This window comes from Pseudomonas gingeri, from assembly GCF_013386165.1.
GTDB lineage: Bacteria > Pseudomonadota > Gammaproteobacteria > Pseudomonadales > Pseudomonadaceae > Aquipseudomonas > Aquipseudomonas gingeri_C.
This window is the reverse complement of record NZ_JACAOS010000018.1, coordinates 403659-634344: the sequence shown is the minus strand read 5'-3', so window position 1 is coordinate 634344 and position 230686 is coordinate 403659. Positions and strand designations below refer to the sequence as shown.

Below are 230686 nucleotides of genomic sequence, written 5' to 3'. Positions count from 1 at the left end.
CCGTGGCTATCGTCAGGGGCGTAGCCCATATAAAAGGGCAGGCGACTCAGGTCGGGAAGCCCTCCCCGGCCAGGTGTCAGCCCCGGCACGAGCAAGCGTCCGATGGCTGCCGACAGCCGCGCCCAGCGGCTCGGCCCGTGCCCTTGCGGCGATTGATTCCAACGCTCGATCAGTTGCTGTTTCAGGTCCTCCAGCAGCCGTGACCGCGCCGCCTGGTCCAGTCGTTTGAGCAGCCCGTCGAGATCGATCGCCAGGGGTTTCGCCGCTGCCGGTGGCTGCTCGCGCCAGAGCAGGTTATGGGTCTCCAGGCGTAAGCTCCTGGACGCCCCCCAGACCGGAACCCGCAGGGCGAAGCGTTCGAGCATGACCTCACCGAGGCTGTAATAACGATGCCCGGCCGGGGCGCCGTCGATGCCCTCGGCCAAGACCCAATAGGGCACGGCGAGGCGCACCCGCTCGGCCGACAGCTCAAAATCGGCATAGTGCTCGTCCAGCACACCCTGGACCAGCGGCGTGGCGACCGAGAGCAAGGTGGGAGGGTCGGCGAACAGTGCTTTGGCGACCGAAGTCGGGTCCATTGCTTGACTGTCCGCAACCGGCGACTGCGTTGACATGGTTGACGTCCTCGTTCGAATGATAGGAACGAGTCGTTACCTGGCGCATCGGTTCGCCGGCCACGACTCCCGGAGGATTCAACCCTTGGGACAGGTGTCGTGTGCGGTAGCGGGATAGGCCTTATTGCGTAAAGCCCATCACTGGCCGAAGCGCTGCAATTGCATTTCGTGCAAACGGCTGAGGGTGCGACGAAACGGGAACGCCAGGTAACCTTCGGTGTACAGCTCATCCAGCGGCACTTGTGCGGCGATGTACAGCGGCACCTTGCGGTCGTAGCACTCATCCACCAGGGCAATGAAGCGCCGGACGCTGTCGTCGTGCACCGACAACTGCGGCAGTTCGCGGTCCCCGGCATCGACGCGCCGCGCCGCGTCCTCGGTGCCACGGGCAATTCGCCCGGGACGCTGGCGCGCACTGAGGTTGGGCACCTCACTCAAGAAAATCGCCGTGTATCGATCACACAACGCCATAAAGTCCATGGCCGCCAGGGGCTGCTCGCACAGCTCGGCATAGCGGCACCAGAGCAGCGTCGGCGAGGCCTGCACCACCGCCAGGGTCCGATAGCCCATGGCAACTGGTTCGGCGGAAACCGGCTGCCCGGCCGCCAGGGCCTTGAACGCCTCGGCCAGCAGCGTCGACGGCCCCTCGGGCTCGACCCAGTAACGCTGCACCGTGGCCCCCGGATGCAGACGATGATCCTCGCCGCCATCGACATCCACCACGTCCATATGCTGCTCGATCGCGGCAATCGCCGGCAAAAAACGCTCGCGATTGAAACCATCGGCATAGAGCTGTCGGGGTGGCTGGTTGGAGGTGGCGACGATCACCACGCCTTCGTCGAACATCACCTGGAACAAGCGCCCGAGGATGATCGCATCGCCGATATCGTTGACGAACAGTTCATCGAAACACAGCACCCGGACTTCCCTCGCCAACTCACGGGCCAGGGCCCGCAGCGGGTCGGCGATACCGCTGAGCTGGAACGAGCGCTGGTGGACCCAGCCCATGAAGTGATGGAAGTGCTGGCGCCGCGACGGCACCCGCAAGGTCTGGTGGAACTGGTCCATCAGCCAGGTCTTGCCGCGCCCGACCGGCCCCCAGAGGTAAACGCCTTGTGGTACCTGGCCCTGGTGCAACGCCTCGTGGCAACGCTGCAAGGCCTGCACCGCCTGCCATTGGGCCTGGTCATGGAGAAAGCCGCGCTGCTCGACGGCAGCGCGGTAGGCACTCAAGGGAGAATCGACAGTCATGGCGTGGCGCAGGCTCGCAACCGGGGGGCGTGCAGTATGCCAGCTTGTCCTAGAGGGAAATATCCAGCCGGGCGATCTTGCCCTGCTCGTTGAGCCGGAACACGTAGCGCAACTCCACCGAGCCGCCGGGAAAAGTCCCCGAGACCAGTTGCTTGACCAGCACCTTGCCGGTGCGTTGCGCCACGTCCAGGACTTCGACCCGGGGCTGGTATTTACGCGCGGTTTCATCCATCCACTGGGCGATGGCCAGGGTGCCGATGCGGTGATGGCCTTCGTCGAAGACATTGGCGTCCTCGGCGAAAAAACTGTCGACCGCCGAACTGTCGCGGGCATTGGCGGCGTTGATATAGGCCTCGATGGCCGGGGCCAGAGATTGGGTGTTCATGCTGTGTACAGCTCCTTGCTGGTTGGAGTGTCGCCATCCTAGGCCAGGCCCGCGTCAATTCCTGTCAGGAGTGAAACCCTCGGTCTGTTCATCCTCATGACAGCGCTTGAGCCAGTCACGCAACAAGGCGCTACGGTGTCCCGGATAACATTCGCCCGGTGCGCTCGCCGCCGCGATACGGTCGGTACGGAAGGTCCGGTAGTCGCCACGCAGTTCGCACCAGGCGGCGATCACCCGCACCTCGTTGAGGAAACCCAGGGCCAGCGGCCAGATCAGGCGCTGGCTGGGCGTCTGGTTGACGTCGGCATAATCGATATGCAGCTTGTGCTGGTTGCGGATCGCCTCGCGCACCACCGTCAATGGCACGACGTTGTCCGGAAACCGTCCGCACGGGGTCCAGGCCAGCATGGTCGGATTGCGCAGGGCCTCCTGGGCGGTCGGTGCCAGCACTGCGGTGATCTTCGCCAAGGCATCGCAGGCCGCCTTGCTCAAGACCTCGTCGCCGCGCTGGTCGACATACTGCAAGCCCAGCACGATGGCTTCGGTCTCGTCGGCATTGAGCATCAGCGGCGGCAGGAACAGGCCGCTGCGCAGCACATAACCGATCCCCGCCTCGCCCTGGATCGGCGCGCCGAGGGCGGTCAGCTCGGCGATATCGCGATAGACCGTGCGCTCGGAAATCTCCAGCTCGCTGGCCAGGGCCGCCGCGGTGGTCGGACGGCTTTTGGCGCGCAATACCTGGAGCAAGGTCAGTAGACGCGAAGTACGGGACACGATGGACGACCTCTGGCTGGATGAAGGAGCGCAGCTTAGCAAAGCCCCCTGTCAGAAATTGTCAGGAGCGCAGCCGTCTGGCGCCTGCCCGAAAAAGCCGTTTGACCCAATAGCCCGGGCTCGCCCTACCCTTGTAGGAGCGAGCTTGCTCGCGATGGGCGTTAACGATAACGCGTGGTTACTGATGCCCTGCGGTGTCTGGGCTACCATCGCGAGCAAGCTCGCTCCTACAAGGGAGATCAGTCTTCAGAGGTATCGACCTCGCCCCTTCTCACCCGCTTGGCAAACTCGGTCTCGATACCCTGCGCCAGTGTCCGCGCCTGACCTCGCCAATCCTCACGCTCGACCCGTCCGGGAAAACTGAAGTAATGCTCTATCCAGTGCACTTGCGGCTCCGTCCATTGGGCAATCTGGGAAAATCGGTAAATACCCAGCTCGTGCAGCACGGCTTCATTTTTATGGCCCACCCCTGAAATCAACTTCAGGTTATCGAGCGCGCCCGTGGGTTTTTCCATGATCAGCGGACGGCTGCCAACGCCAGCAGCATCAATTTCCGCCGCCCGGGTTCCAGGCCTCGCCCCCGCAGTACTGGTCGCGGCATCGGCCGCCAGCAGGGTGCGAATCCAGGCACTGAGCCAGCAACCGATCAGGTAAGCCACAAACAACAGCAAAGCCGTTTCCAGCCACAACCCGGTCCGCCCCGGTAACAACTTGAGTACCGCCAGCACCACGCCAAAGGCAAAGATCCACAAGGCCGCGTGCAACCAACCGGCAATCCAGTTGGCTTGGCGTTCGGTCCGAGTGACGATCCAGCCCACCAGCAAGCCGAGAACCCCGGCCACCAGCATCCAGCCCCAATACTGTTCAAGTAAATAACTCATGATGATGTCTCCTGGTTATTTAGCGTCAGTCGGGGCGGTCATGGCCTGGTCATCCGTAACCTTTATTTCTATCCGACGATTTTGTGCCTGACCTTGCGGCGTATCGTTGGGCGCCACCGGATTAGCCTCGCCAAATCCCGCAGCTTTCAGGTGTTCCGGGGTGACGCCATGTTTTGCCAGATAAGAGGCCACGGCTTCGGCCCGGCGTTTGGAAAGTCCCAGGTTGAAAGCCGAATTACCGGTGTTGTCGGTATAGCCATCCACTTCGATCTGCTCGTCGGGACACTGTTTCGCAGTGGCCACCAGCGCATCCAGCGCCGTTTGCGAAGCCGGTGACAAGATGTCCTGGGCCGTGTCGAAGAGCACCTTGTATTGATTCAGCGCCGTGGCGAACTGTTGTTCACAGGCCTTGGCGTCAACAACAGCAGTCGAACTTTGTGGAGGGGCCGGGGACGCATCAACAGCGCTTGTCGGCGGTACGGCCGGCACCGGGGGGACAACTTCGGGAGGACTCCCCATTTCCTTATCGGCCGGTGCCACGGGCAGGTCACCCAGGGTGCCGACAACCTGCCGGACACCATAGGTTTGAGTCGCCGTGTCACGGATGTTTGATGTTGCATTGGGCAGGGTCACGTCACGCCCAGCGACAGCAACGGAAGCACTATCGATTGCACTCCCCACGCGGGTCTGTAAATCCTGTTCGACTTCAGGCGTTGTTATCCAGAAAGCAGCCAACCACAGCACAGCGAGTAACGGTAAACCCCACCACCATTTTTCCGAGCGAGCCATTTGTCTTCTCCTTAACGTGGAAAAACTAACGGACTGCGAAAAATGCTGTAGCAGGTGATATTCAAGTGTAGATAACTGTGGTGGACCGTCAATATAACGTCGACTGCAACTTGAACAGTCAAAATACCGTACCACTCGACAAGGGAGCGAGGAGTGGCAACGGCAGCGCAGATCAATCCTGGATAAAACGCACCCCGGGCTTGGCCCGCTCATCGACCTGCAACTCGAACACGTCCGGGCGGGCATAGTGGCCAGTGACGTCGAAATCATAACGGGCGCGGACCAGTTGTTCGGTGTCGATCTGCGCGGTCAGCAGGCCGGCCTCGCCCACCAACGGCCCGGCCAGTACATCGCCCATGGGCCCGACAATCAGACTGCCGCCATTGATCAACGGACGTTCCGCAGGCCAGTTGAGCACTTCGACACCCAGTGCCTGCGGTGAAGCTTGAACCTGGCAGGCGCTGATCACAAAACAGCGGCCTTCACAGGCGATATGGCGCATCGTCACCTGCCACATCTCGCGCTCATCCACCGTCGGCGCGCACCAGACCTCAACCCCCTTGGCATACATGGCGGTGCGCAGCAGCGGCATATAGTTTTCCCAGCAGACCGCCGCGCCGATACGCCCGGCCAGGCCTTCCACCACCGGCAGCGTCGAGCCATCGCCCTTGCCCCAGATCAGCCGCTCGGTGCCGGTGGGCATCAGCTTGCGGTGCTTGGCCAGCAGCCCGCCGCGGGGCTCGAAGAACAACACCGTGCAATACAAGGTAGCCCCCGCGCGCTCGATGACCCCGAGCACCAGGCTCGCCCCGGTGCGGGCGGACAACTGCGCCAGGGCTTCGGTCTCGGCGCCCGGCACATCGATGGCATTGGCGTGATAACGGGCGAAGGCCTCACGCCCCTCGGGCAGCCGATAACCCAGTTGGGTTCCGAAGGTTTCGCCCTTGGGATAACCCCCCAGCAGGGCTTCGGGCATCACCACCAGGCAGGCGCCGGACTCGATGATCGCGCGCTCATAACTGAGGATCTGTTCCAGGGTGTCGCCCTTGCCGCCCGGCAGGGAACCGATTTGCAACGCGGCAACGATGGACTTGGACATGACGTGAACTCCATGAAGGTGTGCTGCCGATTGTCATGGCGGCCGGCATCATGAATAAAGCCACTTTCACAACTGAATGATATTAAGCAAATGAATATCAAGCCCCTGTCTCTCGATCTGTTCAAGGGCTTCGAGGCTGGGTACAGGCCATCAAACGTGAACTGTTTGCTATCTGTTGTTCTCGACAGAGACTGCCGAAGGTTAGAATGCTCGAAACCAGGGAAGACTTCATGAGCGAACCGATCCTTTCAGAAGCCGAGTACGACGCCATCACCGACGCTGCCGCGCATTGGTGCATGCGGCTGCATGAAGAGGATTGCACCAGCGCCGAACGCGAAGCCTTCGCCGCCTGGCTCAAGGCCGACCCACTGCATGCCTTCGAATACGAAGCCATGCTGGAAATCTGGGACGTGGCCGATCAGCTCCCACCCAGCGTCGCCCCCCAGGTCGTCGCCCTGGTGCCCAAGCGCCGTGGTTGGCAACGCTACGGCATGGCCGCAGCCATCAGCCTGCTGGCGCTGCCCGTCGCCGGTTACCTGGGCTGGAGTCTCGGTTGGGTTCCCAATGCCTACCAGAACTTCGAGGCCTCGAACCAGGTGCGCCAGGTCACCCTGGCCGATGGCAGCCAGGTGGAGTTGAACCTGGGCACGCAGTTGACCTACAGCAACTACAAGGATCAGCGCCGGGTCACCTTGAAAAAGGGCGAGGCCTATTTCGAGGTGCACCACGATGCCGAGCATCCCTTCGTGGTCAAGGCCGCCGACGGCCAGGTGCGGGTCACCGGGACCAAGTTCAACGTGTGGATGTACCAGGACCAGGTTCGCGTGACCTTGCTCCAAGGTTCGGTGCTGGTCAGCAGCAACACGGCCCATCCCGGCGACGGTTATCGCCTGGACCCGGGCATGCAGGCGCGCTACAAATCCGGCGACTATGAGCCGCAGATCAGCCAGACCTATGCACAAGATGCCGACCTGGCCTGGCGCAATGGCAAGCTGGTCCTCAACAACCTGATGCTGGCCGACGCCCTGCCCTTGATCAACCGCTACCTGGAGCGTCCGGCGCTGCTGGCCGACAAGACCACCGGGACGATTCGTATCGGCGGGATCTACAGCACCGGGGAAGTGCAGCGACTGCTGACGTCGCTGCCCAAGGTGCTGCCGGTGTACCTGACACAGAACAAGGAAGGCCAGGCGGTGATCAACGCGATCCCGAAAGGCTGAAGGGTTACTTGCGCGCTTCGCGAATCACCTGCACCTGATACTCGGCATCCGCCTTGATCTGCTGCTCGGTAAACGGCAGCACACTCCACTGCTTCTTCGAGAACGCTTCGGTCTGATCACGGAAGTGCGCCGACGTCGGATCAGTGGACAGCGAAAACGCCAACAACCCCAGGGCCTGCGGCCCCTTGTCGTCAAAACTCACCACCTGCAGATAGCTGGTGCCACCGACGACTTCGCGCTTGCCGCCCGCCCCCGGCACACTCTGAATCGCGTTGTACACACCCAGGGTCGCCGGGCCGCCATGCACCGGGACCGGTTGGCCGCCCTGGCTGACCTGCTGCACATCACCCCAGTGGCTATCGGCAGTCAATCCCGCCGCCCTGACCTGCTCCAGCGATGCCAGCATCGCCGCGCGCAACGCCCTGGCCACCTTGATCTGCTCGAAAGCCAGGCCACGCGGGGTGTGCTGCGGATCAGCCGGGTCGAACCTGACCCGCCAGAAATTCTCGCCTTCGGACAGCTGTGCCAGGATGTTCTGGAAATGCACCATGCCCAGCCCGCTTTGCAGGTTGGCGTGCGCGTCCCAATCCTTGAGGCTGGCACACACCGGCGCCAACGCCGCCGCATCACTGCCCAGGTCGCCGGCGCAGAAGCGCAGCAGGTCCGGTAAGACCAATCCGGCCAGGTACACCTGATCGTCCATCACCATTGCCTGCAGGTCCGCGACCTTGATCGCCTTCGGCCGGTCCAGCCGCGCCAGGCGCTCGAGGGCAAATCGCGCCCGTGGCCCGAGGGGTTCACCCTCACGACTGACCACCGGCGAAAAGCCCTTGAGCGGTGCCTGCGGGTTGACCATCCAGGCCGAATCGTTGGAGTTCTGCAGATAGTCACCACGCGCAAGCTGCGGCAACTGGTCCGCCGGAAAGATGCCCTTCTGCGCCGCATTCGCCGCCACGTTCCAGGCACAGGCGCTACGCGAACCGTCGAGCACCACCAGCGGCCCAGTGCCACGGGGGTCACTGCACAAGGCCAACTTGGCCGCATCCACGTAAGGCACCACCGACAGGTTCAGATACAGCGCCCGCCCCTGGTCATCCACGGCCAGGGTGTTGACCCATGGAATGCCCTGAATCCGCTGCACCGAGGCCTGCAACGCCTGGAGATTGTCGGCATGGTTCATCGCGTACCACTGCTGCAACACACGGTCATTGTCCTGGTTGGCATCCCGCAGACTGAACGCCACCTCACGGTTCCAGTCGAGCTTGCCGGGCCATTGCACCACCGGCCCGAACGCCGAGCTGTAGAGCACCCGTTCAACCGTCTTGTGACTGCCATCGGCCTGCTTGACCTCGACCTTGACCAGACGCTTGTCCAGCGCCCTGGATTGGCCATCGATCAGGTAACGGGTCGGGTCCTTGGGATCGAGTTGCAGCCGATACAGGGTGAAATGCTTGGACGTATCCACCGTGTGGGTCCAGGCCAGGTGCCGGTTGAAACCGATATTGATCATCGGCAAGCCCGGCAGGGCCGCGCCCATCACATCGAGCTGGCCGGGAATGGTCAGGTGCATCTGGTAAAAACGCATACCACCGACCCAGGGAAAATGCGGGTTGCCGAGCAACAACCCACGACCGTTGAACGAACGCTCGCCGCCCACCGCCACCGCATTGCTGCCACGGTCCAGGGCGAAACGTTGCAGGCGTTCGGCCGCCAGCTGGAACGAGGCGTTCGACACCTGGGCCGTCTGCTGCGGTGGCGTGGCGCCGACCAGGGCTTCGGCGAACTGTCCGGCACCACCTTCCACCAGCAAGCGCCGGGTCAGCTTGACCAGGTCCTGCGGCGTGATCGGCCGAACCCACTCGCCTCGGCACTGCTCCGGCAAACCTGCGGCCTGGCGTTCGCCGAGCTGGCGGTTGTAACCGGCGACATAACCTTCGATCAACTGCGCAACCTGCGGGGTCTGCGCCTGCCAGAAAGCACTCACCGCCTGGGGCGTATTGAGCCAGTTGAAAAAAACATCGCTGGTGAGGTTGTCACGCCGCTCGATGGTCATCTGCTCGGGACCGAAGTAGCGTGAACGCTGGCCATTGACCGTGACGATCTCGTTGGCCAGCAGGCACAGGTTGTCCTGGGCATAGGCGTAACCGATGCCATAACCCAGTCCCCGCTCATCGCTGGCCCGAATATGCGGCACGCCAAAGGTGGTGCGGCGAATCTCGGCGCTCAGGTCGCGACTCGCGTCACCCCCCTCGCGGGCCAAGGCGTGAGTGCCGAGGCCGATCAACAACGTCGCCAGGCAGAGCCTGGATAGCGAGTGGGAAATAATCACACTGACTCCTGATGGAATATCGAACACCAGGCGACCACGCGTGCAACAGCGAACAGCAGCCCGGAAAAGCGGCCACCGAGTTCAAGAAAGAAGGGACGGCCGATGCCTGCCCATAAAGACGAGTCTGAACATGAAAATTTAGGGCTAGCAAGATGACATCTTCTGTCTGCGACTTGATATCGACAAATTTTCGACATTCAAGGCTTCATGATTTATCGGTCTCGCTCGTCCTTATCAAGGAGAGCCGACATCACATTCCTGATCAGGCTCTGATAAAGGAGTTTTTGCATGTACGACCAGCACAGGTCAACGGACGGTAATTCTTTGCAACGCGATCCTTCCTACAGCTCGGGCGCCATGTTGGCCAAACCTGCCGAACGCGGCAGCAACAGCCGCATTCGTCAGTTGCTCAAACACTTCGGTTTGCGCACCAGCCTGATACGGCTCAAAGTCATCGATGCACTGCTGAGCGCCGGCGAGGACAATCGCCGGTTGGGGGTGCGCGGGGTGCACAGCCATTTGCTGGAGTTGGGCATTCCCTTGTCCTTCCTCAGCGTGCGCGAGGTGCTCAAGCGCCTGTGCAGCGAGGGCGTCGTGGTGCTCAACGCGGACAAGAGCTACAGCCTGCACCCGGATGCGACCGCGACCCTGGAGTTACAGGACTCCGAGCCGCAGGCCACGGGCCTCGACACCTGAGTTCAGGGCTTGACCTTGCGCCGCATCACACCGTTGACCACCACCACGATCACCGCCACGCCGATGGCGATGTACTGGAACAGCTTCTCGCTGATGACTCCGGTGTTTTGCAGATAGGACAGGCCGAACATGATCCCCAGCACCACCAGGGAAATCAGAATCGAGTATTTCAGACGCTGCGATTGAGTCATTACGTATTCCTGAAAATTAAAGCTTGAAGCAATGAATGTATCCAACTTGTATCGCAATCAACACCATTGCCTTACAAAGGCCGGTGAATGAAACGACACAAACGGGGTCCCATAGTATATCCGGGGAGAGGTTTTATCTTCCCGGCTTTACCCATGAGGATTTATCCATGTTTCGTCGAATCACGATGTTGATTCCCCTGCTGATCATTCTGTCACTGAGTGGTTGTTTCATCTTCCCCCACGGTGGCGGCTGGCACGATCACCGCTACGCCGACGGTCCAGGCGAATATCGCCGCTGATGACCGGTTGAACCCAGTTCCCCTGCAGGAGCCAGCGTGCTGGCTCCTGCACGAACCACCCGGCCTTTTTATCAGCGCCCAAACCCGATACCCGGCCGGGTACAGATCTCCACCAACCAATCGACAAACACCCGCACCCGCGCCGACATCTGTCGATGTGGCGGATACATCGCGCTCAGCGGTAATCCGGGTGGCGGATGATCGCGCAGCACCTCGCACAACTGGCCACTGCGCAGTTGTTCGACCACGTGGTAGTAGGGAATCTGCACCAACCCATACCCCGCTTCACACGCCGCCAGGTAACCGTCGGCGCTGCTGACCGAGAGACGCTTGGGCAGGTCGATCGCCTGCAACTGCCCGTCCTGCTGGAACTCAAGCCCGAAGCGTTTGCCGGTCACGCTGGAAAAATACTCGACCATCCGATGCCCCGCCAAATCCGCCAGCGAGGTCGGCAGGCCCATGCGCTGGATATAGGCGGGGCTGGCGCAAGTCACTTGCTCGACCAACACCAATGGCCGGGCCACCAGCGAATCGTCCAGTGGCAAGCCACCGCGCAAGACACAATCGACGCCGTCGCGGATCAGGTCCACCGGCCGGTCATTCAGACCGATCTCCAGCTCGATCAGCGGATAACGCTCAGTGAACTCGGGCAATACCGGGATCACGATCAAGCGCCCGATACCCGCCGGCATATCAACCCGCAGGATGCCCCGCGGGCTCTGTCGGGCAGAGGAAAACACCGCCTCGGTCTCCTCCAGGTCGGCCAGCAGTTGCACACAACGCTGGTAATAGGCGGCGCCGTCAAGGGTGGTGCTGACCTGGCGAGTGGTGCGGTGCAACAACTGCACGCCCAGATGCGCTTCCAGTTGCTTGACCAGCACCGTCACCGAGGCCCGGGGCACCTGCAGGCTATCGGCGGCCTTGGCAAAACCACCCAACTCGACGATCCGGGTGAAGACCCGCATGGCATTGAAGCGATCCATCGGCCCTCCATTATTGGGAATTTACGAATAGTGATAGTGCTTTTAGCGGGTTTATCGTGCTTTTGTCGAGGTTCACACTGCATGAAATCCCAAAGGAGCACCACCATGCACACCCGTCAACTCGGTAAGAACGGCCTGCACCTCTCCGCCATCGGCCTTGGCTGCATGGGCATGACCGATTTCTACACCACCGGCAGCGACACCCGCGAAGCCACGGCCACCCTGCATCGGGCCCTGGAGCTGGGCGTGACCCTGCTCGACACCGCTGATATCTACGGCCCCCACAGCAACGAAGAACTGATCGGCAAGGCCATCGTCGGCAAACGCGAACAGGTGTTCCTGGCCAGCAAGTTCGGCATCCTGCGCGACCCGGCTAACCCGTCCTATCGGGGCGTCAGCGGCAAGCCGGAGTACATTCGCACGGCCATCGACGGCACCCTCAAGCGCCTCGGCGTGGAAACGCTGGACCTGTACTACCAGCACCGTATCGACCCGGAGGTGGCCATCGAAGAAACCGTCGGCGCCATGGCCGAACTGGTCAAGGCCGGCAAGGTCCGTTACCTGGGCTTGAGCGAGGCGTCGGCCGAGACCCTGGAACGGGCGCACCGGGTCCATCCGATCAGCGCCCTGCAAAGCGAGTACTCGCTGTGGAGCCGTGACCAGGAAGACAACGGCTGCCTCGCCGCCTGCCAGCGCCTGGGGATTGCCTTTGTGCCCTACAGCCCGCTGGGGCGTGGTTTCCTGACCGGGGCACTGCAGAGCCCGGACGATTTCGCCGCCGATGACTACCGCCGTTTCAGCCCGCGTTTCCAGGGTGAGAACTTCGCCCGCAACCTGCGGCTGGTGGAGCAGGTCCAGGCGCTGGCCGCGGAAAAAGGCGTGACGGCCGGACAACTGGCGCTGGCCTGGGTCCTGGCCCAGGGCGACTACCTGATCCCGATCCCCGGGACCAAGCAGCGCAAATACCTGGAAGAGAACGTCGCGGCGCTGGAGGTGAAGCTGAGTGCCACCGAGCTGCAGGCCCTGGAGGAGATTTTCCCGGCGGGTGCCACCGCCGGGCTGCGCTACCCGGAAGCGGTCATGCAGGGCCTCAATCGCTAAGCACCGCATCCCACCTGTAGGAGCCGGCTTGCTGGCGATGGCGTCCGCTGAAACGCTACAAGACTTCAGGGCCCCATCGCTGGCAAGCCAGCTCCTACAAGGTCCCAGGGTGGCCGGGATAACGGTTATTCCTCAGAAATCGCGCTTGTAGAAAATATCCAGGGAACTGGCCACGCCGCTCGCCGCCTCCAGGTAAACCTTCTTGCTCAACATGTAGCGCAAGGCGATGGTATTGGCCGGTTCGAACACCCCCACCCCGTAGCGCAAGCTCAGCTTCTCGGTGATCTTGCCGCTGGCCACCACCGACGTGGTGCTGCCGCTGCCCTGGGTATCGAGGGCAAAATCCTCGATGCCCAGGTTCTTCGCCAGGTCGCCGGTCAACCCGGCACTGCCCATCAAACCCAAGCCCAACGCCGCCTGCGCCAACACATTGCTGTCTTCGCCGGTGGTGCTCAATGGCCGCCCCAGCACCAGGTAGGACAAGGCCTGCTCCTGGCTCATGGCCGGCTCCGAGAAGATCTGCGTGGTCGGTTGTTCGGCGCTGCCGCTCAGGCGAATACCGGCGATCACGTCATCGGTCTGGCGAATCGCCTCGATATCCAGGTACGGCTGGTCAATCGGTCCGGCGAACAGCAAGCGCGCCCGGCGAATGGTCAGGCGCTGGCCATAGGCGCTGTAACGCCCGTCATTCAGGCGCAGCTCACCACGGGTGTCGAGGTTGTCACCGATATGCACCTGCCCCTGCAAGTCGGCGCTCAGGCCAAAGCCGTTGAAGCTGAGTTTGTCCTCCCCCACCAGCACGTCGATATCCATGGAGATCGCCAACGGCTTCGTGCCCTCCGCAGTCTGCTGGCCGACGATCACCGTGTCGTCCGAAACCTTGACCGTCGAGGGTGGCAACTCACGCACGGTGATCGCGCCCTTGGGCACATGCACCTTGCCGGCAATCGCCAGCTTGTCGCCATGCATCGACACCGTCAGGTCCGGTGCGACCTCCAGCGCCGCATACGGCTCAACGGTGACCGGCAACTGCGAGCCCTTGATCGCCAATTGCAGTTGCAGCGCATCGGTCCAATCGACGTGCCCGCTGAGGCTGCCGTGCCCGGCCTCGCCACCGGTCCAACTGCCGTTGAGCTGGAGATTCTCCCCGGCAATCTGCGCCTGTACCTGCAAGTCCTTGACCGTGGTCGGCACCTCCGACCCGGAGACCTCGCCACCGCTCAAGGTCAGGTTGCCGTTGACCTTGGGCGCCAGCAAGCTGCCGGACAAGCGCCCGCTGCCATCCAGGCGCCCGGCCAGGGTGTCGACCTTGCGCACGAAAGGCCGGGCCACACTGAGGTCAAGGCCGCTGAGGCGGAAATCGCCGCTCAGGGGTTTGTTCTTCGCCAAGGGATTGATCTGCGCCTGGAGCATCAGTTCGCCGAGCTTGCCACCGCGAAAATCCAGGACCGTATCGACCCGTCGTGGGGTCAGGTTGCTGGTCAGCTTGAGGGTCTCGTAGGGGAAATCCAACCACTTGCGCCGTTCGCGCATACGCAAGGTGCCGCCACTGGCGTCGATCATGATCTGGCCCTTGGGGCCGCTGGCCGGCAGGTCCAGTTGCAGGTCGGCATTGAGCCGGCCCTGCCAGGCGAAGTCCCGGGGCAACCACTGCCCCAGGCTTTCCAGAGGGAATTGCTTGAGGTGATAACGCAAGCGCGGTTCGGGCATCAAGCGCTGATCCTCGCCGCACAGGCTGGCCTCTCCCGACAACCAGCAGTGGCTGCCGAAATTCAGCCGGCCATCGGCGAGGTATTCGAGTTTGGCCGGGTTCTGCAGTTTCCAGTCCTGGCCGCCGGTCTGTATGTCGCCCGAGAGCAGGCGCCCACGCCAGTTGCCTTTGTCGAGCGCGCCCTCCAGGCCCAGAGCCAGTTTCAGCAGCGGGCCTTGCAGATCGAGTTGCGCCTGCTGGCGTTTGAGATCGCCCTGACCGTGCAAGGTCAGGGTGCCCAGGGCCGTGTCGCCAGCCTGGATCCCCTCGCCCTTGAGATCCAGCTGCCCTCGCTGGGCACCGTCCAGGTCCGCTTCGAGGCTGAGGCCTTGCAGACGGTTATCGGCGAACGCCAGTTGCTGACCCTGCAGGCTGATCTTGCCTTGCGGTGCCTTGAGCGTGCCTGCGAGATCGACCCGGCCTTTGGCTTGCCCACGCAACTGCGGCCAGAGCTGGCCGAGGCGCGGCAGGTTGAGGTCGAGCTGCCCGGTCAGGCGTCGTTGCAGGCTGCCGCTGCCCTGGATGCGGTTGTCACCCAGGCGAATGTCGAGGGCGCCGAGGGTCCATTGCTCGCCTTTGCCGCTGGCCTTGGCTTGTAACATCGCCGGTTGCCCGCGCAGTTTGCCCTTGAGGTCGATCGTCGCCTCCAGGTTCAACTGCTGGTTCTTAAACTCGCCTTTGCTGCGCAATGGCCCGGCCAGGGTCCCCGGCAACTCCGCCAGCCAGTACGCCGGGTTGAACGCGCTCAGGTCCAGCGCGGTGTCCCAGGCGATGCCATCGGCGAATTGCAGGTTCAGGTGCCCGCTCGCCTTGCCCTGCCCGGCCGTCAGCTCAAGTTGCGGCAGGGCGATCTGTTTCAGGTCGCCACTGAACGGCGTCAGCACGTTGAACTTGCCCGCCGGGCCGTCGAGATCGGCCTGGACATAGCCCAGGTAGTGGCCGTCGCGGTAGCTCACTTCGCCGACCACGGTCCGCGCCTTGACCGCCGGCTCGTCGATCAACGGATAGAGGCGGTGCCAGGGGAAGTCCAGCCAGTCGACCTTGGCCTCGGCGCTGAAGCCCTTCTGCCAGTCCAGCTCGCCGCTGAGTTTCAGTCGCTGTTTGGCATCGGCCGTCAGGTCCAGCGCGGCGATCTGCGCGCCCCGCGCATCGACCCGACCTTGCAGGTTGAGGTCGACGGGACCGGCTTCGGCCGGCAGCACGGCCTTGCCCTGGAGCTGGTAACCGTCTTGCAGATTGCCACTGCCGGTGAGTTCAAGCTGATTGAGTTGCAAGGTATCCGGCAGTTCGGCACTGGCCTTGAAGCCATCGGCGGTGATCCGCAGCCGGGCCGGCAGGTGCTCGGCCAACGCCTCCAGCTCGCCGATCAGTTGGCCCTGGAGATAACCGCTGCTGTCGGCCTTGAGCTTGAGGGTCTTGAGCAGATCGCCCTGCACCTCCAGCGCCAGTGCCCAGGGCCCACCGCCCGGAGCCGGCAACAGCAACTTGCCCTCGGCGCTCAGCGGCCAGTCACCGCTGGGTTGCAGCAGCCCGGAGAGGTCCAGGCTGAGGTCGTCGTGTTGCAGATGCGCGGTATCGATCTGCAGGCCCTTCGCGGTCCAGTGCGCGGCCAGTTGCAACTCCTTGAGCTGCTCGCTGCCATCAAGCCACAAGCTGCCGATACGCACCTGGCGCAACTCGATCGCCACCGGCAGCTTCAGCGTCGGCAAGCTCAGCGGCCCGCTCTCGGCAGGCGCACCCGGCTCGAATTGCAGGTCGACGCGCTCGACTTCCAGTTGATCGACACACAGCACAAAGTGCGTCAGGCACAACGGCGACCAATTGAAGCGCGGCTGCTGCAGTTCAACCCGGTTGCCGCCCTGTTGCCAGAGCAGATGATCGGCGCTCCACTCTCCACCCAGATGGCCCTGGAAATTCTCCACGCTCAGGCCCGGCACTTGCGCCAACGCCCACCGACTGCCGGCCTGGGTCCCCAGCAGCAGACTCAACGACACCAGCAACAACACGATCAGCAAGACAAGCGCCAGGCCGAATATTTTCAAACCACGCTTCACAGCTCAGGCCCCATGGAAAAGTGCAAACGGATACCGCCGGGGTCGTCCAGCGCATGGGCCAGGTCGAGGCGGATCGGCCCCACCGGCGAGATCCAGCGCACGCCGATGCCGACGCCGGTCTTGAGGCTCGGCAACTCCAGGGTGTTGAACGAATTGCCCTGGTCGACAAAGGTCGCGACCCGCCATTTCTCGGCGATGGAATATTGGTACTCAAGGCTGCCGGCAACCATGTAGCGACCACCGATCCGATCACCCTCGGAGTTTTCCGGGGACAGGCTCTGGTAGTCATAGCCGCGCACGCTCTGGTCGCCACCGGCGAAGAAGCGCAGGGACGGCGGCACGTTCGTGTAACCGTTGGTGGCGCTGCCGCCAAACTGGATTCGACCGAGGAAACGGTGATTATCCCAGAGCGTGGTCAGGCCCTTGAGCGTGGCCGTGCCGTATAACAGATTATTGTCCGAGGCCAGGCCTTCCTTGGCGACCTTGCCGTCGAACTCCAGGCGATAGCCGTTGTGCGGATCGATACGGTTGTCGCTACGTAGGTACGAGTAATTGATGCCCGGCATCAACAGGGTACTCAGGCCCGAGTCGTCACCGAGGCGATACTCCTCGCGTTGCCATTTGAGCGAGATCACCCGCTGCCAGCCGCTGGGCAACTTGCTGTGCCATTCCGGACCGATGGTGAACAGCTTGCTCAGGCTGTCGGTGTTGGAGATTTCTTCATACTGATAGCCCGCAGCCCAGCGCAGCTTGTCGGTGAGTGGCGGGTCCAGCGGGTGGTCGTACCAGAGGCCGATATTCTGCCGGGGCGCGGAAACCTCACTCTCGATACCGTAACTGTCGCCCTGGGAGTTGACCCAATGGCGGGTCCAGTTGGCCTTGACCCGGGGCCCGACGTCGGTCGAATAACCCAGGCCCAGGCCCATGGTGCGCGGCTTGCGGGTATCGAGCTGGACCTCCACCGGGATCACCCGGTCCTTGGCCGCCGACGGTGCCGCGTCCACTCGCACACCTTCGAAATAGCCGCTCGATTGCAGCGCCTGGTTGAGTTCGGCGATCAGTTCGGAATCGTAAGGCGTGCCGGCCTTGAACGGCACCATGCGGTGCAGCAGGTCTTCGTCAAAGGGCGTATCGCCGGAAAAATGCACCTCGCCCATGGAGTAGCGCGGACCGCTGTCATAGATCAGCTCGATATCGGCGACACCTGCCTGGGGATCGACGATCAACTTCTGGCTGATAAAGTGACCGCTGAAAAATCCGTAGCGCGAGGCCCGGTTGAGAATCAACCGCTTGGCGTCCTCGTAGTACCCATGGTTGAGCACGGCACCGGGCTTGAGGGCTTCACTGGTGGGGATTCGGAAGGCCTTGAGGCTGGCAGCCGGGCCCTCGATGCGCACGGTAACGTTGCGCAGATGTACCGGCTCGCCGGGGTCGATGGTGAGGATCAGTTTGGGCGTCTTGCCCGCTTCGACTTCAGTCTCGATCTGCGGCTGATAATAGCCGAGCGCCTGGGCGGCTTTACGCGCCTGCTCCTGGGCACCACGGCTGAAACGCCGCAGGGCGTTTTCGCCACGGTTACCGAGACTGCCAATGTAGCCTTCCACATTGGCCTTCAACTCGTCATTCGCAGGCGTAACCCGCACATCGAGTTCGCTTTGCGCCAGGGCCGCCATGCTGCAACAAAGCAGGAGCAAACCGCCGGTCAATCTTCTAGAAAACATCATAGGCGCGGATGCTATCACGGGCTGGGTTAGGGCCGTCATAGAACGCGAAACCGACCGGAAAGTTCGACAGTCAAGCCATTGCTGTTTGTAACACCTGCGGATTGGCGTGATAAAACACGTGCTCGCGGATCGGTCCTACCGCCACCTCACCGATATCCTCATAACCCTGACGCTTGTAGAACGCCAGGTAGCGCGGGTTACCGCTATCGAGCACCACCCCTTGGGAATGCGTGTCCTCGGCACACCAGTTGTGCACCGCCATCAGCAGTTGTTCACCATAGTGCTGGCCCTGGAACTGCGGGTGAATACCCAGCAACGGCAGCACATGCACCGAGTTCGAGGGCAGGCAGGCCAGCACCGCCTGCTGGTACTCCAGGTAACGACGGGTGCAGCGAAAACCGGTGCTCAGCACCATGCGCATGCGCCAGGCCCAGCTTTCGGTAATGTCCAGGCGCCGTTGCGGCGGGGCGATCAGCGCAATGCCGATCAGGCGGTCATTGACCAGCAGCCCGATGGCCGGCAGATCCTCGAGAAAGTGTTGTTTGACCCGCTCGCGCACCGTCGCCCGCACCCGCTGTTCATAACCCGGGCGTTCGGCCTCGAACAGATAGGCAAAGGTCGGTTCGTGCCGATAAGACTGGTACAACAGGGAACGCGCTTCCCGTGAATAACCACCGTCAAGCAAATGGATCTGGGCCGTGACCTCTGACATCTCCGGCATGGGACAACCTCCCTGGCCGCGGCGCGCTGCCGCAAGGATCTGAAAGGCAATTATCTAAAACTAAAGGAACGTTAGCAGTGCATCGGCACTCCCGCCACGCTGGCCGTCGCCGGACTTGTCGGCTAGCATCGCTGTTTTGCCAGGACTGTCGCCCATGAAGATCGTCTCGTTCAACATCAACGGCCTGCGCGCCCGGCCCCATCAACTGGCGGCGCTGATCGAGAAACACCAGCCGGACGTGATCGGCCTGCAGGAAACCAAGGTTTCCGATGAGCAGTTTCCCCAGGCCGAAGTCGAAGCCCTGGGTTACCACGTGCACTTCCACGGCCAGAAAGGCCATTACGGCGTGGCGCTGCTGTCGCGCCAGGCGCCGCTGAGCCTGCACAAAGGTTTCGAGGGCGACGACGAAGAGGCCCAGAAGCGTTTTATCTGGGGCACCTTCGCCGATGAAAACGGCACCCCGGTGACCGTCATGAACGGCTACTTCCCCCAGGGCGAAAGCCGCGACCATCCAACCAAGTTTCCGGCCAAGGAACGCTTCTACCAGGACCTGCAACAATTGCTGGAAACCCGCTTCCAGCATGACCAGCCGTTGGTGGTGATGGGCGATATCAATATTTCCCCCGAGGATTGCGATATCGGTATCGGCGCCGACAACGCCAAGCGCTGGCTGAAAACCGGCAAGTGCAGCTTCCTGCCGGAAGAACGTGAATGGCTGGCCCGCCTGAAGAACTGGGGGCTGGTGGACAGCTTCCGGCACCTGCACCCCGAGGTGAACGATCGCTTCAGCTGGTTCGATTACCGCAGCCGCGGTTTTGAAGACGAGCCCAAGCGCGGCCTGCGGATCGACGTGATCCTGGCCTCGAACGGTTTGCTGCCACGGGTCAAGGCCGCTGGGGTCGATTATGAATTGCGCGGCATGGAGAAACCTTCCGACCACGCACCGATCTGGCTGGAATTGGGCTGATCCCCGCGCTCCTGGGCAGCACAAAACCCTGTAGGAGCCTGGCTTGCCAGCGATGGCGGCCGAATTGATGATGCAAATCTCACGGGCCTCATCGCCGGCAAGCCAGCTCCTACAGGGGCTACGCTGCTTTCAAAAGTGGCCTCGAAGCCCGATCAGTGTCATTTAACTGAAACCTGACTGACTTATTCTTGCAGCACTCTGGCCCACAAAAGGTGCACGCCCCATGCTGCGCGCGCTCTCACTGCTGATCCTCTGCGGCCTGCCCGCCCTGACCCTGGCGGCCCTGCCCGCGCCGCCCGACGACGGCCCGGCGCTGCGCATCCAGGGTTCCAACACCATCGGTGCCAACCTCGGGCCGGCGCTGGTCAAGGGCTGGCTCGAGGAACAGGGCCTGCATGGCGTGCACGTGGCCAACACCGGCAAGGACAACGAGCAGCGCGTGCTCGCCACCACCGAGCAAGGCCGCCGGGTGCGGGTCGAAGTCGCCGCCCATGGCTCCAGTACCGGTTTCAGTGCCCTGAAAGCCGGTAGCGCCGACCTCGCGGCGTCTTCACGATCGATCAAGGAGGCTGAACTGCTGGACCTCGCCAGCCTCGGCGACCTGAAAAGCCCCGACGCCGAACAAGTGATCGCCATCGACGGCGTGGCGATTATCCTTCACCCACAAAACCCGCTGACCCGACTGAACACCGACGAGTTGGCGCGAATCTTTTCCGGTGAAGTGAAAACCTGGGAAGAACTGGGCGGGATCGGCGGCGCCATTCATCTTTATGCCCGCGATGAAAAATCCGGGACCTGGGACACCTTCAACGACCTGGTCCTGTCCCGTCGCGGCAAGTCCCTGGCCGCTGGCACGAAACGCTTCGAGTCCAGCGAACAGTTGTCCGATGCGGTCAGCCAGGATCATCAGGGTATCGGTTTTATCGGCCTGCCCTACGTCCGCCAGGCCAAGGCGGTGGCCATCGTCGACGGCGATTCGCAAGCCATGCTGCCCCTCGCCAGCCTGATCGCCACCGAGGATTATCCCTTGTCGCGGCGACTGTTCTTCTACCTGCCGCCCAACCGCCAGAATCCCTGGGCCGCGTCCCTGGTGCGTTTCGCGCAGAGCCCGGCGGGCCAGGCGATAGTCGCCGACAACGGTTTTGTCGCGCAGACCGTGCAAGCCATGTCGGTGACGCCCGGTCCGGCCATGTCGGAGGAATACCAGGCATTGGCAAAAGAGGCGCAGCGGTTGTCGGTGAATTTTCGCTTCGAGGAAGGCAGCGCCAGCCTGGACAACAAGGCACGCCAGGACGTACTGCGGGTCCTGGATTACCTGCATGCCCAGGGCAAGCTGAACAAACAGGTGACCCTGGTGGGCTTTGGCGACGCCAAGAACGACCCGGCCCGCGCCGCCCTGCTGTCCAAGCTACGGGCGATGGCGGTACGTCGGGAACTGGTGAAAGGCGGCGTGGTGTTTCGTGATATCCAGGGCCTCGGCGCGCAGATGCCGGTGGCGGCCAACACTCTGGATGAAGGCCGCATCAAGAACCGCCGGGTTGAGGTCTGGGTGTATTAAGAGCGCTGTTCTCAGCGCTCCGAACGCATCATTTCCCGCGGTACGTACTTGCCGATCTCGTACTTGCCGATCGCCGCCCGGTGCACTTCATCCGGGCCGTCGGCCAGACGCAGGGTACGCTGCATGGCATACATGTAGGCCAGCGGGAAATCGTTGGAAACCCCGGCCCCACCGTGGATCTGGATGGCCCGGTCGATCACCTTCAAGGCCACGTTCGGCGCCACCACCTTGATCTGCGCAATCTCGCTTTTCGCCACCTTGTTACCGGCGGTGTCCATCATGAAGGCCGCCTTCAAGGTCAGCAGGCGGGCCATGTCGATTTCCATCCGCGAGTCGGCGATCTTGTCGATATTGCCGCCCAGGCGAGCCAGCGGCTTGCCGAACGCCGTACGGTTGACCGAACGTTTGCACATCAATTCCAGTGCCCGCTCGGCCATGCCGATGGAACGCATGCAGTGGTGAATCCGCCCTGGGCCAAGGCGACCCTGGGCGATTTCAAAACCCCGGCCCTCGCCCAACAGCACGTTTTCATAAGGCACCCGCACGTTCTCGAACAGCACCTCGGCGTGGCCGTGGGGCGCATCGTCGTAACCGAACACCGGCAACGGACGAACAATCTTCACCCCGGGCGTGTCCACCGGCACCAGGATCATCGAGTGCTGCTGGTGACGCGGCGCGTCCGGGTTGCTCAGGCCCATGAACACCAGGATCTTGCAGCGCGGGTCGCACGCGCCGGACGTCCACCACTTCTTGCCGTTGATCACCCACTCGTCACCCTGGCGCTCGGCGCGGGCGGCCATATTGGTGGCGTCGGACGAGGCCACATCCGGCTCGGTCATGGCGAACGCGGAACGAATCTCGCCACGCAGCAGCGGTTCGAGCCAGCGCTGTTTCTGTTCTTCATTGGCATAACGCACCAGCACTTCCATGTTGCCGGTGTCCGGCGCCGAGCAGTTGAACGGCTCCGGCCCGAGCAAGGAGCGGCCCATGATTTCCGCCAGGGGGGCATATTCCAGGTTGGTCAGGCCGGCGCCCAGTTCGGATTCCGGCAGGAACAGGTTCCACAAGCCTTCGGCCTTGGCCCGGGCCTTGAGCTCTTCCATGATCGCGGTGGGCTGCCAGCGATCGCCTTCGGCGACCTGGCGTTCGAACACCGGTTCAGCCGGATACACATAAGCGTCCATGAACGCGGTGACGCGCTCACGCAGTTCCTGAACCTTGGGTGAATAGGCGAAATCCATGGGCAGCTACCTTCTTGAGTAGGTGGTCGGGGTCATGGAATCGATGCTAGATCAGCTACGAAAATTTACCAAAGCTATTCTCACCGTGTATTAACATTCATCACCGATATATGATCGGCTGATCGAACCCTAACAATAAGAGCGCCGCGAAATGAATCTGAGCAAGGTCGACCTCAACCTTTTCATCGTCTTCGACGCCATCTATACCGAGGCCAACCTGACCCGCGCCGGGCAGATCGTCGGCATCACCCAGCCGGCGGTCTCCAACGCCCTGGCGCGGTTGCGCGAGACCTTCAACGACCCGCTGTTCGTGCGTACCGCCCAGGGCATGGTGCCCACGCCGATGGCCCAGAACATCATCGGCCCGGTGCGCAATGCCCTGTCGCTGCTGCGTATCTCGGTCCAGGAAAGCCGGATCTTCAACCCGTTGCAGGCGAACAAGACCTACCGCATCAGCATGACCGACCTCACCGAGGCGGTGATCCTGCCGCCGCTGTTCCAGCGCCTGCGGCGCCTGGCGCCGACGGTGGCGATCGAGAGTTTCCTCTCCAAGCGCCGCGAAACCACCAAGGAGTTGGCGGCCGGGCGGATCGACTTCGCCGTCGACGCACCGCTCAACACCGACCCGCAGGTGCGCCATGTCAAGCTGATGGAAGACCGTTATGTCTGTGCCATGCGCAAGGGCCATGCGATGGCGGGCAAGGACAAGCTGACCCTGGATGACTACATGGGGCTGACCCATATCCATATCTCCAGCCGGCGTAATGGCCTGGGTTATGTCGACCTGGCCCTGGGCAAGATGGGCATCCAGCGCAAGATCGCGCTGCGTTCACAGCATTACCTGATGGCTTCCCAGGTGTTGCAGCAGACCGACATGGTCATGACCGTGCCGGAACGCTTCGCCCGCCGCCATGACCTGAATTACTTCCCGTTGCCGGTGAATGACGTGCCGCCAGTGGAAACCCACCTCTACTGGCACGAAAGCACCGACCAGGACCCAGCCAACCGCTGGATGCGCGAGCAGATGATCGAGCTGTGCCAGCAGGTCACGGCCCATGAGAAGAAGCTCGACAAGGCCTGAGACCCAAACACCGTGAGCTTACTGTTGTGGCGAGCGGGCTTAAGCAAATACGGCCCTCTGTAGGAGCGAGCTTGCTCGCGATGGGCGCTAACGATAACGCAGAGTTTGCTGGGTGAACGCGGCGCTCACATGTCCATCGCGAGCAAGCTCGCTCCTACAAGGGGGAGCGCATAGGCCGATGAACTTGACGTATACGTCAAGCAGCCCTTAGCTTAGCCCCATGACCTTTTTCGAGCGCTTTCATGAGCAGCCAGACCTACAGCATCTCCGACCTCGCCCGCGAGCTCGACATCACCACCCGGGCCATTCGTTTCTATGAAGAGCAAGGCCTGCTCAGCCCTGAACGCAAGGGCCTGGAGCGCATCTACTCGGCCCGGGACAAGGTGACCCTGAAACTGATCCTGCGGGGTAAACGCATCGGTTTTTCCCTGGCCGAATGCCGCGAGCTGATCGAACTCTACGACCCCACCAGCGGCAACCAGAAGCAGCTCAACAGCATGCTGGCGAAAATCACCGAGCGCCGGGCACAGCTGGAGCAGCAGTTGCTGGATATCGAGCAGATGCAACTGGAACTCGACACCGCCGAGGAGCGCTGCAAGTTGGCCCTGACACAGATCCTCGAAAGCCAGAGCGTTACCCCATAGACACCGCGACCTTGTAGGAGCCGACTTGCTGGCGATCCAGGCGACGCGGTCCAGCAGGCGCACCGCGTCGATGCCATCGCCAGCAAGCCGGCTCCTACAGAAGACCGCTCCAGTCCTGTACTTTTCATAAGGTATCCGCCCATGTCCCTCCCCACCCACGTACGCCTGATCGAAGTCGGCCCCCGCGACGGCCTGCAGAACGAAGCCCAACCCATCAGCGTCGCCGACAAGGTGCGCCTGGTCGACCGTCTCACCGAGGCCGGCCTGGGCTATATAGAAGTCGGCAGCTTCGTCTCGCCCAAATGGGTGCCGCAGATGGCCGGTTCCGCCGAAGTCTTCGCGCGTATCCAGCGCAAGCCCGGGGTCACCTATGGCGCCCTCGCCCCCAACCTGCGCGGTTTCGAAGATGCCATCGCCGCCGGCGTCAAGGAAGTCGCGGTGTTCGCCGCCGCTTCCGAAGCTTTTTCCCAGCGCAATATCAACTGCTCCATCAGCGAAAGCCTCGAACGCTTCGTACCGATCATGGATGCCGCCCGCCAGCACGGCGTGACGGTGCGCGGTTACGTGTCCTGCGTACTCGGCTGCCCCTATGAAGGCCCGGTCGCCGCCGAACAGGTCGCCGTCGTGGCCCGCGAGCTGTATGCCATGGGCTGCTACGAAGTGTCCCTGGGCGATACCATCGGCACCGGCACCCCGGGCGCCACCCGGAAGATGTTCGAAGTGGTCTCGGCCAGCGTCCCACGGGAAAAACTCGCCGGGCATTTCCACGACACCTATGGCCAGGCCATGGCCAATCTCTACGCCAGCCTGCTCGAAGGCATCGAGGTCTTCGACAGCTCCATCGCCGGCCTGGGTGGCTGCCCCTACGCCAAGGGTGCCAGCGGTAACGTCGCCACCGAAGACGTGCTCTATATGCTCAACGGCCTGGGGATCGAGACCGGTATCGACCTGGACAAGCTGATCCTCGCAGGCCAGGAAATCTGCGCCGTGCTGGGACGTGTTACTGGCTCACGGGTCGCCAAGGCACGGCAGGCGGTATGAATGTGTCCTGGTGTTACCGTTTGGAAACACAAACGAGTAACACGGGAACAGATTCGCGACATTGCCCTTGGCCGAAGGTTCACGAAAAATATCAAAGCCTTGATTTTAAAGGGTTTTCAAAAGTTGGCACGCCACCTGCTATATCTCTTGCATAACAAGAATAAAAAGCAGCAAACCCATAAAAATAAGACGTACCGACTCTGACATAACAAAAACAACACGGCAGAGACGCAGCTAACAGATTTTTTTGGAGAAGGTGTGCTTTCAGGGAACCCTCGGGTCACCCGCAACCGGACAGAGAATAATAAAACTACCTCAAGGTAGCTCCAGAACTGGTTGGATCACCTGATAAAGCAGATCAGCGCTCAAAAAAATACGTTTGCTCTTTGACCCCGGATGGGGGTCACCTAAACGGCGAGAAAGGGTCACGGTTGACAAAAACAACAACAGACCGCCCCTCAATAATAAAAAAAGAGCATACACAACACATTCAAGGGGAGCTTCGGCTCCCCTTCGTGTTTCTCCCCTCCGTCGAATCGACACCCTTCATCCGCAACGCCAAGCCCTCGCCGACGTCCACGGGTTCGATCTCGACGCCATCGTCCGGCCGCCCTTCGCCTCGCCGCCATATCTATGTACCGCATCCCGAATTCCACGGAGCGGATACTGAGCCCGTCTTCCCGCCCCTGAACAGTCGATTTATTTCTTCAATTGAAATTGGCAGGTATCCCCATGTCTCCAAGACTTCCGGCGAAACCCAAAACGCCCAGCCTCAAGCTGCCCGAGACTCACTCACTGGGCCTTCCCGATACCCCGACAGCGTCCGCTGGCCGCATCCCCTCTGTCGACAGCCTACGCTCGCAATCGCTGGAGGGGCCGCCGGGTTCCTCCGGCCAGGTCTACGCCAGCCATTCCCGACCGGCGCCCGACAGCCCAAGGATACAAGTCACGGAGGTAGCCGATCAGGCCAGCATCGGCGACCGCTCACTGCAAAGCTACCGGGTCGCCGCGACCAACGCATTGCCACCCGCCAACCCCCAGGGGTTTCGGATCATCAAGAAGCGCAGTTATGTCGACCTCGAAGAAGGTGGCACGGTCATGGTGGTGTATGACGCGCAACTCGAGGCTTATCGGGCCAAACGCAGCCATGAGCTGCTGCCCTCAGGCCCCGCGCTGTACCGGATAGACAACGGCACGCTCTGGGGGCGCAACCCCGGGACCTCATCCGAGGGCCCGCCCCCAGCCAAACAACCGCGCCTGCTTGACGACCCGACGCCCGACGCCACGCCCAAGCCAACGGATGAACCCCTTCGCGTCACCCCGCCAGCGGCAACGCCCGGCCAGATCGTGCCCAAATACAACTATCTCGCTCAAAGCTCTTACGCCCGTCTCGGGGGGCCCGACAGCCAGGGTTACTACAGGTTGAAAAACCTGGCGGCCTTGGCGGATTCAAGCGACCTTCCCCTGTTCGCCTTCAGCCAGAATGACCACTGGGTCCTGACCACCCCGCCAACCGGTCGACTCGACGCCTCCGGCCAGTCGCTGGCTGCCGAACACCTCAGCGCCTGGACGGACCGGGACATCTGGGAGCACTACAGGATTCATGGCAACGACATCACGCGCTTTCGCGCCGACGCTGCTACCACCGGCCTGAAGCCGCAATGGGCCAATGCCACATCGGAAGGTAGGCCCAGGGAACAATTGATACGGGAGTTGAAATGGGTCCACCCGGAAAAAAGCCCTGAAGAACGTGCAGAGATACTGCGCAGCTACAACCTGCTTCCGAGCATGCTGCCACCCTTGAAACAGGCGATTCAGGAACACGGCAAGCTCCCTGACTGGGCCGAGACGCATAAACTCCAGTCGATGAATGAAACCGACCCGCAACGCTTTGACTTGCTGGAACACGAGGTTGCCCCACAAATCCGCCAGATCAGAAACTTTGAACCTCACTCACTCGATCCCGATTTCGACGCTTACTTCACCCGGCCATTCCTTGAGGCGTTTCTGCTCAAGATCGGCTACCAGCGAAATATTCATGGCTGTTTGTATCGCACGGACATCCCTGCCCTGTTCAGAAGTGAAGATCGCACGCCTTTCGAGCTGGCAAGAGATGGCTGCATGCTCGCCCGCGAAGGCCATCCGCCCGGCTCGACCACGGAAAAAGCCTTGAGCGTGACCTTCAGCCTGAGCGACGCCAAAGGCTATGGGGTCGGTGGAGGTCCCGGGATCGGCCAGTTGCGTTACAACACTCAAACCAACAAATACCCGGGGAGACGCCCCGAATCGGATAGCGCAAGTCAGGCGGATACGGACAGTGAGGGCAGCGATCATGAGACATCGTCCAATGCCAGCCAAGCCGCCTTGTCACACATCTCGGGAACCTCCAGCCAAGCAGCCTCGGGCGGCGAAACGGCATCCGCCTTGTCGGGTACTCCCCGTTCACTGGATAGCGAACGGGGCTATGCAACCTACAGACACCGCCAGACCACCCGTTTCATCTACATGATCGACACCCGAAACCTTGAAGTCGTACCGGGGCCGGAAAATCGTTTTTTCAACCGCGACGCCGAAGGCGCCAGCTTTCCCTATGACGATATCGAGGGGCATATTTCCGTATCGTCCAGGGGCATCAGCGCCGACCGGATATGGCTGATCAACTCCGGCTTGACCCGCGCCGCCAATGTTCGCGCGATACAGGCCGCCGCCGGTCAGACCAGCGCCGACATTGAGAGCGCGACCTGGAGCGGCACGGATAACAGCCATGTCTATGACCAGTTGATTGACCAGGTGGCCGACTCAGGGGGCGTGGTCATCAATTGGCCCGCCGATGGAAAAATCTTTGCCGATGACGTGGTCTGGCCCCCGGCAAAAACCTGATAGCACAAGACGCCGGCCAAAAGACCATAACCGGCTATTTCACAGGCTCAAATATCCGATACTAACCAACTGATTTAACTCAACTTTTTAAACTTTTACCGGCAAGTATTCGGCATAAGCTGAAGACCTTATCCACGGAAAAAGTTGATGCTCATGAGTACCCAGCAACCGCCACTTTCCGCCCCCGGCACACCGTTACGATCAACCCGCAATCATCGCCTGCTCCTCAAGCAACTGCCGTCGTGGCTGACCCAGGCCTCCCTCGAACGACGCCAGGTATTCGCCACGCGGCTCAAGCAGAGCCAGACCTCCAAAACCGCACTGGCGGGTTACCTGGAAGGTTTCAAGAGCATCAAGGACTTTGCCGCCCCGCTACTGTCCAAGGCTCTGGACGACCACTACGGCCCGGGCCTGGACATTCACCACGACCAACTCAAGCATGTGCATATCCTCGCCGCCGCCACCCTCGGCACCCCGCGCCAGGAGAGCAGCGTCGTGCAGAGCCTGCTGCAAGCCGCCCTGCAGAACTTCGAAAGCAGCGAAACCGGCCCATTCGGTTTCGACTACGGCTCGGCCATCCTGCGTAAAAGTACCGCGGACCTGAAAAGACCCATCACGCCGGCGAACTTCGCCGCCGTCTGTCGCCAGCTCGACCTCGGCGGCCAATACAAGCAACACGTCGAACATTTTCTCCTGCGCACCTGGCGAAGCCGCTCATACCCATACGACCCCTACAGTGTGCTCTTCGAGCAGCAGGTGCGCGACGATCTGGCGGTCCACACGGAAATCGCCCGGATCAAGGGCCACCTGGATCAATCGGCTTACCGGATGCTGCAAAGCCTGCTCGACCCGACGCAGACGCCCCTTTGGGACAGCCGTCCGGTGCGTTGCTACTCCCTGAACATGCTCGACTTCCCGAACGCCGGCAGTGGTGCCTGGGGTACGTTGCTCAAGGGTGTCATGCTGATCGAACCCAGCGTTCCCGCCGGCAGCAGGAACCCGCCCTGCGTGGTCTACCTGTCGGGCGATCCGCAACAGGCCATCAAGCGCTACCCGTCGTTCAGCGCCTTCCACGACGAACTCAGGGAGCGTCTGCGGGATAAAACCCAGCAGGCATTCTTCAAGCGTTACCTGCACCTGCGCACGCAACCGGCCTTCTTCAATGCCCTCGACGATTGCCTGAATCCGCTCGACCCTGTCAGCGGCCGGCGCAAGCCAGCTGCGCAAGCCAATCTGCGCCTGGAAAGAAGCTCGCTGGGCGACAATCCTTTCGACGAATTCTGCGGCCTGCTGACAATCAAAAAACTCGACGATGCCCGTGTCAGCGCAGTGCCCACGGACGACGAGGACAAGAAGACCCGTAGCGCGCGCCTGCATTCGTTGCTGAACTGGGGCATCAACCTGTTGTTCCTGGTACCCGGCCTCGGCGAGGCGATGCTTGCGGTCGCCGCCGCGCAAATGATCGTGCAGTTCTACAACGGCATCGAAGAATGGCGCCATGACGAGAAAATGCAGGCGGTGCTCGGTTTTATCGCCGTGCTGCTGAACGTCGAGCTGCTCGGAGCAGGAGCCATGCTGGCCAGGGACGTCGAAGGTGCGTCGTTTATCGAAGGGCTCAAGCCGATCAAGTCAACGCAAGGCAGGCAGGCCCTGTGGAAACCCGACCTGGGCCCTTATGAACACACACTGCCCGACACCTCGGAGCCGAAAGCCGATGCCACGGGGCTCTTCCAGCATCAGGGCAAGACCTACCTGGATCTCAACGGTCGCCATTACCGGATCAGCCCCGGCGCCACCGCCAGGCGCTTCCACCTGCAACACCCGAGCAACCCCGATGCCTACGCACCTCTGGTCCATCACAACGGCAAGGGCGCCTGGCTGCATGAGTTCGAGCAACCCTTGCAGTGGCAACAACCGCAACTGTTTTCCCGGCTGGGGCCGGATGCGGCCAGCCTGGACCCGGCCTCCGCGCAAAAGGTCATGCAACTGAGCGAGGTCGACGACGGCATCCTGCGTCGGCTGCACCTGGACCAGGAACCGCCTCCGGCCCTGCTCGAAGACAGCGTGACGCGCTTCAAGCTCGACCAGGACCTCAAACGTCTGGCGCAGCGCTTGCAGGCCGGTGGCGTATCAAATGGCTCCCTGGATGAACTGCACATGGAGATGCAGTTGCTCACCAGCGATCGGGTCTGGCCGTCCTCGAAAGTCCTGCGTTTACTCGACCGCCACGGCGCCCCGTTGAAGGAGTACCCCGCCGGCCAGGTGCAAAGGTTGCAGCGCATCGACCTGAGCTGGCCTGGACTGAATGCCAACCAACTGCTGCGCAAGGTCCTGGAAAACCTCGACGAGACCGAAATCCGCAGCTTGCTGGCCGAAGACTTCGGCACCGGCCCCATCAGCCTGGATGCGCGTACCGCGACCCTCAGGCAAAAACTCGCAAAAGAGGCAGTAAGTCGCCGCACGGCCCTGTTCGATTCCCACTACAGCTACCGCACCCAGAGCAACGACCCGGCCGTTGCGGTGATCCACAAGGCATTTCCGGATCTGTCGACGCCCATCGCCGATGAGTTGGCGCGAAACGCCGATCCGGCCGAGCGGCAGCTCCTGCTCAACGCCAAGCGCGTGCCGTTGCGACTGGCTGAGGAAGCCCGTTATTACAGCCGCAACCTGCTCCTGGCACGAACCCGCGAAGGACTGTATCTCGATGCGACGAGCAACCCCGATACCGACAAGCTGATCCTGAGCCAGATCGGCAAGCTGCCGGGCTGGTCGGACCAGGTTCGCCTGGAAATACGCGAGCCCTATTTCAGCGGGTCATTGCTCGACAGCCTTGGCACGGAGCAGGCACCGATTCGCAAGGTACTGGTCAAAAGCGCGAACCAGTACGAGGCCCATGACGCCCTCGGCCAGGAACTCCACGGCCCGGACACTCTGTACAGCAGCGTCTTGCACGCCCTGCCCGATACGGAGCGCAAGGCCCTGGGTTTTCCCAACCCCAATCAAGCCGCCGACCTGAAGCAGACCGTGCTTAGTCAGCCATTGCCGCCGCGCAAGGAAATGGAGAAGCTCCTCGGCCTGCCCCCCACCAAGCCCAACGAAACGCCACCCATGCGCCTGGCCGCCCGCCGCCCCAGCACCTCTGCCGCCGGCCCCGAGCCGACAGAAAGAATCCCGGGTACACGCTCCACGGCCTTCACCGATCTTGCCCAACGCCTTTACCCCGCCCATGAATGGCGCGATGTGGAGGAGTTTCTCGACATCCGGGGCCTGAACGAAGGCGCGGCGGTGCAACGCCTCGAAGCACTGGAAAGCGAGTACAACACCTTGTGCACGGAGCTCGAAGCCTGGGTCGACAATCCGCCGGATCCCCAAGAGGGCGTGGTTATCCGGAGCTATATTGCCCGGGCGATCAAGCAATGCTGGCGCCGGGACCCCTACCAGGGCAGCTCCGCGCAAGGCTTCCAACTCAACTTCGTAATTTTCGACCAGGGCACCCGGCTGCCGATCCTGTCGGCCGACTTCAGCCATGTCACAAAAGTGTTCATGAGCCTGTCCCGTCCTGAGACCACCGAGGGACTGAACCCGTTTCTCGAGGGTTTCCCCCAGCTGCAACACCTGTCCATCAGCGGCGGGAACCTGACCGAGATTCCGCCGGCGCTGGGCTCGATGTCCGGACTGACCCGCCTTAACCTAAGCGCCCACAGTATTGTCCTGACCGAGGAAACGGCCACCCTGCTGTCCGGCCTGACCCACCTGAAGTATCTGGACCTGTCCAGCAACCGGACCCTGGGCCGTACCCCGGATTTCAGCGCGATGACCGCGCTGATCCATATCGAGCTGCGCAACACCGGGCTCACCCATTGGCCGACCGGCTTCCTGAACCTGCCGGAATTGGCTCGTCTGGACCTGAGTTCGAACCGGCTGACCACCATCCCCGCCGCCGTCCTGGACACCAGCGTGGACGGACAACGCATCGCCAGTGCTATCAACCTCTACCACAACCCCATAGCAACGGACTATTTCGATGATGCCCTGGACTACTACAGGGAAACCGAGATCGACCTGGGGCTGGACATACCGGCCGATTCGGACTCGGATTCGGACGCCAGCGGCTACGGCTACGACTCGCCGGCGCACAGCCCGCATGGCGCGCGCGACCCCATCTCACGTGACGAACTGGCCTGGCTGCCGGGGCTCGACGACAAGGCCCAGGAGGACTTTCGCAACGCCTGGCTGGGCCTGGCCGCCGAGGAACCGGTCGAGCAGTCCGAAGCGTTTTTCCGGGTGATTGGCGATCTGAGGGAGTCGGCCGACTATGGCGATGATATCGCTCGGCCGAAACTGATCGACAAGGTCAGGCGCATGGTCAATGGCGCGGTCAAGGACACCGCACTGCGCGAGAAACTCTTCGCCAAGGCCAACGCCCCGCAATCGGACGCCTGTGCCGACGGCATCGCCGTGGCGTTCAGCGACATGGGCCTCGACGTGTTGCTGTACGAAGCCTACGAAGAGCCGGACGCCGGCAAGGTCGAGGCGAAACTGCTGCAACTGGCGAAAGGCAAGTCGCGCCTGGATCGCGTCAACGCCAAGGCCCGGGACCTGATCAATACACGCAAGGCCGCGGGCCGGCGTCCCGATGAAGCGGAAGTCTACCTGGCCTTTCGCATCGGTCTGGGGGAACGCCTGGAACTGCCCTGGCAGGCCTCGAAAATGCATTACGGCGCAATTGCCGGGGTGACCCAGGACCAGCTGGAAGCCGCTTATCAGGCCATCCTCGAGCAGGAGCGCCAACCCATGGATACGGTCAGCCAGATCCTCAGTCAGGAATTCTGGAAGGATTACCTGGAGATTCAATATCTGCAGGAACTCAGCGAGAAAGAGGCGCTGCGCAATGCCAAGAGCGACGCCTTGCTGGACCTGCAATCGGCACAGGAACGCTGGTTCAACAATGGCAACCTGTCCGAGGAGGAAAAGAGCAGGCTGCAAGCCGTCATGAAAGCCTCGGCCAGCACACTGGGCAAGTCCGAGCAGGAGGTGTTTGCCCAGCCCATGACGGACGCCGAATACCAGGCCCTCTACGAAGCCATCGCCCGTGAGCACAGCGACGAAATGGAACGCCTGACCGCTGCGGCGTTGCAAGAGCACGGGCTGGCGCGCTGAGGTGCGAAGAGGGCAAGACCGCTCTTGAGTCCGCCGAAGCCTGTGGCGAGCGGGCTTGCCCGCGCTCGGCTGCGAAGCAGTCGCAAAACCGACCATCCAGGTCTGTCTGATAGGCCGCGATTGCCGATTTCAGGAGCGCTTCGCGCCCCAGCGCGGGCAAGCCCGCTCACCACAAATTTCGGCCAGACTTGAGATTGGCCTTAACTGACCGGCTTGACACTCAGCCCCACCAAGCTTACGTTAACGTAAAGGTAAACAAACTATCCCCCACACCTTGCTCAACCCATAACAAAAGGTGCCCCATGAGCTATCCGACCCTGAACTTCGACCTCGGCGAAACCCTCGACATGCTCCGCGACCAGGTCCAGACCTTCGTCGCCCGGGAGCTGGCGCCACGGGCCGCGCAAATCGACGTGGACAACCTGTTCCCCGCCGACATGTGGCGCAAGTTCGGCGATATGGGCCTGCTCGGCATCACCGTGGCGGAAGAATACGGCGGCGCCGGCCTCGGCTATCTGGCCCATGTGCTGGCGATGGAAGAAATCAGCCGGGGCTCGGCCTCGGTCGCCCTCTCCTACGGCGCCCACTCCAACCTCTGCGTCAACCAGATCAACCGCAACGGCAACCACGCCCAGAAAACCCGCTACCTGCCCAAGCTGATCAGCGGCGAACATATCGGCGCCCTGGCCATGAGCGAACCCAACGCCGGCTCCGACGTGGTCTCGATGAAACTACGCGCCGACAAGCGTGGCGACCACTACGTGCTCAACGGCAGCAAGACCTGGATCACCAACGGCCCCGACGCCAACACCTACGTGATCTATGCCAAGACCGATCTGGAGAAAGGCGCCCACGGCATCACCGCTTTTATCGTCGAGCGCGACTGGAAAGGCTTCAGCCGCAGCAACAAGTTCGACAAACTGGGCATGCGCGGCTCCAATACCTGCGAATTGTTCTTCGATGACGTCGAAGTGCCGGAAGAAAATATTCTCGGCGTGCTGGGCGGCGGCGTGAAGGTGCTGATGAGCGGCCTCGACTACGAGCGCGTGGTGCTTTCCGGCGGCCCGACCGGGATCATGCAGGCCTGCCTCGACCTGGTGCTGCCCTACATCCATGACCGCAAGCAATTCGGCCAGAGCATCGGCGAGTTCCAGCTGATCCAGGGCAAGGTCGCCGATATGTACACCCAGCTCAACGCCAGCCGCGCCTACCTCTATGCCGTGGCCCGGGCCTGCGAACGCGGTGAAACCACCCGCAAGGACGCCGCCGGGGTGATTCTCTACAGCGCCGAGCGCGCGACCCAGATGGCCCTCGACGCGATCCAGATCCTCGGCGGCAACGGCTACATCAACGAGTTCCCCGCCGGGCGCCTGCTGCGCGACGCCAAGCTGTATGAAATCGGCGCAGGCACCAGCGAGATCCGTCGCATGCTGATCGGCCGCGAACTGTTCAAAGAAACGGAATAAAAACAGCTACGAGCCGCAAGCTTCAAGCTGCAAGCAAGAGCACGCACTCCGCGCTTGCAGCTTGTAGCTCACAGCTCGCAGCTACTTGCGGAGCAAGCCCATGATCCTTCACACGCAACTCAATCCGCGTTCGGCGGAGTTCGCCGACAACCACGCGGCGATGCTCGAACAGGTCGTGGCCCTGCGCACCCTGCTCGCCCAAGTCCAGCAAGGCGGCGGGCCGAAAGCCCAGGAACGGCATACCTCGCGGGGCAAGCTGCTGCCGCGCGAGCGGATCAACCGCCTGCTCGATCCCGGTTCGCCCTTCCTGGAAATCAGCCAGTTGGCGGCCTATGAGGTTTATGGCGAAGACGTTCCCGCCGCCGGGGTGATTGCCGGGATCGGCCGCGTCGAAGGCGTCGAATGCATGATCGTGGCCAACGATGCCACGGTCAAAGGTGGGTCCTACTACCCGCTGACGGTGAAAAAGCACCTGCGCGCCCAGACCATCGCCCAGCAGAATCGCCTGCCGTGCATCTACCTGGTGGACTCCGGCGGCGCCAACCTGCCGCGCCAGGATGAAGTGTTCCCGGACCGCGAACATTTCGGGCGGATCTTCTTCAACCAGGCCAACATGAGCGCCATGGGCATCCCGCAGATCGCCGTGGTCATGGGCTCCTGCACCGCCGGCGGCGCCTACGTGCCGGCGATGGCCGACGAAGCGATCATGGTCCGCCAGCAGGCGACCATCTTCCTCGCCGGCCCGCCGCTGGTGAAAGCCGCCACCGGTGAAGTGGTCAGCGCCGAGGACCTCGGCGGTGCCGATGTGCACTGCAAGGTCTCCGGCGTCGCCGACCATTACGCCGAGAACGATGAACACGCCCTGGCCCTGGCCCGGCGCAGCGTCGCCAACCTCAACTGGCGCAAGCTCGGCGAACTGCAACAACGCACGCCGATTGCCCCGCGCTTTGCCGTCGAGGAGTTGTACGGGGTGATTCCCGCCGATGCCAAGCAGCCCTTCGACGTGCGTGAGGTCATCGCCCGGCTGGTGGACGACTCGCTCTTCGATGAATTCAAGGCGCTGTTCGGCACCACCCTGGTCTGTGGCTTTGCCCACCTGCACGGTTATCCCATCGCGATCCTGGCGAACAACGGCATCCTGTTCGCCGAAGCCGCGCAGAAGGGCGCGCACTTTATCGAGCTGGCCTGCCAGCGCGGTATCCCGTTGCTGTTCCTGCAGAACATCACCGGGTTCATGGTCGGCCAGAAGTACGAGGCCGGCGGTATCGCCAAGCATGGCGCCAAATTGGTCACCGCGGTGGCCTGCGCCAAGGTGCCGAAATTCACCGTGATCATCGGCGGCAGCTTCGGCGCCGGTAACTACGGCATGTGCGGACGCGCCTATGACCCGCGCTTCCTGTGGATGTGGCCGAACGCGCGGATCGGTGTGATGGGCGCCGAGCAGGCGGCCGGAGTGCTGGTGCAGGTCAAGCGCGAGCAACACGAGCGCAATGGCGAAAGCTTTTCGGCGCAACAGGAAGCCGAGATCAAGCAGCCGATCCTCGACCAGTACGAACACCAGGGGCACCCGTACTACTCCAGTGCCCGGTTGTGGGACGACGGTGTCATCGACCCGGCCCAGACCCGCGATGTGTTGGCACTGGCGTTGTCCGCCTCGCTCAATGCGCCCATCGAACCGAGCCGCTTCGGCGTGTTCCGGATGTGATCCGGATGGCCCCATCGCCAGCAAGCCGGCTCCTACAGGATTGTGCTGACCCGTCAATATCCGCGGCAGCGCAGGACCGTAGGAGCCGGCTTGCTGGCTCCCACGGGATTGTGCTGACCCGCCAATATCTGCGGCAGCGCAGGACTGTAGGAGCCGGCTTGCTGGCGATAGCGATCGAACCAACGCTGCAGCTCTCCCACCGGAGTGAACCGAGATGACTGATTTCAACACCCTGCAACTGCAGATTGATCCACGGGGCTTTGCCACCCTCTGGCTCAACCGCGAAGAAAAGAACAACGCCTTCAACGCCGAAATGATCCGCGAACTGATCCTCGCGCTGGAAAAGGTCCAGGCCACCCCCACCGTGCGCTTTCTGGTGCTGCGCGGCCGTGGCCGGCATTTCAGCGCCGGCGCCGACCTGGCGTGGATGCAGCAATCGGCCCAACTCGACTACGCCACCAACCTCGACGACGCCCGTGAACTGGCCGAGCTGATGTACAACCTGGCCAAGCTGAAAATCCCGACCCTGGCCGTGGTCCAGGGCGCGGCCTACGGCGGCGCCCTCGGCCTGATCAGCGCCTGTGACATGGCCATCGGTGCCGAGGATGCACAATTCTGCCTCTCGGAAGTGCGTATCGGCCTGGCCCCGGCGGTGATCAGCCCGTTCGTGGTCCAGGCCATCGGTGAACGCGCCGCCCGCCGCTATGCCCTGACCGCCGAACGTTTCAGCGGCCTGCGCGCCCGCGAGCTGGGCCTGTTGTCCGAAACCTGCCTGGCCAGCGAGCTGGACCAACAGGTCACGGCCTGGATCGACAATCTGCTGCTCAACAGCCCGCAAGCGATGCGCGTGAGCAAGGAACTGCTGCGGGAAATGGGTAGCGGCGAACTCAGCCCGGCGCGGCGCCGTTATTGCGAAAACGCCATTGCCCGCATTCGCGTCAGCGCCGAAGGCCAGGAAGGCCTGCGGTCCTTTCTGCAAAAACGCCCGCCGAGCTGGCAGGCCGAGTCCATCGCCAAGGAGTCGCGCTGATGAACGCACCGCTGATCACTTCCATCCTGGTGGCCAATCGCGGCGAAATCGCCTGCCGGGTAATGCGCACCGCCAAGGCCCTGGGCCTGACCACGGTGGCCGTGCACAGCGCCATCGACCGTGACGCCCGGCATAGCCGCGAAGCCGATATCCGTGTCGACCTGGGCGGCAGCAAGGCCGCCGAAAGCTACCTGCAAATCGACAAACTGATTGCCGCCGCCCAGGCCAGTGGCGCCCAGGCGATCCACCCCGGTTACGGCTTCCTCTCGGAAAACGCCGGCTTTGCCCGGGCCATCGAGGCCGCCGGCCTGGTGTTCCTCGGCCCGCCCGCCAGCGCCATCGATGCCATGGGCAGCAAGTCCGCGGCCAAGGCCTTGATGGAGACGGCCGGAGTGCCGCTGGTGCCGGGTTATCACGGCTCAGCGCAGGACCTGGAAACCTTCCGCGCCGCCGCCGAGCGCATCGGCTACCCGGTGCTGCTCAAGGCCACCGCCGGGGGCGGCGGCAAGGGCATGAAGGTGGTCGAGGACGTCAGCCAACTGGCCGAAGCCCTGGCCTCGGCCCAGCGTGAAGCACAGTCGTCCTTCGGCGACTCGCGGATGCTGGTGGAGAAATACCTGCTCAAGCCACGTCATGTGGAGATCCAGGTGTTCGCCGACCAGCACGGTCACTGCCTGTACCTCAACGAGCGCGACTGCTCGATTCAGCGCCGCCATCAGAAAGTCGTCGAGGAGGCCCCGGCGCCGGGCCTCAGCCCGCAGTTGCGCCAGGCCATGGGCGAAGCGGCGGTGCGTGCGGCCCAGGCCATCGGCTATGTCGGTGCCGGCACCGTGGAGTTCCTGCTGGACGCCCGTGGCGATTTCTTCTTCATGGAAATGAACACCCGCCTGCAGGTCGAGCACCCGGTCACCGAAGCCATTACCGGCCTCGACCTGGTGGCCTGGCAGATTCGCGTGGCCTGCGGCGAGGTGCTGCCGATCACCCAGGAACAGGTGCCGCTGCACGGCCATGCCATCGAAGTGCGCCTGTACGCCGAAGACCCGGGCAATGACTTCCTGCCGGCCACCGGGCGCCTGGAACTCTATCGCGAGTCGGCGCCGGGAGCGGGACGCCGGGTCGACAGCGGCGTGGCCGAGGGCGACAGTGTCTCGCCGTTCTACGACCCGATGCTCGGCAAGCTGATCGCCTGGGGCGAGACCCGCGAACAGGCGCGCCTGCGTTTGCTGGCGATGCTCGATGAATTCGTGATTGGCGGGCTGAAGACCAACCTGGGTTTCCTGCGGCGGATCATCGCCCATCCGGCCTTTGCTGACGCCGAACTGGATACCGGCTTTATTCCCCGTTACCAGCAAGACCTGTTGCCAGAGCCGGGCGCGCTTACCGATGAGTTCTGGCAGGCGGCCGCCCAGGCCTTCATCCAGAGCCAGGCGCCGGAAGTACGGGCTGACGACCCCGCCTCACCCTGGGCCCGGGGCAACGGCTTTCGCAGCGGATTGCCGGCGGAAACCGTGGTGCACCTGAGCTGCGACGGCGAGGACCGGGCCGTCAGCCTGACGCCGCAGAGCCGCTTTGAACTGCACGGCGAATACCTGTCGACGGAACAGGCCGGCGTGCGCCGGCGGCATCGGCTGATTCGAGGGGCTGACGGGCTCTATCTGCACTGGCAGGGCGAGTGCCACACGATCACCCGCTTCGACCCGATTGCCGCCGTCGACAGCGGCCACGGCCACCAGGGCGGCCTGAGCGCGCCGATGAACGGCAGCATCGTGCGCGTGTTGGTGGAAGTCGGACAAAGCGTCGAGGCCGGGGCCCAGTTGGTGGTGCTGGAAGCGATGAAGATGGAACACAGCATCCGCGCGCCCCAGGCGGGTGTGATCAAGGCGTTGTATTGCCAGGAAGGTGAAATGGTCAGCGAAGGCAGTGCGTTGGTGGAATTGCAGGAATAGCCGACGACGCCCATACAGAAGCCTGGGGTCAGACGAAATTTTTGTGCTGAAACACGAACCTGTAGGAGCCGGCTTGCTGGCGATCCTGGCGACGCGGTCTGACAGAAGACCGCGTCGATACCATCGCCAGCAAGCCGGCTCCTACATCGCCCCTCAGAATTTCGCGGTCGCCTGCACCACCACGCCGATCACACAGCAATCCTCGTCGACCGGAATCTTCGGCCAGGTCGGGTTCAGCGGCTTGAGGTAGGGTTGCCCAGCCTCCTCCATCCACTGGCGGAAAATCGCTTCCTCACCCTCGTGCAAACGGGCAATCACCAGGCTACCGGCCTCGACCTCACGATCCGGGTCCACCAGCACCATCATGCCCTCGGGCACGCTGGTGCCGAACGGCGCCGTCATCGCATCGCCCACCACCTGCAACCAGAACGCCGCCGGGGCGTAATGGTCGGTCACCTCGTAACGCCCGGCGTACTCGCCCCTGGCGGAATCCTGCAACGTGGCCACCTCCTGCCAGTCGCTGACCGGGTAGCGAAACGCCGAGGTGATGTCATAGACCTGCTCGTCCTGCTCTTCAGGGGCCTGGGTCGCCACCGCGCGGTCGCGCACCAGCAGGACCACCTCCAGGTGCCCGAGCCCGAGCGCCTGGAGGACCTTGTTCATCATCACGAGATCAGGCTTGCGCCTTTTGTTCAGCCAATGACCGACACCACCCTGGGTGATGTCCAGGCGTTCGCCAAGTTTTTCCTGTGAAAGACGAAGCTCTTCGAGCTTGGCCTTCACCAACGCTATCCATTTATCCATGGACGGAACAATACGGACAGTACTTCGCCACTCAATACACAAAATGTATTGTTTATGACAAACATCACAATACCAATAGTACTATCCTAAAAGAGCTGACTTGAACTTCCTCTGAAAGGCAGGCCCCTCATGACTTCCATCACGACAGAAAGCCCCCGTACCGACTCGAAAAGCCCTCTCACGTCCCTCAAGGATCGCGCCGCCGCCCAACGTGCACTCGACTATTATTTGAAACCAGGCATTTCAACAAGCACTTGCGCGGCGAACACCAGCGATGACGCCCACCCCCATAAACTCTTTGCCGTGCGTGACGACCTGAATATCGAAGACGCCATGATCCAGGCCTCGGACCTGCTGCGTTGCGCGGCGGCGGCCGCCTACGAAGCCGCGAACGGCGGCAACCGCGACCTCGGCGGTTCGGTGGTGTACATGATCGACATGGCCAAGGCCCTGGTGGACCGCGTCGTGCAGATACAGAACAGCACGCCGTAGTCAGGGAAAACCGGCTCTGGGGAGGGAATGGGAAAAATAATATCCGCGAAGAACGGGAAAAGACTTGACCTGCAAATGATAATGATTATTATTGCAGTCAGCTGATCGCGAGATCGGTCGATAACCCCGGAGACCTTAGGTCGGACTCCTGGATTATCTCCTCATCAGGCTAATCACGGTTTTTGACCCGGCTTTTTGCCGGGTCTTTTTTTGCACCCGATTTATTCACGGGCTTGGCTTCAGGCTAATGAAGACAGGTGCGCTGCTGTCTTGGTGAGCAGTCGCAATGCTGACGATGATAGCAAAGGAACATGCCCCGATCAAAGCCTCGGATACCCCTCGCCCCGATAGGGAAGTTGCATGGATATTTATTTGAGAATGAATATCATAAGCACTAGACTAGAGAGGCGTCAGGGACGACGCCCCCTCCTCTCCAGACCCATCCACGACCCCACACCTCGGCGAATGCCTCATCGAGGTGTAGAGTAGCAACCACAAGAAGCCTCTTCAGGTACTCACCCGTGGTTCTATCTCCCCTCAAAATCAGCAGTGATTTCGACAGCGGCAACATCCAGGCACTGGACGCCAGCAACCCGCATCACCTGCTCCTGGCCATCGAGCCGGACACCCGCAGCCAGCATTTCCAGTGGTTCCATTTCAAGGTCGACGGCCTGCGCCCAGGCGAGACCTATGCCTTTGAACTGAGCAATGCCAGCCAGTCTTCCTACAACAAGGCCTGGACCGGCTACCGCGCCGTCGCCTCCTACGATCATCAGAACTGGTTCCGCGCCGACACCCGTTTCGACGGTGAGAGCCTGCATATCAGCCTCGTTGCCGAGCAGGCACAAGTCTGGTTCGCCTACTTCGAACCCTACAGTCGCGAGCGCCATGACTGGCTGATCGAACAGGCCGTGACCCACGCCGGCACCGAACTGCTGGCCGTCGGCAAAAGTGCCGAAGGCCGGGACATCCAGCTGCTGCGCAAAGGCACGGGTGCCGAAGGTCAACGCAAGGTCTGGATCATCGCCCAGCAACATCCGGGCGAGCACATGGCCGAATGGTTCATGGAAGGGCTGATCGAGCGCCTGCAACAACAGGACGATGCCGAACTGCAAGCGCTGCTGGCCCGCGCCGACCTGTATCTGGTGCCCAACATGAACCCGGACGGGGCCTTCCACGGACATCTGCGCACCAACGCCATGGGCCAGGACCTCAACCGCGCCTGGCAGAACGCCAGCCAGGAAATCAGCCCCGAAGTCCTGTTCGTCCAGCAGCAGATGGCCAAGCATGGCGTCGACCTGTTCCTGGATATCCACGGCGACGAGGAAATCCCCTACATCTTCACCGCCGGCTGCGAAGGCAATCCTGGCTACACGCCACGTATCGCCGAGCTGGAAAGCCGTTTTCGCAGTCACCTGAGCGCGCTGACCGTGGATTTCCAGACCACCCACGGCTACGCCCGCAGCCTGCCCGGCCAAGCCAATATGACCCTGGCCTGCAACAGTGTCGGACAACGTTTCGATTGCTTGTCGCTGACCCTGGAAATGCCCTTCAAGGACAACGACGACGCCCCGGACCTGCGTACCGGCTGGTCCGGCCAGCGTTCGAAACAACTGGCCAAGGATGTGCTCAGCAGCGTCGCGGATATCGTCGAACAATTGCGCTGAGACCCAAGCCTGGCGAGCCGGCCTCAGCGCCGGCACGCCCCGGGCCTCAGACGCCCCCGGCGGGCAGCGTCTCGCTTTGCGCCACCAGGCGTGCAATCAGCCACGCCGCCGCCGGCCCCGGCGGCGTATCGGCCCGGTAGATCGCGTCGAAACCATAGAAACCGCCCCGCAGGTCCGGCAGGTCGAGCAGCACCAGCCGCCCGCTCGCCAGGTCCTCGGCCACCATCGGCGCCGGCATATTGCCCCAGCCCACCCCCTCACGCAGCAGCATCAACTTGGAACCCAGGTCCGCCAGGCGCCAGGTGCGGGTGCCGAGCACGCCGAACTCCTGGTTACGGGTCAGGCTCGAGCGATCCGACAACACCAGTTGCACATGGTCGCGGCCGGCACCGGGCAGGTTCACTCCCTGTGCCAACGGGTGCTCGGGGGCCGCCACCGCAATCAATTCGACGCTGCCCACCCCGACCCGATCCAGCCCCGGCAGGCCGCGGTTGAAAAAGCCGCTGACACCGAGGCTGGCGCGTCCCTCCAGGACCAATTGCGCCACCGCCCCCAGTGCCTCCACATGCAAGTGCAGCAACACCGTGGGGAACTGCGCGCGAAAGCCCTTGAGCACGTCCACCAGGCGCGCGGCCGGAAGCATCACGTCCACCACCAGATGGATTTCCGCTTCCAGCCCCTGCAGCAGCCCGCGAACCTTGGCACGCAGGCCGTCGACGCCGCTGTAGATACTGCGTGCCTCGGCCAGCACGGTGCGCCCGGCGTCGGTGAGCTGTGGCTTGCGGGTCAGCGTGCGGTCGAACAACTGCACACCGAGCTGCATTTCCAGGTTGGCGATGGTGTAGCTGATTACCGAGGTGGCGCGACTGAGCTTGCGTGCGGCGCCGGCAAAACTGCCGACTTCCACTACCGTCAGCAGTACCCGCAGTTGATCGAGGGTCGGTGTGCCGGGATTGGCAGACATAGGGCTGGCTCCTGAAGATGTTCGAAATTTTCGAACCTGATCCTCGAAATTATTCGGCTATTGCGTACGTTACCCCGATGGCAGACTGCTCACCACTACGGCGCACCATGTCGGTCGCGTCGCTCTTACAGGTCTATCGCCATGTCCAACACCGCCAACGCCAACTCCGCTCTCCACAGTCAGACCGACAGCGCCAGCGCTTCGGGCGCCATCGCCCTGGCCGGGCGCATCCTGCTCGCCGCGATCTTCCTGCTCTCCGGTTTCTCGAAGATCGCCAACCCGTCCGGCATGATCGGCTACATCGAATCGGCGGGCCTGCCGCTGCCACAACTGGCCCTGCTCGCGGCGATCGTCGTCGAAGTCGGCGGCAGCCTGCTGCTGATCCTCGGCTACCGTACCCGTGCCGTCGCCCTGGTCATGGCGCTGTTCAGCGTGGCCACCGCCCTGGCCTTCCACAATCATCTGGGCGACCAGAACCAGTTCATCCATTTCTTCAAGAACATCGCCATGGCCGGCGGCCTGCTGCAAGTCGTCGCCTTCGGTGGTGGTCGCCTGAGCCTGGATGCCCGCCGCAAAGCCTGACCGATGGGTTACAAAACCCGTCCTTGGCCTCGCCGCGCCGGACACGATGTGCAAGGATGGCTCCTTGCACGTTGTTGCCTGCCGGCCTGCCAAGGATGCTTCATGACTGCCCTCACCGCCCCCGCCCCGGTCAAACCGGGACGCCTGGAACAGATGTCGACCCGTATCGCCTTCTTTATCGCCGGTTTCGGCGTCGCCGCCTGGGCGCCACTGGTGCCCTACGCCAAGGCCCGCGCCGGGCTCGATGAAGGCACCCTGGGTTTGTTGCTGTTGTGCCTCGGGGTCGGTTCGATCATCGCCATGCCGGTGGCCGGTACCCTGGCCTCGCGCTTCGGCTGCCGACGGGTGTTGACCATTGGCACCGTGCTGATCTGTATCGCCCTGCCACTATTGGCCACGGTCAGTTCGATCCCGGGGCTGGTGGCCAGCCTGTTTCTGTTCGGCGCCGGGCTCGGCTCGGTGGACTCCACCGTCAACCTGCAAGCGGTGATTGTCGAACGCGCCAGCGGCAAGACCATGATGTCGGGCTTTCACGGGCTGTTCAGCCTCGGTGGGATCGCCGGCGCCGCCGGGGTCAGCGCGCTGCTGGGCCTGGGGCTGTCGCCCCTGGGGGCGATGGGCGTGGTGCTGCTGTTCCTGCTGGCGGCGCTGTTCAAGGCCGCCCCGCATCTGCTGCCCTATGGCAGTGAAAGCTCGGGGCCGGCGTTTGCCGTCCCCCATGGCGTGGTGTTGTTTATCGGCCTGCTGTGTTTCGTGGTGTTCCTTGCCGAAGGGGCGATGCTTGACTGGAGCGCGGTGTTTCTCAGCGCCGAGCGCCAGGTCGAGGACGCCTACGCGGGGCTGGGCTACGCGGCCTTCGCCCTGACCATGACGCTCGGACGGCTGACCGGCGATGCCATTGTGCGGCGCCTGGGGGCGCAAAGAGTGATCGTGTTCGGGGGGATTACTGCTGCGGCAGGCTTGGCCCTGGCCACGTTGGCGCCGGCCTGGGAAGCGGCCCTGGTGGGTTATGCGCTGGTGGGTGCCGGGTGCTCGAATATCGTGCCGGTGCTGTACACCGCCGTGGGCAAACAGAAGGTCATGCCGGAAAGCATCGCCGTACCGGCGGTCACGACCCTGGGGTATGCGGGGATTCTGGCGGGGCCGGCAGCGATCGGCATGATCGCCCACGCCAGTTCGTTGAGCCTGGCTTTTATGGTGATTGCGCTGATGTTGCTGGGGGTGGCGGTCGGCGGAAGAACTCTGCGGACCTGAGATCGCATGAATCTGTAGGAGCCGGCTTGCTGGCGATGGCATCGACGCGGTGCAACAGGACACCGCGTCGATACCATCGCCGGCAAGCCGGCTCCCAGAGGGACCGTGTTGGTCCAGGGTCAAGGATGGGTCTATCAGAAACCTACACTGGCCTGCACAAAGAAGGTCCGTGGCTCACCCACGTAGATCCCCGCATTGTTGTCGCTCGACCGGGTGAAGTACTGCTGGTCGAAGACGTTACGCACCCCCGCCCCCAGTTTCAGGTTCGACAGCTGCGCGCCGAAGTCATAGGCGCCGCGCACGTCCCAGGTCATGTAGCCCGGAATGTTGCCGTACTGGCCATCAGCGGTCGGCGTGGTGATGTAGTTGCCGTTGAAGCTGCCATCGGCGTTGGTCCCGGTTCCCGGCGCACGCTGGGAAGACTGGGCGAAACCGTCGAGGTTGTAGGTCCAGCGATTGACCGCATAACGCAGGCCGACATTCAGCACTTCCCGCGAGTACAGCGGCAGGTCACGGCCCTTGAAGCCCGGGATATCGCCCTGGGAGGTCGCCTTGGTGTAGGTCAGGCCGACATTCGCGGTCAGGCCGTCGAGCGCCGGGTTGAGGTCCGCCAGGTTGTAATGTGCGGAGGTTTCGATACCCCGGTGCGCGGTGGCGCCCAGGTTGGTCCAGCCCACATCGTTGCTGACGTATTGCAGCTCATCGGAGAAGTCGATGTAGAACAGCGTCATCTCGCCGCCCCAGGTGCCGTTGTCATACCGCGTACCCAGCTCGTAGGTCTTGGCCTTCTCGGGTTGCAGGCCGTTGGCCGTGCTGTTGCCATTGCCGCCCTGGGCAATCTGGAAATATTGCAGGCTGCCGAAGGACGTTTCGTAGTTGGCGAAGACTTTCCACGCATCGGAGATGTGGTACATCACGCTCAGGGCCGGCAGCGGCTCGTTGCTGTCGACGTTGCGGAACTTCTCCTGGACCGGCACGTAATTGGTGCCCGGCACCGGACGGTCATGCCAGTTGCTGCTGATGCGCTCGAAGCGGATCCCCGGGGTGATGGTCCATTTGCCGATATCGATCTTGTTATCGATATAGAAGGCATTGGCTTCGGTACCGCCGGTGCGGTCCTGGTAGATATGCCCATCGGAGGTCGGGGTCAGGACCGGCACGTTGTTGACCAGAGCCTCGCGGCTGGTGGCCTCATGCATACCTTCCTTGAGGTAGCGGTAGCCGACGCTGACTTCCTGGGTGGTCGGGCCCAGGTCGAAGACATGGGAAGCCCGCGGCTCGATACCAAAGGTGTAGTAGCTGCGTGGATAGGCGCTGAGGGTCTGCAGGTCACGGGCGGCAATATTGCTGCCACGGAAACTGTCGGTGTAGTAGGTCAGCACTTCGACCTGGGTCTGGTCGTCCACCTGCCGTTTGTACTTGAAGGAAATATCTTTGCGGCGGCCGGTAAAGTTGTCGTAGTTACGCACCGACTGGTAAGGATTGGCGTCGTACTGCTTCTGGGTCAGACCACCCGGCATGTCCGCATTGGCATCGTAGTAATGCAGGTTGAGGGAGAAGTCGTCCTGGTCGGTCGGCGCCCAGTGGGTCTTGAGCAGGACATCGTTGATGTCGTTGCCATTGTTGCTTTCACGATAGCCCTCGCCCTTCACGCCGGAGTACAACAACGCCGCGCCAAAACCGTTATCCGCGGTGCCACCGAGGAATGCCGTGTCGAGGTGCTTGACGCCGCCGTAGCGCGAGGTTTCCAGGGTGCTGCCGATCTCACCGGAAAACTTCTCCGGGATCGCCCGGGTCACGAAGTTGATCACACCACCGACGTTTTGCGGTCCATAACGTACGGAGCCAGCACCGCGCACCACGTCGATGCTGTCCAGGTTACCGACCGACACCGGGGCCATCGACAACTGCGGCTGGCCGTAAGGGGCGAACGCCGCCGGCACGCCGTCGATCAGCACGGTGGAACGTGGCGACAGACGGGACGTCAGGCCCCGCACACCGACGTTGAGGGAAATATCGCTGCCGCCGGTGCCGTTGTTTTCCTGCACCTGCACGCCGGGCACGGTACGCAGGGCGTCTTTCACGTTCATCGCGCCCTGCTCGACCATCGCCTGGCGGCGGATCACGGTCCGCGCGCCCGGGTGGTTCTGCACAATGGCCTGGTCGGCATCGCCGAGCCAGTCACCCACCACCTTGACGTCCAAGGGTGCCAGTTCCAGCGCGCCAGCCGTGGCCGGGGCAGCCGCGCGCAAGGTCACCGAACCGTCCTTGAGGTCATAGTCCAGGCCGCTGCCACGCAGCAGCGCGTTCAGGGCTTCTTCCGGCGACAGGTTGCCGTCGACCGCAGGAGCCTGCTTGCCGGCCACCAACTGCGGGCTGAAAAACACTTGCAGGGACGTTTGCTGACCCAACTGGCTCAAGGCCGATGCCAGGGGTTGGGCCTGGATATGGATGGCCGCATCCGCCTGAGCCGCCTGGCTCAGGGGAGCAACGGCACTGAACGCCAGGGCCAGGGCAAAGGCCTGGGAGCTGGGCAGTGCGTTGCGGATCGCCTGGTAAAGCGCAGTGGGTTTGTTGTTCTTCACGTCTGACCTTGTCCTGTTGTTCGCAAATGTATGCGGCTGTTAATGCAAACCAGTTGCAGTTGGACAAGAAGACGAAGAACTCGAAAAAAACCTGAATCTATTTTGCAATTATTTCCTGGGAGCCGTCGGCACGGCTCCTCACCGCAACCGGCAGGATGCTCGGCAAGGCCCTGAGCAAGGCGTCGGTATCATTGACCTTGAACACACTGGTCAGGCGCAGATTGCCCACCGCCGGGGTCGCGACGCTCAGGGGTTTGTCCCGGTAACGCGAGACCTCCGCCACCACGTCGGCCAGGCTGGCGTTGTTGAACACCAGTTTGCCGCTGCGCCAGGCCGTCAGTTCCTCGAGGTTGATCGCCTGGGCCGCCGCGACCCGGCCCTGGGCGTCGACCCGCGTGCCCAGGCCGGCCGTGAGGCTGACAAACTCATCGTCAGCGGCCTCGCGGCCCTGGACCTTGACCGTGCCCGCCTCCACCACCACCCGGGTTTGTGCCGGATCGCGGCGCACATCGAAACGCGTGCCGGTGACCGTGACCTTGCCGACCCCGGCCTGGACCACGAACGGCCGGCTGCTGTCGTGCTCGACGCTGAACATCGCCTCGCCCTGCTCCAGCTCGACCTCACGGCGGTCACGCTGGTAATGCACGCGAACCCGGCTGCGGCTGTTCAGGTCGATGATCGAACCGTCGGGCAAGGCCACATGCCGCCGCTCACCCAGAACGCTGGCAAAGGTCGCGTCATAGGGCGCCGGGTGATTCAGGCCGCTGAACAGGCCCAGGCCCAAGGCGACTGCCACCACGCCGGCAGCCACCGCATAACGCAGCAATGGCCGGCGTTTGAGCCGCGCCGGCGGCACGTCGCAGAGCGCCTGCAAACGCGCCGGAGGTAGCAGGTCGGTGGCGCTCCAGAGGCCCTGGAGCAGATCGTACTCATCCTGATGCAGCGGATGTTCGTGGCGCCAGGCATCGAACTCGGCCTGTTGCCCGGCGCTCAACGGCGCCTCCTGGACCCGCACGAACCAGGTAGCGGCCTCATCGCGAACCGTGGCTGGATCGCGTGTGCAATCACGGGTATCCATCATGGAAAGTCCTGTCCGGGTGGAATGTGCATCGCCTTGTTCTTCATTGATCCGCTCCATCCAGGCGCTCGCGCAGATGCCGCAGGGTGCGAATCATATACTTCTCCACCATGTTCTTGGACAGTCCGAGGCGCTCGGCGATCTCCGCCTGGGTCAGGCCCTCGATCTTCTGCCAGACAAAAGCCTTGCGACAGTTGACGGGCAACTCGCCCAGGGCCCGCTCGATGGAGTCGGCAAGCTGGATGGCGTGCATGAAATGCTCCGGGTCGCCGGTGGGCGGCGCGCTGTGATGAATCGCTTCCAGTTCCAGGGTCCCGCGCCGGTCTTCACGGCGATAGGCATCCACCGCGATATTGCGCGCGGTCTGGTGCAGATAGGCCCGTGGCTGCTCGACGGTGTCAGCCTTGCTTTCCAGCACCCGCACAAAGGTATCGTGGGCCAGGTCCTCGGCTTGCTGACGGTTTCTCAGCCGACGGGTCCAGGTGCCGATCAACTCTTCGTAATGCTCGAAAAAACCGGGTCTGCGGGGTGGCTGGAGATTCATGGCGATGGGCTATGAAGGCGGGGCGTGAATAGTAATGCTTCCTATTAATAGCTGCAATTCATTCCAGTGGCTGCCGGGTGCGGCGCTGATCGACTTTCTCATGGAACAGCGCCCACGCTTGGGACTGACTTGGAGCGCCGTCGGTTCAGGCGGCTTCAGGCACGGACATAACGCAGGTGTGTGGCATCGGGCCCCATGAGCACCTTGTCGATTCGAAACTGCGGCACTGGTTCGTGCAGGTTTTCGAACAGTCGCCTGCCACTGCCAAAGAGTACGGGAGCCTGGGCAATTTCCAGCTCGTCAATGACGCCCATGTTCAAGTATTGCTGGATCACATCGGCGCCGCCCGAGATACGAATATCACGACCGCCGGCAGCCTCCCGGGCTTGCGCAAGGGCTTTCGCCGGCCCCTCGGTGCAGAAATAGAAGGTCGTGCCACCCGGCCGGACCCAGGGTTCGCGCGGCTCATGGGTAAGCACATACACCGGGGTGTGAAACGGAGCCTCCTCGGGCCAACTTCGCTCGCCGGCGTCAAACATCCGCTTGCCCATGATATTGGCCCCGGCACGCTGCATGGTGTCGCGGAGCATATCGTTGACCGGGCCGGTCTCTCCGCCGGTGCCGAAGTTGAGGTTCTCGCGGAAGTATTGCTGCTTGAGGATCCAGCTCATCATTGCGCCCCACTTGGCGCCCCAGTTCTTGTACTCAGGCGTGTCCCAGTGCTCGATGTCCATCCCTTCCGGCGTCATATAGCCGTCAAGACTCAGTCCGATATTTACAAATACCCTGCTCATGATTTCTCTCTCTCACGATTCTGGATGTCTGTGTGGTGTTTGACATGAACACGCTGGCTCGATCAGGTGTGTGGGCGTGTTCGAGTTATTCACTATAGCTTGAGCGCTGGGGACGCCTGTTTCTGCTGGGGAGGAGTTTTCTCGTTCGTGGGGCGGGTTGTGGGTCTGCTATCGGCCAAAAGCGCTCATCTGCGATGTCTAAAATTTCAAGGGCTACTCATACCGTCAACCTTCCTGAGCAGTTGGGCGAAAGAGTATTTCGTTTACATCCACATCGTCGGGTTGACTAATTGCAAAGGCTACCATCCGTGCGAAGGTTTCTGGTGGAACAGCATACGTATCGTAAAACTCTTGCATGCGCTTGGCCGTATCAGGATCGGTGATGCTTTGCGGAAGCTCTGATTGAACCGCGCCGGGCGATATAACGGTGGTCCGAAGGTTGTAGGGTTTTACTTCCTGCCGAAGCCCTTCGGAAATTATCCGTACAGCCGCCTTGGTCGCCGCATACACCGAACTGTTGGGTCGCACTGCGTGGGCGGCAGTAGAGGACACATTGATGATATGGCCACTTTTCTGCGCTTTCATGTAAGGAAGCGCTGCCGCAATGCCGTAGAGCACGCCTTTGAGATTGACATCAATCATCTGATTCCAATCCTCGATCTTGCCAAGCTCCAATAACGATCGAGGCATCAGCCCGGCGTTGTTGATGAGTACATCAATACGACCATATCTGGCGACAGCCGTATCCACCAAACCCTGCACTTGGGAATGATCAGTCACGTCGGTCTTGACCACATCGTCTGCGTTCAACCCCAACTCCACGGCCAGTGCCTGGAGGCGGTCAAGGCGGCGCGCGCCCAGGACCAACCTGGCGCCATTGCCCGCGAGAAACCTGGCAGTCGCCATGCCCAACCCGCTGCTGGCGCCGGTAATCACCACCACTTTTCCATCTATGTTCTGGTACATGTGAGGCTCCTTAGCCGTGTGCCGCTATGGAGGTGTCACGCCAGGCTTGCCATTGCGCGACTCTCCTCTCGTAAACCTGCAAAACATGTGGATGCGCCCCGGCGCCCAACAGCAGTCGAAGCGGAGGGTTCGCACTGTCGATCAGTTTCAGGATCGCCCCAGTGGTCGCCGTGGGATCGCCGAAATCCAGGGATTTGTGGTGTTCGGCCAGTTCTGCGCGCTGGGCAGCGTAAGTGGCGGTCGCAGCGGAATGCCGCGCGGAAGACGGGCTAGTGAAGTCGGTGGCGTAGGCGCTTGGCTCAATTAGGGTGACGTTCACACCGAACCGCGAAACTTCCTGTGACAGCGTGTCGAACAGCCCTTCCACCGCGAACTTTGACGCTTGGTAGATTCCGAAATTTGGAATAGCGACAAGCCCGAGGGTGCTGGAGACCGCAATAATATGACCACTTTGCTGTGCTCGCAGGATTGGCAACGCCGCCTGGGCGACCCACAAGGCGCCAAACAGATTGGTCTCCATCTGAGCACGGGCCTCATCCTCTGACGCCTCTTCAATTGCCCCCTGATGGCCATAGCCAGCGTTGCTGATCACAACATCCAGCCTCCCGAATGCATCCTTTGCCCGTGCTACGGCGGCAAACACCGCGGATCGATCGGTGACATCAAGCTCGATAGGCAGGATCGCACCGCCGAACTCCCCAACGAGCGAATCAAGGCTGGCGATATCGCGCGCCGTCGCAGCCACCTTGTCTCCGCGTTTCAACGCAGCCGTCACCCAGAGCTTGCCGAAGCCCCGCGCTGCACCCGTTACAAACCAAACTTTGGACATATTTCAAACCCCTATGACAACCTGACAATTTAAGTAATTTTGTCAAGATAGCATAGTCTGACATTTTTCGTCATCATGTCAAAAAACGTCCTGGAGCTGGTATGACGGAGCCTTCAAAGCGAGCGCGCGCGATAGACGCTGGCGCACGCGCTTTTATGCAGCATGGTTTTGCACGCACGACGATGGGTGTCATCGCTGAGTCCGCAGCAATGTCACGCCCCGCCCTCTACCTGCTGTTCAAGAATAAGGAGCAGGTGCTCGAAGCCGTTGTCGATACCTGGACGGAGCAGACGCTGACGAAAATGTCCGCCGCCATCGCCGAGCTGCCAAATCTCGCTGACAAGCTGCGCGAGATCTGTGCGATGTGGTCCGTCGCCTCGTTTGAGCGATCGCAAAATAACCCGCAGTTGCGCGATCTGGTCGGCCATCCGGCTTACGAGAAGGGCTATGCGCGCTTCATGGCATTTATCGCGCACATCCTGGATGAATCGTCGCCGTCGGGCGCAAAGCCAATTTCATGCGACGAACTGGCACGCGGGCTGGTGCTGGGCATCAGAGGATTCAAAGTATCCGCAGCAAGCATGGATGACTTACTTCGCCTGATCGATGTGCAAGTCAGACTGATTGAAGCGTATTTGCAAAAGCCGGTAGAACGCCCATAACGAACAGCAGCGCCGCTGCATGTGGTTTTTGAACGAATGCGGTGCCCGCAGCCGCTGCAGGCCTGCGGGCAGCCCCTGATCATCGGACTTTGATAACGACTTTGCCTTTGGCACGCCCTGTATCGACGTAGGCCATTGCCTCTTTGGTCGATTCAAATGCAAAGACTCGATCCACGACCGGGCGTATGACACCTGCCTCGATAAGCGACGTGATCTCGTTCAACTGGCGTCCACTGGCCCGCATGAACAGGAACGAATAACGCACGTCGCGACGTTTGGCTTTTTTCCTGATCCGATAACTCAGCAGGCGCATCACCAGCCCGAGGAAACGGGACGCACCCAGCGCTTTTGCGAAATCGGGGTCCGGCGGCCCTGAGATCGAAATAAGCTGCCCGCCGGGCTTGAGGACGTTCAAAGACTTGTTGAGCGTCTCACCGTCCAGGCTGTTTATGACGACGTCATAGTCGCTGAGCATTTTTTCAAAATTGTCTTTCTTGTAGTCGATGACGACGTCTGCCCCCAACGCCTTCACCCAGTCCACATTCGCCGTACTGGTGGTCGTCGCGACAAATGCGCCGAGATGTTTGGCCAGTTGAATGGCCACCGTCCCGACACCACCGGAACCTGCGTGGATCAGGACCTTTTGGCCCTTTTTCAACTGTGCTTTCTCGACCAGCGCTTGCCAGGCGGTCAGGCCAACCAGCGGAATGGACGCGGCTTGCTCCATCGTAAGCGTTGTCGGTTTGAGGGCCAGGTCCGCTTCGCTTATTGCAATGAACTCTGCGAACGTACCGATTCGATCTTTATCAGGACGGGCATAGACCTCGTCGCCCGCCTTGAAGCGTTGCACCCGCGATCCAACCCGGATCACCACCCCGGCCATTTCGTTGCCCAACACGAGGGGCAGGCGATAAGGTAAAAGCAGCTTGAACTCACCGGCGCGGATTTTTGAATCCAGAGGGTTCACTCCGGCAGCGTGGATCTGCACCCACACATCGTCGTCGCGCAATTGCGGCTCAGGTATTTCGTCAGCGCGCACGCGTTGGTTGTCGCCGTAACGCTCAATAGTGAATGCTTTCATTGTGTTCGTTGCCCTCGGGCCTCGTTTACTGTTGCAGGGTTATCGCGCCCGGTGCGGGCGACATACAGGAACGCCAGGGCCAGTGCGACTTCGATCACAACGGCAGACAGGATGCCGACGCTGGCATGCCCGGTGAGGAGCTCGAAAGCGCCGAGGGCTGCAAGCGCTAGACAGGTAACCACCAGGCCCGTGACCAGCGCTGACCGGGCGGACGATGGCTCGGCGTTTCTTGCCAGGCAGAACATCACCCCGATGCCCAGATACAGCGCTGATGCACGCCGCCCGAGCAAGCCGACCGAGTCGCTGAATGCCACGCCCCAGCGCGACAGGAAAAAATTCGGTGCCAGTAACCACATACAGGCCAAGCCGATAAAAATCGCTGAGCACAGGATGGCGAGACTTCGGAAGTTCAATTTCATGGTGCCGGTATCGCATCAAGTCGCAGGTCTTTGCGCAGTCCGGCGTCCACCAGAGCTGCCGGAGCAAATCGACGCAGCCACTGCAAGCGGCTCGCCAGTGCACCCGCCGGGTAGCGCAGTTTCGGACGCGCCGCGGTAGCGGCTTTCAACACAACGTCGGCCACGACACGGGGCTCGGTGGCCGTTGCCATCACCTCATTCACGCGTTTACTGACGACCGCACGCGCCTGGCGATAGATATCGAGCTTGGCGTCGGGCTCCAGGAAGTTCGAGTCGAATGGCGTTTTTGTATACGCCGGTTCGATGACCGAGACGCGGATACCCCAAATGCGCAATTCGTGGTCCAGGGATTCGCAATAGCCTTCGATAGCGTGCTTGGTCGCGGCATACAGCGCGCCGTAGGGCATCGGCAGAAAGCCGAGCACAGAACCAATATTGAGAATACGACCACGCCCCTGTTGTCGCATATGGGGCACGACGGCACGGGTCATCCGCACTACGCCAAAAAAATTCGTGTCGAAAATCGATTGAGCCTGTTCGATCGAGCTTTCTTCCGCGCCCGCCGGGGCGACGCCAAAACCGGCGTTGTTGACGAGCAGGTCGATGCGCCCGGCGCGTCGTATGACTTCGCTGATCAAGGCCTCGACGGATTCGTCGCTGGTGACATCAAGGGTCAGCATCTCGAACGACCGCTCGCCCGTCGATACACGCCTGCTGGTGCCGAACACCTTATAACCCGCCTCGGCAAGGCGTTGCGCAGTGGCTTCACCGATACCTGACGAAGCCCCCGTGACCAAGGCGACAAGCGGATCGTTGTTGTTCATGATTCAAAGGCTCCAATCGGAGTGAGTGGCTGATTGTCGATGTGTTACTATCGATTTGAAATCGACTTTATTATCAATTCAGACCCAAGTCACTATCTAAATGATATGAACGATAAAACTCTTTGCGATGAACCCTGTGCAATCGCGCGTAGCCTGACTGTTGCGGGCGATGGGTGGAACATTCTGATCCTGCGAGATGCCCATGCCGGCCTCACGCGGTTTGACCAATTCCGCAAAAGCCTGGGTATAGCGCCGACGATTCTGACCCGGCGGCTGGCAACGCTGACGGAGGAGGGATTGCTGGAGAAGCACCGTTACTCGGAGCGCCCCCCGCGTGAGGAGTACCGGCTGACTGCTGCTGGCCGTGATTTCCTGCCGGTGCTTTTCATGATCGGAGAATGGGGGCGCCAACACCGTGCTGGGGGGAGTCTGACTCGCTTCTTCGACGAAGAAACAGGAACAGAAATCAAGGCGGTGGCCGTGGACGAGGTCACAGGGGCAAGGATTGGGACCCGCTCGATACGCATTGTTATTCCGGACGAAGGTTGACACCACAATGGTGAGCGTCGTCGTGTTTGATCGTTGCATTCCAAATATTTCGATGGCGTTAGGTAGAGACCTAAGCGTGACAGACTGAATCGCCGCTACTTTTCTAGACGTATGCGACTGTCAGCTGTTGGCCGAGAGCTGACTTCGCGAGTAGGCAGCTTTCAGCCAATAGCGCTCATAGAGTGTCTGCAAAGCTGGGGCGATTCAGAGAGTCGATAAAGCTTTGAATGTGATGCTCTTGATGAGTCGTTTAGTTAACAGGTCAGCAATCGGTTCTTCCGGGGCACTCAGGAAGTAGGATTGCATGGCGGTTTCGCACTCCCAGAATATGCTCAATATCCAGAGCAGCGGGTTTGCGAAACTGCAGATGACAGCCGCATCGAGGCAGCCTGAAATAGTGCGTGAGTGATGTGCTAGCCGAGAGAGGTTTGAAGCGACCTCCTCAGAGTGACCGGGCAATGTCAGAACCTCTACAACACTGATAGCCGTTACGAACATTTTGATTCTCCTGCGCCCCCCGTTCGACACGGGGGGACCTGGGGGTCTTTATCGATGTTGCCCCGTGAACAACTTGACGACACTGGTCATATTTTCGGCGCCCATGCCTTGGGCTATCGCACTCAGAAACACATCGTGCGCCGCCTCGATTGTCGGTGCATTCGTTATGGCTCCTGCCTCTTTCAGGGTGTAACTGAAGTCCTTCTCTATCAGTTCCACGGGGAATTGCGGCGCGAAGTTTTCGGTCAACATGGTGTTGGACAAATAGGCCATCACCGGTGCCCATACCGACGTCTTGGCCATGGCTTGCAGCACCTTTGGTACATCTGCGCCGCTACGCTTAAGCAGCCCGACAACCTCCGCCAGGCCAGTCACCTGGATGCCCAGCATTGCATTCGTGGCAAGCTTGGCCAGTGCCCCATCTCCCAACCGGCCAACATGCTGAACACTCGAGCCCATCGCCTGCAAAACGGCGAGGCTGCGCTCGAGCACAGGGGGCTCGCCACCGATCAGGTAGGACAATTGCCCGGCATCCGCTTGCGCACGGGAACCGGAGACCGGCGCCTCCAGCAGGGAAACGCCGTGCTGTTGCGCAAGGGCACCCAACTCGCGTATCCAGGCCGGCGTGAGCGTCGAGCTTTCCAACGCCACGGTACCGGAGGCCATGCCCGCAAGCGCACCGGTTGCTTCATCCAGCCATACCTGTCGGGAGGCGTCATCGTCGCGCAACATAGCGATCACGAACTCGGCGTCCTGGCTGGCCTCTCGAGGCGAGTGCGCTTGCCGTGCTCCCAGGCTGACAAGTGCCTGAGCGGCTTCGGGCGTTCGGTTCCAGACCACCACCGAATGGCCAGCACTCATCAATTGTTTAGCCATACGCGATCCCATTGCGCCCAGGCCCAGTACGGCAATCTTGCTCATGTTCTTCACCTTTGATTTTTACCTATGAAGGGGTTCGATTCAGTGCTTGGGTGTTTCACGCTTATAGCTGGCGGCCACCGCTGCCAGCCCGGCGAGCGCAAACGCCGCGGCGACATAAGGAATGAGGTGTGGCCCGACATGGTTGATCATGAGTCCGCCGACCAGTGATCCCAGGCCAATCGCGGCGTTGAATACGGATACGTTGACAGCGGTGGCGGCGTCCGCTGCACCTTGAATCCTGGAAGCCTCTTTGAAGACCAGTGTTTGCAACAATACCGGTAACGCACCATATGCCGCGCCCCAGGCCGCGATCGCGGCAAAGAGCGCAAGGTGACCGTCTGACGCAATATTCAAACTGGCCAGGCTAGCCGTAAACAGTGTCGCTACAACAGCCAGGCTGGCTCGTGGAGCCCTGGAGGCAAAGGGCCCTACGGCAAAGTTGGTGACGACTCCGGCCGCCCCATAAACCAGCAACAGCATGCTGATCTGACTCGTACTTTGTTTTGCAATCTGCTCAAGGTAAGGCGCGATGTAGGTGTAGGCCAGAAAGTTGCCTGTTACCACCAGGGCGGTGATGCCAAAAACCGCAAGCAATCGACCGTTCCTGAGCACCGACATCATCGCGCCGCGCTGGGCAGCTTTCCCTATGCGTACCGCCGGAACCGTCCAGGCGATCAGAGTAAATACCGCCAGGCTGAGGAAGCAGAGCGCGGCGAAGACGGCGCGCCAGCCGTACATATCGCCCAGCATCGTGCCGGCTGGAACGCCAAGCACGGTGGCCAGCGACACCCCGCCGAATACGATGGAGGTAGCACGTACTGCGTTACGGGATGCCACCAGATGCACGGCCGTTACAACGGCCGTCGACCAGAACACGCCTATAGCGGCAGCGACCACAATGCGTCCGATAAAAACCACGAAATAATCCGACGCCATATAGGTGATCAGGTTGCCGGCAAAACACGCGGCCAGCAGCCCCGTCATAAGGGCCTTTCGGTTGATTGAGCCGAGCAGACTTGTGAGCGGCGCCGCCGTAAGCGCCACGATGAAGGCGAAGATAGTGACCAGGTAGCCGGCAACGCCCAAGGACACATTGAGCCCGGCAGACATCGCAGGCAGCACGCCCACCGGCATGAGTTCTGTACTGACAAAAGAAAAGCAGCCCAGGCTGAGCGCCAGCACCGCCGCGATACTTCGTGCCTTGGAGGTTTTTGCCCCGGGAGTCTGTGACCCGGTATGAGCCTGGGGCGACAAGGGGGCGGGTTCTGAATGTGAAGCGGTTGCTTGCATCGATAGGATCCTTACACGTGTGAACAGGTTTTATCCGCTGTGTGCGATGCAGGAATGGTGAAGCCTTGAATATCTGAATGCGATAGCATGAAAAACATAATATTTATGCTTGTGAGTCATTTATGCGTTGGTATATCTCGTGTGGCGCCCGGTTGATCGTGCGATGACGCAAGGACTCATATGACCTGTATGAAAGCAACATCACCCAGGCCCGGGAGTGAGTCATGAGAACATTCAACAAACAAATGCTGGAAGGCGTGGACGTCATGGCGGCAGTGGTCGATACCAAGAGCTTTGGCCTGGCTGCCGAGGCTCTGGATATGTCGCAGTCCGGAGTGAGCAGGGCGATCGCAAGACTGGAGACAAGGTTGGGTATTCGAGTCTTCGAACGTACGACGCGATCAGTAAGGCTCACTGACGAAGGCCGTCACTTTTACGAGCAGGTGATGCCGCTTATCAGTGCGTTGACAGAGATCACTGGCAACGTTGCCGGGGATGCGCAGAAAATCCACGGGCGACTGCGAGTGAACGTTGATCCGCTGTTTGCACAGCTTGTCCTGGGGCCACGCCTTGGCGCCTTTATGGATTGCCACCCGGAGTTGGAGATCGATCTGCGGTGCAAGGAAGAACTTGGCGACCTGGTCGCCGAGGGCTTCGATTTGGCACTGCGATTCGGGCATCCGCAAGAATCGTCGCTGGTGGCAAGGAAGCTGTTTGATACCCGCGTATTCGCCGTGGCGTCGCAAGCTTACCTGCAACGGTACGGGCAACCCTCCACCCCCCATGAGCTGGAGGCAGGTCATCACCGCTGTATTCTGTTCAGGGAACCGGTGACAGGCAGGCCGTTTGCCTGGGAGTTCCAGCAAAAGCGCAAAACGGTAGTTGTGAAACCACGGGGCGCGCTGATCGTGAATGACCCAGGCACTCTCTACAGTACTTGCCTGGCTGGCCTAGGCATTGCGCAGATGTTCGAGTTGGGGATCGAGAGCTACATCACTTCGAACCAGATGACATTGCTGTTCCCCGAGTGGTCGGATAAACGCTTTCCGCTGTATGCTTACTATCCCTCCCGACATCATTTGCCAGCCAAAACCCGCGCGTTGCTCGACTTCGTTGCAGGCTTAGTGTGACTGTAGGCAACAATGCGGTTTTGACCCAGACGGCTAATGGAATCGTCCCTAATTTCCTGGACGCATCCGACTGGCTCTTTTTGGCCTCTGCCGGCCTGTCGCGACCGGCAGAGGCTGGCCGATCACTGATCTTCGCAACCTGAAGAAATCGTCCATAAGCGCACATCGGTCGCGCTGGCTAATCACCCCACCGCAGACGAAGCAAGCGTTCTAATCAGAAAGCTCCTGAGGCTATCCACAGCCTTGGAGCCCTGCGACGCCTTGCTTCGATAGACCGCAACGTCCATGGAATCCAATGGCCCCAGATCATGTTCGCGCCCCAGTATCTGAAGGTGCGGCGGCACCGTGCAGCGGGTGAGCACTGCCACGGCAATGCCGCTTTCAACCGCCGCGATCTGGCCCGCCAAGCTCGAACTGTTGTAGACGACCTTGTACCGGCGCCCTTGAAGGGCAAGACAGTCGACGGCGCAGCGACGTGCCAGGCTGGCCGACTCGTAGACCGCAATCGGCAACGGGTCGCGTCGCCACAGATCGAACTGCGCAGATCCCACCCAGACCATGGGCTCCTGGAAGAGAAAGGCACCACGTCGGGGGTTGTCGCGCGACACCAGCGCCAGATCCAGATCACCGGCCATCACGCGGGGAATCAGCGTGGTTGACTGCTCGCAGGTCAGCTCGATTTCGACGCCGCCATGCCGTGGCGCAAACCGCTTCAGGACCGGCGTGAGGTAATGCGCCACGTAGTCTTCTGCTACTCCCAGGCGAATTCGCCCGGTCAATTCCTCGCCCCAGAAGGCAGCCTGTGTCTCGGCATGTAAAGCCAGCATCCGCCGCGCATATCCCAGCAGCGTTTGACCCTCTTCAGTCAACTGAAGGTGCCGAGGCCCCCGGTTCAGCACTTGATGGCCGAGCGCCGCTTCGAGTTTCTTGAGCTGCATGCTGACCGCAGATTGCGACCTGTGCACTTCGGTGGCAGCACTCGACAGTGAGCCGGTATCAACCGCTGCGACAAAGCATTTAAGCCAATCGATCTGTAGATCCCGAGGCGACATCAGCGCCACTCCTGCATTCGATAAACGAATAGCTAATTGCCATATTATGCGCTTTTCGTCCAGCCAAAGACTTCGGATGATCCGCTGGTGCGCCACCGGCAGCATTCACTCTGGAGACATCATGCAATTCGATACCTGGCTGCTTTATCTGCTGACCTGTTGTGGCATCGCGGTCGTTCCCGGCCCCAACGCACTGCTCGCGCTCACCCATGGCGCGCTGCATGGCAACAGGAAGACCCTCTTCACGATTAGCGGTGGTGTCCTCGGGTTTGTTGCAATGATCGCGTTATGTGTGCTCGGCCTGGCCGCCCTGCTGAAGGCATCGATGCTCTGGCTGACCGCTTTGAAGATCGTCGGCGGGCTCTATCTCATCTGGCTTGGCATCAATCTCTGGCGGTCGGAGCCGGTGACGTTTGCCCTGGGCGACCTTTCAAGTTCGAGCAACGGGTCGCTCTTTCGCCAAGGCCTGCTGTCTGCCCTCTCCAACCCCAAGGCGCTCCTGCTGTTTACAGCGTTCATCACGCCCTTTATCGATCCGCACCAGAACCTGCTGATCCAGACAGTGATCATGGCGCTGACCTATGCGGTGGTGGAGTTTGTGGTGGAGTTCGGTGTGGCAAGCGCCGCGCACCGCGTGCGCCCCTGGCTGGCACGCGCAGGCCGGCGCTTCAATCGTGTCTGCGGTGGGTTCTTCGTCGTGTTCGGCGTGCTGCTTCCAATTCGCTAGCAGCAAAGGGCAAAGGGCAAAGGGCAAAGGGGATAGATGTATTAAAACCCAATAAATCTATCCTCTTTGGCTCGGTGATCTACCCCATTTTCCTCCAGCGTCGCCAACGCTCAGGCACGTTTTGGCAGTTTCCAGTTCGGGCGTATGAAGTGGCAGGTATAGCCATTGGGTATCCGCTCCAGGTAATCCTGATGCTCCGGTTCCGCTTCCCAAAACGGCCCCGCCGGCTCTATTTCGGTGACCGCACGGCCTGGCCACAACTTTGAGGCATCTACGTCAGCAGCGGTATCTTCGGCAATGTCCCGTTGCTGTTCGCTGAGGTAATAAATCGCCGAACGATAGCTTGGCCCAAGGTCATTGCCCTGCCGGTTAGGCGTACTGGGGTCATGGATCTGGAAAAAGAACTCCAGAATCTGGCGGTAGGTCATCACCGCAGGATCAAAGACGATCTCAATCGCTTCTGCATGGTTACCATGGTTGCGGTAGGTGGCATTTGGCACATCGCCGCCGGTGTAGCCGACTCGCGTGTGCAGCACGCCGGGGTAGCGCCGCAACAGGTCCTGCATGCCCCAGAAGCAGCCGCCGGCGAGGATGGCGGTTTCGGTTTGGTTGGTCATGGTCTGTCCTTCCGCTCAATGGATACAGGCGTAGTTATGGGGCTGTATTGGCTAATACCAAGGTGGAGCTGCGGGTTAATGGCGATCAAAACTTCTCAAGCTAACGCTGCCTAACATCGTCCCCAAACAACCCGAGATTTCAAGGCTCGCAAGAGATCTCTCTTTCCCTTGACTGAAATTTCCTAGAAAATCCTGACCGCTTGCGCCTGCCATTTGCAGTGAACTAGTCTCCATCTTGTCACCGCAGATTCGGTGACTCGGTTTTGACAGACTGAAACTCACAGGCGCAAACAGCGCCCCAACCACCATTGCAGGCGCTTTTCTTATGCCTGTCGTTGCGTGTTATGGCGGCTGTGCGCAGGGCATCTTCGGGTGCGCCGGGTCACCTGTGTCCGGTCTGTCAACCTACGTACAGCTGCCACCCTTACTGTTTGACAGCAGTTGGTGGTAGTCCATACATCACAGGAGCTACGCCATGTTCAAAATCACCCCCAACCCGCCTGCCACCACCAACGCCGAAACCCTCGACACCAACGCCGTCGACCGTGCCTTATCCCACTACAACCTAGGGCCGGAAGCCCGCTCGAAACCTGCCCGTGCCGTATCGCAACGGGGTCATATGCCTGGAGCAACCAGCCAGGAAGAAGCCCTCGTCAACGCCTACTCGATCCTCCAATCCGCAGCCGCCACCGCCTATGAAAATGCCGACAACCAGGCCGGCTCGAACCGTAAGGTGGCCATGGGTGTAGTGCATCTGATCGAGATGGCACAGTGGTGGGTGGATTCGGTTCTGGACAAGCAGCCCGTCAGCGTCAACGACTGACCGGGTGTTGAAAGTGGAACGGGAAGCCAAGCTTCCCGTTTTTGCCGGTGAGACCGCCCCGCTGCGAAGAACGATAGTGGCCCGTATAGTTAGTTCATTTACCTCAAGGTCCCATGTTGTGGCGAGCGGGCTTGCCCGCGCTGGGCCGCGAAGCGGCCCCAAAAACAACGAGTGCGGTACATCAGATACGATGAAGTGACAGGTTTTGCGGCTGCTACGCAGCCGAGCGTGGGCAAGCCCACTCGCCACGTAATTTCGGCGCCCACCAGAATGAGTAAATGGATTAACAAATCGAGACACTAGACAACACCTGTGGTGCCCTCGCCTCAATACTTTATTTCGACCGGTAATCGGCGATGAGCTTGTCCAAAAATACAAACAGGTTCTGGTTCATTTCATCGTAATGGTTGGCTCTTAACGCTTGAGGCTGTTGAACGAAACGTTTGTCAGACAGGGTTGCCAGCTCCGCTTCCGATGATTCAATCAACCACTCCACAACCTCCCTGGTGAATTCCATGTGGCACTGGAAACCGTAGACCAGGTTGCTGTACTCGATGATTTGACGCGGGCAACCTTCGCTGTAAGCGAGGATCTTTGCCTCCTGGGTGAGACCGGGCATGTCGTTGTGCCAATGACCCACTGCCAGCGTTTTTCCGAAGTGAGACACCTTGGGGTTGTTCAAGCCGTCATCCGTCAAGGCAATCGGGAATTTCCCGATCTCGCTTTCAGGGCTGTGGCCAAAAGCCGCGCCCAGCGCCTCACCGAGCAGTTGAGCGCCCAGGCAAACCCCCACTACCGCGCGTTTGGCTGCAATGGCTTTACTGATGAATTGCTGCTCAGCCTTGGCATTGAAATGCGGGCACTGTTCCTGTGTGGTCGCCGGGTTTTGCGGGCCGCCCAATATCACCAGCAGGTCGAACGAGTCTGCGCTGTCTGGCAGGACATCGTGCTGGTAGACGCGGGAATAGCTCGCGCGATAACCGCGAGTCTTGACCCAATCCTCAAACGCACCGGGCCCTTCGAACGCTTCGTGCATGACGAAATGGACTTTCAATGTTCGATCCTCTGGTTCGAAATCTGCTGATTTGCGGTGATCACGACGGAGTCATCACCAGTAGAAAAGAGCGCCCGATGCGTCATGCAGCGAGCACGTTTTACCACGCTGAGATAAGCACAACCTGGTGCATCAAGCACTTGAAGCGCAAGGCGTTGCGCGCCGACATCCAGTGCCCGGTCGTTACAAAACTCAAGAAAGTGGCCCTGCGGACGATATCCCACTCACCTACGCAAATGGTTTACCAATTCAAATGAAGAAGCGAATCATCACAGTGGGCGTACTTGCTTTGCTTTCCGGATGTATAACCAAGAATCTAAGCATTGAAGACCGTCAGCAAATCAAGACCATAAAAATTCTTCCGGTATTTGTTGCGGTAGACAACTTCAACTACACGAGTATGAATCAAGCCTGGGGCGCCGGCCTCGGTGCGGGTGCTGGCGCGGCGACTGGAATGCTCACCGGAGCTTCGAGCGTCGGGACGAACGCCTCGACTGGTGTGGGTGCAGTGGCAGGAACGAAAGTTGCCGATGTCGCGACCAAGGACGTCTCTCGGGCAATCCTGAACAACATGCAAACCAACGACATTGACTTGGGCAAATTGGTCCGCAAGAGTTTTGACGATCGTGTCAGGCAAGAGCATCTATTCACCATCGTCGCTGATAGCGAGCATGCGGATGCCGAGGTCGAAATCATGGTCATGCAGTGGGGGCTTTGCTTGAAAAACCTCAGCACCACGTTGTACCCCGTCATTGGCGTCAACGGTTCCATGAAACGTGACGGCGCCTCGGTATGGCGAAATTTCGCAACTATTTCGGTATTCAATGGCGCCAATACCATTGGATATACCCCCGAGCAATACGTGACTAACCCTGAAGCCCTGCGAACCGCTTTTGCCCACGTGTCTGATCTGGTGGTCGGCAAGCTGATGGAGGACATGAAGAAGTAAATTCTCGACAAAGGGGGCAGATTTATTGGGTACTTTTAATAAGTCGCCCCCTTGCTCTGTCTACTCGAATTTCCTGACAAATACTTAGTTCTGATCAGAGTCTACGATGCTAAAAATTTACTCCTATTATTTTGAAGAACTTGTTTTTAAATTTTCCGTCGGAAGCAACGATGGCACCAACGATCCTCCATGGCTCGAAAGTGAAGATTTTCCGCCGCTGCCTCCGCGAGAAGCAATCGCAGCGTCCAGGCTCTCTGTTCTCGAAATGCTCAGGGCATATCCATATGCCGAGCCTCAATTTCACGCTTGTGCATTAAAAAAAACCAACGACTCTGACAGTGGCTGGTGGTATTACGATATCGATTGGATGGTTTACCCTCCAGAATACGGCGACCGAAGCGGGATAAACGTGCCAGTTATGCTAAATGGGCGAGTGCCCGCATATGAAGTATTCAAATACGAAGATCGTGTTTCAGCATGGAAAACTTAGAGCAGTAGAAAGACTAAATCTTTATGCTCTGAATGCACGCTTTTTGGCCGATCTCTGCCGGCTCTGACCGGCTACGAGCAGTCGATTACAGACATTTGCCAAACCACACCGCTATGATCCCCACCACCTCCTCTCTGAGTCCCCGTGTCATGCCACGATCCCTGACCCGCCCCACCGCAGCGCCACTGCTTTTACCAGGCGAAACGGTCGTTCTGTTCGACGGGGTGTGCAAGCTGTGCAATGGCTGGGCGCGGTTCCTGATTCGCCACGACCGGCACCAACGTGTACGACTGGCGGCAGTGCAATCGCCCGAGGGCCAGGCCTTGCTGGCCTGGGCGGGAATGCCAGTGGATCAATTCGATACCATGGCCGTGATTCGTGATCACCGATATTGGGTGCGGTCGGATGCGTTTTTTGAAGTCGTCACCCAGTTGCCGGGGATCTGGCGCCCCCTGGGCCTGTTGCGTTTATGCCCAGGGCGCCTGCGGGACTGGGCCTACGACCGCATCGCGCTGAACCGATATCGGCTGTTCGGACAGTACGACCAGTGTTTGCTGCCCACTCCCGACCATGAACGCCGCTTCCTGAAATCCTCAATATGAAGGAAAAAGGGAACGAACTTATTCAATAAATCCATCCCCTTTGCTAAGCGACAGGGTATACATCCCGACTATTCAGTAGCGGTTGAGAAACTGCTGAATTCGCTCTCCGCTGTCCGGTTGGAAAAATTCCTGGGTGGTCGAGTCCCTCACAACCACGCCGCCTTCCATGAATATCACGCGGTCGGCAGCCTCCTGGGCGAAGCGCAACTCATGAGTCACTACCAGCATGGTCATACCCGCGTTGGCCAGGTTGCGCATGACGGTGAGGACTTCATCGCGCAATTCCGGGTCCAGGGCCGAGGTGGGCTCGTCAAAAAAGATCACTTCCGGATCCATGGATAAACCTCGGGCGATGGCCACGCGCTGTTTCTGCCCCCCGGACAGTCGCGCTGGGTAGTTGTCCTCTTTTTCCGCCAACCCGACCTGCTTCAGCAGAGCGCGGCCTTTGCTTAGCGCTTGCTCCCTGGGGACTTTTTTCACACTGATCAAGCCTTCAATAACGTTTTCCAGTGCCGTCAGATGCGGGAACAGGTTGAAGGACTGAAACACCATGGCTGTCTTCTGTCGCAGGCTGGCGATTTCCTTTTTGTCAGAACGACTCAGGCCTTTTCCGGCCCTGATCTCGACGCGATGGCCGCAGATTTCCAGCGTCCCGCTATCCGGTTGCTCGAGAAAGTTGAGCGAGCGCAACAGGGTGGTCTTGCCTGAGCCGGAAGGACCGAGAATCACCACCACTTCGCCAGCTTGGATCTTGAGGTCGACGTGCTTTAGCACGGCATTGGCACCGAAGGCTTTGGCCAAGGCGGTGACTTGGATTTTCGTCTGGCTCATCGGTAGCGCCTCGTCATGCGGCCTTCTAAATAGGTCTGGATCAATGTCAGCACCTGGTTGATCAGCCAGTAGACCAAGCCAATCATCAAGAACATTTCCATGTAGCGGAAGGTCGAGGCGCCGACCTGTTCGGCAACCCGGGTCATTTCAACGACGGTGATGGTCGAGGCCAAGGAGGTGTCTTTGATGAGCGCGATCAACCGGCTACCCACCGATGGCAACGCAATGCGCAAGGCTTGGGGCAGGATGATACGGCGCAGGCAAGTCCAATAGCCCATGCCCATTGCCAGCGACGCTTCCCATTGCCCCGGATCGACCGCGTTGATCCCCGAGCGAAAGTTCTCGCTCAGATAGGCAGCCGAAAACAGCGTCAGGGCCAGCAACGCCGAAGGAATCGGCGACAGCGTGATGCCGTAGTGCGGCAAGCCGAAGTAGATCAGCAGGATCTGCACCAGCAGCGGTGTGCCACGGAAGATAGACACGTACATGAAGGCGATCGAACGCAACAAGCGCAGCGGCGAGTTCCGCAGCAGGGCGACGCCCATACCGAGCACGCTGCCGAGGATGAACGCCCCCAAGCCAAGGCCGAGCGTCACCAGAACCGCTGTTTTCAGTAGCGGCCAGGTACGCAGGAATAATTCCAACATCAGGTTATTCCTCCACCAGCGCTTTTTTGATATCGGCAGTCATCTGGTAGTCAGGCCCGATAAATTTGCGGCTATATGCGTCGATGGTGCCATCGGCGATCATTTCGCCAATCGCCTTGTCGACGGCCGCCTTGAGGCTGTCGCTGCCTTTGCGCATGGCGGCGGCAGAAAGCTGATAGGTCAGCGGGGCGCCCACGGCCTTGAGTGGCAGGTGGTTGGCAAGACGATACCTTTCACCTCCGAACCAAGAGGAGATCACTACGTCCAGACGCCCGTTGGTCAGGTCATCGAACACCAGGCCGCCGTTGTCGTAGGTGCGGATATCCGACTCCGTCAGGTGTTTGCGGGACCAAGACTCGTTGCTGGTTCCCGCCGTCACGCCCACCGAGCGGCCGGCCAGGTCAGCACGCTCGTGAATGTCAGTGTTCTTGTCGAGCAGAAAAATGCGGAATTCCTCGACCCCGTAAGGCTCGGAGAAATCGACCTGCTGGGTGCGCTCCGGCGTTGGCGTCAGGTCGTTCATGACCAGGTCGTATTTGTCGGTGTTGAGGCCTTCGACGAAGTTCTTGAAGTTGTCGGCGATGAATACCACTTTCGGTATCCCGATGCGTTTGGCCACTTCCTGGGCCACGGCCACATCATAGCCCGTCGGGTTGTTCTGATCGTCGATGAAGCTCCAAGGCGGGCTGGACTGCGTATTGGCAATGCGGATCTCGCCACGTTGCTTGATGGTTGCCAGGGTGTCATCGGCGCTCGCCATGTTCAGGCCCGCAGCAACCAGGGCGAAAAAAGAGAGCGCGAATCGAATGCTGGTGATTGTTTTCATAATCCATCCTTTCAATTCAAGTGGCTGCGGGTTCATTCGCAGCGAAAGACGGCAGCAGTTCGAGTATTGATCAGGTGGTGGCATCTAAAGCCCACCTACCTGATGAAGCTTAGGACGCGACCTGTTCGAGCCGGGCATTTGCATAACAACCCAGGGCCGTTTCGAGATCGCCGATTAGCACGTCAGGGTCCTCGAGCCCGATAGAAATCCGCACGATGGGTTGATCGGTCGGCGAAAACCGGCGTGCTTGCTGTTGGCTGGCTGGATAGTAGGCCACCAGACTGTGGGTGCCGCCCCAACTGGCACCGATCGGGAAATGCCGCAGGGCGTTGAAGAACGCGCCGAAGGTCGCTTCCGATGCCGGCTTGAGGATTATCGAGAACAGGCAGCCATTGCCTTGGAACTGCTCACGCCAGATGGCATGGCCCGGATCACTTTCCAGTGCTGGAAACAACACCTGCTCGACCATGGGCTGGTCTTGCAGCCAACGCGCGATTCGCAGGGTGTTGCGACTTTGCTCAGTCAGCCTCACCTTCAGAGTGTCCAAGCCGCGCATCACTAGAAAGCAGTCTTCCGGGCTGACCGACTGGCCGAGGATGCTCTGGGTTTCACGCAGGATGGCATAGTGACTTTCGTCGTTTAGGCTGATGCTGCCCATCAGTACGTCGGAGTGGCCTCCAAAGAATTTGGTCGCCGCTTCGATGGAAAAATCGACGCCATGCTCCAGCGGGCGGAAGTACAAAGGGCTTGCCCAAGTGTTGTCCATCATCGTCATAACCCCGCGACGACGGGCGATGGCGGTGATCCCATCGATGTCCTGCATCTCCATGGTGACGGTGCCTGGGGCCTCCATGCAGATCATCCTGGTGTTGGGTTTGATCAACGTCTCGATGCCGGTATTGAGCGTCGGTGGGTAGAACTCGATCTCGACCCCCAGCTTTGCCAGCCACTTGTCACCGAAGGTCTTTAGCGCGCCGTAGCACGATTCCGAGATCAGCAGGTGATCGCCGGCACGGACGAACCCCATCACGGTGGTCATCAGTGCCGAGGCGCCCGACGGCGTTACGATGCAATGCTTGCCACCTTCAAGCTGCGCAATGCGTGCTTCCAGACCACGAGCGGTCGGGGTGCCGGTGATGCCGTAGCTGTAACCATCGGGCTGACGGGATTTGCGGCCGACGAAGTCTTCGAAGGTGTCGAAAACCACTGTCGAGCCTCGCCACACTGCGGGGGACAGGCTGGCATAAGGGTTATTGGCGTGATCGGTAAAACTCATGATATTGGAGCCCTATGAGGCCGCTGAACGTGAGTTGATTTTAGGGGCGCGGGAAACCTCGCAACAAGATCAAAACTTATTTACTCTATAAGTAAAACTTATAGAGTGATGATCATGGGAATTCGTGAAATCGAGGTATTTCGTGCGGTGATGACCGCTGGTACAACCAGCAAGGCAGCTACCATGCTGGGTATTTCCCAGCCTGCGGTCAGCCAGGCGATACGAAAGCTGGAAGAAGGTGCTGACCTGCAATTGTTCGTACGGGCCAGAGGACGCCTGGTGCCAACCCAGGAGGCCATGGCACTGATGGTTGATGTTGATCAGTTGTTCGTTGGCTTCGAGGCCATCGAGCACCGTCTTAAAAGCCTGCGGAACCTGGGCATCGGTCGCCTGACCGTGGCTGTGCACCCTGCATTGGGCAATTCGTTTCTGCCACGTGCCTTGGCGGATTTCGACTTGGTCAAGCGCGATATTCAGGTCTCGCTGCGAGTATTGAGCTCCAAAGAGGTGCATCAACAGGTTTCGTCGGGCCAGTGCGACTTCGGGCTGATGGCCGACGAAATGCCGGTCGCAGGCCTTGAACACTCGGATTTTCTCGACAGCATCGGGGTGATCGTGATGCATGCGTCGCACCCGTTGGCAAAACGACGGATGATCTATCCGCAAGATCTGGCTGGCGTGGACTTTCTCGCATTGAACCCGGAAGACAGCAGCCGTCATCGCTTGGAAAGCACCTTGCGCGATGAAGGGGTAGAACTGAAGATCCGCGTCGAGACCGCTTACTCGCATACGTTGTGTGAGTTGGCTCTGCTAGGCGTCGGTGTCGGTTTCGTAAATCCGGTTGCGGTGTTCGACTTCATCAACAGAGGGCTGGTGGTTAAGCCGTTTAGCGTGGACGTGCGCTTTGCCAGCCTCTTGGTTTTCCGCCCCGGCAAGCCGCTGCCAGAAAACGCCCGGCAATTTATCCGCTCTTTGCGCATTCGGTTGAATAAAGACTTACAACAGCTTGAGCGCAGTCTGCATCAGGCGTGAATGGACTGCAGCGCTTTGCCGCAACGACTGAACCGCCACAGGATTGGCCCTGTCAATTCACGCCCCAATGGACCTTGCCCGGAAAAGTGACCGCTCTAGACTGGCCCCCTGCCCGCGTCGAAAAACCTGTAACGCCCTTCACCTGACGGCCCGGTTTGCGGGGGTGTCATTTTCCAATGGACGTGATGATGAGCGCTGAAAAACTCGACTACCAACCCGTGCTGGTTGGCCCCACCCTCTTGCTCAAACCGCTGAAGCAGGATGACTTTGAAGCGCTTTACGAGGCGGCGAAAGACCCCGAGATATGGGCCGGCCATCCCGCGAAGGAACGTTATAAAAAGCCTGAATTCGAAGCCTACTTCAGCACCTTGTTATCGACGAAAAAGGCGCTGGTGGTGTATGACGCAAGCTCGGCAAGAATGGTTGGAACCTCCAGCTTCTACAGCCCGCCCGATAGGCCTGAGTGCATCGCCATCGGCTTCACGTTCCTGATACGGGAAAAGTGGGGCGGCGCCAGCAACTTCGAGCTGAAAAAGCTGATGATCGAGCATGCGTTTTCAGCCTTTGACGAAGTCTATTTTCACATCGGTCCGGCGAATATTCGTTCTCAAAAGGCCACGATGAAACTGGGGGCGGTGTTCCTGTATGAGGCCGAATTGAAAATCTCGGCCGTACCCACAGCCTCCCGGTGTTACTCACTGACGAAAGTGGCATGGGAAAAATCCAGACCGTTTCACAATTAATCAGCCTCCTCTCCTCCCAGGACCTTGGGAACCGCCTCAGAGCGCAAAGCTGTCGATAATCGCCTGCTTGACCAGTTGCACCGCAGCATCGGTCTGCGCATGGGTACGCCAGCCCAGCTCGATGGGATAGTGCGGCAGATCGATGGGACACGGGACCATCTGCATATCGCACAGTTGGGCGATCGCCCGGGCCGCATGGGTGGGCAGGGTCGCGACCGCCGACGAGCCCTTCAACAGGAAAGGCAGTGCCGAGAAATGCGTAGTGGCGGTGACCACCTTGCGGCTCAAGCCCCTGGCCGCCAGCCCCTCGTCGACGATGCCGATAAAGCCACCCGATGAAATCAGGATGTGCTCGCGGGCCACGTAGTCCTGCAGATCGAGGGTGGTCTTGTCGCCCAGGCTGGCGCGATCCACCAGGCAGGCATAACCGCCCTCCCCGAGCAGATGCCGACCCAGCAGCCGATTGGGAATGCCGCCGGCGGTAATGGTCAGATCGAACTGGCGCTCCATCAAGGCATTGACCGCGATCTGGCTATGGGTCTGGCGGAAGATCAGCCGCAGATTTTTCGCCCGCTGCGCCACAACTTCAATCAGCTGGCGACCGAGGGCAATTTCAAAGTCGTCGGACAGGCCGAGGGTGACCGAGCGTCCCTCGTAGCTGGCCAGGTTCGGCTGCACCAGGGAAAAACTCTGCCGACATTTGTTCAAGGCATCGGAGATCACCGGCTTGAGCTGGTTGGCGATCAGGGTTGGCGCCAAGCCCCGGCCGGTCCGGACGAAGAGTTGATCGCCGTACATGGCCCGCAGGCGATTCAAGGCCGCACTGACCGCCGATTGGGTCAGCCCGAGCTGCAACGCCGCACGACTGGCGCTGCCCTCGTCATGCAGGGCCTCGAAGACCTTGAGCAAGTTGAGATCGGTACTGTTGATATTCATCCGGTTTGTACTGCCTGCCAATGAAGACGCCTAGATTAATACATTCTCGGCGCATATCAGCCCCGAGGCGTTGCGATCCGCCTCAGCCGCTCAACCCGGGTTGCCGACTGACCCCGCGGCCTTGGCTTCCTCCAGCAACACCTGAATCGCCGCCTCCTGCTCGGCGTAGGCGCCTTCGCCAAAATGGCTGTAGCGCACCTGCCCCTTGGCATCGATCAGGTAATGCGCCGGCCAGTACTGGTTATCGAAGGCATGCCAGATCTTGTAGTCGCTGTCGATGGCCACCGGGTAGTCGATGCCGAGCCGCTTGACCTGCCGGCGGACATTGTCCGGAATCTTTTCCTCGGCATATTCAGGGGTGTGGACCCCAATCACCACCAAGCCATCCCCTGCATACTTTTTCGCCCACTGATTGACGTGAGGCAGCACATGCAGGCAGTTGATGCACTCGTAGGTCCAGAAGTCCACCAGCACCACCTTGCCGCGCAGTGACTCGCGGCTCAGGGGTTCGGAATTGAGCCACTCGACCGCCCCGGAAAGGGACGGCATCGGACGTTCGACGGTGGATTGCGCGCTGACCCTGGCGACGATGTAATCGGTCACCGTCGAGACCGTTCGCAACAGGCCTTGCTCGATCCGTTCGGAAACCCGGGAAGAAGTGCCTGCACCGCCTGCAATAACCAGCGCCGCCAACACTGCCGTATAACCCGCCACGCGTCGCAACCCGGCCATCGGTCAATCCTCGACGATCAACGTGACATCGACGTTGCCGCGAATGGCCCGCGAGTACGGGCAGGTCTGGTGGGCGCTATGCACCAGGGCCTGCGCCTGCTCGCGGGAGAATCCCGGGATAGCGATGCGCAATTCGACCTCAAGGCCATAGTTGCCGGCGGCATCTTTGCCCAGGCCGACCTTGCTGGTCACCCGGGTGGTCTCCGGCAGGCTGACCTTGGCTTGAATCGAAGCCAACTTCATGGCCCCCAGGAAACAGGCCGAGTGACCGGCGGCGAACAGTTGCTCGGGGTTGGTACCCGGGCCACCGCCACCGCCCAGTTCGCGGGGCGTGGACAACGGCAGATCCAGCGCGCCATCGGTAGAGAGGGCGCGACCTTCACGGCCGCCGGTCACGGAAGTCTGGCCGGCATAAAAAACGCTTTCGAGAGACATGCTCTATTCCTCACGGAGGGGATTGGGTAGACGTAGTTAAACGCCCGTCTGTATCTCCTCTGTGTCCCGATGGCGCTCAAGCTTAAGTCAATGTTTCCAGAGCCGGCTCATACACAGTCCGATACAAACCGCCAGGGACTCGCGCACTTACCAGCGATAGGTCGCGCTGGCCTGGAGCGTGCGGGTCGCGCCCCAGTAGCAGAGGAAGCCGTTGCTGCAAGAGGCCAGGTATTCCTTGTTGAACAGGTTGCTGGCATTGAGGGCCAGGCGCCAATGTTCGAGGTCGTAGTGGGCCGAGGCGTCGAACAGGGTTCGCGCCGGTACCTTCAGCTGATTGTCGGAGCTGCCGTAGCTGACCCCGAAGTAGCGCGCTCCGCCGCCGAAGCCGACGCCCTTGAGGGCTCCGTCATGGAAGGTGTAGTCGGCCCACAATGACGCGCTTTCGCCAGGAATGCCGGTGGGATGCTCGCCCTGGTCGCCGTCGTTGGAGTGCACGACACGCTGGTCCATCCAGGTGTAGAAACCAATCAGGCTGAGGTTGTCGGTCAGTTCGGTATGGGCTTCCAGTTCCAGGCCACGGGAGCGGATTTCCCCCTTCTGGGTCGAATAGTTCGGGTCCACGTCATCGGTGGTCAGGACGTTCTGCTGGCGCAGGTCGAACACCGCCGCACTGTAGAGGCTGCGCGAGCCGACGGGCTGGTACTTGATGCCGGCTTCATACTGCTTGCCGGTGGTCGGCACGAAGGTCTTGCCCTCGCGGTTGGTACCGACCTGGGGCTGGAACGATTCGCTGTAGCTGACATAGGGCGCCAGGCCATTGTCGAAGACATAGCTCAGGCCCGAACGCCAGGTGAGTTTGCTGTCGCGCTGGCGGGTGTTGCTCAGGTTCACCCCGGTCAACTTGGCATCCTGGTTGTCATAGGTGGTCGCCCAGTCCTGGCGGGCGCCGATCAGCCAGCGCCAGTGGTCGAGGCTGAGCTGATCCTGCAGATAGGCGCCGAACTGGCTCTGGGTGGTGTATTGCGACGTGGTCACCGGCACTGTCGGCAAGGCACTGAAGTTCGGGTTGTAGATATTGATCGCGCTCGGGAAGTACTGACCGCCGCGGCTGATCTGCTGTTGCAGGCGCTGCCAGTCGGCGCCCATGAGTACCGAGTGCTTGATCGCCCCGGTGTCGAAATCGGCCTGCCACTGGTTATCCAGCGCGAACTGGCCCAGGTGTTCGTCGTTGACGTTGGCCCACAACGGCGCGGTCTGCAGGTCGGCGTCCAGGGGGCCGGTCAGGGAGGTCTGGTAGTAGTCGACATCGTCGTGCATGTAACGGGCGTTCTGGCGGAAGGTCCAGGTATCGTTGAAGCGGTGGCTGAACTGGTAGCCAAGGGAAAACTGGGTGCGCTTGAAACGGTCGCGATTCGGGTCGCCCAGGTAGTCGCTCGGGCTCAGGTTGCCGTTGGGATTGCGCAATACCGAGCCGTACACCGGAACCGGGTTGAACAGGCCGCCTTGCGGGTCGTATTGATAGCTGGCCAGAACCGTCAGGCGAGTGTCCTCGTCGATCTGCCAACTCACCGCCGGGGCAATGGCAAAACGCTGTTCCTGGATATGATCGGTCTGGGTATCGGCCATCCGTCCCAGGCCCGTCAGGCGATAGCTGAACTTGCCCTGGTCGTCCAGCGGCCCACCCAGATCGAAGCCGGCCTGGTAACGATCGTCATTGCCGACCCCGACCTGGATCACGTGCAATGGCGTGTCCGTCGGCTGTTTGCTCTGCATGTCCACCAACCCGCCCGGCCCGCTTTGCCCGTAGAGCACCGAGGCCGGTCCGCGCAGGACATCGACACGCTCGAGGAACCAAGGGTCAATACGCGGGTTGGCGAACCAGGTGGTACGGTTGAGCTTGAGTCCGTCCAGGTAGGAATCGGCATCGAAACCGCGAATCGACAGCTGGTCGAAACGCAGGTCGTTGTCCTGGGAATAGACGCCCGGGGTATAGCGCAACGCCTGGTCGAGGGTCTGCGCGGCCTGGTCGTCCATCTGCTGGCGGGTCACCACCGAGATCGATTGCGGGGTTTCCAGCAAGCTGGCCGCGGTCTTGGTCCCGACCACGGTCTTGCGCGCCACGTAGCCCGGCACCGGACCGGCAGCCGGTTCATCCTCGCTGGCGGTCACCGCAGTGGTGCCCAGGGTCAGCGGCGCCTCGTCGGCCCAGGCCGGGGAGTTCAACAACAGCAGGACCGAGGCCAATCCAGAGAGACAGAACCCGGACGAAGACAAAGCGAGCGGCATGACTGATTCCTTCGCAGAAGCGTTATTTTTTGATAATGCGTCTTATTTAATATTGAATCTCATTCGCTGGTCGGTCATTCTTCTGTGCAAAGGGGTCAATTAATGGCCGTTCAAGCCACTTCTCTGGAATTCCATTCGTAATGGACAATATCTGGCGCAAACGCTTTGCCGAGCAGCACGGTCGTTTCACTGAACCGGCCCAGGCCAGGGCCTATGACTATGTCAACGGTGCGCGGGAAATCTGGCACAGCCATGAATACGGGCAACTGGTGCATGCGACCGCGGGGGTTATCCGCGTACTGACCCGCCTGGGGGCCTGGACCATTCCGCCCGGCTACGGTTTCTGGATCGCGCCGGGGGTCGACCATGAATTGCATATGGTCGGCGACGTCGCCATGCGCGCCCTGTATGTGGAGAGTGACCAACTGCCAGCCCACTGGCTGACCTGCCGCTTGATCAAGGTCGAGCCGCTGTTGCGCGAACTGATCCTGGTGCTGCTCGAACCCGAAGCGGATACCGCGCTGATCACCCCGCTGCTGCTGCAGCGCCTGATCCAGGCCCCGCCCACCGAAGGCTGCAGCCTGCCGCTGCCCCGCGACAAACGCCTGCTCAAGGTCTGCGAACTGCTGCTCGACAACCCCGCCAACCCGGCCACCCTCGAAGACTGGAGCGAACGCATCGGCGCCAGCGTGCGTACCTTGCGCCGACGTTTTCGCGATGAAACCGGCTTGAGCTTCAACCAGTGGCGCCAGCAACTGCGTATCGCCGAAGCGGTGTGTCAATTGGCCCAGGGCCATCCGCTGGGGCAGATCGCCCGGGAGTTGGGTTACGCCAACGGCAATGCCTTCGGCGCCATGTTCAAGCGCGTGCTGGGTGAAGTACCGAGCCGTTATGTGAAAGGTTGACCACGCTATTCCGACCGTTTGGGCCGAGGTCAGTCCTTTTTGGAATGATCCCTGGACCTTAATTCGTTTGAACCCGTCCCCCACCACCCGCAGAATTCAGCCCAAGTCCAGTCATCCCGATTTTGCGGAGTACCCCCCTCATGAGCACCGCTGTCTTCGCCCACCCCGACGAAATCCGCGCGCAATTTTCCCGTGCCATGTCGCAGATGTACAAGACTGAAGTGCCGCTCTACGGCGCCTTGATGGAGTTGGTCGCGCAGATCAACGAACAGGTGCTGGGCGACAATGCCCAGGTGGCCGAAAGCCTGCGGCAGACCGGCGAGATCCGTCGCCTGGACATGGAGCGCCACGGCGCCATTCGTGTCGGCACGGCTGCGGAACTGGCGACCCTGGGTCGACTGTTCGCGGTGATGGGCATGGAGCCGGTGGGTTATTACGACCTGACGCCGGCCGGTGTGCCGGTGCACTCCACGGCCTTTCGCGCCGTGCATGAAACGGCCTTGCAAGCCAGCCCGTTCCGCGTCTTCACCTCGCTGCTGCGCCTGGAACTGATCGAGGAAGACGGCCTGCGGGAATTCGCCGAGTGGATCCTCAGCCGACGGAATATCTTCACCCCACGCGCCATCGAACTGATCGAAAAGGCCGAGATGAACGGCGGCCTCGACTCAGCCGATGCCGCCGAATTTGTCCAGCAGGCGCTGGAAACCTTCCGCTGGCACAACAGCGCCACGGTGTCCCTGGACGAGTACCAGAAGCTCAATGCCCAGCACCGGCTGATTGCCGACGTGGTGGCCTTCAGGGGGCCGCATATCAACCACCTGACCCCGCGCACCCTGGACATCGACGCCGTACAGAACGCCATGCCGGACAAGGGCATCACCCCCAAGGCGGTGATCGAAGGCCCGCCGCGCCGCGAGTGCCCGATCCTGTTGCGCCAGACCAGCTTCAAGGCGCTGGAGGAAGCCATCACCTTTATCGGCCAGGACGCCAGCGAAACCGGTAGCCACTCGGCCCGCTTCGGCGAAATCGAACAACGCGGCGCGGCACTGACGCCCAAGGGTCGCCTGCTCTACGACCGCTTGCTGAACGCCGCACGGGAGGAACTCGGTGAGTTCCCCAGCGAGGCCAATGCCGCGCGTTACAACCAGATCATGGCGAACACCTTCAAAGCTTTCCCCGACAACTACAGCGAGATGCGCAAGCAGGGCCTGGCGTACTTCCGTTATTTTCCGACCGAGAAAGGCATTGCCGCGCGCAGCAGCGAACTGCCGTTGGGGGAACTGGAAGCGCTGATCGAAGCCGGCCAGGTGTGTTTCGAGCCTTTGGTGTACGAGGACTTCCTGCCGGTGAGTGCGGCGGGGATCTTCCAGTCGAACCTGGGGGATGACGCCCAGGCGCATTACGCCGGCAGTTCCAACCGAGAGCAGTTCCACCAGGCCCTGGGCCGTGAAACCATCGATGAGTTGCAGCTGTATGCCGCGACGCAGCGGCGTTCGTTGCTGGCGTGTTCGACCCGGTTGAATATCGCGCCGTTGGTTTGACGAATGCCCGAGGCTTAAAAAAACCTCAACCCTGGCACGGTCTTTCTTGTGGCGAGCGGGCTTGCCCGCGCTGGGCAGCGAAGCGGCCCTGAAACCAGTGATCGTGGTGTATCAGGTAGAACACGGTGATCGGTTTTACGACTGCTTCGCAGCCGAGCGCGGGCAAGCCCGCTCGCCACAAATCTCGGCCAGGCTTGAGATTGTTCCTGACTGGCTCGCATCAGGGTTCACCACAAAACCGCGCACGACCTGATATCGCCTTCGCCGCGGCTACAGCTGACTAGGCCCCTGACTCAGCCATCAACTCATTCAACGCCAGCACCAACGGCGCCCGTACCGACGCGCGCTGCCAGACAATTCCCAGGGTACGAAACAACCTCGGCGCCGGGACTTCCCAGCGGCGTACCCCTTGCGCCTCGTGATTGGCCGCCGGACGGTCCGGCACCAGCGCCACGCCCAAGCCCTCGGCGACAAACTTGACGATGATGTCGATGCCATCCAGCTCGAACTGCGACTGGGGCTTGAGGCCATGACCTTGCAGATACGCCTCCACCAACTTGCCGCCGACCACCTTGCGGCTGAAGCGGATAAAAGGCTCCCTGGCGATGGTCGCCAGCACGTCGTCGACCTGCATCGCCGCCGGGGTGATCAACATCAGCGGCTCCTCCACCAGCGCGACCCACTCGCAACTCTTGGGCAAGGCGAACAACGGATGCACGATCAACGCCGCGTCCAGGTCGCCACTCACCACCTGCTCCATCAGTTCCTGGGAGTTGCCAGGCTCGATATAGATTTCAATCTCGGGATAACGTCGACGCCACTCATGCAGCGCCGGCGGCAGCATCTGCATCAGCGCATATTGGGTCGCGCCCAGGCGCAGGGGCCCGACCGGCAGCACACCACTGGAAGCACTGGCGCGCAGATCGCGGGCTTCGCGAACAATCAACCGAGCCCGTTCGACGATCCGATGGGCCGCCGCGGTCGGCTTCACGGTATGCCCGCTGCGCCTGAGCAAAGCGTTGCCGAGCTGTTTTTCCAGGGCCTTGACCTGCTGGGCCACGGTGGTCGGCGCCAGATCCAACTGGCGTGCTGCCGCCGCAATGGAACCGCAGTCGATCACCGCCAGGAAGGTTTCGAGAAATTGAGTGTCCATCCACGGATTTTACGTTGTTCAACACCGCGAACAAGCGCTTTTCAATGGTCGTGGAAAACCGCAGATTAGCCCTTTGCACACCCAGGAGCGCGACATGACCTCACACCCCATTCAACTGGCCGATATCGAACAGGCCGCCCTTCGACTCCAGGGTCACGCCGTGGAAACGCCCTTGCTGGAGTTCCACAGCCTGAATGAACAGTGCCAGGGCCGGGTATTGGTCAAGCCGGAAGTGCTGCAAAGAACCGGCTCGTTCAAGTTCCGCGGCGCCTACAACACCCTCGCCAGCCTGAGCCCCGAAGAACGCGCCCGTGGCGTGCTGGCCTTCTCGTCCGGCAACCACGCCCAGGGCGTGGCCTGCGCCGCCAAGCTGCTGGGTATCCGGGCGACGATCCTGATGCCCAGGGATGCGCCCGCCTTGAAGATCCGCCGCACCCGCGAATATGGTGCCCAAGTGGTGCTGTTCGACCGCGAGACGGAAGACCGCGAGGCCATCGCCGCGACACTGACCGCCGAAAGCGGCGCGGTGCTGGTCAAGCCCTACGACGATCCACGGGTGATGGCCGGCCAGGGCACCCTGGGGCTGGAAATCGCCCGTCAGGCCCAGGCCCTGGGCCTGCGTCCCGAGGTGGCCCTGGTGCCCTGCGGCGGTGGCGGCCTGATTGCCGGGGTCAGCGTGGCCCTGCACAGCCAGTTTCCCGAGATCGCGATCTATGCGGTGGAGCCGGATGGCTTCGACGATACCGGGCGCTCCCTGGCGGCGGGCAGCCGACAAAATATCGTGCCAGGCGGACACTCGATCTGTGATGCGATCCTGACGGCGGCGCCGGGCGAACTGACTTTCGAGATCAATCGCCGGCTATTGACTGGCGCACTGACGGTGACCGATGCCGAGGTTCGCTTCGCCCTGAGATGGGCCTTCGAAAACCTCAAGCTGGTGGTGGAACCGGGCGGCGTGGTCGGCCTCGCGGCGCTGCTGGCCGGACGCATCGCGCTGGAAGGCCGTTGCGCGGTGCTGGTGTTGTCAGGGGGCAATGCCGACCCGACGCTCTTCGCCAATGCACTGCTGACGAACGATTGAACTGCAGCGGTGCAGAAGTGGCAGTTGCTGCACCTGGCCGGGTTCTCAGGCCTTCCCTTCCAGCGCCTGCAAGCGCCGATACAAGGTGCGCTCGCTCATCCCCAGGGTTTTCGCCAGTTCGCTGCGTGAACCGTCGAACATCGCCAACGCGTGGGCCAACTGCTCCAGCTCGTTGCGCCCGCGCTGCCGTTGCGGGGCCATCGGGGCGGTTTCACGGCGCAGTTCGGCGGGCAGATCGCCGACCCGGATGATGCCGTCGTCGGTAAACAGCCGCGCCCGCTCCAGCACATTGCGCAGTTCGCGGATATTGCCCGGCCAGTCATGCAGCCCCAGGGCCTTCATCGCCGCCGGGTCGATACGCGGCACCGCCGCCGGTGCCAGGCGCTGCAACAGGCTGTCGATCAGCAGCGGCAGGTCGTCGCTACGCTCGCGCAGGGCCGGCAGGCGAATCGGAAAGGCGCTGATGCGGTAGAACAGGTCCTGGCGGAAACTGCCCGCCGCGACCATGTCCTTGAGCGGTTTATGGGTCGCGCACACCAGGCGGAAGTCCGAGTGCACGGTACGCAGGCTGCCCACCGGACGAAAGCTGCCGGACTCGATCAGGCGCAGCAGCTTGACCTGCATCGCCAACGGCACCTCACCGATCTCGTCGAGGAACAGCGTGCCGCCATGGGCCGCTTCAGCCAGGCCGATCTTGCGCTGCAAGGCGCCGGTGAAAGCGCCCTTTTCGTAACCGAAGAGTTCACTTTCCAGCAGGGTTTCGGTCAGCCCGGTGCAGTCGACCACCACCAACGGCCCGCCGGCCCTTGGACTGCCCTCGTGCAGGGCGCGGGCAAAGAGTTCCTTGCCGGTGCCGGATTCGCCTTGCAGCAGCACCGGAATCGGCGACGGCGCCGCCCGTTGCAAGGCACTCAACGCCTCCTTGAACGGCGCCGAACGGCCGACCAGGCCCTGATGCTGCGGCTGGGCCGAAGCCACGGTGACGGTATTCAGGCGTTCGACATAACCGACCACTTCACCCTGGGCGTCCAGTAACGGCCGCAATTCCACATCGACGTGCTCGGGGCCCCGTGGCGTGTGATGGATATGCAGGACGCGCTCGGGCAAACGGCTTTCGTGGGCCTTGCGCATGGGGCAATGCTCGCCGGCCTGGTCGCAGGGCACCGCGAACTGATGGGAGACCCGAAAACATTTCGCGCCGACATGGGGTCGCCCCTCTACCCCGAACTGGCGCTGGTAGGCGGTGTTGGCGGCGACGATGTTGTAGTCGGTGTCGAGGACGATGGTCGGCGCCAGGTCGTGTTCCAGGTAAGACACCAGGGCCCGCATATCGGGACGGGCAAGGTCGGTGGCAAGGATGGTCATGGCAACTCCCGGATGGAAGCAGGAGCTTACTGCATGCGCGGGCTTTCTGCCATTGACTGCCATCAACTGCCAAAATGACTGCCAATTGTTCTGACACACGTTTACGAATCACAAAATTTCGTCGAACAGGTTGATATAAATCAGCAATGACTCGTAAAAATCAAAATCATAGTTTGGCATGCTTATTGATCTATCTGACAGACAGGAACGGGATATTGAGCACACACCCTGTAGGAGCCCAATACCCGCCGACGACATCCGGAGTCCGCAATGACCTTTGGCGACAAGCTAGCCGTAGAAGCCTTTTTCGATCCCGACACCTGGACCATCAGCTACCTGGTACTGGACACCAGCACCCGCCGCTGTGCGCTGATCGACAGCGTCCTCGACTACGATCCCAAGTCCGGGCGCACCCGCACCGCGTCAGCCGATCGGCTGATCGCCCGGGTCCGCGAACTGGACGCGCAGGTGGAATGGATCCTGGAAACCCACGTGCACGCCGATCACCTCTCGGCGGCGGCCTATTTGAAGGAACAGCTGGGCGCCAAGGTCGCCATCGGCAGCCATATCACCGTGGTCCAGCAGGTCTTCGGCGAACTCTTCCATGAAGGTTCTGACTTCCACCGCGACGGCAGCCAGTTCGACGTGCTGCTCGGTGACAGCGCCGAGTTCACTATCGGCACCCTGAAGGCCCGCGCCCTGCACACGCCGGGACATACCCCGGCCTGCATGAGCTACCTGATCGAGTCCGGCGACGAACTGATCGCCTTTGTCGGCGACACCCTGTTCATGCCCGACTACGGCACCGCCCGCTGCGACTTCCCCGGCGCCGATGCCCGCACCCTCTACCGCTCGATCCGGCAACTGCTGGCACTGCCGGCTCAGACCCGGCTGTTCATGTGCCACGACTACCTGCCGGGCGGCCGCGAACTGCGCTACATGACCACCGTCGCCGAACAGCGCGCCAACAATATCCATATCCATGAGGGCATCGACGAGGACGCCTTCGTCAGCATGCGCGAAGCCCGTGATGCGACGCTCGATATGCCGGTGCTGATGCTGCCGGCGGTGCAGGTCAATATGCGCAGCGGCCAGTTGCCCGAGCCCGAAGCCAACGGCGTGCGCTATCTGAAGATCCCGCTCAATGCCCTCTGAACCAGGACCCGACACCATGTCTTCGACTGCCGTTTCCCATCACCAGATCCTGATCATCGGCGCCGGCGCGGCCGGTATCGCCGTGGCCGCCAGCCTGCTGGCCCGGGCACCGGACCTGGATATCGCGATTATCGACCCGGCCGACACCCACTATTACCAACCCGGCTGGACGATGGTCGGCGCCGGGGTGTTTCGCCCCGAGTCGACCGCCCGGCCCCTGGCCGCGCTGATTCCCCGTGGCGTGCGCTGGATCAAGGCGGCGGTCAGCGCCTTCGGCCCCCACGGTCACGAAGTGGTCCTCACCGACCAGAGCCGGGTCGGTTACGAACAGTTGATCGTCTGCCCCGGCCTGAAGCTGGACTGGGCGGCCATCGATGGGCTCGAAGAGACCCTCGGACGCAATGGCGTGACCTCCAACTACCGCTACGACCTCGCGCCCTACACCTGGAAACTGGTGCAGGAACTTCAGGAAGGCGAGGCCCTGTTCAGCCAGCCGCCGATGCCGATCAAATGCGCCGGGGCGCCGCAGAAGGCCTTGTACCTGTCCTGCGATCACTGGCTCAAGCGTGGACGCCTGGAGCGGATCAATGCGCGTTTCTTCAACGCTGGCGCGGTGCTGTTCGGCGTCGCCGACTATGTACCGGCGCTGATGGAGTACATCCACAAGTACGCGATCGACCTGCAATTCGGTCACAGCCTGGTGGCGGTCGACGGCCCGGCCAAAAAGGCGACCTTCGCCCGCACCCTGGCCGACGGTACGCGGGAAACCCTGGTGCGCTCATTCGATATGCTGCATGTGGTACCGCCACAGGTGGCCCCGGACTTTATTCGCGCCAGCCCCCTGGCCGATGCCGCCGGCTGGGTCGACGTCGATCCGGCGACGCTGCAACACCGTCAGTTCGCCAATATCCACGGCCTCGGCGATGTGACCAACACCAGCAACGCCAAGACCGCCGCCGCCGCGCGCAAGCAGGCGCCGGTGGTGGCCAATAACGTGCTGGTGGCCCTCGGCCGTTTGCCTCGGCAAGCCACCTACGATGGTTACGGTTCCTGCCCGCTGACCGTGGAGCGCGGCAAGATCGTCCTCGCCGAATTCACCTACGGTGGCAAGCTGGCTCCGACGTTCGCCCCCTGGTTGCTCGACGGGCGCAAACCGACGCGCCTGGCCTGGTGGCTGAAGGAACGGATCCTGCCGCCGCTGTACTGGCGCGGCATGCTCAAGGGCCGTGAGTGGCTGGCCCGTCCCACCCTGAAAACGGACAAGCAATCCGCATGAACGAACATCTCCTGATGGGTTCCGGGCTGGGCCTGCTGATCGGTGCGATCCTCGCCCTGACCGGCGCCGGCGGCGGCATCCTGGCCGTGCCACTGCTGGTCTTCGGAGTCGGACTGTCGATGGTCGAGGCCGCGCCCATCGGCTTGCTGGCGGTGGGATTGGCGGCCGGGGTCGGCGCGCTGCTGGGATTACGCCAGGGTATCGTGCGTTATCGGGCCGCGGGATTTATTGCCGGGATCGGCATCCTGCTGACGCCGCTGGGCTTCTGGCTGGCCCATCGGTTGCCCAACGAACCCCTGGCACTGGGATTTGCCCTGGTGATGTTCTATGCCTGCGCACGGATCTTCAACAAGGCCCGCCATGAGCTGAAGTTCGGTCAGCCCGCGCCGCGCGCCGAGTTCCGGCCCTGCGTGCTGAATCCGCTGCAAGGTCGGCTGCGCTGGACCCTGCCCTGTGCTCGGGCTCTGACGTTCACCGGGATGTTGTCCGGCTTGTTGTCCGGCCTGCTCGGGGTTGGCGGCGGTTTTGTGATCATCCCGGCCCTGACCCGCTATACCAACCTGGACAGCAAAAGCATTGTCGCCACGTCCCTGGCGGTGATTGCGCTGGTGTCCGTCGGCAGCGTGGTCACAGCGACGCTATCCGGGTCGATGCACTGGTCGGTCGGAGCCCCTTTTGCTGCGGGCGCGGTGGTGGGACTGGTGATTGGGCGACAGATCGCCGGGCATCTCGCCGGGCCGCGGCTGCAACAACTGTTTGCCATCGTCGGTGTGACGGCGGCCCTGATGCTGGGCTTCCGCGCCCTGGGGCTTTCTCTCTGAGCCTCCAGGGCGTCCAGATCCGACGCCACCTAAAAGTCCGCAGACCCCAACAAAATATCGTCGCCCCCTTTCCCCTGTAGGAGCGAGCTTGCTCGCGATGGCACCAGCAAGAACGCTGCAAGGCTCAAGGGCCTCATCGCTGGCAAGCCAGCTCCTACAAAAGCCAGGGCCCGACGCATTTTTTGCGGTGAAGCACAAACCCGTGAGGACGTCGAACCCCAGGCAACGTCAGGTCCGGCTGCGCAACCACTGCATGAACCCACGCTTTTCCAGCGGTTTGGGCACTTCACGGGTGAAGTTCTGCACCGCGCTCAAGCGCCGGTCGAGCAGGCTCTTCATGGCCTCCCCGATGTCATGCCGGGCTTCCAGGCACGGCTTGAGGTACTCGTTTTCAATGCGGTACAGCACGCAGTCGGTCTTGGCGGTGAAATCCGCCACCACCGCCATATCGGCCAGCACCCCGGCCTCGCCGATCACCTCGCCCGGTCCCATCCGCCCGGCCTCCACCGGCACATTGCCGCGCAACAACGTCACCGAAACCACCCCGGACTCGATGATGAACAGGTGATCACTGACCTCGCCACGCGCCATGATCTCAGTACCGGCACGGAACATCTGCGCCTGCATGTTCTCGCTGAAGGTGTCCTTCTCCTCCGAACGCAAGGTGGAGAAAATCGAAGAGCTTTCCAACAACCGGCGCGGGCGCGACAGATTCACCGGCGCGGCACTCTCGCCGCTGGACAGCAGGCTCACACCCGAGGCGCGCAAGTGGCGGAACGCCAGGTCGTAGAGCTGATTGCGCACTTCGCGCTTCTCGCCCATGGACACCACAAAACCATTGATTTCGTATTCCGCGCCCTCGGCACTGGAGCTTTTCAGCGTCACACAGGGCGCCGGGGTCGGCAGCAAGGCGCGGCAGCCGAGCATGGCCCGCTCCAGGGCATCGATCACCACTAGGGGTCGGGAATGCGGGCTGACCTGCACGCTGATGGATAGCCCGTGCATATCGCTGGGCCGGCTGAAGTTGACGATCTTGGCCTTGGCCGCCAAGGAGTTGGGCACCACCGCCATGCTGCCCTGGGAGGTCTGCAGGCGAGTGGCGCGCCAATCGATATCGACGACCCGCCCCTCGGTGCCATCGATGGAAACCCAGTCATCGACCTGATAAGGCTTGGTGGCATTCAGCACAATCCCGGAAAACACGTCGCTGAGGGTGCTCTGCAAGGCCAGGCCGACAATAATCGCCAGGGCCCCGGACGTCGCCAGCACGCCCTTGACCGGAAGGTCGAGGACATAGGCCGCCGCCGCGACAATGGCGATCAGGAAGATGATCGCCCCCAGCACATCCTGCACCAGCCGTCCGGCATGCCCGACCCGCTGCATCATCACCGTGCCGAGCAGGACCGTCAGGGTCCGCGCGCCGAACAGCCACCAACCGATCTGCAAGCCGGTGGCCGCCAGATGCCGCGGCACATCATCCGGCCAGGGCGCGGTCTGCAACGGGTTCATGCCTTCGTTGAACAACAGCAGGCTGAACAGCGAGAACACCGTCAGGCGCACCGCCAGTTTCCAGGTGCCGCTCTTGCTGCCGATCAGGTGCCACAAGATCAAGTCGGCGACGATCAGCAACAAGGCACAAAAGAGAGGATGTTCAGACAACAGGTCGGGCATCGAGCCACTCCATGAAAAAGCCGTCGGCGGCGCGAAGATCGCACAGAACGGCTTCATGGAGTTATAGCTTTATATTGGCGACGGCGGAGTGGTCCTCGGGGAACGAGGACCGCTGCGCGTCGTCAGTCGTGCATCTGCCCGAAACGGCCGGCGTGGAAGTCGGTAAAGGCCTGGTGGATCTCGGCTTCGCTGTTCATCACGAAGGGGCCATGACCGACAATCGGCTCGTCAATCGGCTCGCCGCTAAGCAGCAATACCATCGCATCGACATCGGCATGCAACGACAGCTCGCGGCCGGCGCGGTCGAACACCACCAATTGCCCCGGTTGTGCCAACTGCTCGTCATTGATCCGCACCGCGCCGCGCAGGACCACCAGCACCGTGCTGCGACCTTCATGCAGGTCCAGCGCCAGGGTTTTCCCGGCGTTCAGGCGGATATCCCACACATCCATCGGCGTGAAGGTCCGCGCCGGCCCCTGCCGACCGTCGAATTCACCGGCGATCAGGCGCAGGCTGCCGGCCTGGTCCTTGAGGGCGATCCGTGGAATATCGCTGTCGAGAATGCCCTGGTAACCGGCCGGCGCCGACTTGTCCCGGGCCGGCAGGTTGACCCACAACTGGACCATTTCCAAGCGACCACCACGCTGGGCGAAGGCTTCGGAATGGAACTCCTCGTGGATGATCCCCGCAGCAGCGGTCATCCATTGCACATCGCCCGGGCCGATCACGCCACCGGCCCCGGTGGAATCGCGGTGCTCCACTTCACCGTCATAGACGATGGTCACGGTTTCAAAGCCGCGATGGGGGTGCTGGCCGACGCCACGGCGTTGGGTGGTCGGGGAGAAGTCGGCAGGGCCGGCGTGGTCCAGCATCAGGAACGGACTGATGTGCTGACCCAGGTTGTCATAGGAAAACAGCGTACGTACCGGAAAGCCGTCGCCGACCCAATGGCCCCTGGGGCTGGTGTAGAGACCGAGAATCTTTTTCATGGGTACCTCCATAATCATGGGGCACAGCTTAGATTCAAGCGGTTTTTGGCGCTAGACGGCAAAAAACAGCTTCATCGTTCCACTGTCAGGACGATCACCCACTCATCCACCGGGTGCTGGATTAATTTATATTTCGGACATAATATCGAACAAAATATTACACCTGTAATCTTCCATATCGATCAGGAGCCGCCCATGCAAACCCCGAACCGCGACGTCACCCTGGCCCAATGGATCGCCGAGGAGCAGGCCCTGCGCGAGCGCCTGCAAGGTCCCGGCAGCCTGACCCTGGCCGAGGTCAGCCAACTGACGCCGGCGGAGTTTTTCGACGGTATCGGCAACGGCGAGCTGCCCTCGCCGCCAATCGGCGCCTTGCTGGACTTTATTCCGATCGAATGGTCCGAGGGGCGCTTCGTGTTCCAGGGCACCCCGGACGCCCGCCACTACAACCCACTGGGCAGCGTCCATGGCGGCTACGCCGCGACCTTGCTCGACTCGTGCATGGGTTGCGCCATTCATACCCGCCTGCAAAAAGGCCAGGGCTACACCACCCTGGACCTGCGTATCAGTTATGTCCGGGCCCTGACCAGCGGCAGCGGGCCGATTCGGGCCGAGGGCAAGATCGTCCACCTCGGGCGCTCCACGGCCCTCGCCGAAGGGCGGATTTATGACGTCGACGGGCGGCTTTATGCCACCGGCTCGACCACTTGCATGATTCTTCAACCACGCAGTTGAGAGATCGCCGCCCTACCCTGTAGGAGCCAGCTTGCTGGCGATAGCGCTCTCAAGGACGCCATCGCCAGCAAGCCGGCTCCTACCGGTAAGGTGGCGCCCAATGAAATTTCAGCCATCATTCAACCCCGCAGGAGTTTCGCCATGACCTCCATCGTGATCGCCGGCTACGCCCGCTCGCCCTTCCAGTTCGCGAAAAAAGGCGCGCTGATCGATATCCGCCCCGACGACCTCGCCGCCCAGGTGCTGCGCGGCCTGGTGGACAAGCTCGGCGTCGACCCCGCCGACCTCGAAGACCTGATCATGGGCTGCGCCTATCCGGAAGCCGAGCAAGGCATGAATATCGCCCGCATCGCCAGCTTCCGCGCCGGTTTCCCGGACAGCCTCGGCGGCGCGACCATCAACCGCTTCTGCGGCTCATCCATGAGTGCCGTGCACTACGCCGCCGGACAAATCCTGCTGGGAGCCGGCGAGGCCTTCCTCTGTGCCGGCGTGGAATCCATGACCCGCGTGCCCATGGGCGGCTTCAATATCTCGCCGAACCCGACGCTGATGCGCGACCACCCCGAGGTGTACATGCCCATGGGCTACACCGCCGAAGAAGTCGCGCGGCGCTACGACATTGGCCGGGCCGAGCAGGAAAGCCTCGCCGTCGAGTCCCATGCCAAGGCGGCCCAGGCCCGTGAACAAGGCCGCCTGACGGACGAAATCATCGCCATCGAAACGCCGAATGGCTGGGTCAGGGAGGACGGCTGCATTCGCCCCGGCACCAGCCTGGAAGGTCTCGGCGGACTGAAACCGGCGTTCGACGGCAGCGTCACCGCCGGCACCGCCTCGCCCTTGACCGATGGCAGCGCCGCCGTGCTGGTGTGCAGCGAAACCTTCGCCCGCGAGCGCGGCCTGTCGATCCTGGCGCGGATCAAGGCGGTCGCGGTGGCCGGCTGCCCACCGGAGATCATGGGCATGGGCCCGGTCCACGCGACCCGCAAGGTGCTGCAACGGGCCGGTTTGCAGATCGGCGATATCGACCTGGTGGAAATCAACGAAGCCTTTGCCAGCCAGTCCCTGGCCTGCCTGCGGGAACTCGACCTGGATCGCGGCCGGATCAACCTCGACGGCGGCGCCCTGGCCATCGGTCATCCCCTGGGCGCCACCGGCGCGCGCATCACCGGCAAGGCCGCGGCCCTGCTGCAACGCACCGGTGGACGCTACGCCATTGCCACGCAATGCATCGCTGGCGGCCAGGGCATCGCGACACTGCTGGAGGCCGTCGAGGGCTGACCTGAGACTCCGCTTATTCGTGCTCATTGGTAAAGAGTCCTTTTCCCCACCCCTACTTTTTCTCAAAGATAGGGATGGGGATACTCCTGCTCATTCCCACTGTCACTTCAGGAGTCAAACATGTCTGTTCCCGCCTTCGGCCTGGGTACCTTCCGCCTGCAAGGCCAGGTTGTCATCGACTCGGTCAGCACTGCTCTCGAGTTGGGCTACCGGGTCATCGATACCGCGCAGATCTACGAAAACGAAGCCGAGGTCGGCCAAGCCATTGCCGCCAGCGGCATCCCCCGTGACGAGTTGTTTATCACCAGCAAGATCTGGATCGCCAACCTGGGCAAGGACGCCCTGATCCCCAGCCTCAAGGAAAGCCTGCGCAAACTGCGCACCGATTACCTGGACCTGACCCTGATCCACTGGCCATCGCCGGAGGACCAGGTGCCGGTCGCCGAATTCATGGGCGCGCTGCTGGAAGCCAAGCAACTGGGCCTGACCCGTGAGATCGGTGTTTCCAACTTCACCCTCGACCTGATGCAACGGGCCATTGCCGCCGTCGGTGCCGATCAGATCGCCACCAATCAGATCGAACTGCACCCCTACCTACAAAACCGCAAGGTGGTGGCGGCGGCACAGGACCAGGGCATCCCGATCACGTCCTATATGACCCTGGCCTACGGTGAAGTGCTGAAGGACCCGGTGATTCAGCAGATCGCCCAGCAGCACCAGGCGACTGCGGCGCAGGTGACCCTGGCCTGGGCCCTGCAACTGGGTTATGCGGTGATTCCGTCGTCGACCCGACGGGAGAACCTGGCGAGCAACCTCAAGGCCCGGGACCTGCATTTAAGTGCTGAAGACATGGCGAAGATCGCCGGCCTCGAACGCGGCCACCGCCTGACCAGCCCGGCGGGCCTCGCACCGCAGTGGGATTGAGGGATTTTCCCGGCGTCCTTCAGATCAACTGGTTGCGCTTGGCGAACTCCGCCAGCGCCACCACCGACTTCAGATTGAGCTTGTCGATCAGGCGGGTCTTGTAGGTGCTGACCGTCTTGTCACTGAGCAGCATCAGTTCGCTGATGTCCTTGTTCTTCACCCCCCGGGCGAGGTAGCGCAGGATGCTCAGCTCGCGGTTGCTCAGGCTTTCGATCAGCGCCGGCTCCGAAACGCTGGCGCCGAGGCCTTGGGCATGCCCCTCCAGACGCGGGAAGAAGCTCTTGTTGAGCATGACCGCCTGGATGGCCAGGCGTAACTCGATCAACTCGGCGGTCTTGGAGATATAACCCATGGCCCCGGCACGCATGCAACGCTCGGAGTAGAACTCCGGAGACTGTTCGGTAAGCACCACCAGCTTGCTCGGCAGGTGCAGGTCGGTCAGCCGCTTGATGGCTTCCAGGCCATCGAGCCGGGGGATATTGAGGTCCATGACAATCAGGCTGGGCGACAGCTCCCGGGCAAATTGCACCGCATCGACGCCGTTGTCGGCCTCGGCCACGACCTTGAACCCCTCCTTTTCCAGCAAGACCTTGATGGCCATGCGAATGAACGGGTGATCGTCAACTATCAGAGCTGTGCGCATTGCAAATCCTCAAGAAGTACGCCAGCCACTGCTTGAGACGGGAACGTGCTTGCATCGAAAAAAAGAGAGGGAAATAGCGAAATACAGTATAGGAAAATTCTCAATTTCTGCTGTGGCTAGACGGTGGAAGTACGGCCATTCCGGCCTGTGGATGTCAGGTTCAAGGCGTGAGGGCTGAACAAGGTCGGCCACTTTAACCAGAGGTCCCAGGAGCATCTGTAGGGAAAATCCCAAGATACCCGTCGCTTCCAGGAAGCTTGCATCCATCTCGTAGCATGAGGCACCGACTGAGCGGTGCCGGGGGGGGAGATCTTCAGTCGGTGGTACTCGGGCTCCAGAACGCCTGCTGCACCATGCTTGAGGTCGACAGCCGCGCCACCAGGGCATCGAGTTCGTCGCCGTCCACCGAGGTGATTGCCAGGGTCGCTTCGATTTCCACTTCTTCGTCGCCGAAGGGTCGTACCTCGACGTCGCTGGCCGGGTAGTTGCTGCGCTCCAGCTCCTTTTCCAGCAACGACAGGACGGTCTTCTGCTGGGCCCGTCGGACAATCAGATAGAGGATATAGGTGACTTCCGCCGAGACCACGTCCAGCGGCTGGCGGTTGATGTAGTTGACGATCGGTCGCAGCAGGGTGTTGGCCGCGAGGACAAACAGGGTCCCCAGCAGGGCTTCGAGAATCAGGTCGGCACCGGCACAGGCGCCGACCGCCGCCGAGGCCCAGAGGGTTGCGGCGGTGTTCAGGCCACGGACATTGCCCTCTTCACGCATGATCACCCCGGCGCCAAGAAAGCCGATGCCCGAGACCACATAAGCCACCACCCGCACGGCCCCTTCGGCGCCTCCCAGTCGATTGGCCATGTCGACGAAGATCGCCGCCCCCACCGCCACCAGGACGTTGGTGCGCAGGCCGGCGGTGCGTTGGCGGTACTGGCGCTCAAAACCGATCAGGCCGCCGAGGATAAAGGCCGCACTGAGGCTGACGAAGGTGTCGACCATGGAATCGAGGTTGATGTTGTTCAGGGCCTGCATGGAAGTTCTCGTGTCTGCGCGGTGACGCAGACATAGCACATCCTGGTGAATGCAATGCTGTCAGTGCCTGCGGCTCAGCTCGCTTCCCACTGACGCAGCCGTACACGGCAGTGCTTCATGGCATTGACGATGTGTTTTTCCACCAGGCTGCGGGAAATCCCCAGGCGCTCGGCGATCTCCGGGTGGGACAGGCCCTCGATCTTGCGCAAGGTGAAGCTGTCGCGACACGGCGCCGACAGCTCCGCCAGGGCCTGCTGCAACATTTCCAGGCGCAGGCCATGGTCCAGGGAGATTTGCGGGGACGGGCTGAAAAACCGCTCATCGCTGTCGAGCACGTCCAGGGGTTCGTTCTGGCGAACGGTATTGCGCCGATGCTCATCGATCACCAGGTTCATCGCCGTGCGATAGAGGAAGGCCCGTGGCTGCCCTATCGGGGTATCGCTCGAACGTTCGAGCACCCGCACATAGGCATCGTGCACAACGTCTTCGGCCGCCTGGCGATTGCCCAGTCGGGAATTGAGGAAACACACCAGCTCGCGGTAGTAGCTTTCCAACCTGACTCCTGTCCGCACACCCGGCGGGGCTGTCCTTGAGCATGATCGGCAGCGTCCGGCTCGGGACCTCATGATAAGGGCTGTTTGCAGTGCGCGTAATTTATAATAATTCTCATATAGATTCCAATCCTCCCTTACCCTCCCGACGCAAATACCTCGAAAACTCCACGGTCTGGACTTAAATTCGCCCGCCGACCTCTCGTCTATCTTGCAGCTCCCGTGTTTGTCGCCCGGCGACAACGAGCGCTGCGGCGCCCCCGTGTGCCCGACCGCGTCGTCACGGATCGACTTTCCATCGGCTGGAACCCTGCATGAACCGTCCCCGACGCACCCGCCGCGCCCTGCTTGTCACGCTTTGCCTGATCCCTGTCGTCGCCCTCGCCGCCTGGCAGATCCTCCCACCGGGACTTGACCGCTTCGCCACCGTCACCGTCACTCGCGGCGACATCGAAAGCAGCGTCACCGCCCTCGGCACCCTGCATCCACGTCGTTACGTCGATGTCGGGGCCCAGGCGTCCGGGCAAATCCACAAGATCCACGTGGAAATCGGCGACCAGGTCAAGGAAGGCCAATTGCTGGTGGAGATCGACCCCTCCACCCAGCAGGCCCGGCTCGATGCCGCTCGCTACTCGATTGAAAACCTCAAGGCCCAGCTCCAGGAGCAACGTGCCCTGCACGACCTGGCCCGGCAGAAATACCAGCGCCAGCAACAGCTCAGTGCCGGCGGCGCCACCCGCAGCGAGGACGTGCAAGCGGCCCAGGCCGAGTTGCGCACCACCCAGGCGCGCATCGACATGTTCCGCGCGCAGATCCTCCAGGCCCAGGCCAGCCTGCGCAGCGACGAGGCGGAATTGGGTTACACGCGCATCTACGCGCCCATGAGCGGCACCGTGGTCGCACTCGACGCCCGCGAAGGCCAGACCCTCAACGCCCAGCAACAGACACCACTAATCCTGCGCATCGCCCGGTTGTCGCCGATGACGGTCTGGGCGGAAGTCTCGGAGGCCGATATCGGTCATGTCAAAGCCGGGATGCACGCCTATTTCACCACCTTGAGCGGTGGCAACCGGCGCTGGACCAGCACGGTCCGACAAATTCTCCCCGTTCCCCCCAAGCCCCTCGAGGCCGGGAGCCAGAGCAGCAGCAGTTCCAGCACCAGTAGCAAAAGCGGCAGCTCGCGGGTGGTGCTCTACACCGTGCTGCTGGATGTCGACAACACCGACCAGACCTTGATGGCGGACATGACCACCCAGGTGTTCTTCGTCGCCGACCAGGCGCAAAACGTCCTGACCGCACCGATTGCCGCCCTGCAAGGCGACTCGCGGGCAACGCAGCAGACGGCCCGGGTGGTCAGCAGCAACGGCGAGATCCAGACGCGCCAGGTTCGCACCGGCATCAGTGATCGCCTGCGGGTACAGGTCCTCGATGGACTGGCCGAGGGTGATCACCTGCTGATCGGCCCCGTCACCGGCAGTGGAGGTTGAATGCAAACGCCACTGATCGACCTGCAGGACATCCGCAAGGCCTATGGCGGCGGCGACAGCCCCGAGGTGCAGGTGCTGCGCGGCATCGACCTGGCGATCCACGCCGGTGAGTTCGTCGCCATTGTCGGGGCCTCCGGCTCGGGCAAATCCACCCTGATGAACATCCTCGGCTGCCTCGACCGGCCGACCTCTGGGCGCTACCTGTTCGCCGGGGAAAACGTCGCCGAACTGGACAGCGACGCCCTCGCCTGGCTGCGCCGCGAGGCCTTCGGCTTCGTGTTCCAGGGCTACCACCTGATTCCTTCCGGCTCGGCCCGCGAGAACGTCGAAATGCCGGCGATCTACGCCGGCACACCGGCCGCCGAGCGCCAGTCCCGGGCCGCCGCCCTGCTCGACCGCCTGGGCCTGGCCAGCCGCAGCGGCAACCGCCCGCACCAGTTGTCCGGCGGCCAACAACAGCGGGTGTCGATTGCCCGCGCCCTGATGAACGGCGGCCATATCATTCTCGCCGACGAACCCACCGGCGCCCTCGATAGCCACAGCGGTGCCGAAGTCATGGCGCTGCTCGACGAACTGGCCAGCCAGGGCCATGTGATCATCCTGATCACCCATGACCGCGAAGTCGCCGCCCGGGCCAAACGGATCATCGAGATCCGCGACGGCCTGATCATCAGCGACACCGCCCGCGACCACCCGGAGCAACCTCGCGGCAACGACCCCGTCGCCCTGCAGGCCATCGACCTGCGCCAGCGCCTGAACGACGGCAGCGCCTACCGCGGCGCCTGGAAAAGCGAGCTGGTGGACGCCGTGCAGGCCGCCTGGCGGGTGATGTGGATCAATCGCTTTCGCACCGCCCTGACCTTGCTCGGCATCGTCATCGGCGTCGCCTCGGTGGTGGTGATGCTCGCGGTCGGCGAAGGCAGCAAGCGCCAGGTGATCGCGCAGATGGGCGCCTTCGGCTCGAACATCATCTACCTGAGTGGCGCACCGGCGGCGCCACGGGCACCGCTGGGGATTATCAGCCTGGACGACGTGGCGGCGCTGGCGGCGCTGCCCCAGGTGAAAATGATCATGCCGGTCAACGGGGCCGACGCCGTGGTGCGCTTCGGCAACCTCGACCACACCGCCTATGTCGGTGGCAATGACACGCAGTTTCCGGCGATCTTCAATTGGCCGGTGGTCGAGGGCAGCTACTTCACCCAGGCCGACGCCGACGCCGGGGCCGCCGTGGCGGTGATCGGCCACAAGATCCGCGACAAACTGCTCAAGGACGTCGCCAACCCCGTCGGCCAGTACGTGCTGATCGAAAACGTGCCGTTCCAGGTGGTCGGCGTGCTCCAGGAAAAAGGTGCCACCTCCGGCGAAACCGACAGCGACGACCGCGTGGCGATCCCCTATTCCGCCGCCAGCGTGCGCTTGTTCGGCACGCGCAATCCGGAATATGTGGCCATTGCCACCCGCGATGGGCGCAATGTCCGGGACGCCGAAAAGGCCATCGACCAGGTGATGCTGCGCATGCATGACGGCCGCCGGGATTTTCGCCTGACCAACAACGCCGCGATGATCCAGGCCGAGGCCCGTACCCAGAACACCCTGTCACTGATGCTCGGCTCGATTGCCGCCATCTCGTTGCTGGTGGGCGGCATTGGCGTGATGAACATCATGCTCATGACCGTACGCGAACGCACCCGGGAAATCGGCATCCGCATGGCCACCGGCGCCCGCCAGCGCGACATCCTGCGCCAGTTTCTCACCGAGGCAGTAATGCTCTCGGTGGTCGGCGGCCTGACCGGCGTGGCCCTGGCCCTGGGCGTCGGCGGTGTCCTGCTGCTGGCCAAGGTCGCCGTGGCGTTTTCCCTGAGCGCCGTGATCGGCGCCTTTGCCTGCGCGTTGGTGACCGGCGTCCTCTTCGGCTTCATGCCGGCCCGCAAAGCTGCCCGGCTAGACCCGGTCACAGCGCTTACCAGTGAATGATCGAATCCATGAAACCGCGCTTTTCCCTGTTGACGATTTGCCTGCTGCTCAATGCCTGCGGCGGGCCCGCGCCACGTTCGGACAATGTGGCGGCACCACCGGCCCAGTGGCAGTTCGAAACCCGACACAGCGCCGAACAGGCCAGCGTTCTCTGGTGGCAACGCTTCGGCAGCCCGGAACTGGACCTGCTGATCGAGCAGGCCCGCGCCGACAGCCATGACCTCGCCGCCGCTCTCGCCCGTGTGCGCCAGGCCCAGGCCACGGCGGTGATCGCCGGCACCCCGCTGCTGCCACAAGTGACCCTGGGGCTGGATGGCAGCCGCAGCCAGTTGCTGAGCAACCGCGACAATGCCGACAGCGACAACAGCAGCAAAAGCTTTGGCGCCAGCCTCAACGCCAGCTACGAGGTGGACTTCTGGGGTGGCCTGGCCGCCGCGCGCGACAGCGCCGTGCAGACCCTGCGGGCCAGCGAGTTTGATCGGGCAACCGTGGAGTTGACCCTGCTGGGCGGCGTCGCCGATCAGTATGCGCGGACCCTGTCCGCCCGTGAGCAGGAAGCCATCGCCGGGTTGAACCTGAGCAACGCCCGGCGCGTACTGGAATTGGTCCAGACCCGTTACGACGCCGGTTCCGCCACGGCGCTCGAACTGGCCCAGCAGAAGAGCCTGGTGGCCAGCCAGGAACGACAATTGCCGCTGGTACGCCAGCAGGCCGGTGAGTCCTTGGTGACCCTGGCCGCGTTGCTGGGCAAACCGGTCCAGGCCCTGCAGATCGGTGCCCGGCCCTTCAGCAGCCTGACCTGGCCTTCGATTGACGCCGGCGTGCCCAGCGAACTGCTGCGCCGCCGCCCGGACATTGCCCGGGCCGAAGCCCAGTTGGCGGCGGCCCAGGCGGATGTCGAGGTGGCGCGGGTCGCCTTGTTGCCGAAGCTGACCCTGGGCGCCGGGCTGGGTTCGGAGTCCACCGAGGTCGCCGATGCCTTGCGCACGCCCTTCTACACCCTGAGTGCCGGGCTGCTCGCGCCGGTCTTCAACAACGGCCGCCTGCGGGCCGAGCGCGACCGGGCCACGGCGCGCCAGGAAGAGTTGCTGGAGAGCTACCGGGGAGCGATCGTCAACGGCTTCGCCGATGTCGAAAAGGCCCTGAACAGCATCAGTGGCCTGGATCAGCAGCGGCGTTGGCAGGATGAAGAGCTGAAGCAGGCGCAACGGGCCTTCGAGATTGCCCAGAGCCGTTATCAGGCGGGGGCGGAGGACTTGCTCGCGGTGTTGGAAACCCAGCGCACGCTGTATGCGGCCCAGGATCAGAATGTACAACTGCGCCTGTCGCGGGTGCAGGCGAGCATTGCTTTGTACAAAGCCCTTGGCGGTGGTTGGCAGATCCCCGGAGCCTGATGGCGAGAGCGCTCAGTCCAGACGACTGGAAATCGGGCGCGCTCCTGTGGCGAGCGGGCTTGCCCGCTCGCCACAGGACCGTGCCCCGCTTCAAGTTTTCTTAACTGACTGGCATTACGACCAGCCCGCTCACCACAAGTGCAGCCCACCCGCCTGCCGTTTCTACAGCAACCGATCCTTGATCGACAGGTGCCGCGCATACCAGGGCCGACGCGGTACCCGGCGCAACAAACCGGCCAAATCCTTCTCCGGGGTAAAGGTAATCCGCAAGGCCAGCTTCATGGTTTCCGGGTCCATCTCCACCGTCTTGCCCAGGCTCAAGCCCGGCGTGGTGCTGCAACCATGGGTGGTCGGCCCGAGCCAGGGGTCATCCACTTCCACCCAGCGTCCCGGCGCAAACCAGGGCACGGTGTTGACCTCCAGCCGCGTGACTTCACCCGGGTGAAAACGCTCATGGGCACGAAACCAGTCCTCGATACGATCATCGATCCAGCCATGGAACGACCAGAACACCGGGTTCACATGGGAGGAAAACGGATCGCCGAGAAAGTCGTTCTGCGGCGTAAACCAGCGCGGTGCAAAATCGGTGAACTCCCGCGCCATCGGCACCGCCGCGCCATTGGAAGGGTCACGCGCCACCGAAGCCCAGCGCATATGCAGCCAGTCATGCAGCCCCAACTCAACCTCTGAACCGAACTGGCCCAGGGTCAGCCGCGACAGATAACGCGGATCGGTATAACGCGATTCCCAGGCCTGGAAGTTGCTGTGCCAGGTCTCGGCGCTCTTGATATCGCTGACCCACTGGGTGTACTCGCTGTCACCGTCGGCCAGCCAAGTCGGCGGCACGGCGAAGCCATCCTGGTTGTTGAAATAACGGGCAAAACCCAGGCGATCGCGCTCAAGCTCAGGCTGCGGCATGGGGAAACGCGACCAGGACGGCAGCTCCTGGACCGAACGTGCCATGCGCAGCATATGCCGGTGCATAAAGAAAAAATCGATGCCCGAACCATTGCGGTCCTTGCGCGGCCCCCGGGCATCGCGCTCCTTGTCCCGCGGGCCGGGCTGCCAGCCGATACCGCGCAAGCCGTCGCGCTTGTCTTCGGACAGGGTATGCCACTTGTCCCGCGACGCGTGCCAGAGCTGGTGAAACAAGCGGTGCTCGGGCGCCACCAGCCTGGCCAGCAATGGCGCGCCCAGGCCGATCCGTTCGCGGGTTTCGGGAAAGACCTGCTTGGTCGCAACAAACTGGTTGTCCAGTTGCGGCAGCGCCAAGGGCCGGTCCAATCGCTCGACACGCCCCGTCAAGGTGCCGCTGCCGGCATTGCCGAACGTGGCCCAGACTTCGTCCAGGACCATGCTGAATTCGTACAGCGGCATCGGCGCATCACCCAGGCTCAGGCGCCAGAACAACCGTGCTCCGTCGCTCTCGGCCAGGTCGCCGACCAGCCGCCAACGCGGCTCTGCTTCAGAGCGCAACGCCTGGGCGGTGTCGATAAACCCCCGCAGGCCACGACCGCGCGGGGCGATGTCGAGGAACAGTTCCAGGCCTTCGAGCGGCAGGCCATCGAGGCCGGCGTCGCGCCCGGAGAAATGCAAGCTCCAGACCCCGCGCAAGCTATTGGCCAGGTGCTGACCGGCCGTGTCGAGCAGATCGACCGTGGCCTCGCCCGGAGTGACGGGCGCCTTGTCCCGGGTCAGTTCGCGGTGCGCGTAATAAGCCGCGGGAACAGCCACGCCCGTAAGCGCCAGGCCCGCCATGAAGCCTCGTCGAGAAATCGTCATCGCCCTACCTGTGTCAGCCCTGAAGCGGGCTTTATCCAAGCTAGAACGTTGCGTCATGGGGGAAATTTAGGCGCGCAGGCCAGCCTAAATTAGAACGGGCGCCATCCGTTCTTCCCAGATAGCAACGTCGGCAAACCACAATGAGATGGCAATGATAAAACCGCGTACGAAAAAGGCTCTCTACATCGGCCTGCCTCTGGCCCTGGGGCTCTGCGCCGCCGCAGCCTGGCTGACCTGGGACCTGTGGCCCAACCCCGGTTACCCGCTGAAGATCATGAAACAGGCCGACGAACTCCAGGATCGGATCATCAGCTTCGACAGCCATATCACCGTGCCCCTGACTTTCGGCACCGAAGGCCGCGAAGCCGACAAGGACGGCACGGGCCAGTTCGACCTGGCCAAGACCGGCCGCGGCAGGTTGTCCGCCGCCGCGCTGACGGTGTTCGGCTGGCCGGAAATCTGGAACGGCCCGAACGCCCCGCATCGCCCCACCGCCGGTTTTGTCGAGGAAGCCCGCAAACAACAAGAGGTGCGCTACCAGATCATCAGCGGCCTGGTTCGCGACTTCCCCAACCGCGTCGGTATCGCCTACAGCCCCGACGATATGCGCCGGCTGCATGGCGAAGGCAAATTCGCGATTTTCATCAGCATGCTCAACGCCTACCCCCTGGGCCACGACCTCGACCGCCTGGACCTGTGGGCCGCACGAGGCATGCGCATGTTCGGCTTCAGCTACGTGGGCAACAACGACTGGTCCGACTCCTCGCGCCCGCTGCCGTTTCTCAACGACACCCCGGATGCCCTCGACGGTCTTTCCGATATCGGCAAGCAAGCCGTGCACCGCCTCAACGACCTGGGGGTGATCATCGATGTCTCGCAAATGTCGACCAAGGCCCTGGAACAGGTCAGCCAGTTGAGCCGTACGCCGATGGTCGCCTCGCACTCGGCGCCCCGCGCCCTGGTGGACATCCCGCGCAACCTCAGCGACAAGGAAATGCAGCTGATCAAGAACAGCGGTGGCGTGGTCCAGATCGTGGCCTTTCCGGCCTATCTGCGCCCGTTGAGCCAGCACACCCAGGACAAGCTCAACACCCTGCGCAAGCGTTTCGACCTGCCGCCCCTGCCCAACCTGGCCATGGCCCTGATGCCCGGCGACCCGATCATCACCGTCTGGCCGGAACAACGCTTCGGCGAATACGCCAGCGCCCTCTACGCGATTCTCGACGAAGAGCCCAAGGCCAATCTCAAGGACTTCGGCAACGCCATCGACTACGCGGTGAAGAAGATCGGCATCGACCATGTCGGCATCAGCTCCGACTTCAATGACGGCGGCGGCATCGACGGTTTCAAGAATGTCGGCGAAGCCCGCAACGTCACCGCCGAGCTGCTCGATCGCGGCTACTCCGAAGCCGACATCGCCAAACTCTGGGGCGGCAACTTCCTGCGGGTCTGGGACCAGGTGCAGAAAGCCGCCCGGCCCGCCGCCGTACCGCCCGTAGCCACACTTTCGCGCCAGTGAATTGCCCATGACCGATCGCAGAACCTTTCTCAAGCAGGCCGGCGTACTCGCTGCCGGCCTGCCCCTGGGCGCCAGCCTGAATGCCTTGGCCGCCAACCTGGGCACATCACCCGCCGACAGCCGCTCTCCGCTGCCGTCCACAGACAAGTGGGGCCAGTTGCGCCAGCTGTTCGACCAGGACCCTGACTACCTGCACTTCTCCAACTTCCTGGTGACCTCCCACCCCAAGCCCGTACGCGAAGCCATCGAACAGCATCGCGCCGCCATCGACCGCAACCCGGGGCTGGCCATGGACTGGGACCTGGAGGAAACCTGGAAACGCGAAGCCCAGGTACGCCTGTGGGCCGGGCGCTACCTCAAGGCCGAACCGGGGCAGATTGCCCTGACCGGCAGCACCACCGAGGGCCTGGCGATGATCTATGGCGGCATTCATGTGCGCCCCGACCAGGAAATCCTCACCACCGAACACGAGCACTATTCGACCCGCAATATCTTGCGCCTGCGCAGCGAGCGCGAAGGCACCCGCGTACGCAAGATCAGCCTGTTCAAGGACCCGGCCGAGGTGTCGGTTGACGAGGTGATCGGCAATATCGACCGCGCGATCAAACCCGAAACCCGCGTGCTGGGCATGACCTGGGTGCAATCGGGCAGTGGCGTGAAGCTGCCGATCGGCCAGATCGGCCAGTTGGTTGCCGAGCGCAATCGCCAGCGCGATGACAAGGACCGGATTCTCTACGTGGTCGACGGCGTGCACGGCTTTGGCGTGGATAACCTCGACTTCCCGGACATGCACTGCGACTTCTTTATCGCCGGCACCCACAAGTGGATGTTCGGTCCCCGGGGCACCGGCATCGTCTGTGCCCGCTCGCAACAGGTCAAGGATGTGACGGCTCTGATGCCGACCTTCTCCGAAGACACCAACTTCGCCACGTCCATGAGCCCCGGCGGCTACCACGCCTTCGAACATCGCTGGGCGCTGGACAAAGCCTTCGAACTGCACCTGCAACTGGGCAAGGCCGAGGTCCAGGCGCGTATCCACCAGTTGAACAGCCTGATCAAGCAGCGCCTGCGGGCCGACCCGCGCATCGAACTGGTCACGCCGATGAACCCCGAGCTGTCCGCCGGTTTCAGCTTCTTCCGGGTCAAGGGCCAGGACAGTGACAAGGTCGCCGCCTACCTGATGCAGAACAAGGTGGTGGTCGATGCCGTGGACCGCGATGTCGGCCCGGTCATCCGTACCGCACCGGGACTGCTCAACACCGAAGCCGAAATCGACCGTTTCATGGCCCTGCTCGGTAAGCGCTTGTGAGCGCCCGCGCTCAACGTTTTCCGATTCCCACTCCTTGCCTGCGAGAAATCCCATGAGTTCCCACCCGCGTGTTTCCCGGCCTCGCGCCTACCTCTGGCCCGCCCTGATCCTCAGCGCCCTGCTCGGCGCCTGGCTGCCGAGCGTGGCCCTGGCCGCCAGCCCATCACTGCCGGGCAAGGTGTTCAAGGATTGCAAGGATTGCCCGGAAATGGTCGTGCTGCCCGCCGGCACCTTCACCATGGGCACCCCGGAGGACGAAGTCGGCCGCGAGGCGGATGAAGGTCCGATGCACCCGGTCACGTTCAAGAAGGCTTTCGCCGTCAGCCGCTTCCAGGTCCTCAGCGCCGAGTGGAATGCCTACATCCAGGACACCGGCTACAAGATGCCCGACGGCGATACCCGTCCCGGTCGTGAATGCCTTGCCGGCAAACCGCGCTACCCCCAGGGTGACCGGCAACCGGCGGTGTGCATGGACGCCCACGAAGCCCAGGCCTATGCCGACTGGCTGTCGAAAAAGACCGGCAAGAAATATCACCTGCTCAGCGAGTCGCAACGTGAATACGCGGTGCGCGGCGGCACCAGCGGGTCATTCCCCTTCCCGTTCGACAAGGACAAGGGCTACAGCATCGCCGAGCACGCCAACACCTACGGTCCAGCCGATGGTTTCAGCTACACCTCGCCGGGTGGCAGCTTCCCGCCGAACGCCTACGGCATCTATGACGGCCACGGCAACGTCTATGAATGGACCGCCGACTGCTACGTCGACAGTTATATCGGCGCGCCCGCCGACGGCAGCCCGCGCCTGGACAGCAAGGAGTGCGAAGACCGCCGGGTGATTCGTGGCAACGACTGGACCGAGGCGCCGGTGTTCTCCCGCTCGGGCAATCGCAACGAACGCAGTGCCATTACCCGTGGCGACTGGCTGGGCTTTCGCGTCGCCCGCGAGCTCTAAATCCTGACCCCATCGACTCGTCTACAGAGTTCAAGGCGCCTTCCGGGGCGCCTGCTTCTACAGCCCCTTCACGAGTAGCCCCCATGTCACTCCCAGCCCCAAGTCTCGCCCGGGAAACCTTCAGGATCCTCAAGCCATTCTGGCTGCTGGTCGTACTCTCGGCCGTGCTGGGGATCGTCAGCGGCCTCAGCGTCACCGGCTTGCTGGCCACCGTCAACAACGCCATGAATGCCGCCGCCGGGCCCGACGGCCACACCGCCCTGCTGTTCGGCGGCCTGTGCCTGCTGACCCTGGCCTGCTCCACCGTGTCCAACCTGCTGACCAACTACGTCGGCCAACAGGTGGTCGCCCGCCTGCGCCGCGAACTGGCCGCCCAGGTGCTGGTGGCGCCCATCGAACAACTCGAACGCTACCGCGCCCACCGGCTGATTCCGGTACTGCTGGGGGATGTCAGCACCCTGAGCACCTTCGCCCTGTCGGTGGCGCCCATGGTGATCGCCTTTACCGTGACCCTCGGCTGCCTGTCGTACCTGGCCATGCTCTCCTGGCAGATCCTGCTGTTGACCGTGGTCACCGTGATCATCGGCTCCGGCGCCCAATGGCTGGCCCACCGCTACGGCATGCGCAGCATCCTTACCGCCCGGGACGGCGAAGACGAATTGCAGAAGCACTACCAGGCGATCTCGGCCGGTGCCAAGGAACTGCGGATCCAGCGCAAGCGTCGCCAGCACATGCATGACGAACAGATCCACGGCACCACCGACCGAATCTGCCGGGCCAACATCCGCGCGGCGAATATTTTTGTCAGTGCGGAAACCTTCGGCTCGATGCTGTTTTTTGCCGTGATCGGTATCGCCATCACCTTCCAGGCGCTCTGGCCCGGCACCGACCGCACCGTGCTCGGTGGTTTCGTGCTGGTCATGCTGTATATGAAAGGCCCACTGGAACGCCTGATCAACACCCTGCCGATCATCAGCCGCGCGGAAATTGCCTTGCGCCGGATCGCCGAACTGTCCTGGCAGTTCTCCTCGCCGGAACCGCACCTGCTGATCCAGGACCGCCAAGCCGCCCCGGCGCCGCTGCAAAGCATCGAACTGCACCAATTGCGTTATGACTACCCGCAGGTCGAAGGCAGCCAGGCCTTCCACCTGGGGCCGGTGAACCTGACCATCAAGCAGGGCGAGATCCTCTTTATCGTCGGCGAGAACGGCTGCGGCAAGACCACCTTGATCAAGCTGCTGCTGGGACTCTACAGCCCGCAACAGGGCGAAGTGCGCCTCAACGGCCAGGCGGTGACCGCCGAGGGCCTGGATGATTACCGACAGTTGTTCACCACCATCTTTGCCGACTACTACCTGTTCGACGAAGTGCTCCAGGGTGACGACCTGCTGCCACCGGAATCGATCAAGTACCTGGAGCGCCTGGACATCGCCCACAAGGTCAGCATCCGTGACGGGCGCTTCACCACCACCGACCTGTCCACCGGCCAGCGCAAGCGCCTGGCGTTGATCAATGCCTGGCTCGACCAACGTCCGGTGCTGGTGTTCGACGAATGGGCCGCCGACCAGGACCCGGCCTTCCGTCGGGTGTTCTACACCGAACTGCTGCCCGAACTGCGCCAACAGGGCAAGACGATCATCGTGATTTCCCACGACGACCGCTACTTCCCGGTGGCCGACCAGTTGGTGCGGATGCAGGCCGGACAGATCAAGGTCGAGCGCCGCGAGGAACAGCACGCTTTCGCCGAGAACGCCTTCTCGTAACCCCCAACCTCACGTGTAGGAGCCGGCTTGCCGGCGATGAGGCCTTAGCCTGGCGGTGTTCTTGCGGACGCCATCGCCGGCAAGCCGGCTCCTACAGGATCGCGTCTCACCACAAAACTATCGTGTTGCCCCAACCCCCTGTAGGAGCTGGCTTGCCAGCGATGAGGCCCTTGAGCCTGGTGGTGTTCTTGCGGACGCCATCGCCAGCAAGCCGGCTCCTGCAAAAAAAGATCGCAGGCCCCTGCGTCGTGATCTTTTTCACTTTTTTTTCACTTTTCTTTTCCGTCTTCGTCGACCTCGTACGTCTTTATTTCAAATGCAAAAAATTCTCACTCGCTTCTCCAGCAATTTAGATAAGAGCAGACACAATGCCAAAACAACACCGACTCACACCCTTGAGCAAAGCGTTGCTGGTTCGCCAGCTGTTCTGCTCGCCACCTTCGCTGGCCGTCATGGGGATGGCGCTGGCACTACCGTTGGCGGCTCAGGTCCAGGCCCAGGAGTTCGAATTCAACATCAGCGCCCAGCCGTTGGGTACCGCCCTGCAGGAACTGGGGCGCCAGGGCAATATCCAGATTCTGTACAACCCTGAGCGGGTCCAGGGTCTGCGCGGTGCGCCGGTCAAAGGCGTGTTTACCCCAGGCCAGGCCGCCAGCGAGTTGCTGAAAAACACCGGCGTCGACTACAACCTGCAGGGCGACACCCTGACCCTGAGCGACACCGCCGCCGCCAAGGGTTCAGGCTTGACCCTGGCCGCCACCAACGTCAGTGGCCAGGCCCTGGGCAGCAACACCGACGGTACCGGCTCCTACACCACGGGTGCGGTGACCATTGGCAAGACCGCCCAGACCCTGCGCGAAACCCCGCAGTCGGTCACCGTGGTGACTCGCCAGCAAATGGACGACAAGAACCTCACCTCCCTCGACCAGGTGATGGACCAGGCCACCGGCATCACCTTGTCGAGCCGCAACTTCGGCGACAACCAATACAACTCCCGGGGCTTCGAGCTGGGTGCCGACGCCTACATGATCGACGGCGTACCCGGCCTGTCCTACAGCCCTACCGGCTGGATCACCCCGGATACCGCGGTGTTCGACCGCGTGGAAATCCTCCGTGGCGCCGCCGGCCTGCTGGTGGGCAACGGCAACCCCGGCGGCGCGGTGAATCTGGTGCGCAAACGGCCGAGCGCCGACCCGCACTACTCCATCACCACCCGCATCGGCTCAAACGACTTCTACCGCACCGACCTCGATGCCACCGGGCGCCTCAACGACTCGGGCTCGGTGCGCGGGCGCATGGTGGTCGCCTACGAGGACCGGCACTACTTCTATGACTCCGCCAGCAGCCGCAAACCGGTGTTCTATGGCATCGTCGAAGCCGACCTGAACGATGACAACACGCTGTCCGTGGGCCTGCGCAACCAGACCAGCGTGACCAACGGCTACTCGATCTTCGGCCTGCCGCGCTACAGCAATGGCCAGGCCCTGGGGATCTCCCGTGCCACGTCGCTGACCCAGAACTGGAACCGGCACGAGAACCAGCAGACCGAAGTCTTCGCCGAGCTGGAACACCGCTTCAACGAAGACTGGAAGAGCAAGACCTCGGTAACCCATAGCCAGGGCTCCTTCGATCAACAGGCGGCCTTGCCACGCGGCAGCATCAATCCGGTCACAGGCGCGGGATCAACGCTGGTCGACGCGCTGTTTCGCCAGGACTCCGTAGTCAGCAACGGTCTGGATACCAACCTCACCGGCAACTTCAGCGCCTTTGGCCTGGAGCACTCGGTGATGATCGGGGCCAACTGGTCGGACCAGAGACTGCGCTCCAAGGAAACCGACATCGACCTGGACACCCCGATCGATGTATTCGACCCAGACCACAATGCCGTTGCCGAGCCACTGCGCAGCGGCTGGGACCAGATCACCGACGACGAAACCCGACGCTACGGCGTCTACGGCAACACCCGCCTGCATCTGACGCAAGATCTGAGCCTGGTGCTGGGTGGACGGCTGTCCTGGTACGAGTACCAGACCAAGAACGCGTATACCGCTGAGAAGCAATCGAACAGCCAGAATGGCCAGTTCACACCCTTTGCTGGCCTGATCTATGACTTCAACGACAAGTGGTCCTGGTACGCCAGCTACGCGGATATTTTCCTGCCGCAAAGCGAATACCGTACCGTCAGCGGCAGCCTGCTGGACCCGGCCATCGGCACCAACTATGAAACCGGCGTCAAGGGCGAGCTGTATGACGGCCGCCTGAATGTCTCGGCGGCGGTGTTCTACATCAAGCAGAAAAACGTTGCGGTGACGGATCCGAATGCTGGAAACACACTCTGCCCGCTCAGCTTCGGCCAGAGCTGCTACATCGGTGGCACCGTTCAACGCAGCAAAGGTTACGAGCTGGAAGCCAGCGGCGAGGTGCTGCCGGGCTGGCAGGTGGCTGGCGGTTATACCTTCAACGTCACCGACTCGAGCACCGGTGGCCCGACCGACTACCAGACGCCCAAGCATCTGCTGCGGGCTTCCACCACCTACAACCTGCAAGGCGACTGGAACCGCCTGACCGTGGGCGGTGGGGTCTCGGCACAGAGCGGTTACTCGACGACTGTCTATGGGCCAACCGTCTCCAACGGCGGGCGGGCGGTCTGGGATGCCCTGGCGTCGTACAAGATCAACAAGAACTGGAAAGTCGGCCTGGACGTGAAGAACGTCTTCGACAAGGTCTACTACAAGTCGGTAGGTGAACTGGGCCGTGGTAACTTCTACGGTGACCCACGGACCTACATGCTGACCATCCGCACGGACTTCTGATCTCCAGGAGCGACCGCCGCAACGGCGGTCGCCTTCCCTGACGTGATGACTTCGAGGTGCCTCCCCTCGCAAGCTCAAGGTTTCTCCTTCTGTCCCACCTTCAGAAGGAAGAACGATCAGTAACAATTCACCCTCTTGCATCGACAGAAACCTGCGGCCTATAGTCCGGCCGTCGCCCTTATTGGCGACACGGGTTTGGCGATTCGTTACGTTTTAAACCTGATCGAATCATCCTGGAGAGGATATCGATCTTGGGTTGACTTCCCGACCACGAGACTCCCTTCACTGATTGTGAAAGGGGTAGACTGTGGCAAATCCATCCGGAGACCGCCCCATGAGCGCTCAGCTTTCACCGATCGTGTCTGAATTCGAGACTGACGAGCAGGCGACCCACTATGACCACTGGTTCCGCGCCAAAGTACTGGAAGCCATGAACAGTGAAAAACCTCGCCTTCCTCATGATGAAGCGATGGCAAAGGTCCAGTCTGCCTTGATGGAACGCAGGAAGGCCCGTGCAAACCGTCCGTTGGACTGAAGAAGCCACCCATGACTTGGTGGAAATTATTGACTTCATCGACGAGCGCAATCCCCTCGCAGCCGAAGCGCTGCATAGCGTGATCCTGAGAACAGTTGAAGGTCTTCCCTCTGCCCCCTACTTGTTCCGACCCGGCCGGGTACTCGGCTCTCGCGAATGCGTGGTACATCCGAACTACCTGGTGGTCTACCAGATCGGTGCTGAATGCATCGATGTGCTGCGTGTCCTGCACGCTCGTCGCGAATATCCCTGATCCTTGCGCTGCTGTTCCGGTTATATCGGTTGCACCTCTGCACCCATCTTCGCTCGAAAAAAAAGGGGGAGCTGTGCTCCCCCTGCCTAATCTGAATCGATCAGCCAACGTTTAGTCCCGGCCCTCCCCCTCGGCCAGGCACTCCAGCACCGCATTCAACAACGCCGGACTGAGGATGACACTGTCATGGCTCTCCTCCAGCACCCGGGAACCTGCCAGGCCGTTGATCGAACACTCGCGCAGCAACCGCGCCTCGGCCTCGTGGATCTGCTCGACAGTGCGGCTCCCCGTGGCCCACCAGCAATCGACCTTCACCGCCAGCGGTTTCAGGCTGAAGGCTTCGCTCAACAGCGCGTTGGCATGCAGCAGGCGATAGCCGGTCTCGATCTCATCCTGCAGGGCGATATCGCGGTGGATCTCGCGCAAGCGCTCGACACTCACCCCACCCTCCTCGGCCACCAGTTCGATCACCCGCTCGACCACCGCCTGTTCATCACTCAAACTGGCACGCGCCTGCTCCAGGAACCCCAGCACCGTCGCCTCATCAAGCCCCGGCACAAAGGCCAGCAGGCTGCTCAACAACGGGCCATACAGCCCAGGCTCCTCAATTTGCGCAGCAGCCTCCGCTTCAGGCTCGGTCGCCTGCTCCTCGATACCACGGGGCATCAGCGAATCCACCAGCCCGACAAAACTCACCCGCTCACCGGCCTGTTCAAGACGCTGGGCGACCTCGATGGCCAACGCCCCACCCAACGACCAGCCCAGCAGGTTATACGGCCCCTGAGGTTGAGTGGCGCGGATCTGCTCCAGGTAGTAGGCAACCATGCCGTCCCAGGACTCATCGAACCAACCCGGCACCACATAACTCTTGTTGACCAGCCCATAGACCCGGCGCTGGTTGCCCAGGGTCCCGGCCAGCGGATAGTAGGCGTAGGCCCCACCGCCACCTGGCGGCAGGCAGAACAGTGGACTGTTAGCGTTGCGGCAGGCGTTCATGGCGATCACCGGCGACTTGAGCCGGGCCTCCCCTTCCCGCAGGAAATCCGCCAGCGCTTCCAGGTTCGGCAGCAAGAGGAAATCATGCAACTTGATCGTCACCTCAAACGCCTCCCGCAGACGCCCGACCAGGGCGATCACCAGCAGCGAGTGACCGCCGCGCTCGAAGAAGTTGTCATCCAGCCCGACCTGCTCGACCTCCAGCACCTGGGCCCAGATAGCCGCCAGGCGCTGCTCCAGTTCGGTACGCGGGGCGCGGTAAGCTGGCCCCGAGGCATTCACATCCGGCGCCGGTAATGCGCGCCGATCCAGCTTGCCGTTCGGGCTCAGCGGCATGCATGCCAGCAGCACCAGATGAGCCGGCACCATATGCTCCGGCAATTGCGCCTTGAGATGAGCCTTGAGTGCATCACGCAACGGGCCTTGTCCCAACGACCCGGCTTCGACCAGATCGAGGTCGACCGGCACCAGATAGGCGACCAGTTGTTTGCCCAGCGGTCCATCGATATCGATGACATTGGCTTCGCGCACACCAGGGTGCTCCTGCAACCGGGCCTCGATCTCGCCCAGTTCCACCCGCAGACCGCGAATCTTGATCTGATGATCGAGACGCCCGGCGTACTCGATTACCCCCGCGTCGCGATAACGGGCCAGGTCGCCGGTGCGATACAAGCGGCCGCCCTGCTCGTCGAAGGGGTCCGGGACAAAACGCTCGGCGGTCAACGCCGGACGGCGGTGATAACCCCGCGCCAGACCGACGCCGCCGAGGTACAACTCACCCGCGGCACTGAACGCAGCCGGCAACAGGCCGTTGTCCAGCACGTGGGTCTTGAGGTTGTCGATCGGTTGGCCGATCGGCACGCTCAACTTGTCATCAGGCGTACAGGTCCAGTGGGTCACATCAATGGCCGCTTCAGTCGGGCCATAGAGGTTGTACAACGCCGCCTGGGGCAGACGCTTCAACACCTCCTGGGACGACTCGGCCGGCAGCGCCTCGCCACTGCACACCAGGCGCCGGATACTGGCGCAGCGCTCCACGTCCAGCCCGGCCATGAACACCTGCAACATGGACGGCACGAAATGCAGGGTGCTGACCTGATAACGCTCGATGCTCTGCATCAGTTGCTGCGGATCACGGTGCTCGCCCGGCTTGGCGATGGCCAGGCGGGCGCCGGTCAACAGCGGCCAGAAGAACTCCCAGACCGAAACGTCGAAGCTGAACGGGGTCTTTTGCAGGACCGTGTCGTGGGCTTTCAGGTCATAGGCCTTCTGCATCCAGGCCAGGCGGTTGTACAGCGCGCGATGACTGTTACCGGCGCCCTTCGGCCGTCCGGTGGAGCCCGAGGTATAGATCACATAGGCCAGATGGTCCGGCAAGGTCAGGTTGCGCGGATTCTCCTCGCTGGCGCTCACCGGCTCGGGAACATCCAGGCACAGGCTGCGCACATGGGCCGGGATCGGCAGGGTCTCGAGCAAATGGCGCTGGGTCAGCAACAGGTCGATGCCACTGTCCTCGATCATGTAGGCCAGGCGCTCGCGGGGATATTCAGGGTCCAGCGGCACATAGGCACCGCCGGCCTTGAGGATCGCCACCAGGCCGATCACCATCTCCAGGCTGCGCTCGGCGGCAATGCCCACCAGCACATCCGGCCCCACACCCCGCTCGCGCAAGCGATAGGCAAGCTGATTGGCCCGCACATTGAGCTGGCGATAACTCAGTTGCTGTCCGTCGAACAGCAGCGCCGGCGCCTCCGGCGTGCGCTGCACCTGGGCCTCGATCAGGCTGTGCAGGCACCAGGGGCCCGGATACTCAACCTGGGTCTGGTTCCACTCTTGCAGTGTCTGCCGCGCCTCGGCAGCAGCGAGCATCGGCAGCTCGCCCAGGCGTTGCCCGGCCGACTCGGCCAAGGCCAGCAGCAGGTGCTCGAAGTGTCCGGCCAATTGCGCCACCGCCCCATCCGAGAGCTGTTGCCGGGCGTAGCGGTAGTCCACCGACATGACCTCGCCGACCTCCACCACCAGGGTCAGCGGGTAGTGCGTCTGCTCCCGGGTCTGCAAGCCACTGAAGGCCAGCCCGTTGTCGGCGCCCTGCTCCAGGACCTCGGAGGTCGGGTAGTTCTCGAACACCAGCAAGGTGTCGAACAGCGCTTCACCACTCCAACCGGCCCAGCGCTGGATAGCGTACAGCGGCGTGTGTTCGTGCTCGCGCAAGGCCAGGTTGCGCGCCTGCACCTGTTGCACCCAATCACCGACTTGCAGCTCGGGGCCGGGACTGCCCAGCACCGGCAAGGTGTTGATAAACAGCCCCAGCTGTTCCTCGACACCGGGCAGGTCCGCCGGACGCCCGGACACGGTAGCGCCGAACGTGACGCTGCGCTGGCCGGTGTAGCGCTGCAACAGCAGCAGCCAGGCGGCCTGCACCAGGGTGTTGAGGGTCACCCGCTGCTCGCGGGCGAACTCGCCCAGGTGCAGGGTCTGCGCCGCATCGAGGGTCTGGCGGTATTCGCCATAGCCCTGGGCATCGGCCACACCACCGGCCTTGAACGCCTGCACCAGGCGGGTCGGTTCGTCGAAGGCGGCCATCTGCTCGGTCCAGAAGCGCTGGTCAGCAGCGCTGTCCTGGCGTTGCAGCCACTGGATGTAGTCACGCAGGCGGCTGGCCGGTGGCGTCACCGTTTGCCCGTTGTAGTGCTCGAGCACCTCGCCCAGCAGCCGCGCGCTGCTCCAGCCGTCCAGCAGGATATGGTGATTGGTGTAGATCAGGTGGTAACGCTGCTCCGCGGTACGCAATACCGTCAGGCGCAACAGCGGGTCACGGGCCAGGTCGAAGCCGCGTTGCAGGTCCGCCTCGGCCTGTCCGGCGAGAAGCGCTTCCAGTCCGTCGCGGCCGCGCAGGTCGTGTTCGGCAAATGCCAGTGCTTCGGTTTTGCGGATCACCTGCAAGGGCTGCCCGCTGCCTTCGGCAAAGCGCGCCCGCAGTGCCTCGTGACGCTCGATCGCGGCCTGCCAGGCGGCACGGAAACGCGGCACATCAAGCCCCGTCACATCGACCCGCATCTGGTTCAGGTAGTTGCCCGAGTCCGGTGCCGACAGGCTGTGGAAGAGCATGCCCTGCTGCATCGGCGACAGCGGATAGACATCCTCGATATCCCGTGCCGCCACCGGCAAGCGCTTCAGCTGCAACTGGCTCAGGCCCGCCAGCGGGAAGTCCGATGGGGTCACGCCCTGGTGTTCGTCGCGCAGACAGTGGGCAATCACCTCGCCCAGAACCTGCTCGTACGCGACCGCCAGGCGCTCGATGGTTTCGGCGCGATAGACCTCGCCGCTGAAACTCCAGTCCAGTTGCAACTGGCCGTCGTAGACCTGGCCATTGAGGCTCAGCCAGTTCCCCAGCGGTGCGTCCTCACTCTGGCTCGCGCCGCTGTCATCGGCCGCCGGCGTCAACAGGGCGCGCTGACCAGGAGCGGCCTCGGCATCGAACTGGCCGAGGTAGTTGAAGGTCACCCGGGCTTCGGGCAATGCCTGCAACGCCGCGACTGTCTCGGCATCGCCCAGGTAACGCAGGATCCCGTAGCCGATGCCCTTGTTCGGCACCGTGCGCAGTTGCTCCTTGATCTGGCAGATACTCGCCCCCAGCTCTCCACGTGGCGTGAGCCGGAGGGGAAACAGGCTGCTGAACCAGCCCACGGTGCGGCTCAGGTCGAGGTCCTCGAACAGGTCCTCGCGGCCATGGCCTTCCAGCTGGATCAGCGCCGATGCCTGTCCGCTCCAGGCACACAGCACCTGGGCCAGGGCGGTCAGCAACAGGTCGTTGACCTGGGTGCGATAGGCCGCCGGGGCCACCTTCAACAGTTGCTGGGTGAGGTCCTTGCCCAGGTGCGAACGGGCATAGCGGACCTGACGCCGGGTATTGGCCCCCAGCGGGTTGTCCCGGGGCAGTTCAGCGTCCAGCGGCCCCAGGCTCTGCAACCAGTAGTCGCGTTCAGCCTTGAGCACCGGGCCCTGGGCATACGCTTGCACATGCTCGGCCCAGGCCTTGAGTGAACTGCTGCGCGGCGCCAGGGCCGGTGCCTGCCCCGCCGCCAGGGCGGTGTAGGCCTGTTGCAGGTCTTCGAGCAGCACGCGCCAGGACACCCCGTCCACCGCCAGGTGGTGAATCACCAGCAACAAGCGCTGCTGTCCTTGCGGCAGGTTGACCAGCAGGACGCGCAGCAACGGTCCCTGCTTCAGGTCAAGACTGCGCTGGGCTTCATCGGCCAATTCGGTCAAACGCGCCGGATCATCCAGTTCATGCACCCACAACGGATCGACCGCGGCCGCCCCACGGAAGCTCGCCTGCCAATGCCCGTCCTGCCGTTCGAAGCTCAGGCGCAGGGCCTCGTGCCGCTCGATCAGCAGGTACAAGGCGCTGCGCAGGTGCGCCGGGTCCAGGGTCGTCGAAGGTTCGAGCATCAGCGCCTGGTTCCAGTGCTGACGCTGGGGAATGTCCAACTCGAAAAAACGTGCCTGGATCGGCAACAGCGGCAGGCTGCCCTGCACCGTCTCGACCACCTCGGCCTTCTTCTCGATCAGCCGGGCCACGCTTGCCAGTTGGGCGATGGTCTGCTTTTCGAACAACTGCCGAGGGCTCAACTTGATGCCCTGGCGCTTGGCCCGGGCGATGATCTGCAAACTGAGGATCGAGTCGCCGCCCAGTTCGAAGAAGTTGTCGCTGCTGCCGACCCGCTCCAGCTTGAGCACATCGGCCCAGACCGCCGCCAGCTTCTCTTCGATCTCGCCGACCGGCGCGGTGTAGCGTTTGCTGACCGCTCCCGGTTTCGGCAGCGCACGCTTGTCCAGCTTGCCGTTGGCGGTCAGCGGCAGGCGTTCGAGGGCAACGATATGCGCCGGCACCAGATACTCCGGCAGTTCGGCCAGCAAGGATTGACGCAAGGTCTCGACGGCAAGTTCGGTGCCGGCTTCGGGAACACAATAGGCGACCAGTTGCAGACGCGACTCGTCGCTGTCCAGCGGCAGGGCCAGGACCACCGCCTCACGTACACCCTCCAGGCCTTGCAACACCTGGGCGACTTCACCGGGTTCGACCCGGTAGCCACGAATCTTCACCTGATCGTCGGCGCGACCGAGGTATTCCACCCGCCCATCGCTGACCCGGGCACGGTCACCGGCGCGGTACAGACGCTCGCCGTGCAGCGATTCGGGATCGGGAACAAAACGTTCGGCGGTCAACGCCGCCCGCCCCAGGTAGCCCTGGGCCAGGCCGGCACCGCCGAGGTACAGCTCACCGGCGACGCGCTCCGCCACCGGGTTGAGCCAGGCGTCCAGTACCCGCGCCTGATCGTTGGCCAGGGGACGGCCCACCGGCACCGTGCGGCAACCCGCCAGGCGTTCCTCGACTTCGTGGGTCAGGATGCCCACGGTGGTCTCCGTCGGCCCGTAGTGGTTGACGATGCGGCACGCCGGCGCCAGGCGCCGGATCTGTTCGATCAGCCCCCAGGGGCTGGCTTCGCCGCCGAGGACCAGCAACTGCCGGGGCAGCACGTCCGCCGCTCGGGCAGCCTGCAACAGACCCTGCAAATGGCTCGGGACAATTTTCAGCACGTCCACCTGGTGCTCGGCCATATAGGTTGCGAAACCGTCGGGATCGAACGCATGTTCCGCGGCCATCAGGTGCAACGGGCGGCCGGACGCCAGGGCGCCGAACAACTGGGTATGACCGAGGTCGGCGGCAATGGTCGAGACCAGCGCCATGCTGGCGCCGGGCGCCAGCTCCAGGCGCTGCAACAGCGCCTGCACATAGTTCGCCAGGGCCCGGTGACTGATCAGCACGCCCTTGGGCTGCCCGGTGGAGCCGGAGGTGTAGATGATGTAGGCCGGCTGCTCGGGCTGGACCTTCGTCGCCAGCGTTTCAGCGCTGTAGTCGGCCCATTGCCCGGGGTCGTGGGCCAGCACCGGGCACACACCCAGGCCGGCGGACTTGTCATCACCCGGCGCGTGCATCAGCAACGTGGCGGCACTGTCCTTCAACAATTGCTGCAAGCGTTCGCTCGGTTGGGCGGTGTCCAGGGGTAGATAGATCGCGCCGGTTTTCAGCACGGCGAGTAACCCGGTCACCCATTCCAGGGAGCGTTCCTGACACAGGGCGATCACATCGCCGTTACCGATACCCTGGGCTTGCAGGTAATGCGCCAGCCGATTGGAGCGTCGCTCCAGTTCGTCATAGTCGATCGATTGACCGGCGGCATGCAGCGCCGGCTGGCCATGTCCGATCTGCCGGCCCTGTTCCCAGAGCGCAAGGAAATCGCTGCATGGTAGTGACGCCGCCTGGTGCACGATGGGGTCGGCGGCCGTACCGGCATGTTCCAGCAATGGCTGGTCGGCGGCGCGGGCCAGTTGCTCCAGCACCTGACGCCAGGACGCGGCGATACGCTCGATGGTCGCGGCCTCGAACAGGTCGGTGGCATAGGTGAAGCTGGCCTCAACGCCTTGCGCGGTATCGGTGAAGTCCAGTGCCAGGTCGAAACGCGCGTCGGCGACATCGATGGCGAAGGCTTCAACGCTCAGCCCCTGGGCTTTATCGCCAGCGGCGGGCGCAGCCAGTACGTTCTGGTTGATCTTGACCTGGAACAGCGGGTTGATCCCGAGATGGCGCTCCGGAGCCAGGGCTTCCACCAACTGTTCGAAGGGCAGTTCCTGGTGGGATTGGGCGCCGGTGACCACCTGTTTGACCTGTTCCAGCAACTGCCGGGAAGTGGCGCGTTCGTCCACCTGCACCCGCAGGACCTGGGTGTTGATAAAGAAGCCGATCAGTCCTTCCAGCTCTTCGCGGCTGCGCCCGGCATTCGGCGCGCCGATGCGGATATCGGCCTGGCCGCTGTAGCGTGAGAGCACCACGGCCAGGGCCGCCAGGCTGAGCATGAACAGGGTCTGGCCATTCTGCCGGGCCAGGGTCTTGAGTTGTGCCGACAGGGTTGGGCTCAGGTCGCTGTGGACCATGGCGCCACGGTAGCTCGGTTGCAGCGGGCGTTCGTGGTCCAGGGGCAGTTCCAGGAGCGGATGCTCCTCGCCCAGTTGCTCTTTCCAATAGGCCAGTTGCCGTTCGCCCTCGCCGGCTTCGAGCCAGGCCCGTTGCCAGATGGCGAAGTCGGCATACTGGATCGGCAATTCCGCCAGGGGATTTACCGACGCCATCGCTGGCAAGCCAGCTCCTACAGGGGCGGGGGTGTTGGTATGTTCGCTGAGGTAGAAACGGATGAACTCGCGGACCAACACCTCCCCCGACCAACCGTCGGAGATGATGTGGTGCATGCACAGGGTCAGCACGTGTTCGGTTCCGCTCAGGCGGAACAACCTGACCCGCAGCAGTGGCCCTTCCAACAGATCGAACGGCGCACTCAACTCGGCGCCGACCAGCGCTTTGACACGCTCCTCCTGAGTTTCGCCGGCAGCTGGCGCAACCTCGACCCGCACCAGGCTCACCGCGGACTGCTCCAGTATCTCTTGATGAAACTCGCCCTCCACCGAGACAAAGCGGGTACGCAGGCTTTCATGCCGCTGTATCAACCGCTCCAGGGCCCGACCCAGCGCCGCCTCATCCAGTTCGCCGCTCAAGCGCACCGCCATCGGCACGTTATAGGCGCTGTTGTCCGGTTCCAGTTGCCAGAGGATCAGCATCTGCTGCTGGGCATAGGACAGCGGAATTTTCGCGACTTCGTGGCGAGTGACGGCGATCGGCAGCAGCCTGAAGCTCTGTCCGCCGGCCTGCATCTTTTCCAGGATCTGGCGTCGCTGATCCAGGGGCAGGCCGACAAAGCGCCGGGCAATCCGTTGTGCCGTGGTGATCTCCATCTCAAGCCTCCGCCATGTCATTCATCATGCGTTCAATGTCGGACAACCCGTCATCGGTCAGGGAAAGGCCGCTGCCTTCAAGTGCCTGTGCAAATTCGTTCAATTGAGGTTTCTCGAAAATCATCCGAAGCGGTATGTCGATCCCCAGGCCCGAATGAATCCTGGATATCACCTGGGCCGCCAGCAACGAGTGCCCGCCCAGCTCGAAGAAGTTGTCGTCCAGGCCGACCCGCTCGACCTGCAGCACCTGCGCCCAGATCGCCGCCAGTTGCTGCTCGCGTTCGGTCCGCGGGGCCACGTAGGCCTGCTGCCAGGCACTCGGGTCCGGCTTGGGCAAGGCGTTTCTATCCAGCTTACCGCCGGGGGTCATGGGCAGGCTGTCGAGCACCACCCAGTGCAACGGGACCATATAGTCCGGCAGGTGCGCCTTGAGGTCGTCACGCAGCACCTGTTGCGCCTCGTTCAAGGCCGGCTCGCGGAGCACCAGATAGGCCGCCAACTGCTTGCCGGACGGACCGTCAAGGGCCACCACCAGAGCTTCGCGCACCAGGGCATGTTGCTGCAGGCGCGCTTCGATCTCACCCAGCTCGATGCGGAAACCGCGGATCTTCACCTGATGGTCGAGGCGCCCGGCATATTCGATCAGCCCCGCGTCGCGGTAACGGGTCAGGTCGCCGGTACGGTACAGACGACCGCCACCCTGGCCGTCGAACGGATCGGGGATAAAGCGCTCGGCGGTCAACGCCGCACGCCCGTGATAACCGCGTGCCAGCAAGGCGCCGCCAATCAGCAACTCGCCGCTGGCGCCCTGGACCGCCGGGGCGAAATCGCTGTCGAGGATATACATGCGCCGGCCACCCAGCGGCCGGCCGATGGGCATCGACGACGGCTTGGGCCATTCGCCGCGCACATAAGCATCACACTCCAGGTAACTGGCGGTGATGGTGGTTTCCGTCGGGCCGTAGGTATTGAGCAGGCGGACATGGCCCAGCCCCGCCTGTTTCCACAGTTCGAGTCCTTCCGGCGGCATGGCCTCGCCGGTGGCGCTGACCTGGCGCAGCGGACCGAAGTCCCTGGGCGCCTGGCGGCTGAATTCCTGCACCAGCAGGTACCAATAGGCGGTGCTCAGGTCCGCCACGGTAATGCCCGAACGCAGCACCTCCTGGTGGAAGGTGTTGCTGTCCCAGACTTCGTTGCCGCGTACCACCACGGCCGCACCGCAGCACAGGGCCGGGAACAGTTGTTCGACAAAACCGTCGAAATTGAGGGTGGAGAACAGCAGCACGCGGTCCTTGGCCTGCAGGCGGAAGTACTCGATGGCGACGTGGCAATGGGCGCTCAGGGCCGCATGCTCGATGGCAACGCCCTTGGGTTGGCCGGTGGAACCGGAGGTGTAGATGAGGTAGGCCAGGTTGTGCGGCTGCACCTGGCTGAGCGGCGCCTCATCGTCGGTTCCCGGCGGCAGGTCTTCGACCCTGTCCAGGCACAGCGTGCGCAGTGACGCCGGCACCGGCAGCTCCGCCAGCAGATGAGCATGGCAGAGCAACAGGCCGATGCCGCTGTCCTGCATCATGTAGGCCAGGCGCTCGCGGGGGAACTCCGGGTCCAGCGGCACATAGGCGCCACCGGCCTTGAGGATCGCCAGCAAGCCGACCACCATGTCCAACCCGCGATCAACCGCGATGCCCACCGGCACTTCCGGGCCGACGCCCAGCGCCCGCAACTGCTGGGCCAGGCGGTTGGCCCGCCGCTCCAGCTCGGCATAACTCAGTTGTTCGTCAGCAAAGATCAACGCCGTGGCCTCGGGCGTCAACCGCGCCTGGGCAGCAATCCGTTCGTGGACACAAGGCGCGTCAGGGTAGACGCCGTCGATACGGCTCCAGCGTTGCAGGATGCACTCACGTTCTTCGTCATCCAGCAGCGGCAGGTCGGCAATCCGCTGGGTCACCCCCTGCTCGGCGACAGCCCGCAGCAAGTTGCGCCAATGGGCGGCCATGCGCTCGACGGTGGCGGCATCGAACAGTGCGGTGGCATAGGTCAGGGCGGCCCGCAGCCCTTCTTCACCTTCAAAGGTGTCCAGGGTCAGGTCGAACTGGGCGCTGTGGCTGCCACTGTCCAGCCCTTCGATGTGCAAGCCCGGCACTTGGCGCACCGCGCCCTTGCGTTCGGTCTGGTGGTTGTAGAGCACCTGGAACAAGGGGCTGTGGCTCAAGCTGCGTTCGGGCTGCAGGGCCTGCACCAGATGCTCGAACGGCAGGTCCTGATGCGCCTGGGCGCCCAGCGCCGTCTGCTTGACCTGAGCCAGCAACTGGCCAAAGGTGCTGTGCAGTTCGAACTCGGCCTTGAGCACCTGGGTGTTGACGAAGAAGCCGATCAGGCCCTCGGTTTCCGTCCGGGTGCGGTTGGCGATCGGCACGCCGACGCGGATATCGGCCTGGCCCGAGTAGCGATGCAACAAGGTCTGGAACGAGGCCAGCAGCAACATGAACAGGGTCACGCCCTGCTCTCGGGCAATCGCCTTGAGCGGCACCAGCAAGGCCGGCTCGAAGGCGACCTCAAGGCGCGCCCCGGCACTGCTTTGCAAGGCCGGGCGTGGCCGGTCGGTGGGTAATTCCAGTACCGGCTGATGCTCGCCGAGCTGACGGCTCCAGTACTCCAACTGCCGGGCCTCTTCGCCCGCGGCCATCCAGTCGCGCTGCCAGTGGGCATAGTCGGCGTACTGGAACGGCAAGTCCTTGAGCACGGGCTGGTGGCCCTGGCTGAAGGCGGCGTAGTACTCGATCAACTCGTCGACCATGATCGGCATCGACCAACCATCCGAGACGATATGGTGCAAGGTCACCACCAGCACATGGCGCTCCTGGCCAAGGCTGAGCAAGCGCGCCCGCAGCAACGGCCCCTGTTGCAGATCGAACGCGACCTGCACCTCCCGCGCCACCCGCGCCTTGACCCACGACTCGGGATCTTCGCCCGACGCCGGGTTGAATTCATCCAGTGCCAGGACAAAGGCCGCAGGCGCCTGCACGTGCTGAACGCCCTGCCCGTCGACCTGGCCGAAGGTGGTACGCAGGCTCTCGTGACGGGCCACCAGGGCTTCGAAGCCGCGACGCAGGGCTTCGCGATCCAGAACACCGTCCAGTTGCAACGCGGCCGGGATGTGATAGGCGCTGTTGTCCGGTTCCAGTTGCCAGAGCAACCACTGACGTTGCTGGGCATAGGACAGGCGCAGGGGCTGGCCGCGGTCGGCCAGGCTGAAGGCCGGCACCTCAGCTGTCTGATCCGCTTCGGCACTCTCGGCAAAGCCGCCCAGGTCCGCGGTCTCGAACAGGCTGCGCAGGGACAGCTCCAGCCCCAGTTCCTGGCGGGCCCGGGCGATCACCTGGGTCGCCAGCAACGAGTGCCCACCCAGCTCGAAGAAATTATCCTTCAGGCCGACCTGTTCGACCTGCAGCACCTGGGCCCAGATCGCCGCCAGTTGCTGTTCGATTTCCCGACGCGGGGCAACATAGGCCTGCTGCAGCACACGGGTATCGGGCTCGGGCAAGGCCTTGCGGTCGAGCTTGCCGTTGGCGGTCAGCGGCAGCGTGTCCAGCAGCACCAGGTGCGTCGGGACCATGTAGTCGGCCAGATGGGCCTTGAGGTAGTCCCGCAACTCGCCGTGCAGGGCGCTGGCCTGCGCTTCATCGTGTGCCACACGCGGATCGACGGGGACCAGATACGCCACCAGCTGTGTGCCGGTCGCGCCTTCCACGGCCAGGACCGCGGCTTCGGCCACCTGTTCGTGACCTTGCAGCCGCGCTTCGATTTCCCCCAGCTCGATGCGGAAGCCACGAATCTTCACCTGCTGGTCGCGCCGGCCGATGTATTCGATGCTGCCGTCGGAGCGCAAGCGCGCCAGGTCGCCGCTGCGGTAAAGGCGTCGGCCGCCCTGTGGATCGAATGGGTCGGGGACAAAACGCGTGGCCGTCAGATCCGGCCGTTTCAGGTAACCCCGCGCCAGCCCGGCGCCGGCCACATACAACTCACCGACGCAACCCGGCGGCACCAGGTTCAACGCATCGTCCAGCAGGTACAAGGACAGGTCGCTGATCGGTTCGCCGATGGGACTGCCAGCGGCCTGTTCCAGGTCGGCCAGGGACAGCGGCCGGTAGGTGACGTGCACGGTGGTTTCGGTGATGCCGTACATATTGACCAGCTTCGGTGCTTGCTCGCCAAAACGCTCGAACCAGGGGCGCAGGCCCTGTACTTCCAGGGCCTCGCCGCCGAACACGACATAACGCAAGGCCAGGTCGCGCGGTGAATCGACCGCCACCGACAACAACGATTTGAAAGCCGATGGCGTCTGGTTCAGCACCGTCACCCGCTCATCGCAGAGCAGGCGATGGAAGTCCCGGGGCGAACGGCTGACGTCCTGGGGCACCACCACCAGCTTGCCGCCGTGGAGCAAGGCACCGAAGATTTCCCAGACCGAGAAATCGAAGGCGTAGGAGTGGAACAGCGTCCAGATATCGTCGGCACCGAAGCCGAACCCGACGTCGGTGGCGCTGAACAGACGCAGCACATTGCCGTGGGGCAACAAGGCGCCCTTGGGCTTGCCCGTGGAGCCCGAGGTGTAGATGACGTAGGCAAGATGATCGGCTTCAGTGACACAGGGCGGGTTGTCCCGCGAGCTGTCTTGCGGCGGTTGATCCAGGTCGAGGCACTCGACGTCCGCCGGGATCGGCAGGCGCCCCAGCAGGTGCCCTTGTGCCAACAGCCACTTGAGGCCGCTGTCCTCGATCATGTAGCGCAGGCGCTCGTTCGGGTAGCCGGGGTCCAGCGGGACGTAGGCAGCGCCGGCCTTGAGCACCGCGACAATCGCCACGAGCATGTCCAGCGAACGCTCGCAGGCCACGCCCACCAGCACATCCGCGCCGACACCCCGGGCGATCAGGTGATGGGCCCACTGGTTGGCGCGGCGGTTGAGTTCGCCGTAGGTCAGTTGCTGGTCGGCGCAAACCACCGCCACAGCGTCCGGGCGCAGTGCGGCCTGGGCCTCGATTCGTTGTTGCAGGCAGGTGTCGACCGGGTATTGGCGCGGTGCCGGGTTGCATTGGGCCAGGACGTGTCGCTGCTCGGCCGGCTCCAGCAAGGTGATATCGGCGATGCGTTGCTGCGGGTTCGCGACAATCGAACGCAGCAGGTTCAGCCAGTGGCGGGCCAGCTGCTCGACGGTCGGGGCTTCGAACAGATCGGTGGCGTACTTGAACACGGCTTCGATGCCGTGGGGCTGGTCGGCGGTATTGAGCACCAGGTCGAATTGGGCGGTCTGGCTGTGCCAGTGCAGGGGTTCGATCGTCAGCTCACCGGGGGCGACCGAACGGGCGGGCGAGGTTGGATTCACTGACGCTATCGCGAGCAAGCTCGCTCCTACATTGGATCGGTGTCCCGCCGCAAGAATACCGTCGTGCCCCTCTCCCTGTAGGAGCGAGCTTGCTCGCGATGACGATGTTGGATTCACCGACGTCATCGCTGGCAAGCCAGCTCCTACAAGGTCTGTGGGGTTCTGTGGGAGCTGGCTTGCCAGCGATGGCGATGCTGGATTCGCCAGTGGACCCGGAGCTTGCGCCTGGTGATTGAACATCACCTGGAACAACGGACTGTGGCTCAAACTGCGTCCCGGCTCCAACGCCTCGACCAGTTGTTCGAAGGGCAGGTCCTGGTGGGCCTGGGCCTCTTGCGCCGTCTGCCAGACCTGGCGCAGCAGTTCGACAAAACCGCCCTGCCCGTCCACCTCGGCCTTGAGCACCTGGGTGTTGACGAAGAAGCCGATCAGCCGCTCCACCTCGGCCCGTTCACGGTTGGCCACCGGCACGCCAACGCGGATATCGCCCTGCCCGCTGTAGCGATGCAACAGCGCCTGGAACGAGGCCAGCAGCACGGCGAACAGACTGACCCCCTGTTGCCGGGCCAGGGCCTTGAGCCCTTCGCTCAACGCCGGGTCGAGCAACAGCGCATGACTGGCCCCGGCAAAGCTGGGGGACAGCGGACGCGGATGATCGACCGGCAACTCCAGCACCGGTTGCTCGCCGCCGAGCTTGCCCAGCCAATATTCCAGTTGCCGCTCCTGTTCGCCGGCTTCCATCCAGTGCCGCTGCCACAACGCGTAGTCGGCGTACTGGATCGGCAATGCCGGCAACTGTGGCGTACGACCCTGGCTCAGATCGGCATACAGCGCCAACAGCTCCTCGGTCATCACCTGCAAGGACCAGCCGTCCGAAACGATGTGGTGCTGGGTTAGCACCAGGACCTGTTCTTCGGCCGTCACCTGGAGCAAGGCCGCCCGCAGCAGCGGCCCCTTGGCCAGGTCGAAAGGCGTCTGGCCCTGGGCCTGGACAAAAGCCTGGACCTGCACCTCGCGCTCCGCCGTGGAGGCCGGCTCGAGTGTGTGCAGATCCAGCATGAATCGAGCGGCGGGCAACACCACCTGTAGCGGTTGCCCGTCGGTCTGGGTAAAGACCGTGCGCAGGCTTTCGTGGCGCTCCACCAGGGCCTGGAAGCTGCCCTGCAAGGCGTTCACATCGAGCCGGCCGTGCACCCGCAGGGCCGTGGCAATGTTGTAGGCGGTACTGTCCGGCGCCCATTGCCAGAGGAACCACTGGCGTTGCTGGGCGTAGGACAGCAGCAGGGGCTCCTCGGCCGCGCGGCGGAACACCGGCGCGACCTCGAACAGATTGATGCCCTTCTGCTTGAGCAACGCCGCCAAGCCTTTACGCTGCTTGGACGAGAGCTGTCCTACCGACTCGATTAACCCTTGCACTCGTGCTTCCCCTCAAGAAATCAGTTTTTCCAGATCTTCGAGGGATAGACGTTTGAGGGCCTCCAGGGATTTAGCCAATTCATCCTGAACCGGCGATGAACCACCGCGCAACACTTCGATCCGCTCGCAGAACGCCTGCAAACTGTCGGCCTGGAACAGCTCCTTGAGCGGAACCTTGTCACCCAGGCGCTCACCGATCCGGCTGACCACCAGGGTCGCCAGCAGCGAATGCCCGCCCAACTGGAAGAAGTTGTCGCCCAGGCCCACCTGCTCGATCCCCAGCACCTCCTGCCAGAGCGCCGCGACCTGGCATTGCAGCTCGCTGCGCGGTGCCTCGTAGTGCTGCTGTCGGGGACCGCTGCCGAGGGCAATCAGGGCCTTGCGGTCGAGCTTGCCATTGGGCGTCAGCGGCAAGCCCTCGACCCGATGCAACTGGCTCGGCACCATGTGTGCCGGCAAGCGCGCGGCCAAGGCCGTCCGCAGGCCGGCGACAAACACCTGGGCATCGCCAGCCCCCGGCTGCGTCACCACATAGGCCTGCAAGTGCTTGCCCGCCGCATCCTCCTGGGCCAGCACCACCGCCTCGCGCACCGCTGGCTGTTCGAGCAGACAGGCCTCGACTTCGCTCAACTCGACACGGAAACCCCGGATCTTCACCTGGTGGTCGGCGCGGCCGATGTACTCGATCCGCTCGCCTTCGCCCTGGCGCACCAGGTCGCCGCTGCGGTACAGACGCTCGCCATCAGCGGCGAACGGGTTCGGCACATAACGCTCGGCGGTCAATCCGGGCCGGCCCAGGTAGCCCCGGGAAACCCCGGCGCCACCCAGGTACAACTCTGCCGCCACCCCGGCGGGCAACAGTTGCAAGCCGGGATCCAGCAGGTAGGCCTGGGTGTTCTCCAGCGGCCGCCCGATATTCGCCACGCCCTGGGCGGTGCGCAGAGTGAAGGTCGAATAGGTGGTGTCTTCCGAAGGACCATAGAGGTCATACACCTGGCGCACCCGGGTCCCGGCATAGAGCGCATCCACCAGCGTCTGCTTGAGCGGTTCGCCGGCCAGGTTGAGGGTCCGGACCGAGTCCGGGATCTGCCCGGCACGCAGCAGCGCGGCAATGGCCGAGGGCACAGTGTTGATCAGCGTGACCCGTTCACGGGCCGGCAACTGCGCCAGTGCCAGGGCATTGTCCGCCAGCACCAGGCAACCGCCAGCGGCCAGGGTGACGAAGATTTCCCAGACCGACAGGTCGAAGCAGATCGACGTCGACGCCAGCACCCCACGCAACTGTTCGTGAGCGTAGGACTGCAACGACCAGTGGATCAGCGCCGCGAGGTTGTCGTGGGTGATCGCCACGCCCTTGGGCTTGCCGGTGGAACCCGAGGTGTAGATGACATAAGCCAGGTTCTGGCCGCAGGTCTCCACGCTCGGCGCATGAGCGGGCCAGCTCACCAGCCAGTCGTCGCCCTCCTCCATCAGCAACACCGGGGCCGGCAATGGCTGCGGCAAGCGTTCGAGGAGAATGGCTTCGCTCAGCAGCAGGGCCGCGTGGCTGTCATCGAGCATATGCAGCAAGCGTTCACGCGGGTACTCGGGGTCCAGCGGCACATAGGCGCCACCGGCCTTGAGAATCGCCAGCAGGGCGACGATCAGGTCCGGGGTCCGGCGCAGGCACACGCCAACCCGTACTTCAGGGCCGACGCCACGTTCGCGCAGAAGGTGGGCCAGACGATTGGCGCGCCGGTCCAGGGTCTGGTAATCCAGCTGCCAGTCGGCGAAGAGGATCGCCGGGGCATCGGGCTGACCGGCGACCCGGGCGGCCAGGTGCTCAAGCACATGACCCGGGCCCTGCGGATGGACCCCACCCCCTGTAGGAGCGAGCTTGCTCGCGATAAGCGCAAGGCCACCGCGATCATCCTGATGCCTCGCGTTATCGTTGACGTCCATCGCGAGCAAGCTCGCTCCTACAGGGGAGGTCCGGCCGTGGCTCCAGTCGAGGGCGACTTCGCGTTCCACTGGGTCCAGCAGCTCAAGCGCACCCAACGGCTGGCGCGCATCGGCCATGAATTGGCCCATCAGGTATTCCAGCTGCCGACCCAATCGCGCTACGCCCGAGGCGTCAAAACAGGCACGGTCGTAACTGCAGTCCACGATCAACTCAGGCCCCGTCACCGCCACCAGGGTCAGCGGATAATTGGTCTGCTCCGAGCGCTCGATCGCCGCGAACTCAAGGCCTGTCTCCGAAGCCTGGCCCAGCGCTTCGGCCATCGGGTAGTTCTCGAACACCAGCAGGCTGTCGAACAACCCGCCGGCCCCCAGGCCGGCCCAGCGCTGGATCTCGTACAACGGCGTCTGTTCGTGTTCGCGCAGCGCCAGGTTGAGGTCCTGTACCAGTTGCAACCACTCAGCCACCGTAAGCTGTGCGTCAGGGCTCGCCACCACCGGCAGGGTGTTGATAAACAGGCCGATCTGCTGCTCCACTCCGGGCAGGTCGGTCGGACGCCCGGCCACGGTGGCACCGAAGGCCACGCAATCCTGGCCGGTGTAACGCTGCAACAGCAGCAGCCAGGCGGCCTGCATCAAGGTGTTGAGGGTGACTTTGCGCTCCCGGGCAAAGCGATTCAGCCCGGCCGTCAGCGCCTCGCTAAAGACATGCCGGTGTTCCCCATAGCCCGTCGCCAACCGAGTGCCGCCCAGCGTCCCGGCCAGACGGGTCGGCTCCTGCAAACCGGCCAGGGCCGTGGTCCAGAAGTCCTGACTGGCCTGGGCATCACGCTGGCCCAGCCACTGGATATAGTCGCGATAACGCCCGGCACCCCGGGTCACCGCCAGCCCGGCGTAACGTTGCAGCACTTCGCCGAACAGCTGCGAGGTACTCCAGCCGTCCATCAGAATATGGTGACTGGTGTAGGTCATCTGGTATTCGGTCTCACTGGTTCGCACCAGCGTCACCCGCAGCAAAGGCCCGCGATGGGGTTCGAAACCGGCCGCGAGGTCGGCTTGCGCCAACTGTTCGAAGGCGACCTCACGGTCGCCGCGCGCGCGCCAGTCATGAACCGCCATGGGCATCTGCACCCCACGCAGGACGATCTGCACCGGCGCCGCCAGCTCCTGGGGCCAGGCAAATACCGTGCGCAGCATTTCATGGGCCTGCACGGTCTGCTGCCAGGCCAGGTGGAAGCGCTCGACATCCAGGTGGCGCACGCCAACCCGCAGTTGGTTGATATAGGCAGCCCCCTCCGGCTCGTCCAGATGGTGGAAGAGGATCCCCTGCTGCATCGGCGACAGCGGATAGACATCCTCGATCTCCCCCGCCGCCACCGGCAGGCGTTGCAGTTGCCCGGCACTGAGGTTCACCAGCGGGAAGTCCGATGGCGTCACTCCCAGTTGACCGCCCTGGCAGCAATGCTCGATCAGCTCGATCAGCGCCCGTTCATAGGCACGGGCCAGGGCCTCGATGGTTTCAGGCCGATACGCCTGGGGATTGAATCCCCAATCCAGTTCCAGCTCACCGTCGAACACCTGGCCATTGAGGCTCAGCCCATTGCCCGGCGGAGTCTCCCCGGACTGGTTGAACCCGGTGGATTCGGCCGTGGGGACGAACAGCGCACCGTCGGCTTCGGCAAAACTGCCGTCGAATTGGCCCAGGTAGTTGAAGGTCACCCGCGCCTGGGGCAAGGCCGCCAGTTGGCGGGCGAACTGCGCATCACCGAGGTAACGCAGAACGCCATAACCGATGCCCTTGTTCGGCACCGCCCGCAGTTGTTCCTTGATACCGCACAGGGAAGCACCCGGCTCCGCCTGCGGGCTGAGCCGCAACGGAAACAGGCTGCTGAACCAGCCCACTGTTCGGCTGAGGTCGAGGTCGTCGAACAGATCTTCGCGACCATGACCTTCGAGCTGGACCAGCACCGAAGACCGCTGACTCCAGTCGCAGAGCACCCGTGCCAGGGCCGTCAGCAGCAGGTCGTTGACCTGGGTGCGATAGGCCGTCGGGGCCACCTTCAGCAGTTGCTGGGTCAGTGTCTTGTCCAGCCTTGAACTGGCATGACCGGCTGCCCCGGCGGGGACCTGCGTCGGGGCCAGCTCCAGCGGCAGTTCCTGGAGGTCCTGCGCCAAGGTCTGCAACCAGTAATCACGCTCGGCCAGCAAGCCTTCGCTGTGGGCATAACGGTGCAACTGCTCAGCCCAGCTCTGCAGCGAGCTGCTGCGCACGGCGGCAACCGGCGAGCGCCCGGCGGCGATGGCGACATAGGCCTGTTGCAGGTCTTCCAGCAGGACCCGCCAGGACACGCCGTCCACCGCCAGATGGTGAATCACCAACAGCAGACGCTGCTCACCGTCGGGCAGGTTGACCAGCACCGCGCGCAGCAACGGACCCTCTTTCAGGTCCAGGCTGGCTTGTGCCTGATCGGCCAGCGCCGTCAGTTGCCCAGGGTCCGTGAGTTCACGCCGCCACAACAGATCGGCCAGCGGCGCCGGCGCGTAATGCGCCTGCCATTCACCGTCCTGCTGTGCAAAGCTCAGGCGCAAGGCCTCGTGCTGCGCCAACACCACGGCCAACGCCGCCTGCAGAGGCCCGGCTTCCAGCACTTGCCGAGGCTTGAGCATCAACGACTGGTTCCAGTGATGACGCTGGGCAATGTCCATCTCGAAGAAACGTGCCTGGATCGGCAGCAACAACTGTCGCCCACTGGCCTGCACCACGACCTCGGCCGGCGGCTTTTTCTCGATCCGCTTCGCCACGGTCGCCAACTGGCCGATGGTCTGTTTCTCGAACAACTGCTTGGGGCTGAGGCGGATCCCCTGGCGCTTGGCCCGGGCAATGATCTGCAGGCTGAGGATCGAGTCGCCGCCCAGCTCGAAGAAGTTGTCGCTGGTGCCCACTCGCTCGAGCTTGAGCACATCGGCCCAGACCGCCGCCAGTGTCTCTTCGATCTCGCCGACCGGCGCGATGTAACCCTGCTGGACCGCTCCCGGTTTCGGCAGCGCACGCTTGTCCAGCTTGCCGTTGGCCGTCAGCGGCAACTGCGCCAGCAAGACGATCTGCGCCGGCACCAGGTAGTCGGCCAGACAGGCCTGCAACTGCCGACGCAGCGCCTCGACCTGGCATTGCGCACCGGGGGCCGCCACGCAATAGGCGACCAGTTGCAGGCGTCCGCCCTCTTCATCCACCGGCAGCGCCAGGACCGCCGCCTGTGCGACAGCCTCGAATCCCTGCAGGACCCGGGCGACTTCCGCCGGCTCCACGCGGTAACCACGAATCTTCACCTGGTCGTCATTACGGCCGAGGAACTCCAACTGGCCCAGGCGCGTACAGCGCATGCGGTCGCCACTGCGGTAGACCCGCGCACCCGGCGCACCGAAGGGATCGGGCAGGAAACGTTCGGCGGTCAGGCCCGGTTGCCCGAGATACCCCAGGGCCACACTGTCGCCACCGATATACAACTCGCCCGGCACCTGTTCGGCGGCGATATTGAGCACATCGTCCAGCACATAGCCATGGGCGCCCGGCAAGGCACGGCCCACCGCGACGCCACGGTCGTGCGGGTGCAATGCCCGTACCTCGTGGGCCAGCACACCCACGGTGGTTTCACTGGGGCCGTAATGGTTGATGAAACGGCAGTCCGGCTTGAGTGCCCGGACCTGCTCGAACAAGGCCGGCGAACAGGCTTCGCCGCCGACGATCAGGGCATGCCAGGGCAGCACGTCGGCGGGCTCGGCCGCCTGCAGCAACGCCGCCAGATGACCGGGAACGATCTTCAGCACGCCGACGCGATGTTCACGCATGTACTCGGCAAAACGGTCAGGGTCGAAGCCCAGTTCCTCGGGCAGCACATGCAGGGTACGCCCGGAACACAGGGCGCCGAACAGCATGGTGTGGCCCAGGTCGGCGGCGATGGTGGAGACCAGCGCCATGCTCGCCTCGGGCGCCAGCTCCAGGCGCTCCAGCAGGCCGCTGACATAGCTGGCCAACGCCCCGTGGCTGACCAGCACACCCTTGGGCAGGCCGGTGGAGCCGGAGGTATGAATCACATAGGCCGGGGCCTGATCCGCGAGATCCAGGGCCGGGGCAGTGTCCGGCTGGACACGCCATTGCTCAGGGACAAAGACCTGGCCGACACAGCCGACCGGCGCCAGGGTCGTCACCCGCGCGTCGCCCTCGGCGCATAGCAGCAGGCGCGCGCCGGCACGTTCGAGCATCGGCTGCAGGCGCGCATCCGGCGCCTTGCTGTCCAGCGGCATATACACCGCGCCGGCCTTGAGAATCCCGAGGACACAGGTCAGCCAGTCCAGGGATCGCTCCATCAGCACCGCCACCGGTTCGCCGACACCAACGCCCTGACTGCGCAGATGATGGGCGAGGCGATTGGCCGCCTGGTCCAGCTCGATGAAACTCAGGGTCTGTTCGAGGCAACGGGCAGCCGTTGCCTGGGGTTGCGTCCGCACCTGGGCGTCCCACTGTTGCAGCACCGGGGTCGTCGCGGCACGGGGCTCGGCGGCCAGGACCGGAGGACGGTTTTCCAGGCTCAGCAACGGCACATGGGGCGCCCGCAGCACCGCGTCGAACAGCCCGAGCAACGCCGCGATAAAACCCTCGATGGTCGAGGGCTGGTAGAGGTCGCTGGCGTAGGTCATCTCGCCATGGATCAGGCGGCCATCGTCGGTGATGTCCAGGGCCAGGTCGAAGTGCGTACCGTCCTTGTGCAGCGGGTATTCCTCGACCTGCAGGCCCGGCAGGTTCAGGGTCCGCTGTTTCTGCATGCCGACGTTCTGGTTGAACTTGGCCTGGAACAGCGGGTTGTGATCCAGGCTGCGTTGCGGGGCCAGGGCATCCACCAGTTGTTCGAAAGGCAACTCCTGGTGCGCCTGGGCGCCAAAGCTGCTTTCACGGATCCGCGCCAACAGTTCCAGGAAACTCTTGCGCTCGTCCACTTCACAGCGCAGCACCTGGGTGTTGACGAAGAACCCGATCAAGCCTTCGACCTCGGCCCGGCCACGGTTGGCGTTGGGCACGCCGACGCGGATATCCCGTTGCCCGGCATGCCGGGACAGGAACCAGGCATAACCGCCGAGCACCAGCATGAACAGGCTCAGGCCCTGGCCACGGACAAAGGCATTGAGCTGCGCCGAACGTTCGGCGCCAAAATCGAAGCGCAGGGTCTGCCCCTGGAAGCTCTGCACTGGCGGACGCGGGAAGTCGCTGGCGACCTCCAGCAGCGGCTGCTCCTCACCCAGTTGTTGCCGCCAGTAATCCAGCTGCCGCTCGCCCTCGCCGGCCTCCAGCCAGCTGCGCTGCCAGATCGCATAGTCGGCGTACTGCAGGGCCAGCTCCGGCAACCCGGGTTCGCGGTCCTGGCAGAACGCCTGATAACCCTGCACGAACTCACGCACCATCACGTCCATCGACCAGCCGTCGGAAACGATATGGTGCATGCACACCACCAGCACCCATTGCGCTTCGTCCAGGCGGATCAGGCTGGCCCGCAACAACGGCCCCTTGAGCAGGTCGAAGGGCTGCGCGGTCGCCGTGGCGACCCGTCGGGCCAGCTCGGCTTCACGCAGATCGTCGGCAATCGCGCTCAGGTCGATACGTTCCAGCGGCACGGCCAGCTGTTCGAGGATCACCTGGCGCGGCTGCTCGCCGTCGACCTGGAAACAGGTGCGCAGCACCTCGTGGCGCTGGACCAGATGCTCGAAGGCGCGCAGCAAGGCCGCTTCGTCCAGCTCACCGCGCAGGCGCAAGGCGGCGGCCATATTGTAGGCAGCACTCTCCGGCTCGAGTTGCCAGAGGAACAGCAACCGCTGCTGGGCATAGGACAAGGGAATCGCGGCCTGCTCATGCCGGCTGACCGGCACCGGCAGCAGGCTGAAATCCTTGCCCTGCTGGCTCAGGCGGGTGAGGAACTGCCGCCGTTGCTCCAACGGCAGGCCAATAAAACGTTTGGCAAGACTCAATGCGGCCTGGGCACTCATGCTCCCACTTCCTCCAGCGAACTCATGAATTGCTCCATATCACCCCAGTCACTTTCGCCGGCGCCCTCCACAAGGGTCGCCAACTCGGCCGCCAGGTCACCCAGCAAAGGCTTTTCAAACAGACAGCGCAGCGGCAGGCTGACCGCCAGGCGCGCCTTGATCCGGGCGATCACCTGGGCCGCCAGCAACGAATGCCCGCCCAATTCGAAGAAATGGTCATCGAGCCCGACCTGGGACACGTGCAGGACCTGTTCCCAGATCTCGGCGAGGCTGCGTTCGATGTCGCTGGCAGGCGCCCGATAACGCGCTTGCAACTGGCTCGGGTCCGGCAGCGGCAGCGCCTTGCGATCCAGCTTGCCGCTGGGGGTCAGGGGCAGGCGCGGCAACAGCAGCAGATGGGTGGGGACCATGTAGTCCGGCAACTGGCTTTGCAGCAGGGCCTTGACCCGCAGGCGCAAGGCGTCCTGGCGGGCGTCGTCCGTGGACTGCTCGGCCACCAGATAGCCGACCAGCTGCGTTCCGCCCGCCAAGGGCAGCGCCAGCACGGCAGCTTCACGCACGCCCGGGCACTGCAACAGGCGGCCTTCGACTTCACCCAGCTCGATACGGAAACCGCGAATTTTCACCTGATGGTCAACCCGACCGATGTACTCCAGTGCGCCATCGGCGCGCAGGCGGGCGCGGTCACCACTGCGGTACAGGCGTTCGCCGGGGTTGAACGGATCGACGATAAAGCGCAGGGCGCTGAGGGCCGGTTGGCCCTGATAGCCGCGGGCCAGGCCGGGACCGCCGATGTACAACTCGCCGACCGCGCCTTGGGGCAGCAGGTTCAAGTCATCGTCCAGCACCACCAGCCGTCGACCGGACAAACCATGGCCGATGGGCACTCCGCGCCAGGACACATCCTCGGGCAACAAGGTGGAGCAATCGTAGGTGGTGGAAACCACGGTGGCTTCGGTCGGACCATAGGTATTGATCAGCCGGACATGCCCGAGGCCGGCGCGCGGCCAGAGGCGCAGGCCGTCGACCGCCATGGCCTCGCCGCCGATATGGATCTGCCGCAGTGCCCCATAGTGCTGCGGCGGTCGGGCCGCCCAGTCCTGGACCAGCAGATGCCAGTAGGCCGCCGGCAGGTCCGCCAGGGTGATGCCGTGTTCGAGGATCGCGCCGTGCAGGGTGGCACTGTCCCACAGACGGTCGTCGCGCAGCACCACGCAGGCGCCCAGGCACAGCGGCGGGAAGAACTGTTCGACAAAGCCGTCGAAGCTGTTGGTGGCCATTTGCAGGACCCGGTCGGATGCCAGCAGTTGACTGTATTCGGTGGCCCGGGCGATGAACTCGGCCAGGGCGCCATGGCTGATGGCGACGCCTTTCGGTCGGCCGGTGGAGCCCGAGGTATAGATCACATAGGCCAGGGAATGCGGGTTGATAGTGAGCGGCAGGTCGTGATCGGAAAAGCCCGAGTCGTCGAGCTGGTCCAGGCAGAGGATTTCGCTGCCTGGAGCGGTCGGCAGGCTGGCCAGCCAGGCACTCTGGGTCAGCAACAGCTTCAGGCCGCTGTCCTGCAACACATGCTGCAGGCGCTCGGCCGGGGTTTGTGGGTCCAGCGGCACATAGGCGCCGCCGGCCTTGAGCACGGCGAGAATGGCCACGGCCATCTCCAGGCTACGGGAAACGGCGAGCCCCACCAGCACGTCGGGACCGACGCCGCGCTCGCGCAGCAGATGGGCCAGGCGGTTGGCGCGACGGTTCAGTTCGGCGTAGCTCAGGCGCGACGCCCTTTCGAACGCCCCCCCTTGTAGGAGCGAGCTTGCTCGCGATGAGGCACCTGAGTCTTGTGCTGTCTGTTCGGACGCCATCGCCGGCAAGCCGGCTCCTACATTGGATCGGCGTCCCACCGCAAGAATATCGTCGTGCCACTCTCCCTGTAGGAGCTGGCTTGCCAGCGATGGGGCCCCTGAGTCTTGCACCGCCTGTTCGGACGCCATCGCCGGCAAGCCGGCTCCTACAAGGGGTTGCGGTTCGGCGAGGATCAGGGCGGTCGCTTCGGGCGTGCGGCGGACCTGGGCTTCGAACAGTTGTGGCAGCAACACGGGCTCAGTGGCCAAGGCCGCTTTGCCGGTCCCATCGCCGAGCAACTGCACGAGCTCCTCAGGCGCCAGCATCGGCAACTGCCCGACGGCCTGCTGCGGATCCTCGCACACCGCGCTCAGCAGGTTGCGCCAGTGCTCGGCGAGACGGGCGATGGTCGCGCCGTCGAAAATATCCGTGGCGTAGGTAAAGGCCGCGAACAACTGCTCGCCTTCCTCGCGGGTTTCCAGCATCAGGTCGCTGGCGGCGGCATGCTCACGCGAGCCCGCGGCCCCCTCCTCGTCACTCAGATGCACCACTTGCAGCCCGCAGGCGAGGGTCTTGCCCTGCACATCGGTGACCAGCGGCTGGTGGTTGAACATCACCTGGAACAGCGGGTTGTGGCTCTGGCTACGGGCCGGTTGCAGGGCTTCGATCAAGGCGTCGAAAGGCAACTCCTGATGGGCCTGAGCCCCGGCAGCCGCCTCACGCACGCTGTGCAGCAACTCGGCGAAAGACTGCTGGCCGGACACCTCGCTGCGCAACACCTGGGTGTTGACGAAGAAGCCGATCAGGCCTTCGGTCTCGCTGCGGGTGCGGTTGGCGATCAGGCCGCCGACGCGGATATCGGTTTGCCCGCTGTAGCGATACAACAGGGTCTTGAACGTGGCCAGCAGGACCACGAACAAGGTCACGCCCTGGCGCTGGGCCAGGGTCTTGAGTTGCTGGCGCAGTTGCCCGTCGACCTGCACTTCCAGACGGGCACCGCGGTGGCTGGCCTGGGCCGGGTGGGCACGGTCGGTGGGCAATTCAAGCACCGGATGCTCTTCACCCAGGTGCCCGCGCCAATAGGCCAGTTGCCGCTCACGCTCACCGGCTTCCAGCCAACTGCGTTGCCACAGGGCGTAATCACGGTAATGCACGCTCAAGGTCGGCAAAGACAGCGCCTGGCCGGCGACGCAGGCGTCATACAGGCGGGTGAATTCTTCAACGAGGATATTCATCGACCAGCCGTCGGCGATGATGTGGTGCAGGGTCAGCAACAGGACATGTTCCTGCTCGGCCAGGCGCAACAGGCGAATGCTCAGCAGCGGACCGCGCTCCAGGTCAAACGCCTGCCCCGCTTCCTCGGCCATCGCTTGCCGGGCGCGCTGCACCCGCAGTTCCGGGGCCAGCGCGGACAGATCGCTGAGGGCGATGCGCACCGCGCTCGGCTCGGTCACCCGCTGGAAAGCATGCTCGCCGTCCTGGCCAAAGGTGGTGCGCAGGCACTCATGGCGCGCCACCAGGGCACTGAAGGCCTGCTCCAGCGCGGGCAACTCCAGCACCCCGTTCAGGCGCACCGCCATTGGCAGGTTGTAGGCCGCGCCAGTGGGCTCGAGCTGCCAGAGAAACCACAGCCGCTGCTGGGCGTAGGACAAGCCGTCGCGCTCGGCAACGCCATCGCCGTCAACGATAGGCAACAAGGAAAAATCAACGCCTTCGCGGTCCATCGCCGCCAGGAAGACCCGGCGCTTTTCCTCCGGCAATGCAATAAAACGCCGTGCCAGTTGCTGTGCGTCCCGCGGATTCATTGCGCGTACCCCTCGGCCATCGCCACCACCACCTTGCGCTTGCCGGTAAACGGCGAGCGGGAGTGGGCGCTGAGCATGTTGTCGAGCATCAGCACGTCGTTTTCCTGCCAGGGAAAGCTGATGGTGCAGTCGTCGAGCACGCCACGGATCTCGTCCAGCAGGTCGACCTCGATGGCCGAGCCGTCGCCGTAGTAGACATTGCGCGGCAGGTCTTCCTCATCCACCGCATCAAGCAGGGTTTCACGCACTTCCGGCTGCAGGTTCGAGACATGGAACAGGTGTGCCTGGTTGAACCAGACGTCCTCCCCGGTCACCGGGTGCCGAGCCACCACCTGGCAGCGCTGGCGGGTGCGCAACTCGCCATCGTCCTTCCATTCGCATTCGATGGAATGGGCCCGGCAATAGGCCTCGACCACCGCCTCGTCCTCGGTGTTGAACACCTGGCTCCAGTCGACATCCAGGCCGTTGCCATAGTTGCGCACGTACATCAGGCCCTTGCTGACGAAACGCTCGCGAATCCGGGCCGGCACCCGGCGATAGACTTCACGGCTGTCGCAGATCGGCGTCTCGCCGCCGGTCTGGGCGGCGATCATGCTGTAGAACCAGATCTTCATCGGCCATTCGAGGGTATAGGCCTGCTCGTTGTGCAGCGGAATGCTCTGGTGCGCCGGGTATTCGGTGGAGGTATACACGCCCTTGGTCACGTTACTGCGCGGCGTGGAACCGAACTCGTAATTGAGCAACGGATGACCAAAGCCCGCAGCGAACTCACGGAACGCCTCGGCGCCCCCCACGTCGAAGCCACGCAGCAGAATCCCGCCGCTGCGGTACAGGTGGGCATCGATCAGCGGCTTGCATTCGGCGAAGGCCTCGCGCAGGTCGAGACCGGGTTCAGGCGCCTGGATCAGCATGGGCAAGGTGCCCGACCCGGTCAGCAGCGGACGGATATCCAAACTCAATGCATTGTTCATGACGACTCTTCTCCCTTGATCTCGGAACCACAAGTGCTGCGCGCGCGAATACGCCGCACACTTGGCTTTGCTTCGATTAACGGATGGCCGGACAGGGAAATTAGGCGCGCCCCGGAGAAGACACATACCCACCTACGGCAAAAGAGCGCCCAGGTCTTTTAGCAGGGGCGCGAAGGCCAACACCCGAAGCGCCATGAAATTGTCTTCCAGGGCGATGCCATCGCTGACGTCCTTGCCGAAGCGCATCGCCTGGCCGACCAGAAGGCCGGGAACCAGGGGCTTGTGTTTCTTCCAGGCCACCTCGCCGGGCGTCTCGATGCTGTCCGCACCGTCCGCCAAATGGGCAAACGCCAGCCAATAAGCACTGACGCGTCGCGCAAAGGTCTGGTCCGGTTCGGTAAGCGGCTGATCTTGAGGAGGGGCAACAATACCCGTGCCCAGGACATAGGCAATTTCGTCGCCATGCCGGGCGCCATGGGGAAACCCGGGACGGCTTTGCTCGGCGACGTACTCGAAATAGTAGCGCCAGCTAGCCGCGCCTTTTGCCCGATGGGCTTCGACGATCACATAGGCCATGGTGCTGAACAGCAGATCGCGACCGACCTGACGCCCCAGTTCCTCATCATCGGGCAGGCCCGGATACAGTCCTTTCACCCATTCGTATTGCTCAGGCGTCAACGCCTCGATGATCTCGACGGGCGAAAAACCAAAGTCGTCCAAGATGCTCGAGTCATCGCTGTTATTGCCGATGATCAGCGGCAACAACGCCTGTTCACCCTGCTCGAAAACTTCGAGGATCGGTTTCGGTAGCACTGTGTCCCCACTGATGGGAACCGGTCCGCCAAAGGGCGCCAGCGCGGGATCGAGCGCCCAGAAATGTTCCGCCGGCAACTGGCGTAGTCTTTCGGCACTGGCGTCGGCGCCGCCCAGCTTGTGGCAGTCGGCGAATTTCACGCCGCGCTCAAGTGCGTCTTTTCGAGGGGAATCCGGCAGTCCGTAGACGCTCTGGGCGATTCCCTTGTGGAACAGCCCCCGCGCCTGCGGTGCCGCGAACAGCGATAGCACGCTTCTGCCGCCCGCTGACTGGCCGAACAGCGTCACGTTGTGCGGATCGCCGCCAAAACCAGCGATGTTGCGCTGAACCCATTCGAGCGCGGCCATCTGATCGAGCAAGGCAAAGTTGCAGACCGCCGTCCCGCCGTTTTCCCGGTCCAGGGCCGGATGGGCAAAAAAGCCCAGATGGCCGAGGCGATAATTGATACTGACGACCACCACTTGTCGACTGGCCAACGGCGCGCCTATATACGGCGGCAATCCCCCCGACCCCAACAGATAACCACCGCCGTGTATCCACACCATCACCGGCAACTCGGCGTTCTTGTCGAGCCGCGGTGTCCAGACATTGAGATAAAGACAATCTTCGCTGAGTGGTCCCGGGTCGCCGCCGGCCATCGCCTCACATAACTTCGCATTCTGGAAGTTGGCCGGACCATAATGGTCTGCCCTGTATATATCAGGCCATTTCGTCACTGGCTCAGGCGCGCGCCAACGCAGATTGCCCAAAGGTGGCGCGGCGTAAGGAACGCCCTTGAAGACAAACACCCGCCCTTCTATACCGCCCTGGATCAGACCCTCTTTAGTTTCAACCACTGGTGCGTTGCTGTTCATACAATTTCCTTTTGTAGTTATTTTCATGCAAATACCTTTTGCACCAAACCCTTATTAAACTCATTTAAACCTTTACAATCACTGATCAATACCAGCTGCCACTTAGCAACTTTACAAAGTTGTACTCCAACACAAACAATATGCAACATTCAAATTAACAAACTCTCTATTCACAGAAACATGTACCTGCACCTGTACCTGTGGCGAGCGGGCTTGCCCGCGCTGGGGCGCGAAGCGCCCCCAAAACCTGTAATCGCGGTGTATCAGACATAACTGGAACTATGGTTTTACGGCTGCTTCGCCGCCGAGCGCGGGCAAGCCCGCTCGCCACAAGACCGCTCCTTAACTGACGATCTCACCACCAGAGAACCTACAAGCCACCCTTGAGCGGGTGTCGAAACATTTACTTTCATTTCCCTCTACGTTTTTCCCGCGCTCATCCGTCTTACTCAAATGACACCCTCACGAAAGAGCCCCCGCTTTCCCATGTCAAAGCTTTCCACGCCGAAAAAATCCCGCTCAAGACTCTGGTTCCTAGTCCATAGCTGGCTGGCGCTGCCCATCTGGTTCTTTGTCCTGATCGTCTGCGTCACCGGCACCCTGGCGGTGATCAGCCAGGAGATCGTCTGGCTGGCCAACCCCGAAATCCGTGCCAGCAAGCCATTCAACGACGCGCCGCTGCTCAGCTTCGACCAGGTGATCGCCGCCATCGGCAAGAGCGATCCCGAGGTGATCGTCCAGCAGATCATTCGTCCGGATGAAGACCACTTCGCCCTGCGCGCCGACATCAACTACCCCGACGGCCGCTCGGTGATCGTCTACGTCAATCCCTATACCGGAGTGATCCAGGGCATCAGCCCGCAGTTCGACTTCAAGCAGTTCACCCGCGCCCTGCACGGCTGGTGGCTGGTGCCTTTCGTCAACGGCTACAGCTGGGGCTGGTACCTGGTGTCGCTGCTCGGACTACCACTGCTGGCGTCCTTGGTCACCGGGTTGGTGGTGTACAAGCGCTTCTGGAAAGGCTTCTTCAAACCAACCCTGCGCTTCAACCACGGCGCACGGATTTTCTGGGGCGACTTCCATCGCCTGAGCGGCATCTGGTCGATCTGGTTTATCGCGGTGATCTCCATCACCGGCACCTGGTTCCTGATCCAGGCGATCCTCGCCGACAACCAGATCAGCTTCGCCAGCCGACCGATCCCGGCCATCATTTCCCACGACAGCGCGCCACTGATGCCTGAAGGCCGGCCGGCGCCGATGCTGGGTGCGGACGAAGCCCTGCGCATCGCCCAGCAACGGGTCCCCGGGCTCGACTCGAGCTTCGTCAGCCTGCCCAGCAATGCCTTCAGCCCCATCGAGGTCGGCGGCCGCAGCGGTTATCCACTGATGTACCAGACCCTGGAAATCAATCCCTACAACGGCAAGATCGAACAATCGCGGCTGCTCTCGGACCGCAACAACCTCGAGTTCGTCACCGAGTCGATGCGGCCCCTGCACACCGGGGACTTCGGCGGCCTGTGGATCAAGCTGATCTGGTTCTTCTTCGGCCTGGTGCTGAGCATGATGGTCTTGAGCGGCCTGCTGATCTGGACCAAGCGCACCGCCCTGGCCACCGCCCAGGCCCTGAAACGCAGCAGCAAGAGCGAACGGGTGCCCGCACCCAAGGCCCGTGCCGTCCTGAATGCCGAGACCTCGCAGGTGAACCCGTGAGCAAAGCCAGCGCACTGCCAGCCCCGTCAACCCTCAGCCGCCTTTGGCACAAATGGCGCTTCCACCTCAACATCCTGCTGGTGCTGATCCCCCTGGGCTTCATGCCGCGCTATTTTTCCGATGCCGCGCTGTTCCGTGGCGATACGGGCCTGGGCAAGCACCTCAATCACATCCAGGTCGGCCCCTGGAGCCTGGAAATGGCCGAACTCTGGGACGAAGGGCCACGCCGCGACGGGCCCGCCGGCTATCTGAAAAGCTTCAACGCACGCCTCTGCGACGTGTGCGGCGAGCAGGTCAAGGCCGCCTACCTGCGCGTGGGCAAGCCCCGCAGCCTGCGCGCCGCCGGTGTGATCTTCTTCGGCACCGCCTATCGCATGAACGCGGTGGTGCCGATTCCCGATCGCACCCAGGACGACGCCGAACTGTGGATAACCCTCGAGGGTTGGGACGGTTCGATGCATCAGGCCTCACTTCCACTGCGCCAGGCCTCTCCGGCCACTATCGCCTGGCTGGACAAACAAGGAGCCCGGAAATGATCGTTACGCCACCCAAGGCGCTTGCCACCTGCCTCCTACTACTGGCAGCCGGCTTCAGCACTATTGCCCTGGCCCACAACCCGATCTGCGAGTGCAAGCAGATCGACGCCGAGCAGATTCAATGCAAAGGCGGCTTCTCCGACGGCAGCGCGGCCACCGGAGTGACCCTGGACGTGATCGGCTATGACGAAAGCATCCTGCTGCCCGGCAAGCTGGGGCAGGACTCGACCCTGACCTTCAAGAAGCCGGCGACGGACTTTTATGTGCTGTTCGATGCCGGTCCCGGCCATATCGTTGAAATCGATCACGCGGATATCGAAGCCCCATGAGCGCCCCATCAACCGTCCAGGTCGTGCGCCCTGCCGGGGCCGGCCACGAAACCCTCTACGTGCTGCTGTTCTGTCTGATCGTGCTGCTGGTCGCCGGCTCCGTGGTGGCACTGCATGGCGAGAAGCAGGAAACCAGCACCCTCGCCGCCTACCAGGTGGATGCACGCCGAGACCTCAGCCCCGGCGAACAGGGCATCTACGCCGACCTGCGGGTGACACTCGACGAAATCCACCTGCGCCAGCAGGACCAGCCGGGCCTGCCCAGCCCCGAACAACTCGGCGACGAGGGTTTCGCCCCCTTCGCCCAGGATGCCAGTTCGGTCAGTCGCGGCGGCCATGTCTGGCAACTGCTCGACCAACACGCCTACTTCGGTCTGAGCCACGCCACAGCCACCGCCGGCTCCTTCCTGATGCGGGTGGCCAGCGATGCGAACGCCGCGCCGGACATCTGGCTCAATCGCGGCAACCGCCTGGCGGCGCCCGCCGACCTGAGTCACAGCGCCCTGATCGCCGGCGGTTGGCAGCAAGTGGTCGCGCAATTCGATGCCGGCGTGACCCGCCAGCATCGGCACTGAACCTTCCGATCCAGCCCAGGGAAGATTGTCTACCCATGTCCATTTCAGCTCTGTTCAGCCGCCGTCGCCTGTTACTCGCACTGCTGCTCTCGCCCCTGCTGCTGTCCCTCCAGGTCCAGGCCGACCCGGCCAAGCGCCTGCGCATCGGCATCACCCTGCATCCTTATTACAGCTACGTCGCCAACATCGTCGGCGACAAGGCCGACGTGGTGCCGCTGATCCCCGCCGGCTTCAATCCCCACGCCTATGAGCCGCGGGCCGAGGACATCAAGCGCATCAGCAGCCTCGACGTGATCGTCCTCAACGGTATCGGCCACGACGACTTCGCCGACCGCATGATCGCCGCCAGCGAAAAGCCCAATATCGCCGTGATCGAGGCCAATGAAAACGTCCCGCTGCTGGCCGCCACCGGCACCGCCGCGCGGGGCGCCGGCAAGGTGGTCAACCCGCACACCTTCCTGTCCATCAGCGCTTCCATCGCCCAGGTCAACAACATCGCCCGGGAACTCGGCAAGCTCGACCCGGACAACGCCAAGACCTACACCAGCAACGCCCGCGCCTACGGCCAGCGCCTGCGCAAGATGCGCGCCGACGCCCTGGCCAAACTGACCCAGGCACCCAACGCCGACCTGCGGGTGGCCACGGTGCACGCGGCCTATGACTACCTGCTGCGCGAATTCGGCCTGGAAGTCACTGCCGTGGTCGAGCCGGCCCACGGTATCGAACCGAGCCCGAGCCAGTTGAAGAAGACCATCGACCAGTTGCGGGAGCTGGACGTGAAGGTGATTTTCTCGGAACTGGATTTCCCGTCCACCTATGTCGAGACCATCCGCCGTGAGTCGGGCGTGCGGATCTATCCGCTGTCGCATATTTCCTATGGCGACTACACGGCCGACAAGTACGAGAAGGAAATGACCAACAACCTGAACACCGTGGTCCAGGCGATTCAGGAGGCCGGCGCATGACTGCAGCCGAACAGTTGATCACCCCGGCCATCGGCCCGACGCTGACGTTCAACGGCATCGATCTGGTCCTGGGTAACACCACCATCCTCGATCAGGTCTGCTTTCAGGTCCGCCCCGGTCATGTGCATGCCCTGGTCGGGCCCAACGGCGGTGGCAAGAGTTCGCTGATCAAGACCCTGCTCGGGCAGATGCCCCATCAGGGACGCCTGAGCCTGGAATGGCCGGGCGCCCCCGGCATCATCGGCTACGTGCCCCAGGCCATGGAGTTCGACCGCGGGCTGCCGATGACCGTCGACGATTTCATGGCCGCCATGTGCCAACGGCGCCCGGCCTTTCTCGGCCTGTCCCGGCATTTCGCCGGGGCGATCGGCGCAGCGCTGGAGCGGGTCGGCATGCAGGACAAGCGCAAGCGGCGCATGGGCGCGTTGTCCGGTGGCGAACGGCAGCGGGTGCTGCTGGCCCAGGGGCTGATTCCCGCGCCGCAACTGTTGGTCCTCGACGAACCGATGTCGGCCCTGGACGAAGCCGGTATCCAGGTCTTCGAACGCTTGCTGGTGGACTGGCGTCGCGCCGGTATCACCGTGTTGTGGATCGAGCATGACCTGGAAGCGGTCAAGCGCCTGGCCGACCGGGTCACCGGACTCAATCGCCGGGTGCTGTTCGACGCCTCGCCGGCCGAGGCCCTGACCCCGGATCGCCTGCTGAGCCTGTTCTCCACCCATCCACGGAGCATCAACGAGGAGGCCCGAGCATGAGCTATGAAGCTTTTCGCCTGATGATCCAGGGCTGGGCCTCCTCCGGTTTCCTGCCAGCGGCACTAGCCTATGGTTTCGTGATCAACGCGCTGATCGCCGGTCTGCTGATCGGCCCGGTGCTGGGCGGCCTCGGCACCCTGGTGGTGGTCAAGCGCTTCGCGTTCTTTTCCGAAGCGGTGGGCCACGCGGCCCTGACCGGCGTGGCCATCGGCATCCTGCTCGGCGAACCCTACACCGGCCCCTATGGCAGCCTGTTCGGCTACTGCTTGCTGTTCGGCGTGCTGCTCAACTATCTGCGCAACCGTACCGGGTTGGCCCCGGATACCCTGATCGGAGTCTTTCTCTCGGTGTCCCTGGCCCTGGGCGCCAGCCTGTTGCTGGTGCTAGCCGGCAAGATCAACGTGCATATCCTCGAGAACGTGCTGTTCGGCTCGGTGCTGACGGTCAACGGCAACGACCTGCTGGTGTTGCTGATTGTCGGCAGCCTGGTCATGGGCCTGAGCCTGCCGCTGTACAACCGCATCATGCTCGCCAGTTTCAACCCGCAGTTGGCGGCGGTGCGCGGCGTCGCGGTGAAAACCCTCGACTACCTGTTCGTGGTGCTGGTGACGCTGATCACCGTGGCGGCGGTCAAAGTCATCGGCGCGATCCTGGTGGGCGCCCTGCTGGTGATTCCGGCCGCGGCCGCGCGCCTGCTCAGTCAGTCGCTCAAGGGCTTCTTCTGGATCTCCGTGGCCATTGCCACCGTCAGCACCCTGTGCGGCATCCTGCTGCCGATCCTGTTCGACTTGCCCGTGCCGTCCGGCGCGGCGATCATCCTGATGGCCGGTATCGCCTTCGCCCTCGCGGCGATCGCCCGTGGCACCGTGCCCAGCCTCAAAGGGAATATTGGATAAATGCCTATTTTTCGCCCCCTGGCGCTCGCCCTGACCCTGAGTAGTCTGTACAGCGTCGCATCGCTCGCCAACCCGGCGCCGATGCAGATCACCGCCAATCACGGCCTGGGTAATGCAGCGTTGCACGCCAGCAGCGCCGTCAAGCCGGTGCGCATTCTCGCCAGCCTGCCGATCACCTATGGCCTGGGCGAAATCCTGCTCAAGGACAGCGGCGTGGAGCTGCAACACGCGGCTGACGCCAACCTGCCGGGCAGTCGCCAGAGCGCCTACTTCAGCGGACGCGGGGCCCCGGCCCTGGAAAAGCTGGCGAGCCATGCCGACGCGGTGATCGGGATACGTTCGCTGTGGCCCGAAGACCCGCTCTACCCCATGGCCCGCCGCAGCAATGTGCGGATCGTCGAAGTCGATGCGGCCCGTCCGGTGGACGGTGGCCTGGCGGGTATCGCGGTGCAGCCGGGCACAGGCGTGGATGGCCTGAACAGCCAGCCCTGGCTGTCGAGCAATAACCTCGGGCGGATGGCCGATGTGGTCGCCGCCGACCTGGTGCGCCTGGCTCCCGAGGCCAAGCCGAAGATCGAGAGCAACCTGGCGGCCCTCAAGCAACACCTGCTCAAGCTCAGCGCCGACAGCGAAGCGCGGCTGGCCAAAGCCGACAACCTGAGCGTGTTCAGCCTCTCCGAACGTTTCAACTACCTGGTGGGCGGGCTCAACCTGGAGCTGATCCAGGTCGATGCCCGGGCCGACGACCAATGGACCCCCGAGGCCCTGGCCAAGCTGAGCGCGACCCTCAAGGACGCCGAGGTGAAGGTGGTGCTGGATCACCGCCAGCCGCCGGAGGCGGTGAAATCGGCGATCAGCCAGGCCGGCAGCACGCTGCTGGTACTCGAGACTGAGAACGCCGATCCGCTGGCCGGGCTGGAAGACTCGATCACGCAAGTGCTGGGGAAACTGGCGCCCCTGTAGGCAGGCGTTGTCCTGCGGCAAATTCCGCTCATCGCCGACAAGGACAAGCTGACCCCATAAACAAGTACCACAGGCGCAAAAACAGCCCTGGAGATACTCCTTCGTGCGTTTCCTCAAGAACTCACGATAAAAGGACTTATCCATGGCCAACACACTCAGCAGGGATGAACGGGTCGCCAGGCCCGTCGATGGCATGGTCATCTCGGACCTTGTTACCCACCCTGCGCTGAACAAGCCTTCCTCCGCCCCGGCTCGCACGCCCTCACCCGCCAGGGGCCGGGCCGGCCTCGCCGAACTGGACGCACGCCTGGGGCCGGTGACCCTGGACAGCTTTGTCATCAGTCGCGTGGAACTCTACGACATGGGTGCCAGACTCCGCGGACGCAACCTCGACAGTGCCGACCCGCAACTCCAGGGCAGTGGCCGGGCCCTGGTCGAGGGCTTGCAATTCGACCCGACTGAACTGCAACAGCATCTGGAGGCGGGAGACGCTGCCAATCAGCGCCCGATCGACGTGCTGTTTGAAATAGCCTCGCAACGCTCCCAGCAGGCACCGCCCTTGCTCGGGGCAGAAAAACCGGCGCTGGCCGCCAACCTGATGAAACATCTCAATCAGTTGCTGGTGCGCTTGCAGAACCTGCAGGTCCTCACGCACAAATACGTCACCTTCAGCCTTCCGAGCTGGATCGATACCGCCAAGAGCCGCAGCCTGCTGACGGCGGGATCAGGCATGCAGGCCTACGGGATCTACAGCGGCCTGGTCGGCATCCGCGAAGCGCTGAAAAAGCGCGACGTCACCGAGGCGGCCGTGAATGCCGGCAGCATCGGCGCCGAGCTGACGTCCATCTTGGTCGAGCGCGGCTTGCGGAAAACCGGGGAAGCCCTGCTCAGCCAGGGCGGCCGGATTTTCCAGGGCTTTCGCGCCACCTCCGCCGGCCTGCTGGTCAGCCGCAGTGCCGGGCTGCTGGGCAATGTGCTGACCCTGCCGTTCGATATCCACAGTGCCGTGGTGGCGTTCAATCATGCCGCCAAGACCAGCGGCAAGGAGGCCATGGACCATTACGTCACGGCCGGCTTCAGCATTGCCAGCGCCACCTTGTCACTGGCACTCGGCGCGGCGGCGGCCGCCGGGTTCAGCGCCGCCGGCCCACTTGGCCTGGTGGCGTGCGCGGTATTGATCGTCGGCGCGAAGATCTACAGTGCCGTACGCCAGGTCGACGATATCGACGACTATATCGAGCTGACCGTCAACGAGCGCTGGCGTTCGGGCTGGTTCGCCTTTACCGGACAGGCGCTGGACCAGGAAGTCATGGACCGCTACCTGGTCGAGCGCACCCGGGTCGACTATGGCAAAGCCCTGGAAACCCGTGCCCGGGCGCTGCTCGACGTGGAAATGAAGGAAACCCTCGCGGGGGTGGTGAACGGCAACTTCCACGTCGAGCTTGAGCCGGTGAAACACTGGGCATTGCGCTGGGATGAGGACGAGGAGCAACCCTTTACGACCGTCAATACGCCGGTTGTCCGTGAAGGTGACGATGTGATCGACGCCTCAAGGGGCCTGGAGCAAGTCCCCGGCCTGGTCAGCGGAACCCCTGGGGAAAAGAAGGGCCTGCTCTGGCAATTGGGCGGCGGCAACGACCAGGTCATCGGCGCGCCCGACAAACCCAACTACTTTGCCTTTTCGACCGGTACAAAGACCCTGACCGGCGGCGATCAGGATGACGCTTTTCTGTTCCAGGCTCAGGAAACCCTGAACACCCCCGACGTGTCCGCCATCAGTACGCTGCAGGGTGGCGACGGCCAGGATACGCTGTCACTGCAAGGGCAGGTGCAAGCGCGCAACAGCTTGCACTTTGTCGGCCACGCGGTTGACCTGGACAGCGGTACCCTGGCGTTGCGACGCAATGCCGCCGACCTCAAGCCGGTCGCCTATGCCACGCTGGCCTCCATCGAGCATGTCGAAACCCTTGCCGGTGGCAGCAGTCGCGTGACCGGCAACGCCCAGGCCAACCACATCACCCTGCAAGGTCTGGACGACCAGGCGAGCGGCGGCGGCGGTGACGATCACTTTAACCTCAAGGGCATTGAGAGCCGGGTCGACGGAGGCCCCGGCAAAGATCACTACCGGATGACCTCCACGGGCAGAAGCGTGATCCTCGACGAGGACGGCGGCGAACCCAGCACCGTCGAACTGGACTGGCCGATGGAGCGAATCCAGAGCTGGCGCATCGTTGACACCGCGCTGATCGTCACCTCGTTGCGTGACGAAAATGGCACGCTGCCCAGTCACCAATTGATCATCCGGGGTGTCTATAAACACGACGGCGGGCGGCAACTGCACAATGACCTGTTGTTGTTTGTCACCCGCGAGGGCCACACCCTCAAGCCCGACCTGCCGGCCACGCTGGAGGGTACGGACGACCGGGACATCCGCGTATCGGTGCTGATCCTCGGACAACTCCCGCCGGCCCCGCAGCCGGTCAATGGCGGCGAGCACAGTCTTCCCGGAAACTCGCCAAGTGGCTACTTCATCGCCAGGCAGACCCTGCGCACGACTTTCCAGGTCACACCCGACCACACGTCCTCTTCAACCACGCTGTTCCTCGACTACGACAGCGCTGAAATCGAACAGGTCAGCGCGCGTTACCAGGTGCAAGCGAAACGCATCGGTGCCTTCACCTACCTGAACTACAGCGAGGCCAGGCTGATACTGCGGTTCAACGACCAGACGCAACTGACACTCAAGGACTGGGTGGTCGAGGGTACGGGCAAACCGAGCGATGTCGGTGGCGCCCTGCATACCACGGGGTTCGACCTCAACCATGGAATTGTCCTGGTGCTGCGCGATGGCAGTTCGTACCAGCTCGGCGCGCCAACCACCCGCTATCTCGACGACCAGCGCAACCCGGGCGTCAGGACCGTCGAGGGTCATGGTTCATTAAACAGGCGTACCGGCAACTACCTGTTCCGCTCGCCGGAAAACCAGAGTGCCTCGCTGAAAGAACATCCGCAGCGCGTCGACTTCAAAGCCGGCGGCGCCTCGACGACCTACACCCTGGAGGGCATGAGTTCAACCTATGAACTCTATCCCTGCGCCAACGCAACCATTCACCTGTCGACGCCGGGCGCCCTGGCGAAAATCGCCAATGCGTCGACCTGGTACATCCATACCGAAGCCAGCGGGCAGGTGATAACGCCCGGTGATATCAGGATCGCCGGCCAGCAACTATGGGTCGGCAATATTCGTTTCCTGCTACCGGAGCACGACGATCCCCTGCAACCCATGGACCTGATTTACCTGGTCCTGACATCGGGCGCCCGGTATGAGGTGGATCGGATCTTCGAGCAGCTTTTGCTGCATGAACTGGATGCTCGTGCCTATGCCGATCTGGACGCCATAAAAAGCAGTCTCGACCGACATCAGGCTGACGACCAACTGGCCAGCAGTCGCGTCAGGGTCAAGGGACTCAGGGTGATCAGCGAGTCGTCTTCAAGTGCACGGTCCCAGTCGGCCTACGACGCGATGATCTACGACACGCTGACGCAGCAGTGGCGCACGGACAACGACGAAGCCGCCCTTATCGCCCCCTCGGACCTGTTTATCCACTCCCCGCGCTAGCCGCGCGGGACCAGCAAACCTACCCGAGCAAAACCGCACAGGGCTTGCCCGCAGCACAAGGCGCGCCAATGGCCGGCCCCCGGTGAAACCACGATCAACGAAAGGATTCCGCCATGTCTCCCAGAATACCGATTCGCCCCGTCACTTCCGGCGCCGGACAGCCCGATTTGCCGACCATCAGACTCCCCGAGATCAGCCCGGCGATACACAATCGCCTGCCCGGCACCGGCACCCCGGTGTTGCCAGGCACTTCCGGGAATCTGCCGGCCGTCAGCCCAGCGGCGGCTCCCGTCGCGCTGCCCCCCGGCGTCGCGGCACCCATTACCGTCAGCAACATCGCCGGTCCCATTGCCAACAGCCAGTCGCTCGGACGCCCCTTGAGCGTTTACGCAAGGCCCGCGCCCAAAGGCCTGCCGCCCCCCGACAGCGAAGGATTTCGCGTGGTCCAGCAGCGCAAGTTCGTCAATCTCGACGATGGCCAGGTCGTCATGGTCAGCTATGACGAAAGCGTCAGGTCCTACTGTGCCCAGGCCAGGGACGAATACCTGCCCTCAGGCCCGGCCTTGTATCGGGTCGCAGGTAGCGATATCTGGAAAGAAAACAGCGTCGCAACGGCATTGCGCCAATATCAACTACCTGGAAAACACCGGGCAATTGCCGCTCAGGCGCCAGCCTTGTCGAACAACGGCAGCTCCCCGGCGCAAATCGCCGCGAAACAGAAACTCGTGGAGCTACGCTCACGACTGCTGACGGATGCCCTCGAGTTCTTCAAGACCCACACACTGCCGCCCGCGCCCACGCGCCCCCAGCCAAGCCGCGGCAGCAGCCCGCGCACAATGATCGAGGCCTTTTATCGAAACGCCGAGGGCTTGGTCATCGGCGAACTGCCCACCAGCCCGGGCAGCAAAGTGTTCCTGATCGAGAACATGGCCACCTTGGCTGAACAAGGTGTGACAACTCTTTATCTGGAGCACCTGAGAACCGATATCGACCAGGGTCGCCTGAACAGCTTTCATAAAACCGGACTCATGAACACCGAACTGGCTACCCACTTGCGAGTACTGGGTACCGTGTATGGCAGCGCCTCGCCGGGTTTTTACAGTTACTACCGTCTGGTCAGCACCGCACAGAGTCACGGTATTCGGGTTCAGGCACTCGATTGTGCGGCGACCCACTCACTCACGAAAGACGAACGCGCCCGGGTCGACCATGGACGGATGATGGTCCACCATGCCAACCAGGTCATCCACGCCGATCGGCTGAATCGCGCCGGGGGTAAATGGATTGCCCTGCTGGACAACAATAGCGCCAATGGTCGCCTCCCCAGCCTTGCGCCAGGTCTGGCCATGGCACAAGGCGTCATCGGCCTGAAGGTCGAAGATGTAGTGATCGGGCCCACGGCACAAACCCTCCTGCCGGTCCCAGCCAGCGGGCCCCGTATGAGCTTTATCAACGCCGACCTGACACTGTCGGTAAAAGTGCCCTGGAAGGTCTCGTTTGAAGCGTCGCCCCGATTCAGGGCCTTGCTCAACCCTGAAATCCGCGAAAAAAGGGGTGTCCTGCTGATGGACCCCGGCAGTACCACGAATAACACCAACATCAATATCCGCAGCGAATTCTCTCGCCGAAAGAAACTCCTGGAGCAAACCGCCCAGGCCTTCTTTGCGCACACCCAGGTCATCCCCGGCCAACGCCCGGTGCCTCAGTTACCGGCAGACAGCCCAGCGGCGCAGCTCCTTGAAAAAATCTACGAAAACGGCCATGGACTGGTGCTGGGCACGGGCGCCAAGTCAATCGTCAGTGCCAGGAAACTGCTGATCGACAACCTGCCGGTTCTCGCCAGGCTCCAGGTGCAACGGATTTATGTACAGCACCTGATGAAAGACTTCGACCAACAGCTTCTGGACGATTTTCACAGCAAAGGCGTGATGCCCGATGAGCTGAAGAATATCCTGCGCAATGAGGACAATAAGGATTCGATTGATCCGAAGGGCAAGTATTCACTGCGACAATTGCTGATCAGCGCTCGCAAACAAGGTATCAGGATCCTGGCACTCGACACCGCCATCAGTTATCCCGACGGGCAGCGCGTTCAGGACCCGAATCCGGAATGGAGCCCGAGCCTCAGGCGCTTGCCCATCTTCAACTATATTGCCCACAAGCTGATCAGTGCCGACCAGCAGCAATATGGCGCGCATAAATGGCTGGCGCTGGTGGAAAATATCCACGTCAACACCCTCAGGCAAATACCCGGCCTGGCTGAATTACAAGGTGCCGTGGGTCTGCGCACCGTCGCCACGGGGGGCAAGCCGGCGCTACGGATCACTCCCGATAGCGGTGACGTGGCGCTTTTCTCCACGGGTGCTCATCAGATCCGCGCAGACCTGAAGCTGGAGATCAGTATTCAGTCCTCTCCCCTGCGCTCTGCCCCGCCCAACCCCAGGGAGTGCTTGCACAAGCCATCGGACTTCCTGATCGAGATAACTCCCGAGGGTTTCGTGCTGGTGCAGAAACCCAAAAACAGTCCCTACCGGGAGACCCTGTTGATTGCCCGCGAAGGACAACTCTCTGCCCCTGCCGGATCCGGTATTCCTGAAAACGAAAGATTCAGCAGCATTGACGATCTGGCCTGGCGACTCAAGAGCGTCGGCATGGTCCAGGTGGCGGATACACCCGGGGGCCTGCCCGGGACGCCCAGGCTCGATACCCATCCCCACCTCAATCGGCCCGGAATGTTTCTGTTCGGCCAGGTCGAGAACGGTCCCGTGCTGGTCTATCGATCAGCGGACCGCTCACTGAAGGTCATCCCCATCCTGCAAAAGTCAGGGATGCCCGACAAGCTCGGCCTCAGGGCGCCAGCGCTGGGCTACGACGGATCGGAGGTCTTCGACGATCTCGATCACTTGAAGCGCGAATTGATCTACGCGAAGAACCTGGACCCTTACGTAGCCCATAACGATCTCTGAACCATCAGCCCCCGCCTGGTGCGGGGGCAAACCTTGATACCGAGCACGGACTTGTGGCGAGCGGGCTTGCCCGCGCTGGGGCGCGAAGCGGCCCTCAAACCGGTGCTCGCGGTGTATCTGGCAGATCGCGACAACAGGTTTTACGACTGCTTCGCAGCCGAGAGCGGCGGTGCGGCGTTCCGACAAGCCCGCTCGCCACAAATCTCGGCCAGACTTGAGATCGCTCCTAGCTGACCGGCATCAGGGCAAGCCTTCAACCCGCTACGGCCTGCGCCTCCATTTTCTGGCGCAGGCTCAGTGGGCGCATGTCGGTCCAGACCTCTTCGATGTATTCCAGGCATTCTTTCTTGAAGCCGCTTTTGCCCACGGTGCGCCAGCCATTGGGGACTGCCTTGTAGTCCGGCCAGATGGAATATTGCTCCTCGTGGTTGACCACTACCTGAAAGAGGATGTCGTCGCGGTCAAATACTGAAGTCATTGCTGTTCTCCGTTGTCTGGGGATGACGCTGCGCCTGTTGCGCAGCCGTCGTGTAGAAGGAAACGTTCAAACCCGGCAAAAAATTAGAGGCTGGCCACGGCCGCCGCCAGGGCATCGCCGAAAATCCGCGCCACTTCGTCAATCTGCGCAGCACTGATCACCAGCGGCGGCAGGAAGCGCACCACACCACCGTGACGTCCACCCAGTTCGAGAATCAGGCCGCGCTTGAGGCACTCACGCTGAATCAGCGGCGCCAGGCGCGCAAAGGCTGGCGGATGACCCTGGGCATCCGGGGTACCACGCGGGTCCACCAGTTCGACCCCCAACATCAGGCCGCGACCGCGAATATCACCCAACTGCGGGAAGTCCCGCTGCAAGGTACGCAGATGCTCGGTCAAGCGCGCGCCCATGGCCGTGGCGTGGGCCGGCAGGTCGTGCTCCTTGAGATAACGCATCACCGCGGAACCGGCGGCCATGGCCATCTGGTTGCCCCGGAAGGTCCCGGCATGGGCGCCCGGCGCCCAGGTGTCGAGCCAGTCGCGATAGACCATCACCGCCAACGGCAGGCTGCCGCCAATAGCCTTGGACATCACCACCACGTCCGGAATAATCCCGGCGTGTTCAAAGGCGAACATCTTGCCGGTACGCCCGAAACCGCTCTGGATTTCGTCGACGATCAGTGCCACCCCGGCCTTCTCGGTAATCCGCCGCAGGCCGCGCAACCAGTCGAGGTCCGCCGGAATCATGCCGCCCTCGCCCTGCACCGCCTCGACAATGATCGCCGCCGGCAGCTGCACGCCGCCCTCGGGATCGTTCAGCAGGTTTTCCAGGTAATGCAGGTTGACCTTCACCCCCTGCGCGCCACCCAGACCGAACGGGCAACGGTAGTCGTAGGGGTAAGGCAGGAACTGCACGCCGTTGCCCAGCAGTGCACCCAATGGTTTTTTCGGCCCCAGGCTGCCCATCAGGCTCAAGGCGCCCTGGCTCATGCCGTGATAAGCACCCTGGAAGGACAGGATGGTGCTGCGGCCGGTCGCCGTGCGCACCAGTTTCAGCGCGGCTTCCACCGCATCGGTACCAGTGGGGCCGCAGAACTGGATCTTCGCTTCCTTGGCCAGCGCCTCGGGCAGCAAACCGAACAGGTCCTGGACAAACTGGTCCTTGACCGGCGTGGTCAGGTCGAGGGTGTGCAGCGGCAACTCATCGGCCAGCACCTGCTGGATCGCCTCGATCACCACCGGATGGTTGTGCCCCAGGGCCAGGGTCCCGGCACCGGCCAGGCAGTCGATGAAACGACGGCCCTCGATATCCTCGACATACAGTCCCTTGGCGCGCTTGAGTGCCAGGGGGATACGTCGTGGGTAGCTGCGAGCATTGGATTCCTGACGATTCTGGCGGGCCAGAATCGGCGACTCGTCGAACTGATAGAGCGTGCCAACCGGCAGCTGGCTGGCGCTGACCGGTAATTTTTCAATAAGGCTGGTAGCGACTGACATCTCTCGATCCCTCAATACTCTGATGATATTGACCAAAACCCTGTGCCCGCACGCGGGCGCGTGCAGGCTTCGTGTTCAGGAAACGCACCAGCGCCGCCAGGATTTACACCCAGGCGACGGTTTGCATGAGGAGTTTTGTACGAAGGCGGTTTCAGACCGCCTGCAACGGCATGGTCAGCTCGACCCGCAGCCCGTCGGGGCGGCTGTCGAAGTGCAGCACGCAGCCGCAACGCTGGACAATGGCGTTGACAATCGCCAGGCCCAGGCCGCAACCAGTGCTGGTGCTATTGCGCCAGAAACGCTGGGTCAGATGTTGCAGGTCGTCCTCAGCAATGCCCGGCCCGTGGTCACGCACCTGGAAGTGCACGCGGTTGCCGACGGTTTCCACATTCAGTTCCACCAAGGCGTCGCCCGGGGTATGGCGCAGGGCGTTGTCCAGCAGATTGCGCAAGGCGGCGATGGACAGGGCCGAGGGCATTTCCAGCGGGGCCGCGGAGAAGTTTTCCGACAGGTGCAAGGCGATGCGATCACGGTTGCCGTTGGCCGAATCCTGGATCGCCAGGCGTGCCACCTGCTCGGCATTACACTGCACACCGTCGTCGAACGACAGGCTGCCTTCGACCCGCGCCAGCAGCAGCAACTGTTCGAGCGTCCGGTGCAGGCGGTCGGCACCGGCTTCGGCATGGGCCAGGGACTGGTCACGGGCCGCGCCTTCGGTCATGCGCGCCACCTGCAGGTGGGTCTTGATCGCGGTCAGCGGGCTGCGCAGTTCGTGGGCGGCATCGCCGGTCAGGCGGCGCTCACGCTCGATGGTCTTGCCGATGCGCTGGAACAGCTGGTTCTGGGTGTCCAGCAACGGCTGCAGCTCGCGGGGCAGCGGCTGCACCTGCAAGGGTTCCAGGGAGTCGGCACTACGGCGCATCAAGGCGTCACGCATGCGATTGAGCGGCGCCAGGCCCTGGCCGATCCCCAGCCATAGCAGGCACAGGCAACCCAGCAAGGCCACGCCGACCGGCACCGAGGCCGCCAGCAGCACCGAGAGGTTCAACGCCTCGCGTTCCACCTGGCGATCGGCGGTGGTGATGTGCACATCGCCGCGCACCAGGGTGAAGCTGCGCCAGGGCGCGCCGTCGATCATCTGGTCATGGAAACCGGCGGCCCGGTCCTCCAGGGCCTGGTCCGGGTTGTTGTGGCTGCGGGCGAGGATTTCACCGCGCAGGGAACTGACCTGGCAGGCCATGCCGCCGGGAATATTAAGTTGTTCGGCGCTGAAATGCGTACCGTCGCCCTTGCTCGAAATCGGCGGCAATTGCTCCAGTAACCCGGCGACCATGCGCGCCGACGCCACCAGCCGCTGGTCGAGGGAAAACATCATCTGGTGCCGCAGGTCGCTGAGCATCCAGGTCGCGGCCAGGGCCCAGATCAGGATGAACGCCGAGCCGATGGTCAGGCTCAGGCGCAGGCGCAGGCTCATCATGACATGGCGTCCTCGCTCCCCGCCGGCCCCAGTCGATAGCCCAGGCCGCGAACGGTCTCGACGATGCCGTTGCCCAACTTGCGGCGCAGGTGGTGGATATGCACGTTCAGGGCATTGCTTTCCAGCTCGTCGCTGAAGCCGTAGACGCTGTCTTTCAACTGTTCGCTGGAGAGCACCCGGCCACGGTTGTGCAACAACGCCTGCAACAGCGCCTGCTCACGGCGCGAGAGGTCCACCGGCTGACCGCCGAGCAGGGTCACGCGGCTGCTCGGGTCGTAACTCAGGGCGCCGTGTTCGATCAGGTTGACGCTGCGCCCGGCCACGCGCCGAAGCAGGGTTTGCAGGCGGGCGAAGAGTTCGCGCAGGTCGAAGGGCTTGAGCAGGTAATCGTCGGCGCCGGCCTGCAGGCCGTCGACCCGGTCGGTGACCGAGTCGCGGGCGGTGAGGATCAGCACCGGTATCTCCAGGCCCTTCTGGCGCAGTTGCGCCAGCAGTTTCAGGCCGTCTTCGTCAGGCAGGCCGAGGTCGAGCACCATCACGTCGAACTCCGCCGCGCGCAACATCGCGCGGGCCGCCGCGGCGTTGGCGACATGCTCGACGGTCATGCCCTGGGCGGTCAGGCCGGCCTTGATGCCGCTGGCGATCAGCTCGTCGTCTTCGCAAACCAGTACATGCATGGGGATACCTGCGCAAATGTGTCAATTGGAACGCAAATGGATTAAGCGGCGATTATGCCGCCAATGCCTCCAGAATAGTTAATTGCCCCGCGCCTACAAAGTCCGCGTCCAACACGGTATAAAACCGGGTTAATGATCGGTTAATCGCCTGCTTGCAGGCTGGCCCCACTTGCCACGTTCCTAAGGCTTTTTTATGCGTTGGTTGTTGACCTTTGTTTTTGCCCTTTTCGCAGGCCTGGCCCAGGCCGGTAACGACCCGTTTGCGGTTAAAAAACCCGACTTCATGCCCGTCGATCAGGCGTTTGCCTTCAGCGCCGAAACCCTGCCATCCGGACAAACCCGGCTGTATTGGCAGATCGCCGACGGTTACTACCTCTATCAGAAACGCCTGAAACTCGACGGCCTCGACGCGGCCCAGCGACCGGCCCTGCCGACGGGCGAGCACCACAGCGACGAGTTCTTCGGCGACCAGCAGGTCTATCGCAGCGAACTTGAACTGCTGATCCCGGCCGGAGCCACTGGCAAGGTCACGGTGGGCTGGCAGGGTTGCGCCGACGCCGGCCTGTGTTATCCGCCACAAAGCAAGACCGTCGACCTGGGCGGCAAAGCCCCGGTGTCCACGACATCCACGGCATCCACGGCGCCAGCCCAGGGCCAGGCGCAGGATCAGTCCCTGGCCGCCAACCTGCAACATAATGCCCTGGGCTGGAGCCTGCTGGCCTTCTTCGGCCTCGGCCTGCTGCTGGCGTTCACCCCGTGCATGCTGCCGATGCTGCCGATCCTCGCAGGTTTAGTGGTGGGCAGTGGCGCCAGCCCGAGGCGTGGTTTTGCCCTGGCTGGCAGCTATGTGGTCTGCATGGCGCTTGTCTATGCCGCCCTGGGCATGCTCGCGGCCCTGCTCGGCGGCAACTTGCAGGCGTTGCTGCAACAACCCTGGCTGCTGGGCAGTTTCGCCGCGTTGTTCGTGGTGCTGGCCCTGCCGATGTTCGGCTTCTTCGAGTTGCAATTGCCGGCGGCCCTGCGTGATCGCCTGGAAAACGCCGGCAGCGGCCGTCGCGGCGGCAGCCTGGTGGGGGCCGGGATCCTCGGCGCCCTGTCCGGCCTGCTGGTCGGCCCGTGCATGACCGCGCCCCTGGCCGGTGCCCTGCTGTATATCGCCAAGAGCGGCAATATCGTCGAAGGCGGCCTGGTGCTGTTCACCATGGGCATCGGCATGGGCTTGCCGCTGTTGCTGCTGGTGACCGTGGGCAACCGTTTCCTGCCCAAGCCGGGGGCCTGGATGGACCGGGTCAAAGCCGTGTTCGGCTTCCTGTTCCTCGGCACCGCCGTGCTGATGATTCGCCCGGTGGTCAGCGAATCCCTGTGGCTCGGCCTTTGGGGCGCGTTGCTACTGATCATCGCCTGCTGCGCCTGGCGACTGGGCCGCCAGCCTGGACGCGGTGCCCTGCTCAGCACCTGCGCCGGCGTCCTGCTCGGTCTCTGGGGCGCGTTGCTGGTGGTCGGTGCAGCCGGTGGCGGCACCGAGCTGTGGCGGCCGTTGCACGTCTATACCGGCGTCACCGCCAGCAATGGCACTACAGAGGCTCACGAGGCTTTCGTCACCGTCAAGGACCCGGCCGCCTTGCAGCGCGAACTGGACGCGGCCAAGGCCCAGGGCCAATGGGTGCTGGTGGACTACTACGCCGACTGGTGCGTGTCGTGCAAGCTGATGGAGAAACAGGTGTTCTCCCAGGCCGAGGTCCAGGCGGCCCTGCGTGAAGTACGGCTGGTGCGCCTGGATGTGACCAACGACAACGCCGCCAGCCACGAACTGCTCGGCCGCTATGAAGTACCAGGACCACCGACCCTGCTCTGGCTTGCGCCGGACGGCCAGGAACGCCGTGCCAGCCGGATTACCGGTGAAGTCGACGCCAAGGCTTTTCTCCAGAACTGGAACAGCACACGGGACGCTCACTGATGCTCACCCTGACCCTCGGTACCCTCGCCCTGTCGATCAACCACCTGCTGTTGTTGCTCGCTCTCGCCCTGGCGACACTGGTGGGCTGGCGGGTGGCCAAACGGGGCGGGGAAAACCCGGAGTCGGTGCTGTTCGGGCTGTTCATGCTGGCCATGCTCGTCGCGCGGGTCAGCTTCGTGATCGCCTACTGGATGCATTTTCGCAACGACCCGTTGCAGGTGCTCGATATCCGTGACGGCGGTTTCCTCGCCTGGCCGGGAGTGCTGACCCTGCTGCTGGGCGCCGCGCTGTTCTGTTGGCGACGTCCGGCCCTGCGCCGGCCACTGGGCTTCGGCCTGGGCAGCGGCCTGGCGTTCTGGCTGCTCGCCAGCCTGTCGATGACCCTCTACGAACAAGGCACGCGCCTGCCGGAAATCACCCTGCGCAATGCCCAGGGCCAGGAGGTGCAATTGAGCAGCTACCAGGGCGGCCCACTGGTGATCAACCTTTGGGCCACCTGGTGCCCGCCCTGCCGACGGGAAATGCCGGTACTGCAAAAGGCCCAGCATGAACGCCAGGACGTGACCTTCCTGTTCGTCAACCAGGCCGAAAGCATGCAGAGCGTCAGCACCTTCCTGATGACCCAGGGCCTGAACCTGAACAACGTGCTGTTCGACGACGGCGGCAAGCTGGCCCAGAGCGTCGGCTCCATGGCCCTGCCCACCACCCTTTTGTACAACGCCGAAGGCCGTCTGCTCGGCACTCACCTGGGCGAGTTGTCCGAGGCCAGCCTGGCCCGGGCCCTGGAAAACTTCGGCCCACCCAAAACCCCTTCGGCCGTACCGGCCCCAGCAAGGAAATCGCTATGCCCTTCAACCGCCACCTGCTGAACCTGAGCCTGAGCACCGCCCTTGGCGCGTTGCTGCTGCAAGCGCCCGCGTTGCAGGCCGAAGAGTTGCCCGCGCCGATCAAGAGCATCGAAGCCAAGGGCGCGAAAATCGTCGGCAGTTTCGACGCACCGGGAGGCCTGCGCGGTTATGCCGCCCAGTACCAGAACCATGGCATGGCGCTGTACCTGACCGCCGATGGTAAAAATGTGATCGCCGGCAACCTGTATGACGCCGACGGCAAGGACCTGAGCCAGGCGCCGTTGCAGAAACTGGTGTATGCACCGATGGCCAAGCAGGTCTGGGGGCAGATGGAGAAGAGCAACTGGATACAGGACGGCAAGGCCGATGCACCGCGCATCGTCTATCTGTTCAGCGACCCCAACTGCCCGTACTGCAACATGTTCTGGGAACAGGCGCGGCCGTGGGTAGAATCGGGCAAGGTGCAATTGCGCCACATCATGGTCGGGATTATCCGCGAGGACAGCGCGGCCAAGGCGGCTGCACTGTTTACCGCCAAGGACCCGCAAATCGCCCTGCACGACCATGAAAAGGCCGGCAAGGGCAGCTCGCTCAAGCCGCTGGCGACGATCCCGGCGGATACCCAGGCCAAGCTCGATGCCAACCTGAAGTTGATGGAAGACCTGGAACTGTCGGCCACCCCGGCGATTTTTTATCTCGACGAGAATGGTGATCTGCAGCAGCAACAGGGTGCGCCGTCACCGGACAAGTTGTTGAAAATTCTCGGGCCGAAGTGATTTAGCAAAGCAATACCCGCCCCCTGTAGGACGGTGCTTCACAGCGAAATACCGTCGTGCACAGGCTTTTATGTAGGAGCGAGCTTGCTCGCGATGACGGCCGCAAGAGCAGTGCAAGGCTCAAGGGCGCCATCGCGAGCAAGCTCGCTCCTACAGGGGGAATTGCGTTCAGCCGGTATGGGTTATAGCCCCTCCAGCTCCGCCATCAGGTCGCTCAGCCGATCAACTTTCTCCTCGCTGATGTCGTTGGCCTGCAAGCCGTCGATATAAGCCGCCAACTCCTCCACCGTGCCACACTCGAACATCGCCCGCAGCGGCACATTGCGTTGCAGGACCTTCTGCACCCGCGAAGCAATCTGCGTGGCCAGTAACGAATGACCGCCCAGTTCGAAGAAGTTGTCTCGCACACCCACCCGCTCGACCTTCAAGACTTCGGCCCAGACACCCGCCAGGGTCTGCTCCAGTTCATTGCGCGGAGCCAGGTAGTCCTGACTGGCCAACTGGCCGATTTCCAGGGCCGGCAAGGCCTTGCGGTCGAGCTTGCCGTTGGCGTTCAATGGCAGCGCGTCCAGCCACAACCAGTGCAACGGCACCATGTATTCCGGCAACTCGGCGCGTAAACGCTGGCGAATCCGCTCCAGTCGCTCGTTCACCCCCAAAGCCGAATCCGTCGCCACCAGGTAACCCACCAGGTGCTTGCCGTTGACCCCTTCCTGAACCCCGACCGCGGCCTCACGGACTTCCGGCTGTTCATGCAGGCGTGCCTCGATTTCCCCCAGTTCGATCCGGTAACCGCGGATCTTCACCTGATGGTCGATACGCCCGACATATTCCAGCACCCCATCCACCCGGCGCCGGGCCAGGTCGCCGGTGCGGTACAGACGCTCGCCCGGTCCGCCGAACGGATGCGGCACAAACACCTGCGCGGTGCGCAGCGGGTCGCTGACATAACCACGACCGACCCCGGTCCCGGCCACGCACAACTCGCCCACCGCACCCGGCGGTACCAGTTCATCGGCACCGTCGAGCAGGTACAAACGGTTATTGTCGGTCGGCAGGCCGATCGGCAGGTAGCTGCCGCGCGTCGAGGCCTCGTCGACCCGGAAGAACGCCACGTCGTCCGAGCACTCCGCCGGACCATAGGCATTCACCAGCCCGACCCGTGGATAACGTTGCAACCACTGATGGGCCAGCTCGGGCGGCATCGCCTCGCCGGTCGGCAACAACCAGCGCAGGCCGTCGAGGCTGACCGGGTCGAGGGCCAACAGGCCCTGGATCAGCGACGGTACGCTTTCCAGCACACTGATGCCCTGCTCCCGGACATGCTCCAGCAAACCTTGCGGATCATGGGCCAGGGCATTCGGCACGATAGCCACCTGCGCACCGAACAGCGGGGCCGCGAGGAACTGCCAGACCGAAATATCGAAACTCTGCGAGGCCGTCTGGGCAATCACATCCGCTTCGCTCAGTTGCAGGTACGGCACCTTGCTCAACTGGTTGTTGAGCATGCCGCGCTGCTCCACCATCACGCCCTTGGGCAGGCCGGTGGAGCCGGAGGTGTAGATCACGTAGGCGAGATTATCCGGGGTACTGTGGATACCGGGGTTGGACGCGGCATAAGCACCCTGTTGAACCTCTTCCCAGACCAGCAGCTTGGGACGCAGCGGCTCGGCGAACTCTTCCAGCAACGTCCGGGCCCGCTCCAGGCAATCTCGGGTGCAGACCAGCAATGGCGTGCGGCTCAATTCGACGATCCGGCTCAGGCGCTGGCCAGGCAGGCCCGGGTCCAGCGGCAGGTAGCCGGCACCCGCCTTGAAGCTGCCGACGATCATGCCCAGCAGTTCCAGGCCACGTTCGGCCAACAGGGCCACCGGCTGATCGAAACCGACCCCGGCCGCGACCAGCGCATGGCCCAGGCGGTTGGCCGCCAGGTTCAGTTGCTGGTAACTTTGCTGCTGATCCAGGCAGCTCGCCACGATCCTTTGCGGGTGCTCGTCGACCCGCGCCTCGAACAGCGCCACATAACTCTGTTCCAGCGGGTAGGCCCGCTCGCTCTGGTTGCAACCGTGCAGCAGGAACTCGCGCTCGTCCTCGCTCAGCAGCGGCAAGTCGGCCATATCGCCGTGCAAGCCGTCCATCAAGGCCAGCAACAGGCGCTTGAACTCGCCGAGCAGGCGCTCGACGCTGGCCTCCTCGAAATAACGCTGGTCGTAGGACAGGTGCAGCCCCAGGTCATCGCCCGGATAGCAGACCGCCGTCAGCGGGAAGTTGGTGTGGGTACGGCCCGAGTCCGAGGTCGCGTTGAAGCTCTGGGCATGGTCGAGTACCGAGACCTGCACCGGGGCGTTCTCGAACACGAACAGGCTGTCGAACAGCGGCTGGCCCTTGGGCAGTTCGCTGTGTTCCTGGATATTCACCAGGGGCAGGTATTCGTACTCGCGCAGTTCCATGTTGTGCGCCAGCAAGCCGCTCAGCCAATCACGCACGCTGCAGCTCACACCGTCCTGCGGCAATTTCACCCGCAGCGCGATGCTGTTGATAAACAGGCCGACGGTGCGTTGCATCTGCGGCATGTCCACCGGACGACCGGCCACGGTCACGCCGAACAGCACATCCCGATCACCGCTGAAACGACGCAGGACCAGCGCCCAGGCCGCCTGGGCAAAGGTGTTTACCGTCAGTTGATGCTGCTGGGCCAACTCCCGCAGGCGCGCCCCATCACGGACATCAAGGCGGGTGTAGCAGTCACCCACGCGCATCCCGCCAGTGGCACCCGCGTGTTCACGCAGGAACGGCCGGTCGCTGGGGATATGCGTCGCGCGTTCGAAACCTTGCAGGTTGTGTTTCCACCACTGCCGGGCTTGCACCAGGTCCTGGCGTTGCAGCCAGCCGATATAGTCGCGGTAGCGTGGCGGCTGCACCAACTGCGCCTCACGGCCCTCGCCCATGGCGGTGTAGATTGCAAAGAAGTCGTCCATCAGCAGCGAACGGCACCAGGCATCGATCAGGATGTGATGGTTGCTCATCATGAACCAGTAGCGTGCCGCACCGACCTTGATCAGGCGCAGGTGGAACGGCGCCTCGCGCAGCAGATCGAAACCGGCCACCCGCTCGCTTTCGAGCAAGGCTTGCAGGCGCGGTTCATGGGCGGCCTCGGCTTCCAGGCTCCAGTCCAGGTATTCGAACGGTGTGCTGCCGGGCTTGTGGATAACCTGCAACATGTCTTCGCCGACGTTCCAGCAGAACGAGGCACGCAGGGCTTCGTGACGGGCGATCACCTGCTGCCAGGCCTCGGCGAAACGCTGCGGTTCCAGTTCGCTGTTGATGCGGTAGCGGTCCTGCATGTAGTACAGACCGGTCCCCGGCTCCAGCAAGGTGTGCAGCAGCAGGCCTTCCTGCATCGGCGTCAGTGGATAGACATCTTCGATCCGGGTCGCCGGCACCGGCAGTGCATCGAGCTGCGGCTGCGTCAGGTGGGCCAAGGGGAAGTCCGACGGGGTCAGGCCGCCGCTGCCGTCTTTCAGGCAGTGTTCGATCAGGCTGTCGAGTTCACCCAGGTAGGCCTGCGCCAGTTCGGCGACGGTCTGCGGGGCGAGGCGTTCGCGGCTGAAGGTCCAGCGCAGGACCAGTTCACCGCCATACACCTGGCTGTCGATGCTCAACTCGTTGGGCAACGGTGCCTCCGGCGAATGGGCTTGCCCCGCCGACTCGTCCAGCGGACGGAACAACGCCTCGTCGCCAAAGCTCTGGTCGAACTGCCCCAGGTAGTTGAAGGTGATCGCCGCTTGCGGCAGGGCCGCCAGCGCCGTGCGATGCACCGGATCGGCCAGATAACGCAGCACGCCATAGCCCAGGCCCTTGTGCGGCACGCCGCGCAATTGCTCCTTGATCGCCTTGATCGAGGCGCCCTGTCCAGCGGCTTCCTCGATCAGGGACGGGGTCAGGCGCACCGGGTAGGCGCTGGTGAACCAACCCACGGTGCGGGTCAGGTCGATCTCATCGAACAGGGTTTCGCGGCCATGGCCTTCGAGCTGGATCAGGGCCGAGTCGGCACCGGTCCAGCGACAGATAACCCGCGCCAGGGCGGTCAGCAACAGATCGTTGACCTGGGTGCGATAGGCCGCCGGCGCCTGTTGCAGCAAAGCCCGGGTGCGCGCCGCCGGCAAGCGGACGCTCAGGGTTTGGGCGTGACGGTTCTGCCGCCCGCCCTGGCGGTTCGCGCCGGGCAGGTCGGCCACGGGACCGGCCAGTTGCGCCTGCCAGAGGGCCATTTCTTCCCGCAGCGATTCACTGCCGGCATACGCCTGCAGGCGCGCCGCCCAGTCGCGCAAGGCACTGGTCTTGGTCGGCAGTTGCACGGCCCGACCTTCGATCAATTGGCCATACGCCGTTTGCAGATCGTCCAGCAGAATGCGCCAGGAGACGCCATCCACCACCAGGTGATGAATCGCCAGCAGCAGGCGTTGTTCGCCCTGCGGCCCGTCCACCAGCAAGGCCCGCAGCAACGGCCCCTGTTGCAGGTCGAGGCTGCGTTGGGCTTCGCTGTACAGCTCGGCGCACTGCGCCCAGTCGGTGACACGCACCTGCTGCAACACGCTGACCGCCGTTGGCGCCGCGTATTCGGCCAGCCATTGACCGTGGGGACGGGTAAAACTCAGGCGCAATGCATCGTGGTGCTCCAGCAGAAGCAGCAGCGCGTTTTCCAGGGCATGGGGTTCGAGGGTACGGGTCGGTGCCAGCAATACTGCCTGGTTCCAGTGTTGACGCTCGGCGATTTCATTGTCGAAGAACCAGTGCTGGATCGGCGTCAGGCCCGAGGCGCCGCTGAGCAGGCCTTGTTCGGCAACGATCCGTTCGCTGCGGGTGGCCACCGCCGCCAGGCTTTGCACGGTCTGGTGCTGGAACAGGTCACGAGGGCTGAAATGAATCCCCTGGGCCCGCGCCCGGCTGACCACCTGGATCGACAGGATCGAGTCACCGCCCAGTTCGAAGAAGTTGTCATGCAGGCCCACTTGCGAGAGATTCAGCACCTCGCTCCAGATGGCGGCCAGGCACTGCTCCAGTTCGTTGCTCGGCGCCACATAGTGCTGGCGATTGAGCTCCGGGTCCGGTGCCGGCAAGGCGCGACGATCCAGCTTGCCATTGCCGGTCAGCGGCATTTGCGCCAGCAGGATCAGGTGCGCGGGCACCATATAGTCCGGCAGTTGGCGCTTGAGATGCAGCTTGAGGGCTTCGCGCAAGGCGGCCTGTTGCGCTTCGTCCTGCTCGGCCACGTCGCTGGTCAGGTACGCCGCCAGTTGCCGACCACCCGGCATTTCCAGGGCGAGGACCACCGCCTCGCGAATCGCCGGATGTTCCAGCAGGCGGTTTTCGATTTCCCCCAGCTCGATACGGAAGCCACGAATCTTCACCTGATGGTCGACACGCCCGAGGTATTCCACCTGCCCGTCGGCCAGTTGCCGGACCCGATCACCGGTGCGATACAGGCGTCCGCCAGCGGCCGAGAACGGGTCGGCGACAAAACGCTCGGCGGTCATGCCCGGACGCTCGTGGTAACCCTGGGCCAGGCCCGCGCCGCCGACATAGAGTTCGCCAGTGGCGCCTTGTGGCAGCAGTGCCAGGTCCTCATCAAGGATAAACGCCACCCGCGCACCGACCACACGACCAATCGGCACGCTGGCGACGCCCTCTTCCAACTGCTCGGGCGCGAGGCTGGCCAGGGGCATGACCACGGTTTCCGTCGGGCCGTAGGCATTGAAAAACAGTTGCGGCTTGAACGCCGCACGAATGCGCTGCAGATGTTCGCCGGTCAGGGCTTCGCCGCCGGTGATGCACAGGCGCACCGGCAGGGTCCGCGCCTGGGTTGCCAGCCACTGCGCCAACTGGCTGCCGTAGCTGGGGGTGAAACCGAGGACATTGACCCGCTGTTCCTCGATCAACTGGCAGATCTGCTCGGCATCCCATTGTCCCTGGGCCCGCAATACCACCCGGGCACCGCTGAGCAACGGCACCAGCAGACGCTCGGTGGCGGCATCGAAGTTGATCGAATAGAAATGCAGCTCACAGTCGTCGGGCTGCATCTCGAAACGTCGGATCACCGCCTGGCAATGCATGGCGATTTCACCGTGGGACACCACCACGCCCTTGGGCTTGCCGGTGGAACCCGAGGTGTAGATCAGGTAGGCCTGGTGCTGCGGCAGATTGATAAACGGCAGCTCGCTGGCGGGATAGTCGACCAGGGCTGGGCCGTCTTCTTCCAGGCACCAGCTCGCCACACCGCTGGGCAGCGGCCCGAGGGCATCGAGCAAGGCGCTGTGGCTCAGCAACAAGCCGACGGCACTGTCTTCGATCATGTAATGCAGGCGGTCCAACGGGTATTCCGGGTCCAGCGGCACATAGGCGCCGCCGGCCTTGAGAATCGCCAGCAGGCCGACCACCAGATCCAGCGAACGCTCCAGCGCCAGGCCGACCCGCACCTGCGGGCCGACGCCCTGCTCACGTAGACGCCAGGCCAGGCGATTGGCGCGGCGGTCGAGTTCGCCATAACTCAGGGTCTCGCCAGCAAACGTCAGTGCCGGGGCGTCCGGACGGGCCAGGACCTGCTGCCCGAACAGGCTCTGGATGCACTGGTCCAGGCGCTGTTCGCCGGCTTCGATAGCCAGGCTGTCGTGCAACGCCTGTTGTTCGTCGGCCTGCAACAGCGGCAATTCACAGAGACGCTGTTGCGGGTCTTCGAGCAAGGCCTGCAACAGATTGCGCCAGTGCTCGGCCATGCGCGCAATGCGCGGTTCGTCGAACAGGTCAGTGCTGTAGGTCAGGCAGCAGCCCAGGCGCTGGTCGAGATCGGTGACCTCCAGGTTGAGGTCGAACTTGGTCGCCCGGGCATCGTTGACCAGGTACTCCACGGTCATTTCGCCGAGGCGGCGGCTTTGCTGGAATTCCCAGCGCTGCACATTGCACATCACCTGGAACAGCGGATTGTAGGCTGCGCTACGAGGCGGTTGCAGGGCTTCCACCAACTGGTCGAACGGCAAGTCCTGGTGGGACTGGCCTTCGATCACGGTGTGGCGGACCTGCTCGAACAGCTCGCCGACGCGCATCTGGCCGTCGAGCTGGCAGCGCAGCACCTGGGTATTGAGAAACGCGCCGATCAGGCCTTCGCTTTCCGGGCGGATACGGTTGGCCACCGGCGCGCCGATACGCAGGTCGCTCTGGCCGCTGTAGCGATAAAGCAGCACGGCCAGGGCGGCGGTCATGGTCATGAACAGGGTCAGGCCCTGTTCGGCATTGAAGGCACGGACTCGTGCGGCCAGGGCGTCGTCGAGGTCGAAGCGGTACAGCTCGCCACGATGGCTCTGCACCGGCGGCCGCGGACGGTCGCCGGGCAGTTCCAGCAATGGATGTTCATGGCCCAGTTGCGCGGTCCAGTAATCCAGCTGGCGCTGGCGCTCGCCGGATTCCAGCCATTCGCGCTGCCAGGCGCTGTAGTCCAGGTACTGCACGGCCAGCGGCGCCAACGGCGATTCGCGGCCTTCGGCAAAGGCTTCGTAGAGCGCGCTCAATTCACGGGCGAAGATGTCCATCGCCCAGCCTTCGGTGACGATATGGTGCAGGGTCAGGACGAAGTAGTGCTCCTGCTCGGCGGCCTTGACCAGGCAGGCCCGCAGCAACGGCCCGGTTTCCAGGTCGAACGGCTGGTGCGCCTCGCTGTCCGCCAGTTGCTGCAGACGCTGCTCGCAGGTGGCACGGTCGAACCCGGTGAAGTCCTTCAGGGCCAGGCTCAGGCCGGTCTCGGCTGCCACCCGCTGACAAGCGACGCCATCGACACTCGGGAAGGTGGTGCGCAGGGTCTCGTGGCGCAGGATCAACGCCTGCAACGCGGCCTCGAAACTGGCCAGGTCGAGCACGCCGTTCAAACGCGCCATGCCGCCGACGTTGTAGGCCGGGCTGTCCGGTTCCATCTGCCAGAGGAACCACATGCGCTGCTGGGAATAGGACAAGGGCACCGGCCGACTGCGGTCGACCGGCAGGATCGCGGTTTGCAGGTTACGTCGACCGGAACCCTGGATCAGCCGGATCTGTTCGGCAAAGGCCCCCAGCTCGCTGGCTTCGAACAGGACCCGCAACGGCAGCTCGACATCGCAGGCCTGGCGGGTCCGGGAAATGATCTGGGTGGCCAGCAACGAATGACCACCGAGGGCAAAAAAGTCGTCCCGCAGGCCGATGCGCGGCTGACCAAGCACTTCGCGCCAGATCGCGGCGATCTGCTGCTCGAGTGCGCTTTGCGGCTCAAGGTGCTCACGGACCTGCCACTGCGGTTCCGGCAGGGCCTGGCGATCCAGCTTGCCGCTGGGGCTCAGGGGCATGGCGTCGAGGCGCACCAGTTGCGAGGGCACCATATAGTCCGGCAGCTCATCGGCCAGCACGGCCTTGAGACGATCGTTCTGCTGCGCCTCGGGTTCGTCGCTGGCAGGGCTGGTGTAGTAGCCGATCAACTGCGCACCGGCGGCGGTTTCGCGCACCAGCACCACGGCCTGGGCCACCTCTTCCAGGGCCAGCAGGCGCGCTTCGATTTCCTGCGGTTCGAGGCGGAAGCCGCGCAGCTTGACCTGCTGGTCGAGACGGCCGAGGTATTCCAGCACGCCGTCGGCAGTCCAGCGCACCCGGTCGCCAGTGCGATACAGGCGCGCGCCGGCCTCACCCAGCGGATCGGCGACAAAACGTTCGGCCGTCAACCCCGGACGCCCCAGGTAACCCCGGGCCAGACCGATGCCACCGATGCACAGCTCACCGGGTACACCGGCAGGCAACGGGTTGAGGTCGGCATCGAGGACCCGGGCAATCACGTTGCCCAGTGGCCGGCCGATGGGTGAACGCTCGCCATCGGTGACCTGGCACTGCCAGTGGGTCACGTTGATCGCGGTTTCGGTCGGGCCGTAGCGGTTGTGCAACTGCACCTGCGGCAAGGCTTCCAGGGTCCGGTCGCGCAGCTCGGCGGACAAGGCCTCGCCACCGGAAAACAGCCGCCGCAAACTGCCGCAAGCGGACACCTGCGGCTCATGAACGAAGAGTTGCAGCAGCGCCGGGACGAAATGCAGCGTGGTCACGCCATAGGTCTGCACCAACTGGGCAATACGCTGGGGATCGCGGTGCTCACCGGGACCTGCGAGCACCAGGCGGCAGCCAGTGACCAGCGGCCAGAAGCATTCCCAGACCGATACGTCGAAGCTGATCGGTGCCTTCTGCATCAGCACGTCGCTGTCGTCCAGCGCGTAGGTCGCCTGCATCCATTGCAGGCGCTCGGCCAAGGCCGCGTGAGTGTTGCCGACGCCCTTGGGCTGGCCGGTGGAGCCGGAGGTGTAGATCACATAGGCGAGGTGTTCGCCTTCCAGATGCAGGCCCGGCGCCTGGCTCGGCCAGGTGTCGAGCTTGAGCAGGTCGAGGGCGATGGCGCTGACCCCGGCGGCCACTGGCAAGCTGTCGAGCAGATGGCTTTGGGTCAGCAGCAGTTCAACACCGCTGTCGGCGAGCATGTAGGCCAGGCGCTCGGCCGGGTAGTCCGGGTCCAGCGGCACGTAGGCACCGCCGGCCTTGATGATGGCGAGCAGGCCGATCAGCAGTTGTGGCGAGCGCTCGGCGGCGATGGCGACGCGCACGTCCGGGCCGACGCCCTTGTCCCGCAGGTAATGGGCCAGGCGGTTGGCCTGGGTGTGCAAGGCGGCGAAGTCGAGGCTGCCACCCGCCCATTGCAGGGCGATGCGTTCCGGGGTCAACCGAGCCTGTTGTTCAAGCAGCTCGGGCAACCATTGCCGAGCCGGGGCACAGGGGGCCACGGCCCATTCAGCTTGTTGCGCCTGTTCGCGGCTATCGAGCAGTTGCACATCGCCAAGGGCCAATTGCGGCTGGGCACAGACTTCACGCAGCAGGCTGACGAAGTGGCCGGCCAGGCGCTCGATGGTCCGTGGGTCGAACAGTTCGTCGGCGTAGTCGAAGGACAGGCTCAGGCGACCGCTGCGATCTTCCTCGCTGTGCAGTTGCAGGTCGAACTTGGCTTCGCGGCTGTGCCAGGGCAACTCGTCGGCCAGCAGGCCGGGCAAGCGGCGCAACGCCGTGAGGTCGCGCTGCTGGTGGTTGAACAGGACCTGGAACAAGCCCTGTTCGCGGGCTTGCGGGAAGGCTTCGAGCAGTTGTTCGAACGGCAGGTCCTGGTTCGCCTGGGCCTCGAGCGTGGCCTGACGGGTACGGGCCAGCAGTTCGCTGAACGGCAGGCGTGCCTCCAGTTCGACCCGCAGCACCAGGGTGTTGATAAAGAAGCCGATCAGACCCTGGGTTTCCAGGCGCGGACGGTTGGCGCTGGGCACGCCGATGCGAATGTCCTGCTGGCCGCTGTAGCGGTGCAACAGGCTCTGGAACACCGACAACAGCAGCATGAACGGCGTCGATTCAAAGGCCCGGGCGGTCTGGCGCACGGCGTCGCCGAGGGCGGCATCCAGGCGCAGGGTCAGGCGTTCGGCACTCTGGCGTTTCTGTGCCGAGCGCGGGTGGTCGGTGGCCAGGCTCAGGGTCGGCAGCTCGTCGCCGCCCAAGCGGGCTTTCCAGTAATCCAGCTGACGCTGGCCTTCGCCCTGGGCCAGCCATTGGCGCTGCCAACCGGCGTAGTCGGCGTAATGCAGGAGCAATGGCGCCAGCTCCGCCACCTGGCCCTGGGTCGCCGCGGCATACAGCCTGGCGAACTCGTCCATGAGGATATTCAGCGACCAGCCGTCGGCGATGATGTGGTGCATCGTCACCAGCAACTGATGTTCCTGTTCATCCAGGCGCACCAGGGTCACCCACAGCAACGGACCTTTTTCCAGGTCGAACTGGCTGTGCGCTTCGTCCTCGCGGATCTGCCGGGCACGGGCCTCACGGGCTTCCGCGGGCAAGTCGCCGAGGTCAATGCATTGCAATTCGAAGCTGGCCTTGGCCTCGATTCGTTGCAAGGCCTGGCCGTCACGCTCAAGGAAACGCGTGCGCAGGGATTCGTGGCGGTCGAGCAATTGCTGGAAACTGCTGCGCAACGCCGCCTCGTCCAGCTCGCCGCGCAGGCGCAGGGCACCGGGGATGGTGTAGGCGCTGCTTTGCGGGTCCAGTTGCCAGAGGAACCACAGGCGGTTCTGGGCCAGGGATTGCGGCAGGTCCTGGTTTCGCGCCAGGGCGGCAATCGCCCCCTGGGCCAGGCCGCCGTCCTGTTGCAGGCGCGCCACCTGGGCACTGAAGTCGCCGAGGGTCGGCGCTTCGAACAGCAGGCGCAGGTTCAGCTCGATGCCCAGCGCTTCACGCAGGCGGGCCACCACCTGGGTTGCCAGGATCGAGTTGCCGCCCAGCAGGAAGAAATGATCAGCGCTCTCGACCTGCGCAACCTGCAGCAGTTCGGACCAGATTCGGCCGATCAAGGCTTGCAGTTCGTTGCCGGCGTCACCCCCGGCGGCGGCCAGGTCCGTCGCCGCGTCTGTCGAGCGATCCGGGAATACCGCATAAGCATCGAGACTGCCATCGGCCAGACGGCTGCGGCAGGCCGAACGCTGCAACTTGCCGCTGGAGGTTTTCGGCAAGGCCCCCGGATTGAGCAGTACCACCACGCTCGGTGCTTGCTGATACGCCTCGGCCACCGCCTGGCGGATCGCCTTGATCAAGGCCTCGGGCGGCAGGATCTTGCGCACGCTGCGGCTGATCTCGGCGGCGATGCCGATGCCCTCCTCGCCCTGGTCGGTGACCGCAAACGCCGCCACCCGACCTTTGCGCACCACCTCCACTTCCCGCTCGATGGTCTTTTCGATGTCCTGGGGATAGAGGTTGTGACCACGCACGATCAGCATGTCCTTCAGGCGCCCGGTGATGTACAGCTCGCCGTCGCGCAGGAAACCCAGGTCGCCAGTGCGCAGCCAGGTCGCCCCGGCGTGTTCGACAAAGGTCTTGGCCGAGGCCTCGGGGTTGCGCCAGTAACCCAGGGCGATGCTCGGGCCGGTTGCCCAGACCTCGCCCACCTGGTTCTCGGCCAGTACTTGCAGGGTATTCGGTTCGACCACCTGCACGGCATGCCCGGGCTGGCCGGTGCCGCAACTCATGACCGCGTTGCCGCTGCCCGGCTGCGCGCGATTCTGCGCCAGGGCCGCGTCATCCAGGTGCAGTGCCGGAATGCCCCGACCCCGCTGGCCACCGGCGACGAACAAGGTGGCTTCCGCCAGGCCATAGGAGGCGAACCAGGCTTGCTCGTCGAAACCGCACGGGGCGAACTGTTCGGCAAAACGCTCCAGGGTATCGAGGCGAATCGGCTCCGAACCGGAATAGGCCACGCGCCAGCGGCTCAGGTCCAGGCGCGCCAACGCGCTGTCACTGACCCGTTCGCTGCACAGGCGATAGGCGAAGTCCGGGCCACCGCTGATGGTCCCACCGTACTCGCTCATCGCTTCCAGCCAGCGCAATGGCCGGGCGAGGAAATACGCCGGCGACATCAGCACACAGGGCACGCCACTGAAGATCGGTTGCAGCAGGCCGCCGATCAGGCCCATGTCGTGGTACAGCGGCAGCCAACTGACGATGACATCATCGGGGTTGAGATCGATCCCGAAACCACGACGGATCAGCAGCTCGTTGGCCACCAGGTTGCCGTGGCTGACCTGCACGCCCTTGGGCAACGCGGTGGAACCGGAGGTGTATTGCAGGAAGGCGATGTCGTCGGCCTGCAGCTCGGGCGGGTTCCAGTGGGCGGCCAGCGCGCTGTCCAGTTGATCGACGCTGAGCAGGCCCGGGGCATCGGCGGCGGACAGCTCGTCCATCTGCAGCAGCGGTTCGCGCAGGGCCTCCTGGGTCAGGACCAGGCGCGGTTCGGCATCGGCGATGATCGACAGCAGGCGTTCCTGATGGTGACGGCGGGCGGACTCCGGCGGATAGGCCGGCACCGCGATGACCCCGGCGTACAGGCAACCGAAGAACGCCGCGACGTAGTCCGGGCCGCTGGGAAACAGCAGGACCGCTCGATCCCCGACCTCGGCCCGGGCCTGCAAGGCCGCCGCGATGGTCCGTGCCCGCAAGTCCAGATCCCGGTAGCTGAGCACAGCGCCCTGCTCCTGGCTCTCGGCGAGAAAACGCAAGGCCAGTCGATCCGGCGTCTGCGCCGCACGACGTTGAAGGGCCTGGGCCAGGGTGCTGGGGAGGTCGAACGCATCCATCATGGTATTCCTGCCTGAAGTCGGCCTGCCCGGGGTAGTGAGGACGGGAAGGCTGATTGAATATGAGACGTGAAAAGACAAAGGTGAGGCTTGCCGCCGGACGTCAGCCCGCGGCCCTGGCCAACTGCCGCCGCGAGCCGTTGCGCCAGCGGGCCAGGTGCTCGTCGGCATAACGCCGCAGGCAACGCAGTAGCGCGGCTTCCTGATCGATCAGGTAGAAGTGATGGCCGTCGAACATGTCCAGGGAGAAACCGGTGCTGGTTTCTTCCTGCCAGTCGAGCAGCTCATCGGCGCGGACGCTGTCCTGCTTTCCGCCGAACACGTGGATTGGCAGCGGCAACGGCGGGCGTTCGCCGTAGCTGAAACTGCCGCAGAGCAGAAAGTCGGCGCGCAGGATCGGCAGCATCAGTTGCATCAGGTCGGTATTGGCCAGGGTTTCCTCGGCCGTGCCCTTGAGTTCGCGCAGGCGCTCGAGCAACTGCTCGTCGGTTTTCGCCAGCGCGTACTGGCTGACATCCCGCCGCACCGGCCCAGCGGTGGCCGAGACGAACAGCGCCAACGGCAGCGGCAAACCACGCTCGTGCAGGACATGCAGCAGCTCGAATGCCAGCAGGCCGCCGAGGCTGTGGCCGAAGACGGCATAGGGCTGGTGGGTTTCGCCGGCGATCTCGTCGGCCAGTTGCCGGGCCAGGGACTTGATATCGCTTTGCAGCGGCTGGTTCATGCGCAGGCCACGCCCGGGCAATTCCAGCGGCGAGACCTGCAGCCACTGCGGCAGCTTACGCCGCCAGCGATGGTAGAACGTGGCGCTGGCACCCGAATAAGGAAGGCAGAACAGTCGCAGCCCGGGGGACGTGTTCATGCCCAGCCACCCTTGATGAAAACCATGTCGCCCTCCTCGAAGATACCGATCCTGGGCCGTGCGAGTGCCCGGCCTGTTCTCCATGAGAACGGATGGCCCGAGGGAATAATTAGTCTCGGCCGCCCTCTGCCATGCAGGTGGCAAAGCACAGCGAACAGGTAGGCATCAAGCCATACATAAAATGATTAGTTATTTTTCTCATTTGACAATCATTATCATTCGTCCTACTTTTATGTCCGCCACGCCGGACACCTCTCACGGTTTTGTCCCGCTACCTACTCGTTACAAGGTGATTTCCATGATGGAACATGCATCCACAAGCAAGTGCGATTCACCGCTGCTCCAGGCGTTTGTCGACAACCGCCTGATCCTGGTCAAAATTGCCGCGCGCATCACCGGTTGTCGCTCCCGTGCCGAGGACGTGGTGCAGGACGCCTTTTTCCGCCTGCAGTCCGCACCGCAGATCACCTCCTCGTTCAAGGCCCAGTTGAGCTACCTGTTCCAGATCGTGCGCAACCTGGCCATCGACCACTACCGCAAGCAGGCGCTGGAACTGAAGTATTCGGGGCCGGAAGAGGAAGGCTTGAACGTGGTGATCCAGGGCGCGTCGCCGGAGAACTCGCACATCAATTTCCGTGCGCTGGAAAACATCGCCGATGCCCTCGGCGAATTGCCCCAGCGCACCCGCTATGCGTTCGAGATGTACCGGCTGCACGGCGTGCCGCAGAAGGACATCGCCAAGGAGTTGGGGGTTTCACCGACACTGGTGAACTTCATGATTCGCGACGCCCTGGTGCATTGCCGCAAGGTCTCCGGCACCCGCGGCAATAGCCTGGAACGACGCTGAGCAGGACTACTGGCCAGCGACCGCGGCGGCCACCGGCATCACGGTGATGCGATAGGGCTGGAAGATTTTCAGCAACTCACCGCTGTCGTGCAGGCGCTGCAACAACTTGCCGAACGCCTCGCCGCTGATGGGCGCTTGCGGTCGCAGGATCGCATAGTGGTGATAGACCTGATCGACACGCTCGGAGATCAGCAGTTCCTTGGCCACATCCGGGTTGCGGATCAGGTAATCGGACAGGTAGGAACGGGTCACCAGGGCGATATCGGCCCGCCCGCGCAAGACCATCAGCAGGTTGGCGTCATGGGAGTACGTCAGGGTAGCGTTGTAGGTGTCGGCGAGGAACTTGGGCTCGGCGTTGAAGTTGGCGAACTCGTAGTGGTAACCGCTGAACAGGGCCAGGCGCTTGCCCTTGAGGTCGGCAAAGTAGCTTTCATTGCGACCCGGTTCACGCTGGGCGACAAATACCTCGGCATCCTCCAGGCCCATATCGACCGCGGTGTGCGGAATATCCTTCCAGCCCCAGGCCGGATTCTCGAAGATCGCCATGTCGGTCCGCCCCTGTTGCAGATCACCGAAGCGACGCGGAATCGAGGTCGGCACCAGGGTGAACTGGTAGTCGCTCTGCAACTTGTTCAAGGCCTCGGCCAGTTGCGGCAACAGGCCGGTGTCGGCGCCTTGTTCGGGTCGGATGGTATAGGGTGGGAAATGCGCGGCACCGATCCGAACCACTTGGGCCGCCGAAACCGGCAGAACTACCCATGCAGAGAGCGCCAACAACACAATCCGGGAAAACGTGCGCACAGGCAGGACGTTCAAAGGCACACACCTCAGGAAAAAAATCGTGGCCTAAAACTAGGCGTTTTTTCCAACTTAGACAACTTTTCACCGATTAATTAATGACTTGCACAACAGTGTCATGAGTCTTTGAGAATCAGCATCAACGCCTCTTCAGCCAGTTGATCCAGGGTCAGGCTGCCCTGGGGTCGAAACCAGGTCGTGGTCCAGGACAAGGCGCCTGTCAGGAAGCGCCGGGTGATGAACACATCACCCTTGATATAACCGGCATCGCGGGCTTCACCGAGCACCTGGAGCCAGATCTGCTCGTAGAGATCGCGCAATGCCAGGACCTTGGCCTGCCCTTGCTCGGACAACGAGCGCCATTCATAGACCAGTACCGCCATGGCCTCACCGGTGCCGCCCATGATCGACTGCAGTTCACAGCGGATCAGCGCCAGCACCCGCTCACGCAGACTCCCGGCTTCTGCCAGGGATGCACGCATCAGGGCCGTGTTGTAGACGATAGTCTCCTCCATCACCGCGCGCAGGATTTCGTCCTTGCTTTTGAAGTGATGGAACAGGCTGCCGGACTGAATACCGATGGCGCTCGCCAGGTCGCGCACCGTGGTGCGGTCGAAGCCCTGGTTGCGAAACAGATGGGCCGCGGTCTGCAGCAGTTTGCCGCGGGCACTGTCCGGGTCGGTCAGTTGTCCGCTGCTGACCAGGTCGCGCATGACCTGCTGGGCTTGTTGCTCGTTCACGGCATTTTCCTCATGACCCGACTGCATCCCCCCTCGGCCTATGGACAAGAGGGAGGTTGCGCGCAATTTAAGCCTACAGGGGCAGCCTAGCAAGCGCTTGGGGTGACCAGACCGGCGGGACTTACAAACCAAGCGCTTGCTTGGTAGTCTCGCCCGAAGACTTTCCCAGGGGACTCTGATGAAGGCTACGGTTCGTGTCGGTTGCGCCAGCGCATTCTGGGGCGATACCAGCACCGCGGCGGCGCAGTTGGTCGAAGGCGGGCGCCTGGACTATCTGGTGTTCGACTATCTGGCGGAAGTGACCCTGTCGATCATGGCCGGGGCACGCATGAAAGACCCCGCCGCCGGTTATGCAAGCGACTTCGTCGAAGTCCTGCAGCCCTTGCTCGGCGAGATCGCCGGCCGGAAAATCCGCGTGATCAGCAATGCCGGCGGGATCAACCCACAGGCCTGCGCCACGCGCCTGCAAGCGGCCTGCACGGCGGCCGGGGTAGCGTTGAAGATTGCCGTGTTGCTCGGCGACGACCTGCAACCGCAACTTCAACAACTGTCCGCGAGCGGCCTGCGCGAAATGTTCAACGAGGCGCCACTGCCCGCGCACTGCGTCTCGACCAACGCCTATCTTGGTGCGCCGGGCATCGCCCACGCACTCAGCCTGGGCGCCGATGTGGTGATTACCGGGCGGGTGGTCGACAGCGCCCTGGTCAGCGCCGCCCTGGTGCATGAGTTCGGTTGGTCCTGGCAGGACTACGACAAGCTGGCCCAGGCCGCCCTCGCCGGGCATATCATCGAGTGCGGCGCCCAGTGCACCGGCGGCAACTTCACCGACTGGCGCGAGGTCCCGGACTACGAGCACATCGGTTTTCCCATCGTCGAGGTCAGCGCCGACAGCCACTTTCTCGTCAGCAAGCCCGAGGGTTCCGGCGGCCTGGTGACGCCGCTGACCGTGGGTGAACAACTGCTCTACGAAATCGGCGATCCCAGGGCCTACCTGCTGCCGGATGTGATTTGCGATTTCACCCGGGTTCATCTGGTCCAACAGGCGGCCAATAGCGTCCGGGTCAGTGGCGCCAGGGGCTCGCCACCGACCGCGCAGTACAAGGTCTGCGCCACCTATCCCGATGGCTTTCGCTGCACCGCCAGTTGCCTGATGGCCGGGATCGACGCGGTGGACAAGGCCCGCCGGGTCAGCCAGGCGATCCTCGCCAAGACCACGGAAATGCTCAACGCCCGTGGCTGGCCGCCCTACAGCGAAGTCAGCTGCGAGCTGCTCGGCAGCGAAGCCACCTACGGTCCCCATGGCCGCCGCCAGGACAGCCGCGAGGTGGTGATCAAGCTGGCGGTGCGTCACCCCGAACGACAGGCGCTGCTGCTGTTCTCCCGGGAGATCGCCCAGGCCGCCACCGGCATGGCGCCGGGGCTGACCGGGATCCTCGGCGGACGGCCCACGGTTTCCCCGCTGATCCGCTTGTTTTCCTTCCTGATCGATAAAAATGCCTGCGCGTTGAGCGTGCATCTCGACGGGCAGGTGCAGTCCGTCGCCCTGCCCGCCCCGACGGCCATGCAGGCCATTACCGAAGACCTGCAACCGCCCAAGCCCCAAGGCCGCGCCGAAGCCAATGTGCCGCTGGTGAAACTGGCGGTGGCGCGCTCCGGCGACAAGGGCAATCACAGCAATATCGGGGTCATGGCGCGGCATCCCGACTATCTGCCGTGGATCGCCGAGGCGTTGACCCCGGCGGTGCTGGTGGACTGGATGGGGCATGTCCTCGACCCTCGTCTTGGCCGTGTCGAACGCTGGTACCTGCCCGGCACCCACAGCCTGAATTTCCTGCTGGAAAACGCCCTGGGCGGTGGCGGTATCGCCAGCTTGCGCATCGATCCCCAGGGCAAGGCCTTTGCCCAGCAGTTGCTGGAAATCCAGATTCCCGTGCCCCGGCAGATTGCCGATCAACTGGCTTGAGGGCCATCACCGTGAAGCGTGCAGCCATGTTCGATCCAGCGAAAAGGAGAGCCCCATGCCCGTGATCGAATCCGCCGTCGATGGCCAGGGCGAAGATTTCGCCCGCCATCGCCAGGCCATGCTCAGCCACCTTGAGCAGATCCGCCAACTGGAACAGAACCTGCTGGACAAGGCTGAAGGCGCCCGCGAGAAATTTGCCAGCCGGGGCCAACTGCTGCCCCGGGAACGGCTGAACCTGCTGCTGGACCCTGGCGCGCCGTTTCTCGAACTGGCGAGCCTGGCCGGCTACCAACTGCACGACGACAAGGACGGCAGCCTGGCCGGCGGCGGCCTGATTGCCGGGATCGGCCATGTCAGCGGCGTGCGCGTGCTGGTGGTGGTCAATAACAGCGCGATCAAGGGCGGGACCATTTCCCCCAGCGGCCTGAAAAAGACCCTGCGCCTGCAACAGATCGCCCTGGAAAACCAATTGCCGGTGATCACCCTGGCCGAAAGCGGCGGGGCCAACCTCAATTACGCGGCGGAGATTTTCGTCGAAGGGGCGCGCTGTTTCGCCAATCAGGCGCGCATGTCGGCGATGGGTCTGCCGCAGATCACCGTGGTACATGGCTCGGCGACCGCGGGCGGCGCCTATCAACCGGGCCTCTCGGATTACGTGGTGGTGGTGCGCGGCAAGGCCCGCTTGTTCCTCGCCGGGCCGCCGTTGCTCAAGGCCGCGACGGGCGAAGTGGCGACTGACGAGGAACTCGGCGGCGCACAAATGCATGCCCAGGTCGCCGGCACCGCCGAGTACCTGGCGCAAGACGATGCCGACGGCGTGAGCATCGCCCGGGAAATCATCGCCCAATTACCCTGGAACCACCGGCAGCCGCTCATGCCTGCGCGAACCTGGGCCGAACCGCTCTACCCCATCGACGAGTTGCTCGGATTGATCCCCGATGACCCGAAAAAGCCCTATGACGTGCGCGAGATCGTCGCCCGCCTGGCCGACGGCTCGAACTTTCTCGAATTCAAGGCCGAGTTCGACACCCAGACGATCTGCGGCCATCTGCAGATCCAGGGTCGACCCTGCGGCCTGATCGGCAACAATGGCCCGATCACACCGAAGGGCGCGAGCAAGGCCGCGCAGTTTATCCAGCTCTGCGACCAGAGCCGCACGCCCCTGGTGTTCCTGCATAACACCACCGGTTTCATGGTCGGCACCGAAGCCGAGCAACAGGGGGTGATCAAGCACGGGGCGAAGATGATCCAGGCGGTGGCCAATGCCCGGGTGCCTAAACTCACCCTGGTGGTCGGCGGTTCCTATGGCGCCGGCAACTACGCCATGTGCGGACGTGGCCTGGACCCGCGCTTCATCTTCGCCTGGCCGGGCAGCCGCACCGCGGTGATGGGCGGCGCCCAGGCCGGCAAGGTGCTGCGGATCGTCACCGAGGCCCGCCAGCTCAAGGACGGTCTGGTGCCCGACACGAAGATGCTGGATGGACTGGAGCAGATGACCGCGCAGAAGCTCGACAGCCAGTCCACCGCGCTCTACGGCACGGCCAACCTGTGGGACGACGGCCTGATCGATCCGCGGGACAGCCGCACGCTGCTGGGTTACTTGCTGGATATCTGCCACGAAGCCGAGGTTCGTCAGCTACAACCCAACAGCTTTGGCGTGGCGCGGTTCTGATCAACGATCACGGAGAACAAGGACATGATCTTCACCCTGGAACACCAAGCCCTGCGGCGCACCGTGCGCCAGTTCGTCGAACACGAGATCAACCCCCACGTCGACGAATGGGAGAAAGCCGGACGCTTTCCCATTCATGAGATTTTCCGCAAGGCCGCCGGGCTCGGCCTGCTCGGCATCTCCAAGCCGGAGTCGTTCGGTGGCCTGGGTCTGGACTACAGCTACTCCATCGTCGCCGCCGAAGAGTTCGGCAGCATCCGCTGCGGCGGGATTCCCATGTCCATCGGCGTCCAGACCGATATGTGCACCCCGGCCCTGGCGCGCTTCGGCTCCGATGAGCTGCGCGAGCAGTTCCTGGCGCCGGCCATCCGTGGTGAACAGGTCGGCTGTATCGGCGTCTCCGAGGTCGGCGCCGGCTCCGATGTCGCCGGGCTCAAGACCCGCGCGCGCAAGGACGGCGATGACTATGTGATCGACGGCAGCAAGATGTGGATCACCAATTCGCCCTGCGCCGACTTCATGTGCCTGCTGGCCAATACCTCGGACGACAAACCGCATCTGAACAAGTCGTTGATCATGGTGCCGATGAACAGTCCGGGGATCAGCCTGAGCCCGCACCTGGACAAGCTCGGCATGCGCAGTTCGGAAACCGCCCAGGTGTTTTTCGACAACGTGCGGGTGCCCCAGCGCAACCGCATCGGCCAGGAAGGCGCGGGGTTCATGATGCAGATGTTGCAATTCCAGGAGGAGCGGCTGTTCGGCGCGGCGAACATGATCAAGGGCTTGGAGTCCTGTATCGACAGCACCCTGGCCTACTGCAAGGAGCGCCAGACCTTCGGTACACCACTGATCGACAACCAGGTGATCCACTTTCGCCTGGCCGAACTGTCGACCGAAGTCGAAGCCTTGCGCGCGCTGGTCTACCAGGCCACCGAGCAGTACATCGGTGGGCAGGACGTGACGCGACTGGCCTCCATGGCCAAGCTCAAGGCCGGACGCCTGGGCCGCGAGGTCAGCGACAGTTGCCTGCAATACTGGGGCGGCATGGGTTTTATGTGGGACAACCCGGTAGCCCGGGCCTATCGCGATATGCGCCTGGTGTCGATTGGCGGCGGCGCCGACGAGATCATGCTGGGGATCATCTGCAAGCTGATGGGCAGCCTGCCGGGGAAAAAGCGGTGAGTGCCCTGCCGGTGTGCCGGACCTTGCGTCTGGCCCTGGACGGCGGCGTGTTGCGGATCAGCCTCGACCGCCCGGACAGCCGTAACGCGATGAACCGGCAGATGGTCGACGAACTGCGCGCAACCCTCGCCGCCGTGCGCCTTGATCCCGGCGTTCGGCTGCTGGTATTGCGCGGTGTCGGCGGGCATTTCTGTGCTGGCGGCGATATTCACGAGATGGCTCAGGCGCGCCAGGCTGGCGTGGAGGCTTGCCGCGAGCTGAACCGGGCGTTCGGCGCCTTGCTGGAGGAAACCCAGCATGCGCCACAGGTGGTGATTGCCGTGCTGCAAGGGGCGGTGCTCGGGGGTGGCCTGGGCTTGGCGTGTGTCAGCGATATCGCCATTGCCGAGGGCGGCGCGGCGTTCGGCTTGCCGGAGACCAGCCTGGGGCTATTGCCGGCGCAGATTGCACCATTTGTGCTGAGGCGGATCGGCTTGACCCAGGCGCGGCGCTTGGCCTTGACCGCGGCGCGCTTCGACGGCAACGAAGCCGGACGCCTGGGGCTGGTGCATTTTGTCGAAGCGGATGAACAGGCCTTGGAGGCACGCCTGGAGACCCTGATTGCCCAGGTGCTGCGTTGCGCACCGGGCGCGAATGCGGCGACCAAGGCGTTGTTGCTCGATGAGCAGCCGTTGGGGCCGTTACTGGATCGGGCCGCCGAGGGGTTTGCCGCGGCAGTGACCGGGGAGGAAGGCATCGAGGGGACCTTGGCTTTTGTGCAAAAACGAGCACCGCGTTGGCTGCCCTGACCGCCCTTCGGACGGTATCGCCAGCAAGCCGGCTCCTACAGTCTTTCGGCGTACACAAAATCTGTGGTCGGCCCGCCCCCTGTGAACAGGATCAATCAGTTGCACGACCCATGGAACCGCCAACAGGTTTTGTGTCGAACCCGACTCTTGTGGTCGACACACAACCTGTAGGAGCTGGCTTGCCAGCGATGGCGGCCTCACTGACAACACATTCACCCGAGGATCAGCCCCATGCCCGCCTTCCACAAAATCCTGATCGCCAACCGCGGTGAAATCGCCTGCCGGGTGATCCTCGGCGCCCAGGCCCTGGGCTATCGCACCGTCGCCGTATTCAGTGAAGCCGACGCCCAGGCCCGCCATGTCCGACTGGCCGACGAAGCCGTGTGCATCGGCCCGCCTCCGGTGGCCCAGTCCTACCTGAACAGCGCCGCCCTGCTCGACGCCGCCCGCAGAACCGGCGCCGATGCCTTGCATCCCGGCTACGGCCTGCTCTCGGAAAATGCCCAGTTCGCCCAGGCCTGCCTGGACGCCGGCCTGACCTTTATCGGCCCCAGCCCCGCCGCCATCGACTTGATGGGCAGCAAGCGCCGGTCGAAAATTGCCATGCTTGCCGCCGGCGTGCCGTGTATCGCCGGCTACCAGGGCGCCGCACAGGACGACGCGACCCTCGCCCGCGAAGCCGACACCCTCGGCTACCCGCTGATGATCAAGGCCAGCGCCGGCGGCGGCGGACGCGGCATGCGCCGGGTGCAGCGGCCCGAGGATCTGGCACAACAGATCCATAGCGCCCGCTCGGAAGCGCTGAACGCCTTCGGCAACGACGAACTGATCCTGGAACAGGCGCTGATCGAACCGCGCCATGTGGAAATCCAGTTGTTCGGCGATCAGCACGACCAGCTGATTCATCTCGGCGAACGGGACTGCTCGATCCAGCGCCGGCACCAGAAAGTCATCGAGGAAGCGCCCTGCCCGGTCATGACCGCCGAACTGCGCCAAGCCATGGGCGAGGCCGCGCTGAAGGCCGGGCGCGCGGTGAACTATGTCGGCGCCGGTACCGTGGAGTTCCTGCTCGATGCCCGCGGGCAGTTCTATTTCCTGGAGATGAATACCCGCCTGCAGGTCGAACACCCGGTCAGCGAAATGATCACCGGCCTGGACCTGGTGGCCTGGCAGATCAACGTCGCCGCCGGCCTGCCGCTGCCGTTACGTCAGGAACAGGTCGAGTTCAGGGGCCATGCCATTGAAGTGCGCCTGTATGCGGAAGACCCGACCCGGGACTTCCTCCCGCAAACCGGGCAGATCCTCGGCTGGGAGCCTGCGCCGGGCATACGGATCGACCACGGCCTGCTCGAGGGCGATGCCATCAGCCCGTTCTACGATCCGCTGCTGGGCAAGCTGATCGCCCACGGCGCAACCCGTGAAGAAGCCCGACGCAAGTTGTTGCGGGCGGTCGAAGATTGCGTACTGCTGGGAATCGCCAGCAATCAGCGCCTGCTGGCGCAACTGCTACGGCACCCGAGCTTTGTCGAGGGCCGGTTCAGCACCGCCTTTATCGACGAACATTTCAGCGAACACCCCAGCCATGTCCCCTCGACGGCTGAGCTGGCCCTGGCCGCCGCGCTGTTCTATCGGCAAGCAGCCGACCGCCACGCCCCCGGACTTTCAGGTTGGCGCAACACCGCCAGTGCCCCGCGCCCCTATCAACTGGCGCTGGAAGACACCACCTTCGACCTGCTGCTCAGCGACGGCCCCGCGGAATCGCTGCTGATTCAACGGGGCGCCGAGCGCATCGAGTTGCGGCTGCTGGCGTGGGATGCCCGCTGGGTGCGGGTGCAGATCGACGCTGTGGTCCGGCGCCATGCCTACCGCCTCGACGGCGACCAGTTGTGGCTCTGTACCGGTCCCGGCAGCCTGCACCTGCGCGACCGTACCCTTGCATCGGCGCAAGCCCCGAACATCGTCGGCTCCGGCACGCTGACGGCGCCCATGGACGGCGCCATCGTCCAGGTGCTGGTCAGCGAAGGCAGCCCAGTCAGCAAAGGCCAACTGCTGATGGTGCTGGAAGCCATGAAAATGGAGCATCCACTCAAGGCCGGAGTGGATGGCGTGGTCCGGCGAGTGCGGGTTATTCACGGCGATCAGGTAAAAAACCGCCAGATCCTGCTGGAAGTCGAATAAGCCGCTAGGCGGATCAAGCGCCTTTGGCTACGCTTGGGTCCGACTAGGATGCTGTATTCGGAGCTTGAGATGCCCCACTGGCTGGTGATTGATCTGGAAGCCACAACGGACGACGGGGGCTGGCCGCTTGCCGAGATGGAAATCATCGAAATCGGCGCCACCCTGGTCAACCGTGAAGGCCGCGAGCTGGACCACTTCCAGCGTTTTGTCAGGCCCCAGCGCCGGCCCTTGCTGACCCTCTTCTGCCGTGAACTGACCCACATCAGCCAGGCGCAGATCGACAGTGCCGCGCCACTGGGCGAGGTCTGGCCGCTGTTCGAGCGCTGGCTGGGCCAGCATCAGGCCCGGCTGGAAGGCTGGGCCAGTTGGGGCGACTACGACCGTCGGCAACTGGAGCAGGACTGGCGGCAGCTCGGCTTGTCCAGCGCCCTGAACCAGGTGCCGCATATCAACCTCAAGCAGCGCTTTGCCAAGGCCCGGCGCCTGGAACGGCCTCTGGGCCTGAACGGCGCCCTGCAACTGGCCGGGCTGCAATTCAATGGCCAGCAACACCGGGCCCTGGAAGATGCGCGCAATACCGCACGTCTGCTGCCCTTGAGCCTGCCAAGCTGAATACAGCCTCTTCAACGCGTGACGAGGCAAAACGGCTTGGGCATACTGACCGACCCCATTTTTCAGCTCATTTCGAGGAATCGCCCATGTTTAAAGTCAACGAGTACTTCGACGGCACCGTCAAGTCGATTGCCTTCGCACAAGCCGAAGGCGCTGCCACCATCGGAGTGATGGCGGCGGGCGAATACGAATTCGGCACCGCCCAGCGCGAGATCATGCACGTGATCTCCGGCTCCCTGACCGTCAAGCTGCCCGACAGCAGCACCTGGGAAACCTTCGAAACCGGCAGCCAGTTCAACGTTCCGGCCAACAGCAAGTTCCAGCTGAAAGTCGCCGTGGACACGGCTTACCTGTGCGAATACCGCTAAACCCGCGACGCTGACCGTCTCGCGTCCTTGAAAACACCGCCTGGCTGGCAATGCCGGGTGGTCAAGGGCGAATCCTGACCCGTCCCTTCCCGGTCAACCGATACTTCTGCGCCGGGCTGCGCGGAGAATCCGGATCCGTCATCTCCACACACCCCGACACCAACGCCGGTCCCAGGTAGGTGCTACGAAAGCTTGCGCGATGACTCAGCTCAAGGCGTGACATCAGCTCACTTGCACTGAGCTCGGACGTATCACCGAGCACCGAAAGCAGACGCGCTACTTGGTCGGTTACTTGGTCGGTCAAGTAATCGCTTTGCGCCGCTTCCGTGAGGGCCAACGCCAGTGCCTGGAGCATGAACTCGACCTCAGAGTGGAAACCGCCAGCCCAAGCACATCACTCTTCAACCACCGACTCTCGCGCATTGAACTGCAATGCCGCCAACCGTGCGTACAGGGGGTTGCTGGCGATCAGTTGGGAATGGGTGCCGATCGCCACCAACTTGCCCTGATCCATCACCGCAATCCGATCGGCGTTCTGCACCGTGGCCAGGCGGTGAGCGATCACCAGGGTGGTGCGGCCCTGCATCAGGCTCGGCAACGCCGCCTGGATCAGGTGCTCGCTCTGGGCATCGAGGGCGCTGGTGGCCTCGTCCAGCAGCAGAATCGGCGCGTCCACCAACAACGCACGGGCAATCGCCAGGCGTTGCCGCTGGCCGCCGGACAACCCGAGCCCGCCATCCCCCAGGTGCGTGCGGTAGCCATCGGGCATCTGCTCGATAAACTCGTGGGCATGGGCGATACGCGCCGCGTCCCGAACCTGGGCATCGGTGGCCGCCGGGTTGCCGTAGCGGATATTTTCCTCGACGCTGCCGAAGAACAGCGCCGGGCTTTGCGAGACCAGTGCAAAACAACGGCGCAGATCTTGCGGGTCGAGTTCGGTCAACGGCTCGCCGTCGAGCAGCAGGCGCCCCTGTTGCGGGTCGTAGAACCGCAGCAGCAGATCAAACACCGTGGATTTACCCGCCCCCGATGGACCGACCAGGGCCAGGGTCTCCCCCGCCCTGACCGTCAGGTTCAGACCGTCAATGGCATGGCTGTCCGGGCGTGAGGGGTAGCTGAAGCGCAAATTCTCCAGCACCAGGTTGCCGCTGACCCGCTCGGCCAACTTCACAGCGCCACCGGCCGGCGCGGTGATTTCATTGCCCGACTGCAACAGTTCGCCGATCCGTTCCCCGGCCCCGGCGGCCCGCTGCAACTCACCGATCACCTCGCTGAGGGTGCCGAAGGCGCTGCCGACAATCAGGCTGTAGAAGACAAAGGCCGCCAGTTCACCGCCGGAAATCTTCCCGGCCATCACGTCCATGCCGCCGACCCAGAGCATCACCGCCACCGCGCCCAGCACCAGCACGATCACCAGGGTAATCAGCCAGGCCCGCTGCACGATGCGTTTGCGCGCCGTCTCGAAGGCCTGCTCGACGGTCACCGCGAAGCGCTGTTCATCCTGCGCCTGGTGGTTATAGGCCTGCACGGTCTTGATCTGGCCGAGGGTTTCGCTGACGTAGCTGCCAACATCGGCAATCCGGTCCTGGCTCAGGCGCGACAAACCGCGCACCCGGCGCCCGAAGATCAGGATCGGCGCCAGCACCAGCGGCAGAGCGACCACCACGATGCTGGTGAGCTTGGGGTTGGTGATAAACAGCAGCACCACCCCGCCAATGACCATCAAGGCATTGCGCAGGAACAGCGACAGCGACGAACCGATCACCGATTGCAGCAGCGTGGTGTCAGCGGTCAGGCGCGACTGGATCTCCGAACTGCGGTTGTTCTCATAGAACCCCGGGTGCAGGTAGATCAGGTGGTTGAACACCTGCCGACGGATATCCGCCACCACCCGCTCGCCGATCCAGGACACCAGGTAGAAACGCGCGAAGGTGCCCACCGCCAGGCCCAGGACCAGCAGCATGAACAGACCAATGGACTGGTTGAGCAATTGCGGCGATTGGGTCATGAAACCCTTGTCCACCAACAGGCGAATGCCCTGGCCCATGGACAAGGTGATGCCGGCGGTGACGATCAGCGCTATCAGGGCGCCGAACGCCTGCCAGCGATAAGGAGCGACAAAACGACTGGCCAGGCGAATGGCGCGACGATGGCGTGCAGAAAGCATGGGCAAGGAATCCGTTGGGCGATGAAGACAGAGCCTACACCGAACCGGGAGGGAACTTATGCAAAACGCAATCAATCGGATTAATTATGACCATGCATGCTAATCCCTAGAAAGTATTGATCTAAAGCCTCTCTAGCGGTGAAGAACGGTTTCTGTTGCACTGGTATCGCCAGTCGGTTCGTAGCCTGCTGTAACAGGCTGGTCATGCGACGAATATAATCTTTAGCTGAACCTGATGACGAAACCTGAGTGAGGAGACAGGCCATGGACTTGCAAAACAGCAGCAACCAGATTCCGGTGATTCGTCCCTGCCCCCAGAAGTTGGGCTGCGCGATTATCGACGCCCAGGGCCGTGAGGTGCCGATCACCGAAGAAATGATCCAGGACGCCTGCCGCGAACTGGAACAGCGATTGGTCAAGCCTGCTGAGCAAGACTGATAGCCCGAACTTCCCCTTGACCCGGCCTCGTCGCCGGGTTTTTTATGCCTGTTTCCTACCCCGCTAAAAACACCGCAAAACCTGTAGGAGCTGGCTTGCCAGCGATGAGGCCCTTGAGTCTGGCGGTGTTCTAGCTGACGCCATCGCCGGCAAGCCGGCTCCTACACGGTCGTTTCCAGCCTGAGAGATCCGCTAGCCACACGGACTAAAGCAGAACGGCACCCAGGGCCAGCACCAGCTTGCGCAGCACGGGGTCGTCGCCATTGATCTTCACCGGCAAACCTTCGATTTCCCGGCGCTCAGGGTAGTGTTTGCGCAGCAGGTCGAACGCGGCTTTCTGCTCGGCCACGCTGCCGGTCAGGCTGCGGCGAAAATCCGCATCGTCGCGCCGTGGGTCGTAGACCCCGCGACAGATCATCGCCATGGCCCAGGCCGGGTCGCTACCGGCATTGAGGGTAACCTGCGCCAGCCAGGGCTTGGGCAACAGTGCGTCGAGACCGACCGTGGGGGCCTGGTCGAGGAAGGCACAGAACGCTTGATAGATCTGCGCGGTCCCGCGTTGCTTGCCGTCGAGGCTGTAACCGGCGATATGCGGACTGCCCAGCACGCACAACTCAGCCAGGTCGACATCCACTTGCGGTTCGGCCTCCCAGACATCCAGCACCGCCTGCAGGTCCTCGCGGGCCAGCAGCACTTCACGCAAGGCGGCGTTTTCCACCACCGGGCCACGCGCGGCGTTGATCAGCCAGGTACCGGGCTTGAGCTGCTCCAGGCGCTGACGGTCAAGCAGGTGCCAGGTGGGCTGGGAACCCGTGCGGGTCAGGGGGGGGTGCAGGCTGATGACATCACACTGCTCGATGATCTGTTCCAGGCTGACATAGTCGCCGCCTTCGGCCGCCTGACGCGGTGGGTCGCAGACCAGGACCTTCCAGCCCAGCCCCCGCAGGACCTTGATCAGCCGCCCGCCGACTTCACCCGCCCCGATCACCCCGTAGGTGCGCGTGGTGAGGTCGGCGCCTTCGATTTCCGCCAGGGTCAGCAGGCTGCCCAGCACATAGTCGACCACCCCGCGGGCATTGCAGCCGGGAGCGCTGGACCAGTGAATGCCGGCCTGCCCGAAGTAGTCCAGGTCCAGGTGGTCGGTGCCAATGGTGCAGGTGCCGACGAAGCGCACCGCGCTGCCTTCGAGCAACTCGCGGCTGACCTGGGTTACCGAACGCACCAGCAATACCTCCGCTTCGGCGACCGCTGCCCGGTCGATGCTGCGACCCGGCAAGCGACGGATCTCGCCGAAACCGGCAAAGAACTCATCGATCAGGGGGATATTTTCATCGGCAACAATCAACATGGCAGGCTCCTTGGGCAAGGGCGCAGTGTAGGCGCAGTCAGCGCCCGAGGGCCAGCCGAGCGTCAAGCCTGCTGTCCGCGCCAGCCGGTCGATCTTACAAATGAGCTACAAGCGGCGATTACCTGACTCCTGCGTCAACAGGTAGAATGGGCGGCTTTTCGCGTCATGCCTGGATACATCATCGGTGAACAGCCTCACTGCAACACCTGACACCCCGCCCCTCAGCCGCCCGGCCCGGGTACGCCTGGAAATGCGCAACCTGCTGGGCCTGGCCCTGCCGATCATCATCGCCCAATTGGCGCATACCGCCATGGGCTTCGTCGACGCGGTGATGGCCGGCCGGGTCAGCCCGCGCGACCTGGCGGCGGTGGCGCTGGGCAATTCGATCTGGGTGCCGGTGTTCCTGCTGATGACCGGCATCCTGCTGGCGACCACGCCCAAGGTCGCCCAGCGCCATGGTGCCGGAACCCCTGCCGAGATCGGCCCGCTGGTGCGCCAGGCGCTGTGGCTGGCGCTGGTGGTGGGCCTGGCGGCGGGCGTGATCCTCTACAACGCCGAACCGGTCCTGCACCTGATGAAGGTCGATCCGCAGTTGATCGGCCCGTGCATGGACTACCTGCGCGGCATCGGCACCGGCCTGCCGACGGTGGCGCTCTATCATGTGCTGCGCTGCTGCAGCGACGGCATGGGTCGCACCCGTCCGAGCATGGTCCTGGGCCTGTGCGGCCTGGCGTTGAATATCCCCTTGAACTACGTGTTCATCTACGGGCACTTCGGCGTGCCGGCCATGGGCGGTCCGGGCTGCGGCTGGGCCACGGCGATCGTGATGTGGTGCATGTTGTTCGGCATGGCCGGCTGGGTGCGCTGGGCCAAGGTCTATCGGCCAAGCCAGGTGTTCAGCCATTTCGAGTGGCCGCAGTGGGCGGTGATCAAGCGTTTACTGAATATCGGCCTGCCCATCGGCATCGCGGTATTCGCCGAGGCCAGTATTTTTTCGGTGATCGCCCTGCTGATCGGCAGCCTCGGGGCCACGGTGGTGGCCGGGCATCAGATTGCCCTGAACATCAGTTCGCTGGTGTTCATGATCCCCTATTCCCTGAGCATGGCCATCACCGTACGGGTCGGCCAGGCCCTGGGTCGCGAGCAGCCCCGTGAAGCGCGCTTCACCGCCGGGGTCGGAGTGGCCACGGCGCTGGCCTATGGTTGTGTGTCGGCGAGCCTGATGCTGTTGTTCCGTGAGCATCTGGCAACCGTTTATACCAACGATCCGCAGGTCATCCAGGTGGCGACGATGCTGATCGTGTATTCGGCGCTGTTCCAGATCTCGGATGTGATCCAGGTAACGGCCGCGGGGGCGTTGCGCGGCTATCAGGACACCCGGGTGACCATGGTCCTGACGTTGTTTGCCTATTGGGGCATCGGTTTGCCGGTGGGCTACGCCCTGGGCCTGACCGACTGGCTGGGAGCGCCCAGTGGCCCGAGCGGGCTGTGGCAGGGTTTGATCGTGGGCTTGTCGTGCGCGGCGGTGATGCTCTCGATCCGCCTGGTACGCAGTGCGCGCAGGCGGATTCGGATGAGTCGCAGGTAAACCTTGCGGTGTGCTTGCTGACGCCATTGCCAGCAAGCCGGCTCCTACACGACCGTGTCTCACCGCAAAAGTATCGGCTGCCAAAGCCCCCTGTAGGAGCTGGCTTGCCAGCGATGAGGCCCTTGAGGCTTGCGGTGCGCTTGCTGACACCATCGCCAGCAAGCCGGCTCCTACACGAGTTTCTTGCGAATCCAGTACAGGTAAGTACCCGACTCTTCCCGCTGCTCCACCAGTTCGTGATCGAGAAACACGCAGAACTTGGGGATATCGCGACGGGTCGACGGGTCGGTGGCGATCACCTTGAGCAAACCGCCGGGCGGCAGATCGCGGATGTGCTGGTGCAGCATCATCACCGGCTCCGGGCAATTGAGCCCGGTGGCGTCGAGGGTGCCATCAACGGCGGGGTCGTGGGGCTGGGTCATTCTTCACTCCTGAAACCAGGTCGGCATTATCTAGCTTTCTTCACATCCAGTCGACGCAGGTGGCAGGTCACTTCCTCGCGGTCGTGGTACAGCTGCTTGCAGCCGATGCTCACCCGGATGCCGCGAGCCTTGAAGCCCTCTTCGATACGCTCGAGCAAACGCCGGACTTCGGCATAACGCTGCTTCATCGGCAACTTCAGGTTGACCACCGCCTCGCGGCAATGCCCCTCGCCGATCCAGGTTTCGAGCAAGGCGGCATTGCGCGCCGGCTTCTCGACGATATCGCAGACCATCCAGTCCACCGGCTGCTTGGGCTTGAAGGTGAAACCGTCGGCCATCAGGTGCTGGACCAGGCCGGTATCCATCAGGCTTTCGGCCATGGGGCCGTTGTCGATGGCGGTCACCAGCATGCCACGGTTGACCAGTTGCCAGGTCCAGCCACCAGGCGCGGCGCCGAGGTCGACGCCGGTCATGTCGCTGTGCAGACGCTCATCCCACTGGTCGCGGGGAATAAAGTGGTGCCAGGCCTCTTCCAGTTTGAGGGTCGACCGGCTCGGGGCGCTCTTGGGGAACTTGAGCCGGGGAATGCCCATCGGCCACATCGCCGAATTGTCCGGGTCAGCCAGGCCGAGGAACACCTCACGGCCACTCTTGAAGGTGAGCAACAGGCGCGGCTTGTGCGCGTCCTCCACCAGCTTGCCGGCCTGGGTCAGGGCCTTGCGCAGGGGGCCTTCGAATTTCTTGCAGAAGTTCGACAGTTCCTTGCCGTCGTTGGTATCGACCACTTCCAGCCAGAGGCTGCCGAAGCTCGGCCAGGTCGCCAGCTCAGCGAGGATCACGCTGATACGGTCGGTTTCCGGCAGGTCGATAAACCGCCCCCGTGCCCATTGCCGGGGAAAGATCAGATCGGCGAAACGCAAACCGGTCATCAGCCGGCGCGCGCCGTCATCGTCGCTGCAGACGAATTCGGCGCAGGCGCTGTTGGTCTTGGCCTTGGCGTAGCCCGGAACGTCCAGGCGCGCGGCGTGCTCGGAGATTTCCGAGCAGACTTCGCCTTCGAAGCCGGGCCGGCAGTGCATAAAGAGGGTGTTCATGGATAACTCCTGGGTCGACGCTGTAGCGAGCGGGCTTGTCGGAACGCCGCGTTGGGGCGCGAAGCGACCCTGAAATCGGCGCAACGGGTCTATACAGACAGACCAAAATGACCGTTTTTTCGACGGCTACGCAGCCGTACGGGGGCAAGCCCCCTCGCTACAAACCGGCGCATGATAGCCGAGTTCGGAACCTTGGACTTGTTCATAGAGTCCAGTAATTAGCCAGTTTTCCCAATCGGAGCTAGGTTTAAGGCTCTGTTCGTTCCACCCGGCCCGTGCCGTGCGGGCCTCAAGGAGTCATTTCATGTCTTCCCTCGATAGCCTGAAAACCCTTAAAACCCTCGATGTGGGCGCCAAGACCTACCACTATTTCAGCCTCCCGGAGGCCGCCAAGTCCCTCGGCAACCTGGACAAGCTGCCGATGTCGCTCAAGGTCCTGCTGGAAAACCTGCTGCGCTGGGAAGACGGCAAGACCGTCACCGGCGCCGACCTCAAGGCCATCGCCGCCTGGCTCAAGGCCCGCAGCTCCGACCGGGAAATCCAGTACCGCCCGGCGCGGGTGCTGATGCAGGACTTCACCGGGGTGCCGGCGGTGGTCGACCTGGCCGCCATGCGCGCCGCCGTGGCCAAGGCCGGCGGCGATCCGCAGCGGATCAACCCGCTCTCCCCGGTCGACCTGGTGATCGACCACTCGGTGATGGTCGACAAGTTCGCCACCCCGGCGGCTTTCGGCGAAAACGTCGATATCGAAATGCAGCGCAACGGCGAGCGCTACGCCTTCCTGCGCTGGGGCCAGAACGCCTTCGACAATTTCAGCGTGGTACCGCCGGGCACCGGCATCTGCCATCAGGTCAACCTCGAGTACCTCGGGCGTACCGTCTGGACCAAGGATGAGGACGGCCGCACCTATGCCTTCCCCGACACCCTGGTCGGCACCGACTCCCACACCACCATGATCAACGGCCTCGGCGTCCTCGGCTGGGGCGTCGGCGGCATCGAGGCGGAAGCGGCGATGCTCGGCCAGCCGGTGTCGATGCTGATTCCCGAAGTGATCGGCTTCAAGCTCACCGGCAAGCTCAAGGAAGGCATCACCGCCACCGACCTGGTGCTGACGGTGACCCAGATGCTGCGCAAGAAAGGCGTGGTCGGCAAATTCGTCGAGTTCTACGGCGACGGTCTGGCCGAGCTGCCCTTGGCGGACCGCGCGACCATCGCCAATATGGCCCCGGAGTACGGCGCCACCTGCGGCTTCTTCCCGGTGGACGAGGTGACACTGGATTACCTGCGCCTGTCCGGCCGGCCAGGCGAAACCGTCAAGCTGGTGGAGGCCTACAGCAAGGCCCAGGGCCTGTGGCGACTGCCGGGCCATGAACCGGCCTTCAGCGACAGCCTGGCCCTCGACATGGCCAACGTCGAAGCCAGCCTCGCCGGCCCCAAGCGCCCGCAGGACCGGGTATCCCTGCCGAACGTCGCACAAGCCTTCAACGACTTCATGGCGCTGCAATTCAAACCGCCACACAAGGACGAAGGCCGTCTGGAAAGCGAAGGCGGCGGTGGTGTCGCGGTGGGCAATGCGGATATGGTCGGCGAAGCGGACTATAGCTACGAAGGCCAGACCTACCGGCTGAAGAACGGCGCCGTGGTCATCGCCGCCATCACCTCCTGCACCAACACGTCCAACCCCAGCGTGATGATGGCTGCCGGCCTGGTGGCGAAAAAAGCCGTGGAGAAAGGCCTGAAACGCAAACCCTGGGTCAAGAGCTCCCTGGCCCCCGGCTCCAAGGTGGTGACCGACTACTACAAGGCCGCCGGCCTGACCCGTTACCTCGACGAACTGGGTTTCGCCCTGGTGGGCTATGGCTGCACCACCTGCATCGGCAACTCCGGGCCGCTGCCCGAACCGATTGAAAAAGCCATTACCCAGTCCGACCTCACCGTGGCCTCGGTGTTGTCCGGCAACCGCAACTTCGAGGGCCGGGTGCACCCACTGGTGAAAACCAACTGGCTGGCCTCGCCGCCGCTGGTGGTGGCCTACGCCCTGGCCGGCAGCGTGCGCATCGATATCAGCCACGAGCCCCTGGGTGAAGACCAGGACGGCAAACCGGTGTACCTGCGGGATATCTGGCCCAGCCAGAAGGAAATCGCCGAGGCGGTGGCCCAGGTCGATACCGCCATGTTCCACAAGGAGTACGCCGAAGTCTTCGCCGGCGACGCCCAGTGGCAGGCGATTGAAGTGCCAAAGGCCGCCACCTATGTCTGGCAGAAGGACTCGACCTATATCCAGCACCCACCGTTCTTCGACAATATCGCCGGGCCGCTGCCGGTGATCGAAGACATCCACGGCGCACGGGTATTGGCCCTGCTCGGCGACTCGGTGACCACCGACCACATCTCCCCCGCCGGCAATATCAAGGCCGACAGCCCCGCCGGGCGTTATCTGCGCGAACAGGGCGTGGAGCCCCGGGACTTCAACTCCTACGGCTCCCGCCGTGGCAACCATGAAGTGATGATGCGTGGCACCTTCGCCAATATCCGTATCCGCAACGAAATGCTCGGCGGCGAAGAAGGCGGCAATACCATTCACGTGCCGTCCGGGGAGAAGCTGCCGATCTATGACGCGGCCATGCGCTATCAGGCCGAAGGTACGCCGCTGGTGGTGATCGCCGGCCAGGAGTACGGCACCGGTTCAAGTCGTGACTGGGCTGCCAAGGGCACCAACCTGCTGGGAGTCAAGGCGGTGATCGCCGAGAGTTTCGAGCGTATCCACCGTTCCAACCTGGTGGGCATGGGCGTGTTGCCCTTGCAGTTCAAGCTCGACCAGAACCGCAAGAGCCTGAAACTCACCGGCAAGGAAACCCTGAGTATCGAGGGACTTACGGGGGCCGACCTGCAACCGCGAATGAACCTGGCGCTGACCCTGACCCGTGAGGACGGCAGCCAGGAAAAAATCGACGTGTTGTGTCGGATCGACACCCTCAATGAAGTGGAATACTTCAAGGCCGGGGGAATTCTGCACTATGTATTACGGCAACTCATTGCCTCTTGATAGTTCCATGAAATAGCGCGCGAAGACGCACCGGCACTGCCCGGTGCGTCTTCCAGGCCCAGTCGGCCAGTACCCTCGCCATTCATCCCCGAACACTATCTTACAAACAGCAAAAGCGTTTCTTTCCTTGTATTAATACTTTCTCCCTCGCGCAATTAGCCGGCGACTCTGTCCCGTACGTTATGATCATTGGCCCGCCACACCGGGCTTTACTTGTTCAACAATTCGAGGACCCTGCATGTCTGTTTTGCCCTGGGCCTATCTGGCTCTGCTTTCCCTCGGTTATGCCCTGGCCTTGAGCGTGGGCCATCTGGCTCTGCCCAGCCTGATCGCTTTTGCCCTGCTGCTGGCCGCCGGCGCTGCGGCACTCCAGCAGCGTAATCGCCCCGTTCGCTACCTGGGTCACGGCCTGTTCGTCCTGGTTGCCGTTGGCCTGGCCTTGCACTGGCTGCCGGGCTTCCAGAATGGCCGGATGATCAGCGCGGTGCGTTTCACCCCGGACGCCGTGCCTTTCACGATGTACCTCAACCTCGACAAACCGCTGATCGGCTTCTGGCTGCTGCTGGTCTGCCCGTGGCTGGTCAATCGCCGCTCACCTGGGCGGGTGCTGGGCACGACGGCGATTGCCGGGGCCGTGACATCACTGCTGGCCCTGGGCGGCGCCATCACCCTGGGCATCGTCGACTGGGCACCGAAATGGCCGGAACACGGAGGGATTTGGCTGCTGAACAACCTGCTGCTGGTGAGCCTGGTCGAGGAAGTCCTGTTTCGCGGCTATATCCAGGGCGGCCTGAGTCGCTGCTTCAAGTCCCTGCCAAGGGGCGAGACACTGGCGCTGCTGGGCGCCGCGCTGATTTTCGGGCTGACGCACCTGGGCGCAGGCTGGCAATGGGCGTTACTGGCGACACTGGCCGGTGTCGGCTATGGTCTGGCCTACCGTTTTGGCGGTTTGGCGGCGGCCATCGCCACCCATGTCGCACTTAATACACTGCACTTCGTATTCTTTACTTATCCGATGTTGCAACCGTGATAAATGGAACGAAAGTACCTGCTGGGTACTTTCGTCCGGTTAAACCCAACACGGAACGCTGAACGCGTTAACTTCACACGGCTTCGGCTCGTATTCAAGGACGAGCACGAGTGTGCAAGGGTTAGAATGTGAACCGGCGCTGAAAGTTGAAAAATATATTCAATATTTCCCCTGCCTTGCCGACAACCTGTCAAAGCCTTGCGGATAGAGAAACCATGCGTAATAACCAACCCATTACCCAACGCGAACGCACCTTCCCCGCTCAGCAACGGTTGATTTCCACTACCGACGCCAAAGGCGTGATCACCTACTGCAACGACGCTTTTGTCGAGATCAGTGGTTTTTCCCGCGAAGAACTGATCCGCGCACCCCACAACCTGGTGCGGCACCCGGACGTTCCGGCGGCGGTATTTGCGCATATGTGGAACACTCTGAAACAAGGCCTGCCATGGATGGGCATTGTCAAGAACCGCTGCAAGAGTGGTGACCATTACTGGGTCAACGCCTATGTGACGCCCGTTTTCGAGGGCAACCAGGTGGTCGGCTACGAGTCGGTGCGGGTCAAACCCACCGCCGAGCAGATCCGCCGTGCCGAGGCGCTGTATCAGCGCATCAACCAGGGCAAGTCGGCCGTACCGCAACGCGACAAGTGGCTGCCGGTGCTGCAGGACTGGCTGCCGTTCATCCTGGTCAGCCAGGTCAGCTTCCTGATCGGCGTCTGGCTCAACTCCTACTGGGGCTTCGCCCTCGCTGCGGCGGTCGCGGTGCCCCTCGGCCTGCTGGGCCTGAGCTGGCAGCAACGCGGCCTCAAGCGCCTGCTGCGCCTGGCCGAACAGACCACCTCCGACCCGCTGATCGCGCAGATGTACACCGACAGCCGTGGCGCCCAGGCCCGTCTGGAAATGTCCATCCTCAGCCAGGAAGCACGCCTGAAGACCTGCCTGACCCGCTTGCAGGACACCGCCGAACACCTGACCAGCCAGGCGAAGCAATCCGACGAACTGGCGCAAAAAAGCTCCACCGGCCTGGATCGTCAGCGCCAGGAAACCGAGCAGGTGGCCACCGCCGTCAACCAGATGGCTGCAACCACCCAGGAAGTCGCCAGCCACGTCCAGCGCACGGCCGATGCCACCCAGGAAGCCAATCGCCTGACCAGTCGCGGTCGTGATATCGCCGGCGAAACCCGCGAGGCCATCGAGCGCCTGTCGGTGGTGGTCGGTGAAACCGGCAGCACGGTCACGCAGTTGGCCAAGGACAGTGACGAGATCGGCGGCGTGGTCGATGTGATCAAGGGCATTGCCGACCAGACCAACCTGCTGGCCTTGAACGCGGCGATTGAAGCGGCCCGTGCCGGGGAAATGGGTCGTGGTTTTGCGGTGGTTGCCGATGAAGTGCGTCAGTTGGCGCAACGTACCAGCGAATCCACCGGGCAGATCCATGCCCTGATCGCCAAGCTGCAACAGACCGCCGGCAACGCCGTACAAACCATGGACGCCGGCCATCGCCAGGCCCAGGAAGGCGTGGCGCGGGTCATGGAAGCCGATGCGGCGCTGGTGGGGATCAGCGAAGCGGTGGCCAATATCACCGACATGACCACCCAGATCGCCGCCGCCACCGAAGAGCAAAGCTCGGTGGCCGAAGAGATCAGCCGCAATATCAGCACCATTGCGCAACTGGCCGACCAGACCTCGGAACAGGCGCACGACTCGGCGCACTTGAGCGAAGAGCTGACCCGTACGGCCAACACGCAGTATTCGTTGGTGGAGCGTTTTAACCGGTAATTTTTAAAGCGTTACAAAGAACCCGATGATTAAGCGTCATCGGGTTTTTTATTGCCCAAAAAAAGTTATAACTTCTTCTTTCAAAGTAAGAACCTTCCTAAAAAATACAAACTTCTCACTGACACACTAGATCACCACAAAGTGCACTCTTGCAAAACTCTTGACAAGCCCCAGCCATTACTATTCGTTAAACCCATGGCATGACATCCCATAGATAATTACTACCCACTTGAGACGCTCATGCCTTATTGGCCAGATCAGCACGTGCCGACGCAAAACACTCACAACAATCAGTAACACGTCTGACCGTGTAATCACCTGACAACACTCAATTAGATAGCAGGACTATCCCTATGATGGATCAAGTAAACACCCCACAGTCTCGCTTCATGAAAGAGGACCTTATCGCCCCCCATGTCGAGCAAGCGGCCCCGGAGGATGGGCTGCTGCCAGTCGGCGAGCTTGGTAGCCCCCTCTCCGTTTCCCTGCCACTGTGGCCGAATGCACGGCCCGATGAGCGCTATCAACTCACCTGGAACAACGTGTTGATTGGCGAACCCATTCAACTGACAGCTCCCCTGCAACCCGGCGATATCTTGTATGCGCACATCCCACTCAGCACACTTGCCGTCGAAGGGAGCTATCAACTCGGTTACCAGATCACCAGCGCTTCAGGCGCAATCACCTGTCTGTCGTCCACTACGCCCCTGGTCATTGATCGCAGCCCACCAGGTGGCACTCTTCTCGCCGCGTTTATCCTTCCTCCGGTCGCCCGCGACGGCCTGACCAATAATGAACTCATCGCCCTGAGCAACCAACTCACCGTCACGGTTCCCGGTTACTTCGATATGCAGTGGGGCGATGTCATTCAAAGTTATTGGGGAGAACACGTCGGTCCCAGTCATACCGTATGCGCCGATCAACTCGGCAGCGATAAAGTCCGGCTCAGTGTCGACCGCAGTTTCCTCGAACACCTGGGTAACGGCGAATTCGCCGTCGCTTACAGCGTCCGCGATCGTGCCGGCAATACCTCCGTGCGCTCACAAGCGGTCCTGCTCAAGTTGCAGTTGCAGCAAGCACCGGCCAACCTGCAAGCGCCCCTGGCCCTGCAACTCGAAAACGGCCAGGTCCATGACGCCCAGGCCCGTATCGGCGTGAAGATCGCGGTGCCCACCTACCAGCATGTCGCCATCGGTGACGAAATCTGCGTGTTGTGGAACGGCGAGCGAGCGGCCGCCCGGCGAATCATCACCGCCCATGAACTGGACAAGCCCTTGCTGCTGAACGTCATGGCGCGTTATCTGGTGATTTCCCGCCACGGCGACGGCCCGGCCCGGCTGAGCTACCAGGTTCGCCGCAATGGCGAGGTCTTCACCTCGCCGGAGTTGGAACTCGAGGTTTTTTTGCAGTTGCCCGGCCCCCAGGACCCGACCCCGCAGACGATGGTCAATGGGGCCCTGGCCGCGCCGGTGATCAAAGGCAAGAATCCGCATGGCCGGCGCCTGGACAACTACCTGGATGAAGACAACGCGCAATGCTCAGCCGACGCGGTGATCGCCTGGCGCAAGGCGTTCCAGGCCGGCGACCGGATCAATCTGTTCTGGGGCCAGTCCAACCAGCCACTGGTCCACCCGATCAGCCCCCGTGATGTCGAGGCCGCCTGCTATCTGGTGATCAACGTACCGAACAGCCTGATTGCCGAACAAGGCTGCGGCGTCGATATCAGCGTGCAGTACACCGTGACCCGGGAAGGCAATCCGAACACCTCCTACTCACCCAGGCAATCGGTCGCGGTAATCTTCCAGATGCAGTTGCCCGGCGGCTCGGCGGGCCTGATGGAGCCGGTGTTCACCGGGGCCAATGTGCTGAATGTAGTGGATCCGCGCCGGGACCCGGAGGGCACCGTGGTGCTGATAAGCCCTTATCGCAACATGAAGGTCGGCGACCGCATTGTCCTGCGCTTTTGCGGTTTCGACGCCCTCACCGGGGGCAACGAGATCGAGGCCGCAACCTTCAGAACCGAATGCCTGGTCAGCGAGCACGAGCAGCGCAACGGTTGCCGACTGCGGGTACCGCTGGCACGCCTGATGGCCATCGAACATGGCCGTGGCCGGGCGCGTTATGAGGTGATCAACGAACTGGGGCGGGTCACCTCATTGCCCGCCGATGTGTACATCTCGTCACGTGCGACGGTCATGGCGCGTTGAGCAGCAGCCATGAAAAAAGCCCTCGATGATCCTTCGTCGAGGGCTTCAGATCAGAGCAGTCTATGACCGCGCTGATCAGAACGCGTAGCGCAGGCCGAGATTGACACCCCAGGGCTGCTCGATGTGCTCGCCCTTCATATAATCGAACTCGGCGTGCAGTTGCAGGTCCGTCGACAACGCGGCGGAGACCCCCACGCCCAATTCGCCACGGGTGCCGAACAGGCTGTTATCGAAGGCCGTGTCATTGACCTTCACCGTATTGTCGTTGCGGGAAAACTCGTGAGCCATGGCCACCCGCAGATACGGCTGCAACAGACCGCCGTCGGGCAGTTCAAGGTTACGCCCCAGGGTCGCGCCGGCCTTGCCGAGCACGGAGACGGTACGCTCGTTATCCGCGCGCAGGCCATTGTCCAGGTGGTAGCTGCCGCCCTTGACCAGGACCGAGGACAACTGTGCGTAAGGTTCGACAAAGACATCGTCATGCAGCTTGATGTGTTTGCCGAACTCCAGCGAAGCGCCATAGGCGAAGTTGTCGTAGTCACCCTTGGCCTTGGTGCCGTTGCTCATCGAGACATCGGCCTGGTTATCGAACCGGTTCAACTTGAGCACGCCGTCGAGGTAATAACCGTCGTCCCGCAGCCAAGTACCGTAGGCGCCGAGGGAGTAGCTGTTCACCGTGGCCGAGGTGCCACGATTCAGGCTCAGGTCGGAACGACTGTGACCGGCCATGACCCCGACCAGCAACTGCCCGTCGCTGACCGGCACGGGCAGATCGACCCCGAAAGACAAGCCTTTCTGGCGCTGCTTGTAGCCGAATCCCGCTTCGGCGGTGACGTTGTACTGGTTGCCATAGCTGCGGATCCAGCCACCGCCCGCCCCACTGGTGCGTATTTCCCCCATGCGGTTGCGCAAGGTCGCCAACTCGCCATACCAGATGGTTGGCCCGACGTTGAACAGCGCCAGCGACGCCTCGGTCGAGGGACTGATGGTTTTGCCGGAGCCGACGATAAACCAGTCATCGCCCTGCTTCTCCAACTGATAGGAATAGACCCCCAGGTCAATACTGCCACCGACCACTTCGAACAGCGCATCGCCGCCTTCGGTATGCACCACATGCAAGGGCGTGATCTCCGGGGAGCTGGGCTCGAGCCCGGTGTTCTGGACATTCAGCAGAAAGTTGCCGTGGGCCTCGCCGTTGATATCCAGCTTGTCGCCGGTGTTGTCCATCAGGTTGACGTGCATATTGAACATCCCGGTCCCGGACAACTCGCCCAGCGACAGGGTGTAGAACTGTTCGGCCGAGCCCAGCGTCACGCTGCCGCCGCCCATGGACAGCGAATTGACCTCGGCATCGCTGGTCAGTGTCCAGTTCGCCCGACTGTTGATCGCCACGCTGTGGGTGTTGATCAGGTTACCGAACAGCTGCGCGCCGTTTTGCAGGGTGACATCCAGGGTGCTGCTGTCGTCGGCCACCAGGTCGCCGCGCAGCAGGCTGTTGTCGGCGGTGAAACCAATGGTGCTGGTGCCCGCGACGTCCAGCAAGACACCGTTGCCGGACAACAGGTTCGCGCCGTTCTGCACGGTGATGTTCGCAATCGTGGTTTCAACTGCCGAGATGGCCGGGCCGGTAAGACCTTCGATGGTCGAGTTGTCGACCACGATATTGGCTTCCCGGGGAATGATCGGCCCGCCCGGTGCGGCGGTTCGGCCATCGAGTTGCAAGCCGATCGCATCGCCTTGCACCAGGCTGTTGTTGGTCATGGTCAGGGTTGCACCGAGCAAACGGATGCCCATGCCCCCCACCCCGCCGAAGTCGCTGCCGAACACCCGGGTATTGTCGAGGCTCAGTTGCCCCAGCGCCGCCACAGCAATTCCGATTCCAGCCCCGGACAGCGTACTGCCTTGGATCTCCGCCCGGGACGCGGTTGTCGTACCCGCCGCCGTCACCGTGCTCAGCAGCAGTGCCTCCCCGCTATCGTTGCGGATATCGGCATTATCGAGAACGGCCCTTGCGCCCCCCAGGTGAATCCCTTCGGTGACCCGACCACCATTGACTATTACCCAGGAGTTGGCGCCGTCGGCCCTGACACGGGTCGCGGCGCCACCGTCGAGAATTTCCAACACTCCTTTATTGAGCACCTGCCATGAAGTGACCTCACTCTCGGCGGTGATCGTTTCCCAACTGTTGCTCACTGTTCCCTGGGTTTCACTGTCCAGGACGGCTTGCTCCCGATCTTGCGCCAGGCTCAGCTCGGCCCCCAACACTGCGCCCATGAAACAAGCGATTTTTCCGAGGCCTTTATATTGATAGCAGAACGGGGTCAATCGATAAGTCGTGCGTAACATTACTTCTTCTCCAGCCAACAACAAAGAAGCAATAGTTTGATAAGGCACAACCACTATTTAATATTAAAAAAAGCCTTCAAAAAAGTCGGAATTTTCCCAAATTACACAAGGCACTTACTCACAGAAAATTCATGCTTTCACACACATCCAACCTGATAAAAACAACGCTTGACACACGTCAAAGACATCTATTACGTGCCCCACAGATAGGAAAACGCCTATCGATAAAACTTGAAATGACGACGCACTGATTAATAGATATCCGACCTTTTCAGTGACGTTTGTCTGCACCCCCTCTTTAACCAGGACTAAAACCATGTGTTCGAACAAGAAGCGCCTTATTCTCACGCAAAACAACTACAGCCAAGTCACCCATCAGAACCCGCCGGCCCCCGATGTAGAGCTCGCATTTCCAGACGGCTTACTGCCCCTGACTGCACTTGAAGCACCACTTCCGGTGACGTTCCGCTTATGGGATGACGCCAGCACCGACCAGACCTATCAATTGCTCTGGGAGGGCGATGCCGTTGACACCCCCATCGATGTAGTGCAAGACGACCTGGATAACCCGCAGCGCTATCTGAGCCTGGATATTCCAGTGGAACTGCTGGTTGAAAAGAATGACCCGGCCAATCCGACCGACAAAAAATATAAACTCGGATATCAGATCTACGACAAAATCAGCCAAGAGACAGTGGCTTCATTGGAGACCCTGATCGAGGTCGATACCACCCGCCCCGGCCTGCCGAGCCATGGCCCGATGGCCTTCCCCCGCGAGGTCGATGATGGCCTGACCTCGGCGGAATTGACCGCCATGGGCAATACCCTCGATGTCATCGTCAGCAGCTACAGCACCATGGCCGAGGGTGATTTCATCGAGTCGTTCTGGGGCAACATCCCAGGCCCCACGACCACGGTGCAGATGAACGATGTCGAGCTGGAAGAAGTCCCCCTGTCCTTCACTCGCGCCTTTCTCGAAGGCGTCGAGTCCCAGGTCGGTAACGTCCTGTCGGATGTCACCTATATCGTCACCGACCGCGCCGGCAATGTCTCGCCGCGCTCCCTGGCACGACAACTGCGCCTGCTGCTGGCCGATATTCCGAACGACTTGCCGCTGCCGATCGTCGAACAGGCCAGCCCGGCACAGGGCGGGCTGATCGATTACAACGACGCGCAGTCCGGTGTCACCGTCGATATCCCCCATTACCTGGGTGCCCAGCCCGAGGACCTGGTGACGCTTTACTGGGGCGACAGCAACCCGCTGCCGGCCATTCCGGTCCAGGACGGGGAGGAAGACAACGATCCGATTCTTTCGCCAGTCCTGCAATTCGACATCATCAATCGGTTCCCCGAAGCCACGGTCAATGTTCACTATGAAGTCCGCCGCAACGGCCAACTGGTGGGCACCTCGCTAGTCCTGCCGGTCGTGGTCTACCTGACCCTGCCGGTGCCGGAAGAACGCCTGCAACCCTTGACGATCCAGGGCACCAGCGAGAACCCCAACCGCGACGACAACTTCATCGACCCGGACGACTATGAGCTGAATGCGCGGGCGATCTTCCGCTGGGTCAACGGCCTGCGGGTCGACGACGCCATCAACCTGCACTGGGGCCAGCAGGTGGTAGAGCAGTGGCATCAGATCACCCTGGAGGATTTCAATGCCGGCGTCGACTTCGATATCGAGGTCACCAACACGGTGATCAAACTGGAGGGGACCGGGGCCGCCATCCCGGTGACCTACACCATCACCCGTCTCACCAACCCCAACCCGGCCCTGGCACCGACCCAACCGGTGGTGGTTCGCTCGAAGATGGAACAGCCCGGTGGCGATCTCGGCCTGCTGGAAGCGGTGTTTACCCGGCTCTCCGACGCCGGGCATGTCATTCCGAGCCTGAGTCCGGACGGCACGCCGGTACTGGTCAGGCCTTATGACAACATCAAGCTCTACCACGACATTGCGCTGACCTTCGAAGGCTTTGAACTGGATGGCACCCCGATCCCGGCGGCCCGTTTTGAAAAGACCGACACCATCAACCCGACCAATATCGACACGGGCCTGACCTTTCAGATTCCGCTGGCCAACTTGATCAGTATTTGCAAAGGCTATGCGCAAGTGACTTATCGGGTCGAGCCGCGTCCTGAACATAATCAGGAACCGGCCAACTCGTTGATGGGCTCGGCCCCGGTCAGCATGAACCGGCCCGGCATAGGTTGCAGTTAAGCGTGATACCGTTACACCCATCCAACCACTTAACAAGCCCTTTATAAGTTAATACTTATCAAGTGCCTCCGTGTGCCTGCGGCTTTCTTCGGGAGGCCGCATTCAAACAAGAGAACCACTATGTCCCTGACAACTTTCCGCACACCCATTTTCGATAAACCGGACATTCCCGTGGCCTTCGAAGATGGATTATTACCCCTCAGCGCACTCAATGCCCCGGTCCTCGTCACCTTCAAAGTCTGGGACAATCCCTCGACCAGCGAAACTTACCAGTTGCTCTGGAACGACGTACCTATCGGTCAAAGCGAGTTCATCAAACCCGGGGATAGGCCCGGCGACACCCTGGAACTTTATATCCCCCTCGACCGGCTTGTCGAAGGCCACTATCAACTGGCCTATCGCGTCACCGATAGTTTCAGCGAAGCGTTCACCGACTCTTTCCCCTCTGCCCTCGAAATCGACACCACTGCTCCCGGCTATCCCACTACCCTCGCGCCCCTGGATTTTCCTGCCCAGGTCGGCGACGGCCTCACCTCGGAAGAACTGACAGAACTGGGCGATGTGCTGCCGGGCACCATTCACGGCTACAGCGGCTTTGACATCGGCGACCGCATCAGGACGTTCTGGGGGGATACCGAAGGCCCCGGTGGCAAGGTCGAGGAAGATGACATCGAGCCTCGGGAGCTGATCGTCGAATTTCCCCGCGCCTTTCTCGAATCCCTGGGGGATTTCAACGGGCCGGTGTTCTACAGGGTTACGGACCGGGCCGGAAATATCTCCCAGGACTCGACTGCCATCGATGTATTGCTGTTGCTCAACGGGCTTCCGCTGCCAGGCGACCTGCAACGCCCCACCATTCGCGGCGCCTCGCCCGAGGCTGTGGATAACCTGATCGACGAAAATGATTTCGAGCGGGATGCGAGTGCCGTCATTACCTGGAATCCTGGTTTGCGCGAAGGGCAGAATATCCAGCTGTTCTGGGCCGGACAACCAATGTTCGACCCGCCCTATGCCGTCACCGAGGGCGATGTCGCCGCGGCCCGCGACCTGCACCTGCCAGTCCTCAACAGCCGGTTCAGGCCACTGGGCACCGGCAGCGATATCCGCGTGCTGTACACCGTGACCCAGGCCGGCAATCCGAACACGTCAAAATCGCCGGAGCAAAGCATCATCGTTCGCTCCCGCGATGAATTGCCCGGCGGACCCGAGGGGCCGGACGCCCCGCTCTTTACCGAGCTGAACGAAAACGGCGCGATCAACACGCTCAACGGCCAGGACGGTGCGCCGGTGCATATCGCCCCCTATCTGAATATCAAACCCGGCGATGTCATCCATTTCCTCTACGAAGGCTTCGACCAACTGATTGGCGGCAACCCGAAAAACCAGTGGTCGCAGACTTCCGATCCCCTGACCGAGGCACACGTGCGCGACGGCTACGACCTGCGGGTGCCGCGAACGGTGCTGGACGCCACCTGCTATGGCCACGCCGAGGCCACGTTCAGCGTCGACAGCCTGAGCGGAACCGGCCGTTCGAAACGCCAGGCCGCCTATGTCGATATGCGCGTGGCGGGTGTCTGTCCGTCGGCGGTACGCCTATGACCGGCCGACCTTTTTCCCCTGGAGCCCCGATCATGTCCAAATCCATCCAGCCACGAAACCTGGATCGTCCCCAGGTCCTCAGCGCCCACCCCGCCGGGGTCGGTGCCGCCGATGTGGAAAACCCGGAAAAACCCCTGGCCGTGCTGGTCGGGCCGTTGAATCTCAAACCGCGGGATCGTATCGACCTGTATTGGGGCAACGTCACAGAGCCGACCGTCAGCTACGAACATCCCCTGGACGCCCCGCCCGACAACGGTTTTGTCAGCCTGTTGGTCGACAGCCGAGGCCTTGAGTCGGCCAAGGAGCCGCTACCGGTTGGCTACAGTTTCACGGCGTTTCCCGGCGGCACGACGGAGGAATCCGCGCTCACCCTGATCCGGGTAAAACTGGAGCCCCCTGGTGGTATCGACATCGATCCGGCGACGCCTTATGAGAACGAAGCCCTGCGCCCACCAAAGGTGCAACCGGCGGGGGTTATCGTCGATTCGCGAGGAGTGAGTGCAGTTATCGCGCCCTACGAGCACATGAGCGAAGGCGATCGAATCAGCGTGATCTGGGATGAGCAGCGCATCGACCACCCGGCCTTGAGCGAGGCGCAGGTCGACCGGGAGGTGCTGATCCCGATCCCGTCGGCGATCATCCAAGCCGCCGGCAACGCCAGCGCTCTGCCAGTGCGCCATGAGATCTTCGATGGGGTCGGCAACTGGTCGAAACGCTCACCCGCCACCGAGGTCGTGGTCAGCCTCGGAGTGGGCTGAGCACACCAATGCCGGTTGCCATCGGTCAGGCAACCGGCGCTTTACGGCATCTGGCTCAGGATAAAGTCGTGGATCTGCCGCGCCGCCGTGTCCAGATGCTGCTCATGGGTGAAACCGCTGGCCTTCAGCGGTTTGAGATCGTGATCGGCCGCTGCCAGCCAACTCAGTTGAACCTGGGTCGACAACGCATAACCGGCCACCGTCTGCCGATTGCCCAGGGCATCACGTTCACCCTGCACGATCAGGGTCGGCGTGGCGAGGTCCGCCAGATGCGCCACCCGTGGTTTTTCCGGTTTGCCCACCGCGTAGAACGGATACCCCAGGCACACCAACCCCGACGCAGCGAGGTCGTCGGCCAGCAGGCTGGCCATGCGTCCGCCCATGGACTTGCCCCCGATGAACAGGGGCCCCTGGACCTGGCGCCGCACGCCCTGGTACACCTCACGCCAGCACTCCAGCAAGCGCGCCTGCGGGTTCGGCGGACGCTTGCCGCCGTCCAGGCGCCGCTGCGCCATATAGGCAAACTCGAAACGCACCACGGCAATACCCAACGTCGCCAAGCGTTCGGCCATGGCGTTCATGAAATCACTGTCCATCGGCGCGCCGGCACCGTGGGCGAGGATCAGCGTGGCGAGCGGGCCGGCCTCTCCGGCGGCGTTGTACAGATAGCCCGGATCGGCGGCCCAGGGGGCCTGGGAAGGGGTGGTTTGCAGGGTCGACATGTCGCTTCTCATCTCACTGTCCGTACCGACCGCAAACCCCGCTGGGGCCCGCGCCGGCAACCTAGATATGTAACGCATCGCTGCGCCGCTTTTCCTGAAAATGAAAACACCTTATCTGCCAGCCCGGACACTGCAAGGCCGGCGGTACCGACAGGGGACGCTCCCCGGTCCATTTTCAGACGAGTATTGCCATGCCTCAAGACGCCCTCACCCACGCCGAACACCCCGGCGCCAGTCGCTTTCCAGCGGACCCTGCGGTCGCGCCGATGCGTCGCAAGACGGCTACGCCGCTGCTCAGCCGTACCTTCAGCAGCCTCGACGAAGCCGTCAAGTATGCCCACGGCCAGGCCGCTTTCAAAGGTTTGCAGCGCCCCTCGTTGTTTATCCTCAAGCATGCACAAAAGGCCGAATTCACCACGACACTGGCCCTGGGCACCCCATCGATGCCCTTCGACCCGGACGCGCTCTTCGGGCGTGACGCCCAGGGCCGCCTGCAATTGCCTGAAGGTTTTGTCCTCGCCGGTCTCTATTGCCAAGCCGAGACCACCCACGAACAACTGCCGCCCCGGGAAAGCTGGCTGTACGAAAACTTTTTCAGCCCCTACGACCTGTTCGCCGGGCTCCATCACGCCCGCCGTTCGCGCCCTTCGGCGCCTGGCTCACACCCACCGCCGCTGTTTTTCGCTACCCCCGACGGGGCGCTGCTGATCTACCGCTCCGAGGACAGCGAACTGGAGCAGGCGCTGCTGCCCGAAGGCGCGGACTGGCAGGCGCGGGCCCGGCACACTCGCGAGCAACTGTTGAGCGGCGTCCTGCCACCCCACCAATTCGTCCGCACCCTCGCCGCCGCCGGCCAGTTACGGGTGTTGCACGGCAGCCACCTGTGGAACCGGCCGGGAGGAGTCGACCCGATCCATTGGGCACCGTTCGCCGACGCCGTACTGCCGGGGCTGGGTCCGAGCTTCCTGTCGGCGGACGACGCCGCCCGCCATGCCCAACAACTGATCCAGGGCGGCACCGACAAGGAGTTCGGCGGGTTGATCTTCCAGCGCCAGGACGCGAGTTTTGTGGCCACATTGCCGACCACCGGCAACGACCGCCGATTCAACAGTGATGCCCTGTATCCGCTCACCGAAACCGGCATCGCCAGCTTCCCCGCCGGGCACCGACTCCATGCCGTGTACCGTGCCAACATCAGTCTGTCGGCCGTCAGGGAGCAGAACGGCGGGCAACTCGACAAGCCCTCGATATTCTCCGAACAGGAGATGCGTCTGCGCCTGAAAAGCATCACCCCGGACGAGGTCCTGAGGACCCTCCTCGCCCGACCACAGGGAGTCAGGGCGTTTTATGCGCTGATGACCGACTCCACCATCATCAAATACATGCCCAACGGCTCTGACGAAGAGGATGCGCTGATCCCGCGTCTGCTGCCGGGCAATGACCTCAGCGACCTCGATCGGTTGCAGCCCAGCGAGTTCATCAAGTCCCTGGCCAAGACCGCTGCGCTCTACGTGGTGCGTGGCAACACCTACTGGGGCTCGCCCGGCAAGGTGCCCGGCGATTGGACGCCCTATCCACCGAAGACAGCCTCGAGCCCGGCCTTGCCGGCCTTCGGGCCGCTGTTCGACAGCGCGGATGCCGCGGCCCTTTCTGCCAACGAACGTATCAACGGCCAATACCGCGACCGGCGGATCGGCGTCATCATCAGCAACGGCCACAACCGCTACGCCGCCAGCGAACCGCTGACCGCCAGGGAACCGCTGTTCGGCACGGACCTACGCCTGCCCACGGGCGTCGATGGTTCACCGGCATTGCCGCCGGGCTATCGCCTGGCCGGTCTCTACTACAGCGCCGCCCTGTATCCACAACGTTTGCCGTGCAAGGACGTGTGGATATACCGCAACTTCTTTCTACCCAATGAGCTGCTGGCAGCGCTCAAACAGCTCGAAACTTGTCGCCCCGACCCACAGTCGCCTGCCCTGCCCTTGTACCTGAGCACCCGCGATGGCGCGCAGTTGAAATACCGCCCACTGGACATCGCCTTCGACCAATCCCTGCTCGCCGGCAGAGATCCGAGCTACGGCGAACGCCTGCTCAAGGGCATCCTCGAGCCACTGGATTTCATCCACGCACTGGCCGACAGCGGCGAGCTGAGCGTGCTTCAGCCCAGTGAATTGTGGGGCCCGGCAGGTCGGGTCAACAGCGCCTGGCAGGCCTATCATCAGTTGCAGCGGCGCGCCCTCGGCCCGCTCTTCGCCAGCGCCGACGACGCGGCGCGCCACGCTCACGGGCAGATCCCACGGCGCTACGACAAGGTCCATGGCGGAGTGATCCTGCAACGCTCGGACGGCCTGTTTGTCGCCACGCTGCCGCTGGCGTCAGCCAGCGAAATCTTCGATCACCGGCTAGTATTCCCCCTCGGCAATGGTTTTTCCCTGGAAGATCACACGATTGCCGGGACCTATAGCTCACGCCTGGGCAAACTGGATTTCTCGCTGCCAACGACAGAAGCCAAGCTGTACCTGAACCTGTTTCCGACCTGGGATATCTATCGGGCAATCAAGGATCGGGCGATTCCATTGCGTTATTTCTCCGGCCAGGACGGCTCGTTGCTCCGCTACAGCAGCCGGCACTCCGCCAACGAAACCGAACTGTTCAAGACGCTGTTGCCCTCATCGACAGACCCGCTGAACCTGATGAAAAACCCCACGGAACAGCGCTTCAAGAGCGGCCTGGACGCCGACAAGGGCGCCGTACTGACATTCGTCCGTGACCTGCTCAACGCCGCTGAGCTGCGGGTGCTGGTCCGTGGCCGCGATGTCTGGACCAGCCCCGGGAAAGTGCTGTCGATTCGCGACAGCGCCGCCGGGGTGCTGGTCGAAACGGACCACTCATCGACGGCCACTTATCCCCCCGCGTTCAGCCCGGTGTTCATGACCGCCACGGATGCCGTGCGGCATGCCCTCGCGCAAACCAACCCGAGAACCCAACGCAGCTTCGGTTTTATCTTCAAGAAAAACGAGAAAGAATACGTCGCTACCGCGCCCGCCCTCGACATCAGCGGCGACTTCGATCGAACCCTCATACTCCCGGCGGACATCGCCGTTCTCAGCCTGATCCCCGGTTATCTCCTCGACGGCCTCTATGTCTCGGAACCGCGGCGGGAGGCGCCGCCCAGCGATCGGGTCTACCAGCATTTCATTTCGCCGCGGGATTTCGCCCACGCCATCAAGACCGCTCGCGAAACGGCGATCGTGCCAGGACACCGGAGCAGCACCGCACTTTATCTGGCGACCGCCGACGGGGCCTTGTTCAGCTACGCGGTGCCATTGGTGCCCGATGCCGACGAAGTGCTGCGGGGCAGTCTCTTTCACAACGACGCTATCGATACCCAGGGCCAGCTGGAGAACGGCTCGCTGTCCGGTCGCGACTATGTTCGCCGCGTGGCCGCGAGCGGCAAATTGAGTGTCTTGCAGCCCGGTACGCTGTGGCGCCAGACCGGCCCGCTCAGCGCCACCTGGGACCCGCCCGACGACGCATCAGGCACCACCGAACGTTATGCCCTGAGTCCGTTTTTTGCCCATGCGGACGATGCCGCGCGTTATACCCATGGCAAGATCGGCCAGGGCCGAGGCGCGCTGTTGGTCAATGCGATCTATCGTTCGTCCGCGCCTGACGGCTATATCACCCTCGAACCTTTCGTCGAGGGCCAGGCGATCAAAGTCACCCGCACCCTGGCCGACCAGAAGACCCAGGCACTGGAGCAACAGCGTCTTGAACTGACCCTGGGGAAAACCCCGCTCGACGCTATTCACTATGCCAACCCCCTCGACCCGGCTCGCTACCAGGCCCGCGACACGCCCGATGCCGACTTTTTCCGCGGCGAGGATATCTGCTTCGTCACCCAGACCCTGCTGACGGACAATCTCTTCCTCAACAGCCTCTACTACTCCAGCCAGGACGGCGCCCTGCTCAAGTACGAGCCCAGGGGTTCCGGCGCCCAACGGGATTTGTGCACGCAAGTCGAAGCGGCCGGCGACAGCCGCCTCACCCCGCCCCTTTTGCGCTTGATCAACGCCGTCACCGGCGCGGGCAAGTTGAGCGTGCTGGAGGCCAGCCCGTTCTGGGAGAAAACAGGCCCGATCGCCGCCACCTGGACCCCGCCGTCGGCCATCGCCGATCGACAGCCGCGCGCCACGCGGGAGCTGGTGCCGCCGCTGATCAACAGCTTCAATATCGGCGGTATCGGCGCCACCGATGTGATCGACCCGCAACGACCATTGCCCGTGGTGATCGCCCCGCTGGAGCTGAAACCCAGGGATCGCATTGATCTGTATTGGGGCAGCCATCCCGAACCGGTCGCCAGCCATACCCAGGACAGCACACCCGGCGCCAGCCACCTGACCCTGCGGGTCGAGACCCGCTGGATCATGTCGGCGCAAGCCGTGACGGTGCGCTACGTCCTCACCCCGTTTCCCGGCGGCGCGCCGGAAACCGCCGAAACCCAGGTACGAATCAAGCTGGACGTCCCCGGCGACCCCGACACCCAATCCGCGACGCCCACCGTCAACGACAAGCTAGAATTGCCGGTGATCCTGCCTCCTGGGGTGATCGAAGACCCGGAAGGGGTCAGCGTGATGGTCAAGCGCTACGCAAACATGGCCGCCGGCGATGCGATCGTGGTGTCCTGGCATGGCCGCCTGGTGCAGCACCCACCCTTGACCGCGCCCAGCGACGAAGTGGTGGTGCCGATCGATCCCGAGATTATCCGCGAGGCCGGCAACTCCGACGCGATCATCGTGCGGTATGAGATACGCGACGGGGTCAACAACTGGTCGCGCTGGTCACGCCCGGCCCTGGTCGAAGTCGGTATCGGCGATCCGGACCTGCGTCCGCCCGTGGTCCCGCGTGCCCAGGGCCTGCAGCTTGATCTGGATGTACTCGCCGGCGCCGACGTGCAAACCCTGGTGCTGCGCTATGAAGGCATGAGCAGCGCCCAGACCCTGCGCCTGCTGGTCGAGCGGGAAACCGCCCTCGGCGCGACGCTGCCCGCCTATAGCGCGATGTTGCCCGGCAGCGACAGCGACGCCTTCGTCTCCTTCGAGGTGCCGAACGAACAGTTTCTCCTGATCATCCAGGGACAGGCGCGGTTCTACTACTACGTCGAGACGCCCAACCAGCCCCCACGCCGCTCCAGGAGCCTGCCGCTGCAGATCATCGGCCGTGCCTTGACGCTCAAGCCGCCCCGGGTGCCCGTGGCCGAAGCCAACGGCAACGTGCTCGACCCGACGCAAACCGGCGTCATTGCCCGGGTCGAGCCCTATTCGTTCATCGCCGTGGGCCAGAGCGTGAACCTGATCTGGCTCGGCACCACCGCCGCCGGCATGGAAATCCGCCACCAGGAGGCCAAGCCGGTCATCGCGACCGACCAGGACCTCGACTTCAGCATCCCGGACGACCAGGTCAGCGTGCTGGCCGGGGGCTCCGTGGTGCTGCGCTATGAAGTCCAGACCATCGCCCCGCAGCCCGTGGTGTCCCAGGCCCTGCTGTTGCCGGTCAGCGCACACCCGCTGGATCTGCCGGCACCCAAGGTGCCGGAGGCCCACGACACGCTGCTGTTCCCGTTGCAGGCGCTGATGGGCGCGACGATCCGGGTCAGCTATGCCATGCAGACCCACGACAGTATCCAGGCCTACTGGCGCGGCACACCCGGTGCCGGCACCCCGCCCATTGCTGCCAAGCCCGGCAACGCCGGCGGCAGTGTCGACTTCTCCGTGCCCGTCATGGCGGTCAGCGCCAATATCGGTAAACGCGTGGAGGTCGGTTATACCGTCAGCCGCGACGGCGTCCCCGCGCCGTCGGAGAAACTGCTGCTGGATGTCCTGCCCATCGCCCAGGAAGACCTGCCCACGCCCTTCGTTCATCAGGCACCGGACAATCAGGTCCTCGACCTCAACACCTTCAGCGGCGATGCCCACATCGAGATCAGGAAATGGCCGCATATCCAGCTCGGGCAACGGGTCTGGTTACGCGGCGAAGGTACCCGGGGCAATGGCCAGCCTTATTCCCTGGTGATTTGGCAGGCCCGGGAAATCCCCTCGATCGCCGACGTCTTCGACGACCCCGTGCCGCGTGGGGCGCTTGATCAATTGAAAGACCTGAGCGGCCTGACCTTCACCTTCAAGGTGACGTTCGATGGCAGCCCCGACGAATCCAGCGCCCTGACCTTCCCCCGGCTACGGCTGGTGGTCCGGGCCAAACAGCGGGTGCCGGGACTGGTCTTCGACACCCGCCCGGTCAGCCTGCCCGGCAAGATCTACCTGATTCCCTGCCACCCGCAGGTGCTGCCAGTCTTCGGCCCCGGCACGACGATCCAGCGCATGGCCGACGGCGGCGTACCCGGCTATCACTACAGCAGCGACAACCCGCGGATCGCCGTGGTCGACAGCAGCGGCAAGGTCAGTGTGCGCGGCAATGGCCAGACCCGCATCCGGGTCAGCGACAGTGCCGGGCAACGCAAAAGCTACGAAGTCAACGTCAGCGGCGTGGTCCAGTGCTACAACCTGGGCGAGGGCAGCAACGACGAGATCCTGCAAAAGGCCCGGCAAAAAGGCCTGGATATGCCATCGCTGGAAGAACTGATCAATATCCGTGCGGCCTACGGCAAGCGCTGGCCGTTGCAGTCGCCGCTCAAGCCGATAACCTGGTCATCGACCACAAAAGGCCCGTTGGGACTGGTGCATGGGGTACTCGACATGACCTTGGACACCGTCGAGCCGGAGCGCCCTTATATCAAGGTCACCCCCGGCCTGAGCCTGCTCTATGAAGCCAGCGGCCTGGGCATCGGTCCCGCCCTGCTGCTCGACTGCAAAAAAGCCCGGGGCTTGCCCGAGGACGCCCGGGAACTGGAGAGGCCGAGGGTCGAGGCGGCCCTGGACGACGGCCAGGGGCTGCTGCCGATCAGCGCTCTCGACGCCCCGGTGCGGGTGACCTTCCCGGTCTGGAGCAACCCTTCCACCGACGAAACCTATCAGTTGCTGTGGGGCACGGAGCTGCTGGGCAGTCCAGTGTTCATCGGCCCGGAGGATAATCCCGGGGACACCCTGAACCTGGACCTGCCGGTCGAGGCGTTGACCCACGGTAGCCATGAACTCAGGTACCGGGCCTACGACACCATCAGCCAGGCCTGGACGGATTCGTTCCCGACCCGGATCGAGGTCGACCGCGAAAAACCCGGCCAGCCATTGCTCGGGGCCATGGCCTTTCCATCCCAGGTCAACGACGGCCTGACCTCGGCGGAACTGACCCAACTGGGTAATGTGCTGCCGGGCACCATCGCCAGCTACAACGGTTTCGCGGTCGGCGACCAGGTGAGCACCTTCTGGGGCGATGTCGAGGGACCGGGGATGCAGGTCATGGAACTCAAGGCCATCGTCATCGGCTTTCCCCGCGAGTTCCTCGCCTCGCTGGGGCCGGATGCCGATTGGCCGGTGAGCTACCGGATCAGGGATCGGGCAGGCAATCTGTCGGAGCCCTCGGAAGCGGTCATCGTCAAGTTGCGACTGGCGGGCAGCGAGCGTCCCGAATTGCTGTTCGACCCGCGTCCGGTCACCCTCAGCGGCAAGCTCTACCTGGTCCCCAGCCACCCGACGGTGTTGCCCGCCTTCGGTCCGAGCACTTCGGTCCGCCGTGAGGCCAGTGGCGGTACCCCCGGCTACACCTACAGCTCGGGCAATCCGGCAGTCGCCGTGGTCGATGAGTCCGGCCTGGTTACGGTGCGCGGCAACGGCAGCACCCGCATCACGGTGCATGATCGCGGCGGGCAGATGAAAAGCTACAGCCTGTCGGTCAGTGGCGTGATCCACTGCCATGGGCTGGGGCTGGGAACCTTCGCCGGCATGCAGGCCAAAGCCAACGCCGGGCATCGGCGCCTGCCGGCGCGCGCCGAGCTGGCGGAGATCCATCGCCTCTATGGCAACCGCTGGCCCCTCGGTGCCCAACGCGAATGGCTGGCGCAAACCGAGCGGGAAACGGAGTCCGCCACGTCACGGGATTTCGGCCTGACCTGGTCCACCGACCGCGCGACCCTGGTGCCGCCGATCAAGTACTACGTGACGCACCTGCCCAGCGGCAAGGAGTCGATCCTGTTCGATCTCAGTAACGCCTATGGCCTGGGTCTGAGCTGAGGCCCGCAACCGCGCCGGTGGCCCCGTGGCCACCGGCAATTCCTGCCCCATTGACCCCCGTCAATACCACCCGCTGGCTATTTGCCCATGCTTGGCTGGCTTTTAGTCTGCCTATAACTCCAGATCCCGCGAATGCAACAACGTCGGTCGGGTCTGAACCGTGGATGGGGAACCATGAACACTTCAATCAGTACCGCCTACAACTACAAGGTGGTCCGCCAATTCGCCATTATGACGGTGGTGTGGGGCATCGTCGGCATGGGGCTCGGGGTTTTCCTCGCGGCCCAATTGGTCTGGCCCGAACTCAACTTCAACCTGCCGTGGACCAGCTTCGGCCGCCTGCGCCCGTTGCACACCAATGCGGTGATTTTCGCCTTCGGTGGCTGCGCACTGTTCGCCAGTTCCTACTACTCGGTGCAACGCACCTGCCAGACCCAGCTGTTTTCGCCGAAGATCGCGGCGTTCACCTTCTGGGGCTGGCAACTGGTGATTGTCCTGGCAGCCATCAGCCTGCCGCTGGGCTACACCAGTTCCAAGGAATACGCCGAACTGGAATGGCCGATCGATATCCTCATCGCCATCGTCTGGGTCGCCTACGCCATCGTGTTCTTCGGCACGCTGATGAAGCGCACCACCAAGCACATCTATGTCGGTAACTGGTTCTTCGGCGCCTTTATCATCACCGTGGCGATCCTGCATATCGTCAACAACCTGGAGCTGCCGGTCAGCCTGACCAAGTCCTACTCGGTCTACGCCGGGGCCACCGACGCCATGGTCCAGTGGTGGTACGGGCACAACGCGGTGGGCTTCTTCCTGACCGCCGGTTTCCTCGGGATGATGTACTACTTCGTGCCGAAACAGGCCGAGCGGCCGGTGTATTCCTATCGCCTGTCCATCGTTCACTTCTGGGCGCTGATCACCCTGTATATCTGGGCCGGCCCACACCACCTGCACTACACCGCCCTGCCGGACTGGGCGCAGTCCCTGGGCATGGTGATGTCGCTGATCCTGCTGGCGCCGAGCTGGGGCGGCATGATCAACGGCATGATGACCCTCTCGGGGGCCTGGCATAAGTTGCGCAGCGACCCGATCCTGCGCTTCCTCGTGGTGTCCCTGGCGTTCTATGGCATGTCGACCTTCGAAGGGCCGATGATGGCGATCAAGACCGTCAACGCCCTCTCCCACTACACCGACTGGACCATCGGCCACGTTCACGCCGGGGCCCTGGGTTGGGTGGCGATGATCTCCATCGGCGCGCTCTACCACATGATCCCGAAAATCTTCGGGCGCCCGCAGATGCACAGCATCGGCCTGATCAACGCGCACTTCTGGCTCGCCACCATCGGCACCGTGCTCTACATCGCCTCGATGTGGGTCAACGGTATCGCCCAGGGCCTGATGTGGCGCGCGGTCAACGAGGACGGCACGCTGACCTACTCCTTCGTCGAAACCCTGGTGGCCAGCCACCCCGGCTACGTCGTCCGGCTGATCGGCGGGGCGATCTTCTTCAGCGGCATGTGGCTGATGGCCTACAACACCTGGCGCACCGTGCGCGGCGCGCAACCCGCCGCCCTGACCGCCGCCGCGCAGATGGCCTGAGGAGCTCGCCATGAAACATGAAGTGATTGAAAAGAACGTCGGCCTGCTGATGCTGCTGATGGTGTTCGCCGTGAGCATCGGCGGCCTGACGCAGATCGTCCCGCTGTTTTTCCAGGACGTCACCAACAAGCCGGTCGAAGGCATGAAGCCCTACACCGCGCTGCAACTGGAAGGCCGTGACATCTACATCCGCGAAGGCTGCGTCGGCTGCCACTCGCAGATGATCCGTCCGTTCCGCGCCGAAACCGAACGCTACGGGCACTACTCGGTGGCCGGTGAGAGCGTCTGGGACCACCCGTTCCTCTGGGGTTCCAAGCGCACCGGGCCGGATCTGGCCCGGGTCGGCGGCCGCTACTCGGAAGACTGGCACCGCGCCCACCTGTACAACCCGCGCAACGTGGTGCCGGAGTCGAAAATGCCGGCCTATCCCTGGTTGGTGGCCAATCCCCTGGACACCAGCCTGACCGAAACCAAGCTGCGGGCCATGCGCACCCTGGGCGTGCCCTATACCGACGACGACATCGCCGGCGCCGTGGCCAGCGTCAAGGGCAAGAGCGAGATGGACGCCCTGGTCGCCTACCTGCAAGTGCTCGGCACTGCGATCAAGAGCAAGAGGTGAGTCATGGACATGAGTAGCGGAATGATCCGCGGCCTCGGCACCCTGGTGGTGTTCGTCGCCTTTATCGGCCTGGCCCTCTGGGTGTTCAACGCCAAGCGCACCTCCGAATTCGCCGAAGCCTGCATGCTGCCCTTCGCCGATGACGAGCCGCTTCCCGCCCCCCCTGAAGATTCCACTGTGACAAGGAGCACCCGGCCATGACCACCTTCTGGAGTGCGTATATCTGCGTGCTGACCATCGGCAGCCTGATCGGCCTGACCTGGTTGCTGATCGGCACGCGCAAGGGTGAAACCAAGGGCAGCGTCGACCAGACCATGGGCCACAGCTTCGACGGCATCGAGGAGTACGACAACCCGTTGCCGCAGTGGTGGTTCATGCTGTTTGCCGGAACCCTGGTGTTTGCCGTCGGCTACCTGATCCTCTACCCGGGCCTGGGTAACTGGAAGGGCATCCTGCCCGGCTACGAGAATGGCTGGACCGGCGTGCACGAATGGGAAAAGGAGATGGACAAGGCCGATGCCAAGTTCGGACCGATTTTCGCCAAGTTCGCCGCCATGCCGGTGGAGGAAGTGGCCAAGGACCCACAAGCGCTGAAAATGGGCGGACGCCTGTTCGCCTCCAACTGCGCGGTGTGCCATGGCTCGGACGCCAAGGGCGCCTACGGCTTCCCGAACCTGGCCGATGAAATCTGGCGCTGGGGCGGCAGTGCCGACACGATCAAGACCACCATCATGGGCGGACGCATCGCGGCCATGCCGGCCTGGGGCGAAATCCTCGGTGAGGACGGGGTGAAGAACGTCGCCGCCTATGTCCGTCACGACCTGGCCAAGCTACCGCTGCCGCAGGATTCCACGGCGGACCTGGCGGCGGGCCGGCAAACCTTCAGCACCACCTGCATCGCCTGCCATGGCGCCACCGGCCAGGGCAGCCAGATCATGGGCGCCCCCGACCTGACCCAACCTTCCGGCTTCATCTATGGCAGCAGCGTGACGCAATTGCAGCAGACTATCCGGCACGGTCGCCAGGGCCAGATGCCGGCCCAGAGCGAGCAGCTGGGTAACGATAAAGTACAGTTGCTGGCCGCTTACGTGTTCAGCCTCTCCCATGGCAGTCAAGGAGAAAACAAAGCCCAATAACGACTGGATATTTCCTGTCGCATCGGTCAGGATGCGACAGCTCCCCGCGTGAGCGCGACCCAGTGTCGCACCTGTCTTTTAGTCCGCCTACCCACTCCCGGGAATCGGTACTAAGCTTTGCACACCTTGATCAAACCGTATCCCCTCGCCTGCCGGCCTATCCCGGTCTTTTCGAGGCTACGTTTTGACCTTACACCTAGCATGGAAAGGCCGCAGAATCAGCGTCTCACGGTATTGACCCAGGTCATGCCGCGTTGCAATGACCCTAGGCTTTATCCATACTTGCGAGCGATTTTCACCCCTAATAAATATACTTAAACCGTGGAACCTTAGAATGAGCACAGCAATCAGTCCGACTGCTTATAACTATAAGGTAGTCCGCCAGTTCGCCATCATGACGGTGGTCTGGGGGATCCTTGGCATGGGGCTTGGTGTCTTCATTGCCTCGCAACTGGTCTGGCCGGAATTGAATTTCGGTCTGCCCTGGACGAGTTTTGGACGCCTTCGCCCGCTGCACACCAACCTGGTGATTTTCGCCTTCGGTGGTTGTGCATTGTTTGCCACTTCCTACTATGTCGTGCAGCGAACCTGCCAGGTACGACTGATCTCCGATGGCCTCGCGGCCTTCCACTTCTGGGGTTGGCAGGCGGTCATCGTCGGCGCCATGATCACCCTGCCCCTGGGTTACACCACCACCAAGGAATACGCCGAACTGGAATGGCCGCTGGCTATCCTGCTGGGGATTGTCTGGGTGGTCTACGCCCTGGTGTTCTTTGGCACCATCGTCAAGCGCAAGACCAAGCACATCTATGTCGGCAACTGGTTCTACGGCGCGTTCATCGTCGTCACCGCGATGCTGCACATCGTCAACCACGCCTCCTTGCCGGTGAGTTTCTTCAAGTCCTACTCGGCCTATGCCGGGGCGACCGACGCGATGATCCAGTGGTGGTACGGGCACAACGCCGTGGGCTTCTTCCTGACCACGGGTTTTCTCGGGATGATGTACTACTTCGTGCCGAAACAGGCCGAGCGGCCGATCTACTCCTATCGCCTGTCCATCGTCCACTTCTGGGCACTGATCACCCTGTATATCTGGGCCGGCCCGCACCACCTGCACTACACCGCCCTGCCGGACTGGGCCCAGTCCCTGGGCATGGCGATGTCGATCATCCTCCTGGCCCCGAGCTGGGGCGGCATGATCAACGGCATGATGACCCTCTCGGGCGCCTGGCATAAGCTGCGCACCGACCCGATCCTGCGCTTCCTGGTGGTGTCCCTGGCGTTCTACGGCATGTCGACCTTCGAAGGGCCGATGATGGCGATCAAGACCGTCAACTCGCTGTCCCACTACACCGACTGGACCATCGGCCACGTTCACGCCGGGGCCCTGGGTTGGGTGGCGATGATCTCCATCGGCTCGACCTACCACATGATCCCGAAAATCTTCGGGCGTCCGCAGATGCACAGCATCGGCCTGATCAACGCGCACTTCTGGCTCGCCACCATCGGCACCGTGCTCTACATCGCCTCGATGTGGGTCAACGGCATCACCCAGGGACTGATGTGGCGTGCGATCAACGACGACGGCACGCTGACCTATTCCTTCGTCGAAGCCCTGCAAGCCAGCCACCCCGGCTATATCGTTCGCGCCGTGGGCGGTGCGTTCTTCGCCAGTGGCATGCTGTTCATGGCCTACAACGTGTTCCGTACCGTTCGCGCCTCGGACCCGGCTGAAGCTGAAGCCGCCGCTCAGATCGCTGTCGCTGGAGCTCACTGATGAAGCACGAAGTAGTCGAGAAAAATATCGGCCTGCTGGCCTTCTTCATGGTTATCGCCGTGAGCATCGGCGGCCTGACGCAGATCGTCCCGTTGTTTTTCCAGGACGTCACCAACAAGCCGGTCGAAGGCATGAAGCCGCGCCCGGCCCTGGAACTGGAAGGCCGCGACGTCTTTATCGCCAACGGTTGTGTCGGCTGCCACTCGCAGATGATCCGTCCGTTCCGCGCCGAAACCGAACGCTACGGCCACTACTCGGTGGCCGGCGAGAGCGTCTGGGACCACCCGTTCCTCTGGGGTTCCAAGCGTACCGGGCCGGACCTGGCCCGGGTCGGTGGGCGTTACTCCGATGACTGGCACCGCGCGCACCTGTACAACCCGCGCAACGTCGTGCCCGAGTCGAAAATGCCGGCTTATCCGTTCCTGGTGGAAAACAAGCTCGACGGCAAGGACACCGCGAAGAAAATGGAAGTCCTGCGCACCCTAGGCGTGCCTTACACCGACGAAGACATCGCCGGTGCCAAGGATGCCGTGAAGGGCAAGACTGAAATGGACGCGCTGGTGGCCTACCTGCAAGGCCTGGGCACCATCATCAAAAGCAAACGGTGATCTGGATGGATATCGGGATGATTCGTGGCCTGGGCACCCTGGTGGTGATGGTGGCTTTTATCGGCCTGGCGCTGTGGGTATTCAGCCCGCGGCGCAAGTCGGAATTCGACGACGCAACCCTGTTGCCTTTCGCCGATGACCCCGAAGCCATCAAGCAGGTCGAAAAAGCCTCTAGGAGTAACAAAGAATGACTATGTTCTGGAGTCTGTACGTCACAGTCCTCACTCTGGGTACCATCTTCGCCCTGACCTGGTTGCTGCTGTCCACCCGCAAGGGTCAGCGCGCCGAGCAGACCGAAGAAACGGTTGGCCACTCCTTCGACGGTATCGAGGAGTACGACAACCCGCTGCCCAAATGGTGGTTCATGCTGTTCGTCGGCACCATCATCTTCGCCCTCGGCTACCTGGTTTTGTACCCGGGCCTGGGCAACTGGAAAGGCCTGCTGCCGGGCTACAGCTACCTCGATAACGATAAGCAGACGCCCTTCGCCAATGGCCAGAGCGGCTGGACCGGCGTGCACGAGTGGGAGAAGGAAATGGCCCGTTCGGATGCCAGGTTCGGACCGATCTTCGCCAAGTACGCCGCCATGCCCATCGAAGCCGTGGCCAAGGATCCGCAAGCGCTGAAGATGGGCGCGCGCCTGTTCGCCTCCAACTGCTCGGTGTGTCACGGCTCCGACGCCAAGGGCGCCTACGGTTTCCCCAACCTGACCGATGAAGACTGGCGCTGGGGCGGCGAGCCGGAAACCATCAAGACCACCATCATGGGCGGTCGACATGCGGTGATGCCGGCCTGGGCCGAAGTCATCGGCGAACAGGGCGTGGCCGATGTCGCCTCGTTCGTGCTGACCAACCTGGATGGGCGCAAGCTGCCGGAAGGGGCCAAGGCCGATCCGGTGGCCGGGCAGAAACTCTTCGCCACCAACTGCGTGGCCTGTCACGGTCCTGAAGGCAAGGGCACCCCGGCCATGGGCGCGCCGAACCTGACGCACCCGGCCGCGTTCATCTACGGTTCAAGCTTTGCGCAACTGCAACAGACCATCCGTTATGGTCGCCAGGGGCAGATGCCGGCCCAGGCGCAGTTGCAGGGCAACGACAAGGTGCACTTGCTCGCCGCCTACGTCTACAGCTTGTCCCATGGTGATAACAAACCCGCCGAATAAGCGCGTTTGAGCAAGCCCCAACGGTCCCGCCAGTGACACTGGCGAGGCCGTTTTTCATGACACGCCCGCCGTTTCCAATGGCGGAAAAACACCTGGCCAGACCTATCCGGATACACGGCCAGGCCAAGCCTGTCCACGATCTATCATCTATAGTCAATTGATCTGCGTCATGCTTTGTTACATCCGCTACAGCATTTTTGCCACGCGCCCAACGTGACCAAAGGTCGCACCCCTGGAGCGCAGGGACCGGCGTATCATTGCGCCATTGCACTACTCTTTCTGATCGCGGTCGGCACGTACTGACCGAGGCATTTCCCCCAGCCGTGGGACGCAATGATGAGCAACCAGATTCCGCTACACGACGTCACGCCACCTGCCAAACACGCCACCGAAACCGTCGACCTCTACGCTTCGCGAGAAAAAATCTACACCCGCGCCTTCACCGGCCTGTTCCGCAACCTGCGCATGGCCGGCGGTGCCGCCTTGTTCCTGCTGTACTTCGGGACGGTGTGGCTGAACTGGGGTGGTCACCAGGCGGTGTGGTGGAACCTGCCCGAGCGCAAGTTCTTCATCTTCGGTGCGACCTTCTGGCCCCAGGACTTCATCCTGCTCTCGGGCCTGTTGATCATCGCCGCCTTCGGCCTGTTTTTCATCACCGTCTATGCCGGTCGGGTCTGGTGCGGCTATACCTGCCCGCAGAGCGTCTGGACCTGGATTTTCATGTGGTGTGAAAAGGTCACCGAAGGCGACCGCAACCAGCGCATCAAGCTCGACAAGGCGCCCATGGGGGCCAGCAAATTCCTGCGAAAGTTCGCCAAGCACAGCCTGTGGCTGCTGATCGGCTTTGTCACCGGCATGACCTTTGTCGGCTACTTCTCGCCGATCCGCGAACTGGTCATCAGCTTCTTCACCGGCGAGGCCGATGGTTGGTCGTACTTCTGGGTCGGCTTCTTCACCCTCGCCACCTACGGCAACGCCGGCTGGCTGCGCGAACAGGTGTGCATCTACATGTGCCCCTATGCACGCTTCCAGAGCGTGATGTTCGACAAGGACACCCTGATCGTCTCCTACGACCCGCGCCGTGGCGAAGGCCGTGGCCCGCGCAAGAAAGGCGCCGACTACAAGGCCCAGGGCCTGGGTGACTGCATCGATTGCACGATGTGCGTGCAGGTCTGCCCCACCGGCATCGACATCCGTGACGGCCTGCAGATCGAGTGCATCGGTTGCGCTGCCTGCGTCGACGCCTGCGACAGCATCATGGACAAGATGCAGTACCCCCGCGGGCTGATCAGCTACACCACCGAACACAATCTTTCCGGGCAGAAGACCCATACCCTGCGTCCGCGCCTGATCGGTTATGCGCTGGTCCTGCTGACCATGATCGGCCTGCTGGTGACGGCGTTCTTCATGCGTTCGCTGGTGGGCTTCGACGTCAGCAAGGACCGTGTGCTGTACCGTGAGAATGCCGAAGGGCGGATCGAAAACGTCTACAGCCTGAAGATCATGAACAAGGATCAGCGCGACCACACCTATGTTCTGGACGCCAGCGGCCTGCCCGACTTGAAACTCCAGGGCAAACGCGAAATCCACGTGGCGGCCGGCGAGATTTTCAGCATGCCGATGGAACTGTCCAGCGCCCCCGAGCAACTGCCGTCGAGTACCAACGAGGTGAAATTCACCTTGCGCGATGCCGATGACGAAAGCGTTCACATTGAAGCCAAGAGCCGATTCATCGGCCCGCAAATCCGTTAAGGAAAGACACGATGCCCGCAGCCACTGCCACAAGCCCCTGGTACAAGCACCTCTGGCCCTGGATCCTGATCGGGATCATGGCCTGCTCGGTGACCCTGACCCTGTCGATGGTGACCATTGCGGTGAAGAACCCGGACAATCTGGTCAACGACAACTACTACGAGGCCGGCAAGGGCATCAACCGTTCCCTGGACCGTGAGTTGCTGGCGCAGAGTTTGAAGTTGCATGCCAGTGTGCATCTGGATGAAGTCACCGGGGAAGTCGACCTGCGCCTGCTGGGCAACAGCCAGCCGGCCAGCGTCGAGCTGAATTTGATCTCGCCGACCCAGCCGGAGAAGGATCGCAAGGTCACCCTGAACCGCAGTGCCAGCGAACCGGGGCGTTATATCGGGCAACTGGCCGACAAGATCGAAGGTCGGCGTTTCGTCGAGTTGCTCGGGGTCGAGGGTGACAAGACCTGGCGCCTGTTCGAAGAAGAGCAGATCAGCCAGGACAAGGATCTGAAGCTGGGCGATGAGCCGCTGCAAGGTGCTGAAGAGCTCGCCAAGTAAAATGTAACTGACTGACCCCGTCCCCTGTAGGAGCGAGCTTGCTCGCGAAAAGAACGTCAACGATAACGCGGGGTGTCTGAATGACCGCGGCGCGGCGACTTTTTTCGCGAGCAAGCTCGCTCCTACAAGGGACAGCGGTGCAAGACCACATTCTCCGACGGCGCCTATGACCCACCCGACTCCCTGCTACCACTGCGCCCTGCCCGTCCCCGCCGGCAGCCGCTTCACCGCTGTCGTCCTGGGCGAGCCCCGCGAACTCTGCTGCCCGGGTTGCCAGGCGGTGGCGCAGGCCATTGTCGCCGGCGGCCTGGAGCACTATTACAGCCATCGCAGCGAAACCTCGGCCAACCCCGAGAGCCTGCCGGTGCAACTGCTGGACGAACTGGCGCTGTATGACCGCGCCGACGTGCAGCAACCCTTTGTCCGCCACGACGGCGAACTCGCCGAAGCCACCCTGCTGATGGAGGGCATCAGTTGTGCCGCCTGCGGCTGGTTGATCGAAAAACACCTGCTCGGCCTGCCCGCCGTGGCCGAGGCGCGGCTGAACCTGTCCAATCACCGCCTGCAAGTACGCTGGGCGGACGGCCAACTGCCGTTGAGCCAGATCCTAGGCGAATTGCGCCATATCGGCTACGCCGCGCATCCCTATCAGGCCGACCTGGCCAGCGAACAGCTCGCCAGCGAAAACCGCAGATCCCTGCGCCAACTGGGCCTGGCCGGCCTGCTGTGGTTCCAGGCAATGATGGCGACCATGGCGACCTGGCCGGAATTCAATATCGACCTGAGCCCGGAGCTGCACACCATCCTGCGCTGGGTCGCGCTGTTCCTGACCACACCCATCGTCTTCTACAGCTGTGCGCCGTTCTTTCGCGGCGCCTTCCGCGACTTGCGCACCCGCCACCTGACCATGGATGTCTCGGTCTCCCTGGCCATCGGCAGTGCCTACGGCGCCGGGATCTGGACCGCCATCACCGGGGTCGGCGAGCTCTACTTCGACGCCGTGGGCATGTTCGCCCTGTTCCTGCTGGCCGGCCGCTACCTGGAGCGCCGCGCCCGCGAGCGCACCGCCGCCGCCACCGCGCAACTGGTCAACCTGCTGCCGGCGTCCTGCCTGCGCCTGGGGACTGACGGCCAGAGCGAACGCATTCTGCTCAGCGAACTGCGCCTGGGTGAGCGGGTCCTGGTGCACCCCGGCGCCGTGTTGCCGGCCGACGGGCGGATTGTCGAAGGCCAATCGAGTGTCGATGAGTCCCTGCTGACCGGCGAGTACCTGCCGCAACCGCGCACAACGGGAGACGCCGTCACCGCCGGCACCCTGAACGTCGAAAGCGCCCTGACCGTCGAGGTCCTGGCCCTCGGTCAGGACACCCGCCTGTCCGCCATCGTCCGCCTGCTCGACCGCGCCCAGAGTGAAAAACCGCGCCTGGCGCAGCTCGCCGACCGCGCCGCCCAATGGTTCCTGTTGTTCTCGCTGATCGCCGCCGCCGTCATCGGCCTGATCTGGTGGCAACTGGACCCGACCCGGGCCTTCTGGATCGTCCTCGCGATGCTCGTCGCCACCTGCCCTTGCGCCCTGTCGCTGGCCACCCCGACCGCCCTGACCGCCGCCACCGGCACCCTGCACAAACTCGGCTTGCTGTTGACCCGAGGCCATGTGCTCGAAGGCCTGAACCAGATCGACACGGTGATTTTCGACAAGACCGGCACCCTCACCGAAGGCCGCCTGACCCTGCGCGCCATCCGCCCGTTGCGCGAGTTGGACAGCGAGCAGTGCCTGAGCCTCGCCGCCGCCCTCGAAAACCGTTCCGAACACCCGATCGCCCGGGCCTTTGGCCGTGCTCCGCAAGCCGCCGAAGAGGTTCACAACACACCCGGCCTCGGCCTTGAAGGTCGGGTCGGTGAACACCGGCTGCGGATCGGTCAGGCGGCCTTTGTCTGTGAACTCGGCGCCTGCCCGCTGCCGCCGACACCAGACGAGGCCGGACAATGGCTGCTGCTCGGCGATCGCCGTGGGCCACTGGCCTGGTTTGTCCTCGATGACCGCCTGCGTGACGACGCCCCGGCGCTGCTGAACGCTTGCCGCGCACGGGGCTGGCGCACGCTGCTGCTGTCCGGCGACAACTCGCCGATGGTCGCCAGCGTCGCCGCCGAACTGGGTATCGACGAAGCCCGTGGCGGCCTGCGCCCGGACGACAAGTTGCAGGTGCTGCGGGGCCTGCATCGCCAGGGTCACAAGGTGCTGATGCTCGGTGACGGGGTAAATGACGTCCCGGTCCTGGCCGCCGCCGATATCAGCGTGGCCATGGGTTCGGCCACCGATCTGGCCAAGACCAGCGCCGACGCGGTACTGCTGTCCAATCGCCTCGGCGCCCTGGTGCAAGCCATCGGCCTGGCCCGACGGACCCGACGGATTATCATCGAGAACCTGATCTGGGCCAGCCTGTACAATGGCCTGATGTTGCCGTTCGCCGCCCTCGGCTGGGTCACCCCGGTGTGGGCCGCGATCGGCATGTCCATCAGCTCGCTGACCGTGGTCCTAAATGCCTTGCGTCTAACGCGCCAGATCACGTGAAAACTACTGCGCTCGGAAATGCTGCGTTAAAAGCAGGCTCGGACGAACGAAGTGAGAACGTCCGAAGGACGGCCCGGAGGGCGAACGAAGTGAGTAATGCTCATTTACAACCAGTAAACTCCGCTTCCTCGCCTGCTTTTGCCTTGCCTTTCCTTCGCTCGCTACGTTTTCACGCGATCTGGAAGTGATAGTTTATGAAAAAGCAAAGCCCGCTGCCGGCCTGAGCCGCGCGGGCACGGAGTTCCCATGCCAGCTCTCTACGTGATGATCCCCGCCGCGCTGCTGATCGTGGCCATCGCCGTCTATATCTTCTTCTGGGCCGTGGACAGCGGCCAGTACGACGACCTCGAAGGCCCGGCCCACAGCATCCTGTTCGACGACCAGGACCCGAAACACACCGCCGCCGTCGAAGAGGTCAAGCCCACCGTGGACAAGCACGACAAGGCCCCGCCCCATGTTTGAGCTGGCGCCCCTGCTGGTCTCGGCGCTGATTCTCGGCCTGCTTGGCGGCGGTCATTGCCTGGGCATGTGCGGTGGCCTGATGGGCGCCCTGACCCTGGCGATTCCCAAGGAACAACGCAGCCGACGCTTCCGGCTGCTGCTGGCCTACAACCTCGGACGCATTCTCAGCTATGCCAGCGCCGGCCTGCTGATCGGCCTGGCCGGCTGGGCCGTGGCCAGCAGTCCGGCGGCGCTGTTTCTGCGGGTGATCGCCGGCCTGCTGTTGATCAGCATGGGCCTGTACCTCGCCGGCTGGTGGAGCGGCCTGACCCGCATAGAAAGCCTCGGACGCGGCCTGTGGCGGCATATCCAGCCGCTGGCCAACCGCCTGCTGCCGGTGTCGAGCCTGCCCCGGGCCTTGCTGCTGGGCGCGCTCTGGGGCTGGCTGCCGTGCGGATTGGTCTACAGCACCCTGCTCTGGGCGGCGAGCCAGGGCAACGCCGTCGACAGTGGCTTGTTGATGCTGGCTTTCGGCCTCGGCACCTGGCCGGTGCTGCTGGCCACCGGGCTGGCGGCGGAACGGGTCACGGCGGTGCTGCGCAAACGCAGCGTGCGCATGAGCGGTGGCCTGCTGGTGATCCTGTTCGGCCTGTGGACCTTGCCGGGACCGCATCAGCATTGGCTGATGGGGCACTAGACCCGGAACGCGTATCTGTAGGAGCCGGCTTGCTGGCGATCCAGGCGACTCGGTTTGACAGAACACCGCGTCGATACCATCGCCAGCAAGCCGGCTCCTACAAGGGCCGCGTCGATCGTCGTGGCGCGTTGGCAGGCAAGACGGCATCTACAGTTATCGCCTCCAGGCACCCTTGATGCAAATCAACATGGCCCCTGCCCGATCCCCCTAGACTCCGGATATTGCAGCCAATCCGGGGGAACGCCCGCATGCTCGACGCCATTCGTTGGGACTCAGATCTGATCCACCGCTACGACCTCGCGGGACCGCGCTACACCTCCTATCCCACCGCCGTGCAGTTCAACAGCCAGGTCGGCACCTTCGACCTGCTCCACGCCCTGCGCGACAGCCGCAAGGCCCTGCGGCCCCTGTCGTTGTATGTGCACGTGCCGTTCTGCGCGAACATCTGCTACTACTGCGCCTGCAACAAGATCATCACCAAGGACCGCGGTCGCGCCCTGCCCTACCTGCAACGCCTGGAACAGGAAATCCAACTGGTGGCCTGCCACCTGAACCCGGCGCAGAAAGTCGAGCAACTGCACCTGGGCGGCGGCACCCCGACCTTTCTCAGCCATGACGAACTGCGGCAACTGATGACCTGCCTGCGCCAGCACTTCAACCTGCTGGACGACGACTCCGGCGACTACGGCATCGAAATCGATCCGCGGGAAGCCGACTGGTCGACCATGGGCCTGCTCCGCGAACTGGGTTTCAACCGGGTCAGCGTCGGCCTGCAGGACCTCGACCCGACTGTGCAACGGGCGGTCAACCGCCTGCAAAGCCTGGAGGAAACCCGCGCGATCATCGAGGCGGCGCGGACCCTGCAGTTCCGTTCGATCAATATCGACCTGATCTACGGCCTGCCCAAGCAGACCCCGGATCACTTCGCCCGCACCGTCGACGAAGTGATCAACCTGCAACCCGATCGCCTGTCGGTGTTCAACTACGCCCACCTGCCCGAGCGCTTCATGCCGCAGCGGCGGATCAACGGCAACGAGTTGCCGGCCCCGGCCGACAAGCTGGAAATGCTCCACCGCACCATCGAGCAACTCACCGCCGCCGGCTACCGCTATATCGGCATGGACCACTTCGCCCTGCCCGACGACGAACTGGCGATTGCCCAGGAGGAGTCGACCCTGCAACGCAATTTCCAGGGCTATACCACCCACGGCCATTGCGACCTGATCGGCCTCGGCGTGTCGGCCATCAGCCAGATCGGCGACCTCTACTGCCAGAACAGCAGTGACCTGAACCAGTACCACAACACCCTCGCCGGCGCGCAACTGGCCACCAGCCGTGGCCTGCTGTGCAACGCCGACGACCGCCTGCGGCGGGCCGTGATCCAGCAGATCATCTGTAACTTCAGCCTGGAATTCGCCGCTATCGAGCGCCAGTTCAATATCGACTTCGGCGGTTACTTCGCCGCGCTCTGGCCCCGTCTGACGGAAATGTCCGCGGACGGCCTGATCGAACTCGACCGCGAGCGGCTCACGGTGCTGCCAGCGGGACGCCTGTTGGTGCGGTCGGTGTGCATGGTGTTCGATGCCTACCTGGAACAGCAGAACCGCCAGCGTTTTTCACGGGTGATCTGAAGGATCGGGTGGCGCTGGGTTGCCAGGCCGCGGATCTGTGGAGCACGGCTCAGGCAAAACCCACCGGAAAGGTCACGGTGGCCTGCGAAACAGGTGCGCCATTTTGGCGCAGGCTGGTCCGAGCGGCCCTTGCTGGGTTACCCTTACGTCTTATGTGTGTTTTCCCACAAGGATTTAAGAAATGTCCGAGCCCGTGAAATTGCGCACCCACAGTCAGGCCCATTGCAAGGATTGCAGCCTGGCCCCTCTCTGCCTGCCACTTTCGCTGAATCTGGAGGACATGGATGCGCTGGACGAAATCGTCAAGCGCGGCCGACCACTGAAGAAAGGCGAGTTCCTGTTTCGTCAGGGCGATACGTTCGGGTCGGTCTATGCGGTGCGCTCCGGTGCACTGAAGACCTTCAGCCTGAGTGATGGCGGCGAAGAACAGATCACTGGTTTTCATTTGCCGAGCGAGCTGGTCGGCCTGTCGGGGATGGACACCGAAACCTACCCGGTCTCGGCCCAGGCGCTGGAAACCACCTCGGTCTGCGAGATTCCCTTCGAGCGCCTGGACGAACTGGCCCTGCAACTGCCG

162 protein-coding genes and 1 pseudogene (2 of these 163 only partly in view) are annotated in these 230686 nt (G+C 62.9%); 95 read left to right on the top strand and 68 right to left on the bottom strand.

The features are described 5' to 3' along the window. The 7 genes from HX866_RS24340 to HX866_RS24310 all read right to left on the bottom strand — a co-directional run. Window positions 1-614 carry the beginning of a dermonecrotic toxin domain-containing protein gene (locus tag HX866_RS24340; protein ID WP_177095253.1) on the bottom strand. 4234 nt of this gene lie to the left of the window's left edge, so the window shows 614 of its 4848 coding nt (coding positions 1-614); it begins with the start codon at window positions 612-614; its stop codon lies beyond the left edge, outside the window. A 138-nt stretch (window positions 615-752) separates the two neighbouring features. After that, the gene (gene zapE, locus HX866_RS24335; RefSeq protein WP_177095251.1) at window positions 753-1865 is read right to left on the bottom strand and encodes a cell division protein ZapE; all 1113 of its coding nucleotides are present in this window, start codon (window positions 1863-1865) and stop codon (window positions 753-755) included. Between the two features lie 49 nt (window positions 1866-1914). Beyond that, a complete protein-coding gene (locus HX866_RS24330) occupies window positions 1915-2250 on the bottom strand; it encodes a nuclear transport factor 2 family protein (protein ID WP_177095249.1) in 336 nt (111 codons plus the stop codon). Between the two features lie 54 nt (window positions 2251-2304). Then, window positions 2305-3024 carry a helix-turn-helix transcriptional regulator gene (locus HX866_RS24325; protein WP_177095247.1) on the bottom strand — a complete coding sequence of 240 codons (720 nt, stop codon included), beginning with the start codon at window positions 3022-3024 and terminating at the stop codon, window positions 2305-2307. A gap of 239 nt (window positions 3025-3263) precedes the next feature. Further along, window positions 3264-3905, bottom strand: a complete 642-nt coding sequence (locus tag HX866_RS24320) for a hypothetical protein (protein ID WP_177095245.1) — start codon at window positions 3903-3905, stop codon at window positions 3264-3266. Between the two features lie 15 nt (window positions 3906-3920). Then, on the bottom strand, window positions 3921-4694 hold the full coding sequence (locus HX866_RS24315) for an OmpA family protein (protein WP_177095243.1): 774 nt from the start codon (window positions 4692-4694) through the stop codon (window positions 3921-3923). 172 nt (window positions 4695-4866) lie between these two features. After that, window positions 4867-5793: a carbon-nitrogen hydrolase family protein gene (locus HX866_RS24310; RefSeq protein WP_177095241.1), complete on the bottom strand. Its 927-nt coding sequence runs from the start codon at window positions 5791-5793 to the stop codon at window positions 4867-4869. Between the two features lie 230 nt (window positions 5794-6023). Between HX866_RS24310 and HX866_RS24305 the strand changes: the two genes are divergently transcribed. Further along, window positions 6024-7013: a FecR family protein gene (locus HX866_RS24305; RefSeq protein WP_177095239.1), complete on the top strand. Its 990-nt coding sequence runs from the start codon at window positions 6024-6026 to the stop codon at window positions 7011-7013. Between the two features lie 4 nt (window positions 7014-7017). Here the strand turns inward: HX866_RS24305 and pvdQ are convergent, their stop codons facing one another. Continuing rightward, window positions 7018-9342, bottom strand: coding sequence for a bifunctional acylase PvdQ (gene pvdQ, locus HX866_RS24300; protein WP_177095236.1), 2325 nt, complete (start codon window positions 9340-9342; stop codon window positions 7018-7020). Window positions 9343-9630: 288 nt separating this feature from the next. Between pvdQ and HX866_RS24295 the strand changes: the two genes are divergently transcribed. Then, window positions 9631-10038, top strand: a complete 408-nt coding sequence (locus tag HX866_RS24295) for a fe2+ zn2+ uptake regulation protein (protein WP_177095234.1) — start codon at window positions 9631-9633, stop codon at window positions 10036-10038. Window positions 10039-10040: 2 nt separating this feature from the next. On the opposite strand, the gene HX866_RS24290 is transcribed toward HX866_RS24295, so the two are convergent. Further along, window positions 10041-10229 carry a hypothetical protein gene (locus HX866_RS24290; protein ID WP_059405111.1) on the bottom strand — a complete coding sequence of 63 codons (189 nt, stop codon included), beginning with the start codon at window positions 10227-10229 and terminating at the stop codon, window positions 10041-10043. 167 nt (window positions 10230-10396) lie between these two features. On the opposite strand from HX866_RS24290, the gene HX866_RS34445 reads away from it, so the two are divergent. After that, window positions 10397-10528 carry a hypothetical protein gene (locus HX866_RS34445; protein WP_256261569.1) on the top strand — a complete coding sequence of 44 codons (132 nt, stop codon included), beginning with the start codon at window positions 10397-10399 and terminating at the stop codon, window positions 10526-10528. A gap of 71 nt (window positions 10529-10599) precedes the next feature. Here the strand turns inward: HX866_RS34445 and HX866_RS24285 are convergent, their stop codons facing one another. After that, window positions 10600-11511, bottom strand: coding sequence for a LysR family transcriptional regulator (locus HX866_RS24285; RefSeq protein WP_177095233.1), 912 nt, complete (start codon window positions 11509-11511; stop codon window positions 10600-10602). Window positions 11512-11616: 105 nt separating this feature from the next. On the opposite strand from HX866_RS24285, the gene HX866_RS24280 reads away from it, so the two are divergent. After that, window positions 11617-12612, top strand: a complete 996-nt coding sequence (locus HX866_RS24280; RefSeq protein WP_177140535.1) for an aldo/keto reductase — start codon at window positions 11617-11619, stop codon at window positions 12610-12612. Window positions 12613-12744: 132 nt separating this feature from the next. Here the strand turns inward: HX866_RS24280 and HX866_RS24275 are convergent, their stop codons facing one another. The 3 genes from HX866_RS24275 to HX866_RS24265 form a co-directional block, all read right to left on the bottom strand. Then, window positions 12745-16416 carry a translocation/assembly module TamB domain-containing protein gene (locus tag HX866_RS24275; protein ID WP_177140534.1) on the bottom strand — a complete coding sequence of 1224 codons (3672 nt, stop codon included), beginning with the start codon at window positions 16414-16416 and terminating at the stop codon, window positions 12745-12747. Beyond that, window positions 16413-18140, bottom strand: a complete 1728-nt coding sequence (locus HX866_RS24270; RefSeq protein WP_177095226.1) for an autotransporter assembly complex protein TamA — start codon at window positions 18138-18140, stop codon at window positions 16413-16415. Before HX866_RS24270 ends, HX866_RS24275 begins: the two co-directional genes overlap by 4 nt. A 70-nt stretch (window positions 18141-18210) precedes the next feature. Beyond that, on the bottom strand, window positions 18211-18861 hold the full coding sequence (locus HX866_RS24265) for a GNAT family N-acetyltransferase (protein ID WP_177095224.1): 651 nt from the start codon (window positions 18859-18861) through the stop codon (window positions 18211-18213). A 154-nt stretch (window positions 18862-19015) separates the two neighbouring features. Here HX866_RS24265 and xthA point away from each other — a divergent pair, with 154 nt between their 5' ends. Together xthA and HX866_RS24255 are read left to right on the top strand one after the other, a co-directional pair. Further along, window positions 19016-19828: an exodeoxyribonuclease III gene (gene xthA, locus HX866_RS24260; RefSeq protein ID WP_177095222.1), complete on the top strand. Its 813-nt coding sequence runs from the start codon at window positions 19016-19018 to the stop codon at window positions 19826-19828. Window positions 19829-20051: 223 nt separating this feature from the next. Next, the gene (locus tag HX866_RS24255; protein WP_177140533.1) at window positions 20052-21386 is read left to right on the top strand and encodes a substrate-binding domain-containing protein; all 1335 of its coding nucleotides are present in this window, start codon (window positions 20052-20054) and stop codon (window positions 21384-21386) included. An 11-nt stretch (window positions 21387-21397) separates the two neighbouring features. Here the strand turns inward: HX866_RS24255 and HX866_RS24250 are convergent, their stop codons facing one another. Further along, on the bottom strand, window positions 21398-22627 hold the full coding sequence (locus HX866_RS24250; RefSeq protein ID WP_177095218.1) for an acyl-CoA dehydrogenase: 1230 nt from the start codon (window positions 22625-22627) through the stop codon (window positions 21398-21400). A 151-nt stretch (window positions 22628-22778) separates the two neighbouring features. On the opposite strand from HX866_RS24250, the gene HX866_RS24245 reads away from it, so the two are divergent. The 9 genes from HX866_RS24245 (at window position 22779) to HX866_RS24205 (ending at window position 39580) form a co-directional block, all read left to right on the top strand. Further along, the gene (locus tag HX866_RS24245; RefSeq protein WP_177095216.1) at window positions 22779-23708 is read left to right on the top strand and encodes a LysR family transcriptional regulator; all 930 of its coding nucleotides are present in this window, start codon (window positions 22779-22781) and stop codon (window positions 23706-23708) included. 242 nt (window positions 23709-23950) lie between these two features. Next, complete coding sequence (locus HX866_RS24240; RefSeq protein ID WP_177095214.1) at window positions 23951-24352, top strand: MerR family transcriptional regulator; 402 nt, start codon at window positions 23951-23953, stop codon at window positions 24350-24352. A gap of 141 nt (window positions 24353-24493) precedes the next feature. Then, entirely contained in the window at window positions 24494-25393 is a 900-nt protein-coding gene (locus HX866_RS24235) for a hydroxymethylglutaryl-CoA lyase (protein ID WP_177140532.1), read from the top strand. A gap of 732 nt (window positions 25394-26125) precedes the next feature. After that, the gene (locus tag HX866_RS24230) at window positions 26126-28273 is read left to right on the top strand and encodes a hypothetical protein (RefSeq protein WP_177140531.1); all 2148 of its coding nucleotides are present in this window, start codon (window positions 26126-26128) and stop codon (window positions 28271-28273) included. 147 nt (window positions 28274-28420) lie between these two features. Further along, on the top strand, window positions 28421-33433 hold the full coding sequence (locus HX866_RS24225; RefSeq protein WP_256344988.1) for a dermonecrotic toxin domain-containing protein: 5013 nt from the start codon (window positions 28421-28423) through the stop codon (window positions 33431-33433). Window positions 33434-33735: 302 nt separating this feature from the next. Further along, window positions 33736-34899: an isovaleryl-CoA dehydrogenase gene (locus HX866_RS24220; protein WP_177140530.1), complete on the top strand. Its 1164-nt coding sequence runs from the start codon at window positions 33736-33738 to the stop codon at window positions 34897-34899. A 100-nt stretch (window positions 34900-34999) separates the two neighbouring features. Continuing rightward, on the top strand, window positions 35000-36604 hold the full coding sequence (locus tag HX866_RS24215) for a carboxyl transferase domain-containing protein (RefSeq protein ID WP_177140529.1): 1605 nt from the start codon (window positions 35000-35002) through the stop codon (window positions 36602-36604). 214 nt (window positions 36605-36818) lie between these two features. Next, window positions 36819-37634, top strand: coding sequence for a gamma-carboxygeranoyl-CoA hydratase (locus tag HX866_RS24210; RefSeq protein ID WP_177140528.1), 816 nt, complete (start codon window positions 36819-36821; stop codon window positions 37632-37634). Next, complete coding sequence (locus HX866_RS24205; protein WP_177140527.1) at window positions 37634-39580, top strand: acetyl/propionyl/methylcrotonyl-CoA carboxylase subunit alpha; 1947 nt, start codon at window positions 37634-37636, stop codon at window positions 39578-39580. Before HX866_RS24210 ends, HX866_RS24205 begins: the two co-directional genes overlap by 1 nt. A gap of 153 nt (window positions 39581-39733) precedes the next feature. On the opposite strand, the gene HX866_RS24200 is transcribed toward HX866_RS24205, so the two are convergent. Then, window positions 39734-40384: a LexA family protein gene (locus HX866_RS24200; protein ID WP_177105494.1), complete on the bottom strand. Its 651-nt coding sequence runs from the start codon at window positions 40382-40384 to the stop codon at window positions 39734-39736. A 129-nt stretch (window positions 40385-40513) separates the two neighbouring features. On the opposite strand from HX866_RS24200, the gene HX866_RS24195 reads away from it, so the two are divergent. Continuing rightward, complete coding sequence (locus HX866_RS24195; protein ID WP_177095204.1) at window positions 40514-40876, top strand: DUF6124 family protein; 363 nt, start codon at window positions 40514-40516, stop codon at window positions 40874-40876. Between the two features lie 521 nt (window positions 40877-41397). After that, window positions 41398-42543, top strand: a complete 1146-nt coding sequence (locus HX866_RS24190) for a M14 family metallopeptidase (RefSeq protein WP_177140526.1) — start codon at window positions 41398-41400, stop codon at window positions 42541-42543. 46 nt (window positions 42544-42589) lie between these two features. On the opposite strand, the gene HX866_RS24185 is transcribed toward HX866_RS24190, so the two are convergent. Continuing rightward, window positions 42590-43507: a LysR family transcriptional regulator gene (locus tag HX866_RS24185; RefSeq protein ID WP_177095200.1), complete on the bottom strand. Its 918-nt coding sequence runs from the start codon at window positions 43505-43507 to the stop codon at window positions 42590-42592. A 141-nt stretch (window positions 43508-43648) separates the two neighbouring features. Between HX866_RS24185 and HX866_RS24180 the strand changes: the two genes are divergently transcribed. Both HX866_RS24180 and HX866_RS24175 read left to right on the top strand, forming a co-directional pair. Beyond that, window positions 43649-44089, top strand: coding sequence for a DoxX family protein (locus HX866_RS24180; protein ID WP_177095198.1), 441 nt, complete (start codon window positions 43649-43651; stop codon window positions 44087-44089). 102 nt (window positions 44090-44191) lie between these two features. Next, complete coding sequence (locus HX866_RS24175; protein WP_177095196.1) at window positions 44192-45343, top strand: MFS transporter; 1152 nt, start codon at window positions 44192-44194, stop codon at window positions 45341-45343. A 134-nt stretch (window positions 45344-45477) separates the two neighbouring features. On the opposite strand, the gene HX866_RS24170 is transcribed toward HX866_RS24175, so the two are convergent. The 6 genes from HX866_RS24170 to HX866_RS24145 all read right to left on the bottom strand — a co-directional run bounded on the left by HX866_RS24170 (window position 45478) and on the right by HX866_RS24145 (window position 52139). Further along, complete coding sequence (locus HX866_RS24170) at window positions 45478-47928, bottom strand: TonB-dependent siderophore receptor (RefSeq protein WP_371319282.1); 2451 nt, start codon at window positions 47926-47928, stop codon at window positions 45478-45480. 97 nt (window positions 47929-48025) lie between these two features. Beyond that, the gene (locus HX866_RS24165; protein ID WP_177095194.1) at window positions 48026-49009 is read right to left on the bottom strand and encodes a FecR family protein; all 984 of its coding nucleotides are present in this window, start codon (window positions 49007-49009) and stop codon (window positions 48026-48028) included. 40 nt (window positions 49010-49049) lie between these two features. After that, the gene (locus tag HX866_RS24160) at window positions 49050-49550 is read right to left on the bottom strand and encodes a sigma-70 family RNA polymerase sigma factor (RefSeq protein ID WP_177095192.1); all 501 of its coding nucleotides are present in this window, start codon (window positions 49548-49550) and stop codon (window positions 49050-49052) included. Window positions 49551-49705: 155 nt separating this feature from the next. Next, the gene (locus HX866_RS24155; protein ID WP_177095189.1) at window positions 49706-50344 is read right to left on the bottom strand and encodes a dihydrofolate reductase family protein; all 639 of its coding nucleotides are present in this window, start codon (window positions 50342-50344) and stop codon (window positions 49706-49708) included. Between the two features lie 225 nt (window positions 50345-50569). Then, window positions 50570-51310: an SDR family oxidoreductase gene (locus HX866_RS24150; RefSeq protein ID WP_177095188.1), complete on the bottom strand. Its 741-nt coding sequence runs from the start codon at window positions 51308-51310 to the stop codon at window positions 50570-50572. 10 nt (window positions 51311-51320) lie between these two features. Further along, entirely contained in the window at window positions 51321-52139 is an 819-nt protein-coding gene (locus HX866_RS24145) for an SDR family NAD(P)-dependent oxidoreductase (protein ID WP_177095186.1), read from the bottom strand. Window positions 52140-52240: 101 nt separating this feature from the next. Between HX866_RS24145 and HX866_RS24140 the strand changes: the two genes are divergently transcribed. Continuing rightward, the gene (locus tag HX866_RS24140; protein WP_177095184.1) at window positions 52241-52801 is read left to right on the top strand and encodes a TetR/AcrR family transcriptional regulator; all 561 of its coding nucleotides are present in this window, start codon (window positions 52241-52243) and stop codon (window positions 52799-52801) included. Between the two features lie 79 nt (window positions 52802-52880). Here the strand turns inward: HX866_RS24140 and HX866_RS24135 are convergent, their stop codons facing one another. The 3 genes from HX866_RS24135 to HX866_RS24125 are packed head-to-tail and all read right to left on the bottom strand — an operon-like array spanning window position 52881 to window position 55125. Continuing rightward, the gene (locus tag HX866_RS24135; RefSeq protein ID WP_177095182.1) at window positions 52881-53882 is read right to left on the bottom strand and encodes an NADP-dependent oxidoreductase; all 1002 of its coding nucleotides are present in this window, start codon (window positions 53880-53882) and stop codon (window positions 52881-52883) included. Beyond that, complete coding sequence (locus HX866_RS24130; RefSeq protein ID WP_177095180.1) at window positions 53879-54301, bottom strand: hypothetical protein; 423 nt, start codon at window positions 54299-54301, stop codon at window positions 53879-53881. Before HX866_RS24130 ends, HX866_RS24135 begins: the two co-directional genes overlap by 4 nt. Next, window positions 54298-55125: an oxidoreductase gene (locus tag HX866_RS24125; protein WP_177095178.1), complete on the bottom strand. Its 828-nt coding sequence runs from the start codon at window positions 55123-55125 to the stop codon at window positions 54298-54300. Before HX866_RS24125 ends, HX866_RS24130 begins: the two co-directional genes overlap by 4 nt. A 39-nt stretch (window positions 55126-55164) precedes the next feature. Here HX866_RS24125 and HX866_RS24120 point away from each other — a divergent pair, with 39 nt between their 5' ends. Further along, complete coding sequence (locus HX866_RS24120; RefSeq protein WP_256344987.1) at window positions 55165-55674, top strand: winged helix-turn-helix transcriptional regulator; 510 nt, start codon at window positions 55165-55167, stop codon at window positions 55672-55674. Between the two features lie 204 nt (window positions 55675-55878). Here the strand turns inward: HX866_RS24120 and HX866_RS34885 are convergent, their stop codons facing one another. Genes HX866_RS34885 through HX866_RS24110 form a run of 3 tightly spaced genes read right to left on the bottom strand, consistent with a single transcriptional unit; the run spans window position 55879 to window position 58383 of the window. Continuing rightward, entirely contained in the window at window positions 55879-56172 is a 294-nt protein-coding gene (locus HX866_RS34885; RefSeq protein ID WP_371316795.1) for an antibiotic biosynthesis monooxygenase, read from the bottom strand. Window positions 56173-56220: 48 nt separating this feature from the next. Next, window positions 56221-57093, bottom strand: a complete 873-nt coding sequence (locus HX866_RS24115; protein WP_177095176.1) for an NAD(P)-dependent oxidoreductase — start codon at window positions 57091-57093, stop codon at window positions 56221-56223. A gap of 39 nt (window positions 57094-57132) precedes the next feature. Next, a complete protein-coding gene (locus tag HX866_RS24110) occupies window positions 57133-58383 on the bottom strand; it encodes an MFS transporter (RefSeq protein ID WP_218179754.1) in 1251 nt (416 codons plus the stop codon). Between the two features lie 224 nt (window positions 58384-58607). Here HX866_RS24110 and HX866_RS24105 point away from each other — a divergent pair, with 224 nt between their 5' ends. Beyond that, on the top strand, window positions 58608-59513 hold the full coding sequence (locus HX866_RS24105) for a LysR family transcriptional regulator (protein WP_177095174.1): 906 nt from the start codon (window positions 58608-58610) through the stop codon (window positions 59511-59513). Between the two features lie 182 nt (window positions 59514-59695). On the opposite strand, the gene HX866_RS24100 is transcribed toward HX866_RS24105, so the two are convergent. After that, window positions 59696-60565 carry a LysR family transcriptional regulator gene (locus HX866_RS24100; RefSeq protein ID WP_177095345.1) on the bottom strand — a complete coding sequence of 290 codons (870 nt, stop codon included), beginning with the start codon at window positions 60563-60565 and terminating at the stop codon, window positions 59696-59698. A 121-nt stretch (window positions 60566-60686) separates the two neighbouring features. Between HX866_RS24100 and HX866_RS24095 the strand changes: the two genes are divergently transcribed. Beyond that, entirely contained in the window at window positions 60687-61292 is a 606-nt protein-coding gene (locus HX866_RS24095; protein ID WP_177095172.1) for a LysE family translocator, read from the top strand. 110 nt (window positions 61293-61402) lie between these two features. Here HX866_RS24095 and msrA read toward each other — a convergent pair whose 3' ends face one another. Further along, window positions 61403-61909 (bottom strand): peptide-methionine (S)-S-oxide reductase MsrA, encoded by a 507-nt coding sequence (gene msrA, locus HX866_RS24090; RefSeq protein ID WP_177095171.1) that lies wholly within the window; start codon window positions 61907-61909, stop codon window positions 61403-61405. A 475-nt stretch (window positions 61910-62384) separates the two neighbouring features. On the opposite strand from msrA, the gene HX866_RS24085 reads away from it, so the two are divergent. After that, window positions 62385-62732: a DUF6124 family protein gene (locus HX866_RS24085; RefSeq protein ID WP_177095170.1), complete on the top strand. Its 348-nt coding sequence runs from the start codon at window positions 62385-62387 to the stop codon at window positions 62730-62732. 334 nt (window positions 62733-63066) lie between these two features. Here HX866_RS24085 and HX866_RS24080 read toward each other — a convergent pair whose 3' ends face one another. Then, the gene (locus tag HX866_RS24080; RefSeq protein WP_177124358.1) at window positions 63067-63786 is read right to left on the bottom strand and encodes a type 1 glutamine amidotransferase; all 720 of its coding nucleotides are present in this window, start codon (window positions 63784-63786) and stop codon (window positions 63067-63069) included. Between HX866_RS24080 and HX866_RS24075 the strand changes: the two genes are divergently transcribed. From HX866_RS24075 to HX866_RS24060, 4 genes are all read left to right on the top strand, one after another. Beyond that, complete coding sequence (locus HX866_RS24075) at window positions 63786-64043, top strand: hypothetical protein (protein ID WP_177095168.1); 258 nt, start codon at window positions 63786-63788, stop codon at window positions 64041-64043. The genes HX866_RS24080 and HX866_RS24075 overlap by 1 nt on opposite strands. Continuing rightward, window positions 64040-64735 carry a hypothetical protein gene (locus tag HX866_RS24070; RefSeq protein ID WP_177095167.1) on the top strand — a complete coding sequence of 232 codons (696 nt, stop codon included), beginning with the start codon at window positions 64040-64042 and terminating at the stop codon, window positions 64733-64735. Before HX866_RS24075 ends, HX866_RS24070 begins: the two co-directional genes overlap by 4 nt. 106 nt (window positions 64736-64841) lie before the next feature. Next, window positions 64842-65225 carry a hypothetical protein gene (locus HX866_RS24065; protein ID WP_177095166.1) on the top strand — a complete coding sequence of 128 codons (384 nt, stop codon included), beginning with the start codon at window positions 64842-64844 and terminating at the stop codon, window positions 65223-65225. A gap of 149 nt (window positions 65226-65374) precedes the next feature. Continuing rightward, window positions 65375-65827, top strand: a complete 453-nt coding sequence (locus HX866_RS24060) for a thiol-disulfide oxidoreductase DCC family protein (RefSeq protein ID WP_177095164.1) — start codon at window positions 65375-65377, stop codon at window positions 65825-65827. Window positions 65828-65899: 72 nt separating this feature from the next. On the opposite strand, the gene HX866_RS24055 is transcribed toward HX866_RS24060, so the two are convergent. Genes HX866_RS24055 through metC form a run of 4 tightly spaced genes read right to left on the bottom strand, consistent with a single transcriptional unit; the run spans window position 65900 to window position 69407 of the window. After that, window positions 65900-66658: an amino acid ABC transporter ATP-binding protein gene (locus HX866_RS24055; protein ID WP_177095163.1), complete on the bottom strand. Its 759-nt coding sequence runs from the start codon at window positions 66656-66658 to the stop codon at window positions 65900-65902. Next, on the bottom strand, window positions 66655-67302 hold the full coding sequence (locus HX866_RS24050; protein ID WP_218179753.1) for an amino acid ABC transporter permease: 648 nt from the start codon (window positions 67300-67302) through the stop codon (window positions 66655-66657). The genes HX866_RS24055 and HX866_RS24050 overlap by 4 nt, the downstream gene beginning before the upstream one ends. A gap of 7 nt (window positions 67303-67309) precedes the next feature. Further along, window positions 67310-68215, bottom strand: a complete 906-nt coding sequence (locus HX866_RS24045) for a transporter substrate-binding domain-containing protein (protein WP_218179293.1) — start codon at window positions 68213-68215, stop codon at window positions 67310-67312. A gap of 25 nt (window positions 68216-68240) precedes the next feature. Then, complete coding sequence (metC, locus tag HX866_RS24040) at window positions 68241-69407, bottom strand: cystathionine beta-lyase (RefSeq protein WP_177095161.1); 1167 nt, start codon at window positions 69405-69407, stop codon at window positions 68241-68243. Window positions 69408-69521: 114 nt separating this feature from the next. Between metC and HX866_RS24035 the strand changes: the two genes are divergently transcribed. Next, complete coding sequence (locus HX866_RS24035; RefSeq protein ID WP_177095160.1) at window positions 69522-70439, top strand: LysR substrate-binding domain-containing protein; 918 nt, start codon at window positions 69522-69524, stop codon at window positions 70437-70439. Window positions 70440-70627: 188 nt separating this feature from the next. Next, window positions 70628-71182 carry a GNAT family N-acetyltransferase gene (locus HX866_RS24030; protein WP_177140525.1) on the top strand — a complete coding sequence of 185 codons (555 nt, stop codon included), beginning with the start codon at window positions 70628-70630 and terminating at the stop codon, window positions 71180-71182. A 36-nt stretch (window positions 71183-71218) separates the two neighbouring features. Here the strand turns inward: HX866_RS24030 and HX866_RS24025 are convergent, their stop codons facing one another. The 4 genes and pseudogenes from HX866_RS24025 to HX866_RS24010 all read right to left on the bottom strand — a co-directional run bounded on the left by HX866_RS24025 (window position 71219) and on the right by HX866_RS24010 (window position 75571). Then, window positions 71219-72118 (bottom strand): LysR family transcriptional regulator, encoded by a 900-nt coding sequence (locus tag HX866_RS24025; RefSeq protein ID WP_177140524.1) that lies wholly within the window; start codon window positions 72116-72118, stop codon window positions 71219-71221. Between the two features lie 90 nt (window positions 72119-72208). Beyond that, window positions 72209-72853: pseudogene (locus tag HX866_RS24020) on the bottom strand (thioredoxin family protein); the annotation flags it as partial. Then, on the bottom strand, window positions 72854-73285 hold the full coding sequence (locus HX866_RS24015) for an organic hydroperoxide resistance protein (RefSeq protein ID WP_177095148.1): 432 nt from the start codon (window positions 73283-73285) through the stop codon (window positions 72854-72856). Between the two features lie 147 nt (window positions 73286-73432). Further along, window positions 73433-75571: a TonB-dependent siderophore receptor gene (locus HX866_RS24010; protein ID WP_177105519.1), complete on the bottom strand. Its 2139-nt coding sequence runs from the start codon at window positions 75569-75571 to the stop codon at window positions 73433-73435. A gap of 140 nt (window positions 75572-75711) precedes the next feature. Between HX866_RS24010 and HX866_RS24005 the strand changes: the two genes are divergently transcribed. Beyond that, window positions 75712-76476, top strand: a complete 765-nt coding sequence (locus tag HX866_RS24005; protein WP_177095146.1) for an AraC family transcriptional regulator — start codon at window positions 75712-75714, stop codon at window positions 76474-76476. Window positions 76477-76616: 140 nt separating this feature from the next. Then, entirely contained in the window at window positions 76617-78017 is a 1401-nt protein-coding gene (hglS, locus tag HX866_RS24000; protein ID WP_177095145.1) for a 2-oxoadipate dioxygenase/decarboxylase HglS, read from the top strand. A gap of 280 nt (window positions 78018-78297) precedes the next feature. On the opposite strand, the gene HX866_RS23995 is transcribed toward hglS, so the two are convergent. Beyond that, window positions 78298-79170, bottom strand: coding sequence for a LysR family transcriptional regulator (locus HX866_RS23995; RefSeq protein ID WP_177095144.1), 873 nt, complete (start codon window positions 79168-79170; stop codon window positions 78298-78300). Window positions 79171-79264: 94 nt separating this feature from the next. Here HX866_RS23995 and HX866_RS23990 point away from each other — a divergent pair, with 94 nt between their 5' ends. Continuing rightward, a complete protein-coding gene (locus HX866_RS23990; protein WP_177126698.1) occupies window positions 79265-80251 on the top strand; it encodes a threonine ammonia-lyase in 987 nt (328 codons plus the stop codon). 45 nt (window positions 80252-80296) lie between these two features. Here the strand turns inward: HX866_RS23990 and HX866_RS23985 are convergent, their stop codons facing one another. After that, window positions 80297-81616, bottom strand: a complete 1320-nt coding sequence (locus HX866_RS23985; RefSeq protein WP_177126696.1) for a sigma-54 interaction domain-containing protein — start codon at window positions 81614-81616, stop codon at window positions 80297-80299. A 270-nt stretch (window positions 81617-81886) separates the two neighbouring features. On the opposite strand from HX866_RS23985, the gene HX866_RS23980 reads away from it, so the two are divergent. Genes HX866_RS23980 through HX866_RS23970 form a run of 3 tightly spaced genes read left to right on the top strand, consistent with a single transcriptional unit; the run spans window position 81887 to window position 84868 of the window. Then, a complete protein-coding gene (locus HX866_RS23980) occupies window positions 81887-82771 on the top strand; it encodes an MBL fold metallo-hydrolase (protein WP_177095140.1) in 885 nt (294 codons plus the stop codon). 16 nt (window positions 82772-82787) lie between these two features. Further along, window positions 82788-84047: an NAD(P)/FAD-dependent oxidoreductase gene (locus tag HX866_RS23975; RefSeq protein WP_177095139.1), complete on the top strand. Its 1260-nt coding sequence runs from the start codon at window positions 82788-82790 to the stop codon at window positions 84045-84047. Continuing rightward, the gene (locus tag HX866_RS23970; protein WP_177140522.1) at window positions 84044-84868 is read left to right on the top strand and encodes a sulfite exporter TauE/SafE family protein; all 825 of its coding nucleotides are present in this window, start codon (window positions 84044-84046) and stop codon (window positions 84866-84868) included. The genes HX866_RS23975 and HX866_RS23970 overlap by 4 nt, the downstream gene beginning before the upstream one ends. 228 nt (window positions 84869-85096) lie before the next feature. Here HX866_RS23970 and HX866_RS23965 read toward each other — a convergent pair whose 3' ends face one another. After that, window positions 85097-86539, bottom strand: coding sequence for a mechanosensitive ion channel domain-containing protein (locus HX866_RS23965; RefSeq protein WP_177095137.1), 1443 nt, complete (start codon window positions 86537-86539; stop codon window positions 85097-85099). A gap of 122 nt (window positions 86540-86661) precedes the next feature. Next, window positions 86662-87528, bottom strand: a complete 867-nt coding sequence (locus tag HX866_RS23960; protein WP_177126694.1) for a pirin family protein — start codon at window positions 87526-87528, stop codon at window positions 86662-86664. Between the two features lie 195 nt (window positions 87529-87723). Here HX866_RS23960 and HX866_RS23955 point away from each other — a divergent pair, with 195 nt between their 5' ends. From HX866_RS23955 to dkgB, 3 genes are all read left to right on the top strand, one after another. Continuing rightward, the gene (locus HX866_RS23955) at window positions 87724-88263 is read left to right on the top strand and encodes a PaaI family thioesterase (RefSeq protein ID WP_177105524.1); all 540 of its coding nucleotides are present in this window, start codon (window positions 87724-87726) and stop codon (window positions 88261-88263) included. Window positions 88264-88404: 141 nt separating this feature from the next. Continuing rightward, the gene (locus HX866_RS23950; protein WP_177105525.1) at window positions 88405-89541 is read left to right on the top strand and encodes a thiolase family protein; all 1137 of its coding nucleotides are present in this window, start codon (window positions 88405-88407) and stop codon (window positions 89539-89541) included. Window positions 89542-89661: 120 nt separating this feature from the next. Next, window positions 89662-90465, top strand: coding sequence for a 2,5-didehydrogluconate reductase DkgB (gene dkgB, locus HX866_RS23945; RefSeq protein WP_177140521.1), 804 nt, complete (start codon window positions 89662-89664; stop codon window positions 90463-90465). Between the two features lie 19 nt (window positions 90466-90484). Here the strand turns inward: dkgB and HX866_RS23940 are convergent, their stop codons facing one another. The 3 genes from HX866_RS23940 to HX866_RS23930 form a co-directional block, all read right to left on the bottom strand. Beyond that, window positions 90485-91108 (bottom strand): response regulator transcription factor, encoded by a 624-nt coding sequence (locus tag HX866_RS23940; RefSeq protein ID WP_177095131.1) that lies wholly within the window; start codon window positions 91106-91108, stop codon window positions 90485-90487. A gap of 313 nt (window positions 91109-91421) precedes the next feature. Then, window positions 91422-92138 carry an MgtC/SapB family protein gene (locus HX866_RS23935; protein WP_177095129.1) on the bottom strand — a complete coding sequence of 239 codons (717 nt, stop codon included), beginning with the start codon at window positions 92136-92138 and terminating at the stop codon, window positions 91422-91424. Window positions 92139-92212: 74 nt separating this feature from the next. Continuing rightward, window positions 92213-92692 carry a sigma-70 family RNA polymerase sigma factor gene (locus HX866_RS23930; protein WP_177095127.1) on the bottom strand — a complete coding sequence of 160 codons (480 nt, stop codon included), beginning with the start codon at window positions 92690-92692 and terminating at the stop codon, window positions 92213-92215. A 311-nt stretch (window positions 92693-93003) separates the two neighbouring features. Here HX866_RS23930 and HX866_RS23925 point away from each other — a divergent pair, with 311 nt between their 5' ends. Genes HX866_RS23925 through HX866_RS23915 form a run of 3 tightly spaced genes read left to right on the top strand, consistent with a single transcriptional unit; the run spans window position 93004 to window position 97544 of the window. Continuing rightward, window positions 93004-94176, top strand: a complete 1173-nt coding sequence (locus HX866_RS23925) for an efflux RND transporter periplasmic adaptor subunit (protein ID WP_177105527.1) — start codon at window positions 93004-93006, stop codon at window positions 94174-94176. Continuing rightward, window positions 94177-96150 (top strand): MacB family efflux pump subunit, encoded by a 1974-nt coding sequence (locus tag HX866_RS23920; RefSeq protein WP_177140520.1) that lies wholly within the window; start codon window positions 94177-94179, stop codon window positions 96148-96150. 8 nt (window positions 96151-96158) lie between these two features. After that, the gene (locus HX866_RS23915; RefSeq protein WP_177140519.1) at window positions 96159-97544 is read left to right on the top strand and encodes an efflux transporter outer membrane subunit; all 1386 of its coding nucleotides are present in this window, start codon (window positions 96159-96161) and stop codon (window positions 97542-97544) included. A 162-nt stretch (window positions 97545-97706) separates the two neighbouring features. Here HX866_RS23915 and pvdP read toward each other — a convergent pair whose 3' ends face one another. After that, complete coding sequence (gene pvdP / locus HX866_RS23910; protein ID WP_177140518.1) at window positions 97707-99326, bottom strand: pyoverdine maturation tyrosinase PvdP; 1620 nt, start codon at window positions 99324-99326, stop codon at window positions 97707-97709. 151 nt (window positions 99327-99477) lie between these two features. Between pvdP and pvdM the strand changes: the two genes are divergently transcribed. The 7 genes from pvdM to HX866_RS23875 all read left to right on the top strand — a co-directional run bounded on the left by pvdM (window position 99478) and on the right by HX866_RS23875 (window position 108470). Then, window positions 99478-100845, top strand: a complete 1368-nt coding sequence (gene pvdM, locus HX866_RS23905) for a pyoverdine-tailoring dipeptidase-like protein PvdM (RefSeq protein WP_177095117.1) — start codon at window positions 99478-99480, stop codon at window positions 100843-100845. 7 nt (window positions 100846-100852) lie between these two features. After that, window positions 100853-102154 carry a pyoverdine-tailoring periplasmic protein PvdN gene (gene pvdN / locus HX866_RS23900; protein ID WP_177095115.1) on the top strand — a complete coding sequence of 434 codons (1302 nt, stop codon included), beginning with the start codon at window positions 100853-100855 and terminating at the stop codon, window positions 102152-102154. Window positions 102155-102206: 52 nt separating this feature from the next. Next, window positions 102207-103106 carry a dihydropyoverdine dehydrogenase gene (gene pvdO / locus HX866_RS23895; protein ID WP_177140517.1) on the top strand — a complete coding sequence of 300 codons (900 nt, stop codon included), beginning with the start codon at window positions 102207-102209 and terminating at the stop codon, window positions 103104-103106. 83 nt (window positions 103107-103189) lie between these two features. Next, on the top strand, window positions 103190-104869 hold the full coding sequence (locus tag HX866_RS23890; protein WP_177140516.1) for a cyclic peptide export ABC transporter: 1680 nt from the start codon (window positions 103190-103192) through the stop codon (window positions 104867-104869). 452 nt (window positions 104870-105321) lie between these two features. After that, window positions 105322-107682 carry a TonB-dependent siderophore receptor gene (locus HX866_RS23885; RefSeq protein WP_371319284.1) on the top strand — a complete coding sequence of 787 codons (2361 nt, stop codon included), beginning with the start codon at window positions 105322-105324 and terminating at the stop codon, window positions 107680-107682. Window positions 107683-108016: 334 nt separating this feature from the next. Then, window positions 108017-108217 carry a type II toxin-antitoxin system RelB family antitoxin gene (relB, locus tag HX866_RS23880; RefSeq protein WP_177140514.1) on the top strand — a complete coding sequence of 67 codons (201 nt, stop codon included), beginning with the start codon at window positions 108017-108019 and terminating at the stop codon, window positions 108215-108217. Continuing rightward, entirely contained in the window at window positions 108195-108470 is a 276-nt protein-coding gene (locus tag HX866_RS23875; protein ID WP_177140513.1) for a type II toxin-antitoxin system RelE/ParE family toxin, read from the top strand. The genes relB and HX866_RS23875 overlap by 23 nt, the downstream gene beginning before the upstream one ends. A gap of 111 nt (window positions 108471-108581) precedes the next feature. Here HX866_RS23875 and HX866_RS23870 read toward each other — a convergent pair whose 3' ends face one another. The 6 genes from HX866_RS23870 to HX866_RS23835 all read right to left on the bottom strand — a co-directional run bounded on the left by HX866_RS23870 (window position 108582) and on the right by HX866_RS23835 (window position 138367). Then, a complete protein-coding gene (locus HX866_RS23870) occupies window positions 108582-117314 on the bottom strand; it encodes an amino acid adenylation domain-containing protein (RefSeq protein ID WP_177140512.1) in 8733 nt (2910 codons plus the stop codon). Window position 117315: 1 nt separating this feature from the next. Then, window positions 117316-124113, bottom strand: coding sequence for an amino acid adenylation domain-containing protein (locus tag HX866_RS23865; protein WP_371319281.1), 6798 nt, complete (start codon window positions 124111-124113; stop codon window positions 117316-117318). Between the two features lie 12 nt (window positions 124114-124125). Further along, complete coding sequence (locus HX866_RS23855; RefSeq protein WP_256344986.1) at window positions 124126-132084, bottom strand: non-ribosomal peptide synthetase; 7959 nt, start codon at window positions 132082-132084, stop codon at window positions 124126-124128. Then, complete coding sequence (locus tag HX866_RS34440) at window positions 132081-135728, bottom strand: amino acid adenylation domain-containing protein (RefSeq protein WP_256344985.1); 3648 nt, start codon at window positions 135726-135728, stop codon at window positions 132081-132083. The genes HX866_RS23855 and HX866_RS34440 overlap by 4 nt, the downstream gene beginning before the upstream one ends. Then, the gene (locus tag HX866_RS23840) at window positions 135725-136699 is read right to left on the bottom strand and encodes a TauD/TfdA family dioxygenase (protein WP_177095105.1); all 975 of its coding nucleotides are present in this window, start codon (window positions 136697-136699) and stop codon (window positions 135725-135727) included. Before HX866_RS23840 ends, HX866_RS34440 begins: the two co-directional genes overlap by 4 nt. 132 nt (window positions 136700-136831) lie before the next feature. Beyond that, window positions 136832-138367, bottom strand: a complete 1536-nt coding sequence (locus HX866_RS23835; RefSeq protein WP_177140511.1) for a carboxylesterase/lipase family protein — start codon at window positions 138365-138367, stop codon at window positions 136832-136834. Between the two features lie 486 nt (window positions 138368-138853). Here HX866_RS23835 and HX866_RS23830 point away from each other — a divergent pair, with 486 nt between their 5' ends. From HX866_RS23830 to HX866_RS23785, 10 genes are all read left to right on the top strand, one after another. Continuing rightward, the gene (locus HX866_RS23830; RefSeq protein WP_177140510.1) at window positions 138854-140077 is read left to right on the top strand and encodes a PepSY-associated TM helix domain-containing protein; all 1224 of its coding nucleotides are present in this window, start codon (window positions 138854-138856) and stop codon (window positions 140075-140077) included. Beyond that, window positions 140074-140613 carry a thiamine pyrophosphate-binding protein gene (locus tag HX866_RS23825; protein ID WP_177095099.1) on the top strand — a complete coding sequence of 180 codons (540 nt, stop codon included), beginning with the start codon at window positions 140074-140076 and terminating at the stop codon, window positions 140611-140613. Before HX866_RS23830 ends, HX866_RS23825 begins: the two co-directional genes overlap by 4 nt. After that, window positions 140610-140942: a hypothetical protein gene (locus tag HX866_RS23820; RefSeq protein ID WP_177095098.1), complete on the top strand. Its 333-nt coding sequence runs from the start codon at window positions 140610-140612 to the stop codon at window positions 140940-140942. Before HX866_RS23825 ends, HX866_RS23820 begins: the two co-directional genes overlap by 4 nt. Further along, window positions 140939-141517, top strand: coding sequence for a DUF6162 family protein (locus tag HX866_RS23815; RefSeq protein WP_177140509.1), 579 nt, complete (start codon window positions 140939-140941; stop codon window positions 141515-141517). The genes HX866_RS23820 and HX866_RS23815 overlap by 4 nt, the downstream gene beginning before the upstream one ends. A gap of 35 nt (window positions 141518-141552) precedes the next feature. Then, window positions 141553-142482: a metal ABC transporter solute-binding protein, Zn/Mn family gene (locus HX866_RS23810; RefSeq protein ID WP_177095096.1), complete on the top strand. Its 930-nt coding sequence runs from the start codon at window positions 141553-141555 to the stop codon at window positions 142480-142482. Beyond that, on the top strand, window positions 142479-143237 hold the full coding sequence (locus tag HX866_RS23805) for a metal ABC transporter ATP-binding protein (protein WP_177140508.1): 759 nt from the start codon (window positions 142479-142481) through the stop codon (window positions 143235-143237). The genes HX866_RS23810 and HX866_RS23805 overlap by 4 nt, the downstream gene beginning before the upstream one ends. Then, window positions 143234-144133, top strand: a complete 900-nt coding sequence (locus HX866_RS23800; RefSeq protein WP_177095094.1) for a metal ABC transporter permease — start codon at window positions 143234-143236, stop codon at window positions 144131-144133. The genes HX866_RS23805 and HX866_RS23800 overlap by 4 nt, the downstream gene beginning before the upstream one ends. Then, complete coding sequence (locus HX866_RS23795) at window positions 144134-145096, top strand: metal ABC transporter solute-binding protein, Zn/Mn family (protein ID WP_177095093.1); 963 nt, start codon at window positions 144134-144136, stop codon at window positions 145094-145096. Between the two features lie 142 nt (window positions 145097-145238). Then, window positions 145239-148715: a calcium-binding protein gene (locus HX866_RS23790; protein WP_177140507.1), complete on the top strand. Its 3477-nt coding sequence runs from the start codon at window positions 145239-145241 to the stop codon at window positions 148713-148715. 113 nt (window positions 148716-148828) lie between these two features. Continuing rightward, window positions 148829-151681 carry a membrane-targeted effector domain-containing toxin gene (locus HX866_RS23785; RefSeq protein WP_177140506.1) on the top strand — a complete coding sequence of 951 codons (2853 nt, stop codon included), beginning with the start codon at window positions 148829-148831 and terminating at the stop codon, window positions 151679-151681. A gap of 253 nt (window positions 151682-151934) precedes the next feature. On the opposite strand, the gene HX866_RS23780 is transcribed toward HX866_RS23785, so the two are convergent. From HX866_RS23780 to HX866_RS23765, 4 genes are all read right to left on the bottom strand, one after another. Beyond that, entirely contained in the window at window positions 151935-152159 is a 225-nt protein-coding gene (locus HX866_RS23780; protein ID WP_177095089.1) for an MbtH family protein, read from the bottom strand. Between the two features lie 83 nt (window positions 152160-152242). Further along, window positions 152243-153655 carry an aspartate aminotransferase family protein gene (locus HX866_RS23775; RefSeq protein WP_177140505.1) on the bottom strand — a complete coding sequence of 471 codons (1413 nt, stop codon included), beginning with the start codon at window positions 153653-153655 and terminating at the stop codon, window positions 152243-152245. Window positions 153656-153806: 151 nt separating this feature from the next. Continuing rightward, complete coding sequence (locus HX866_RS23770; protein ID WP_177140504.1) at window positions 153807-155132, bottom strand: ATP-binding protein; 1326 nt, start codon at window positions 155130-155132, stop codon at window positions 153807-153809. Next, window positions 155129-155809 carry a response regulator gene (locus HX866_RS23765; RefSeq protein WP_177140503.1) on the bottom strand — a complete coding sequence of 227 codons (681 nt, stop codon included), beginning with the start codon at window positions 155807-155809 and terminating at the stop codon, window positions 155129-155131. The genes HX866_RS23770 and HX866_RS23765 overlap by 4 nt, the downstream gene beginning before the upstream one ends. A gap of 193 nt (window positions 155810-156002) precedes the next feature. On the opposite strand from HX866_RS23765, the gene dsbD reads away from it, so the two are divergent. The 3 genes from dsbD to dsbG are packed head-to-tail and all read left to right on the top strand — an operon-like array spanning window position 156003 to window position 159390. Further along, window positions 156003-157766, top strand: a complete 1764-nt coding sequence (dsbD, locus tag HX866_RS23760; protein ID WP_177140502.1) for a protein-disulfide reductase DsbD — start codon at window positions 156003-156005, stop codon at window positions 157764-157766. After that, on the top strand, window positions 157766-158635 hold the full coding sequence (locus HX866_RS23755; protein WP_177140501.1) for a TlpA disulfide reductase family protein: 870 nt from the start codon (window positions 157766-157768) through the stop codon (window positions 158633-158635). Before dsbD ends, HX866_RS23755 begins: the two co-directional genes overlap by 1 nt. Further along, window positions 158611-159390 carry a thiol:disulfide interchange protein DsbG gene (dsbG, locus tag HX866_RS23750; protein WP_177140500.1) on the top strand — a complete coding sequence of 260 codons (780 nt, stop codon included), beginning with the start codon at window positions 158611-158613 and terminating at the stop codon, window positions 159388-159390. Before HX866_RS23755 ends, dsbG begins: the two co-directional genes overlap by 25 nt. 182 nt (window positions 159391-159572) lie before the next feature. On the opposite strand, the gene HX866_RS23745 is transcribed toward dsbG, so the two are convergent. Beyond that, a complete protein-coding gene (locus HX866_RS23745; RefSeq protein WP_177140499.1) occupies window positions 159573-172604 on the bottom strand; it encodes a non-ribosomal peptide synthetase in 13032 nt (4343 codons plus the stop codon). A gap of 100 nt (window positions 172605-172704) precedes the next feature. Then, window positions 172705-173463 carry a thioesterase II family protein gene (locus HX866_RS23740; RefSeq protein WP_177125721.1) on the bottom strand — a complete coding sequence of 253 codons (759 nt, stop codon included), beginning with the start codon at window positions 173461-173463 and terminating at the stop codon, window positions 172705-172707. Window positions 173464-173761: 298 nt separating this feature from the next. Between HX866_RS23740 and HX866_RS23735 the strand changes: the two genes are divergently transcribed. Next, window positions 173762-174310 (top strand): RNA polymerase factor sigma-70, encoded by a 549-nt coding sequence (locus tag HX866_RS23735; protein WP_177095071.1) that lies wholly within the window; start codon window positions 173762-173764, stop codon window positions 174308-174310. Window positions 174311-174316: 6 nt separating this feature from the next. On the opposite strand, the gene HX866_RS23730 is transcribed toward HX866_RS23735, so the two are convergent. Next, complete coding sequence (locus HX866_RS23730; RefSeq protein ID WP_371316805.1) at window positions 174317-175117, bottom strand: substrate-binding periplasmic protein; 801 nt, start codon at window positions 175115-175117, stop codon at window positions 174317-174319. Window positions 175118-175224: 107 nt separating this feature from the next. Then, complete coding sequence (locus tag HX866_RS23725; protein WP_371316797.1) at window positions 175225-175848, bottom strand: TetR/AcrR family transcriptional regulator; 624 nt, start codon at window positions 175846-175848, stop codon at window positions 175225-175227. A 178-nt stretch (window positions 175849-176026) separates the two neighbouring features. Here HX866_RS23725 and HX866_RS23720 point away from each other — a divergent pair, with 178 nt between their 5' ends. The 7 genes from HX866_RS23720 to ppnP all read left to right on the top strand — a co-directional run bounded on the left by HX866_RS23720 (window position 176027) and on the right by ppnP (window position 184611). After that, the gene (locus tag HX866_RS23720) at window positions 176027-177811 is read left to right on the top strand and encodes an acyclic terpene utilization AtuA family protein (protein ID WP_177140498.1); all 1785 of its coding nucleotides are present in this window, start codon (window positions 176027-176029) and stop codon (window positions 177809-177811) included. Window positions 177812-177866: 55 nt separating this feature from the next. Further along, window positions 177867-179483 carry an acyl-CoA carboxylase subunit beta gene (locus tag HX866_RS23715; RefSeq protein ID WP_177140497.1) on the top strand — a complete coding sequence of 539 codons (1617 nt, stop codon included), beginning with the start codon at window positions 177867-177869 and terminating at the stop codon, window positions 179481-179483. Window positions 179484-179507: 24 nt separating this feature from the next. Beyond that, window positions 179508-180665 (top strand): citronellyl-CoA dehydrogenase, encoded by a 1158-nt coding sequence (gene atuD / locus HX866_RS23710; protein ID WP_177125723.1) that lies wholly within the window; start codon window positions 179508-179510, stop codon window positions 180663-180665. Continuing rightward, window positions 180662-181453, top strand: a complete 792-nt coding sequence (locus HX866_RS23705) for an enoyl-CoA hydratase/isomerase family protein (protein ID WP_177140496.1) — start codon at window positions 180662-180664, stop codon at window positions 181451-181453. Before atuD ends, HX866_RS23705 begins: the two co-directional genes overlap by 4 nt. Window positions 181454-181684: 231 nt before the next feature. Next, complete coding sequence (locus tag HX866_RS23700; RefSeq protein WP_177140495.1) at window positions 181685-183631, top strand: acetyl/propionyl/methylcrotonyl-CoA carboxylase subunit alpha; 1947 nt, start codon at window positions 181685-181687, stop codon at window positions 183629-183631. A 69-nt stretch (window positions 183632-183700) separates the two neighbouring features. After that, entirely contained in the window at window positions 183701-184243 is a 543-nt protein-coding gene (locus HX866_RS23695) for an exonuclease domain-containing protein (RefSeq protein ID WP_177095058.1), read from the top strand. 86 nt (window positions 184244-184329) lie between these two features. After that, window positions 184330-184611 (top strand): pyrimidine/purine nucleoside phosphorylase, encoded by a 282-nt coding sequence (gene ppnP, locus HX866_RS23690; protein WP_100940553.1) that lies wholly within the window; start codon window positions 184330-184332, stop codon window positions 184609-184611. A 61-nt stretch (window positions 184612-184672) separates the two neighbouring features. Here ppnP and HX866_RS34435 read toward each other — a convergent pair whose 3' ends face one another. Both HX866_RS34435 and HX866_RS23685 read right to left on the bottom strand, forming a co-directional pair. Continuing rightward, on the bottom strand, window positions 184673-184966 hold the full coding sequence (locus HX866_RS34435; protein WP_371319280.1) for a Fic family protein: 294 nt from the start codon (window positions 184964-184966) through the stop codon (window positions 184673-184675). 39 nt (window positions 184967-185005) lie between these two features. Continuing rightward, window positions 185006-186784, bottom strand: a complete 1779-nt coding sequence (locus tag HX866_RS23685) for an ABC transporter transmembrane domain-containing protein (RefSeq protein WP_177140494.1) — start codon at window positions 186782-186784, stop codon at window positions 185006-185008. Window positions 186785-187042: 258 nt separating this feature from the next. Between HX866_RS23685 and HX866_RS23680 the strand changes: the two genes are divergently transcribed. Further along, the gene (locus HX866_RS23680; RefSeq protein ID WP_164886231.1) at window positions 187043-187216 is read left to right on the top strand and encodes a PA1571 family protein; all 174 of its coding nucleotides are present in this window, start codon (window positions 187043-187045) and stop codon (window positions 187214-187216) included. A gap of 205 nt (window positions 187217-187421) precedes the next feature. On the opposite strand, the gene pdxB is transcribed toward HX866_RS23680, so the two are convergent. Then, window positions 187422-188564, bottom strand: a complete 1143-nt coding sequence (gene pdxB / locus HX866_RS23675) for a 4-phosphoerythronate dehydrogenase PdxB (protein ID WP_177140493.1) — start codon at window positions 188562-188564, stop codon at window positions 187422-187424. A 250-nt stretch (window positions 188565-188814) separates the two neighbouring features. Here pdxB and HX866_RS23670 point away from each other — a divergent pair, with 250 nt between their 5' ends. Beyond that, window positions 188815-190152 carry an MATE family efflux transporter gene (locus HX866_RS23670; RefSeq protein WP_177140549.1) on the top strand — a complete coding sequence of 446 codons (1338 nt, stop codon included), beginning with the start codon at window positions 188815-188817 and terminating at the stop codon, window positions 190150-190152. A 170-nt stretch (window positions 190153-190322) separates the two neighbouring features. Here HX866_RS23670 and tusA read toward each other — a convergent pair whose 3' ends face one another. After that, window positions 190323-190574 carry a sulfurtransferase TusA gene (gene tusA / locus HX866_RS23665; RefSeq protein WP_177095051.1) on the bottom strand — a complete coding sequence of 84 codons (252 nt, stop codon included), beginning with the start codon at window positions 190572-190574 and terminating at the stop codon, window positions 190323-190325. Between the two features lie 26 nt (window positions 190575-190600). Next, window positions 190601-191668 (bottom strand): 23S rRNA (cytidine(2498)-2'-O)-methyltransferase RlmM, encoded by a 1068-nt coding sequence (gene rlmM / locus HX866_RS23660; RefSeq protein WP_177140492.1) that lies wholly within the window; start codon window positions 191666-191668, stop codon window positions 190601-190603. Window positions 191669-191972: 304 nt separating this feature from the next. On the opposite strand from rlmM, the gene acnA reads away from it, so the two are divergent. The 4 genes from acnA to HX866_RS23640 all read left to right on the top strand — a co-directional run bounded on the left by acnA (window position 191973) and on the right by HX866_RS23640 (window position 199732). Next, the gene (gene acnA, locus HX866_RS23655; protein ID WP_177140491.1) at window positions 191973-194714 is read left to right on the top strand and encodes an aconitate hydratase AcnA; all 2742 of its coding nucleotides are present in this window, start codon (window positions 191973-191975) and stop codon (window positions 194712-194714) included. Between the two features lie 238 nt (window positions 194715-194952). Then, a complete protein-coding gene (locus HX866_RS23650; RefSeq protein WP_177105561.1) occupies window positions 194953-195744 on the top strand; it encodes a CPBP family intramembrane glutamic endopeptidase in 792 nt (263 codons plus the stop codon). A gap of 215 nt (window positions 195745-195959) precedes the next feature. Then, window positions 195960-197525, top strand: coding sequence for a methyl-accepting chemotaxis protein (locus HX866_RS23645; protein WP_177095043.1), 1566 nt, complete (start codon window positions 195960-195962; stop codon window positions 197523-197525). 353 nt (window positions 197526-197878) lie between these two features. Further along, window positions 197879-199732 carry a hypothetical protein gene (locus tag HX866_RS23640; RefSeq protein WP_256344984.1) on the top strand — a complete coding sequence of 618 codons (1854 nt, stop codon included), beginning with the start codon at window positions 197879-197881 and terminating at the stop codon, window positions 199730-199732. Between the two features lie 75 nt (window positions 199733-199807). On the opposite strand, the gene HX866_RS23635 is transcribed toward HX866_RS23640, so the two are convergent. Then, a complete protein-coding gene (locus tag HX866_RS23635; protein WP_256344983.1) occupies window positions 199808-202078 on the bottom strand; it encodes an autotransporter outer membrane beta-barrel domain-containing protein in 2271 nt (756 codons plus the stop codon). Window positions 202079-202535: 457 nt separating this feature from the next. On the opposite strand from HX866_RS23635, the gene HX866_RS23630 reads away from it, so the two are divergent. The 3 genes from HX866_RS23630 to HX866_RS23620 all read left to right on the top strand — a co-directional run bounded on the left by HX866_RS23630 (window position 202536) and on the right by HX866_RS23620 (window position 206656). Next, entirely contained in the window at window positions 202536-204299 is a 1764-nt protein-coding gene (locus HX866_RS23630) for a hypothetical protein (protein ID WP_371319279.1), read from the top strand. A 120-nt stretch (window positions 204300-204419) separates the two neighbouring features. Then, the gene (locus HX866_RS23625; protein ID WP_177125732.1) at window positions 204420-205898 is read left to right on the top strand and encodes an addiction module component; all 1479 of its coding nucleotides are present in this window, start codon (window positions 204420-204422) and stop codon (window positions 205896-205898) included. A gap of 32 nt (window positions 205899-205930) precedes the next feature. Then, entirely contained in the window at window positions 205931-206656 is a 726-nt protein-coding gene (locus HX866_RS23620) for a hypothetical protein (protein ID WP_177125733.1), read from the top strand. A gap of 41 nt (window positions 206657-206697) precedes the next feature. Here the strand turns inward: HX866_RS23620 and HX866_RS23615 are convergent, their stop codons facing one another. Continuing rightward, a complete protein-coding gene (locus HX866_RS23615; protein WP_256344982.1) occupies window positions 206698-207378 on the bottom strand; it encodes an alpha/beta family hydrolase in 681 nt (226 codons plus the stop codon). A gap of 191 nt (window positions 207379-207569) precedes the next feature. Between HX866_RS23615 and HX866_RS23610 the strand changes: the two genes are divergently transcribed. From HX866_RS23610 to fnr, 16 genes are all read left to right on the top strand, one after another. After that, window positions 207570-215564, top strand: a complete 7995-nt coding sequence (locus tag HX866_RS23610; RefSeq protein ID WP_177140489.1) for an Ig-like domain-containing protein — start codon at window positions 207570-207572, stop codon at window positions 215562-215564. 174 nt (window positions 215565-215738) lie between these two features. Further along, entirely contained in the window at window positions 215739-217163 is a 1425-nt protein-coding gene (gene ccoN, locus HX866_RS23605) for a cytochrome-c oxidase, cbb3-type subunit I (RefSeq protein WP_177095031.1), read from the top strand. 10 nt (window positions 217164-217173) lie between these two features. After that, window positions 217174-217782: a cytochrome-c oxidase, cbb3-type subunit II gene (ccoO, locus tag HX866_RS23600; RefSeq protein ID WP_177095029.1), complete on the top strand. Its 609-nt coding sequence runs from the start codon at window positions 217174-217176 to the stop codon at window positions 217780-217782. A gap of 3 nt (window positions 217783-217785) precedes the next feature. Beyond that, window positions 217786-217983 (top strand): cbb3-type cytochrome oxidase subunit 3, encoded by a 198-nt coding sequence (locus HX866_RS23595; protein ID WP_177095027.1) that lies wholly within the window; start codon window positions 217786-217788, stop codon window positions 217981-217983. After that, complete coding sequence (gene ccoP, locus HX866_RS23590) at window positions 217980-218918, top strand: cytochrome-c oxidase, cbb3-type subunit III (protein WP_177140488.1); 939 nt, start codon at window positions 217980-217982, stop codon at window positions 218916-218918. Before HX866_RS23595 ends, ccoP (HX866_RS23590) begins: the two co-directional genes overlap by 4 nt. A 334-nt stretch (window positions 218919-219252) precedes the next feature. Next, a complete protein-coding gene (gene ccoN, locus HX866_RS23585; RefSeq protein ID WP_177095023.1) occupies window positions 219253-220695 on the top strand; it encodes a cytochrome-c oxidase, cbb3-type subunit I in 1443 nt (480 codons plus the stop codon). After that, on the top strand, window positions 220695-221303 hold the full coding sequence (gene ccoO, locus HX866_RS23580; protein ID WP_121133055.1) for a cytochrome-c oxidase, cbb3-type subunit II: 609 nt from the start codon (window positions 220695-220697) through the stop codon (window positions 221301-221303). The genes ccoN (HX866_RS23585) and ccoO (HX866_RS23580) overlap by 1 nt, the downstream gene beginning before the upstream one ends. Window positions 221304-221308: 5 nt before the next feature. Next, window positions 221309-221494, top strand: a complete 186-nt coding sequence (locus HX866_RS23575; RefSeq protein WP_040064652.1) for a CcoQ/FixQ family Cbb3-type cytochrome c oxidase assembly chaperone — start codon at window positions 221309-221311, stop codon at window positions 221492-221494. After that, window positions 221491-222465: a cytochrome-c oxidase, cbb3-type subunit III gene (ccoP, locus tag HX866_RS23570; RefSeq protein ID WP_177095020.1), complete on the top strand. Its 975-nt coding sequence runs from the start codon at window positions 221491-221493 to the stop codon at window positions 222463-222465. Before HX866_RS23575 ends, ccoP (HX866_RS23570) begins: the two co-directional genes overlap by 4 nt. Window positions 222466-222801: 336 nt before the next feature. Then, the gene (ccoG, locus tag HX866_RS23565; RefSeq protein WP_177140487.1) at window positions 222802-224217 is read left to right on the top strand and encodes a cytochrome c oxidase accessory protein CcoG; all 1416 of its coding nucleotides are present in this window, start codon (window positions 222802-222804) and stop codon (window positions 224215-224217) included. Between the two features lie 11 nt (window positions 224218-224228). After that, on the top strand, window positions 224229-224768 hold the full coding sequence (locus HX866_RS23560; RefSeq protein WP_177095016.1) for a FixH family protein: 540 nt from the start codon (window positions 224229-224231) through the stop codon (window positions 224766-224768). Between the two features lie 166 nt (window positions 224769-224934). Beyond that, complete coding sequence (locus HX866_RS23555) at window positions 224935-227340, top strand: heavy metal translocating P-type ATPase (RefSeq protein ID WP_177140486.1); 2406 nt, start codon at window positions 224935-224937, stop codon at window positions 227338-227340. A gap of 246 nt (window positions 227341-227586) precedes the next feature. Further along, a complete protein-coding gene (gene ccoS, locus HX866_RS23550) occupies window positions 227587-227802 on the top strand; it encodes a cbb3-type cytochrome oxidase assembly protein CcoS (RefSeq protein WP_177095012.1) in 216 nt (71 codons plus the stop codon). Beyond that, window positions 227795-228478 (top strand): sulfite exporter TauE/SafE family protein, encoded by a 684-nt coding sequence (locus HX866_RS23545; protein WP_177095011.1) that lies wholly within the window; start codon window positions 227795-227797, stop codon window positions 228476-228478. The genes ccoS and HX866_RS23545 overlap by 8 nt, the downstream gene beginning before the upstream one ends. Window positions 228479-228726: 248 nt before the next feature. Further along, window positions 228727-230109 carry an oxygen-independent coproporphyrinogen III oxidase gene (hemN, locus tag HX866_RS23540; RefSeq protein WP_177140485.1) on the top strand — a complete coding sequence of 461 codons (1383 nt, stop codon included), beginning with the start codon at window positions 228727-228729 and terminating at the stop codon, window positions 230107-230109. 181 nt (window positions 230110-230290) lie between these two features. Beyond that, window positions 230291-230686 carry the 5' portion of a fumarate/nitrate reduction transcriptional regulator Fnr gene (fnr, locus tag HX866_RS23535; RefSeq protein WP_177095006.1) on the top strand. It continues 339 nt past the right edge of the window, so only the first 396 of its 735 coding nucleotides appear in the window; it begins with the start codon at window positions 230291-230293; its stop codon lies beyond the right edge, outside the window.

Bases quoted from the DNA above. Each gene is read 5' to 3' on its own strand.
- HX866_RS24025 (WP_177140524.1), bottom strand. From the start codon at position 72,118: ATGAATATCAACAGTACCGATCTCAACTTGCTCAAGGTCTTCGAGGCC.
- HX866_RS24200 (WP_177105494.1), bottom strand. From the start codon at position 40,384: ATGGATAAATGGATAGCGTTGGTGAAGGCCAAGCTCGAAGAGCTTCGT.
- HX866_RS24175 (WP_177095196.1), top strand. From the start codon at position 44,192: ATGACTGCCCTCACCGCCCCCGCCCCGGTCAAACCGGGACGCCTGGAA.
- HX866_RS24060 (WP_177095164.1), top strand. From the start codon at position 65,375: ATGCCACGATCCCTGACCCGCCCCACCGCAGCGCCACTGCTTTTACCA.
- HX866_RS24205 (WP_177140527.1), top strand. From the start codon at position 37,634: ATGAACGCACCGCTGATCACTTCCATCCTGGTGGCCAATCGCGGCGAA.
- HX866_RS23555 (WP_177140486.1), top strand. From the start codon at position 224,935: ATGACCCACCCGACTCCCTGCTACCACTGCGCCCTGCCCGTCCCCGCC.
- HX866_RS23545 (WP_177095011.1), top strand. From the start codon at position 227,795: ATGTTTGAGCTGGCGCCCCTGCTGGTCTCGGCGCTGATTCTCGGCCTG.
- HX866_RS23680 (WP_164886231.1), top strand. From the start codon at position 187,043: ATGGACTTGCAAAACAGCAGCAACCAGATTCCGGTGATTCGTCCCTGC.
- HX866_RS23975 (WP_177095139.1), top strand. From the start codon at position 82,788: ATGTCTTCGACTGCCGTTTCCCATCACCAGATCCTGATCATCGGCGCC.
- HX866_RS23815 (WP_177140509.1), top strand. From the start codon at position 140,939: ATGAGCGCCCCATCAACCGTCCAGGTCGTGCGCCCTGCCGGGGCCGGC.
- HX866_RS23735 (WP_177095071.1), top strand. From the start codon at position 173,762: ATGATGGAACATGCATCCACAAGCAAGTGCGATTCACCGCTGCTCCAG.
- HX866_RS24100 (WP_177095345.1), bottom strand. From the start codon at position 60,565: ATGTCGCCTCGGGATCTACAGATCGATTGGCTTAAATGCTTTGTCGCA.
- HX866_RS23935 (WP_177095129.1), bottom strand. From the start codon at position 92,138: ATGCAGGCCCTGAACAACATCAACCTCGATTCCATGGTCGACACCTTC.
- HX866_RS24185 (WP_177095200.1), bottom strand. From the start codon at position 43,507: ATGTCTGCCAATCCCGGCACACCGACCCTCGATCAACTGCGGGTACTG.
- HX866_RS24105 (WP_177095174.1), top strand. From the start codon at position 58,608: ATGAGAACATTCAACAAACAAATGCTGGAAGGCGTGGACGTCATGGCG.
- HX866_RS24310 (WP_177095241.1), bottom strand. From the start codon at position 5,793: ATGTCCAAGTCCATCGTTGCCGCGTTGCAAATCGGTTCCCTGCCGGGC.
- HX866_RS24265 (WP_177095224.1), bottom strand. From the start codon at position 18,861: ATGCCGGAGATGTCAGAGGTCACGGCCCAGATCCATTTGCTTGACGGT.
- pvdP (WP_177140518.1), bottom strand. From the start codon at position 99,326: ATGACGATTTCTCGACGAGGCTTCATGGCGGGCCTGGCGCTTACGGGC.
- ccoN (WP_177095031.1), top strand. From the start codon at position 215,739: ATGAACACTTCAATCAGTACCGCCTACAACTACAAGGTGGTCCGCCAA.
- HX866_RS23915 (WP_177140519.1), top strand. From the start codon at position 96,159: ATGAAACCGCGCTTTTCCCTGTTGACGATTTGCCTGCTGCTCAATGCC.
- ccoO (WP_121133055.1), top strand. From the start codon at position 220,695: ATGAAGCACGAAGTAGTCGAGAAAAATATCGGCCTGCTGGCCTTCTTC.
- HX866_RS23640 (WP_256344984.1), top strand. From the start codon at position 197,879: ATGATGGATCAAGTAAACACCCCACAGTCTCGCTTCATGAAAGAGGAC.
- HX866_RS23595 (WP_177095027.1), top strand. From the start codon at position 217,786: ATGGACATGAGTAGCGGAATGATCCGCGGCCTCGGCACCCTGGTGGTG.
- HX866_RS24015 (WP_177095148.1), bottom strand. From the start codon at position 73,285: ATGTCTCTCGAAAGCGTTTTTTATGCCGGCCAGACTTCCGTGACCGGC.
- relB (WP_177140514.1), top strand. From the start codon at position 108,017: ATGAGCGCTCAGCTTTCACCGATCGTGTCTGAATTCGAGACTGACGAG.
- HX866_RS24155 (WP_177095189.1), bottom strand. From the start codon at position 50,344: ATGAGCAGGGTATTTGTAAATATCGGACTGAGTCTTGACGGCTATATG.
- HX866_RS24075 (WP_177095168.1), top strand. From the start codon at position 63,786: ATGTTCGATCCTCTGGTTCGAAATCTGCTGATTTGCGGTGATCACGAC.
- HX866_RS24055 (WP_177095163.1), bottom strand. From the start codon at position 66,658: ATGAGCCAGACGAAAATCCAAGTCACCGCCTTGGCCAAAGCCTTCGGT.
- HX866_RS24160 (WP_177095192.1), bottom strand. From the start codon at position 49,550: ATGAATCTCCAGCCACCCCGCAGACCCGGTTTTTTCGAGCATTACGAA.
- HX866_RS23965 (WP_177095137.1), bottom strand. From the start codon at position 86,539: ATGCCCGACCTGTTGTCTGAACATCCTCTCTTTTGTGCCTTGTTGCTG.
- HX866_RS23715 (WP_177140497.1), top strand. From the start codon at position 177,867: ATGCCCGTGATCGAATCCGCCGTCGATGGCCAGGGCGAAGATTTCGCC.
- HX866_RS23995 (WP_177095144.1), bottom strand. From the start codon at position 79,170: ATGGACACTCAATTTCTCGAAACCTTCCTGGCGGTGATCGACTGCGGT.
- HX866_RS23840 (WP_177095105.1), bottom strand. From the start codon at position 136,699: ATGAACAATGCATTGAGTTTGGATATCCGTCCGCTGCTGACCGGGTCG.
- HX866_RS23695 (WP_177095058.1), top strand. From the start codon at position 183,701: ATGCCCCACTGGCTGGTGATTGATCTGGAAGCCACAACGGACGACGGG.
- HX866_RS24115 (WP_177095176.1), bottom strand. From the start codon at position 57,093: ATGAGCAAGATTGCCGTACTGGGCCTGGGCGCAATGGGATCGCGTATG.
- ccoN (WP_177095023.1), top strand. From the start codon at position 219,253: ATGAGCACAGCAATCAGTCCGACTGCTTATAACTATAAGGTAGTCCGC.
- HX866_RS23670 (WP_177140549.1), top strand. From the start codon at position 188,815: ATGCGCAACCTGCTGGGCCTGGCCCTGCCGATCATCATCGCCCAATTG.
- ccoG (WP_177140487.1), top strand. From the start codon at position 222,802: ATGAGCAACCAGATTCCGCTACACGACGTCACGCCACCTGCCAAACAC.
- dsbG (WP_177140500.1), top strand. From the start codon at position 158,611: ATGCCCTTCAACCGCCACCTGCTGAACCTGAGCCTGAGCACCGCCCTT.
- HX866_RS24290 (WP_059405111.1), bottom strand. From the start codon at position 10,229: ATGACTCAATCGCAGCGTCTGAAATACTCGATTCTGATTTCCCTGGTG.
- HX866_RS24320 (WP_177095245.1), bottom strand. From the start codon at position 3,905: ATGAGTTATTTACTTGAACAGTATTGGGGCTGGATGCTGGTGGCCGGG.
- HX866_RS23780 (WP_177095089.1), bottom strand. From the start codon at position 152,159: ATGACTTCAGTATTTGACCGCGACGACATCCTCTTTCAGGTAGTGGTC.
- ccoO (WP_177095029.1), top strand. From the start codon at position 217,174: ATGAAACATGAAGTGATTGAAAAGAACGTCGGCCTGCTGATGCTGCTG.
- HX866_RS24270 (WP_177095226.1), bottom strand. From the start codon at position 18,140: ATGATGTTTTCTAGAAGATTGACCGGCGGTTTGCTCCTGCTTTGTTGC.
- HX866_RS23795 (WP_177095093.1), top strand. From the start codon at position 144,134: ATGCCTATTTTTCGCCCCCTGGCGCTCGCCCTGACCCTGAGTAGTCTG.
- HX866_RS24045 (WP_218179293.1), bottom strand. From the start codon at position 68,215: ATGCCACCACCTGATCAATACTCGAACTGCTGCCGTCTTTCGCTGCGA.
- HX866_RS24230 (WP_177140531.1), top strand. From the start codon at position 26,126: ATGTCTCCAAGACTTCCGGCGAAACCCAAAACGCCCAGCCTCAAGCTG.
- HX866_RS24235 (WP_177140532.1), top strand. From the start codon at position 24,494: ATGTCCCTCCCCACCCACGTACGCCTGATCGAAGTCGGCCCCCGCGAC.
- HX866_RS24240 (WP_177095214.1), top strand. From the start codon at position 23,951: ATGAGCAGCCAGACCTACAGCATCTCCGACCTCGCCCGCGAGCTCGAC.
- HX866_RS23885 (WP_371319284.1), top strand. From the start codon at position 105,322: ATGGGGATGGCGCTGGCACTACCGTTGGCGGCTCAGGTCCAGGCCCAG.
- HX866_RS24135 (WP_177095182.1), bottom strand. From the start codon at position 53,882: ATGAAAGCATTCACTATTGAGCGTTACGGCGACAACCAACGCGTGCGC.
- HX866_RS24150 (WP_177095188.1), bottom strand. From the start codon at position 51,310: ATGTACCAGAACATAGATGGAAAAGTGGTGGTGATTACCGGCGCCAGC.
- HX866_RS23620 (WP_177125733.1), top strand. From the start codon at position 205,931: ATGTCCAAATCCATCCAGCCACGAAACCTGGATCGTCCCCAGGTCCTC.
- HX866_RS23645 (WP_177095043.1), top strand. From the start codon at position 195,960: ATGCGTAATAACCAACCCATTACCCAACGCGAACGCACCTTCCCCGCT.
- HX866_RS24225 (WP_256344988.1), top strand. From the start codon at position 28,421: ATGCTCATGAGTACCCAGCAACCGCCACTTTCCGCCCCCGGCACACCG.
- pvdO (WP_177140517.1), top strand. From the start codon at position 102,207: ATGAGTTCCCACCCGCGTGTTTCCCGGCCTCGCGCCTACCTCTGGCCC.
- HX866_RS24285 (WP_177095233.1), bottom strand. From the start codon at position 11,511: ATGGATCGCTTCAATGCCATGCGGGTCTTCACCCGGATCGTCGAGTTG.
- ccoP (WP_177140488.1), top strand. From the start codon at position 217,980: ATGACCACCTTCTGGAGTGCGTATATCTGCGTGCTGACCATCGGCAGC.
- HX866_RS23990 (WP_177126698.1), top strand. From the start codon at position 79,265: ATGACCTCACACCCCATTCAACTGGCCGATATCGAACAGGCCGCCCTT.
- acnA (WP_177140491.1), top strand. From the start codon at position 191,973: ATGTCTTCCCTCGATAGCCTGAAAACCCTTAAAACCCTCGATGTGGGC.
- HX866_RS23635 (WP_256344983.1), bottom strand. From the start codon at position 202,078: ATGTTACGCACGACTTATCGATTGACCCCGTTCTGCTATCAATATAAA.
- HX866_RS23755 (WP_177140501.1), top strand. From the start codon at position 157,766: ATGCTCACCCTGACCCTCGGTACCCTCGCCCTGTCGATCAACCACCTG.
- HX866_RS24120 (WP_256344987.1), top strand. From the start codon at position 55,165: ATGTGTTACTATCGATTTGAAATCGACTTTATTATCAATTCAGACCCA.
- HX866_RS24140 (WP_177095184.1), top strand. From the start codon at position 52,241: ATGACGGAGCCTTCAAAGCGAGCGCGCGCGATAGACGCTGGCGCACGC.
- HX866_RS24220 (WP_177140530.1), top strand. From the start codon at position 33,736: ATGAGCTATCCGACCCTGAACTTCGACCTCGGCGAAACCCTCGACATG.
- HX866_RS24095 (WP_177095172.1), top strand. From the start codon at position 60,687: ATGCAATTCGATACCTGGCTGCTTTATCTGCTGACCTGTTGTGGCATC.
- HX866_RS23925 (WP_177105527.1), top strand. From the start codon at position 93,004: ATGAACCGTCCCCGACGCACCCGCCGCGCCCTGCTTGTCACGCTTTGC.
- hglS (WP_177095145.1), top strand. From the start codon at position 76,617: ATGAGCACCGCTGTCTTCGCCCACCCCGACGAAATCCGCGCGCAATTT.
- HX866_RS23890 (WP_177140516.1), top strand. From the start codon at position 103,190: ATGTCACTCCCAGCCCCAAGTCTCGCCCGGGAAACCTTCAGGATCCTC.
- HX866_RS23575 (WP_040064652.1), top strand. From the start codon at position 221,309: ATGGATATCGGGATGATTCGTGGCCTGGGCACCCTGGTGGTGATGGTG.
- HX866_RS24110 (WP_218179754.1), bottom strand. From the start codon at position 58,383: ATGCAAGCAACCGCTTCACATTCAGAACCCGCCCCCTTGTCGCCCCAG.
- HX866_RS24255 (WP_177140533.1), top strand. From the start codon at position 20,052: ATGCTGCGCGCGCTCTCACTGCTGATCCTCTGCGGCCTGCCCGCCCTG.
- HX866_RS24030 (WP_177140525.1), top strand. From the start codon at position 70,628: ATGAGCGCTGAAAAACTCGACTACCAACCCGTGCTGGTTGGCCCCACC.
- HX866_RS34440 (WP_256344985.1), bottom strand. From the start codon at position 135,728: ATGAATCCGCGGGACGCACAGCAACTGGCACGGCGTTTTATTGCATTG.
- HX866_RS23950 (WP_177105525.1), top strand. From the start codon at position 88,405: ATGACCTCCATCGTGATCGCCGGCTACGCCCGCTCGCCCTTCCAGTTC.
- ccoS (WP_177095012.1), top strand. From the start codon at position 227,587: ATGCCAGCTCTCTACGTGATGATCCCCGCCGCGCTGCTGATCGTGGCC.
- HX866_RS23835 (WP_177140511.1), bottom strand. From the start codon at position 138,367: ATGAACAGCAACGCACCAGTGGTTGAAACTAAAGAGGGTCTGATCCAG.
- hemN (WP_177140485.1), top strand. From the start codon at position 228,727: ATGCTCGACGCCATTCGTTGGGACTCAGATCTGATCCACCGCTACGAC.
- pvdM (WP_177095117.1), top strand. From the start codon at position 99,478: ATGATAAAACCGCGTACGAAAAAGGCTCTCTACATCGGCCTGCCTCTG.
- HX866_RS24295 (WP_177095234.1), top strand. From the start codon at position 9,631: ATGTACGACCAGCACAGGTCAACGGACGGTAATTCTTTGCAACGCGAT.
- HX866_RS23960 (WP_177126694.1), bottom strand. From the start codon at position 87,528: ATGAAAAAGATTCTCGGTCTCTACACCAGCCCCAGGGGCCATTGGGTC.
- HX866_RS24195 (WP_177095204.1), top strand. From the start codon at position 40,514: ATGACTTCCATCACGACAGAAAGCCCCCGTACCGACTCGAAAAGCCCT.
- HX866_RS23785 (WP_177140506.1), top strand. From the start codon at position 148,829: ATGTCTCCCAGAATACCGATTCGCCCCGTCACTTCCGGCGCCGGACAG.
- ppnP (WP_100940553.1), top strand. From the start codon at position 184,330: ATGTTTAAAGTCAACGAGTACTTCGACGGCACCGTCAAGTCGATTGCC.
- HX866_RS23745 (WP_177140499.1), bottom strand. From the start codon at position 172,604: ATGATGGATGCGTTCGACCTCCCCAGCACCCTGGCCCAGGCCCTTCAA.
- HX866_RS24165 (WP_177095194.1), bottom strand. From the start codon at position 49,009: ATGATGGATACCCGTGATTGCACACGCGATCCAGCCACGGTTCGCGAT.
- HX866_RS23855 (WP_256344986.1), bottom strand. From the start codon at position 132,084: ATGAGTGCCCAGGCCGCATTGAGTCTTGCCAAACGTTTTATTGGCCTG.
- HX866_RS23790 (WP_177140507.1), top strand. From the start codon at position 145,239: ATGGCCAACACACTCAGCAGGGATGAACGGGTCGCCAGGCCCGTCGAT.
- HX866_RS24125 (WP_177095178.1), bottom strand. From the start codon at position 55,125: ATGAACAACAACGATCCGCTTGTCGCCTTGGTCACGGGGGCTTCGTCA.
- dsbD (WP_177140502.1), top strand. From the start codon at position 156,003: ATGCGTTGGTTGTTGACCTTTGTTTTTGCCCTTTTCGCAGGCCTGGCC.
- zapE (WP_177095251.1), bottom strand. From the start codon at position 1,865: ATGACTGTCGATTCTCCCTTGAGTGCCTACCGCGCTGCCGTCGAGCAG.
- HX866_RS24130 (WP_177095180.1), bottom strand. From the start codon at position 54,301: ATGAAATTGAACTTCCGAAGTCTCGCCATCCTGTGCTCAGCGATTTTT.
- HX866_RS23810 (WP_177095096.1), top strand. From the start codon at position 141,553: ATGTCCATTTCAGCTCTGTTCAGCCGCCGTCGCCTGTTACTCGCACTG.
- HX866_RS24010 (WP_177105519.1), bottom strand. From the start codon at position 75,571: ATGCCGCTCGCTTTGTCTTCGTCCGGGTTCTGTCTCTCTGGATTGGCC.
- HX866_RS24250 (WP_177095218.1), bottom strand. From the start codon at position 22,627: ATGGATTTCGCCTATTCACCCAAGGTTCAGGAACTGCGTGAGCGCGTC.
- HX866_RS23775 (WP_177140505.1), bottom strand. From the start codon at position 153,655: ATGTCAGTCGCTACCAGCCTTATTGAAAAATTACCGGTCAGCGCCAGC.
- HX866_RS23650 (WP_177105561.1), top strand. From the start codon at position 194,953: ATGTCTGTTTTGCCCTGGGCCTATCTGGCTCTGCTTTCCCTCGGTTAT.
- HX866_RS23625 (WP_177125732.1), top strand. From the start codon at position 204,420: ATGTCCCTGACAACTTTCCGCACACCCATTTTCGATAAACCGGACATT.
- HX866_RS23985 (WP_177126696.1), bottom strand. From the start codon at position 81,616: ATGACCATCCTTGCCACCGACCTTGCCCGTCCCGATATGCGGGCCCTG.
- HX866_RS23830 (WP_177140510.1), top strand. From the start codon at position 138,854: ATGTCAAAGCTTTCCACGCCGAAAAAATCCCGCTCAAGACTCTGGTTC.
- msrA (WP_177095171.1), bottom strand. From the start codon at position 61,909: ATGACCAACCAAACCGAAACCGCCATCCTCGCCGGCGGCTGCTTCTGG.
- HX866_RS24315 (WP_177095243.1), bottom strand. From the start codon at position 4,694: ATGGCTCGCTCGGAAAAATGGTGGTGGGGTTTACCGTTACTCGCTGTG.
- HX866_RS24280 (WP_177140535.1), top strand. From the start codon at position 11,617: ATGCACACCCGTCAACTCGGTAAGAACGGCCTGCACCTCTCCGCCATC.
- HX866_RS24245 (WP_177095216.1), top strand. From the start codon at position 22,779: ATGAATCTGAGCAAGGTCGACCTCAACCTTTTCATCGTCTTCGACGCC.
- HX866_RS34435 (WP_371319280.1), bottom strand. From the start codon at position 184,966: ATGCTCCAGGCACTGGCGTTGGCCCTCACGGAAGCGGCGCAAAGCGAT.
- HX866_RS23765 (WP_177140503.1), bottom strand. From the start codon at position 155,809: ATGCATGTACTGGTTTGCGAAGACGACGAGCTGATCGCCAGCGGCATC.
- HX866_RS23870 (WP_177140512.1), bottom strand. From the start codon at position 117,314: ATGGAGATCACCACGGCACAACGGATTGCCCGGCGCTTTGTCGGCCTG.
- pvdN (WP_177095115.1), top strand. From the start codon at position 100,853: ATGACCGATCGCAGAACCTTTCTCAAGCAGGCCGGCGTACTCGCTGCC.
- HX866_RS23720 (WP_177140498.1), top strand. From the start codon at position 176,027: ATGAAGGCTACGGTTCGTGTCGGTTGCGCCAGCGCATTCTGGGGCGAT.
- HX866_RS24330 (WP_177095249.1), bottom strand. From the start codon at position 2,250: ATGAACACCCAATCTCTGGCCCCGGCCATCGAGGCCTATATCAACGCC.
- HX866_RS23920 (WP_177140520.1), top strand. From the start codon at position 94,177: ATGCAAACGCCACTGATCGACCTGCAGGACATCCGCAAGGCCTATGGC.
- dkgB (WP_177140521.1), top strand. From the start codon at position 89,662: ATGTCTGTTCCCGCCTTCGGCCTGGGTACCTTCCGCCTGCAAGGCCAG.
- HX866_RS34445 (WP_256261569.1), top strand. From the start codon at position 10,397: ATGTTTCGTCGAATCACGATGTTGATTCCCCTGCTGATCATTCTGTCA.
- HX866_RS23980 (WP_177095140.1), top strand. From the start codon at position 81,887: ATGACCTTTGGCGACAAGCTAGCCGTAGAAGCCTTTTTCGATCCCGAC.
- HX866_RS23610 (WP_177140489.1), top strand. From the start codon at position 207,570: ATGCCTCAAGACGCCCTCACCCACGCCGAACACCCCGGCGCCAGTCGC.
- HX866_RS34885 (WP_371316795.1), bottom strand. From the start codon at position 56,172: ATGTTCGTAACGGCTATCAGTGTTGTAGAGGTTCTGACATTGCCCGGT.
- HX866_RS23820 (WP_177095098.1), top strand. From the start codon at position 140,610: ATGATCGTTACGCCACCCAAGGCGCTTGCCACCTGCCTCCTACTACTG.
- tusA (WP_177095051.1), bottom strand. From the start codon at position 190,574: ATGACCCAGCCCCACGACCCCGCCGTTGATGGCACCCTCGACGCCACC.
- ccoP (WP_177095020.1), top strand. From the start codon at position 221,491: ATGACTATGTTCTGGAGTCTGTACGTCACAGTCCTCACTCTGGGTACC.
- HX866_RS23740 (WP_177125721.1), bottom strand. From the start codon at position 173,463: ATGAACACGTCCCCCGGGCTGCGACTGTTCTGCCTTCCTTATTCGGGT.
- HX866_RS24070 (WP_177095167.1), top strand. From the start codon at position 64,040: ATGAAGAAGCGAATCATCACAGTGGGCGTACTTGCTTTGCTTTCCGGA.
- HX866_RS23940 (WP_177095131.1), bottom strand. From the start codon at position 91,108: ATGCGCACAGCTCTGATAGTTGACGATCACCCGTTCATTCGCATGGCC.
- HX866_RS23800 (WP_177095094.1), top strand. From the start codon at position 143,234: ATGAGCTATGAAGCTTTTCGCCTGATGATCCAGGGCTGGGCCTCCTCC.
- atuD (WP_177125723.1), top strand. From the start codon at position 179,508: ATGATCTTCACCCTGGAACACCAAGCCCTGCGGCGCACCGTGCGCCAG.
- HX866_RS24085 (WP_177095170.1), top strand. From the start codon at position 62,385: ATGTTCAAAATCACCCCCAACCCGCCTGCCACCACCAACGCCGAAACC.
- HX866_RS23615 (WP_256344982.1), bottom strand. From the start codon at position 207,378: ATGTCGACCCTGCAAACCACCCCTTCCCAGGCCCCCTGGGCCGCCGAT.
- HX866_RS24035 (WP_177095160.1), top strand. From the start codon at position 69,522: ATGGGAATTCGTGAAATCGAGGTATTTCGTGCGGTGATGACCGCTGGT.
- HX866_RS24005 (WP_177095146.1), top strand. From the start codon at position 75,712: ATGGACAATATCTGGCGCAAACGCTTTGCCGAGCAGCACGGTCGTTTC.
- HX866_RS23770 (WP_177140504.1), bottom strand. From the start codon at position 155,132: ATGATGAGCCTGCGCCTGCGCCTGAGCCTGACCATCGGCTCGGCGTTC.
- HX866_RS23805 (WP_177140508.1), top strand. From the start codon at position 142,479: ATGACTGCAGCCGAACAGTTGATCACCCCGGCCATCGGCCCGACGCTG.
- HX866_RS24180 (WP_177095198.1), top strand. From the start codon at position 43,649: ATGTCCAACACCGCCAACGCCAACTCCGCTCTCCACAGTCAGACCGAC.
- xthA (WP_177095222.1), top strand. From the start codon at position 19,016: ATGAAGATCGTCTCGTTCAACATCAACGGCCTGCGCGCCCGGCCCCAT.
- HX866_RS24215 (WP_177140529.1), top strand. From the start codon at position 35,000: ATGATCCTTCACACGCAACTCAATCCGCGTTCGGCGGAGTTCGCCGAC.
- HX866_RS24210 (WP_177140528.1), top strand. From the start codon at position 36,819: ATGACTGATTTCAACACCCTGCAACTGCAGATTGATCCACGGGGCTTT.
- HX866_RS23955 (WP_177105524.1), top strand. From the start codon at position 87,724: ATGCAAACCCCGAACCGCGACGTCACCCTGGCCCAATGGATCGCCGAG.
- HX866_RS23970 (WP_177140522.1), top strand. From the start codon at position 84,044: ATGAACGAACATCTCCTGATGGGTTCCGGGCTGGGCCTGCTGATCGGT.
- metC (WP_177095161.1), bottom strand. From the start codon at position 69,407: ATGAGTTTTACCGATCACGCCAATAACCCTTATGCCAGCCTGTCCCCC.
- HX866_RS23560 (WP_177095016.1), top strand. From the start codon at position 224,229: ATGCCCGCAGCCACTGCCACAAGCCCCTGGTACAAGCACCTCTGGCCC.
- HX866_RS23700 (WP_177140495.1), top strand. From the start codon at position 181,685: ATGCCCGCCTTCCACAAAATCCTGATCGCCAACCGCGGTGAAATCGCC.
- HX866_RS24065 (WP_177095166.1), top strand. From the start codon at position 64,842: ATGCTAAAAATTTACTCCTATTATTTTGAAGAACTTGTTTTTAAATTT.
- HX866_RS24305 (WP_177095239.1), top strand. From the start codon at position 6,024: ATGAGCGAACCGATCCTTTCAGAAGCCGAGTACGACGCCATCACCGAC.
- pdxB (WP_177140493.1), bottom strand. From the start codon at position 188,564: ATGTTGATTGTTGCCGATGAAAATATCCCCCTGATCGATGAGTTCTTT.
- rlmM (WP_177140492.1), bottom strand. From the start codon at position 191,668: ATGAACACCCTCTTTATGCACTGCCGGCCCGGCTTCGAAGGCGAAGTC.
- HX866_RS24145 (WP_177095186.1), bottom strand. From the start codon at position 52,139: ATGTCCAAAGTTTGGTTTGTAACGGGTGCAGCGCGGGGCTTCGGCAAG.